The 226,065-nt window shown below is 64.1% G+C and carries 202 protein-coding genes and 3 tRNA genes (2 of these 205 running past the window's edge); 113 read left to right on the plus strand and 92 right to left on the minus strand.

Annotation, left to right across the window (positions count from 1 at the left end; translation table 11 throughout):
- Positions 1–1,914 carry the 3' portion of a [protein-PII] uridylyltransferase gene (locus tag AB4037_RS06115; protein ID WP_434959729.1) on the plus strand. 858 nt of this gene lie to the left of the window's left edge, so the window shows 1,914 of its 2,772 coding nt (coding positions 859–2,772); its start codon lies beyond the left edge, outside the window; it ends in the stop codon at positions 1,912–1,914.
- Between the two features lie 30 nt (positions 1,915–1,944).
- On the opposite strand, the gene AB4037_RS06120 is transcribed toward AB4037_RS06115, so the two are convergent.
- From AB4037_RS06120 to AB4037_RS06145, 6 genes are all read right to left on the minus strand, one after another.
- The gene (locus AB4037_RS06120; RefSeq protein WP_441770894.1) at positions 1,945–3,300 is read right to left on the minus strand and encodes a PspA/IM30 family protein; all 1,356 of its coding nucleotides are present in this window, start codon (positions 3,298–3,300) and stop codon (positions 1,945–1,947) included.
- Entirely contained in the window at positions 3,297–4,640 is a 1,344-nt protein-coding gene (locus tag AB4037_RS06125; RefSeq protein WP_441770895.1) for a hypothetical protein, read from the minus strand. The genes AB4037_RS06120 and AB4037_RS06125 overlap by 4 nt, the downstream gene beginning before the upstream one ends.
- A gap of 16 nt (positions 4,641–4,656) precedes the next feature.
- Positions 4,657–5,775, minus strand: coding sequence for a trypsin-like peptidase domain-containing protein (locus AB4037_RS06130; RefSeq protein ID WP_441770896.1), 1,119 nt, complete (start codon positions 5,773–5,775; stop codon positions 4,657–4,659).
- Positions 5,776–6,190: 415 nt separating this feature from the next.
- Positions 6,191–7,216, minus strand: coding sequence for an ABC transporter permease subunit (locus AB4037_RS06135; protein ID WP_434958706.1), 1,026 nt, complete (start codon positions 7,214–7,216; stop codon positions 6,191–6,193).
- Between the two features lie 79 nt (positions 7,217–7,295).
- Complete coding sequence (locus AB4037_RS06140) at positions 7,296–8,831, minus strand: sugar ABC transporter ATP-binding protein (RefSeq protein ID WP_434958705.1); 1,536 nt, start codon at positions 8,829–8,831, stop codon at positions 7,296–7,298.
- Positions 8,832–9,025: 194 nt separating this feature from the next.
- Positions 9,026–10,120, minus strand: coding sequence for a LacI family DNA-binding transcriptional regulator (locus AB4037_RS06145; protein ID WP_434958704.1), 1,095 nt, complete (start codon positions 10,118–10,120; stop codon positions 9,026–9,028).
- Positions 10,121–10,477: 357 nt separating this feature from the next.
- Here AB4037_RS06145 and AB4037_RS06150 point away from each other — a divergent pair, with 357 nt between their 5' ends.
- From AB4037_RS06150 to AB4037_RS06160, 3 genes are all read left to right on the plus strand, one after another.
- Entirely contained in the window at positions 10,478–11,938 is a 1,461-nt protein-coding gene (locus AB4037_RS06150) for a DUF1800 domain-containing protein (RefSeq protein WP_441770897.1), read from the plus strand.
- Positions 11,939–11,941: 3 nt separating this feature from the next.
- Positions 11,942–13,186 (plus strand): DUF1501 domain-containing protein, encoded by a 1,245-nt coding sequence (locus AB4037_RS06155; RefSeq protein WP_441770898.1) that lies wholly within the window; start codon positions 11,942–11,944, stop codon positions 13,184–13,186.
- Positions 13,187–13,377: 191 nt separating this feature from the next.
- The gene (locus AB4037_RS06160) at positions 13,378–13,746 is read left to right on the plus strand and encodes a hypothetical protein (protein ID WP_441770899.1); all 369 of its coding nucleotides are present in this window, start codon (positions 13,378–13,380) and stop codon (positions 13,744–13,746) included.
- 72 nt (positions 13,747–13,818) lie between these two features.
- On the opposite strand, the gene AB4037_RS06165 is transcribed toward AB4037_RS06160, so the two are convergent.
- The 3 genes from AB4037_RS06165 to AB4037_RS06175 all read right to left on the minus strand — a co-directional run bounded on the left by AB4037_RS06165 (position 13,819) and on the right by AB4037_RS06175 (position 15,999).
- Positions 13,819–14,388: a hypothetical protein gene (locus AB4037_RS06165; RefSeq protein ID WP_441770900.1), complete on the minus strand. Its 570-nt coding sequence runs from the start codon at positions 14,386–14,388 to the stop codon at positions 13,819–13,821.
- A gap of 103 nt (positions 14,389–14,491) precedes the next feature.
- The gene (locus AB4037_RS06170) at positions 14,492–15,052 is read right to left on the minus strand and encodes a NifU family protein (protein ID WP_434958699.1); all 561 of its coding nucleotides are present in this window, start codon (positions 15,050–15,052) and stop codon (positions 14,492–14,494) included.
- 161 nt (positions 15,053–15,213) lie between these two features.
- Positions 15,214–15,999, minus strand: a complete 786-nt coding sequence (locus tag AB4037_RS06175) for an alpha/beta hydrolase (RefSeq protein WP_441770901.1) — start codon at positions 15,997–15,999, stop codon at positions 15,214–15,216.
- A gap of 291 nt (positions 16,000–16,290) precedes the next feature.
- Between AB4037_RS06175 and AB4037_RS06180 the strand changes: the two genes are divergently transcribed.
- From AB4037_RS06180 to cysK, 7 genes are all read left to right on the plus strand, one after another.
- A complete protein-coding gene (locus tag AB4037_RS06180; protein ID WP_434958697.1) occupies positions 16,291–17,532 on the plus strand; it encodes a glycosyltransferase family 4 protein in 1,242 nt (413 codons plus the stop codon).
- Positions 17,533–17,755: 223 nt separating this feature from the next.
- A complete protein-coding gene (gene infC, locus AB4037_RS06185; RefSeq protein WP_434959728.1) occupies positions 17,756–18,295 on the plus strand; it encodes a translation initiation factor IF-3 in 540 nt (179 codons plus the stop codon).
- A gap of 242 nt (positions 18,296–18,537) precedes the next feature.
- Complete coding sequence (locus AB4037_RS06190) at positions 18,538–19,389, plus strand: AcvB/VirJ family lysyl-phosphatidylglycerol hydrolase (protein WP_441770902.1); 852 nt, start codon at positions 18,538–18,540, stop codon at positions 19,387–19,389.
- A 108-nt stretch (positions 19,390–19,497) separates the two neighbouring features.
- Positions 19,498–20,766 (plus strand): bifunctional phosphopantothenoylcysteine decarboxylase/phosphopantothenate--cysteine ligase CoaBC, encoded by a 1,269-nt coding sequence (gene coaBC, locus AB4037_RS06195; protein WP_441770903.1) that lies wholly within the window; start codon positions 19,498–19,500, stop codon positions 20,764–20,766.
- Between the two features lie 272 nt (positions 20,767–21,038).
- Positions 21,039–21,497 carry a dUTP diphosphatase gene (dut, locus tag AB4037_RS06200; RefSeq protein WP_187829545.1) on the plus strand — a complete coding sequence of 153 codons (459 nt, stop codon included), beginning with the start codon at positions 21,039–21,041 and terminating at the stop codon, positions 21,495–21,497.
- Positions 21,498–21,623: 126 nt separating this feature from the next.
- Positions 21,624–22,073, plus strand: a complete 450-nt coding sequence (locus AB4037_RS06205; RefSeq protein ID WP_311939813.1) for an RrF2 family transcriptional regulator — start codon at positions 21,624–21,626, stop codon at positions 22,071–22,073.
- 120 nt (positions 22,074–22,193) lie between these two features.
- Positions 22,194–23,156 (plus strand): cysteine synthase A, encoded by a 963-nt coding sequence (gene cysK / locus AB4037_RS06210; RefSeq protein ID WP_434958694.1) that lies wholly within the window; start codon positions 22,194–22,196, stop codon positions 23,154–23,156.
- A gap of 125 nt (positions 23,157–23,281) precedes the next feature.
- Here cysK and AB4037_RS06215 read toward each other — a convergent pair whose 3' ends face one another.
- Together AB4037_RS06215 and polA are read right to left on the minus strand one after the other, a co-directional pair.
- Positions 23,282–23,938, minus strand: coding sequence for a DUF2076 domain-containing protein (locus AB4037_RS06215; RefSeq protein ID WP_441770904.1), 657 nt, complete (start codon positions 23,936–23,938; stop codon positions 23,282–23,284).
- A gap of 132 nt (positions 23,939–24,070) precedes the next feature.
- A complete protein-coding gene (polA, locus tag AB4037_RS06220) occupies positions 24,071–27,055 on the minus strand; it encodes a DNA polymerase I (RefSeq protein WP_441770905.1) in 2,985 nt (994 codons plus the stop codon).
- A gap of 180 nt (positions 27,056–27,235) precedes the next feature.
- Here polA and AB4037_RS06225 point away from each other — a divergent pair, with 180 nt between their 5' ends.
- The 3 genes from AB4037_RS06225 to AB4037_RS06235 all read left to right on the plus strand — a co-directional run bounded on the left by AB4037_RS06225 (position 27,236) and on the right by AB4037_RS06235 (position 29,053).
- On the plus strand, positions 27,236–28,048 hold the full coding sequence (locus AB4037_RS06225; protein WP_434958691.1) for a HesA/MoeB/ThiF family protein: 813 nt from the start codon (positions 27,236–27,238) through the stop codon (positions 28,046–28,048).
- A 19-nt stretch (positions 28,049–28,067) separates the two neighbouring features.
- Positions 28,068–28,427 carry a dihydroneopterin aldolase gene (folB, locus tag AB4037_RS06230; RefSeq protein ID WP_434958690.1) on the plus strand — a complete coding sequence of 120 codons (360 nt, stop codon included), beginning with the start codon at positions 28,068–28,070 and terminating at the stop codon, positions 28,425–28,427.
- Between the two features lie 119 nt (positions 28,428–28,546).
- Positions 28,547–29,053 carry a TIGR00645 family protein gene (locus AB4037_RS06235; RefSeq protein ID WP_441770906.1) on the plus strand — a complete coding sequence of 169 codons (507 nt, stop codon included), beginning with the start codon at positions 28,547–28,549 and terminating at the stop codon, positions 29,051–29,053.
- 20 nt (positions 29,054–29,073) lie between these two features.
- Here the strand turns inward: AB4037_RS06235 and AB4037_RS06240 are convergent, their stop codons facing one another.
- Positions 29,074–29,880: an SDR family NAD(P)-dependent oxidoreductase gene (locus AB4037_RS06240; RefSeq protein ID WP_441770907.1), complete on the minus strand. Its 807-nt coding sequence runs from the start codon at positions 29,878–29,880 to the stop codon at positions 29,074–29,076.
- Positions 29,881–30,007: 127 nt separating this feature from the next.
- Positions 30,008–30,952 (minus strand): penicillin-insensitive murein endopeptidase, encoded by a 945-nt coding sequence (gene mepA / locus AB4037_RS06245; RefSeq protein ID WP_434958687.1) that lies wholly within the window; start codon positions 30,950–30,952, stop codon positions 30,008–30,010.
- Between the two features lie 238 nt (positions 30,953–31,190).
- On the opposite strand from mepA, the gene AB4037_RS06250 reads away from it, so the two are divergent.
- Together AB4037_RS06250 and trxA are read left to right on the plus strand one after the other, a co-directional pair.
- Complete coding sequence (locus AB4037_RS06250; protein WP_441770908.1) at positions 31,191–31,640, plus strand: L,D-transpeptidase; 450 nt, start codon at positions 31,191–31,193, stop codon at positions 31,638–31,640.
- Positions 31,641–31,884: 244 nt separating this feature from the next.
- The gene (gene trxA / locus AB4037_RS06255) at positions 31,885–32,214 is read left to right on the plus strand and encodes a thioredoxin (protein WP_434958685.1); all 330 of its coding nucleotides are present in this window, start codon (positions 31,885–31,887) and stop codon (positions 32,212–32,214) included.
- A 73-nt stretch (positions 32,215–32,287) separates the two neighbouring features.
- On the opposite strand, the gene AB4037_RS06260 is transcribed toward trxA, so the two are convergent.
- On the minus strand, positions 32,288–33,124 hold the full coding sequence (locus AB4037_RS06260; RefSeq protein WP_441770909.1) for a 3-keto-5-aminohexanoate cleavage protein: 837 nt from the start codon (positions 33,122–33,124) through the stop codon (positions 32,288–32,290).
- A gap of 101 nt (positions 33,125–33,225) precedes the next feature.
- On the opposite strand from AB4037_RS06260, the gene AB4037_RS06265 reads away from it, so the two are divergent.
- The 3 genes from AB4037_RS06265 to ggt all read left to right on the plus strand — a co-directional run bounded on the left by AB4037_RS06265 (position 33,226) and on the right by ggt (position 37,494).
- On the plus strand, positions 33,226–34,092 hold the full coding sequence (locus AB4037_RS06265; RefSeq protein WP_441771184.1) for a MurR/RpiR family transcriptional regulator: 867 nt from the start codon (positions 33,226–33,228) through the stop codon (positions 34,090–34,092).
- Between the two features lie 32 nt (positions 34,093–34,124).
- Positions 34,125–35,468 carry an aspartate aminotransferase family protein gene (locus AB4037_RS06270; RefSeq protein ID WP_441770910.1) on the plus strand — a complete coding sequence of 448 codons (1,344 nt, stop codon included), beginning with the start codon at positions 34,125–34,127 and terminating at the stop codon, positions 35,466–35,468.
- A 280-nt stretch (positions 35,469–35,748) separates the two neighbouring features.
- Complete coding sequence (ggt, locus tag AB4037_RS06275) at positions 35,749–37,494, plus strand: gamma-glutamyltransferase (protein ID WP_441770911.1); 1,746 nt, start codon at positions 35,749–35,751, stop codon at positions 37,492–37,494.
- 144 nt (positions 37,495–37,638) lie between these two features.
- Here the strand turns inward: ggt and grpE are convergent, their stop codons facing one another.
- The 3 genes from grpE to AB4037_RS06290 form a co-directional block, all read right to left on the minus strand.
- Entirely contained in the window at positions 37,639–38,289 is a 651-nt protein-coding gene (gene grpE, locus AB4037_RS06280; protein ID WP_434958681.1) for a nucleotide exchange factor GrpE, read from the minus strand.
- 98 nt (positions 38,290–38,387) lie between these two features.
- Entirely contained in the window at positions 38,388–39,011 is a 624-nt protein-coding gene (gene cmk / locus AB4037_RS06285; protein WP_434958680.1) for a (d)CMP kinase, read from the minus strand.
- 21 nt (positions 39,012–39,032) lie between these two features.
- Positions 39,033–39,839, minus strand: coding sequence for a hypothetical protein (locus AB4037_RS06290; RefSeq protein WP_441770912.1), 807 nt, complete (start codon positions 39,837–39,839; stop codon positions 39,033–39,035).
- 270 nt (positions 39,840–40,109) lie between these two features.
- On the opposite strand from AB4037_RS06290, the gene AB4037_RS06295 reads away from it, so the two are divergent.
- From AB4037_RS06295 to AB4037_RS06310, 4 genes are all read left to right on the plus strand, one after another.
- Complete coding sequence (locus AB4037_RS06295) at positions 40,110–40,505, plus strand: TIGR02300 family protein (protein WP_434958678.1); 396 nt, start codon at positions 40,110–40,112, stop codon at positions 40,503–40,505.
- A 186-nt stretch (positions 40,506–40,691) separates the two neighbouring features.
- A tRNA-Ala gene (locus AB4037_RS06300) sits at positions 40,692–40,767 on the plus strand.
- Between the two features lie 295 nt (positions 40,768–41,062).
- Positions 41,063–41,356, plus strand: coding sequence for a hypothetical protein (locus tag AB4037_RS06305; RefSeq protein ID WP_434958677.1), 294 nt, complete (start codon positions 41,063–41,065; stop codon positions 41,354–41,356).
- A 354-nt stretch (positions 41,357–41,710) separates the two neighbouring features.
- Positions 41,711–41,968, plus strand: coding sequence for a GlsB/YeaQ/YmgE family stress response membrane protein (locus tag AB4037_RS06310; RefSeq protein ID WP_441770913.1), 258 nt, complete (start codon positions 41,711–41,713; stop codon positions 41,966–41,968).
- A 176-nt stretch (positions 41,969–42,144) separates the two neighbouring features.
- Here AB4037_RS06310 and AB4037_RS06315 read toward each other — a convergent pair whose 3' ends face one another.
- The 4 genes from AB4037_RS06315 to AB4037_RS06330 form a co-directional block, all read right to left on the minus strand.
- The gene (locus AB4037_RS06315; RefSeq protein WP_441770914.1) at positions 42,145–43,092 is read right to left on the minus strand and encodes a tagatose kinase; all 948 of its coding nucleotides are present in this window, start codon (positions 43,090–43,092) and stop codon (positions 42,145–42,147) included.
- A gap of 36 nt (positions 43,093–43,128) precedes the next feature.
- The gene (locus AB4037_RS06320; protein WP_441770915.1) at positions 43,129–44,283 is read right to left on the minus strand and encodes an ROK family protein; all 1,155 of its coding nucleotides are present in this window, start codon (positions 44,281–44,283) and stop codon (positions 43,129–43,131) included.
- 374 nt (positions 44,284–44,657) lie between these two features.
- The gene (locus AB4037_RS06325) at positions 44,658–45,542 is read right to left on the minus strand and encodes a sugar phosphate isomerase/epimerase family protein (protein WP_441770916.1); all 885 of its coding nucleotides are present in this window, start codon (positions 45,540–45,542) and stop codon (positions 44,658–44,660) included.
- A 139-nt stretch (positions 45,543–45,681) separates the two neighbouring features.
- The gene (locus AB4037_RS06330; RefSeq protein WP_441770917.1) at positions 45,682–46,557 is read right to left on the minus strand and encodes a LysR family transcriptional regulator; all 876 of its coding nucleotides are present in this window, start codon (positions 46,555–46,557) and stop codon (positions 45,682–45,684) included.
- A 174-nt stretch (positions 46,558–46,731) separates the two neighbouring features.
- Here AB4037_RS06330 and metB point away from each other — a divergent pair, with 174 nt between their 5' ends.
- From metB to AB4037_RS06365, 7 genes are all read left to right on the plus strand, one after another.
- The gene (gene metB, locus AB4037_RS06335) at positions 46,732–47,925 is read left to right on the plus strand and encodes a cystathionine gamma-synthase (RefSeq protein WP_441770918.1); all 1,194 of its coding nucleotides are present in this window, start codon (positions 46,732–46,734) and stop codon (positions 47,923–47,925) included.
- Positions 47,926–47,956: 31 nt separating this feature from the next.
- Complete coding sequence (locus AB4037_RS06340) at positions 47,957–48,655, plus strand: 5-formyltetrahydrofolate cyclo-ligase (RefSeq protein ID WP_434958670.1); 699 nt, start codon at positions 47,957–47,959, stop codon at positions 48,653–48,655.
- Between the two features lie 265 nt (positions 48,656–48,920).
- Complete coding sequence (gene cysD / locus AB4037_RS06345) at positions 48,921–49,829, plus strand: sulfate adenylyltransferase subunit CysD (protein ID WP_434958669.1); 909 nt, start codon at positions 48,921–48,923, stop codon at positions 49,827–49,829.
- Entirely contained in the window at positions 49,829–51,748 is a 1,920-nt protein-coding gene (gene cysN, locus AB4037_RS06350) for a sulfate adenylyltransferase subunit CysN (protein ID WP_434958668.1), read from the plus strand. Before cysD ends, cysN begins: the two co-directional genes overlap by 1 nt.
- 297 nt (positions 51,749–52,045) lie before the next feature.
- Positions 52,046–52,471, plus strand: a complete 426-nt coding sequence (locus AB4037_RS06355; protein ID WP_441770919.1) for a DUF805 domain-containing protein — start codon at positions 52,046–52,048, stop codon at positions 52,469–52,471.
- A 136-nt stretch (positions 52,472–52,607) separates the two neighbouring features.
- Entirely contained in the window at positions 52,608–53,048 is a 441-nt protein-coding gene (locus AB4037_RS06360) for a DUF805 domain-containing protein (protein ID WP_434958666.1), read from the plus strand.
- Between the two features lie 274 nt (positions 53,049–53,322).
- Positions 53,323–53,733, plus strand: a complete 411-nt coding sequence (locus AB4037_RS06365) for a DUF805 domain-containing protein (RefSeq protein ID WP_434958665.1) — start codon at positions 53,323–53,325, stop codon at positions 53,731–53,733.
- Positions 53,734–53,809: 76 nt separating this feature from the next.
- Here the strand turns inward: AB4037_RS06365 and ubiB are convergent, their stop codons facing one another.
- Positions 53,810–55,345 carry a 2-polyprenylphenol 6-hydroxylase gene (gene ubiB / locus AB4037_RS06370; RefSeq protein ID WP_441770920.1) on the minus strand — a complete coding sequence of 512 codons (1,536 nt, stop codon included), beginning with the start codon at positions 55,343–55,345 and terminating at the stop codon, positions 53,810–53,812.
- 192 nt (positions 55,346–55,537) lie between these two features.
- Between ubiB and AB4037_RS06375 the strand changes: the two genes are divergently transcribed.
- The 8 genes from AB4037_RS06375 (at position 55,538) to AB4037_RS06410 (ending at position 62,260) form a co-directional block, all read left to right on the plus strand.
- Entirely contained in the window at positions 55,538–56,152 is a 615-nt protein-coding gene (locus AB4037_RS06375; protein WP_434958663.1) for a ribonuclease D, read from the plus strand.
- A gap of 334 nt (positions 56,153–56,486) precedes the next feature.
- The gene (gene lptC, locus AB4037_RS06380; protein WP_441770921.1) at positions 56,487–57,263 is read left to right on the plus strand and encodes an LPS export ABC transporter periplasmic protein LptC; all 777 of its coding nucleotides are present in this window, start codon (positions 56,487–56,489) and stop codon (positions 57,261–57,263) included.
- A complete protein-coding gene (locus AB4037_RS06385; protein ID WP_441770922.1) occupies positions 57,260–58,018 on the plus strand; it encodes an LptA/OstA family protein in 759 nt (252 codons plus the stop codon). Before lptC ends, AB4037_RS06385 begins: the two co-directional genes overlap by 4 nt.
- Positions 58,019–58,033: 15 nt before the next feature.
- Positions 58,034–58,705, plus strand: coding sequence for an LptA/OstA family protein (locus AB4037_RS06390; RefSeq protein WP_441771185.1), 672 nt, complete (start codon positions 58,034–58,036; stop codon positions 58,703–58,705).
- 281 nt (positions 58,706–58,986) lie between these two features.
- Positions 58,987–59,796 (plus strand): LPS export ABC transporter ATP-binding protein, encoded by an 810-nt coding sequence (lptB, locus tag AB4037_RS06395; RefSeq protein WP_441770923.1) that lies wholly within the window; start codon positions 58,987–58,989, stop codon positions 59,794–59,796.
- An 87-nt stretch (positions 59,797–59,883) separates the two neighbouring features.
- Positions 59,884–60,957, plus strand: coding sequence for a microcin C ABC transporter permease YejB (locus tag AB4037_RS06400; protein ID WP_434958658.1), 1,074 nt, complete (start codon positions 59,884–59,886; stop codon positions 60,955–60,957).
- Between the two features lies 1 nt (position 60,958).
- Positions 60,959–62,092: an ABC transporter permease gene (locus AB4037_RS06405; protein ID WP_434958657.1), complete on the plus strand. Its 1,134-nt coding sequence runs from the start codon at positions 60,959–60,961 to the stop codon at positions 62,090–62,092.
- A gap of 91 nt (positions 62,093–62,183) precedes the next feature.
- Positions 62,184–62,260, plus strand: a tRNA-Arg gene (locus AB4037_RS06410).
- Positions 62,261–62,366: 106 nt separating this feature from the next.
- On the opposite strand, the gene AB4037_RS06415 is transcribed toward AB4037_RS06410, so the two are convergent.
- The 3 genes from AB4037_RS06415 to AB4037_RS06425 all read right to left on the minus strand — a co-directional run bounded on the left by AB4037_RS06415 (position 62,367) and on the right by AB4037_RS06425 (position 64,345).
- Positions 62,367–63,122: an SDR family oxidoreductase gene (locus tag AB4037_RS06415; protein ID WP_441770924.1), complete on the minus strand. Its 756-nt coding sequence runs from the start codon at positions 63,120–63,122 to the stop codon at positions 62,367–62,369.
- Positions 63,123–63,468: 346 nt separating this feature from the next.
- Positions 63,469–63,831: a hypothetical protein gene (locus AB4037_RS06420; RefSeq protein ID WP_441770925.1), complete on the minus strand. Its 363-nt coding sequence runs from the start codon at positions 63,829–63,831 to the stop codon at positions 63,469–63,471.
- A gap of 19 nt (positions 63,832–63,850) precedes the next feature.
- Positions 63,851–64,345, minus strand: coding sequence for an SRPBCC domain-containing protein (locus tag AB4037_RS06425; RefSeq protein WP_441770926.1), 495 nt, complete (start codon positions 64,343–64,345; stop codon positions 63,851–63,853).
- A gap of 49 nt (positions 64,346–64,394) precedes the next feature.
- Between AB4037_RS06425 and AB4037_RS06430 the strand changes: the two genes are divergently transcribed.
- Positions 64,395–64,718 (plus strand): ArsR/SmtB family transcription factor, encoded by a 324-nt coding sequence (locus AB4037_RS06430; RefSeq protein ID WP_441770927.1) that lies wholly within the window; start codon positions 64,395–64,397, stop codon positions 64,716–64,718.
- A 77-nt stretch (positions 64,719–64,795) separates the two neighbouring features.
- Here AB4037_RS06430 and AB4037_RS06435 read toward each other — a convergent pair whose 3' ends face one another.
- Entirely contained in the window at positions 64,796–66,181 is a 1,386-nt protein-coding gene (locus tag AB4037_RS06435) for a sensor histidine kinase (protein ID WP_441770928.1), read from the minus strand.
- A complete protein-coding gene (locus AB4037_RS06440; RefSeq protein ID WP_434958651.1) occupies positions 66,178–66,852 on the minus strand; it encodes a response regulator transcription factor in 675 nt (224 codons plus the stop codon). Before AB4037_RS06440 ends, AB4037_RS06435 begins: the two co-directional genes overlap by 4 nt.
- Before the next feature lie 344 nt (positions 66,853–67,196).
- Here AB4037_RS06440 and AB4037_RS06445 point away from each other — a divergent pair, with 344 nt between their 5' ends.
- The 3 genes from AB4037_RS06445 (at position 67,197) to AB4037_RS06455 (ending at position 70,045) form a co-directional block, all read left to right on the plus strand.
- Positions 67,197–67,787, plus strand: a complete 591-nt coding sequence (locus AB4037_RS06445; protein ID WP_441770929.1) for a class I SAM-dependent methyltransferase — start codon at positions 67,197–67,199, stop codon at positions 67,785–67,787.
- A 13-nt stretch (positions 67,788–67,800) separates the two neighbouring features.
- Positions 67,801–68,472 (plus strand): DedA family protein, encoded by a 672-nt coding sequence (locus tag AB4037_RS06450; RefSeq protein WP_441770930.1) that lies wholly within the window; start codon positions 67,801–67,803, stop codon positions 68,470–68,472.
- Positions 68,473–68,794: 322 nt separating this feature from the next.
- Positions 68,795–70,045 carry a patatin-like phospholipase family protein gene (locus AB4037_RS06455; protein WP_441770931.1) on the plus strand — a complete coding sequence of 417 codons (1,251 nt, stop codon included), beginning with the start codon at positions 68,795–68,797 and terminating at the stop codon, positions 70,043–70,045.
- Between the two features lie 6 nt (positions 70,046–70,051).
- Here AB4037_RS06455 and AB4037_RS06460 read toward each other — a convergent pair whose 3' ends face one another.
- Positions 70,052–71,242 (minus strand): MFS transporter, encoded by a 1,191-nt coding sequence (locus AB4037_RS06460; RefSeq protein ID WP_441770932.1) that lies wholly within the window; start codon positions 71,240–71,242, stop codon positions 70,052–70,054.
- Entirely contained in the window at positions 71,242–71,868 is a 627-nt protein-coding gene (wrbA, locus tag AB4037_RS06465) for an NAD(P)H:quinone oxidoreductase (RefSeq protein WP_441770933.1), read from the minus strand. The genes AB4037_RS06460 and wrbA overlap by 1 nt, the downstream gene beginning before the upstream one ends.
- 99 nt (positions 71,869–71,967) lie before the next feature.
- Between wrbA and AB4037_RS06470 the strand changes: the two genes are divergently transcribed.
- Positions 71,968–72,876, plus strand: coding sequence for a LysR family transcriptional regulator (locus AB4037_RS06470; protein WP_441770934.1), 909 nt, complete (start codon positions 71,968–71,970; stop codon positions 72,874–72,876).
- 209 nt (positions 72,877–73,085) lie between these two features.
- Positions 73,086–74,348, plus strand: a complete 1,263-nt coding sequence (locus tag AB4037_RS06475) for a capsule biosynthesis protein (protein WP_441770935.1) — start codon at positions 73,086–73,088, stop codon at positions 74,346–74,348.
- Between the two features lie 277 nt (positions 74,349–74,625).
- Here AB4037_RS06475 and AB4037_RS06480 read toward each other — a convergent pair whose 3' ends face one another.
- The 4 genes from AB4037_RS06480 to AB4037_RS06495 all read right to left on the minus strand — a co-directional run bounded on the left by AB4037_RS06480 (position 74,626) and on the right by AB4037_RS06495 (position 80,405).
- Complete coding sequence (locus AB4037_RS06480; RefSeq protein ID WP_441770936.1) at positions 74,626–75,315, minus strand: outer membrane protein; 690 nt, start codon at positions 75,313–75,315, stop codon at positions 74,626–74,628.
- Positions 75,316–75,576: 261 nt separating this feature from the next.
- A complete protein-coding gene (locus tag AB4037_RS06485) occupies positions 75,577–76,908 on the minus strand; it encodes a glycosyltransferase family 4 protein (RefSeq protein WP_441770937.1) in 1,332 nt (443 codons plus the stop codon).
- Positions 76,892–78,943 carry a capsular polysaccharide biosynthesis protein gene (locus AB4037_RS06490; RefSeq protein ID WP_441770938.1) on the minus strand — a complete coding sequence of 684 codons (2,052 nt, stop codon included), beginning with the start codon at positions 78,941–78,943 and terminating at the stop codon, positions 76,892–76,894. Before AB4037_RS06490 ends, AB4037_RS06485 begins: the two co-directional genes overlap by 17 nt.
- Before the next feature lie 85 nt (positions 78,944–79,028).
- Positions 79,029–80,405 carry a hypothetical protein gene (locus AB4037_RS06495; RefSeq protein WP_434958641.1) on the minus strand — a complete coding sequence of 459 codons (1,377 nt, stop codon included), beginning with the start codon at positions 80,403–80,405 and terminating at the stop codon, positions 79,029–79,031.
- A 345-nt stretch (positions 80,406–80,750) separates the two neighbouring features.
- Between AB4037_RS06495 and AB4037_RS06500 the strand changes: the two genes are divergently transcribed.
- The 6 genes from AB4037_RS06500 to AB4037_RS06525 all read left to right on the plus strand — a co-directional run bounded on the left by AB4037_RS06500 (position 80,751) and on the right by AB4037_RS06525 (position 89,160).
- The gene (locus tag AB4037_RS06500; RefSeq protein ID WP_441770939.1) at positions 80,751–81,923 is read left to right on the plus strand and encodes a polysaccharide biosynthesis/export family protein; all 1,173 of its coding nucleotides are present in this window, start codon (positions 80,751–80,753) and stop codon (positions 81,921–81,923) included.
- A 470-nt stretch (positions 81,924–82,393) separates the two neighbouring features.
- On the plus strand, positions 82,394–83,848 hold the full coding sequence (locus tag AB4037_RS06505) for a mannose-1-phosphate guanylyltransferase/mannose-6-phosphate isomerase (RefSeq protein WP_441770940.1): 1,455 nt from the start codon (positions 82,394–82,396) through the stop codon (positions 83,846–83,848).
- 191 nt (positions 83,849–84,039) lie between these two features.
- Positions 84,040–85,944: a tetratricopeptide repeat protein gene (locus AB4037_RS06510; RefSeq protein WP_441770941.1), complete on the plus strand. Its 1,905-nt coding sequence runs from the start codon at positions 84,040–84,042 to the stop codon at positions 85,942–85,944.
- Between the two features lie 9 nt (positions 85,945–85,953).
- Complete coding sequence (locus AB4037_RS06515; protein WP_441770942.1) at positions 85,954–86,619, plus strand: ABC transporter ATP-binding protein; 666 nt, start codon at positions 85,954–85,956, stop codon at positions 86,617–86,619.
- A gap of 308 nt (positions 86,620–86,927) precedes the next feature.
- A complete protein-coding gene (locus AB4037_RS06520) occupies positions 86,928–87,881 on the plus strand; it encodes a hypothetical protein (protein WP_441770943.1) in 954 nt (317 codons plus the stop codon).
- 46 nt (positions 87,882–87,927) lie between these two features.
- Entirely contained in the window at positions 87,928–89,160 is a 1,233-nt protein-coding gene (locus AB4037_RS06525) for a hypothetical protein (protein ID WP_441770944.1), read from the plus strand.
- Between the two features lie 79 nt (positions 89,161–89,239).
- Here the strand turns inward: AB4037_RS06525 and AB4037_RS06530 are convergent, their stop codons facing one another.
- Positions 89,240–90,133: a class I SAM-dependent methyltransferase gene (locus AB4037_RS06530; RefSeq protein ID WP_441770945.1), complete on the minus strand. Its 894-nt coding sequence runs from the start codon at positions 90,131–90,133 to the stop codon at positions 89,240–89,242.
- Between the two features lie 284 nt (positions 90,134–90,417).
- On the opposite strand from AB4037_RS06530, the gene AB4037_RS06535 reads away from it, so the two are divergent.
- Positions 90,418–91,368 carry a hypothetical protein gene (locus AB4037_RS06535; protein WP_441770946.1) on the plus strand — a complete coding sequence of 317 codons (951 nt, stop codon included), beginning with the start codon at positions 90,418–90,420 and terminating at the stop codon, positions 91,366–91,368.
- 79 nt (positions 91,369–91,447) lie between these two features.
- Here the strand turns inward: AB4037_RS06535 and AB4037_RS06540 are convergent, their stop codons facing one another.
- Genes AB4037_RS06540 through AB4037_RS06550 form a run of 3 tightly spaced genes read right to left on the minus strand, consistent with a single transcriptional unit; the run spans position 91,448 to position 93,691 of the window.
- Positions 91,448–92,056 carry an NAD(P)-dependent oxidoreductase gene (locus AB4037_RS06540; protein ID WP_441770947.1) on the minus strand — a complete coding sequence of 203 codons (609 nt, stop codon included), beginning with the start codon at positions 92,054–92,056 and terminating at the stop codon, positions 91,448–91,450.
- 46 nt (positions 92,057–92,102) lie between these two features.
- Entirely contained in the window at positions 92,103–92,999 is an 897-nt protein-coding gene (locus tag AB4037_RS06545; RefSeq protein WP_441770948.1) for an MBL fold metallo-hydrolase, read from the minus strand.
- Between the two features lie 26 nt (positions 93,000–93,025).
- Complete coding sequence (locus AB4037_RS06550; protein WP_441770949.1) at positions 93,026–93,691, minus strand: DsbA family protein; 666 nt, start codon at positions 93,689–93,691, stop codon at positions 93,026–93,028.
- Positions 93,692–93,858: 167 nt separating this feature from the next.
- On the opposite strand from AB4037_RS06550, the gene AB4037_RS06555 reads away from it, so the two are divergent.
- Positions 93,859–94,767, plus strand: a complete 909-nt coding sequence (locus AB4037_RS06555) for a LysR family transcriptional regulator (protein WP_441770950.1) — start codon at positions 93,859–93,861, stop codon at positions 94,765–94,767.
- A 249-nt stretch (positions 94,768–95,016) separates the two neighbouring features.
- Here AB4037_RS06555 and AB4037_RS06560 read toward each other — a convergent pair whose 3' ends face one another.
- The 3 genes from AB4037_RS06560 to AB4037_RS06570 form a co-directional block, all read right to left on the minus strand.
- The gene (locus AB4037_RS06560; RefSeq protein ID WP_441770951.1) at positions 95,017–96,423 is read right to left on the minus strand and encodes a purine-cytosine permease family protein; all 1,407 of its coding nucleotides are present in this window, start codon (positions 96,421–96,423) and stop codon (positions 95,017–95,019) included.
- Between the two features lie 272 nt (positions 96,424–96,695).
- Positions 96,696–97,331, minus strand: a complete 636-nt coding sequence (locus AB4037_RS06565; RefSeq protein WP_441770952.1) for a class I SAM-dependent methyltransferase — start codon at positions 97,329–97,331, stop codon at positions 96,696–96,698.
- Positions 97,332–97,409: 78 nt separating this feature from the next.
- Positions 97,410–98,114, minus strand: coding sequence for a helix-turn-helix transcriptional regulator (locus tag AB4037_RS06570; RefSeq protein ID WP_441770953.1), 705 nt, complete (start codon positions 98,112–98,114; stop codon positions 97,410–97,412).
- Between the two features lie 99 nt (positions 98,115–98,213).
- Between AB4037_RS06570 and AB4037_RS06575 the strand changes: the two genes are divergently transcribed.
- A complete protein-coding gene (locus AB4037_RS06575; protein WP_441771186.1) occupies positions 98,214–98,621 on the plus strand; it encodes a VOC family protein in 408 nt (135 codons plus the stop codon).
- Positions 98,622–98,994: 373 nt separating this feature from the next.
- Here AB4037_RS06575 and AB4037_RS06580 read toward each other — a convergent pair.
- Positions 98,995–99,084: transfer RNA gene (locus tag AB4037_RS06580), tRNA-Ser, on the minus strand.
- A gap of 226 nt (positions 99,085–99,310) precedes the next feature.
- Between AB4037_RS06580 and AB4037_RS06585 the strand changes: the two genes are divergently transcribed.
- The 8 genes from AB4037_RS06585 (at position 99,311) to AB4037_RS06620 (ending at position 108,866) form a co-directional block, all read left to right on the plus strand.
- Positions 99,311–99,631, plus strand: a complete 321-nt coding sequence (locus tag AB4037_RS06585) for a PetM family of cytochrome b6f complex subunit 7 (protein WP_434958625.1) — start codon at positions 99,311–99,313, stop codon at positions 99,629–99,631.
- A 7-nt stretch (positions 99,632–99,638) separates the two neighbouring features.
- Positions 99,639–100,235, plus strand: a complete 597-nt coding sequence (locus AB4037_RS06590; protein ID WP_434958624.1) for a hypothetical protein — start codon at positions 99,639–99,641, stop codon at positions 100,233–100,235.
- A gap of 103 nt (positions 100,236–100,338) precedes the next feature.
- Positions 100,339–100,992 (plus strand): peptide-methionine (S)-S-oxide reductase MsrA, encoded by a 654-nt coding sequence (gene msrA / locus AB4037_RS06595; RefSeq protein ID WP_441770954.1) that lies wholly within the window; start codon positions 100,339–100,341, stop codon positions 100,990–100,992.
- A gap of 244 nt (positions 100,993–101,236) precedes the next feature.
- Complete coding sequence (gene modA, locus AB4037_RS06600; protein ID WP_434958622.1) at positions 101,237–102,049, plus strand: molybdate ABC transporter substrate-binding protein; 813 nt, start codon at positions 101,237–101,239, stop codon at positions 102,047–102,049.
- A 154-nt stretch (positions 102,050–102,203) separates the two neighbouring features.
- Positions 102,204–102,866, plus strand: coding sequence for a TetR/AcrR family transcriptional regulator (locus AB4037_RS06605; protein WP_441770955.1), 663 nt, complete (start codon positions 102,204–102,206; stop codon positions 102,864–102,866).
- Positions 102,863–104,284, plus strand: coding sequence for a DHA2 family efflux MFS transporter permease subunit (locus AB4037_RS06610; protein ID WP_434958620.1), 1,422 nt, complete (start codon positions 102,863–102,865; stop codon positions 104,282–104,284). The genes AB4037_RS06605 and AB4037_RS06610 overlap by 4 nt, the downstream gene beginning before the upstream one ends.
- 185 nt (positions 104,285–104,469) lie before the next feature.
- Entirely contained in the window at positions 104,470–105,684 is a 1,215-nt protein-coding gene (locus tag AB4037_RS06615; RefSeq protein ID WP_441770956.1) for an efflux RND transporter periplasmic adaptor subunit, read from the plus strand.
- Positions 105,685–105,686: 2 nt separating this feature from the next.
- On the plus strand, positions 105,687–108,866 hold the full coding sequence (locus tag AB4037_RS06620) for an efflux RND transporter permease subunit (RefSeq protein WP_441770957.1): 3,180 nt from the start codon (positions 105,687–105,689) through the stop codon (positions 108,864–108,866).
- Positions 108,867–108,878: 12 nt separating this feature from the next.
- Here the strand turns inward: AB4037_RS06620 and AB4037_RS06625 are convergent, their stop codons facing one another.
- A complete protein-coding gene (locus AB4037_RS06625; RefSeq protein ID WP_441770958.1) occupies positions 108,879–109,721 on the minus strand; it encodes a class I SAM-dependent methyltransferase in 843 nt (280 codons plus the stop codon).
- Positions 109,722–110,056: 335 nt separating this feature from the next.
- Here AB4037_RS06625 and acs point away from each other — a divergent pair, with 335 nt between their 5' ends.
- The 3 genes from acs (at position 110,057) to AB4037_RS06640 (ending at position 114,660) form a co-directional block, all read left to right on the plus strand.
- On the plus strand, positions 110,057–112,003 hold the full coding sequence (gene acs / locus AB4037_RS06630) for an acetate--CoA ligase (RefSeq protein ID WP_434958616.1): 1,947 nt from the start codon (positions 110,057–110,059) through the stop codon (positions 112,001–112,003).
- A gap of 2 nt (positions 112,004–112,005) precedes the next feature.
- Complete coding sequence (locus tag AB4037_RS06635) at positions 112,006–112,737, plus strand: DUF4241 domain-containing protein (protein WP_441770959.1); 732 nt, start codon at positions 112,006–112,008, stop codon at positions 112,735–112,737.
- A gap of 126 nt (positions 112,738–112,863) precedes the next feature.
- On the plus strand, positions 112,864–114,660 hold the full coding sequence (locus AB4037_RS06640; protein WP_441770960.1) for a chloride channel protein: 1,797 nt from the start codon (positions 112,864–112,866) through the stop codon (positions 114,658–114,660).
- 15 nt (positions 114,661–114,675) lie between these two features.
- On the opposite strand, the gene AB4037_RS06645 is transcribed toward AB4037_RS06640, so the two are convergent.
- A complete protein-coding gene (locus AB4037_RS06645) occupies positions 114,676–115,716 on the minus strand; it encodes an alpha/beta hydrolase family protein (protein ID WP_441770961.1) in 1,041 nt (346 codons plus the stop codon).
- A gap of 191 nt (positions 115,717–115,907) precedes the next feature.
- Between AB4037_RS06645 and AB4037_RS06650 the strand changes: the two genes are divergently transcribed.
- The 4 genes from AB4037_RS06650 to kdgT all read left to right on the plus strand — a co-directional run bounded on the left by AB4037_RS06650 (position 115,908) and on the right by kdgT (position 119,545).
- Complete coding sequence (locus AB4037_RS06650; protein WP_441770962.1) at positions 115,908–116,669, plus strand: GntR family transcriptional regulator; 762 nt, start codon at positions 115,908–115,910, stop codon at positions 116,667–116,669.
- A gap of 143 nt (positions 116,670–116,812) precedes the next feature.
- The gene (gene kduI, locus AB4037_RS06655) at positions 116,813–117,658 is read left to right on the plus strand and encodes a 5-dehydro-4-deoxy-D-glucuronate isomerase (protein ID WP_441770963.1); all 846 of its coding nucleotides are present in this window, start codon (positions 116,813–116,815) and stop codon (positions 117,656–117,658) included.
- An 11-nt stretch (positions 117,659–117,669) separates the two neighbouring features.
- Positions 117,670–118,440, plus strand: coding sequence for a 2-dehydro-3-deoxy-D-gluconate 5-dehydrogenase KduD (gene kduD, locus AB4037_RS06660; protein ID WP_434958609.1), 771 nt, complete (start codon positions 117,670–117,672; stop codon positions 118,438–118,440).
- A 106-nt stretch (positions 118,441–118,546) separates the two neighbouring features.
- Positions 118,547–119,545 carry a 2-keto-3-deoxygluconate transporter gene (kdgT, locus tag AB4037_RS06665; protein WP_441770964.1) on the plus strand — a complete coding sequence of 333 codons (999 nt, stop codon included), beginning with the start codon at positions 118,547–118,549 and terminating at the stop codon, positions 119,543–119,545.
- A gap of 17 nt (positions 119,546–119,562) precedes the next feature.
- Here kdgT and AB4037_RS06670 read toward each other — a convergent pair whose 3' ends face one another.
- The 6 genes from AB4037_RS06670 to AB4037_RS06695 all read right to left on the minus strand — a co-directional run bounded on the left by AB4037_RS06670 (position 119,563) and on the right by AB4037_RS06695 (position 128,158).
- Positions 119,563–121,281: a VanW family protein gene (locus AB4037_RS06670; RefSeq protein ID WP_434958607.1), complete on the minus strand. Its 1,719-nt coding sequence runs from the start codon at positions 121,279–121,281 to the stop codon at positions 119,563–119,565.
- 330 nt (positions 121,282–121,611) lie between these two features.
- Entirely contained in the window at positions 121,612–123,642 is a 2,031-nt protein-coding gene (locus AB4037_RS06675) for an aldo/keto reductase (RefSeq protein WP_441770965.1), read from the minus strand.
- 53 nt (positions 123,643–123,695) lie between these two features.
- Positions 123,696–124,784, minus strand: a complete 1,089-nt coding sequence (locus AB4037_RS06680; protein ID WP_441770966.1) for an ABC transporter ATP-binding protein — start codon at positions 124,782–124,784, stop codon at positions 123,696–123,698.
- A 196-nt stretch (positions 124,785–124,980) separates the two neighbouring features.
- Positions 124,981–125,814: a carbohydrate ABC transporter permease gene (locus tag AB4037_RS06685; protein ID WP_434958604.1), complete on the minus strand. Its 834-nt coding sequence runs from the start codon at positions 125,812–125,814 to the stop codon at positions 124,981–124,983.
- Positions 125,811–126,671: a carbohydrate ABC transporter permease gene (locus tag AB4037_RS06690; protein ID WP_441770967.1), complete on the minus strand. Its 861-nt coding sequence runs from the start codon at positions 126,669–126,671 to the stop codon at positions 125,811–125,813. The genes AB4037_RS06685 and AB4037_RS06690 overlap by 4 nt, the downstream gene beginning before the upstream one ends.
- A 197-nt stretch (positions 126,672–126,868) precedes the next feature.
- Entirely contained in the window at positions 126,869–128,158 is a 1,290-nt protein-coding gene (locus AB4037_RS06695; protein WP_441770968.1) for an ABC transporter substrate-binding protein, read from the minus strand.
- An 84-nt stretch (positions 128,159–128,242) separates the two neighbouring features.
- Here AB4037_RS06695 and AB4037_RS06700 point away from each other — a divergent pair, with 84 nt between their 5' ends.
- The 5 genes from AB4037_RS06700 to AB4037_RS06720 all read left to right on the plus strand — a co-directional run bounded on the left by AB4037_RS06700 (position 128,243) and on the right by AB4037_RS06720 (position 132,295).
- Positions 128,243–129,184: a helix-turn-helix domain-containing protein gene (locus AB4037_RS06700; protein ID WP_434958601.1), complete on the plus strand. Its 942-nt coding sequence runs from the start codon at positions 128,243–128,245 to the stop codon at positions 129,182–129,184.
- Positions 129,185–129,356: 172 nt separating this feature from the next.
- Complete coding sequence (locus tag AB4037_RS06705) at positions 129,357–130,643, plus strand: multidrug effflux MFS transporter (protein ID WP_441770969.1); 1,287 nt, start codon at positions 129,357–129,359, stop codon at positions 130,641–130,643.
- Positions 130,644–130,696: 53 nt separating this feature from the next.
- Positions 130,697–131,653 carry a tyrosine recombinase XerC gene (locus AB4037_RS06710; protein ID WP_434958599.1) on the plus strand — a complete coding sequence of 319 codons (957 nt, stop codon included), beginning with the start codon at positions 130,697–130,699 and terminating at the stop codon, positions 131,651–131,653.
- 61 nt (positions 131,654–131,714) lie between these two features.
- Positions 131,715–131,981, plus strand: a complete 267-nt coding sequence (locus tag AB4037_RS06715) for a type II toxin-antitoxin system ParD family antitoxin (RefSeq protein WP_434958598.1) — start codon at positions 131,715–131,717, stop codon at positions 131,979–131,981.
- 5 nt (positions 131,982–131,986) lie between these two features.
- Positions 131,987–132,295, plus strand: a complete 309-nt coding sequence (locus AB4037_RS06720) for a type II toxin-antitoxin system RelE/ParE family toxin (protein WP_434958597.1) — start codon at positions 131,987–131,989, stop codon at positions 132,293–132,295.
- Positions 132,296–132,306: 11 nt separating this feature from the next.
- Here AB4037_RS06720 and AB4037_RS06725 read toward each other — a convergent pair whose 3' ends face one another.
- The 3 genes from AB4037_RS06725 to tsaD are packed head-to-tail and all read right to left on the minus strand — an operon-like array spanning position 132,307 to position 134,770.
- The gene (locus AB4037_RS06725) at positions 132,307–132,657 is read right to left on the minus strand and encodes a RidA family protein (protein WP_434958596.1); all 351 of its coding nucleotides are present in this window, start codon (positions 132,655–132,657) and stop codon (positions 132,307–132,309) included.
- A 26-nt stretch (positions 132,658–132,683) separates the two neighbouring features.
- Positions 132,684–133,679, minus strand: coding sequence for an NAD(P)H-dependent glycerol-3-phosphate dehydrogenase (locus tag AB4037_RS06730; RefSeq protein WP_441770970.1), 996 nt, complete (start codon positions 133,677–133,679; stop codon positions 132,684–132,686).
- Positions 133,676–134,770 carry a tRNA (adenosine(37)-N6)-threonylcarbamoyltransferase complex transferase subunit TsaD gene (tsaD, locus tag AB4037_RS06735; RefSeq protein WP_434958594.1) on the minus strand — a complete coding sequence of 365 codons (1,095 nt, stop codon included), beginning with the start codon at positions 134,768–134,770 and terminating at the stop codon, positions 133,676–133,678. Before tsaD ends, AB4037_RS06730 begins: the two co-directional genes overlap by 4 nt.
- 333 nt (positions 134,771–135,103) lie before the next feature.
- On the opposite strand from tsaD, the gene AB4037_RS06740 reads away from it, so the two are divergent.
- Positions 135,104–136,096 (plus strand): 3'-5' exonuclease, encoded by a 993-nt coding sequence (locus tag AB4037_RS06740; RefSeq protein ID WP_441770971.1) that lies wholly within the window; start codon positions 135,104–135,106, stop codon positions 136,094–136,096.
- An 87-nt stretch (positions 136,097–136,183) separates the two neighbouring features.
- Here AB4037_RS06740 and galE read toward each other — a convergent pair whose 3' ends face one another.
- The 3 genes from galE to AB4037_RS06755 all read right to left on the minus strand — a co-directional run bounded on the left by galE (position 136,184) and on the right by AB4037_RS06755 (position 139,599).
- Positions 136,184–137,164: a UDP-glucose 4-epimerase GalE gene (gene galE / locus AB4037_RS06745; RefSeq protein ID WP_434958592.1), complete on the minus strand. Its 981-nt coding sequence runs from the start codon at positions 137,162–137,164 to the stop codon at positions 136,184–136,186.
- A 270-nt stretch (positions 137,165–137,434) separates the two neighbouring features.
- The gene (locus AB4037_RS06750) at positions 137,435–138,565 is read right to left on the minus strand and encodes a serine hydrolase domain-containing protein (protein ID WP_441770972.1); all 1,131 of its coding nucleotides are present in this window, start codon (positions 138,563–138,565) and stop codon (positions 137,435–137,437) included.
- 89 nt (positions 138,566–138,654) lie between these two features.
- Positions 138,655–139,599, minus strand: a complete 945-nt coding sequence (locus AB4037_RS06755; protein WP_441770973.1) for an alpha/beta fold hydrolase — start codon at positions 139,597–139,599, stop codon at positions 138,655–138,657.
- A gap of 448 nt (positions 139,600–140,047) precedes the next feature.
- Between AB4037_RS06755 and AB4037_RS06760 the strand changes: the two genes are divergently transcribed.
- The 3 genes from AB4037_RS06760 (at position 140,048) to AB4037_RS06770 (ending at position 142,151) form a co-directional block, all read left to right on the plus strand.
- Positions 140,048–140,284, plus strand: a complete 237-nt coding sequence (locus tag AB4037_RS06760) for a hypothetical protein (RefSeq protein WP_434958589.1) — start codon at positions 140,048–140,050, stop codon at positions 140,282–140,284.
- A 164-nt stretch (positions 140,285–140,448) separates the two neighbouring features.
- Positions 140,449–141,372, plus strand: a complete 924-nt coding sequence (hemC, locus tag AB4037_RS06765; RefSeq protein WP_434959724.1) for a hydroxymethylbilane synthase — start codon at positions 140,449–140,451, stop codon at positions 141,370–141,372.
- 74 nt (positions 141,373–141,446) lie between these two features.
- The gene (locus AB4037_RS06770; RefSeq protein WP_434958588.1) at positions 141,447–142,151 is read left to right on the plus strand and encodes a uroporphyrinogen-III synthase; all 705 of its coding nucleotides are present in this window, start codon (positions 141,447–141,449) and stop codon (positions 142,149–142,151) included.
- 36 nt (positions 142,152–142,187) lie between these two features.
- On the opposite strand, the gene AB4037_RS06775 is transcribed toward AB4037_RS06770, so the two are convergent.
- Positions 142,188–143,630, minus strand: coding sequence for a M20 family metallopeptidase (locus tag AB4037_RS06775; RefSeq protein ID WP_441770974.1), 1,443 nt, complete (start codon positions 143,628–143,630; stop codon positions 142,188–142,190).
- Positions 143,631–144,018: 388 nt separating this feature from the next.
- Here AB4037_RS06775 and AB4037_RS06780 point away from each other — a divergent pair, with 388 nt between their 5' ends.
- The 4 genes from AB4037_RS06780 (at position 144,019) to AB4037_RS06795 (ending at position 148,398) form a co-directional block, all read left to right on the plus strand.
- A complete protein-coding gene (locus AB4037_RS06780; RefSeq protein ID WP_441770975.1) occupies positions 144,019–145,422 on the plus strand; it encodes a hypothetical protein in 1,404 nt (467 codons plus the stop codon).
- 7 nt (positions 145,423–145,429) lie between these two features.
- Entirely contained in the window at positions 145,430–147,079 is a 1,650-nt protein-coding gene (locus tag AB4037_RS06785; RefSeq protein WP_434958585.1) for a heme biosynthesis protein HemY, read from the plus strand.
- Positions 147,080–147,197: 118 nt separating this feature from the next.
- Entirely contained in the window at positions 147,198–147,827 is a 630-nt protein-coding gene (locus AB4037_RS06790; protein WP_441770976.1) for a hypothetical protein, read from the plus strand.
- Positions 147,828–147,951: 124 nt separating this feature from the next.
- Complete coding sequence (locus AB4037_RS06795; RefSeq protein WP_441770977.1) at positions 147,952–148,398, plus strand: DsrE family protein; 447 nt, start codon at positions 147,952–147,954, stop codon at positions 148,396–148,398.
- On the opposite strand, the gene AB4037_RS06800 is transcribed toward AB4037_RS06795, so the two are convergent.
- On the minus strand, positions 148,383–148,994 hold the full coding sequence (locus AB4037_RS06800; protein WP_441770978.1) for a hypothetical protein: 612 nt from the start codon (positions 148,992–148,994) through the stop codon (positions 148,383–148,385). The genes AB4037_RS06795 and AB4037_RS06800 overlap by 16 nt on opposite strands.
- A gap of 267 nt (positions 148,995–149,261) precedes the next feature.
- On the opposite strand from AB4037_RS06800, the gene AB4037_RS06805 reads away from it, so the two are divergent.
- Complete coding sequence (locus tag AB4037_RS06805) at positions 149,262–150,833, plus strand: Na+/H+ antiporter (protein WP_434959723.1); 1,572 nt, start codon at positions 149,262–149,264, stop codon at positions 150,831–150,833.
- Between the two features lie 432 nt (positions 150,834–151,265).
- Here the strand turns inward: AB4037_RS06805 and AB4037_RS06810 are convergent, their stop codons facing one another.
- The 4 genes from AB4037_RS06810 to AB4037_RS06825 all read right to left on the minus strand — a co-directional run bounded on the left by AB4037_RS06810 (position 151,266) and on the right by AB4037_RS06825 (position 155,930).
- Positions 151,266–152,612, minus strand: a complete 1,347-nt coding sequence (locus tag AB4037_RS06810; RefSeq protein ID WP_434958581.1) for an alpha-glucosidase/alpha-galactosidase — start codon at positions 152,610–152,612, stop codon at positions 151,266–151,268.
- Between the two features lie 68 nt (positions 152,613–152,680).
- A complete protein-coding gene (locus AB4037_RS06815) occupies positions 152,681–154,078 on the minus strand; it encodes an ABC transporter substrate-binding protein (RefSeq protein WP_441770979.1) in 1,398 nt (465 codons plus the stop codon).
- A 38-nt stretch (positions 154,079–154,116) separates the two neighbouring features.
- Positions 154,117–154,992, minus strand: coding sequence for a carbohydrate ABC transporter permease (locus AB4037_RS06820; RefSeq protein ID WP_434958579.1), 876 nt, complete (start codon positions 154,990–154,992; stop codon positions 154,117–154,119).
- Positions 154,993–154,997: 5 nt separating this feature from the next.
- Positions 154,998–155,930 (minus strand): carbohydrate ABC transporter permease, encoded by a 933-nt coding sequence (locus AB4037_RS06825; RefSeq protein ID WP_441770980.1) that lies wholly within the window; start codon positions 155,928–155,930, stop codon positions 154,998–155,000.
- 325 nt (positions 155,931–156,255) lie between these two features.
- On the opposite strand from AB4037_RS06825, the gene AB4037_RS06830 reads away from it, so the two are divergent.
- Positions 156,256–157,281, plus strand: a complete 1,026-nt coding sequence (locus tag AB4037_RS06830) for a LacI family DNA-binding transcriptional regulator (RefSeq protein WP_441770981.1) — start codon at positions 156,256–156,258, stop codon at positions 157,279–157,281.
- Between the two features lie 163 nt (positions 157,282–157,444).
- Here AB4037_RS06830 and AB4037_RS06835 read toward each other — a convergent pair whose 3' ends face one another.
- Positions 157,445–158,647, minus strand: coding sequence for an MFS transporter (locus AB4037_RS06835; RefSeq protein ID WP_441770982.1), 1,203 nt, complete (start codon positions 158,645–158,647; stop codon positions 157,445–157,447).
- Between the two features lie 73 nt (positions 158,648–158,720).
- Between AB4037_RS06835 and pdxR the strand changes: the two genes are divergently transcribed.
- Complete coding sequence (pdxR, locus tag AB4037_RS06840) at positions 158,721–160,232, plus strand: MocR-like pyridoxine biosynthesis transcription factor PdxR (RefSeq protein ID WP_441770983.1); 1,512 nt, start codon at positions 158,721–158,723, stop codon at positions 160,230–160,232.
- On the opposite strand, the gene xylB is transcribed toward pdxR, so the two are convergent.
- The 7 genes from xylB to AB4037_RS06875 all read right to left on the minus strand — a co-directional run bounded on the left by xylB (position 160,229) and on the right by AB4037_RS06875 (position 172,197).
- A complete protein-coding gene (gene xylB / locus AB4037_RS06845; RefSeq protein ID WP_441770984.1) occupies positions 160,229–161,683 on the minus strand; it encodes a xylulokinase in 1,455 nt (484 codons plus the stop codon). The two genes, pdxR and xylB, sit on opposite strands and share 4 nt — an antisense overlap.
- Before the next feature lie 274 nt (positions 161,684–161,957).
- On the minus strand, positions 161,958–163,463 hold the full coding sequence (gene dnaA, locus AB4037_RS06850) for a chromosomal replication initiator protein DnaA (protein ID WP_434958573.1): 1,506 nt from the start codon (positions 163,461–163,463) through the stop codon (positions 161,958–161,960).
- 88 nt (positions 163,464–163,551) lie between these two features.
- Positions 163,552–163,998 (minus strand): rhodanese-like domain-containing protein, encoded by a 447-nt coding sequence (locus AB4037_RS06855; RefSeq protein WP_434958572.1) that lies wholly within the window; start codon positions 163,996–163,998, stop codon positions 163,552–163,554.
- A 935-nt stretch (positions 163,999–164,933) separates the two neighbouring features.
- Positions 164,934–165,200 (minus strand): 30S ribosomal protein S20, encoded by a 267-nt coding sequence (gene rpsT / locus AB4037_RS06860; RefSeq protein WP_149253229.1) that lies wholly within the window; start codon positions 165,198–165,200, stop codon positions 164,934–164,936.
- A 157-nt stretch (positions 165,201–165,357) separates the two neighbouring features.
- The gene (locus tag AB4037_RS06865; protein ID WP_441771187.1) at positions 165,358–166,155 is read right to left on the minus strand and encodes a TSUP family transporter; all 798 of its coding nucleotides are present in this window, start codon (positions 166,153–166,155) and stop codon (positions 165,358–165,360) included.
- A 278-nt stretch (positions 166,156–166,433) separates the two neighbouring features.
- Entirely contained in the window at positions 166,434–167,834 is a 1,401-nt protein-coding gene (locus tag AB4037_RS06870) for a virulence factor family protein (RefSeq protein WP_441770985.1), read from the minus strand.
- Between the two features lie 301 nt (positions 167,835–168,135).
- Complete coding sequence (locus AB4037_RS06875; protein WP_441770986.1) at positions 168,136–172,197, minus strand: Pls/PosA family non-ribosomal peptide synthetase; 4,062 nt, start codon at positions 172,195–172,197, stop codon at positions 168,136–168,138.
- A gap of 175 nt (positions 172,198–172,372) precedes the next feature.
- Between AB4037_RS06875 and AB4037_RS06880 the strand changes: the two genes are divergently transcribed.
- The 3 genes from AB4037_RS06880 to AB4037_RS06890 all read left to right on the plus strand — a co-directional run bounded on the left by AB4037_RS06880 (position 172,373) and on the right by AB4037_RS06890 (position 174,867).
- On the plus strand, positions 172,373–172,693 hold the full coding sequence (locus AB4037_RS06880) for a PepSY domain-containing protein (RefSeq protein WP_441770987.1): 321 nt from the start codon (positions 172,373–172,375) through the stop codon (positions 172,691–172,693).
- 90 nt (positions 172,694–172,783) lie between these two features.
- Positions 172,784–173,455 (plus strand): response regulator transcription factor, encoded by a 672-nt coding sequence (locus AB4037_RS06885; protein ID WP_441770988.1) that lies wholly within the window; start codon positions 172,784–172,786, stop codon positions 173,453–173,455.
- Complete coding sequence (locus tag AB4037_RS06890; RefSeq protein WP_441770989.1) at positions 173,452–174,867, plus strand: sensor histidine kinase; 1,416 nt, start codon at positions 173,452–173,454, stop codon at positions 174,865–174,867. Before AB4037_RS06885 ends, AB4037_RS06890 begins: the two co-directional genes overlap by 4 nt.
- Before the next feature lie 17 nt (positions 174,868–174,884).
- Here AB4037_RS06890 and AB4037_RS06895 read toward each other — a convergent pair whose 3' ends face one another.
- Entirely contained in the window at positions 174,885–175,430 is a 546-nt protein-coding gene (locus tag AB4037_RS06895; RefSeq protein WP_441770990.1) for a GNAT family N-acetyltransferase, read from the minus strand.
- Between the two features lie 476 nt (positions 175,431–175,906).
- Here AB4037_RS06895 and AB4037_RS06900 point away from each other — a divergent pair, with 476 nt between their 5' ends.
- From AB4037_RS06900 to AB4037_RS06920, 5 genes are read left to right on the plus strand one after another with little or no spacing between them, the layout of a single operon-like run.
- A complete protein-coding gene (locus tag AB4037_RS06900) occupies positions 175,907–177,040 on the plus strand; it encodes an ABC transporter ATP-binding protein (RefSeq protein WP_441771188.1) in 1,134 nt (377 codons plus the stop codon).
- 27 nt (positions 177,041–177,067) lie between these two features.
- Complete coding sequence (locus tag AB4037_RS06905) at positions 177,068–178,219, plus strand: ABC transporter substrate-binding protein (protein WP_441770991.1); 1,152 nt, start codon at positions 177,068–177,070, stop codon at positions 178,217–178,219.
- A 60-nt stretch (positions 178,220–178,279) separates the two neighbouring features.
- The gene (locus AB4037_RS06910) at positions 178,280–179,119 is read left to right on the plus strand and encodes an ABC transporter permease (protein WP_434958563.1); all 840 of its coding nucleotides are present in this window, start codon (positions 178,280–178,282) and stop codon (positions 179,117–179,119) included.
- Positions 179,116–179,958, plus strand: coding sequence for an ABC transporter permease (locus AB4037_RS06915; protein ID WP_441770992.1), 843 nt, complete (start codon positions 179,116–179,118; stop codon positions 179,956–179,958). Before AB4037_RS06910 ends, AB4037_RS06915 begins: the two co-directional genes overlap by 4 nt.
- A 1-nt stretch (position 179,959) precedes the next feature.
- Positions 179,960–180,493 (plus strand): 2'-5' RNA ligase family protein, encoded by a 534-nt coding sequence (locus tag AB4037_RS06920; RefSeq protein ID WP_441770993.1) that lies wholly within the window; start codon positions 179,960–179,962, stop codon positions 180,491–180,493.
- Between the two features lie 30 nt (positions 180,494–180,523).
- Here the strand turns inward: AB4037_RS06920 and mutM are convergent, their stop codons facing one another.
- The gene (gene mutM, locus AB4037_RS06925) at positions 180,524–181,390 is read right to left on the minus strand and encodes a bifunctional DNA-formamidopyrimidine glycosylase/DNA-(apurinic or apyrimidinic site) lyase (protein ID WP_441770994.1); all 867 of its coding nucleotides are present in this window, start codon (positions 181,388–181,390) and stop codon (positions 180,524–180,526) included.
- Positions 181,391–181,511: 121 nt separating this feature from the next.
- Here mutM and ubiE point away from each other — a divergent pair, with 121 nt between their 5' ends.
- On the plus strand, positions 181,512–182,267 hold the full coding sequence (gene ubiE, locus AB4037_RS06930) for a bifunctional demethylmenaquinone methyltransferase/2-methoxy-6-polyprenyl-1,4-benzoquinol methylase UbiE (RefSeq protein WP_441770995.1): 756 nt from the start codon (positions 181,512–181,514) through the stop codon (positions 182,265–182,267).
- A 118-nt stretch (positions 182,268–182,385) separates the two neighbouring features.
- The gene (locus AB4037_RS06935) at positions 182,386–184,197 is read left to right on the plus strand and encodes a cation:proton antiporter domain-containing protein (protein WP_434958557.1); all 1,812 of its coding nucleotides are present in this window, start codon (positions 182,386–182,388) and stop codon (positions 184,195–184,197) included.
- Positions 184,198–184,303: 106 nt separating this feature from the next.
- Here AB4037_RS06935 and AB4037_RS06940 read toward each other — a convergent pair whose 3' ends face one another.
- The gene (locus tag AB4037_RS06940; protein ID WP_441770996.1) at positions 184,304–185,158 is read right to left on the minus strand and encodes an SDR family NAD(P)-dependent oxidoreductase; all 855 of its coding nucleotides are present in this window, start codon (positions 185,156–185,158) and stop codon (positions 184,304–184,306) included.
- 194 nt (positions 185,159–185,352) lie between these two features.
- Complete coding sequence (locus AB4037_RS06945; RefSeq protein WP_434958555.1) at positions 185,353–185,964, minus strand: TetR/AcrR family transcriptional regulator; 612 nt, start codon at positions 185,962–185,964, stop codon at positions 185,353–185,355.
- 316 nt (positions 185,965–186,280) lie between these two features.
- On the opposite strand from AB4037_RS06945, the gene AB4037_RS06950 reads away from it, so the two are divergent.
- The 4 genes from AB4037_RS06950 (at position 186,281) to AB4037_RS06965 (ending at position 191,541) form a co-directional block, all read left to right on the plus strand.
- Positions 186,281–186,472, plus strand: a complete 192-nt coding sequence (locus AB4037_RS06950; protein ID WP_441770997.1) for a hypothetical protein — start codon at positions 186,281–186,283, stop codon at positions 186,470–186,472.
- Positions 186,473–186,486: 14 nt separating this feature from the next.
- Positions 186,487–189,672 (plus strand): efflux RND transporter permease subunit, encoded by a 3,186-nt coding sequence (locus AB4037_RS06955; protein WP_434958553.1) that lies wholly within the window; start codon positions 186,487–186,489, stop codon positions 189,670–189,672.
- 10 nt (positions 189,673–189,682) lie between these two features.
- Positions 189,683–190,855 carry an efflux RND transporter periplasmic adaptor subunit gene (locus AB4037_RS06960; RefSeq protein WP_441770998.1) on the plus strand — a complete coding sequence of 391 codons (1,173 nt, stop codon included), beginning with the start codon at positions 189,683–189,685 and terminating at the stop codon, positions 190,853–190,855.
- Between the two features lie 242 nt (positions 190,856–191,097).
- A complete protein-coding gene (locus AB4037_RS06965; RefSeq protein ID WP_441770999.1) occupies positions 191,098–191,541 on the plus strand; it encodes a hypothetical protein in 444 nt (147 codons plus the stop codon).
- Between the two features lie 96 nt (positions 191,542–191,637).
- Here AB4037_RS06965 and AB4037_RS06970 read toward each other — a convergent pair whose 3' ends face one another.
- The 4 genes from AB4037_RS06970 to AB4037_RS06985 form a co-directional block, all read right to left on the minus strand.
- On the minus strand, positions 191,638–191,943 hold the full coding sequence (locus tag AB4037_RS06970; protein ID WP_441771000.1) for a hypothetical protein: 306 nt from the start codon (positions 191,941–191,943) through the stop codon (positions 191,638–191,640).
- Between the two features lie 75 nt (positions 191,944–192,018).
- Complete coding sequence (locus AB4037_RS06975; protein ID WP_434958550.1) at positions 192,019–193,710, minus strand: SulP family inorganic anion transporter; 1,692 nt, start codon at positions 193,708–193,710, stop codon at positions 192,019–192,021.
- A 164-nt stretch (positions 193,711–193,874) separates the two neighbouring features.
- On the minus strand, positions 193,875–194,147 hold the full coding sequence (locus AB4037_RS06980) for a helix-turn-helix domain-containing protein (RefSeq protein WP_434958549.1): 273 nt from the start codon (positions 194,145–194,147) through the stop codon (positions 193,875–193,877).
- Between the two features lie 168 nt (positions 194,148–194,315).
- Entirely contained in the window at positions 194,316–194,558 is a 243-nt protein-coding gene (locus AB4037_RS06985; RefSeq protein ID WP_441771001.1) for a hypothetical protein, read from the minus strand.
- A 1-nt stretch (position 194,559) separates the two neighbouring features.
- On the opposite strand from AB4037_RS06985, the gene AB4037_RS06990 reads away from it, so the two are divergent.
- The 5 genes from AB4037_RS06990 to AB4037_RS07010 all read left to right on the plus strand — a co-directional run bounded on the left by AB4037_RS06990 (position 194,560) and on the right by AB4037_RS07010 (position 200,908).
- Positions 194,560–196,548, plus strand: coding sequence for a hydantoinase/oxoprolinase N-terminal domain-containing protein (locus AB4037_RS06990; protein ID WP_441771002.1), 1,989 nt, complete (start codon positions 194,560–194,562; stop codon positions 196,546–196,548).
- A 165-nt stretch (positions 196,549–196,713) separates the two neighbouring features.
- Complete coding sequence (locus tag AB4037_RS06995) at positions 196,714–197,430, plus strand: SDR family NAD(P)-dependent oxidoreductase (protein WP_441771003.1); 717 nt, start codon at positions 196,714–196,716, stop codon at positions 197,428–197,430.
- Between the two features lie 270 nt (positions 197,431–197,700).
- The gene (locus AB4037_RS07000; RefSeq protein WP_441771004.1) at positions 197,701–198,675 is read left to right on the plus strand and encodes a GAF domain-containing protein; all 975 of its coding nucleotides are present in this window, start codon (positions 197,701–197,703) and stop codon (positions 198,673–198,675) included.
- A 212-nt stretch (positions 198,676–198,887) separates the two neighbouring features.
- On the plus strand, positions 198,888–200,405 hold the full coding sequence (adh, locus tag AB4037_RS07005) for an aldehyde dehydrogenase (RefSeq protein ID WP_441771005.1): 1,518 nt from the start codon (positions 198,888–198,890) through the stop codon (positions 200,403–200,405).
- A gap of 119 nt (positions 200,406–200,524) precedes the next feature.
- A complete protein-coding gene (locus tag AB4037_RS07010) occupies positions 200,525–200,908 on the plus strand; it encodes a DUF779 domain-containing protein (RefSeq protein ID WP_441771006.1) in 384 nt (127 codons plus the stop codon).
- Between the two features lie 152 nt (positions 200,909–201,060).
- On the opposite strand, the gene AB4037_RS07015 is transcribed toward AB4037_RS07010, so the two are convergent.
- Positions 201,061–201,816: an SDR family oxidoreductase gene (locus AB4037_RS07015; protein ID WP_434958543.1), complete on the minus strand. Its 756-nt coding sequence runs from the start codon at positions 201,814–201,816 to the stop codon at positions 201,061–201,063.
- Between the two features lie 150 nt (positions 201,817–201,966).
- Between AB4037_RS07015 and AB4037_RS07020 the strand changes: the two genes are divergently transcribed.
- Positions 201,967–202,347 carry a hypothetical protein gene (locus tag AB4037_RS07020; protein WP_434958542.1) on the plus strand — a complete coding sequence of 127 codons (381 nt, stop codon included), beginning with the start codon at positions 201,967–201,969 and terminating at the stop codon, positions 202,345–202,347.
- Between the two features lie 207 nt (positions 202,348–202,554).
- Here the strand turns inward: AB4037_RS07020 and AB4037_RS07025 are convergent, their stop codons facing one another.
- The 7 genes from AB4037_RS07025 to AB4037_RS07055 all read right to left on the minus strand — a co-directional run bounded on the left by AB4037_RS07025 (position 202,555) and on the right by AB4037_RS07055 (position 210,732).
- Positions 202,555–203,301, minus strand: coding sequence for an HAD-IIB family hydrolase (locus AB4037_RS07025; protein WP_434958541.1), 747 nt, complete (start codon positions 203,299–203,301; stop codon positions 202,555–202,557).
- Between the two features lie 126 nt (positions 203,302–203,427).
- A complete protein-coding gene (locus tag AB4037_RS07030; RefSeq protein WP_434958540.1) occupies positions 203,428–204,186 on the minus strand; it encodes an ATP-binding cassette domain-containing protein in 759 nt (252 codons plus the stop codon).
- Between the two features lie 3 nt (positions 204,187–204,189).
- Entirely contained in the window at positions 204,190–205,176 is a 987-nt protein-coding gene (locus AB4037_RS07035; protein ID WP_441771007.1) for an ABC transporter permease, read from the minus strand.
- Between the two features lie 253 nt (positions 205,177–205,429).
- Positions 205,430–206,311, minus strand: a complete 882-nt coding sequence (locus AB4037_RS07040; RefSeq protein WP_441771189.1) for a substrate-binding domain-containing protein — start codon at positions 206,309–206,311, stop codon at positions 205,430–205,432.
- A 384-nt stretch (positions 206,312–206,695) separates the two neighbouring features.
- Positions 206,696–207,925 carry an argininosuccinate synthase gene (locus AB4037_RS07045; protein WP_441771008.1) on the minus strand — a complete coding sequence of 410 codons (1,230 nt, stop codon included), beginning with the start codon at positions 207,923–207,925 and terminating at the stop codon, positions 206,696–206,698.
- A 234-nt stretch (positions 207,926–208,159) separates the two neighbouring features.
- Positions 208,160–209,713: a Ppx/GppA phosphatase family protein gene (locus AB4037_RS07050; protein WP_441771009.1), complete on the minus strand. Its 1,554-nt coding sequence runs from the start codon at positions 209,711–209,713 to the stop codon at positions 208,160–208,162.
- Positions 209,714–209,838: 125 nt separating this feature from the next.
- Entirely contained in the window at positions 209,839–210,732 is an 894-nt protein-coding gene (locus AB4037_RS07055) for a LysR substrate-binding domain-containing protein (RefSeq protein ID WP_441771010.1), read from the minus strand.
- A gap of 103 nt (positions 210,733–210,835) precedes the next feature.
- Here AB4037_RS07055 and AB4037_RS07060 point away from each other — a divergent pair, with 103 nt between their 5' ends.
- The gene (locus AB4037_RS07060) at positions 210,836–212,092 is read left to right on the plus strand and encodes an MFS transporter (protein ID WP_441771011.1); all 1,257 of its coding nucleotides are present in this window, start codon (positions 210,836–210,838) and stop codon (positions 212,090–212,092) included.
- Between the two features lie 14 nt (positions 212,093–212,106).
- Here the strand turns inward: AB4037_RS07060 and coaA are convergent, their stop codons facing one another.
- The 7 genes from coaA to hisB all read right to left on the minus strand — a co-directional run bounded on the left by coaA (position 212,107) and on the right by hisB (position 216,859).
- The gene (gene coaA, locus AB4037_RS07065) at positions 212,107–213,060 is read right to left on the minus strand and encodes a type I pantothenate kinase (RefSeq protein ID WP_434958534.1); all 954 of its coding nucleotides are present in this window, start codon (positions 213,058–213,060) and stop codon (positions 212,107–212,109) included.
- A gap of 31 nt (positions 213,061–213,091) precedes the next feature.
- Positions 213,092–213,409, minus strand: coding sequence for a phosphoribosyl-ATP diphosphatase (locus AB4037_RS07070; protein ID WP_441771012.1), 318 nt, complete (start codon positions 213,407–213,409; stop codon positions 213,092–213,094).
- A gap of 25 nt (positions 213,410–213,434) precedes the next feature.
- Positions 213,435–214,283 carry an imidazole glycerol phosphate synthase subunit HisF gene (gene hisF / locus AB4037_RS07075; protein ID WP_441771013.1) on the minus strand — a complete coding sequence of 283 codons (849 nt, stop codon included), beginning with the start codon at positions 214,281–214,283 and terminating at the stop codon, positions 213,435–213,437.
- Positions 214,284–214,364: 81 nt separating this feature from the next.
- Positions 214,365–215,105 carry a 1-(5-phosphoribosyl)-5-[(5-phosphoribosylamino)methylideneamino]imidazole-4-carboxamide isomerase gene (gene hisA, locus AB4037_RS07080; RefSeq protein WP_441771014.1) on the minus strand — a complete coding sequence of 247 codons (741 nt, stop codon included), beginning with the start codon at positions 215,103–215,105 and terminating at the stop codon, positions 214,365–214,367.
- Entirely contained in the window at positions 215,093–215,743 is a 651-nt protein-coding gene (hisH, locus tag AB4037_RS07085; protein ID WP_441771015.1) for an imidazole glycerol phosphate synthase subunit HisH, read from the minus strand. Before hisH ends, hisA begins: the two co-directional genes overlap by 13 nt.
- Positions 215,740–216,261 (minus strand): DUF2628 domain-containing protein, encoded by a 522-nt coding sequence (locus AB4037_RS07090; protein WP_441771016.1) that lies wholly within the window; start codon positions 216,259–216,261, stop codon positions 215,740–215,742. The genes hisH and AB4037_RS07090 overlap by 4 nt, the downstream gene beginning before the upstream one ends.
- Before the next feature lie 4 nt (positions 216,262–216,265).
- On the minus strand, positions 216,266–216,859 hold the full coding sequence (gene hisB, locus AB4037_RS07095; protein WP_441771017.1) for an imidazoleglycerol-phosphate dehydratase HisB: 594 nt from the start codon (positions 216,857–216,859) through the stop codon (positions 216,266–216,268).
- Between the two features lie 564 nt (positions 216,860–217,423).
- Here hisB and AB4037_RS07100 point away from each other — a divergent pair.
- The 8 genes from AB4037_RS07100 to AB4037_RS07135 all read left to right on the plus strand — a co-directional run.
- On the plus strand, positions 217,424–218,641 hold the full coding sequence (locus tag AB4037_RS07100) for a serpin family protein (protein ID WP_441771018.1): 1,218 nt from the start codon (positions 217,424–217,426) through the stop codon (positions 218,639–218,641).
- Between the two features lie 123 nt (positions 218,642–218,764).
- Positions 218,765–219,706: a glutathione synthase gene (gshB, locus tag AB4037_RS07105; protein WP_441771019.1), complete on the plus strand. Its 942-nt coding sequence runs from the start codon at positions 218,765–218,767 to the stop codon at positions 219,704–219,706.
- 162 nt (positions 219,707–219,868) lie between these two features.
- Entirely contained in the window at positions 219,869–220,195 is a 327-nt protein-coding gene (locus AB4037_RS07110; protein ID WP_441771190.1) for a DUF2853 family protein, read from the plus strand.
- A 546-nt stretch (positions 220,196–220,741) separates the two neighbouring features.
- Positions 220,742–222,349, plus strand: a complete 1,608-nt coding sequence (locus AB4037_RS07115) for an ABC transporter substrate-binding protein (RefSeq protein ID WP_434958526.1) — start codon at positions 220,742–220,744, stop codon at positions 222,347–222,349.
- Between the two features lie 81 nt (positions 222,350–222,430).
- The gene (locus AB4037_RS07120; RefSeq protein WP_441771020.1) at positions 222,431–223,447 is read left to right on the plus strand and encodes an ABC transporter permease subunit; all 1,017 of its coding nucleotides are present in this window, start codon (positions 222,431–222,433) and stop codon (positions 223,445–223,447) included.
- Complete coding sequence (locus AB4037_RS07125; RefSeq protein WP_441771021.1) at positions 223,437–224,369, plus strand: ABC transporter permease; 933 nt, start codon at positions 223,437–223,439, stop codon at positions 224,367–224,369. The genes AB4037_RS07120 and AB4037_RS07125 overlap by 11 nt, the downstream gene beginning before the upstream one ends.
- Positions 224,370–224,371: 2 nt before the next feature.
- On the plus strand, positions 224,372–225,361 hold the full coding sequence (locus AB4037_RS07130) for an ABC transporter ATP-binding protein (RefSeq protein ID WP_434958523.1): 990 nt from the start codon (positions 224,372–224,374) through the stop codon (positions 225,359–225,361).
- Positions 225,358–226,065 carry the 5' portion of a dipeptide ABC transporter ATP-binding protein gene (locus AB4037_RS07135; protein WP_441771022.1) on the plus strand. The gene runs 249 nt beyond the window's last position, so 708 of the gene's 957 nt are visible here — the first part of the coding sequence; it begins with the start codon at positions 225,358–225,360; its stop codon lies beyond the right edge, outside the window. The genes AB4037_RS07130 and AB4037_RS07135 overlap by 4 nt, the downstream gene beginning before the upstream one ends.

A 226,065-nucleotide genomic window follows, 5' to 3' on the forward strand; every position in this document is an offset into this window, starting at 1 on the left:
TGGGCGACGCGCTGCGCCATCCATTTCCTCACCCACCGCGCCGAGGAGCGCCTGACCTTCGATCTCCAGCGCGAGATCGCGGCCTTTCTGGGCTATTCGGATCGCGGTGCCTTGCGCGGCGTCGAGCGCTTCATGAAGCATTATTTCCTGGTGGCCAAGGATGTCGGTGATCTCACTGCCATCGTCTGCGCTGCGCTGGAAGCGCGCCAGGAAAAGCCCAAGGCGATGCTGGATCGCTTCATCGCTCCCTTCCGCCGCAGCCAGCGCCAGGCCCTGATCGGCACCAAGGATTTCGTGATCGAGACGGGGCGGCTCAACATCGTCAACGATCAGGTGTTCGCGCGCGACCCCGTCAACCTGATCCGGCTGTTCCATCTCGCCGATCTGCATTCGCTCGCTCTGCATCCCGATGCGATGCGCCTCGTCACTCGCTCGCTCAAGCTGGTGAACGCGGCGCTGCGCGAGAATGTCGAGGCCAACCGGCTGTTCCTGGAAATCCTGACATCGCGCAACGCGCCCGAGACCGTGCTCAGGCGCATGAACGAGGCCGGCGTTCTCGGCCGCTTCATTCCCGATTTCGGCAAGGTCGTGGCGATGATGCAGTTCAACATGTATCACCGCTACACGGTGGACGAGCATCTCCTGCGTTCGGTCGGCGAACTCGCCGACATCGACCGAGGCGAGGGGGGTGACGAGCATCCCCTCGTCAACGAGATCATGCCGACCATCCAGAACCGCACCGCGCTCTATGTCGCCACCTTCCTGCACGACATCGCCAAGGGCCGGCCGGAAGACCATTCGCTCGCCGGTGCCAAGATCGCCAAGCGATTGGGGCCTCGCCTCGGCCTGACGCCGGGCCAGACCGATACGGTGTCCTGGCTGATCGAGCAGCATCTGGTGATGTCGATGACGGCGCAGTCCCGCGACATCTCCGATCGCAAGACCATCGAAACCTTCGCCGGCACCGTGCAGACGCTGGAGCGGCTGAAGCTGCTGCTCATCCTCACCGTGGCGGATATCAGGGCGGTGGGGCCAGGCGTCTGGAACGGCTGGAAGGGCCAGCTCCTGCGCTCGCTGTTCTGGGAAACCGAGCTGGTGCTGGCCGGCGGCCACTCCAAATCCGACCGGCGCGCCAGCGTTCAACTGGCCCAGGACGAACTCAGGGCCGGCCTGTCCGACTGGAGCGCTGCGGAGGTCGATGCCTATGTGGCGCGCCATTACCCGCCTTATTGGCTCAAGGTCGAGCTGCCGCGTCGCCTGCGTCATGCTCGCTTCATCCGCGCCGCGCGCGAACGTGGCGAGACGCTCGCCACCGAAGTCGCCACCGATGCCTTCCGCGGCGTGACCGAGCTGACCATTCTCGCCCCCGACCATCCGCGCCTGTTGTCGATCATCACCGGCGCCTGCGCCGCCTCTGGCGCGAATATCGTCGACGCCCAGATCAACACCACCACGGACGGCCTGGCACTCGACACCATCTTCGTCAGCCGCGAGTTTCCGCAGGATGAGGACGAGCTGCGCCGGGCAGGGCGCATTGCCCAGGCGATGGAACAGGCGCTCACCGGCACCATCCGCCTGCCGGATGCCGTGGCCAAGCGCAGCGCCATCAAGCCGCGGCAGAAGGCCTTCCAGGTCGCGCCCGAGGTGGTGGTCGACAATGAATGGTCGAACCGCCACACGGTAGTGGAGGTCTGGGGCCTTGACCGCCCCGGCTTGCTCTATGACCTGACCACGGCGATCTCGCAGCTCAACCTCAACATCGCCTCGGCCCATATCGCCACCTTCGGCGAGAAGGCTGTCGACGTGTTCTATGTCACCGATCTCACAGGCGCCAAGATCACTTCGGTGCAGCGCCAGGACAGCATTCGCAGCAATCTGCTGGCGGTGTTCAAGAGGGAAGGGAAAGCGGGCTGAAAGGGGCAATGCCGGCTCCACCCAACGGCCTCATTGCAGCTTTTGCACCAGTTGCTGGTAGAGCTTCTGCGAATCCGCTCCCATCGGGAGGTCGTTCTGCGCTTTGGGGCCGACCAGATCGGCGGTGACGATGCGCGCCCGGTCGCGCAGGGCCGACCAGTCCGGCAAGGCCCATTGGGCTGGCGTGATGGTCGAGAGGATGTAGAGCACGTTGTAGCGTCCCGTCAGGGTCAGGCTCTGGACCGCCGGCCGTCCCAGCATGTTGACGAGGGCGCCGACGAGCATGCGCTGGTCGTCGGGCGAGACGGTGCCGTCCCTCAGCGCCCGCACAAGATTGTCCGTGGTCGTCCTCCGCACATCGCCATTGGGGCCATCGATCAGGTTGACGTTGGCGAGCAGCTGTTCTCCGTCCGTCAGCTTGGGTGGAGGCGGGAGCTTGTAGGCGCGAGACTGGTCGATAGCCTGCGTCAGCACGGCATTCGAATCGCGCAGATACATGTGTTGGGAGGGGTTCATCGTCGGCGATGGCGTCGGAGCCAGGGCGTCCTTGAGTTTGGACTGGGCTTCCTCGAGCGAGCGTTTCATTGCCTGCAACTGATCATCGAGGTCCTTGAGTTCGGCCTCGTGCCGAAACCGCTCCGTCTGGAGTTGAACATCGGCCCTGAGGAAACGCTGGGCCCGTTTGTCATTGTCCGCCGACAGCTCCTCCGCCTGCCCGCGCAGACGATCGGCTTCCTTGCGTGCTTCGTTCTCTCGGAAGAAGGATATGAGAGCGAGAATGGCAAAGGCGATCGACAGGATGAGCGTGACGACGAACCCGGTGCGAATCTGGCGCGTCCGGCGTTCGGCCGCCTCGCTCGCACTGACGAAGGCCTCGATTTCCGGGTCCTTGTCGCGATAGCCGGCGGCTTCCACCAGCGCGTTGCCGGTGAGCAGATAACCGGGCGCCCGGTTCGACCGGCGCCATTGATAAGCAAGGGAGCCAATTCTGACTTGGGCGCGGCCATCCTGCGCCGTCGTCTCGCCCTTCGGGGCCCTGGCCACGGTCTTGCCGGCCGGCAAGGTCGCTTCCGGCAATTCATGATAGGGCGCCAGTGGCAGATCGAGCTCCGGTTTTGCTCCGCTCGTCGACCAGGTCAGCAATTGCAGGCTCCAATAGTCGAGGATGCCTTGGGCTGTCTCGCGGTCCCCCTCCTTTCCAAGCTGCGCGCCGGCTGTCACGACACGGTCTAAGAAAGCGACGATACGATCGCGAAAGGCTGCGAGCGCCTCTGGACTGTCGTCATTGCGCTGGCTGCTGGACCTGAGCAGGTCGAGATGTTCGTTGCTGATGTCCGTGATGCTTGCGAAGGAGATCGGCGGGTGGTGCGACGTTGTCCCGCTCATTGCACGGCCCCCAGAATGTTCTTCAGGCGGTCGCTGATCTGGAAGACACTGTCGAAATCCGCTTTTAGCCGGCTGTCGAGCGCGAAGAACTGGGCGCTGGCATTTTTCTGAAAAGCCGAGAAGGCCCGCTGCAGGGCCCGGATCGTCGGGGCGCTCTTGAGGTTGAACGCGGTGTCGCGCTGTGCGATCTCGACATCCTGGAGGCAGGCATCGATCTTGTCGCAATCCTCTGCATCCACCGTCATGTCAGCCCGTTCGAGGCCGAGCACAGCCAGATTCAGCAGCATCACCCTGGTCTCCGGCCACAAGGCGGCGATCTCGTCCACGATCAGGGCACCGGGATCGTCCAGGCAACTGGCGAGGATCGAGAGATTCTGCTCCACTTTCTGCAAGCGGTTATGTGTCGCGATCCGGCTCATCAAGCTGCGCTGCAGGGCTCCGAGGGCGGCGATCGCCTCGTCGAGCGCAGCCAAAAGCCCGGTGTCGGCTGCGCCGATCTCGATCAGGGCACCGGCCAGTTCCGGCAGGGGCAGTTTCGTCGCCGCATCGAAGATACCCTTGTTCAATTGCACCGACTGGCCATCGCTGATCGCGGCGATCTGCCGGATGGCGATGAGCACCGGGCCAGGCTTGTCGGCGTCGAGTCCTTCCTGGCAGCGCTGCGAGCTGCTTGCCAGGTCCTCGACCCAGGAAAGATCGAGACCGACGAGGATTTCGTCTGCACCAGGCCTCGCGATCTCGGTGCGGATCGCGATGACGGCGGCGCGGACCTGCGAGATATAGACCTGGACCGTCTCGAAGCTGATCGGGTTGTCCATGGTCGCCACGGCCTGCAGCAGGATGCGGGTGTGGTTGATCTGAATGTGATGAAGGCTGTCGTGCAGTCCCTTATAGGCCGCCAGCAGGTTGATGCGTTGGCCGATTTCGGTAAGCCGCTGCTTCGAGATGCCCGCCTTCTTGCACACCTCGTCCTTGGCCAGGTAGGCTGCGAGGCTGTCGAGCCCGGTGACCACGGTGCCGACCTGCGACGCCACGCTCGGCGGCGCAGTCAGCGCATCGGGGATCAACTGCGTGACCAGCTCCTTGAAAGCGGTGTTGTCGTTCTTGGCATGCAGGACGATAGCGACGAAGTTGGTCAGGATCCCGCATTTTTGTGCCCAGTCGACGCAATCACGGGCGACCTTGCGCCGGGGTTGCTCGGCAAAGCTCACGCCGGTGATGGCAACCGAGGTGCCGTAGCAAATCTGCATGAGGTCGCCGAGTTCGCGAAAGGTGCACAGGTCTCCGATGGCGTTGGAGATCGAGATCACGCTCTGAGGGGGGAGTGTGACAAGGCCCATGCCGTTCTCCCTTTCCTCAAGCCGCCGGGATGGCCGCGCCGAAGCCGGCCGCCTCGATATCAGCCCGGATCAATCCCGCCGGGACGCCCTGGTTGAATTTCGGCTCGCCCCAGGCCGGATCGCCGAAATGATGGAGGGCGAGAAGCTGCCACTCCAGGCTCAGGCAGGGTGAGCCCGAAGAGCCCGCGTCGGTGTTGGTGGCATAGCGCAGCCTTGGCCGCTCCGGCGGGGCGGGCGTCGGCAGGATCGCCTCGGTGTCGATCGCCAGCTTGACGGGCCCGCCATGGGGATGCTGGACGATGATCAGGGGCGAGCCCTGGCTCAGGGCGCCGTCCCGCTCCGGCAGGGCGAACCAGCCACGTCCGGTGCCGGCGGTCTCGGCGAGCTGCAGCAATGCGAAGTCGAGTTCGGTCGCCGCCGGTGGCGGCTCGTCCGGTGCCGCGGTCATTTCGGCCGGCGCGTAGGGGCGATGGTGCAGCAGCGCGGTGCCGGACAGCGCGACCACCTCGCCCTCGTCGAAGGAACCGTCGGCCTTGCGGGCATAGTCGAAGCGGCAGGAAATGGCTGGCAAATCGTTCTGCCCGGCCGCAGCCTCGACGACATGCCAATTGGTCAGCACGGCTTGCGGCCCGACCAGGAAGCCGGTGCCGGCCGCGCTGCCGGCGATCTCGATGCGGCAAACCCGGCGCAGCGTCTGCGTCATTCCGGCGATCCACAGGGCAGGATCGAGCATGCGCAGATGGGGCTTGATGTTGCGCTGCAGGCCGGGGCCCAAGGTCGCATCGCTGGGCTGTGTGCGGCGATTATCCTTGTCCAGCATCACCAGATCATAGGGGTTGCTCAGGATTTCGGCGGCCGCTTCCGGCGCCAGCTGGGCGATGAGTTGGCGGATATCGTCGCGACGCGGACGGTTGACGTAGACTGCCTTGAGGAAATTGCCGGTCTGGCCCTCCTGTTCGAGGCGAATGACCAGCTCGCGCAGCACGGAGACCAGCGGTTGCCTCACGTCGGTCCAGTAGACCTCGAGCTGATCGCCGGTTGCCACATAGACGAAATTGCTGAGATCATCGAGATTGACGGTCGTCGACAGGGCCTTGGCCAGTTCGGAGACTTGCGTGCCTGTGAGCTTGTCCACCGTCGCCCCCTCTTGCCGCCTGGAGCCCGCCGCCTCGCCCGACGATCTCGGTGCCGGTTCATGGCTGAGCGCTTATTTGCTCAAGCTATTTGCTTCGACGCGTCTTCGCGGCTCCAGGTGACTCCGTCCAATCGCAAAACGCTTTAGCATAGTTGCGTGAGAGCGCCGTGAATCCCGGCCGGCAGAGGTTTGTTGAACTTCAATGTGCTGCAGATGATGTTGGGAGCGGCGCCCTGGTCTCAGATCAGGATCTCGGTTTTCGATGAAACCGGGATGATAGTCGACACGGAGACTTGCGCCGCCAGATCCTATTTCAAACGTGGGGTCGGCTCTGCCATGTCAAAACGAAAACCGCCTCCGTTACACGTGCAACGAAGGCGGGGAAAGCGTGGGCCGTGGGGCTCGCCGGGTCGGCTCAGGTCCGGGCGCTACCCGAGGATCGCAGGCGGTCGAGAGCGACGGCACCGATGATGACCAGGCCCTTGATGATGAACTGCCAGATGTCGGAGACGCCGATCAGGATCAGGCCGTTGGAGAGCACGGCGATGATCAGGGCGCCGATGAGTGTGCCCCAGATCGAGCCGATGCCGCCCACGAAGCTGGTGCCGCCGAGGATCACGGCGGCGATAGCGTCGAGTTCGTAGGATTGGCCGAGCTGCAGGCCGTTGGCGGCATAGAGCTTGGCGGCGGACATCGCCCCGCCCAGGCCCGCCAGCAGGCCGGATATGCCATAGACGATGAGCAGGATCGACCAGACCTTGATGCCCGACAGCCGCGAGGCCTCGGCATTGCCGCCGATGGCGTAGATGCGCAGCCCCAGCACGGTGCGGCGCAGGATCAGCCAGGACACCACCACCGTGGCGAGTGCGATCACCATCAGCCAGGGCACGCCCAGGAGCGTGCCATTGCCGATGAAGGCGAAGGGCAGGCTGGGATTGAAGATCGTCTTGTCTTCGCCGAACAGGCGGGCAAGGCCGCGCACCGCCGTCATCGAGCCGAGCGTGACGATGAAGGGTGGCAGGCGCATGAAGGCGATCAGCGCGCCGTTGACCAGGCCGAGCAGGCCGCCGGTCACCAGGGCCGCCACCAGCCCCATCATGCCCCAGCCCGGGATCAGCGAGACGATCAGGGCGATCATCGCCGAGGCAGCGAGCACCGAGCCGACCGACAGGTCGATGCCCCCGGTGAGGATGACGAAGGTCATGCCTGCGGCGAGCACGGTGTTGATCGAGGCCTGCTGGGCCACGATCGACAAATTATTCCAGCTCATGAAGCGGCCGCTGGCCCAGGACAGGCCGCCCGATTCGACATAGCCCGACAAGAGCTGGAACAGGATGGCGATCAGCACGAGGGCGGGCAGCATGCCAAGGCCGCGCAGCGTGCCGGACAAAGCGAATTTGCGGCGGGCGGTATCTGCCGTGGAAGGGTTGGTGGATGTCATCGCACAGTCCTGCCTGTCTTGAGGGCCGTCTTGTCTTGCCGGTACGTTGTGGTGCCGCGTCGGGCAAAAGCCGGGTGCGTCATGCCGCGTCCTTTGCGGCTGAGGTCGCGATGGCCATGATGTTCTCCTGGCTGACCGCTTCGGTCTCGGCGCCGCCGAGTTCGCCGGCGATGTGACCTTCGCGCATCACGATGACGCGGTCGCAGATGCCGACGATCTCCGGCAGTTCGGACGAGATCACCGCCACGCCGACGCCCTCGCGGGCCAGCCGGTCGATCAGGCGGTAGATCTCCGATTTGGCGCCGATGTCGACGCCGCGGGTCGGCTCGTCCAGGATCAGCACGCGCGGCTTGGTCTCCAGCAGGCGCGAGAGCAGCACCTTCTGCTGGTTGCCGCCGGACAGGCCGCCCACCGGCGCGTCGGGCGAGGCGGTGCGGATGCCGGTGGCCTGGATCGCCTCGCCCGTGCGCTTGCGGCCCTTGGCGAGGTTGAGGAAGCCGCCGGCCAGGGCATCGCGGGCGATCACCCCCAGATTGATGTTCTCGGCCACCGACATGTCCAGCATCAGCCCGAGCAGCTTGCGGTCCTCGGTGAGATAGGCGATGCCGGCCTCGATGGCGTCCTGCGGCGAGCGGATGCCTACCTCCTTGCCATCGACCGCCACGGTGCCCGATATCTTCGCATCGGCGCCGTAGATCAGGCGGGCAAGCTCGGTGCGCCCCGCGCCGACCAGGCCGGCAATGCCGAGCACCTCGCCCTCGTGGATGTCGAAGGAGCAAGGCTGGATGCGCCTGCCATCGGCGATGTCGCGCACCGAAAAGATGATCCGGCCCCGGCTTTGATGAGCGTCGTGCTCCTTCTTGTAGAAGGAGGAGAGATCGCGCCCCACCATCATGCGCACCACCGCGGCGGGGTTGATCGCCTCGCGCTCCAGGGTGCCGACATAGGTGCCGTCGCGCAGCACCGAGACACGGTCGGAGAGCTCGTAGACCTCCTTCATGCGGTGGCTGATATAGACGATGGCCAGCCCCTCCTGCTTGAGCTGGCGCACCAGGGCGAACAGCCGCTCGGTCTCGCGCTCGGACAGGGTGGTGGTGGGTTCGTCCATGATCAGCACGCGCGAACGGGCATGGACGGCACGGGCGATCTCCACCAGCTGGCGTTCGGCGATGGAGAGCTCGGCCACCTTGTCGCGCGCAGTGAAGGTGGCGCCCAGGCGCTGCAGCACGCTTTCGACGCCGGCAATCATGGCGCCACGGTCGATCAGGCCGGCCCGGCTTGGTTCGCGGCCGAGATAGATGTTCTCGGCCACCGTGAGATTGGGAGCGAGGGCGAGCTCCTGGTAGATGATGGCGATCCCCAATTGCTTGGCCGCCATCGGGCCCGAGATCGCCACCTTCTGGCCGTCGATCAGAATTTCCGAGCCCTCATCCGGCACATAGGCGCCCGAGAGGATCTTCATCAGGGTCGATTTGCCGGCCCCGTTCTCGCCCATCAAGGCGTGGATCTCGCCCAGCTTGACGTCGAGCGAGACCCCCTTCAGCGCCTGGACCCGGCCGAATGTCTTGGAAACATTCCGCATTTCAAGGAAGGGATGCGTCTGGCCTGCGTTCATCCTGCCCCCGTTTTCATGCCGTTATTTCAGCAGTTGCACCAATGTTGCAGCTGTTCCCTGGCTTGCCAATGATTTTGACTGGATTTGGTAAGCGGCGACGAAGGCCGAGCTCTGGAGCGGGCTGCAAAAGCCTATGTCGAGCACGGCTCGAAGATCTCGAACGGCATGCCCTGATCGTCCACGCCGCCCGATGATCAAGGCGTGAGATCAAAGACTGATTCCCGGTCGATCAGGATGGTCGGCATCTCGACATCCCTTCCGGCTTCGCCGCCTTGGATCTGTCGAACCAGCAAATTGACGGCCACGCGCCCCATTTCGTGGATCGGGCGCTGTACCACCGAGATCGCCGGCGTCAGTGCGCCCGACCAGGGCGATTCATCGAAGCTGATGAGGGCGACATCTTTCCCGACCACCAAGTTCAGGGCCCGGCAGGCGGCCAGCACGCCAATGGCGATTTCCTCGCATGTCGCCAAAATCGCGGTGGGTCGCGGATCGGAGCGCAGAATCGTCGACGCCGAGTCGATGATCATCTGGGGATCGTTCGGCGTATAGCGCAGCCAGGCCTTCGGCAGGTCGAGGCCGGCCGCCTCCAGGGCATCGCGCGCGCCGAGAACGCGGTCGCGTGCGCTCGACACGGCCCCTCGCGGCTCGCTCTGCCGCTGCGAGGAGGCTGCCGCGGTCAAGACCACCAGGCCGATGCGCCTGTGTCCGCGGGCGATGAACAATTCCACGGCTTCTCGGGCCCCACCACGATCATCCGTTGTCACGGCACTGACCGAAAAATCCGCGATGCGGCGGTCGAGGAGCACCATCCGTCCCTCGCCCGCGCCGGCTTTTTGCAGATGCTCGTTGTGGTCGGGCGAGGACGGCACGACGATCATGCCGGCAACGCGCTTTTCCATCAGGGTCTGGACCGCCTCGATCTCGGTCTTGAGATCGTCGTCCGTATTCACGATCAGGGTCTGATAGCCCAGGGAGGCGCAGGTATCGATGATCGCCCGGGCGGCGCTGGCAAAGAATGAATTGCTGATGTCGGCAATGACGACGCCGATCACCTGGGTGCGGCCGGCCCGCATGGCCCGGGCCGCCTCGTTGAGCCGATAATTCAGCGTCCTGGCAGCCGCCGCGACGCGCTCCCGCGTCTCCTCGGTAACGAGGCCATAGCCGCCAAGAGCGCGAGCCGCAGTCGCTCGGGAAACCTTGGCAAGGCGTGCAACGTCCAGAAGGCGCGCGGGACGAGTAGCGCCGGACCGCGGGCTTTGCTCGTCGATTTTCTTGTTTTGGGTCATGCCTCTACTTGGTGCAGGAGGCTTTCTTTGGCCAAATTGAAAAAGTATTTTTCTGTCGCGGAGGCTTGCGTACTACCTTTACGGCAGAAAGGCAAACCGTCTGCCTCCTTAAACGACTGATCCCGGCCGAGAAAGTTCAACCCGTCACCCATGCAGAGTTTCCCGGCCGGGTCTACGGATAGGCTGCGTCGGGAAACTCCGCAAATGTTTGATATCTTGCAGGTTTCTCTTGATCGTGCCTGCGCGCGACCAAGAGAAACCTGCTTGGCAGCAAAGTTCGGAAATAGTCGGCCTTTTTTAAGTCATCGGATCGCCGTGATGGCATCGGATACGCCGCCGATACTGTTGCTGCCCTGAATGGCGGAGGCGACGGTGGCGAACCAGGACCTCGACCCTGCACGGGTCGTTTTCAATCGTTTTGGCTTGGGGCCCCGCCCCGGCGATCTGGCGAGGCTGGGCAGCGATCCGCGTGCCGCCTTGCGGGCAGAACTGGTCAAACCCGATATTGCCCTGATCCCGATGGCAACGGATGCCGATCCCCTGCCGGGTAGCACCGCCGCCATCCAGGCAAGCATGGCCGCAACCATGCAGCGCAAGGCCGAGCGCATGACAGCGCCTGCGGGCGCGATGCAGATGGGCCCGGAAGGGATGTCCTCCGCACTCGCGGCCCCCGCCCCGCAGGGGCCGATAAAGCCGGAGCCGCCCATCGAGGCCCGGTTGCTGAAGGCGGAGGCACAGGCCCGTTTTGCCAAGGCGCTTAACGCGGAGATCGGGTTCGTCGAGCGGCTGGTCGCCTTCTGGTCCAATCATTTTTGTGTCTCGGTCGCCAAGGACAACATCGTGCGGGCGTCGGCAGGAGCCTTCGAGCGGGAGGCGATTCGCCCCTTCGTGCTGGGGCGCTTTGCCGACATGCTGGTCGCGGTCGAGCATCACCCGGCCATGCTCTATTATCTCGACAATCAGCAATCCGTCGGCCCCGGCTCGCGGGCGGGACGCAACCGCAATCGCGGCCTGAACGAGAACCTAGCCCGCGAGATCCTCGAATTGCACACGCTTGGTGTCGGCAGCGGCTACAGCCAGGCCGACGTGACCGCCTTCGCGCGTATCCTCACCGGCTGGATGATTGCGGGGCGGGAGGGCCGCCTCGGCGAACCCGGCAGTTTCGTCTTCAACGCCAATGCGCATGAGCCCGGTGACCAGGTTTTCCTCGGCAAGACCTATCCGGCCGGCGGCATGGGCCAGGCGGAGGCCGTGCTCAACGATCTTGCACGCCATCCTGCCACGGCCCGGCACATTGCCATGAAGATCGCGCGCCATTTCATCGCGGACGACCCGCCGGCCCCGATGGTCGCGAGGCTGGCGGAGGTTTTCACCAAGACGGATGGCGATCTTCGCGCGCTCGCCATGGCGCTGGTCAACGCGCCGGAAGCCTGGTCGCAGCCGCTGGCGAAGATGCGCTCGCCATTCGATTTCGTTCTCGCCTTGCGCCGTGGCATCGGGCCCGGCCCGGAGGCGGATCCCGGCCAGACGCTGAACTGGCTGGCGCTGCTGGGAACGCCCCTGTGGCAGCCGCCCGGCCCGAACGGCTTTCCCGACCTCGCCGATACGCAGGCCTCCCCGGCCGGCATGGCGATGCGTCTCGATATCGCCTGGCAGGCGGCGCGCCAGGCCAAGGGCATCGGCGAACCGGACGACCTGCTGGCCGCGCTCATCGGCCCGTCGGTGTCGGCGGAAACGCGCCAGGCCGTCGGCCGTGCCGAGTCGCGCCAGCAGGCGGTGGCACTGCTTTTGATGGCTCCCGAGTTCCAGAGGAGATAGCTCATGGAGACCGCGTCGGACACCCTGTGCGAGCGTCCGCATCCGTCCCGTCGCGCCGTCCTGCTCGGCAGTGGCGCCCTGTTTGCCTGGGCCTATCTGCCACGGTTCGCCCGGGCCGCCGAGGCGAGGGATCCGCGCCTGGTCGTGCTCGTGCTGTGCGGGGCGCTGGACGGGCTCTCGACCGTGGCGCCCGTCGGCGACCCCGATTATCATGGGTTGCACGGCGATATCGCCCTGGCCCTGGATGGGCCGCATCCGGCTCTGCCCCTGGATGGATTCTTCGCCCTCAATCCGGCCATGCCGACCTTTGCCCGCCTGTTCCAGGCCCGGCAGGCGCTGGTCGTGCATGCCGCCGCCACGGGCTATCGCGAGCGTTCCCACTTCGATGGTCAGGACGTGCTCGAGAGTGGCTTTCCGGGGCCGGGCCATACGGCGACGGGCTGGCTCAATCGCGCCTTGGCCGATCTACCCGCCGGCGAACGCATAGCGCCGCATGGCGGCCTCGCCGTCGGGCCGTCGACGCCTCTGGTGATGCGCGGCGCCGCGCCTGTGCTCGGCTGGGCGCCTCAGGTCCTGCCGGATGCGGGCGATGATCTGGCGGCGCGCCTGCTCGATCTCTACGACCATCGCGACCCGGCGCTGGCGATTGCTCTGCGCAGGGGGCTCGAGGCCGAGCGTCTGGCCGCCGGTGACGGCATGGGCATGACCAAGCGCAAGGGTGGGCTCGACAGTGCCGCCGGCATGCGGCAGGCCGCCGAAGGAGCGGCCCGGCTGATCGCAGCCGAGGACGGGCCGCGCCTCGCTGCCCTCGCTTTCGATGGCTGGGACACCCATGTCAACGAGGGTGGAGCGACAGGCCGGCTCGCCATGCTGCTCGGCGGCCTCGACGACGCCTTCGCCGCGTTCGAGAGCGGCCTGGGGCAATACTGGAAGGATACGGTCGTGGTCGCCGTCACCGAATTCGGCCGCACAGCACGCATCAATGGCACCGAGGGGACCGATCATGGCACCGGCACGGTCATGCTGCTGGCGGGCGGTGCGGTAAAGGGGGGCCGCGTCGTCGCCGATTGGCCGGGCTTGAAACTGGCGCAGCTTCATGAAGGCCGTGACCTCCGGCCGACGACGGATGTTCGCAGCGTGCTAAAAGGGCTGCTGGCCGATCAGTTCGGCCTTTCACCCATGGCGCTGGGTTCGACCATTTTCCCGGATTCGCTTTCGGTTCGACCGATGGCCGGACTCGTCGCCTGAACAGACGGGGGCATGAAGCCGCCAGCCCTTTGCTTCGAAATTGTGGCTAAATCTGACAGGGCTGCCACAAGAATTACTGATATGTTCAGAAGATATATTCAAAATAAACCATTGTTGTTCATGTGCCTTTAAGGTGGTGTGGGCTAATTTGTTGCCAATGCTGGGGTAGCCAAATCGGAGTTTCTATTGCAATGACGATGAAGATCTGCCTTTCAGCCGCGGTGCTTTGTGCCATGACGGCCCTGGCGACGACACCGGCCTCCGCAGGCGACGGCCGTACCGGTGCTTTCGTCGGCGGCGCAGCCCTCGGCGCGGTCGGTGGTGTCTTGCTCGGCCAGGCGCTGGCCGACCGTCCCGCTCCGCCGCCACGGCCGGCGCCGGTGTATGAGCCGGCCCCGGTTGCCTATGATCCCTATGTCGACCGCCTTGATCGTCTGCATGCAGGTTGTGACAGGGGCGATCGTCGGGCCTGCGTCCAGTTCGGGGAAATGATCGGCGCCCATCGCGAGCGCGTGGCGGAATGGCGCCGCTCGCATCCGGACTTCTTCGAGTGGGAATGATCCATAGAGAGGGAACGGGCAGGCCTTTCGAAACCGCCCGTTTCCCAATCGGCCCGCGAAGCGAGGTGATGTTCAGCCTGCATGCTTCAGGGTGATCATGCAGGCGATGCCGGCGCTTACGGCAAGCGGTTGGTTGAGGCAGCGGATGGTGGCAAAGTTTTCGGTGACCACCCGCGCCTTGCCGATGTCTCCGTCGGAATCACCGCGCATCACGCCGAGATCGAGCGTGTCCTGCTCGACGTCGTAGTCGCTCTTCTGCGGCCCGATCGTGTGCAGCAGGCTTTCGAGATGGGCGGTAAAGTTGATGAGGTCCGCCGGGCTCGCGCGGTCGCCGATCAGGCCGATTGCATCGATCGCGTTACCGGCGAGGATGACTGTCATCGAGGTGGGCGAGCGGGACTCGCCGATCGAGTCGGTGACGTCGCTTCTCGGCGAGATCGTCGTCAGATATTCGGTGTCATCGAAGGTGCAGGCATAGGACTCGTCGTCCTTCCCACGACAGGCACGGATCGGATCCAGCCCGTCCCGGGCGAGGCGCGTATCGAAGAGGTCGATCAGGCGCCGCTCCGTCAGCGATGCGGATTGCGCGTGAGCGCTGCCAAACAGGGCGCTTACGAAAAGGATGGATAACAGCAGGCGCATGGCCGTAGCGAACTCCGGCCCCCCGAAGGGGATTAAGCACCTGCCCCCTTAAACATTGATGAAAGCGGCCGAACGATGCCGCTTGTCAAAGGGCCCGGCCGCCTCAGGCGGCGCGGACTTCCTGCACCTCGGGCACGAAGTGGCGCAGCAGGTTCTGGATGCCGTTGCGCAGCGTCGCCGTGGAGGAGGGGCAGCCCGAGCAGGCCCCCTTCATGGCGAGATAGACCACGCCCTCGCGATAGCCGCGGAAGGTGATGTCGCCGCCATCGGCCGCCACTGCTGGTCGCACGCGGGTTTCGAGCAGGTCCTTGATGGTCTCGACGGTGTCTTCGTCGGCCTCGTCGAAGAACTCTTCGCCCTCATCCAGCGGCGCGACATCCGCGTTGAGGATGGGCACGCCGGACAGATAGTGCTCCATGATGGCGCCAAGCACGGCCGGCTTGAGGTGCTGCCATTCCGCGCCCGAGCGGGTGATGGTGATGAAGTCCGAGCCGAAGAACACGCCGGCGACGCCCTCGATCGAAAAGAGCTTCTGGGCCAGCGGCGATTGCGCGCCTTCGGCGGCATTCGTCATGTGCAGCGTGGTGCCCTCGGGCAGCACTTCGCGGCCGGGGAGGAATTTGAGGGTCGAGGGATTCGGCGTCGCCTCGGTCTGAATGAACATCTGTCTCTCCGCTCCAAATACCGGGTCCTAACGGAGCTCTCAAACCCGCGCCTTCGGGCGGGTTTGAGAGCTCCGCAGCATTTAAGTTCCAGCAAGGTTTCCTCGGTCGGAAGGGCGTTCCGACCGAGGAAACCTTGCTATGGCCGGTCAGGACGTTACGACTATAGGAGGAGCTGTGATTTGGGCGCAATGCCCTCCACCGCCTCCACCAGCCTGTCGAGGTCCTGGGCGCGCGACAGCCGGTGGTCGCCATCCTTGATCAGCGTCACCGTCACATCGTCCTCGGCCAGGCTCTCCACCAGCGTCATGGCATGCTGCCAGGGCACGTCCGGATCCTCCATCCCCTGTAAGATATGTACGGGGCAGCCGGTTTTCACCATGTCGCCGAGAAGAAGATGGCTGCGGCCTTCCTCGATCAGCGTCCGGGTGATTGGATAGGGCTCGGGCGAATATTCGGACGGGCGCAGCCAGGCGCCCTTGTCGAGGATCTCGCGCTTCACCGTGTCGGGGAACTGGTCCCACATCAATTTCTCGGTGAAGTCGGCGGCGGGGGCGATCAGCACCATGCCTGACGGCGCCAGCGGCGTACCGGCCAGAGCCCGTGCCACCAGCAGGGCGATCCAGCCGCCCATCGAGGAGCCGACCAGGATCGGCGGCGTCTTCACGCCCTCACGGATCACTGCCAGGGCGTCCTCGAGCCAGGAGCCGATGGTGCCGTCCTCGAAGCGCCCACCCGATTCGCCGTGGCCGGAGTAATCGAATCGCGTCACGGCGCGATGGTGCCGCGCGCCCCAATCGGCAAGGAAACTTGCCTTGGTCGCCAGCATGTCGGAGCGGAAGCCGCCGAGCCACACCACATCCGGGCCGCGGCCGGGCTGATGGCGCCAGGCAATGCTGCGGCTGGACGGGCCTTCGCCGACGGTGATCATGGCGGGGTTGCTCGTCATCCGGTCACTTCCTTTTGCCCAAGCGTTTTGTGTTTTGTCGATTGCGGTCTGGCAGATTCGCCGAGAATCACAAGTCACCTCGACGTGGGGAGTTAGAGCAAGAAATTCCGTCACAAAAACGCTGCTTTGCCTCTGTGTGAGGTAGCTGTTTGCGAAAAATATACCGGGCAGGCCGGAAATTCCCGCACAGCATCACCTTTCATTTAGAACATGGGGCGCTCTATAGAGTCTGTGATGGACCATGGTCCATAGTCGTTATCGTGAAGAAGCCAGCCGGAACAGCCAGCGCCCATGTCTGATATCTCGTCCAAAGCTCGCCCAATCGGCCGTCGGCCGAAGGAGGAACGCTTTGCCGGCATCACGGTGCTGCAGATCATTCCGGCCTTGGATGCGGGCGGGGCCGAGCGTACTACCATCGACATCGCCGATGCGCTGACGCGGGCGGGTGCCCGTGCCTTGGTCGCTACCGAGGGTGGCCGGCTGGTCGGCGAACTGCAGGCGCGCGGCGGCCTTTGGATCCCGTTCAATGCCTCGACCAAGAATCCGCTGCGCATCTGGGGCAATGCCCGGCGGCTCGAACGCCTGGTGCGCGAGGAGAAGGTCGACCTCATCCACGCCCGGTCGCGGGCGCCGGCCTGGTCGGCGCGCCTCGCCACCAAGAAACTCAGCCTGCCATTCGTCACCACCTATCATGGTGCCTATTCGGCGACTTCCGAGCTGAAGAAGCGCTATAATGGCGTGATGGCGCAGGCGGACGTGGTCATCGCGAATTCCAACTTCACTGCCGCCACCATCAAGGCGAACTGGCCGGAGGCCGCCGAACGACTGCGCGTGATTCACCGCGGCACCGACTTGACGGCCTTCACCCCTTCCGCCGTGTCGTTCGAGCGTGTCGAGGCGCTACGCCGGGCCTGGAACGTGGCGCCGCATCAGCGCATCGTGCTGCTGCCCGGCCGGCTCACCGGCTGGAAGGGCCAGCGCGTGCTGATCGATGCCGCGGCCATTCTCAAGCAGAAGGGCATCGAGGACACCGTTTTCGTGCTGGCGGGCGATGCCCAGGGCCGGGATGGCTATGTGGCCGAGCTCGAGGCGCGCATCGCCGAGCGCGGCCTCAAGGGGCTGGTGCTGCGCGTCGGCCATTGCAGCGACATGCCGGCCGCCTATCTCTCCGCCGCGGCGGTCGCCATTCCTTCCACCAGTCCCGAGGCTTTCGGACGCACGGCGGTCGAGGCGCAGGCCATGGGCTGTCCGGTGGTGGTGGCCGATCATGGCGCCACCTCCGAAACGGTGTTGGCCCCGCCCGAGATCGTCGGCAATCTGCGCACGGGCTGGCGCACGCCGGTGGGGGACGCCGAGGCCCTGGCGGAGGCCCTGCACGAGGCCCTGACCCTGGGCGCCTCCGCCCGGGACGGTCTGGCGGCGCGGGCGCGCGCGCATGTCGAGGCGCATTTCTCGCTGGATGTGATGTGCAACGCCACGCTCGACGCCTATGCCGAACTTCTGGTTCGGAGTCGCAGACTCAAAGACGAGTAGGCGAGAAGCCTGGACGAGCAGGCGAGAAGCCTGGAAATATCTGCCTCATTGCCGATCCGTGACAGTCTATCGAGCTGATTTGTGATCTAAAAATCACGCCGTCGGCCATGAAAGCGTTGACTTCCGGTCGCTTCGGCAACATCTTCCCGCAATCCGGGCGCGGGCTTCGACGCGAAGCCGACAGTTTGCCCAAATCAATTCAATGGTAGAGGAGTTTACCGCCATTCGTCGCCCTATGAGGACAAACGCACCGGTCGTGAAGGACGGTCCGCGCATCAATGAGGAGATTCGGAACCGCGAAGTCATGCTGATCGATCAGGACGGGCAGAACCGCGGTGCCACCGACACCAGGGCGGCGATCGCCATGGCCTTTGAAATCGGGCTGGACCTTGTCGAAGTGGCCGCCAATGCCGAGCCGCCGGTCTGCAAGATCATGGACTACGGCAAGTTCAAGTTCAACGAACAGAAGAAGGCCGCCGAGGCCCGCAAGAATCAGAAGACGGTCGAGATCAAGGAGATCAAGCTCCGCCCGGCCATCGACGATCATGACTATGACGTCAAGATGAAGGCGATGAGGCGCTTCTTCGAGGAAGGCGACAAGGTCAAGGTCACCCTGCGCTTCCGCGGTCGCGAAATGGCGCATCAGGAGATCGGTTACCGCCTGCTCAATCGCGTCAAGGACGATACGGGCCTGATCGCCAAGGTGGAATCCGATGCCTCGCTCGAAGGCCGTCAGATGGTGATGGTTCTGGCTCCACGCTGATCGGGCTAGGGCAAAGCGCGTTCCACGGCGGAACGCTTGTTTTGCCCTGGCTTCCTGTTTCCAAGCCAATCCAGAAGATTGGCTGAAGCATCGCTGCGATGCTGGCTGAACTCGTCCAATCGCAAAACGCTTTGGTTCGTTCGGCTTTTTGATGTGCAGGCCCGGAAGGCGGTTCCGGGCCGCCATTGTCATGCCATCTTCCAGGCACAGGAACGGATCAGTCATCTGTTTCCTGTCGTCCAATGGCGCGTTTCATTACCCTACGGCGTCTCGCTGTCCTGATCTTGCTGGCAGCAACCTGCGTCTTCCTCGACGCCAAGGTCCTGCCGCGCTGGTTTCCGCAGGCTTTCGGTGGAGTCTGGGGTGGATTGGCCGCGCCCGATAATGTCAATGTGCCCGCATCCCTGCGCGATCTCCCGGTTGTCCTGACCAAGGGCAGGCGAGAGGACGGCCCTGTCGCGATCCTGCTGTCGGGCAATGGCGGCTGGTGGGGTATCGATGATGGCATAGCCGAAGGGCTTGCCCGCGCCGGCGTGACCACGATCGGCCTGAACAGCCTGGCCTATTTCATCCATCGGCGTTCTCCCGAGGAAGTTGCGGCCACGATCGACAGGATGGCGGCGTCGCTTGGGGCCGACAGGCCGATCATCCTGGTGGGCTATTCCTTCGGTGCCGATATCGCGGCTACGGTCTATTCACACCTTTCCGACGATCTGCATGCGCGCATTCGCCAGGTCTCGCTGCTCGGCCTCTCGCGGGAGGCCGACTATGCCGTCGGCTTCATGAAGGTCGCCGGCGGGCGCAGGGCGACGATCCCGGCTGTCGCGGCGATCGACGGCCCTCATATCCAGTGCTTCCATGGTGTTGACGAAGGCTTGCGTTCGGGCTGCAACGATGTCGATGCCGGGACGGTGCAGGTGATCGAGTTGCCGGGCGGGCATCATTTCGACGGCGACTATGACGCGATCGCCAAGCGCATCCTCGAAGGCATGCCCTTGCCTCATCCCAGCGATCCGATTCGCTATGCCGGCATGGACAGATTCGCCTGGTTGGCCCATCCGGTTGGAACGCAAGAGCGGACGGAGCCGCGCTGAAACGATTGAATCCCCCGATGGCGCTATTTATGTGTGGGGTGGTCGCGGTGCTTTTCGGTAAGCCCGGCAGAATCGCAAACGCCCTATTGGCCTCACGCGGATCGATCCATGTCCACCACCCTCGTCGGCAAGCGCATCCTTCTGATCATCGGCGGCGGCATCGCCGCCTATAAGGGCCTCGAGCTGATCCGGCGCCTGCGCGAACGTGGCGCCGATGTGCGGGCCATCCTCACCAAGGCCGGCGAAGCCTTCGTCACGCCGCTCTCCGTCTCCGCGCTCACCGGCGACAAGGTCTATACCGACCTGTTCTCGCTGACGGACGAAGCCGAGATGGGGCATATCGAAATGTCGCGCGATGCCGATCTTCTGGTGGTGGCGCCGGCGACAGCCGACCTCCTCGCCAAGATGGCGCAGGGCCAGGCCAATGATCTCGCATCCACCACGCTGCTGGCCACCGACAAGCGCGTGCTGGTCGCCCCTGCCATGAATGTGCGCATGTGGCTGCATCCGGCGACCCAGCGCAACATTGCCCAGTTGCGCGAGGACGGCGTGCTCTTCGTCGGTCCCAATGATGGCGAGATGGCCTGCGGGGAATACGGGCCGGGACGCCTGGCCGAACCGCTGGAAATCGTCGCGGCGATCGAGAAGGCCCTGGCGGGGCCGACCTTCATTCCGCTGCCGGGCTCGGTGCGCGCCGATACACGGCTGCTCCCGGCCCTGCCGCTCGCCAGCAAACATGTGCTGGTGACGGCCGGGCCGACGCATGAGCCGATCGATCCCGTGCGCTACATCGCCAATCGTTCCTCCGGCAAGCAGGGTTATGCCATTGCGGCGGCTGCCCTGACTGCCGGGGCTCGCGTCACCCTGGTTTCGGGACCGGTTTCGCTTCTGCCGCCGCCGGGGGTGAATCTGGTGCCCGTGGAAACGGCGCGCGAGATGCTGGAGGCTGTCAGGACTGCCATGCCGGCCGATATCGGCATCTTTGCGGCGGCGGTGGCCGACTGGCGCGTGGCCGATGCCGGCGCGCAGAAGATCAAGAAGGGCGCAGAGGGCACGCCGAGCTTCTCGCTGGTGGAAAATCCCGACATCCTGGCCACCATCGCCCAGGACAAGGCGCGCCGACCGTCCCTGGTCGTCGGCTTTGCGGCGGAGACCGAACATGTCGTCGAGCATGCCAAGGCCAAGCTCGCCCGCAAGGGCTGCGATCTCATCGTCGCCAACGACGTCTCGCCCGAAAGCGGTGTGATGGGCGGAGACCGCAACCGCGTTCATCTGGTTTCGGCCTCGGGCGTCGAGACCTGGCCCGACATGGACAAGGATGCGGTTGCCCGGGCCCTGGTGGCTCGCTTTGGCGAATTGGCCAGTGCCACGGCGTGACCGGGGCCGAGTCTTCGGGGCCTGACCGAAAAATCGGGGGAACCTCGACTTTTTGTCATCACCGGGCTTGTCCCGGTGATCCAGGGGCCCCAGTCTCGATCGGTTTGCGGTATCTGGATGCCCGGGACGAGCCCGGGCATGACCAAGGTGGAGCTATTCCGGGCCGTGTTGCGAGTTTTGAGACAGGCTCTTCAGACCCGCCTACGCCATCACCTGTCCCCACGATTTTGAAACAGGCGGGTCTGGAGACCCGCCCTCTATGCAGGATTGCCATGACCCTGACCATTCCCGTCAAGAAACTCCCCCATGCCGGCGACCTGCCGCTGCCTGCCTATCAGAGCGAGGGAGCGGCGGGTCTCGACCTGCCGGCCGCGCTGGGCCCGGGGGAAACCTTGGTTCTTGCACCGATGATGCGTGCGCTGGTGCCAACCGGGCTGGTTTTCCAAATTCCACAGGGCTATGAAGGACAAGTGCGTCCACGTTCCGGATTGGCTGTGAAAAGCGGAATTACCGTTTTGAACGCACCTGGTACGATAGACGCCGATTATCGCGGTGAGATTAAAGTCGCCCTGATCAATCTGAGTGTAGAATCCTTCGCCATCACCCATGGCATGCGAATCGCCCAGTTGGTCATTGCACCGGTGACGTTGTCTGTCCTGGTCGAAACGGCGGAAGTCGATTCGACCGTTCGCGGCAGCGGCGGCTTCGGTTCGACGGGCACCGCAACGTGATCTAGAGCAAAGTGCGATTCTGCGAATCGCATTTCGCCCTAACTCTTTGTTTTGACGCATATTCTTGATCGAAGAGTCTGTCGCCTCTTCTGGAAAATGCGTCAGGGACCGTATCAGGGGGTCGACATGCAATTGCTTTCGCGCCGTTCCTTGCTTGGCCTCGCCGCCGTGGTCGATATCGCCCACCATTCGAGGCCGACGCCGGTCGCCGCCAAGGCTCTTGCTTCCCGGCATGCCTTGCCGCCGCGCCATCTGGAAACCTTGCTGCAGACCCTGGTGCGCCACAATATTCTCAAGGGCGTGCGCGGTCCGCGCGGTGGTTATGAGCTGGCGCGCGAGCGGCGGCGCATCAGCGTCGGCGATATCGTGCGCGCGGCGATGACGGATGCCGCTGGAGAGGACGACCCGGCGCCGGTCTCGACCCTGGTCGATCAGGTCATCGCGCCGGCCGTCAACCAGGCCTCGCAATCCTTCCTGGCCGAACTCGACCAGATCACCGTCGAGGACCTCTGCCGGGATGCCGAGCGCAAGCATGTCTTTGGCGGCACGCCCGCCAATATCGACTTTGCGATTTGAGGGCTCGATTTGAAGATTTGGTCATCTAAAAAACATTATGGATCTGTAATTCAACATTAACCTCGACATTTTCGTGGATTAATGTTGAATTCCAGCCGCTTTCAATCAAGGACGTTCCTCATGGCGAATGCCAATCATGTGCCCGGCCGCGGCCGCATCTACCAGTCGATCACCGAGACCATCGGCGACACCCCGCTGGTGCAGCTCAACCGGCTGGCCAAGGCCAAGAACGTCAAGGCACGCATCCTCGCCAAGCTCGAATTCTTCAATCCGATCGCCAGCGTCAAGGATCGCATCGGCGTCAGCATGATCGACGCACTGGAGAAGGCCGGCCACCTCAAGCCGGATACCGTGCTGGTCGAGCCGACCTCCGGCAATACCGGCATCGCGCTCGCCTTCGTCGCCGCCGCCCGTGGCTATCGCCTGATCCTGGTCATGCCGGAATCGATGTCGATCGAGCGGCGCAAGATGCTCGCATTGCTCGGCGCCGAACTAGTCCTCACCCCGGCTGCCCAAGGCATGCGCGGTGCTGTCGCCAAGGCCGAGGAGATCGTCAAGGAACTGCCGAGCGCCATCATTCCCCAGCAGTTCCGCAATCCGGCCAATCCCGAGATCCACCGCCTTACCACGGCGGAAGAGATCTGGAACGACACCAAGGGCGACATCGACTATTTCGTCTCGGGCGTGGGCACTGGCGGCACCATCAGCGGCGTCGGCCAGGTGCTGAAGCCGCGCAAGCCCGACCTCAAGATCGTGGCGGTGGAGCCGGAAGATTCCCCGGTGCTGTCGGGCGGCCAGCCCGGTCCCCACAAGATCCAGGGCATCGGCGCCGGCTTCGTACCGGATGTGCTGGACCGTTCGGTGATCGATGACATCATCACCGTTGGCAACCAGACCTCCTTCGACACCGCCCGCCTGCTCGCCCGCATCGAGGGCATCCCCTGCGGTATCTCGTCCGGCGCGGCCGTCGCGGCGGCGCTGGAACTGGCTGCTCGCCCCGGCATGGACAACAAGTCCATCGTGGTGATCGTGCCCTCCTTCGCCGAGCGCTACATTTCGAGCGCCCTGTTCGAAGGGTTGTAAGGCAATACTGGCGACTCCGGCTTTCAAGAGGCCCAAGAGGCCTTTGACAGAAAAACACCCCGTCCAACTGGCCGGGGTGTTTGTTTTTAAAGCCGGACGAAAGCCGGTGGCCTCAGGATCGGCGGTCAGATCCAGCTATCGTCGCTGCCGCCGGAATCATCCGAGCCGTAATCGCCATCGTCGTCATCATCCGAATCGTAGCTGGCGTCACGCACATTGTCGTCGTTGTCGCGGCCCTTGTCGGCGTTTTCGTTGATGACGGTCTCGTTGATGGTGGTGTTGCCGCCGCCGCCAAACGGGCTCGAGCCGCCGCCGAGCAGGCCGCCGCCACCGCCGAACATCGAGCGCACGCCCTCGAACAGCAGCGCGCCGCCGGCGACACCGGCCGCCGTCTGCAGGGCGCCCTGCAGGAAACCGCCGCCGCGCGCGGGTTCGGCCTGCTGCGGCGGAACCTGTTGCTGCTGAGCCTGGTTGCGCTGGCCACCGAAGCCCTGCAAGGCCGAGCCGGCGCGCTCGATGAAGGATTGTGGCTGCTCGGGCGGCTGCGGTGCTTGCTGCGGCTGCTGCGCGGCGGCTTCCGCAGCCTGGACCTTGGCATGAGCCTCGCGCAAGGCGTGGTCCTGCACCAGGACGGTCTGCACCAGGGCATAGGCGGCGCCCGGTGAGCGGGCCATTTCGGCCGCGATCGCGGTTTCGGCCTCGGCGTCGCGCCCCGTCGTCGGGGCGGAACTGCGCAGGCGATTGAACAGGTCCTCGATGAGGGCTTTTTCGTTGGGGGTCATCCTGACTCTCCTTCGCGGCTGCGTCCTGAGGGGGAAGCCGCAACGCCTCCCATGTGGGTGCTGCACCTCAATCGGACAAGAACCGGCCGGAATTGGGGCGCGTTACAAAGGATTAATGCCGATTGGCCGTGCTTAATGCGCCTCTTCCCAATTGCTGGCGGCCCGTGAATCGACCTGCAACGGTACCTTGAGCTGCAAGGCCGGAAGCGCTGCGTGCTCCATCACCTGGGAGACCACCGGCAGCGTCGCCTCAACTTCCTCCTCCGGTGCTTCGAAGACGAGCTCGTCATGCACCTGCAGCAGCATCTTGGCCGAGAGCCCGGCCTTGATGAGGGCACCATCCATCCGGCTCATCGCCCGGCGGATGATGTCGGCGGCCGAGCCCTGGATCGGTGCATTGATGGATTGCCGCTCGACGAAGGCCCGCTCGGAGGGGTTCTTCGATTCGATCGCCGGAAAATGCATCTTGCGGCCAAAGACGGTCTCGACATAGCCACGGGCGCGGCATTCGGCCTTCATCCGGTCCATATAGTCGCGGATGCCAGGGAAGCGCTCGAAATATTTCTTGATATAGGCGCTCGCCTCCTCGCGCGGAATCGAGAGCTGGTTGGCGAGGCCGAAGGCGGAGATGCCGTAGATGATGCCGAAATTGATGGCCTTGGCGCGCCGCCGCACCTGGGGATCCATGCCCTGCACCGGCACGCCGAACATCTCGGAGGCCGTCATGGCGTGAATGTCGACGCCGTCCTCGAAGGCCTTGGTCAGTTGCGGGATCTCGGCGACATGGGCGAGTACGCGCAGCTCGATCTGCGAATAGTCGGCCGAGATCAGCTTGGCGCCGGGAGCGGCGATGAAGGCCGAGCGGATCTTGCGCCCTTCCTCAGTGCGCACCGGAATGTTCTGCAGATTGGGCTCGGAGGAGGAAAGGCGCCCCGTGGTGGTCGCCGCTAGGGAATAGGAGGTGTGGACCCGGCCTGACTTGGGGTTCACATAGGTGGGCAGGGCGTCGGTATAGGTCGATTTGAGCTTGGTGAGCTGGCGCCAGGCCACGATGCGCCGCGGCAGTTCCAGGCCCTGGTCGGCCAAGTCCTCCAGCACCTGGGCCGAGGTCGCCCATTGGCCGGTGGGAGTCTTCTTGCCGCCGGGGAGCCCCATCTTGCCGAACAGGATGTCGCCGAGCTGCTTGGGCGAGCCGACATTGAAGTTCTCGCCGGCGAGTTCGTGGATCTCCGCCTCGAGCCGGGCCGCGCTCTGGGCGAATTCGCCCGACAGACGCGCCAGGATCTGGCGGTCGATCATGATGCCGCGCGATTCCATGTTGGCGAGCACGGCGACGAGCGGGCGCTCCAGCGTCTCGTAGATGGTGACCAGCCCCTCGGAGACCAGGCGAGCCTTGAGCAGCAGCCACAGCCGCAGGGTGACGTCGGCATCCTCGGCGGCATAGGCGGTAGCGCGCTCGATAGTGACCTGGTCGAAGCCGATCAGCGACTTGCCGGAGCCGCAGACTTCGGAAAAGGCGATCGGCTTATGGCCGAAATGGCGTGACGAGAGTTCGTCCATGCCGTGATTGCCACGCCCGCCATCGACGACATAGGACATCAGCATGGTGTCGTCATAGGGCGCGATCTTGACGTTCTCCTCGCCCATCACCAGCGTGTCATATTTCAGGTTCTGGCCGATTTTCAGCACGCCGGGATCTTCGAGCAGGCCCTTCAACCGCTTTAGAGCCTCGCCGGCATCGACCTGCCCGGCCATCATGCCGCCGCTGAACAGGTCCGCCTTGTCGCGATGGCGCAGGGGCACATAGCAGGCCTTGCCCGGCTCGACCGACAGGGAGAAGCCGACGAGATCGGCCTGAAGGGCGTCGAGCGAGGTGGTTTCCGTGTCGAAGGCGACATAGCCGCGTTCGCGGGCCCTGATAATCCAGCCGTCGAGCGCTTCCAGGCTGGCGACGGTTTCATAGGAGCCGCTGTCGAAGGGAATGGCGGTGAGCCTGGCCTTGACGCTTTCCACCACGGCGGAGGGCGTGCCGGCCCCCGTGGCAACCGCCGGAGCGGCAGAGACGCCGTCCGCACCCGGCTTGGGCGCCGGCGTCCTCGCCGGGGCGGGCGAGAAATCGCTGTCGGGGATCTTCAGCGCCTCATCGGGCGCGATATCGGCGACGTCGAGGCCGGCATCCTCGGCGATGCGGCGGGTCAATGTGGAGAATTCCATCGCCTTCAGGAAGGCGATGGCGCCCTTGGCGTCGAGCCCGGGGGCGATCAGGTCCTCGATCGGCGTTTCCAGGGTGACGTCGGTGACGAGCTTCACCAGTTCGCGCGAGATGCGGGCGAGCTTGACGTTCTCGGGGTCGGTCAGGCTCTCGCGGCGCTTGGGCTGCTTGATCTCGCCGGCGCGGGCGAGGAGCCCTTCGAGGTCGCCATATTCATTGATCAACTGCGCCGCCGTCTTGACGCCGATGCCAGGCACGCCGGGGACATTGTCGGTGGAATCGCCGGCCAGGGCCTGCACATCCACCACCTTGTCCGGCGTCACGCCGAACTTTTCGAGCACTTCGGCCTCGGCGATCAGGCGTTCGGGTCGCGAACCCTTGGCCTTCTGGTCGCCGGAAGCAGGATCGAACATCACCACGCCGGGCTGGATGAGCTGCATCAGGTCCTTGTCGGCGGAGACGATGGTGACGTCGGCGCCGGCCTTGACGGCGATGTCGCAATAGGTGGCGATCAGATCGTCCGCTTCGTAGCGGGACTGTTCCACCGGCTTCAGGCCGAAGGCGCGCACGGCAACCCGCATCAGCGGGAATTGCGGAACCAGTTCTTCCGGCGGCGGGGGACGGTGGCCCTTATAGGGCGGGTAGATCTCCTTGCGGAAGGAATCTTCCGACTTGTCGAAGATGATGCCGAGATGGGTGGGCCGCTTGCCCATCACCCCTTCCTTGATCATCTTGTGCAGCACATTGCAGAACAGGCGCACCGCACCCGTGGGTAGGCGGTCGGAGCGGTAATTGTAACGGGCGTCCTGGTTGATCGACTGGAAATAGGCCCGGAAGATGAAGGACGAACCGTCGACCAGAAAGACGTGGTCGCCCTTTCCGGGTGCGCGCGGAGCAGAAGTCATCAGGGCCTCGTCTTCGGTCTGTTCAAGACTGATTCTTGGAGCGCGATCATACAGGCTCGCATCCAGAAGGCGAGCCTGGGAGCGTAGATCGGAGCGCGGACTTCTCAGCGACACGCCTGCATGTCGCTGAGACGCGCTCCGATCATTGCGCCTTTTCGGGCAAGTATCTACATTCGCCCCATGGCATTTTCATCCGAAGAGCTGGAGCGTTACGCCCGGCATGTCGTCATGCACGAGGTCGGCGGCGCCGGGCAGCAGGCTTTGTCGCGGGCTCGCATCCTGGTCATCGGCGCGGGCGGGCTCGGCGCCCCGGTGCTGCTCTATTTGGCGGCGGCGGGCGTCGGCACGCTCGGCATCGTCGATGACGACATCGTGTCGCTCTCCAACCTGCAGCGCCAGATCATCCACGCCACGCCCGATATCGGCCGTCCCAAGGTCGAGACGGCCGGGGAGGCGATCGAAAGACTCAATCCGCATGTGACGGTGGTTCCGCATGCGATGCGCATCGATCCCACCAATGCGGCTGAACTGATCGCATCCTATGATCTGGTGATAGACGGCTCGGACAATTTCGACACCCGCTATGCCGTCTCCGATGCCTGCTTCCATGGCCGCAAGCCGCTGGTCATGGGGGCGCTCGGCGTGTTCGACGCGATGCTGACCACGCTGCGGCCCTTCGAGACCAATGCCGAAGGCGAGCCCAATCCGACCTGGCGCTGCCTCTTCCCGCAGAAACCGCCGCCGGGCACCATTCCAAGCTGTTCGGAGGCCGGCGTGCTCGGTGCGCTTGCCGGCGTGGCCGGCTCGATGATGGCGCTGGAAGCGATCCGCGAGATCGTCGGATTCGGCACCGGCCTCACTGGCCGCCTGATCCATCTCGATGCGCGCGACATGCGCTTCGGCGAGACCCTCTATGGCTGGGACCCCGACAACCCGCTGAATGGCGAAGCCGCGCAAGCAACGGGCGAAACGGCGATGGCGCTTCCCGGCTGAGTGTGGCATTGCTGCCTTCATGACCGAACCGCGATCCTATAGCCGCGTCTTTCTGCGCGCCCTCAATCTCGAAGCCCATATCGGCTATTACGAGCATGAGAAGGGCGTGACCCAGCCCCTGATCGTCGATGTCGAGCTGACTTTGGCTGAAGCACGTTTCGGCGACGACGATATCGAGGGCACGATCGACTATGACAAGATCGCTGCCATCGGGCGTGAACTGGCCGCCAGCCATGCCGATCTCCTCGAGACCTTCGCCGAGCGGCTGGCGCAGCGCTGCCTTGCCTTCGACCGCGCCGCCGCGGTGCGCGTGCATGTCGAAAAGCCTCGCGCCGTGCCGGGCGCCATGGCCGGGGTCGAGATCCTGCGCGTGAAGTGAGGCGGGAAGCGCCCGACACCCACTTCGGAGCCTGCATTACAATTTGGCAAGGCTGGGTTCCCTCGCCGGGCGCGTCCCTCTATTTTGCGCGCGATTGTTCAATCGGGTTGAGATTCCACATGGAAAAAATGATCGAGCGCTGCCTCGTCGCATCGCGCTGGGTGCTGGCGCCCTTCTATATCGGGCTGGTCATCGCCCTGTTCGTCGTTCTGCTGAAATTCGGGCAGGAATTGCTCCACTATGTCGTTGGCGCCTATGGCTTCACGACCGAGGAGACGGTGATCGGCGTGCTGGAGCTGGTTGACCTGGCCCTGCTGGGCAGCCTGATCCTGATCGTGATCTTTTCGGGCTATGAGAATTTCGTCTCCAAGATCGACGGCACCGAACATCTGACCTGGCCGAACTGGATGACCAAGGTCGATTTCGCCGGCCTCAAGCTCAAGCTGCTGGCCTCGATCGTGCTGATCTCGGCGATCCAGTTGCTTAAAGGCTTCATGCAGATCGAGAAGCTGACCGACCGCGACCTCTATTGGCTGGTCGGCATCCATATGGTGTTCATGATATCGGGCGTGCTGCTGGCCTTCTCCGACCTGTTGCAGGCCAAGGCGGGCCATCCCGATGACTGAGGCCGCCGGCGTGGCGCCGCTCAACTGCTCATGCCGCCATCGACCGGAATGCCGGCACCGGTAATGAAGCTGGCGGCGTCGGAGGCGAGGAAGACGGTGACGTCGGCCACTTCGCGGATCTCGGCGAGCCGTCCCAGCGGCGTCTGGCCGACGACATGGCCGACCGCCGCGCCGGTATCCGGAAACATCCCGGTCCCCACCACATCCTGCGTCAGTTTCCGGCCCATCTCGGTGGGAATCAGACCGGGATGGATGCAGTTGACGCGCACGCCATAGCCGAGCTTGCCGGCTTCGGCAGCGCCGATGCGGGTGATGCGGTCGACGGCGGCCTTGCTGCCGGAATAGCCGGCAATGGTTGGGAATACGATGGTGGCTGCGACCGAGGCGATGTTGATGAGCGCACCGCCCTTGCCGGCTGCTCCGCCCGGCCGCATCGCCCGGAAGGCGTGCTTCATGCCAAGCAGCGTGCCGACGACATTGACATCGAACATGTGCCGCAGGCTGTCGGGCTCGATCTCGGTTACCAAAGCGGTGACTTCCACGCCGGCGTTGTTCACCAGGATGTCATAGCCGCCGATCTGCTCGATCGTGGTCGCGACGGCGTTCTCCCACTGAGCCTCGTCGGTGACGTCGAGCGCTACGAAGCCGTAGGCGCCGCCATGGCGCGCCAGGCTGGAAGCGGCTTGCCGGCCGAGATCTTCGAGGATGTCGCCGATCATTACGTCGGCGCCGGCCTGGGCCAGGGCTTCGGCGATGCCTGCACCGATACCGCGCGCTCCGCCGGTTACCAGGGCCTTGCGGCCCGCCAGATCGAATCGATCAGCCATCCGACTCCCTCCCGATCATGCAAGGCAGCGGGATGGAGAATACCCGTCTCCCCGGCAAGCGCGAGAATGGCGTTTCGCTCGACCCCGGGCAAGGCCCGGAAACAGGCCGGTGGCGGTCAGGCCATTCCTACGGCGCTGCGATGACCTGGCTGCAGGCGGTGGGCAGATCGCTCAGGGTGAGCTGGCGCGGCGGGTGCGGCGGCTTGGGACGCGGCTTGGGATGCAGCACCGCATCCGAGAACCAGTAATCGAGTTCCTTGCCACAGCCTTCATCGCCTGTCGGCGGCTTTTGTGGCGTGCAGGTCGGGCTGCCGCGCGGGCAGGTGATGCGGACATGGAAATGATAGTCGTGCCCATACATCGGGCGCACCTTGCCGAGCCAGGAGCGATCTCCGGTGGCATCGCGGCACATCGCCTTCTTGATGGCTGCGTTGACGAAGATGCGCTCGACCGCCGGATCCTGGGCGGCGGCGCGCACGATGCCCATCTGGCCCGCCGTCCAGGAGCGCGAGACGTCGAGCCGGTCGGAACGCACCATCATCACGGCACTTTTGGTCTCGCGTTCGGCGACGCTCAGCCGGCGATCCGGCATCGGCGTCAGCCAGATGTCGGCGTCGAGTCCGATCTGATGCGAGGCATGGCCCGTCAGCATCGGGCCGCCGCGCGGCTGCGCCATGTCGCCGATCAGGATGCCGGGCCAGCCGGCCACGGTTGGGGCCTTGGCGGCGAGGTTCTTCACCACCCGGATCACGGCGGCATTGCCCCAGGCGCGATTGCGCGAAGGCCGCATGACCTGCCAGGTCGGACCATCAGCCGGCAATTCCACGCCGTTCGACAGGCAGCCCTTGGCATAGAAGCCGATCGAGCCGAGGCCGACATTGGCCGGCGTCGCGGCGCGGCCGAAGAGCTGCTTGGCGGGCGTGGCTGATGTCACCGCGCCGAGCGGCGGCAGCTTGTAGCCGGGCGGGGTGATGTCTTGCGACAGGGCCGGCGCATGGCTCGCCAGGGTCAGCAGCGCCGCCAGCGGCAGGGCGGCCTTGAACGGCGGGAAGATCCTGACGAAACGGCGCATGCATGCTCCCGCAAAGTGATTCGTGACGCCATCCTATCCTGTCTTTGCTGGAACGGCAGCATCGGGCGGCAATCCCTCGGGTTTCGCATCACGCCAGCCGGCGGGCGGAAACCGAAAATTAACCATGTTAGATTCATGCTTTGTTCGGTTTCGGGTGGATTTGCATCCTGTGCAAAAGCGCATGGCGAATGAAGGCCCGGGACGGCCAATGTCAGCGAACCGTATCGAGGAACCTGTCATGCCTGCCCTGCATCTGAGCGCGAGCTTCCGCTGGATCACCGTTGCCTTCACGCTTCTTGTCGCCGCGCTCTGCCCGCTCTCGCCGGCCTCCGCGGGCATCGTGGCCAAGGTCGACATCGCCAGGCAACGCATGACCGTGATCGTCGATGGCAATGTCGAGGCGATCTGGGCGGTATCGACGGCAAGGCGCGGCTACTATACCCCGCGCGGGGTATACCGCCCCAAGCTGCTCAAGCGCATGCACTACTCGAAGAAATACGACAATTCCCCGATGCCCTATTCGGTGTTCTTCAAGGGCGGCTATGCCGTGCACGGCACCTATTCGGTCAAGCAGCTCGGCCGTGCTGCCTCCCATGGCTGCATCCGGCTAGCGCCGTCCCACGCCGCCGCGCTCTACCAACTCATCCGTCACCGAGGCATGTCGGATACGCGGGTGGTGATCGGATAAGCAGAATTTCACGGTGAGGCCCCATTCGTGGGCCTCACCGGGAAATTCTGCGAATGTTTGATAGTATGCAGGCTCCTCTATTTCACCAGTTTGGGCCGGTAATAGCTGCGAATCTGCATATCAGCCGTGCACATTCGCGCGAGAAGCCGTTCCGCTTCTTGACGCTGGGCCGGTGCATTCCTAGCTTGAGGGCAACGGATATTTGCATGGCGATTCCGCCATTCCCGCTGTGGAGATTCTCGAAATGGGTGCCAACACGATCAAGGTCACGGATGCCTCGTTCGCTAATGACGTGCTGAATTCGGCTGAGCCGGTTGTCGTCGATTTCTGGGCCGAGTGGTGCGGGCCCTGCCGCATGATCGCGCCCGCTCTCGACGAGATCGCCACCGAGATGGCCGGCAAGGTCAAGATCGCCAAGCTGAACGTCGACGAGAACCCCCAGATTGCTTCGCAGTTCCGGGTGATGTCGATTCCCATGCTGATCATATTCAAGGACGGCAAGCCCGTTGCCCAGAAGGTCGGCGCTGCTCCCAAGGGCGAACTGTCGCGCTGGGTTTCGGCCTCGGCCGCCTGAGGCCAGAATTATTTATTCGAGCGGACGTTCTTGCGTCTGTTTGGTGTTGAAGGCGGCCCCTCGGCCGCCTTTTTCATGTCGCCAGTGTCGCGGCACGCAGGGCGTCGGCATCACCGATCCTCAAGCCAGCGGCCTCGATCGCCTGGCGTGCCAGCACCACCAATTCGGCGTTGTCCCGGGCCAGCGTGCCATCGGGACGGTGGAGATTGTTCTCGAAGCCGACGCGGGCATGCCCGCCCCGCCGCGCTGCCGCGGTGACGCAAGCCACTTCCTGCGGCCCGAAGGAGCAAAGGCTCCAGGGATCGAAACGGGGCATGCCCTCGGCGAGGAAGGGCAGGAGATCGTCGGGCTGTGAGGTCTGGTCCGCCGTATAGCGGCCGAGCACATAGAGTACGGGCAGTTTCTCGAAAGGAATGAGGCCCCGCCGTTGAAACTCGGCAAGGCGTCTGGCCTCGTCCGGCGTGTAGAGGATGATCTGCGGCATGGCGCCGATCAGCCTGAGAAACAGCAGCAATTCGGCAAAGGCGGCTTCCTCGGCGGTGTCAGGCACCAGTTCGCGCAGTGCGAGCGATACGGCCTCCGGCCGGGTGGCGCGGATGACGGCTCTCTGCTCGGCGGGCGAATAGAGGCCGAGCGCCTCGCTGGTGATCTGCACCACGAGATCCTTGCCTGTCACGGCGCCAATCGCGGTGATGACGGCGCGATAGGCCTCGGCATCGAGCAAATGGTCGCCATCGTTGCGCCGGACATGGACATGGATCATGGCCGCGCCGGCCTCGAGACAGGTCGTGGCTGTTTGTGCCAGGGCGGAGGGCGTCATCGGCAAGGCCGGATGGTCCGCCTTGGTACGCCGGCCGCCATTGGGGGCGACGGCAATGAAGCGCGGGGTATAATCCGGCGTAACCGACAAAATCCGTCTCCGAGCGAGGCTTCATTTGTATCAATACGATAGCATCTGATACGTTTGTTTCAATAATCCTTCCGACGGAGTGCATGGGCATGAACGGGCTTGTGGATCTCGACGGCTTGGCCGGCGAGATCGTCAGGGGCTTCGACGCAATGCCGGCGCAAATCAGGGCTGCCGCGCGCTATGTGCTGGAGAATCCGCGTGATGTTGCTCTGCTGTCGATGCGGGAACAGGCGCGACGTGCCGGCGTTCAGCCGGCGACCATGATGCGGCTTGCCCGCCAACTGGGCTTTGACGGTTACGAGGCCCTGCGGGAACTGCACGCCGATACGCTGCGGGAAGTGCCGACGGGCTTTGCAGGCAAGGCGGGCGACCATCTCGCCCGGCAGGGGCGCGTCGGTGACGAAGGACTGGCCACTGCCATGCTCGGCATGCTCAGCGCCCAGCTCGGCGGGCTTGTGGCAGGCAGGCCCCTTGCCGCATTCGCCGCTGCCGCGCAAACCCTTGCCTCGGCGCGCCGTATCCTTTGTCTCGGCCTGCGGGCGAGCCATCCCGTCGCCTGGCATCTGCATTATGCACTCACCCTTATCGGCAGGCCCAGCATGTTGCTCGATGGAATCGCCGGCATCGGGGCCGACGCTCTCGTCGATGCCGCCCCGGGTGACGTGATGGTGGCCGTCAGCCTGCAGCCCTATACGCGCCTCACCCTCGAACTCGCCGAGCATGCCGCTTCGCGTGGGCTGTCCGTCCTGGCCATCACCGACAGCGAAGTGGCGCCGCTCGCCAGGATCTCCCGCCATCACCTCATCATGCCGACCGCGAGCCCCTCCTTCCTCCATGCCGTGACGCCTGCCTTCGCTGCGGCCGAAGTGCTGGCCGCGCTGGTGGCCGGCCATGACGGCGAGGCGGCGCTCGCCGCCTTGCGCCGGACGGATGCGCATCTGGCCGCCCTCGGCACCCATCTGACCTGACGCCCAGCGCCGAAACTCCCGGGAGCCTCCCCATGAGCCATCTGCTCCACCGCGCCGCCAATGCCGTCATGCCGGTCGCCGTCGGCGGGCAGGGCATCGAACTGATCGATGCCGCCGGCAAGCGCTATATCGATGCCTCTGGCGGGGCCGCTGTCTCCTGTCTCGGCCATGGCCACCCCGCCGTGCTGGAGGCCCTGCACCGCCAGCTCGACAGACTCGCCTATGCCCATACCTCCTTCTTCACCACCGAGATCGCCGAGAGGCTGGCGGACTGCCTGATCGCCCAGGCGCCCGTCGGGATCGAGCGGGTCTATCTCGTCAGTGGGGGCTCGGAGGCGATCGAAGCGGCCTTGAAGATGGCGCGGCAATATTTCGTCGAGAGGGGCCAGTCGGAGCGCCGGCATGTCATCGCCCGGCGCCAGAGTTTTCACGGCAACACCCTGGCGGCGCTCGCCGCCGGCGGCAATCAGTGGCGGCGCGCCCAGTTCCAGCCGCTGCTGATCGAAACGCACCATATCGACCCCTGCTTCGCCTATCGCTTCCAGGCACCGGGCGAGAGCGAGGAGGATTATGCGGTCCGGAGCGCGCAGGCCCTCGAAGACAAGATCCTGGAGCTGGGGCCGGGCAAGGTCATGGCCTTCCTGGCGGAAACGGTGGTGGGTGCCACCGCTGGTGCCGTGCCGCCCGTCGCCGGTTATTTCACGCGCATCCGCGACATCTGCGACCGCCACGGCGTCCTCTTGATCCTGGACGAGGTCATGTGCGGCATGGGGCGCACGGGCACGCTACATGCCTGCGAGCAGGAAGGTGTGGTGCCCGATCTCATGACCATCGCCAAGGGCCTTGGTGGCGGCTACCAGCCGATCGGCGCCGTCCTGCTCAGCGCTGCCATCTTCGAGGCCTTCGCCGGAGGATCGGGTTTTTTCCAACACGGCCATACCTATGTGGGCCATCCCATGGCGGCGGCCGCCGCCTTGGCCGTGCAGGAAACAATCGTACGCGATAGTCTTCTCGCCAATGTCGAGGCCATGGGCGATCACCTGCAGGAACGGCTGGAACAGCGTTTTACCAACCATGGCCATATCGGCGATATTAGGGGGCGGGGCCTGTTCCGCGCCATCGAATTCGTCGCTGATCGCAGCAGCAAGCAGCCTCTCAATCCCGCCCTCAAGCTGCACGCCGCGGTCAAGCGCGAAGCGATGGCGCGAGGGCTGATGGTCTATCCGATGGGCGGTACCATCGACGGTGCGCAGGGGGACCATGTTCTGCTGGCGCCGCCCTTCATCATCGAATGCAAGGAGGTCGATGCCGCGGTCGAGCGCCTGGGGGACGCCGTCGATGCCGCCTTGGCCAGCATGCCGGCCGGAAGCACCTGAACCGCGCCCGATACTGCTGAATGGCAGGAAGATACGGTTCTATCGACGCAGGCCGAAATCCCGTTTAGCAATGAAGCCCTCGGAGCCGTGAGCTGCCGGCGGGCCGTTGAGACGGCTTTGGGGAGCGGCCGCGCCGAGAAGACCGGCATTCCCGGGTAAACCGGGACAGCCAGAGCCTGCTTCGCCCGATCTGGTTCGAATCAGGCCCTGAACTTCAAAGGAATGGGCGCGACATTCCGGCCTCGGGGGGCGGAAGCCGTGCCAGTCAGAGGAGGAGCCTATGCATCACGTCCGTCCGGCGATCGTCGCCGGCCTCGCCGTCTCGCTGACCTTTACGCCGCTTGCCGGAGCCTTTGCCGCTTCGCCGGCGCCAGTGGAGGCCGAGCACGGCATGGTCGTCACTACCCAGCGCCTGGCCACCCAGGCCGGCGTGGATGTCCTCAAGAAAGGTGGCAACGCCATCGATGCCGCTGTCGCGGTCGGCTACACGCTGGCGGTGGTCTGGCCTGAAGCCGGCAATATCGGTGGCGGGGGCTTCATGACCATCCGCACCAAGGACGGCAAGTCGACCTTCATCGATTTCCGTGAGCGGGCGCCGGCCGCGTCCACCAAGAACATGTATCTCGACGACAAGGGCAATCCGGTGAAGGGGGCCTCGACGGATGGCTATCTCGCCGTCGGCGTGCCCGGCTCGGTGGCCGGCTTCGAATATGCCCGCGAGAAATATGGCTCCCTGCCGCGCAAGGACCTGATGGCATCAGCCATCCGCTATGCCAAGGATGGCTATGTGCTCGGCCAGGGCGACGTTGCCTCCGTCAAGGAGAATGCCGATTGGCTCAAGCGTGATTCGAACGCGGCCAAGATCTTCCTCCAGGCCGATGGCTCGCCCCATGCGGTTGGCGACACCTTCAAGCAACCCGATCTCGCCGCTTCGCTGGCGGCCATTTCCGAGAAGGGCCAGGATGCCTTCTACAAGGGCGCGATCGCCGATGCCATCGTCAAGGCTTCAGGTGCCAAGGGCGGCATCCTGAAGAAAGAGGATTTCGAGCAGTACAAGGTGCGCGAGCTCGAGCCCGTGAAGTGCAATTATCGCGGCTACGACATCATCTCCTCACCCCCGCCGAGTTCCGGCGGCGTGATCATCTGCGAGATCCTCAACGTGCTGGAGGGCTATCCGCTCTCCTATCTCGGCGCCGATTCGGCCAACACCGTACATCTGATGGTCGAGGCGATGCGCTATGCCTATGTCGACCGCAATTCCAGTCTCGGTGACCCCGATTTCGTCAAGAACCCCGTCCCGCATCTGCTGGACAAGAACTACGCCGCCGAGATCCGGGCCAAGATCAATCCCTACAAGGCTGGCGTCTCCAAGGATTTGATGCCCAAGGGCATGGGCGAGTCCAAGGAAACCACGCATTATTCGATCATCGACAATGACGGCAATGCCGTCGCCGTCACCTACACGCTGAACGGTTCCTATGGCGCCGGCGTGGTGGCAGAAGGCACCGGCATCCTGCTCAACAACGAGATGGACGATTTCACCGCCAAGCCCGGTGTGCCCAATCTCTACGGCCTGGTGCAGGGCGAGGCCAATGCCATCGAACCCAAGAAGACGCCGCTCTCCTCGATGAGCCCCACCGTCGTCACCAAGGACGGCAAGCCCTTCATGGTGATCGGCAGCCCCGGCGGCTCGCGCATCATCACCATCACATTGCAGGCCATCCTCAATGTGATCGACCATGGTCTCGACATCCAGGAAGCGGTCGACGCGCCGCGTATCCACCATCAATGGCTGCCCGACCAGATCTATACCGAGCCGCAGGCTCTCTCGCCCGACACTATCAAGCTGCTGGTCGAGATGGGCTACAAGGTGGACGAAGGCGATCCGGCCTGGCCGGTGTGGGGCAAGGCAGCCGGCATCCTGGTCGGCGGCAAGGATCTCGCCACCATCAAGAAAGGTGATGGCGCCCGCTATAACGGCGCCATGGATAGCCGTGTCGAATCAGGGTTGGCGGCCGGATATTGAGGGCACGCCTGTACTTGAAAATACGCGACGTTTGTCATTGCCGGGCTTGACCCGGCAATCCCGGCTAGTTCTTCGGAGAGCGAAGCATCTGGATGCCCGGGTCAAGCCCGGGCATGACAAAGGTCGGCACTTCCGTCGTTACGATCAGGCCTGCTTTTCGGCCTCGGCGGCCTGTTTCGGGCCGCCGCGGGCGACGCCGACCATGGCCGGGCGCAGCACGCGCGTGCCGATCGAATAGCCGACCTGCACCACCTGGGCCACAGTGCCGTTGGGCACGGAAGGATCGGGCACCTCGAACATGGCCTGGTGGAAATTGGGGTCGAAGCGCTCGCCCTTCGGGTCGAGCTTCTTGACGCCGTGCTTTTCCAGCGAGCGCAGCATTTCCTTTTCGGTGAGCTCGACGCCTTCCATCAAAGCCTTGACGGCCTCGTCGGTCTCGCGTGCCCCGGCGGGTACGCTGGCCAAAGCGCGCTCCATATTGTCAGCCACGCCAAGCATGTCGCCCGCGAACTTCGCGATGGCGTATTGGCGTGCATCGTTGAGCTCGCGCTCGCCGCGGCGGCGGACATTCTCGACCTCGGCCAAGGTGCGCAGCAGGCGATCCTTCAGCTCGGCATTTTCGGCCTGCAGCCTGGCAAGGACCTCGAATGCTTCGTCATTCACGGCGGTCTGGTCGGCGCCGGCCTGTTCGCCACCAACCTGGCCCGTGCTGTCCGCCGTCGGCGCCGCCGGGGCGGCCGACTCGGCCGCAGTGCGGGTCTCGGCTTTGGCTTCGGGTTTGGTCTTGTTGGTCATTTCACCTTTTCCAACTCATGTTCGGCCGGGATATCAGCGTCCTGGCCGATAAAATCAAGGGTTGATGCAGCGGACGGCCTCAAACCGCTCGTTTTGTTTCAGTGCCGGTGCCGCTCGACCAGCGCCAGAGCGGCGGCGAAGGCGCTTTCGACGTCGAGGGCGGTGGTGTCGAGCACATGGGCGTCGGGCGCCGGCTTCAGGGGGGCATCGGCACGTCCGGCGTCACGGGCGTCGCGCTTGCGGATATCGGCGAGGACGGCTTCGAAGGGGGGAGCATCGCCGCGCTTTTCCAGTTCGAGATGGCGGCGCTTCGCCCGGATCTCGGCATCGGCGGTCACGAAGATCTTCACCTCGGCGCCGGGGGCGACGACCGTGCCGATGTCGCGCCCATCGAGTACGGCGCCGCCGCGCTGATGGGCGAAGCGTCGCTGCAGGTCGAGCAGAGCCTTGCGCACTTTGGGATGGGCCGCGACCACGGAGGCCGCTTCGCCCATTTCGCGCCCGCGTAGCCGGCTCTCGTCGAAACTGGCGACGTCGAGCCCGTCCGCGATCTCGGCGGTGGCGTCCGCATCCTCGAGGTCGAGGCCCTCGTCGAGCGCCGCCCGCCCGACGGCGCGATAGAGCAGGCCGGTATCGAGATGAGGCAGGCCGAGATGCGCGGCCAGGCGCTTGGCCAGGGTTCCCTTTCCGGACGCGGCGGGACCATCAATGGCAATGATCATAATGGGGCACCAGATTACACATCAGGGGGAGGAAGGCGGGATTTTCGCCGGCAGGGTTACGACCGCGGGCCGGAGCGTGGGGCGGCCCTGCAGCACGATACGGCGTCCGGTGCCCTCGGGTGATATCGCGACATCGGCCCCGAACGGCCCGAGCAGATGCGCAGCATCGTCAGGCGATCTGAAGCTCGAGACAGCCTCGCTTGTCGCTTGCGGCGCGATGACGGCGGTCTCACCGGGCGCATTGAGGCCGGCCAGCAGCACCGCCGCACTCACCAGGTTCGGGGGCACCGGCGAGGAGGCGCCGCTATCGGGCACGTGCCAGAGGATCGGCACAGGATCGACCGCGCCGCGCAAGGTCAGGGGCAGGCGCACACCCTCGGCGGCGGCGACGATCTCGGCACCCATCCGCGTCAAAGGCGTCAATACAGGCATCATCGGGCAGGTCCGCAGCGTGGCGTCGCCATCAAGGGTAGCCGTGATGCCATGGCTGGCAATGACGCCCATCATCAGCACCGCACCTGCCAGCGACCCCCCGATATCGAGGCTGCCCTCCGGCGAAAGCAGGCCGCCGACGCCGACACCACGGATACACCAGGCCGCATCGCCACCCCGTTCGATTGCGGCGCCGAGCCTGCGACAGGCCTCCGCCATCGCCACGACGTCACGACTACCCACCAGGCCCTCGATGCGTGTCTCACCCACGCTGAGCAGCGCCAGAATCAGGGCGAGCAGGCCGATGCTTTCCTCGCCCTCGGCCTTGTTTCTGTCGGCCGCCCCGGAGGACCGGCGCGCAGGAGGCGAAGCGGTCTGGGAGGGCGATGCGAGCAAGAGGCGGCTCCGGAGCGATGGAAGGGGTCTACGGCAAGGACGAATGCCGATGGCAGGATTCTCACTCCTGCATGGCGCACCCGGCAGGTTCGGTCCGGCCACACGCCCTAGCATGGATGGCCCGAGGGGGCAAAGCCGGCGGTGCCAGGAAATCTTGATTCAAGCCCTTGCCAGATCGCGAAAAAACGCCATCTTTGCGATTCTCATTGACAGGGACGCTTCTAGTCTGTAGCGGCCTCGCACTTCGATTTCCGACATAAGGTATACGCCGTGGCCAGACCCGAACTTGGCACGAAACGCGTCTGTCCGACGACTGGGCGCAAATTCTACGATCTCAACAAGGATCCGATCATCTCGCCCTATACCGGCCAGGTGGTCGTCATCGCCGCAGCGCCGCTGCTGCGTGGTCGTCCCGAGGCGGTTGCGCCGCGAGTCGACCAGACCGAGGAAGACACCGATCTCGATCCCGCAGCGGACGCCGAACTGATCAGCCTCGAGGAGGCCGATGACGAGGCGAGCGCCGCCAAGACGGTCGTCGGCGACGACGATATCGACGTCGAAGACGATCCGGTGGCCGACGATACCTTCCTCGAGGAAGATGAGGACGAGAACGACGATGTCACCGATCTGATCGGCGACGGCATCGAGGATGACGAGGAAAGCTGAGGCTCGCAGCGGGCCTCGCCGGAGACGCGGAGCCAGCATGGAGCCGCGTCTTTTTCCCAATCGGAAGATTTTCCAAATTTTCTTCGCAAGACGTCTTGCATCGGGCCGCGAAACGTGACAAACGAGCGGCCCGTCGGCGGTGACGCCGAGGGACACCGAAGCAGCTCCCAGGCTGCTTTGAAAAGTGGGGTCATAGCTCAGCTGGGAGAGCGCTACAATGGCATTGTAGAGGTCGGCGGTTCGATCCCGCCTGGCTCCACCACTTCCTCCCAAGCTTCAATGATGAGAAGCTTGGTTCCACCAAGCCCGCTGGCACGCAAGCGGGCTTTTTTATTGCCCGACGCAAGCCGATTCGAAGGATTGCATTGCCTCCATCCGGGCGAGCGCCTAGAGTTCGATGGCGTTCCGTTCGGTTATCTCGCATGCCGGTGGATCATCGCAGTTCGACTGCAGCTTGCCGAGCCCGCTTGGTCCTGTGTTTCGCAGGCGATAGCCTAGGTGGCCGGGATCGGCGAAGATGACCGAGGCAAGAGATGCCAAGCAAAGGGAGATAAAGCATGCGCTTTTCACTCAAGGCCTTGTTCGCTGTCGTCATGATGCTCGGCGGACTGGCTGTCACCTCGACGCCGTCTTCGGCCCTGCCGGTGGCACCGGTCGAGCGGGCGGCCCCCATGGCGAATGCCCTGGAAGGCTCGGCCCAGGTTCAGCAGGCGCAGTATTACTACTACCGCCGCCACTATCGGCCGCGCTACTACCGGCCCTACCGGTATTATCGCCCCTATCGGCGCTATTATCGGCCGCGCTACTATTACCGGCCCTATTACCACCGCCGCTACTATTACGGCTACTGAGCCCGCTAGGCTTCATAGTCGGGAGGCCCGTTGGCCGGGCCTCCTGGTTGGCTGCCGTGCGTCGGCATCCCCTAGCAGAGCTTTCCGACGAGGCCCGCGGATGGGCCTCGTCGGAAAGCTCCGAAAACAGCCGGTATCTTGCGGATTCCTTTCGATCGTGCCTGTGGTTTGATCGAAAGGAATCCACTTCGGCTGGCATGGAACCATAGGCTGATCCACGCGTTCTCCACCCTGGGACCAGCAAGGGTTCCGTTTCGATGTCAAAGCGCCTTGCGATCCGGAGGACAGTCGCCCATCGCGGGCAATAGCCTTCCAAGGGCGTGTTTGGCGTCAGGCCTGACAGAGGGGTGCAGCATGGATAATCTGCAGGTGGGTTGGATCGGAGCCATCATTATCGGCGGGCTGGCGGGTTGGCTGGCCGAGATGTTCATGAAGAGCAATATGGGCCTCCTCATGAATATCATCCTCGGCATTATCGGCGCAGCTGTCGCCAATTTGGTGCTGGGCATGTTCGGCGTGGTGCTTGGCGGCTGGGTCGGCTACCTCATTGCCGGATTCATCGGCGCCTGTGTGCTGATTGCGCTTGGAAGAATGCTGAAACGATCCGCCTGACAAAACGACGGCCGGCGCTGTGCCGCCACGGGCTTGCCCGATGGGCGGGCGCGGCCCGGCTAGAGAACGCTGCTGGAGAACCTAGCCGGGCCGCGGCAGGGCGAGAGAGGCTCCATGCAGGGCTAGGCTATCCCCGCCTTGCGACAGTTTTGTAACAAAGGTGGGACTTCCCTGCTTCAGGCGTTGGCGGCCTGGGCGATGAAGCGGTTGAGTTCGGCGAAGTCCGCGCTCCCTTCCATCGGCCCTTGCACGGTCACGGTATGGGCGCCTGCGGCATTGGCATAGCGCAGCGCCTCCGTCACGGACTTGCCGAACCGGCGCGCCACCAGAAACGTCGCGCCGAAGCAGTCGCCGGCGCCTGTCGGATCGATCTCGGTCACCGCGAAGCCCGGCATGTCAGTGCGGCTGTCGCAATTGAAATGGCTGGCGCCGCCGGCGCCACGCTTCAGCACGATTTCCTTGATGCCCGCCGCCAGCAGGCCCGCGACCGCCTTGTCCTCGTCGGTCTCGCCGGAGAACAGTGACAATTCCTCGCCGGAGGGCAGGAAGAGATCGGTTGCGGCCAGCACGGTATGGAAAACAGCCTTACTGCCGTCGCGCAACGTCTCGCGCCGGATATTGGGGTCGAAGGAGACCGTACCGCCCCGCGCCTTGAGCCCCGGCAGGGTCTTCAGGATCATCTCGGCGACGGCTGGGACCGGCAGACCCGATCCCATGACGTGGAGATGCCCGGCCTCGGCGAGCACCGCTTCGGCTTCGGGCGTGGCGGCGATACGCCCGGCGGCGCTGTCGCGCATATTGTAGACGAAGGCACGGCCGCCGTCCGGCCGGTAGCGCACGAAGGCGCTGCCGGTTGCCGCTCCCGCATGCACGGCCACGGCGGAGACGTCGACACCATCGCGATCGAGGCGCTGGAGGTTCAGCGTACCGAAATCATCGTCGCCCACGGCCGAGACGATCGCGGCGGGGTGGCCGAGCTTGCCGACCTGATCGATGAAAATCGCCGGCGCGCCGCTCGGGAAAGGGCCGACCAATGGTTGCGGCTCCAGGAAGCCGTTGCCGGTGGTGGTGGCCATGATCTCTACCAGGATTTCGCCAATGGTGACGATCTTGCCTGCAAGCATGGATGATTCCTCGATATCGGAGAAAGGGGAACAGGATCAGCTCTGGAACAGCGTGATCGGTTGTTCGCTGGCATAGATCGCGCTCTCGTCGATGGAAAACATGCGCTGATGCATCAGGAGGGCGCCGCCGAGGGCAGGGCCCTCGACGCCGAGGCCGGAAACCTCGATGCGCGGCATCGGAAAGCCCTCGAGCAGTTCGCGCTGCATGGCCTGGGCGACCTCGGCCGCGACATGGCTGAAGACCGGCGCGACAGAGCCGCCGAGAATGATCAGGCCGGGATTGAGCACGCTGGTAACCTGGATCAAACCGGCGGCGAGCCGCTCGCCCCACACCCGCGCGGTTGTGATCGCCGCACTTTCGCCGAGGGTGAGGCCTTGCAGCAGCCTGTCGAGATCGGCCTCGCCGCCCTGGGTGCGGTAGAAGCCGAGGATGGCGTCCTTGCCGATATAGCTTTCCAGATGGCCCGGCTTGGAGCGGCCGGCCTGGATGGTGTCGCCGCCGAGCACGATCTGGCCGAACTCGCCGGCAAAGCCGGCGGAGCCGCGCAGCAGCCTGCCGCCGATGACGATGCCGCCGCCGGCACCGTTCTCGATCAGCAGGAAGGCGACGGTCTCGGAGCGATGCGCAGTGTCGCGGTAGGTCTCGGCGATGGCAAAGGCATTGGCGTCGTTTTCGATCGAGATGACGGGATCGAGGGAGGGACAGCGCCGCTTCAGCCTGTCGGTGATCATCGTCTTCAGCTTCACGTCGCGCCAGCCGAGCATCAGCCCGTTGATCACCGTGCCATCCGAGGCGAGCAGGGCCGGCAGGGTCACGCACAGGCCACGCAGGCGCTCGGGGCGGTTGAGGCTCTCGACGGCCTCGGCGATCAGCGCCACCATGCGGTCGGTGCCGGCCTCCGGGGTTTCCTGATAGGTCGGGAACGGCAGGGTGAGGCGCAGGATCTCCTGTGCCAGCATGTCGATGATGACGACGGTGAGCCGATCGACGCCGATCTCGGCGCCGAGAAAGCTGGCGCCGGCCGGGTCGATCTGCACCCGGATGCCGGGGCGGCCGGTCTTGCCGGCATTCTCGCCGCGCGGCTCGTCGCGGCGCTCGACAGCAAGGCCCTCCGTCATCAGGCCAGTGATGATGTTGCCGGTGGTCGAACGGTTGAGGCCGAGTGCCCGGGCGAGGTCGGCCCGGCTCATGCCCGCATCGCGGAACAGGGCATTAAGGGCCCTGATTTCATTGAGATGACGGACGGTTTGCGGCGTTGCCAAAATGGGGAGGTCCGCTAAGGCGTTTTGCGACGAGACGGAGTCGCCGAGAATCGCAAAGACGCATCCAAACAGGGAACTAGAGCAAACAGCGTTCAGCCGCGAACGCGGTTTGCTCCAGGATGGGAAAGGGAGACTACAGCGTCTTGCGGTCCGATGGAATCGGCAAACCGCGTAAAGGCGCGTCGAAACAAGGCGTTAGAATATCGTCACCCCGGTCTGTTCCATGAATGGACCGGAATGCAGTTCGCACCTCGGGCGGGCGTGCAAGCAGGCTGCGTTCCAGGTCGCATTCCAAGTCGCGTTCACGGCGTGCGCGCCGTCTCGGCCTTGCGCCGGGCTTCGGCATAGCGATCGTCGATGAAGGCCTTGGCGCAGCGGGCCAGCTCGACATTATCCGTCCAGGTATTGCGCCAGATCGCGCAGATGATCGAGAGATCTTCGTCGACCACCTCGGAGGAAAAGCTCTCGAAGGTCACCCAATCCTGGTAGCCGCTGGCAACGAGGGCGTCGAAAATGGCGGAGAAGTTGATCACGCCCGAGCCGAGATAGCCGCGATTGCTCTCGCCGATGTGGAAATAGCCGAGCTTGTCGCCGGCGAGCCGGATGGCCTGAGCGGGGTCTGCCTCCTCGATGTTCATGTGGAAGGTGTCGAGGTGCAGGAAGATGTTGTCCGAACCGGTATCCTTGATGAAGGCGAGGCCCTGTGCGGTGGTGTTGAGCAGGTTGGTCTCGAAGCGGTTGACGATTTCCAGGTTGAGGCTGACGCCGGCTTGCTTGGCCTTGTCGGCCAGGCGGGACAGCGTGGTCACGCTGTTGTCCCAGCCCTTGCGCGTGGGCAGGCTGCGATATTTGGTGTGCGCCGAGAAGATGATGCCGCCGAGCTTGTGCCCGCCGAGATCGCGCGTGATGGCGACCGCATCCGACAGGATCTCCTCGCCCCGGCGCACCACGGCGGCGTCCTCGCTGGAAATGTCGCCTTCCCGCGGCAGGCCCATGGTGACGGTGACGGCAAGATCATAGTCCCTGAGGCGCTGAGCCAGCCAGGACACATCGAATTTGCGGGGATCGAGGCGGGGAAATTCGATCAGCTTGTAGCCGAGGCGATGAGACTTCTCCATCGCGCCTTCGAGATCCTGCTGCGTGGTGCCGCCTGTCCACACGAAGGAATGGATACCGAGTCTGTCCATGGTGATTCCTGCCCTGTTGCGCCGGCTGGAACCCATCCGGGGCAAGCCGGCCTGATCATGCTTCTTTTCTGTTATTTTGTTGTGAGTAGCAGCAAACTAAATCTCGTTCAAGCAGGACCGGTCGAGACGAGCGATGATTCTATCCATCGGCGATGATGCCGAGCCCCGGCCGCTCGGCGCGCGCGGCGACGAAACGCAACCCCTCCCGCGCGCGGTGGAGGGCCGGATTGTCGCGTCGGGCGGTATAGAGGGCATAGATCGAGTGTGAGAAGGCTGGCGCCCCTTTCACCAAGTGCAGGCGTCCATCGGCCAGCAAGGGGGTGACGGCGCCGGCCCGGAAATAACCCGAACCGCCGACGGTGAGGATATGGGTCAGCGCCAGGGGGCCGAGCGAGACTGTAACGGGTGCAGCGGCGAGATCGGGAAAGGCGGCGCGGTGGTTGATCGCGAAGGCCGGTCCCCAATCGACCTGGACATAGCTGTCGCGATGCACCTGCGCGTCGGGGGAAGTCGTCACCAGAACCAGTTGCTCCTCCACCACCAGTTCGGCGACGACGTCCTGATATTGCGGCGGATTGTAGAGCGTGACGAGGTCGAGCGATCCTCCCCTGACGCGCTCGATCAGCCGGGAGGGTGTATCGACTTCGACTCGCAGGGCGACGCGCGGGCATTCGCGATGCATCCAGCCCAGCCAGTCGGCGAGGAGGGGATGCCAGAGGCTGAGTTCGCCGCCCAGGCTGATGCCTTCTTCCCGCCCGGGCGGCAGCGCCACCTCCTGCCGGGCGCGTTCCCAGACCTGCACCAGGGCGGTGGCGGGCCCGACAAAGCGCTCGCCGGCCTGCGTGAGCCGCGCCCCGGCCTTGTTGCGGACGAACAGGCGGCGACCGATCTGCTGTTCGAGGGCCCGAATGCGCGCGCTGACGGCCGTCTGGGTCAGATTGAGACGCTCGGCGGCAGCGGCGAAGCTGCCATTCTGCGCGATTTCCAGAAAGGTCCGTGCCAGCCCGATATCCATGAAAATCAGATTATGGATTTTGCATTGAACTGCAATAACAATGCGTTTGTCTGAGTTCATTGCCAATGCCACAACCAAGGAGGCCCGATGACGGCGGCGCGAATCCGCCGCTCCGCGGGTCGCCGGGCTGGAGTCGCTGCCGGCCGACGATGCGGTGATATCGAGTGAAATGGCATGACGGACGACAGGTCTCCCGAAACGATTGCGGCAAGCAACGGCATGGCGGCCGACAAGGCCTTCCGCGCGGTGGCTCCGCCGCTCTATCTCGCCAGTTCCTACGCTTTTGGCGGCTTCGAGCAGGCCGGGACCTATGAATATGGGCGTACGCGCAATCCGACGCGCGATCAGCTTGCCGACACGCTGGCGGCGCTGGAAGGCGGGGCCGGCGCGATCGTGGTCGCCAGCGGCATGGCGGCGGTCGATCTGGTGGCCTCGCGCCTCAATCCGGGCGAGACCGTCCTGGCGCCGCATGACTGCTATGGCGGCACGCAGCGGCTCCTCGCCATGCGGGCTGCCAAGGGCCAGTTCAATCTCACCCTGGTCGACCAGACCGATGAGAACGCGCTCGATGCCGCTTTGGCCCGGCGCCCGGCCCTGGTGCTGGTGGAGAGCCCCAGCAATCCCTTGATGCGCGTCGTCGACATCGCCGCCATCGCCGGCAAGGCCCGCGAGGTGGGGGCAGCGCTTGCCGTCGACAACACCTTCCTGTCGCCGGCACTGCAGAAACCGATCGCGCTTGGCGCTGATTTCGTCATCCATTCCACCACCAAATATCTGAACGGCCATTCCGACGTGATCGGCGGCGCGGTGGTGGCCGCCAGGGCCGGGGATGTCACGGAGCTGGCTTCCTGGGCCAACCTCACCGGTGTCACCGGCTCGCCCTTCGACGCCTATCAGACGCTGCGCGGCATCCGCACCTTGTTCCCCCGTATCGAACACCAGCAGCGATCGGCGGGCGCGATCGCAGCTTTCCTGGCAGGCCATGACGGTGTCGACGCCGTGCATTATCCCGGCCTGCCCGATCATCCCGGCCACGAAATCGCACGGCGGCAGCAGGCCGGTTTCGGTGCCATGCTCAGCTTCGAGATCGCCGGTGGCCCCGCGGCCGTCAGGCGCTTCGTCGAGGCCGTTAGGGTCTTCACCCTCGCCGAGTCGCTCGGCGGCGTCGAAAGCCTGGTTGCCCACCCCGCTACCATGACCCATCTCGGCATGGGCGAGGTCGCGCGGAGGGCGGCGGGAATCAAGGACAGTCTCCTGCGGCTTTCGGTGGGGCTGGAGGGCGAGGCCGATCTGCTGGCCGACCTTGCGCAGGCGTTGACGGCGGCGGATGATCGCGGCTCTGGCCAGTTGCGGGCCGTCGGCAGATGATTGCCGCCGTTTCGATCAGGGAACCGATATCATGACAAATGCCGATCGTGACGATTCCGACGAGACCCCCAGGGCTTTCGCCTCACCCGCGTGCTTTGCGCATGAAGCCGACAATGATCAACTCGATGCCGCCGTGCAAATGCAGGCGGAGCGCCGGGCAGAGATCATGGCCTGGCGCAAAAGCGAGCGGGCTCGTCTGATCGCCGAACGGCTGGCCATGTCGGCCGATCTCAGGGCCGAAAAGACCCGGGCGATCGCCGAGCGTCTCGATGGTGTCGTCGGCGATGTCGCCGGGCGGGTGGTGAGCTTCTACTGGCCCCTGCGGGGCGAGCCCAATCTACGCGACTGGGCCGAAGCGCTGGCCGCGCGGGGCGCAGTCACGGCTCTGCCGCTGGTGGTGGAAAGGAACGCGCCGCTGGTGTTCCGGACGTGGCGACAGGGAGAGAAACTGGTCAAGGGCTTCTGGAACATCCCGGTGCCCGAGGGCGGGCGCAAGGTGGTGCCCGACATCTGTCTGGCTCCGGTGGTCGGCCACGACGCCAGAGGCTTCCGGCTCGGCTATGGCGGCGGCTATTTCGACCGCACGCTGGCAGGGCTGTCCTCTAGCGTGGTGGCTGTTGGCGTCGGCTATGCCGAAGCCGCTATCCGCACCATCCATCCCCTCGCCCACGATATTCCGCTCGACGCCATCGTCACGGATGACAGTGTCCGGCGCTATCCCAGCGATTGAACAAAAGAGACCTCGTCGCTCGTCGAGGTCGAATGCGCTCTATGCCCCAATGATGGTGGCAAGTGCCGCTCCCTCTTTGCTGCTCAATTCTTCTGCAGATCCTGAACCGCCCGAACCAGGGCGTTGTACAGAGCTGCCCGCGGTGACATGCTGGGCTGCCACCTATTCTCCGCGCAAGAAACGCACTTGCGCCGGCAGCCCTGACATTCTATGTAAAATGCCCTAATTACACATTTTCCAATGTGAAAAGGGCCCATAGGCGCCAATGTCCCGCACCCTGTCTCCTCATCTCAAGCGGCTCGAAGCCGAGTCGATCGGGATCATCCGCGAAGTCGCGGCCGAATTCGCCAATCCGGTGATGCTTTATTCCATCGGCAAGGATTCGGGGGTGATGCTGCATCTGGCCCTGAAGGCGTTCTATCCCTCGAAGCTGCCGTTCCCGCTGCTCCATGTCGACACGACCTGGAAGTTCAAGGACATGATCTCGTTCCGTGACGAGATCGCCAAGCGCTACGGGCTCGACCTGATCGTGCATGTCAACCAGGACGGCGTCGAGCGGGGCATCAACCCGATCACCTCGGGCTCCTCCCTGCACACGCAGGTGATGAAGACGGAGGGCCTGCGCCAGGCCCTCGACAAGTACAAGTTCGACGCGGCCTTCGGCGGAGCGCGCCGCGACGAGGAAAAGAGCCGCGCCAAGGAGCGCATCTTTTCCTTCCGCACCGCCAACCACACCTGGGACCCGCGCAACCAGCGTCCGGAATTGTGGTCGCTCTACAACACCAAGATCCGGCAGGGCGAATCGATCCGCGTCTTCCCGCTGTCGAACTGGACCGAGCTCGACATCTGGCAATATATCCTGGAAGAGGACATTCCGATCGTGCCGCTCTACCTCGCCAAGGAGCGCCCGGTGGTGTTTCGGTCGGGCACCATGTTGATGGTCGATGACGAGCGCCTGCCGCTGGAGCCCGGCGAGGTCCCTCAGATGCGCCGCGTCCGCTTCCGCACGCTCGGCTGCTATCCCTTGTCCGGCGCCATCGATTCCGAGGCGACATCGGTCGCCGACATCGTGCGCGAGATGCTGACCGCCCGCACCTCCGAGCGCCAGGGCCGCCTGATCGACAATGACGAGTCGGCCTCGATGGAAAAGAAGAAGCGCGAGGGCTATTTCTGATGAACGCTGCCGCTCCCCAGGCCGAGCTTTCGCTCGCCGAAATGCTCAAGCCCCGCGAAAAGGGGCTGCTGCGCTTCCTCACCTGCGGCTCGGTCGATGACGGCAAGTCGACCCTGATTGGCCGGCTGCTCTATGATTCCAAGCTGATCTTCGAGGACCAGCTCGCCACGCTGGAGAAGGATTCCAAGCGCCACGGCACCACGGGCGAGGACATCGACTTCGCCCTCCTGGTCGACGGGTTGGAGGCTGAACGCGAGCAGGGCATCACCATCGACGTCGCCTATCGCTTCTTCTCGACCGCCAAGCGCTCCTTCATCGTGGCTGACACCCCCGGCCACGAGCAATATACCCGCAACATGGCGACCGGCGCCTCCACCGCTGACCTTGCCGTGCTGATGATCGATGCCCGCAAGGGCGTGCTGGTGCAGACCAAGCGCCATGCCACCATCTGCTCGCTGCTCGGCATCCGCCACATCGTGGTCGCGGTCAACAAGATCGACCTGGTGGATTATGATCGTATCGTCTTCGAGAAGATCGTTCACGATATCCTGGCCTTCACCGCCAATCTCGATTTCACCTCGGTAACCCTGATCCCGATCTCGGCGCGTTTCGGCGAAAACGTCTCGATGCGCTCGACCAATATGGACTGGTATCACGGCCCGATCCTGATCGAGCATCTGGAGACGATCGACGTCGCTTCCGATGCCGCCAAGAAGCCCTTCCGCTTCCCGGTGCAATGGGTGAACCGCCCCAATCTCGATTTCCGTGGCTTTTCCGGCACGGTTGCCTCCGGCTCCATCCGTCCAGGCGACAGTGTGACGGTCGCGGCGTCGGGCAAGACCTCGGTGGTGACGCGCATCGTCACCCAGGATGGCGATTACGAGGAAGCCGTTGCCGGCGATGCGGTCACCCTCACGCTCGCCGACGAGATCGATGCCGCGCGGGGCGACGTGTTCTCCCGTGCCACCGAACGGCCCGATGTCACCGACCAGTTCGCCGCCCATCTGATCTGGATGTCCGAGGACGCCCTGCTGCCGGGGCGCTCCTACATGCTGCGCCTGGGCACCAAATTCGTGCCGGCCACCGTCACCTCGATCAAGCACAAGATTGACGTCAACACCCAGGAGCACCTGGCTGCCCGTACGCTTCAACTCAACGAGATCGGCGTCGTCAATGTGGCGACCGGCGTGCCGGTGGCTGTTGACGCCTATGTCGACAACCGCGAGACCGGCGCCTTCATCCTGATCGACCGCGCCACCAACCAGACCGCGGCGGCCGGCATGATCGATTTCGCCCTGCGCCGGGCCACTAATATCCATCGCCACTCGCTCACCATCGACAAGCTGGCTCGCTCGGCCCTCAAGCATCAGAAGGCGGCGATCGTCTGGTTCACCGGTCTGTCGGGCTCGGGCAAGTCGACCATCGCCAATCTGGTCGAGGCCGAGCTCGCCCATGCCGGCCATCACACCATGCTGCTCGACGGTGACAATGTCCGCCATGGCCTCAACCGTGATCTCGGTTTTACGGACGCGGACCGGGTCGAGAACATCCGCCGCGTCGGCGAGGTCGCCAAGCTGTTCGTCGAGAGCGGCACCATCGTACTGTGCTCCTTCATCTCGCCCTTCGAGGCGGAACGCGCCCTTGTCCGCTCGCTGGTCGAGGCCGGCGAGTTCGTCGAGGTCTTCGTCGACACCCCGATCGAGGATTGCATCAAGCGCGATCCCAAGGGGCTCTATGCCAAGGCCCTTGCCGGCGAGATCAAGCACTTCACCGGCGTCAGCAGCCCCTATGAACGGCCAGAGAATGCCGATATCGTGCTGCAGACCGTCGGCGAAACGCCCAAGGCCCTGGCCGAAGCCGTGGTGAAGGCCCTGCGCGAGCGCGGCCTGCTCGACCACCAGGACGATTGGGGGCTGTAGCGGCCCCATTGAGGGCGCCCAAGGCTCTGTAGCGCCTCGGCTTCAGTGTCGCGGGTTGGGTTCGCCCATTGCCGGCCGGAAGGGCTCGACGTAGGTTGAAGACAGGGCGCAGGGCCGATTTCAGCGCTCGGTCGCAATCTCCGCCGGCTTTCCATGACGTGGACTGGGGTTTTCATGCTCAGGATGGGCGCCGCATTGGCGAAGCTGTTGGGGTGCCGCGTCGGCGACGCGAATGTCGGACCGCTGGAAAGTCCCGGCAGGCCCTTGCCGGGTGATTGGTGCTGAGGGCGGAGTGGGATGGGCAACCTATTTTCCTTCAAGGGCCGTATCGGTCGGCACGCCTACCTTCTCGCCACGGTGCCTCTCGCCTTCGTCTATCTGGTCTGGGTCGCCTGGTGGCTGTTCACGGCGGCGAATTTCCCCGACGAAGGTCCCGCTCGCGTTTTCCGCATGAGCGCGGTCGGCTGGTTCGTCTGCGCCTGGCCCTATCTCGCCGCCGGCTTCAAGCGCTGCCACGATCGCGGCAAATCGGGGCTGTGGTATGTCGGTTGGACGGTGGGCTGTCTCGCCTTCTGGGCTGCGGCGATCTTCGTGCAACCCTGGCTGGCCTGGCTGGGCAATCTCATCGCGTTGTGGACGCTGGTCGAGATGGGCTTCGTCAAGGGGACGCCAGCACCCAATCGCTTCGGTCCACCTGCTGAGGAATGGCCCCCGGAAACATAGATCGTCGCGATTTGACGGAATTGCCGTCGGGCAGCCGGGGCGCCGAAATTCACATCCACTTCGAGTTGCAGGCCGTTGGTTCTGTATTGATCCGCGTGTATCCTGGCGAGGGAATGCGAGCGGCGACGAATGCAACATGGCACAGGCCGGTTCAAATGATGGCGGCATGACCGTCGGGCGGATGTTGCTCAGCCCGAAAGGGCGTATTCCGCGCTTCGACGCCCTGTTCGCCTATGTCTGTCTGTGCGTGATGTTCGCGGCGGCCGCCTTCGTCTGGGTAGGGTGGGTGTTTGCCTATTACCGTCATGATCCGGCGGCGGTGTTGCAGATGCTGCCCTGGATACCGCTCGGCGGTCTCGCTCTGTTGGTGGGCTGGATGGTCTTCTGCATCCTGGCCAAGCGCTGCCATGATCGCGACCATTCGGCCTGGTTCCTGCTGGTCGGGCTGATCCCGATTGCCAATCTCTGGCTGCTGGTCGATCTGTTTTTTTGGCGTGGCACCCGCGCCGCCAATCGCTTCGGTCCCGAGCCTGAGGGTATGGCCAGCCAATGGCGTGCAGCGAACGAGGACCTTTGAAAACACACCAACGATCAAAGGCTGAGAATGCTGGTGAGGTTTCCAGTCAATGATCTCGAATGCCAAGATGACATGAAGATCGTGATTGATATTGTGACAATTTCCTGACTAGTAAAATATCGCTCGTCCAAGAGACCAGCCTGCTGTTCTTCTGTCACGCTGGAAACACACCTCTCCATTGATCGATATTGGTGCCTTGTTTTCAATCGCCTGCGCTGCTAGGCCGGCGAATATTGAAATCGCAAGAGCTGATGGTCAAAAGGGGTTGAGCGCGATGAATGAACCGACACTTGTGGAGAAATTGTTCAGTTTCCAGGGCCGGCTGCGCCGCAGCAGCTACTGGATCTATCATCTCCTGCAATGGGTTGCCCTGTGCGTCGTCGTGGGAGTTTTCTACGGTCTGGCGCTGGCCCTAACACCGGACAATCCGCTCATCTATGTGCTGATGGTGATCGGTATCCTGCTCTATATCGGCTTCGTATGGTCGGGACTTTCCATCGGTGTCCGCCGCTGCCATGACCGCAACAGGAGTGGCTGGTTCCTGCTCGCCAGCCTCATTCCCCTTGTCGGCGCCATCTGGGTTTTCATCGAGCTCGGCTTCCTCGATGGTACCCAGGGCCCCAACCAATATGGCCCCTCGCCCAAGGGGATTGGCGGCAATGAAGTCGCCGGTGTCTTTTCCTGAACAGCAAAGGGGCCGAACCCGTTCGGCCTCTGGTTTGCGGCGCTGGTCGATGATGCTGTCGTCTGAGCTGCTTCGCTCAGGCCAATTTCCAGGCCAGATAGAGCGCCACGAGGGCGATCAGCCACAAAGCGGCATTGCCCCAGCGATTGCGGCGGGCTTCGGCCTTGCCGATCGCCTCGATGCTGTCGGGTAGCAGGGCAAAGCCCTTTTCCGCTGCCTCGTTGAGGCGCGCGGCCAGGGTCTCGGCCCGGTTGAGCAGGCTCGGCAACAGCGTGAGCGATTTGCCGGCTTCCAGCGTCTGCTGTCCGAGGTCGCCGATTTTGCCCAGCGGGCCGAGATTGCGCTCGATCCAGTCGCGCACCACCGGATCAGCCGTCGCCCACATGTCGAGCTTGGGATTGAGCCGTCGGGCGACGCCCTCCACCACCACCATGGTCTTCTGCAGCAGGATCAGCTCGGGCCGGGTCTTCATGTCGAAGAGTTCGGTGATTTCGAACAGCAGCGTCAGGAGCTTGGCCATCGAGATCTCGTCGGCCCGCTTCTGGTGGATCGGCTCGCCGATGGCGCGGATCGCCTGGGCGAAGTCGTCGATCGAATGGCTCGAGGGCACATAGCCCGCTTCGAAATGAACTTCGGCCACCCGCCGATAGTTGCGGGTGATGAAGCCGTGCAGGATCTCGGCGAGGAAGCGGCGCTCCTTCAGGCCGGCCCGGCCCATGATGCCGAAATCCACCGCAACGAGCTGGCCGGAGGCATCGATCATCAAATTGCCCTGATGCATGTCGGCGTGGAAGAAGCCGTCGCGGATGGCGTGGCGCAGGAACGACTGGATGATGATGCGGGCGAGATCGACGAGATCGAAGCCGGCCGCCTTCAGCCTGTCGATGTCGGACAGGGGAATGCCCTCGATCCATTCCAGTGTCAGCACGGTGCGGGCCGTGCGGTTCCAGTCCGGCGCAGGAATGCGGAAATCGGGATCGTCGGCGATGTTCTCCGCCATTTCCGACAGGGCAGCCGCTTCCAGGCGCGAATCCATCTCGAAGGCGACGGTGCGCGCCAGCATGTCGACCGTCTCGACAGGCTTGAGGCGCTTGGAACGCGGGTCGAGCCGCTCGATCGTACGCGCGGCGAAATAGAAGGTGGAGAGGTCGGAGCGGAAACGCCGATCGACGCCGGGACGCAGTACCTTCACCGCTACTTCGCGCTCGCCGTCGGCGTCGCGGATGATGCCCTTGTGCACCTGCGCCACCGAGGCTGCGGCCACCGGCTCGGAAAGCTCGTCGAAAAAGTGGCTCAGCGGCCCGCCGAGGGCCCTCTCGATCTCGGCGATGGCGATGGCGCGCCCGAAGGGCGGCATGCGGTCCTGCAGTTCCTCCAGGTCGCGCGCCACCGCAAAACCGACCACATCGGGCCGGGTCGCCAGGAACTGCCCGAGTTTCACCCAGCTGGGCCCTAGCTTCACCAAGGCGGCCGCCAGCCCCTTGCCGCCGCTGACATGGCGCTTTTCAATCAGCCGGCCGAGCCGGACGGCCAGCCGTGCCGGCGCCGGAAGGTCATGGATGTCGACGAGGCTAAGCGCGCCTTCGCGGGCCAGCGTCCAGCCCGCGCGCATGAGACGAAATGGATCGAGGAAAGAAGCCAAGGGTACCAGCCGAATGAATTCGCGGGGAGGTCGATAGCACGGGCGGGCGCATTGGCAAACCTTCTCCCGATCTGGGGTTCAAGCCCTGCAGCCTCTTGCACATCGTCTTGCGAGAGTTCTATCTGCGCAATGATCCAATGAAATCGAGTTCAGGAAGCTTCCGTGACCATTCGCTACCACCGCGGCGATCTGCCCGACCTGTCCCGCTACACCACCAGCGCCGCCATCGATACCGAGACCATGGGTCTCAATCCCCATCGGGATAGACTCTGCGTGGTGCAGCTCTCGCCGGGCGACGGCACCGCCGATGTGGTGCAGATCGCCCAGGGCCAGAAGAGCGCCCCCAATCTCGAGCAATTGCTGGCCAATCCCTCGGTCACCAAGATCTTCCATTTCGCCCGCTTCGATATCGCCGCGCTGCAGAACGCCTTCGGCGTGGCGACGAAGCCGGTCTATTGCACCAAGATCGCCTCCAGACTCACGCGCACCTACACCGACCGCCACGGCCTCAAGGACCTGGTGCGCGAACTGCTCGGCATCGACCTCTCCAAGCAGCAGCAATCCTCCGACTGGGGCGCCGATACGCTCACCGATGCCCAGCTCGCCTATGCCGCTTCGGACGTGCTCCATCTGCACGAGCTCAAGTCGAAACTCGACACCACCCTGGCGCGCGAGGGACGCTCGGAGGTGGCGCGCGCCTGTTTCGACTTTCTGCCGACGCGGGCGCTGCTCGACCTCAATGGCTGGCCGGAGACGGATATCTTCGCCCATAGCTGAGGATGAAGGCCAAAGCGTTTTGTGCCGGCGCTCTGGGGAACCGCCGCAAGAGGCAGATGGGTATCGGCGTCCCGTTCTCGCCCACAGATTTGCGCATCGGAGGGACGGGGCCTGCGGTGACGGCGGCGTGCCGCGTTCCCCTCGGCACATTCCCCCTGCGGCTGAAATCTGCTATGACGGCCGACCTGTTGCGATTTTCACCCAAAGTTGAGGAATTTCAGACAGGGATGGACGGCGCCTCCGGCGCCGGGTTGACGTCTCCACTTCGCATCGCAATATGATGGTCGGTGGTGATGGTTTCCCGCCGCTAGCAGCGTTTGGATAGGTATTCTGTTTGGCCGATATCATGGATGCGCGGGTCAAGATCCCCCAACCCGCCATGCCTTCACGTGAAAGCGCTTTCAAAGCTGCCCGCGCTCACAGCAGGCTGGTGCGTTTCCTGAAGTTTGCCGTGCCCGCCATAGCGGTTGCCGGAGCGGGCGTGTTTGTCTTTCTGGCGGTGGTCAATCCCTTCGCGCCGCCTCCGATCGAACTCCCCCCAGTCACGCCGGTCAGTGAGGGCATTCTGGCCGTCGAAAGACCGCATCTGACCGGTTCCAACAATCGCGGGCAGAAGTACGACGTCACGGCGACCTCCGGCACGCAGAAAGTGTCCGTGCCCGGTGTTGTCAGCCTGACCGAGCTGAATGCGGTGATCACCGCGCCCGACCAGAGCGATGCCAAACTGACAGCCAAGGCCGGCACGTTCGATACGGTTGGCCAGCTTCTCGATCTTAAGGGCGATGTGCGCGTCAAGTCCACCAAGGGCTATGACGCGACCTTGAAGAGCGCCAGCATCGATCTCAAGGCCAGCACGGTCAACAGTACCGAACCGGTCACAGTCAATCTCTCCTCCGGCACCATCTCAGGCAATGGCTTGAGCATCGTGCAAGGCGGTTCGAAGATCCTGTTCAAGGACGGCGTCAGCGCCAGCTTCAAGGTGCCCTATAAACCGGATACGGAAGATGGGACTGACGGCGCCGAAGCGCCCGCCACGCCGCCCGATACTCCGGCTCCGAACGCCTCTCCACCGAATTCAGCCAACCCAGTGCAGGGAAATCCCACCCAATGACGATGAAAATCCGCCGCCTGGTGCCTCTTGCGGTGCTGCCGCTCGCCCTGGCCCTGACGGCTGCCGATGCCGGCGCCGCCCCGAAGAAAGCGGCCAGCCCCTTCCAGGGCTTCTCCTCCGACAGCGGCAAGCCCGTTGACGTTAAGTCAGACTCGCTCGAAGTGCATCAGGACGAGCAGAAGGCGATCTTCACCGGCAATGTGGTGGCGACGCAGGGAGAATCGGTCCTGCGTACCAACGAATTGACCGTGTTCTACGAGAATGCTGACAACAACGCCAAGGATGGCAAGGCCAAGGACGCCAAGCCTGCTGATACCAAATCTGCCGATGTCAAGCCTGCTGATGCCGAGCCTGCCGATCCGAAGGCCGCCGACGCCAAGCCGGTGGATGGCCAGCAAGCGGGCGATGCCAAGGTTGCTGATACCAAGCCCGCCGATACCAAACCCGCTGATACCAGCAAGGCGCCGACCTCCGGCTCCGGCACACCGGCTAGTTCCATCAAGAAGCTGGTTGCCCGCGGCAATGTCGTGGTGACCTCCAAGGATCAGAAGGCGACCGGCGCCAACGGCGTGATGGACATGGCGACCAATGTCGCCACGCTGACCGGCGGCGAGGTGGTGATGATTCAGGGGCCGAACGTGCTGAAGGGCACCAAGCTGACCGTCAACCTCAAGACGGGGGTCGCCAGGGTCGAAGGTGGTGGCATCGGCGTATCCGGCGTCTTCACCCAGGGCGGCCAGAAGAAGAGCAATTGAGGGAGCAGGCCCGTGATGATGCGACCCAGCCCGACGTCTCGCCGCCTCGCTCCGGCGCTGTTGCTGCCTCTGGCGTTGCTCGTTTCGTCACTGGCCTTGCCGGCCGGTGCGCAGGAAAAGAAGCCGTCCACGCCTTTCCAGGGCTTCTCCTCCGATAATGACAAGCCGGTGAACATCAAGGCCGATCAGCTCGAAACCCATCAGGACGAGCAGAAGGCGATCTTCACTGGCAATGTAGTGGCCACCCAGGGCGAGTCGACGCTGACCTCCGAGGAACTGACGGTTTTCTACGAGGCCGCATCCGTGCCGGGTAAGCAGCCGGCCGATGCTGTCGGTACCAGCCCGGCCCAGCCGGCGGTTCCCTCGGCAGCGCTGCCGGGCGATGCTTCCTCGACCGCCGAAGCTGCCGGCGCCGATACGACGCCGGCGCCCGCCGACAACAAGGTCAAGAAGCTGGTGGCCAAGGGCAAGGTCGTCGTCACCGCCCCGGACCAGAAGGCGACCGGCGATGACGGCATCCTGGACATGGAGACCAACATCGCCACGCTCACCGGCGAGGAAGTGGTGATGACCCAGGGCTGCAACGTGCTGCGCGGCAAGAAGCTGGTGGTCAATACCCAGACAGGCCGCGCCACCGTTACCGGCGGCACCACCGGCCATTTCATCTCGGGCGACCAGAAGTGCTGATCCAGGGATCCGCCCTGGCCGGCCAACATCTTTTTGCCTGGTGAACGAGATATTCACCGGCGTGCGGCAAGGCTGTCACTGGATACCGGGATGCGGAACACACGCCGATTTTCGGCATGGCGGCGTAACAATACCGAGCCTCGAAAATGCTGACGCATTCTCGGCTTGAACATCTGGCGATTTTCGATGCCAAATCAAAGATTTGGCGAGAATCGTCGGACGGAACCAAGGCGCGTTGAAAATGCCTCTTGGTGTAACATGAAAACGCGGCATCGGGCCCGATGCTGCAGGAAGAGTGCGGGCCAGGCATGAACGAGATGGTGCAATATGCGGAGGCCGGCGACGAGACCGGGCCAGCCGTGAGTGTCGAGGGCACGCTCTCGGTGGTGTCGATTGCCAAGACCTATGGCAAGCGTACGGTCGTGAGCGACGTCAGCCTGGAGGTCCGGCGCGGTGAGGCCGTCGGCCTGCTCGGTCCGAACGGCGCCGGCAAGACCACGGTCTTCTACATGATCACCGGCCTGGTGCCGCCGGATCATGGCCGCATCGAGCTCGATGGCCATGACGTGACGGCGCTGCCGATGTATCGGCGCGCCCGGCTCGGCATTGGCTATCTGCCGCAGGAAGCCTCGATCTTCCGTGGCCTGAATGTCGAGGAGAACATCCGCGCCGTGCTCGAGATCGTCGAGCCGAACAAGGCCGAGCGCGACCGCCAGCTCGACGAGTTGCTCGAGGAGTTCAAGATCGGCCGCCTGCGCAAGACGGCCTCGATCGCACTCTCTGGCGGCGAACGCCGGCGCGTGGAAATCGCGCGCGCCTTGGCCGGCAAGCCGTCCTTCATGCTGCTGGATGAACCATTCGCCGGCATCGATCCGATCGCGGTAGGCGACATCCAGACCCTGGTGCGCCATTTGACCAATCGCGGCATCGGCGTGCTGATCACCGATCACAATGTGCGCGAGACGCTGGCCCTGATCGACCGGGCCTACATCATCCATTCCGGCCATGTGCTGACCCAGGGCACGCCCCAGGAAATCATCGACAATCCCGAAGCCCGCCGGCTCTATCTGGGCAGCGAGTTCAGGATGTGACGGGCTGCGGATCTTCCCTCATCCCCGTCCCGATTCCCATCGACCTGATTCTCCTCTAGGCTCGACAGGCCAACCCGGAACGCCGATTTGCTCGCCTATGTCCTGCGTCGCCTCGCGCTGATCGTGCCGACCTTGTTCGGCATCATGCTGATTTCCTTTGCCATCATTCAGATCGTGCCCGGCGGTCCGGTGGAGCGCATGGTGTCGGTGCTGTCGGGCAATTCAGGGGGCGGTGGCGATCTCGGCGGCCCCACACCCAGCTTCAACGCCGGCGCCTCGCAATATCGCGGCTCTCAGGGGCTCGATCCGGCCTTCATTGCGAGCCTGCGCAAGCAATATGGTTTCGACAAGCCGGTCTATGAGCAGTTCTGGCTGATGATCAAGAACTACGCCACCTTCAGCTTCGGCCAGAGCTATTTTCGCGATACCCCCGTCACCACCCTGATCGCCGAGAAACTGCCGGTCTCGATCTCCATCGGCCTATGGGTGATGCTGCTCTCCTACACGATCTCGATCCCGCTGGGCATTCGCAAGGCGGTCAAGGACGGCTCCTTCTTCGATGGCTGGACCAGTGCGGTCGTCATCGTCGGCTATGCCATTCCCGGCTTCACCCTCGGCATCCTTCTGATCACCCTGTTCGCCGGCAGCGCCTTCTGGCAGATCTTTCCCAATGGCCGGCTGGTTTCCGACAATTGGAGCGACTTGTCGCTATGGGGCAAGATCGCCGACTATGCCTGGCACATGACGCTGCCGCTGATCGCCATGGGGGTCTCGGCCTTCGCCACGCTGACCATGATGACCAAGAACGCCTTCCTCGACGAAATCCGCAAGCAATATGTGCTGACGGCGCGCATGAAGGGATTGTCGCCGCGACGGGTGCTCTACGGTCACGTCTTCCGCAATGCCATGCTGATCGTGATCGCGAGCTTTCCGGCCGCCTTCATCTCGGCGCTGTTCACGGGATCGCTCCTGATCGAGCAGACTTTCGAGCTCAACGGCTTGGGGCGCCTCACCTACGAATCGGTCATCAACCGCGACTATCCCGTGGTGCTGGCTTCCATCTACATCCTGGCGCTGGTGGCCCTCGTCATCAATCTCGTCACGGATCTCATCTACATGTTCGTCGATCCGCGCATCGACTTCGAAGCGCGTGAGGTTTGAGATGGAGGCTGCCACCCGAACCCCGCGGGGCTGGCTGAAGCTGTCACCCCTCAACCGGCGGCGCCTCAACAATTTCAAGGCCAATCGACGTGGCTACTGGTCGTTCTGGCTCTTTCTCACCCTCTTCATCCTGTCGCTGTTCGCCGAGTTCATCGCCAATGAGAAACCGCTGCTGATCGTCGACCACGGTCGGATCTTGACGCCGGTCTTCGTCGACTATGACGAGACCGATCTCGGCGGAGACCTGCCGGGACCGGCAAATTTCCGCGACCCCTATCTCACCAAGTTGCTGGCCGATCGCGGCGCCTACGTGCTCTGGGCGCCCATTCGCTATGGCCCGCAGACCATCAACAAGAACCCGCCGGCAGGTGGCGTGCCTTCGCCCCCCACTTGGGCCTTGAGCGACGATCAATGCCGCGAAGCCGCCCAGACCGTGGGCGGGGCCGGATGCCGCGACATCGAGTGGAACTGGCTCGGTACCGACGATACCGGGCGGGACGTGCTGGCCCGAATCATCTACGGCACCCGGATTTCCCTGCTCTTCGGCCTGATCCTCACCGTCTTTTCCTCCCTCATCGGTGTGGCGGCCGGCGCGGTGCAGGGCTATTTCGGCGGCTGGGTCGACCTGATTCTCCAGCGCGCCATCGAGATCTGGACCAGCATTCCCTCGCTTTATCTTCTCATCATCATCTCGGCGGTGTTGGCGCCGGGCTTTTGGATCCTGCTCGGCATTCTGCTGCTGTTTTCGTGGATGGCGCTGGTGGCGGTCGTCAGGGCCGAGTTCCTGCGCGCCCGCAATCTCGAATATGTCCGCGCCGCCAAGGCGCTCGGTCTGTCCGACACCACCATCATGATCAAGCATCTCCTGCCGAATGCCACGGTGGCGACGCTGACCATGCTGCCCTTCATCCTGTCGGGCGCGATTTCCACCCTGACGGCGCTGGATTATCTCGGCCTCGGCCTGCCGCCCGGCACGGCCTCGCTCGGCGAATTGCTCAAGCAGGCCCAGGCTAGGCCCAATGCCTATTGGCTTACCATCAGTGGCTTCACGGTGACGGCGTTGCTGCTGTCGCTCCTGATCCTGGTGGGCGAAGCGGTGCGCGATGCGCTCGACCCGCGCAAGACCTTCGGCTGATCCCAAGAGAAAGTCGCATCGGGGAAATCGCCAGGGGAAACGCTTGGGGCGATTGCAGGATGCGGAACGATCGGCTAGAAGGACAAACGACGCACCCATAGCTCAGCTGGATAGAGTGTTGCCCTCCGAAGGCAAAGGTCGTACGTTCGAATCGTACTGGGTGCGCCATTTTCCCCTTTTCGATCAATGATGTGAAGCCGCTCGAGACATCCCGGGCGGCTAAAGCCTTTTGCTCGAGGCCTGTCGGTTGCAGGAGATGCGATGGACCAGCGGTTCAGTCCGGGTTCATGGCGCCGAAGGTCGCATCGTAGCGACCGTCTCGCTCCGCCCATCGCCGAGCCCGGTCTTGTTCGACCAGCACCTCGCCTCGGGGATGATCGCACCGATCGAGCAGTTGCATCACCTCGGCGACATAGGCTTCGACGGGCATTGCACGCGGATCGGATGCCTGCTGGCTGCCTGTGAGCTCGGTCTGCACATAGGGCGGTGCCAGTTCGAGCACATCGACGGGGATCTTGCGGAGCTGGTGCCGCAGAGACTGGAGCCAGGAGTGCAGGAAGGCCTTGCTGGCGCAGTAGGTCGGGAAGTCGGCGCGCGGTACGAAAGCAAGATTGGAGCTGGTCGCCAGGATCGTCGCGCCAGCCTGCCCTTTCAGGATGGGCAGGAACGTCGCCGTCACGCGCAGTACGCCCAGGATGTTGGTCTCCACGATTGCCTGGGCGTCGTCGATGGCCCAGCCGTCCGCCGCCAGGTTTTCCGCTCGTGAGATGCCTGCATTGGCGATGAGCACGTTGAGCTCGGGAAAGCGCCTGTGAACCTCGCCTGCGAGGCGGGACAGGGAAGCGGGGTCGTCGAGGTCGAGCGGCATCCCTACCAGGCCGGGCCGGCTTGCCGTGATCTGATCAAGCAGACTTTGCCGCCGCCCCGTCACGATGACGCGGTTGCCGTGCTGGTGGAAGGCCTCGGCGAGCGCACGGCCGATGCCGCTGGTGCCGCCGGTGACGAGGATGGTGTTGCCGGTCATCTTCATGGGTGCTCCGTCTCCGTTGAGCTGGGGGCACGGAAAAGCTGCCGCCGAGCCCGCGGACCGCGCGCAATCCCGGGCAGGCATCAAGCATCGAGGCGAGGCTGGGCCGCGCCGGGATGAATGCCCCGAACGGGTGCGGGAACGCGAAGCAGGAGAGGGATGGCATGACCGTGGCGCCCTGTTGAATCGAGATCTCCCTGCTGGGACCCTCTCGACAAAGGACGCGTTGGATGACGGTAACGCCTACGGCAGCGTCAGGACTGTGGCTGCAAGCCTTCCCCTAATATGACGCGTCGCAGCGGTCAAGGCGCCTCAACGCGAGTCGCGAGCGAGGCCGTTGGCCCTGGGGTCACCAGGCGTTCGGCTCACGCACCATGTGGACGATATTGGCGGGGCTGGTAATCCAGCCCCCCTTGAACCCGTCCGGCAGAGGCTCGATAGCGTCGCAGCGGACCACGCCGGCGCGGGACAGATGGTCGGCCGCCATGTCGAAATTGTCCGTGAACAGCTCCAGCCAGATCTCGGCCTGGCTCAGCATTGGCGCCTCGTCGAGCCACAATTTGTTGGGGCCGAGTTTGAAGCCGATGGCGGGTGCCTTGTCGGTGATCGGCTTCAGGCCGACCACATCGCGATAGAACGCCACCGTGGCCTGATATTGATGAGGTGGGACCTTCATGGCGATGTCGATGCCGCCATAGATGTTCGCAGCCATGCTTGCTTCCTTTGTCTTGTCAGGGGGATGTGCAGCGCGGCTCGCTCGCCGGCACGCCGGCCAACTCGCTGCGATAATAGCCCTCGCGCAGATTGATGCCGTGTTCGAGGAATGCCTTCAGGCAGCACAGCATCTGCGACCATCCCTCGCAGTTGATATAGGAGGCGCACTGGCCCTGGGCGTCCTCGCGCCAGCCCGTCTCGGCAATGGTGACCAGCGTGGCGTCCATTTCCAGCGCCTGGAAATTCATCTCGATATGAGTCTTGTAGAGCACCACGCCATCGGCGGATTTGGGCCCATCCCAGCGCAATACGATGCGGCTGTCAGCCACCACTTCGTCCACTTCGACGGGAACCGCGCCCCACCACACCACCGTCGCGCCGGTCACCAGCGGCGCGCTGGCGCCGCCCACCGTGGTGAAATAGGCGCTGAGCTTGCCGGGGTTGACCACGGCGTCGAATACCTCGCGAACCGGCCTTGAGATCCGCCCGGAGACCCTGAATTCCGGCTTCATCGCGTTTCTCGCTGTTGCAGGAGGCGAGAGTATGTTATAAATTTATAACATGTCAAGCGAACTCAAAGAAGACCTGGTTTTCAAGGCATTGGCCCATCCGCGCCGGCGGGCCATGCTCGACCACCTCAAGGAGGAGGCGCGCACCACCGGCATGCTCTGCGAAGCCTTTGCGGATATGGATCGCTGCACCGTCATGCAGCATCTCAAAGTGCTGGAGGAGGCCGATCTGGTCATCGTCAGGCGGGAAGGGCGCGAGCGCTGGAACCACCTCAACGCGCTGCCGATCAAGCGCATCCACGACCGCTGGATCAGCGGCTATGCCACCCATGCCCTCACCATTCTCGACAAGCTCAAGGCCGATCTGGAGGGGTGAGCTTGTGGCCGCGGGTGCGCTCGCCGGCCTTGAACGTTATCCTCAAGGCGAGCGCGGGTCGACGAATGAGCGATCGCTCAAGACGGCGCCGTTCTCTCAGCCTGTCGGGACGCCAGGGGCAGGTCGATTTCCAGGCAGGCGCCGCCCGTGCGGTTGTTGGATGCGGCGATATGGCCGCCATGCAGGCGCACGATCTCGCGCACGAGGTTGAGACCGAGCCCCGCGCCGCGACCGTCCTGGCGCAGGCGATGAAACGGCTCGAAAATCCGTTCGGTTTCCGCAACGGGAATGCCGTCACCTTCGTCGCAGACCTCGATGCGGCCGCCGCGGTCGACGCGCACGCTGATGGTACCACGGCGCCCGCCATGATCGATGGCGTTCTGGACGAGATTGGTCAATGCCCGCTCGAGCGAGGTCTGGTCGCCTGTGATCAGGATCGGCCCGTCGTCGGCCTTGAAGTCCATCTCATAGCCGGCGGCAAAGGCCAGGGGGGCGAGATCGACGATCACCCTTTGGGCGAGCGCGGCGAGATCGACCGCCGTCGTCGGCCTGTCCTGCTGGTCCAGGCGCTGGAAATCGAGCAATTGCCCCGTCAGCACAGCCAGCCGATTGGCATCTTCCAGAAGCCGGCTTTTCTCCGCACCCGACGGCAGCGAAGCGATGCGGGTGGTCAGGATGGCGATCGGCGTTCGCAGCTCATGTGCCGCGTCCGCGAGAAAGCGCTGATGCCGTTCATAGCCATTGTCGAGGCGAACCAATGCGTCATTGACGGCCTTGACCAGAGGCAGGATCTCGGCGGGCACGCCGGACAGAGGCAGACGGACGCCGCGCTGGGCGATGTCGATGCGCTCGGCCTGCATTGCCGCCGCGCCGAGCCCCTTCAGCGCCCGTCGCACCACGATCGGTGTGACGATCAGGGTGACAAGCGCCATCAGCACGAAGAGCGGTCCGATCACGGTGGCCGAACTCAGCGATACGCCCCAGAACAGATGTTGCCAGGACATATGGCCTTGCGTGCCCGTGAGGATCTGCACGCGGCCGGCGGCGCTCTCGACCCATTTGAGCACGGCATCCGGCTTGTCGATGCCGGGCTGGTCCTCGCCGAGTCGCATCTGCTGGATAAGGCCGATGTCGGCCACGATCGCGGCGTAGTCGGCGGGAACTGTGCCTTCTTTCAGTTCCTGGCCCTGCTTGTCTCGGATGACGAACCACAGATCGGGGGCATCCTCCCGCAATCGTGCCAAATCGCCGGTTTTCGCCAGAGCGAGCCCACCATCCGCCTGGCGGACCACGGCATCGCGAAGCACATCAAGGGCACTGTCTTCATAGGCATCGACAATGCGTGCCGTACCCCAGACCGCAAAGACCAGGATCACCACGATGAGTGTGAGCATGACGGTCTGGAAGGCAACCAGCCGTTTGACCAGGCGCCAGCGCAAAGAGGGCGGGGCGGTGGCGATCATGGCGTCTCGCGCAGGAGATAGCCGACGCCGCGAATGCCGTTGATGGTGACGCCGGCGTCGGCGTCGGCAAGCTTGCGGCGCAAGCGTGAAACATGGGTATCGAGTGCGTTGGACTGGATTTCGTCATCCATGCCGAACACCGCTTCCATCAGGAAGGAGCGCAGCACCATGCGCCCCATGCGTCGCACCAAGGCTGCCAGCACCAGCAGTTCCCGCCGTGGCATTTCCAGCGGGATGCCGGCAACGCTGGCCTCCTGATGAGTGAAGTCGAAGCAAAGCCGCCCAACCCGCACCACGTGGGACTGCAGATGGGCGGGGCGGCGCAGCAAGGCCCGCAGCCGTGCCAGCAATTCCTCGAATGCGAAGGGCTTACCAAGATAGTCATCGGCGCCGTGTTCCAGCCCGGCGACACGGTCGGGCAGGTCGCCCCGGGCGGTCAGCACCAGTACCGGCAGGGCATTGCCGCTGGCGCGCAAGGTGGGAATCAGCGACAGGCCATCACCGTCCGGCAGCTGACGATCGAGCAGCATGGCATCGTGCACGCGATCGGAGAGCACGCCTTCGGCGGCGGCAATGCTCGAGACATGGTCGACGATCATGTCGTGGCGAACCAGGGCGGAGCGCAAGGCCGACACCATCTCCGGTTCGTCCTCTACCAGCAATACCCGCATTGTCCGTTCCGCCTTTTCTGTTCCGCTCACATCATTCCGCGCAGAAGCACATTACGCCGCCAGCATTGCATCAACCTTGCAGAGAAATCTCGCGCCCCGGCGGACAACGGATCGGAAGCGCCCTGGCGACAGGCTCCCGCAACCCAGGCATGGGACCAGTTGGTAATCGATTCGGTCACCTGAGAACCCATCGGACCCCCCTCGGCCGGTCGATCGCCCGTTCATTGGGAACGGGAACAGCCCTCATACCGTGGATGACCCGAGAATGTTATCGAGATTGATCGACCGACCCGTCGCGCAGAGCTTCGATCCCGCCGAGCCTCTCCTGCCCAAGGGAGGTCATGATGCCGGTTTCTGACGCATTGCCATTCTTCCGGGCCTGGATCAGCAACCCGCTTCGCGTGGCTGCCGTGGCTCCCTCCGGCAACGCCGTGGCCTCCCTGATGACGCAGGAGATCACGCCAAGGACCGGGCCGATTCTGGAGCTTGGCCCCGGCACGGGCCCCTTCACCCAGGCCCTGCTCGAGCGGGGTGTGCCGGAGCAGAACATCACCTTGGTGGAATATGACGCGACCTTCGCGCGCCTGCTCGGCCGCCGCTTTCCCCTGGCCCGGGTGTTCCACATGGATGCGGCGGAACTGGCAACGACCAGTCTCTATGTCGGCGCACCGGTTGGCGCTGTGATCAGCGGGCTCGGCATCCTGGCGATGCCTTCGGACAAGGCTTCGGCCGTTCTCACCGGCGCTTTCGCCTGCATGGCTCTCGGCGGGGCCTTCTATCAGATCACCTACGGTCCGCGCTGCCCGGTTAGGCGGGAAATTCTCGACGGCCTGGGCCTCGAGGCCGAGCGTACCGGCTGGACCATACGCAATCTTCCACCAGCGTCTGTCTATCGGATCAGGCGGCGCCGGTCCCTACTGCCGTCCGGGCTGTGAACCGATCATGGAGATGTCTCCCGCCATCGTCGCGATGCTCGGTTTCGGCCTCGCCGGCATCACCTGTCTGGCCGTCGCGGAAAAATTCCTGCCGGTCATACCTTCCTACATATTGCTGATGTTTCTGGGCATGGCAGCGCGCGATGGCCCCGGGCTCGCGGCCATGGTGATCGCCACCACGGTCGGGTCGACGATCGGGTCCGTGGGCTGGTATGGATTGGGCCGAGCTCTCGGCCCGCACCGGGTCGAAACCTTGGTGGCCGCCTACGGACGTTTCGTTCTGCTGCCGCTGCCTTTGTATCTGCGTCTGGTCGAGCGCTATCGGCGCAATCAGTTTTGGGCAACCCTGGTCGGCCATACGATTCCGACCGTCCGCGTCTATCTCGGCCTGCCTGCTGGTGTTTTCCGACTTGAACTGCGTCGGTTCATCCTGGCGGCCCTGCTCGGCAGTCTGGCCTGGAATGTCCCATTCCTGAGTTTGGGCTTCATACTGAAGGGCAGCGACCGTGATCCCCTCAGTCTAGGCCTTCTGGTCGCAATCGTGCTCGTCGGCGGTGAGTTCGCCATCCTTTGGGGAGTACGCCAGGTGCGACGGATGGAGCGCGTCCGGCTCGAACGGCTCGATGAGATAAGGCGTAGGGCGGATCATGACCGGCCAGCCCCTGCCCGCGGCGGGCGCTCTTAAAAAAACGCAGCGCCGGCGATCATGCAAGGCTCCTGCAATTGAGGGCCCGGAAAGTCGGTGTCGCTCCCTGCCAGCCCCCGCGCTGCGGAGGGCTGTTGCAGCGTTCCCGAATGTGATGATGATTGCCCCTCCTTCACGACGCCCCGCCTCCCGCCGATCATCCCTGGTCACCGCACGCCGGTCACACCTGGTGGTGTTTCTGGCGCTGGCTTGCCTGCTTGCCGGGTGCGCACCGGATACGCGGCCAACCAATGCACCGCTCGGACTCGTCACGGGCTCCATCCCGGCAAGCAGCCCAGCGCGGGGAGGCGATGTTGCAATCGTGCTCACCATTTCCGGTGGTGGCGCCCGTTCGGCCGCTTTCGGCTACGGCGTTCTCGCCAGCCTCGCCCAAACGCCCTCGACCGTCGCCGGCCGTAGCATGGCCGATGATGTCGCTGTGGCGGCGGGCGTGTCGGGGGGCGCCATGCTGGCTTCCTATTTTGCTCTGCATGGGCCGGCGGGATTGCCCGGCTTTCGGCGCGATTTCCTGGCGCGCAATGCCGAGGCCTCGCTGCGCACCAGCCTGAGCCCGACCAATCTGCTGCGCGGCTATCGCGGCGGCGTCAACGATCGCAACGGCCTGCCGCCATGGCTGGATGCCAATCTCTATCATGGCGCCACGCTGGGGATGCTGGATCGACCTGGCCGCCCCCGATTGGTGATCCATGCCACCGACCTCTACAACCGGGCGCCCTTCATCTTCGACCGAACATCCTTTGCCGCCATCTGCAGCAATTTCGACGATTACCCCCTTGCCTATGCGGTGGCGGCATCCGCGGCGGTACCCGTTGCCTTCGCGCCCATCACGCTGCGCAATTATCGTTCGAGCTGCCCGGCCGATGCCGAGGGTGTCCCGGCAGCCGGCGCAAAGGCGGACATCCGTGCCCAATCGTTGGTTGAGCGGCAATATCGGGAGGCGCTCGATCGCTATCGCAGTGCAGGGGATCTCAACTTCCTCAAGCTCTATGATGGCGGGCTCGTTGACGGCATAGGCACCTCCGCGCTCCTGCATCTCCTGAACCGGGAGGCTCCCGAACCGCTGCCGGCCGCGAGGGCGAGCCGGGTTCGGCACCTGCTCTTCATTGTGGTGGATGCCTCGACCCGTCTTGGTGGCAATCTTTCCGAGACGTCGGACAGCCCCTATGCCAAGGACGCGATCGTGGCGGCGACCGATGCCCTGATGAACATTCCCAATCTCCAGAGCTTCGACGAACTACGCCGCCGCCTGCCGTCCTGGCGGCGGGAACTGATGAGATGGCGTTGCCGCGGAACAACTCATCTCACCTGCCGTGACCTCGATGTCGCGATCATCCGGGTCGCCCTCGCGGATGTTCAGGAGCCTGCCATGGCGCGGCGAATCCTCGCCTTGCACAACACGCTCGCCCTCAAGCCCGAGGATACGGTCTTCCTGAGCGATCTTGGCAGCAGCCTTCTCGCCCGGCAGCCCGGCTATCAGCGTTTCCTGGCACGTCTGCGCGGGCGGTCGAATTCGCTTGCTCTCGCAAGCACCGAGGCTGATTTGTCGCCGTGACAACCCTCATGACCTCGTTGTCGCCCGGCTGAGGACCAGGGCGACGACGATGGCTGCGATGGCCGCCACGATGACGAGCAGGCCGGCCGATCGCCAGCCATAGGAATCGATGAACCCACCCACGGCGACCGACCCTACCACCTGGCCGAGGCTGCTGCCTTGCATGGCGAGGCCGACCACGATGGGAGCCAGGGATGTGGCGGGCGCCACGACAGGCGCGGAGGACAGCAATGTCGCCGGGATGATGCCGCCCACGGCCGAGAACAGGATGCACAGCAGCAGCGTCAGGCCGTCCGGAAAGATCTGCAGGAACACGCTGGGCGCGGTGATTCCCATCACCAGGCTGGCGCCCGCGATCAGGATGGCGCGGCCGGCACCACGCGAAAGGAGAAAGCCTGCCGCGAGATTGCCGATGATGTTCGATGCACTTGCCAGGGCGCTCAGCATGCCGGCGGCACCGTAACTCAAGCCCATATGCTGCATCAGCAGCACTGGCAGGAAACTGAACAGGGCAAAGAACATCAGGCTGTAGAGAGCAAAGCACAAGGCAAGCAGTGGGGGCCCGCCGGCCGTCACCACGGCAAGGACATCCCGGCCGAGGTGCTGCGGCGGAGGCGCACTCGACTGCTGTCCGCCCGGCACGGTGAGCAAGGCCGCCAGGATGGCAAGACATGCGATGATCGCACCGGACCACCAGATGGCACGCCAGTCGCTGAAAAGCGGGCCGGCGAGCATGGCGAGGGCCATGCCGGCCGGCATGAAACAACTCCACACGGCAAAAGCGAGATCGCGCCGCCCGACCGGGCAGATCCGGTTCAGGATGGCGGGACCTGCCACCGTGACCATCAGGAACCCGAGGCCTTCGACGATGCGTGAAGCGACCAGTGCGCCATAGTGGGAGGCAAGGGCGCCGAGGCCGCTACCGGCTGCGATGGCGCCCAGGCCCAGCAAGAGCACGCGGCGATCCCCGAAACCTGTGATGATCGCGCCCGCCGGCACCCCGCAAACCAGGCTGAGCATGGCAAAGATCCCGGCCAGCCAGCCAATGGCGCCAAGGGTAAGGCCGAGATCGGCCTGCAGCATGGGCGTGGCGATCAGCGCCTTGCCGACCTGCAGCGAGGCTGCGATGCCGCAGGCGACCACCACCATGGCCGGCCAGGCCGTGGTGGTGCTCGGCAGCGGGATGGTCGTGACCATCAGGCCGCCTCCTGGAGCCGCGCGGCAGCAAGGGCCCGGGCGAGATGGGCGACATGGCGCCCCTGGAAGCGCGCGCCGTCGAGTTCGTTGGCGCTGGGCTTGCGATTGCCGCCGCGACCGTCATCGGCCAGCGTCGAAGCGCCGTAGGGTGAACCGCCAGTGATCTCGTCCATGCGCGACTGGCCCTGGAAGGTATAAGGCAGGCCGGTAACGACCATGCCCAGATGCAGCAGCACGATATGGGTGGACAGGATCGTGGCCTCCTGCCCGCCATGCTGGCTGCCGGAGGAGGTGAAGACACTGCCGATGCGCCCGACCAGGGCATTGTGCGCCCATAGCCCGCCGGCTTGGTCGAGAAAGTTCTTCATCTGTGCAGCCATCGTGCCGAAGCGGGTCGGCGTGCCGAAGATGATGGCATCATAATCGGCCAACTCGGCGATATCGGCAATCTCCGCGCGCTGATCCCGCTTGTAGCCGGCGCGGATAGCGACCGCATCCGGTACGATTTCCGGCACCCTTTTCACCACGGCTCGTGCGCCGGCCTCGCCTACGCCTTCCGCCACCGCCTGCGCCATGGCCTCGATATGGCCGTAGGAGGAATAATACAGAACCAGCACGGACGTCATCGTCAACTCCTCGTCATTCCTGAATGATGGGAGCATGGCATTTCCTGTCTATCGATCGGAGTGATATAAATGGCATCAAATTGATCGAAAGAATTGATCATGATCGATGCCCTTACCCTGGATCAACTACGAATCTTCGTAACGGTTGTCGGCAGCGGCAGCTTTCGTTCGGGAGCTACCAGGCTGTCGCGCGTGCAGTCGGCGGTAAGCCATGCCATCGCCAATCTGGAGGCCGAACTCGGGCTGGCCCTGTTTGATCGCTCCGGTCATCGCCCGGTGCTGACCGTGGAGGGCAAGGCGCTGCTCGCCAATGCACGCGACATCCTCCTGCGCGTGGACGCCATGCGTGCCCGCGCCCATGGGCTGGGGGAGGGGGTGGAGCTCGAACTTTCCCTGGTGGTGGACACACTGTTTCCGACTGCCTGGATCGGCGCGGCACTCGAAGCAATGAGGCAGGACTACCCGTCGGTCGCGATCAGATTGGCCGTCGAACCGCTCGGCGGCCCGCTTGCCGCCTTGTTGGCCGGGCGCAGTGTGCTGGCCGTGATCACCGGGGAGAGCTTTCGTGATCCGCGCGTGTCGCTACAGGCCCTGTCCTCCATCGAAATCGTGGCGGTCGCTGCTGCGGGGCACGCTCTGGCGACGCGAAGTGACGACCAGGCGATCGAGGTTGCCGAACTCGCGGATCATCTGCAGATCGTTCTGGTCGATCCGACCACCTTGTCGGAGGGGCGGGATTTCGGCGTGTTGTCACCACAGACCTGCCGGGTCGGCGGCCAGGATACCAAGCACGCCATGATCCTGGCCGGCCTCGGCTGGGGCCGGCTGCCCTATTGGCAGGTGGAACGGGATCTTCTGGAAGGCCGTCTTGTCCGGCTGCGCACGAAGGATCTGGGCCGTCATGCCCGGACCGGCACGGAGGCCTATCTCGCCCATCGCCTCGACCAGCCGCTCGAGCCCGCCGCACGCGCCTTCGGCCGGGCGCTCGAACGCATTGCCGCAGAATAGAGCATCGTGCCGAAAAGTGGATGCCGGCTTTCGGCAAAAATGATGCTAGAGTGACAACCCACAACGTCGGACACGCGTCCGAAATGGGATCCGATGCTGCGGTGCCTACCGGAGAGGCACCCTGTCAAATCAGCCGTATGTACATATTTGCGGCAAGAACTATCAGTATGTCCAGGCTGTTCCAGTTTGAATCAATTATCGGATTGCCGATGCCGCGTCCCAAGTTCATTGTGCTGCTCCAGGGACCGGTGGGGCCCTTTTTTTCCGAGCTTGCGCAATCGCTCCTGGCGCGTGGCGACAGAGTCCTCAAGATCAATTTCAATCTCGGAGACCGCATCTATTCCAGGCGGATTCCGTTCGTCATGTTTTCCGACAGCCTGTCGGCTTGGCGTGGCTGGTTCTCACAGTTCCTGCTTGGCCAGAAGCCGGACAAGGTGATCCTGTTCGGTGACCAGCGCCCCTATCACCAGGTGGCCGTGGCCCTGTGCCGGGAGCTTGGTGTCGATGTCTGGTGCCTCGAGGAAGGCTATATCCGGCCCGATTATGTGACCGCCGAACGAGAGGGCAACAATGCGGCCTCGCCCCTACCGCGGGTCCTGTCGGCCTATGACCGCACCAAGGTGACCTCCATCGAGGCGCCGGTGACGATCCCGGCGACGAGCTTCAAGCCCATGGCCTGGTGGGCCTTCAAGTATTACGTGGCGATGTCGGCCGGCAATGTGGTGTTCCGGCAATACTCGCATCATCGCGAGCGTTCCTTGCTCGGCGAGGCGATGCTCTGGAGTCGCAATGCCATCCGCAAATACACCGATCGCTGGACCAATGCGAAGAAGATCATCGACCTCGTCGATCATTTCGACCGCAAATATTTTGTTGCGGCCCTTCAGGTCCACGATGATCTGCAATTGCGCGTCCATGGGGCGGGCTGGACCATGGAGCGCATGATCGAAGCCACGATCCGCTCCTTTGCCAAGCATGCACCGCCTGGCACCCGCCTTGCCTTCAAGGCCCATCCGCTCGACCGCGGACATCGGCCCTACCACCGTTTCGTGGCGCAGCTTGCCAAATTGGCGGGGGTGGCGGATCGGGTCTCCCTGATCGACGACGGGCCGACGGGACTGCTGATCCGGCACGCTCGTGGTATGATCACGGTCAACAGCACCACGGGAATTCTGGCTCTGCAGCGCAATTGCCCGGTATTCGTGCTCGGGAATGCGCATTATGCCATTGATGGCCTCGTGGCCCAGGGCGGCGAAGACAAGTTGAAACAGTTCTGGAACGCTCCCTTCCTGCCCAACGCAGCGGCGAAAAACGCCTTCATCAGTCACCTGGTGGTCGAGACGCAGATCAACGGCTCCTATTATCTCAGCCGTTACTTCGATCTCACTATCAGCAACCTGATCAGTCGCATCGACGACAATGTGGTGGAACTGCCGAAAAGAAGCCCTGCGCGTGTGCCGAAATCGGCTTGAAATCGCGTAACGGAACTTCGCATTCTCGAATAGTATGGTGAAGCATCCCGATGGCCAGCAGGAACGCAGGGCCGTCCAAACGCTACCATATCCCGGTGCCGCAAAGGCCATGCAGCTTTTATTTAGCCGACTTAGAATGGATGAGAGCGTGCTCTGATGGTGCTGGCAACGCCCGTCCATTTCTTACGCGCCCGTGTCGTTCTCGTCATTCCAACAAACAAAAACGGGGGCAAAAATGCCCCCGTTTATGCGATGAATCAAATGCAGCAGCGCTAGATCAGAACTTGTAGTTCACACCGAGGCGCACAGCGTGGAAGTCCGGCGAAGCCTTGGAATTGAGGGTGCCGCCGCCGCGTACCGTGTAGCTGCCGAAATTCACATACTGATATTCGATACGGCCCGAGATGTTGTCGGTGAAGGCGTATTCGACACCGGCGCCTGCGGTCCAGCCCACCTTGGTGTTGCTGTCGCTGAAGGAAGCGCCGTTATAGCTCAGCTTGTAGTCGATGTTGCCGTAGGCCAGACCACCGGTTGCGTAGATCAGGAAGCGATCATAGGCATAGCCGATGCGCGGACGCAGGGTGCCGTACCACTTGATGTCCGAGCGAGCGCGACCGGGAGCGCCAGCGACGACGCCATGCACGGTGTCCTTGATCTGGGCACCCTGGAAGTCGGTTTCGAGACCGACCACGATGTTGTCGAACTGGTAGTTATAGCCGGCCTGCAAGCCACCAAGGAAACCCTTGCCCGTCAGCTTGCCGATGTCGCCGATGAAAGTCGGATTATGAATGCCAACCGTATCGCGGCCGCCAAAGGCATAACCGACGTTCGCACCAGCATAAAAGCCCGTCCAGGAAAACGGCAGGACAACCGGTGCCACAGGCTCAACGGGTGCAGGCGCAAGATCGGCAGCGATAGCGGCCGTCGACGTGAGCAGGAGAGCAATTGCTGCTGCAGAGATTCTCATATGCGTTACTCCTAAAGGTAAGGTCACCATGCCAGTTTTCGAAACACGAGTCTGTAGCTTTGATGCAACAGGTAGCCCGGAAATAACATCTTCAGTTCTATGAGAGCCCGAAGGTGGAGGATCCGCCCGGCCAATGCAAGATAAGATGATTTGGCTGTAATCACAAAGGAGTTTTACCAAAGCTGGTTTGATAAAGTAGAAAATTGTATCTCAAATGGGAAAATTTCCCTAAGGTAGATGGTAGCATGAAACAGTCCTATCTCATGCTGGCCTCCCCCTGACGAAGTTGTTTTTCGAGGCCGAGTGCTGGAAATGATCGCGCATGACCTCGAGGGCCTGCTGTACGTGATCCTGCCATGTGGGCACGGCGACACGGGTGCTGAGCTCGAAACGGTCCGAGGCCAGTGTCGTCACCGCGCCCATCCATTGCGGCAGGTCGATGGGGTCGACCAGGCTGATGCCGTGATGGCCGGCAAGCTCCGCCACTTCGCGGTGGGCGGGAATATCGGAGGCGATCACCGGCACGCCGAGGGCATTGGCTTCGAGGATCGGCAGCCCGAACCCCTCCACCAATGACGGCTGCACCATGCCGTGAGCGCCGGCAATCAAGGAGGCCACGGCTCGGTCGCTGAGGTCCGAAACTTCCACGACGTGGCGGGCCAGCGGTGCCGCATGGGTCAGCAGATCCAGGACCTGATCGACCTTCCAGCCTCGCCGTCCCACCAGGACCAGGCGCGGACAGGCCGTACCGAGTTTCTCGGCGAGCCGGCGCCAAAGCAGCAGGAGCAGGGTGTGATTCTTGCGGGCCTCGATCGTGCCGAGACAGACGAAATAGGGTATTTGTGAGGGGGGTGGCCGCAGCGCCTGGCGGGTCAGGAACTCGTTCTCGACGGCCAGAGGCACCACCACGATGGGTGGCGCAGGGGAGCGGCGTTCGCCCCGCGGGGTGATCGTCGCCAGCCATGCGATGAACCGATCGCGCGAATAAGCCGAATTGGCGATGATCAGATCGGCATGCTGCAGCAAGGAAAGCATGCGTCGGTGATGCTTGTCCGCCTCCCCTTCGCGGCAAAACTCCGGAAAATCGATAGGAATGAGATCGTGCAGCATAGCGACGATGCGGGCGCCCCGCCGCTTCATCTCCCGAATTTTAAGCGTGTTTTCCAGGCCGGAGTGGGAGGTATTGAGATACACCGATCCGCGCAGGTCGGGAGGCAAGTCCCGGGTGCCGAAGACCTGCCGCATGCCGGCGAGCGCTACCCGGGCGGCGGAAGGCTCGGTACGGCCGGTTTCCGCCAGGCGGCGGCAGCCGCGTTCGGAGAGCCAGGCCGGTGCGGCCAGATAATCGGCCAAATCGCTGTAGATGCGATCCTCGTCGACGTCGAGGCCCTGCCAGGCCAGGTATTCCGTGGATGGTAGGAGCCTGTCGACACGCCGCAGGCCGTTGAAGCCGGGCATCTTGGCCACGAAGGAGACGTCGCCGGCGAGATCGGGCAGCAGCCGGATATAGGCGGCATCGACCCGGTCTATGCCGGTGGGCGTGGTGCGAATGAGCCGGCGCAGGTGCCGCGATACGTCAAAAAGAAACTGCATTGCGTGGCCACCAGCGTATGATTCGGCGCAAGGGGTTGGTTCTTCCGGCAGGGGCCTGGCGCGCCGCGCTCAACCAGGCCACCGCATCTTCGGCTTCCATTGGCAGCCGCCGGATGGGGTGAAGATAGGTCGGATAGAGGATGAGGGCGGCAGCCACCAATTCGTCGAGCGTGCGGCGCTGCGTGCGGCGCGGTATGGCGACGCGGTCGGTCGTCAGGCCCCAGCCGGCAAAGAAGGGCGCGCCGTGGCAGGTCACGGGCTTGTCTCGCAACAGGGCCTCGAATCCCGCCAGCGAGGTCCGCACATGCACTTCGTCGGCAAAGTCGATCCAGGCCGCCGCATCGCCCGACACTGCCAGATGATCGGCCAGGGCGCAGGCCTCGTTCCGATCGCTCAGGCCGGGCCGTTTGCCGGCCACCAGATCGGGGTGCTCCTTGAAGATGACGAAGGCGTCGGGGCAGTCCCGGCGGACGGCCCGGAGAAATTCGAGATTGCTGGCCTGGCAGGGCAGGCCCAGCTTGAGGGATTGGTCATCCGGCACTTGTCCCGTCACCAGCACGCGCCGGCGGCCCCGCGCCTGCCGAGGAACCTCGTCAGGCACGTCGCTGCTCAGATTATATTTGGTCAGGCCGGCCTGCAGGATCGCTTGGCGCAGCCGGGCGGCGCGATCGGTAAGTTCGGCAGGAAACGTGCCGGTTTCGAGCAGGGTTTCGAGGTCGCTGATGGCGGTTGCATTGTAATAGATGCCGCTGGCATCGAAGCACAGCGAGATCGGCACGGTGCCGGGGAAGCCGAGCCCGACCGATCTGAGGAAACCGTCTTCGACCGTGATCGCTGGTGCCCTCGCAGCCCCGCCGGCGGCGGAAGGCGGCAGACCCCAACTCAGCTGCCGTGCCTTGCCAGAGGCCGCTGCGCTGAAGCGAAGGGTACCGCCGGGGGCGGCACAGTAGCGCCGCAATATCGGCCGCTTGTGCTGTTTGATGGCGACGGCCTCGGTCTCCCCGCGCCAGTGGCCGGCATGGGCGCGCCAGCCTTGTAGCCGTGCGATCGCCTGTTCCGGGCTGGCGGCGCGACGGGTGATCGGATCGGCATAGAGCGGGTAGCGGATCAGGGCGGCATCGACGAGATCGACGATGTCGAGCGGGGCGCCGGTCCGTGCCTGAAGGCGGCGGGCCAAGGCTTCGTGCGCGCTCGGCCGGACCGGCCGGTCCTCGGTCAAATTCCAGCCGGCGTAGAAGGGCACGCCATAGCACCGCACCGGCAGGCCGCGCAGTAGGGCGTCGAAGCCGAGCTGGCTTGAGACGGTCCAGACCTCGTCGACCTCATCGAGCACGGCATGAGGGGAGACCGCATCATCGAGCCGGCGCAGATGGGCAGCGGCCGGGAGGCCGGAGAAGCTGCCTTGGGCTCGGCCCGCCATCACATCCGGATGGGAGCGGATGATGACCTGCGCGTCCTGCAGGGCGAGAGCATCGGCCAGCATGGCGGCAAAACTCGTCTCGTCGGCGCAGGCCCCGGCGATCGATAAATCGCCCGCGACCTGCTCCACCAGCAGGATCCGCCGGTTTCCGCGCGGCCCCAGCGACACGGGAGTGTCGGGAAGGTGATTATATTTGGTCAGCCGCCGTTGCACGATGTCTTCGCGCAGGGCGGCCGCGCGTGGCCGGGACGCGCGGAAATCCCCCCCCGCCAATTCGTGTTCGAGCCGCGACGGTGTGCGGGCGTCGTAATAAACGCCGAGGTCGTCCATCACCACCGAAACGGCGGCCGCCCCCATCTTGCCGAGGCCGACCGAGCGCAGGAAGCCGTCCTCCAGCGTGAAGAAGGGGCGGGAAAGCCGGGCAGCCCTATACCTGGCCCAGCGAGCCGGCAGCTTGCGGCCCCAGCCGGCGATGGCGTCAACCCGCGCTCCAGCCCGTTCCAGCGCCACCAGCCGGTAATCCGGCAGCAACTCGCCCAGATCGGGAAAGCGCAGCAGGGTGACCAAGGGCAGGCCGATAACGCTGCCAGGACGAGGCAACCAGGACTGATCCATCAGCTTCTACTCAATAGCGCCCAGGCCCAATGTGCCGGCGAACCTCTCGTGGCGGTAGATCACGAACGACGAGGACCAAGCGTACTTAGGATATATCGACCTTGATGCCGTTGGCCATACGATAGATTTGCATGTTTGTATCGGTATTATATTGAATATTTCTTGCTTCGGTCGGGTGGGCTGCCGGAGCTTGCAGGCGCTGCGCCAGTTCCAGATGATTGCCGATATCGAAAAACTCGATCACGTCTCTGTGATAGCGGGCGAGTTGGAGATAAGCCAGCGTCCGCGAGGCGATCACGCGCAAGCCGAGCTCGATTGCCTGGCTTATGGGCCCCGACGACGACTGCCCCACTTCAAGGTAAGGAAAGACCACGGTATCGCAGATCGCCATACCTCGGGCGAACTGCTCGTCCGGGAGGGCTCCCATGAAATGGATGCGCTGGCTGAGGTCCTTGGGGTGCTGATCGAGAGCCAGGGATGCAGAAGAATCGAGCGACAAGTTCAAGGTAACTTCTGAGTTCTCAAGCTGGTCGACAAGATTCTTCCCGATATAGGCCTCATCCAGCAGGGTCCGGATGTAGGGATCGATCTTCTGCTCCTTGCGTATCGTCTGCGGGTGCACGCCGCCGAAGACGAGAAGATGATAGTTCGGTGGCAGTAGATGGAGGGCGCGGATTGCCGTCTCGAACCCTTTGTAAGGGCCGAGAAATCCAAATACGCCGATCAGTTTTGCGTCCTTGGGCAAGTTTGCAAGCAGCGGAAATTCCGTCCGTGAGGCCTGCTGATAGGCATTAGCGTCTTCGGGGGTCAGGAACGCCAAAGGGTGATCATAAACGTGGTTAAGGCGGTTGACGAAGCGCATGTAACGCATGTCTCGCCTAGTATGCACGATAACGCTGGTGGGCCTGCGGCGCTGCGACGACCGGAGCAACTGGAATGGGACCGATGCCAGGCGATTGGTGCGCCGGCTCGATCTTATCTCCCCCCATACCTTGGTAAACTGCAGGCGCGCGGCTTTCTGCAGGAGAGATTTCGCACTGAGCGGTTGAGATTGCAGAATTGTATGAAACGTTACGGAAATCGCTGGCGCGGCATTGATGATCCAGCGCAGCCTGCGCAATATGTCAATATCGTCCCGGCCGAGCGTTCCGAACTCGAGTTGGAGGTTGACCGCATCGAAGGATGAAAGCTTCGCGCATATCTCCTTGATATGCATATCTCCGAGTTTGATCACTCGCGGATTGGCATGACGCAAGAAATACTGGTCCAGGTCAAAGACTGTAACTTCAAAGTGGTCTTCTAGTTGTTTTCTAATATGTGTAGTGTACGCAGCGATACCGCATAGTTCATCATATGTGCTTATCAGTGCAAGTTTTGGTTTTTGCCGAGAACGGGCTGTCTGGTCTGAGGAAAAATCGGTTGCCTCGCTGTCGAAAATTTGCAAAGAGGATTGGGTTGTCACGCGACTCTCCTTTGGACCTTTCAGATCGAGTGCCCCAGCGTCACAATTCGGGTTCCTACTTACCCTTAGGGAGCTCGAAACGAAAGCGAAAGATGGGAAGGCGTCCCACGACGACATGTCGGATCAGGTCGGTGAAACGGCCAATGGATCTGCAGAATTTGTGAGAATGCAGCGCGGCTGGTGGCTTCTGGCTTGGCCTCGCTGCAGGGGGTAATAAGGTGGACATAAATTTGGTGTTTTCTGCCGCTTGTCGGTGATCCTCTTTACCAAGAATGCCTTCTGTGCTTGTCGTGCCCAACTAGTGGTGAGAAATTATGGTGCTGTTGAAAAGTGAGTGATGTTGAAGTGTTGCGTATTCCAGTCATTCTCCTGATCACCGCCAGCCTTGCGGCTTGCTCGAGCCTGCCGAACGCCGGGCCTACGGCCCGAACCATTCTGAACACCCAGCAGAGTGGTGGCGCGCAGGGACGGGCGGTTGCGAGCCCCTATTTTATTTTCGACGTCAACGCCGCGACCGTCGCCGTGTTGTCGCGGCATCGGCCGACCGGCTTCCTTGGCAGCTTTGCTGCCGGCGGCCCGCCATCGAGCGGCACGCTGGGCGTGGGCGACATGGTCGCGGTTTCGATTTTCGAGGCGAGTTCGGGCGGCCTGTTCGGTACCGCCGACGCCACCGGCAGCGCAGGCAGCAAGAGCGTGCAGTTGCCGCCCCAGCAGATCGATCGCGGCGGGCGCATCAATGTGCCCTATGCCGGCAGTGTCGTCGCCGCCGGCCGCACCCCGGCCCAGGTCGGCCAGGCCGTCGTCAGTGCCTTGTCGTCCAAGGCGATCGAGCCGCAGGTGCTGGTCACGCTCACCCAGAATGCCGCCAATCTCGTCACGGTGTCCGGCGAAGTCGGCCAGGGCGGACGCTTCCCCCTCGCTGTCAAGGGCACGCGCGTGCTGGATGCGATCGCCCTCGCCGGTGGCCCGCGGGCAGCCGCCCACGATCTCTTCGTTCGCCTGACGCGCGGGTCGCGCACCGGCGTGGAAAGCCTGACCTCGTTGGTCTCCAACCCACGCGAGAACATCTATATGCGCGCGGACGACCAACTCTTCATCTACCGCGAGCCGCGTACCTTCACCGTGCTCGGCGCTACTGGGAAAAATGACACCATCGAATTTACGAGCGACAGGGTCACCCTCGCGGAAGCCATCGGCAAGTCCGGCGGTCTCAACGACCAGCGTTCGGATGCCAGTGGCGTCTTCGTGTTCCGCTATGAAGACGCAGACGCCTATCGCGAACTCAGGGGCGGAGCGGCACCGGGCGGTTATCGTTCGGGCAGTGTACCCGTAGTCTATCGCCTCGACATGAAGAATCCAGGCTCCTTCCTGTGGTCGCAACGTTTCCTGATGCGCAACAAGGACGTGCTCTACATCTCGAACGCACCCTCGACCGACCTCAGCAAGTTCCTGCAGATGATCGGTGGTGGCGTGGGTATCGTCAGCGCCGGCGCCAATCTCTCGACGATCGGGCGCTAAGTCCCGGTTCTCCAGCCGATCGATTTTTGCAAGCACGCCTCGCCCGAAAGGGCGGGGCGTTTGTGTTTGCTCGAGCCGCGACGGTGGCCCCTGCCGTAATGATACCGTACTCATGAATGCGGCTCCGTACGAGGGATCCTTCCCTGGAGGAAGAGAGGTAATATTTTGCTTATAACTCGCATCGTGAATGAAAATTCGAGGGTATTTGTTCGGGGTGTCAATGGTGCTATGGCGTTTTTCATCGGAAAGGTCAATTGTAACCGTTTCTCAGCCTGTCTCTGTGGAGTTGATGCGTTAAGTTCGTGAAAAAGTAGGGTACGGAATAGAGAAGAAGGTCACATCTTTGTCATTTTTTTCTGAGATGCCGCTTGCCTGCTATGAAGGCATTGGTATCTATGCCCGAGAATCCTTACGTCATTGGCGCCGTGATCTGCCATTCGCCGTGAGGCGTGAACCTGTTGGAGATGTGTGTGGCGTCCGAAATCGTGGCATTCAAATCCGGGTCGCTTGACCTGATCCATCCTCTGATTATGTGCGGCGGCTCCGGCACACGGCTCTGGCCCTCCTCCCGCTCCAACCGGCCCAAGCAGTTCCTGCCGCTGTTCGGGATACTGTCGACCTTTCAGGAGACCCTACGTCGGGTCGCCGAGCCCGCTCTCTTTGGGCGTCCCGTCATCGTCACCAACAAGGATCACCGCTTTCTGGTCGCCGATCAGTTGGAAGCGCTCGGCATCGAAGCCGACGTGCTGCTGGAGCCGCAGGCCCGCGATTCGGGGCCTGCCATTCTGGCCGGCACACACCACATCGCCGAGCGGTTCGGCGAGGGGGCCCTGGTACTGGCCTTGGCAGCCGATCATATGGTGCGGGATATCGAGGGGTTCCGCCAGGCATGCCGACAAGCAGCGACTGTCGCCAAGGTCGGCCTTATCGCCACCTTCGGCGTCGAGCCTACCGGCCCGGCCACCAGCTATGGCTATATCGAGCCTGGCGAGGAGATCACCGCGGGCGGGCGGCGTGTGGCTCGCTTCGTCGAGAAGCCGGACGCGGCGACCGCGGAGCGCTATGTTGCCGAGGGCTTCTTGTGGAACTCGGGCAATTTCCTGTTCCAGGCGGGGGTGCTGCTCGGCGAGTACGAAATCCATGACCCGCAGACCGCCGCCGCAGTAACAAGCGCCGTCGCCGCCCAGCACGACGATCTCGGCTTTCTGCGTCTCGACGCCGAGGCCTTTGCGCAGGCCGAGGCGCGCTCCATCGACTATGCGGTGATGGAGCGCACGGTGCGCGCCGCGGTGGTTGTCGCCGCCTTTGACTGGTCGGATGTCGGCTCCTGGAGCGCGGTTCGCGATCTCCATGGCCAGGACGAGGCCGGCAATGCCGCACGGGGGCAGGCTGCTTTCGTCAATGCCAGCGCCAATTTTGTTTCGACGGATGGGCCGCTGGTTGCTGTCGTTGGGCTTGACGAGGTTGCCGTTATCGCCACCTCCGATGCCATTCTGGTCGCCCGCCGCGACGATGCCGCCGGCGTCAAAGTTCTGGTCGAAGGGCTCAAGACCAGCCATGCCGCACTGACGCAGGAGCATCGGCAGTCCTTCCGGCCGTGGGGCAGCTATCGCTCGCTTGATCTGAGCGAGCGCCATCAGGTCAAGTCCATCGTGGTCAAGCCAGGCGGACGCTTGTCCCTGCAAAAGCATCATCATCGCTCGGAGCACTGGATCGTGGTGCGCGGCACCGCTCTGGTCACCGTCGGTACCGAGGTGAAGTCGGTGCATGAGAATGAATCCGTCTACATCCCCATCGGAGCGGTACATCGCATGGAAAACCCCGGCAAGATCGATCTGGAGATCATCGAGGTGCAGACGGGCGGCTATTTCGGCGAGGACGACATCATCCGCCTTGAAGACGTCTACAACCGCGAGGCGTCGTGAGCCGCTCGTCCTGTCGAGACGGGGACTGCCGCTGCCGCTTCGAGAGCGGTGGCGTGCGGACGTGCCAAGTTTTCACATCGGGGTTATGCTAGCATCACGATGTTCGCCTCATTTCATGAGCAAGATGCCGAGGTCTGGTGCTTGCATCCTGCACGAGGCGAATTGCGGAGCGTTACGGAGCAGACCGCGGCATGGTGGCCTTGCCTGACGAAAGGCTGATTGAAGAAGACGCGATTGATCGCCTGATCGCCTCCGGAGATGTGAATTCTCTGCTGGAAAGCGTCGATAGCTTGACTCGGGAGGGAAAGAGCGCGCGCGCCCTGGCCCTCCTTGAGGCAATGGCCGACAGGCTTGCCTATGATGGACGCACCAGCGACAGATTGATGAACGTCCTGCTGGCACAGCAGGATTTTGGAAATGCCTGCCATTATGGCCGCGCAGCCGTGCTTCAGCCCGATGCCGGCTGGGGCGCTTTTTCAACTCTCTTCGAAGCGCTCCATGGCGTCGGGGATACGGGCGCAGCGGTTGAAACTCTGCGCGATGGTATCCGGCGGCTCGGGCCGGATCACGGCGTCCTCAAGCGTGCGGCGCATATCCTGATGACAATGCAGGATTTCGCCGAGGCGAAGCTCGTTCTCAAGGACGTCCTCGCCCATTATCCCGATGATACGGACGCGCTCTATAACTACAGCTACGCCCACCATATGCTGGGTGACAATGACGAGGCTCTTTCTCTGGCGCTGACCTGCCGGGAGCGAGACCCGCGCAATACGGCTTATGCCAATTACTATGTTCATTTGCTCTCGACCCTGCGTCGGTTCCAGGATGCGATACGCCTGCTTCGCGACCTGATTGCGGAGCACGCATCCGCGGCGTCTTACCGGCGCACGCTCAGCGGCATGCTCACTCTCACGGGAAATCTCAGAGAGGCATTGAGCGAGGGGCTCGCCGCCATCCGCCTCGACGAGCGTAATGCCGAATATTGGGTGCATGTCGGGGGGCTTTCAAAGCAGCTCGGCTTCAAGAGCCAGGCGATCGAATTCATGCGCCGGGCGGCCGAACTCAATCCCACCGACCCGCTCACCTTTTACGCCCTCGCCCATCACCTGAGGGAGGACGCCCAGCTCAACGAGGCGCGCACGGCCATCGGTTCGGCTTTGGCCCTGGCGCCGGGAGACAGCCGTTATCGCGACTTCCGGATCACGCTCGCGGAGAGACAACGCTCCGAAATCGACACGACCCCGCTTGGTTCAGCCGAACTGATTGAGCCATTGCCGCGCTCCCGCGACCGCATGGACGGATTTCCGGGAGGAGGATCGCGTTCCATTGGCCATCAGATGGCAATCCATGGCCGTGTCATCTGGGGCCTGACGATGCGCTTTCTGCGCCTGAGGGACAGTCGATCGCAGTTTGGCATTGCAACGGTTTTGATCGAGCCGCTTATCCATATTGTGACGCTCTGGGCCGTCATGAGCGTGATGATGCATGGCCGGCCACCCCTCGGCGATCACTGGTTCTTCTTCTATGCGACCGGTATCATCCCTTTCCTCCTGGTGACCCATCTTGGCGCCCATGGCGTCGGGGGGCATCAAGCCCATAAGCACCTGCTCGACATTCCAATTCTAAGAACCTTCGATATATTTTGGGCCGAGGCTTTAACCGAGCTGATCATCAGTACGGCAACCGCCGTAATAATATTCATACTGCTCTATGCCATTGGAGCCTTCAGAGGCATAAATAATTTCGACGCCATATTGTCTTCATTGTTCCTCTTGTGGATATTCGGAATTGGCTTGATGATCATCAATCATGTGATGTCATCTCTGTTTCCGATTTGGAAAAAGACATGGGAAGCTCTGCAGAGGGTTTTGTATTTTACATCCGGAATATTTTACATGGCACAAGCTATGCCCGTATTCGTGCGAGATATATTGGTGTGGAATCCTCTACTTGTCGGCATCGAGTGGTTTAGGAATGGATTCTTTAATCAATATAACCCGCCCTGGTTGGATCGGGGATATCTGATCATGGTTTCGGGCGGGACCTTCATCTTCGGCGTCATGCTCGAGCGCGCGCTCCGTCGCAAGCTGCATTAGCGAGGCGCCATGCTGGATTTCCAAAGAGTGAGAAAGTCGTTTGCCGCGCAGGGTGGGCGGCGGGTCGTGCTCGAGGAGGCGAGTTTCTCAATCCCGCGTGGGCAGAGGGTCGGTGTGCTCGGCCGCAATGGAGCGGGCAAATCGACGCTTCTCAGGCTCATTGCGGGGAGTGAGTTGCCGGATAAGGGGCAAATTCATCGAAACGGCAGGGTCTCGTTCCCAATCGGCTTTACCGGCACCTTTCATCCCGACCTCACGGGCCGAGCCAATGTGCGTTTTCTTGCCGACATCTACGGGATGCAGGCCGAAGAGATGCTCGATTGGGTTCAATCGTTTGCGGAACTCGGTCATTATTTCGACATGCCGGTAGGTACCTATTCGTCAGGCATGTTCGCCCGACTGGCCTTCGGGGCCAGCTTCGCCATCGATTTTGACCTGTATCTCGTGGATGAGGCGATTGAGACCGGTGACGCAAGGTTTCGTCGAAAATGTGCGGCAGTTTTTGAAACCAGACTCGATACGGCGTCGTTAATAATGGTTTCTCACAATATCGCGACAATACGGGACTATTGCGACGTTGGGGCCGTTTTGGATTCTGGCCGGTTCACGCTTCATTCGACAGTCACCGAAGCGATGGACAGCTATGAGTCTCTTCTGATGGAAGGCATGCCATGAGCAAATTAGCGCTCAGGAAAGAGACACCTGTCGCATCGGCCTCCGACCACCTCCCTGTTCCACCGGGAAAAGGCGAGCTGCAGCCCGCCGGGGCGGGCATGCCGAGCCTTGCGCAACCGGTGAGCTCGGTCAGGCCAAAGCGAAAGCCTCGGAGGCGGTTCGGTGCCCTGGCAACCTTCTTGGTCATCGTCGTCGTGCCGACCGTGGTGTCCGCCCTCTATTTCCTGGCCATTGCCAGCTCCCAGTATGAAGCCGAGTTCAGATTTGGCGTGCGCGCGGCCGATATGCCACGCAACGACGCCACCGCCATGTTCCAGGGCATGGCGTCGGCATCGCAGATCGGTCTCGATTCCTATGTCGTCGTGCAATACATCCGAAGCCGCGAACTGGTCGACAAGCTTCGCGCGGAATACGATTTCTCGAAGGTATTCGGGGGTACGGAGACGGATTGGTTTTCGCGCCTGGGGCAGGATGCCTCCAGTGAGAAAGTCGTCGAATATTGGAACAAGCGCGTAGACCCCTTCTTTGATCTGACGACGGGGTCCGTGACCGTCCAGGTGAGGGCGTTTTCTCCTCAGGATTCCCAGAAGTTGGCCCAATCCATTTTGGCGCATTCCGAGACCCTGGTGAATGAGTTGTCCCGGCGTTCGCGAGACGATGCCGTGCGCGGAGCCACGCAGGAGGTCTCGCGGGCGGAAGAGCGTCTGCGCAACGTCCTAGCCGATCAGCGCGTGCTGCGGGATACGAGGGGCACCATAAATCCCGAAAAGGAAGCCGAGGGCGGACTGATGGCCGTCTCGAAGCTGCGAGAGCAATTGGCGAAGTTCAATGCCGACCTAGCCGTGCAGAAGGAATATATGGGTGCGGATTCACCGACCGTGCGGGCAACCGAAAGCAAGGTCCGTGCCATGCAGGCGCAAGTCGCCTTGGCGGAAAGCAGGCTGACGAACAAGGGCGCAGCGAACGCCGGGCCGGAGGACGCCAGCCGTCCGCTCAGTGCGGATATCGGGGCATTCGACGCACTCGCCGCGGAAAGGCGTTTTGCCGAGGAAAACTACAAGGCGTCGCTGGCCTCGCTGGAGAAGGCTCGGGAGCAGGCCAACCGCCAGATGACCTATCTTGCTGCTTTCGTATCGCCGTCTTTGCCACAGGAAGCCCTCTATCCGAAGCGATTTCAGGATATCTTGATCACGTTTGTGGCCGCTCTCGGCGTCTGGATATTCCTGATCATCGCCATTCGGAGCATAAAAGAGCATGCATGACAGGTCTTGTGAAACGCATAGACATCGAGGGACGAATATATCGATTTTGACGCGATCCAAGCTTAGCGCAAATTTCAATCATATTGCCCGAGTAACAGCAAATATCATTTTCTCTCTGATTGTCGGCGTTGGTTCTTTCGTGTCGCAATCCCTAGCGCAAGATTCCAATAGAAACGCAGATCAGTTTGGGAGAGATTATGCGCGTCGAGATTTAAGTGAGAGGTGTTTCTCACCTCAAGATTTCGGCGCAATTGCTGATGGGGAAGCAGACGACACCCGTGCGTTGAAGAAGTGGCTGGCCTTGAGCGCCGAAGCGCGCTCTCAAAGGTCCCCATGTCTGTTTTTACCGACCGGGATTTACAGAGCTACAGATAATCTCGTGATGAATATGCCTCCCCATTCGCATGGACCGCGCATTTGGGGGACTTGTGGCGGTAGCTCCAGAATCTCGTTTGATCGTGGATATGGATTTACGCTTACTTCATCCACGGCACTATTCTACGGTGATTTTCGTTGCATCAGCTTTTCTGGAAATTCCGACAAGGTTCTCGTTAATTTCTCCACGTCGATTTCGGATGCCTTGAACGGGTTCAATCTCGACAATATTGTTGTAAATAACGATTCAGAAAATAAAGAAAGCGTCGCACTCAAGTTCAATGGTTTGTACATGAGCCGTGTTTTTGCAACGGCAAATTGTAACGGTTTAGGGCAGGGGATCGGCATACAAATGACGGCAGGATCGATGAATACCATCAAGATCTCTGCCGGAAACTGTCACACCGGGTTAAATCTGACGGGAGATGTCGATGCAATCAACGGAAATCTTTTTGACGCGATAGATTTGGAAGTTAACAAGGTTCAACTGTTGATCGACGGGAAGGCGGTCCAGTCCAATACGTTCATTGGAGGGGTTTTGAGCTTTTCAGATCCAGGCACGATCGGAATTAACGCTGTTGCTGGCTCCGGTAATGTTTTCAAGAACATGGCTTATGGGGGCGCCGGTAAATTATTTGAAGGGACATCCGGTATAATCTGGGAAAGTGCTTTGCAAGACCTGACCGTTACCCCTCCTGTTCCAGCCAGTGAAGAGACGATCTCGAATGCGCATGTGCAGCCGTCGAGCGTCAACATATTCGGCGGTCAGGTGTCTTCCGTCCTGGTTAATCGCGCAAAGGCATGTGATACCGTACCTTGTATGGTAATATTGATGCCAGGCGATATAATATCGGTAAGATATTCCGATAAGCCAGCGTGGTTATGGCGAGCCCTGAAGTTTTGAATCGTTGAGATTATCCGATAGCCTTTTGCCATTGGTGATCCAAAAGGCTATCAGATAATTATTGATTGGCTGCCGTCCGTTATTGCCGCTTTCGATATGCGCCGTAACTGACCGAGTCGTTTTCATAAACCTCGTTTAGGACTTCGAAATTATCAAGGATCCATCTGCGCGCCTTGGCCACGCTGGGCCACGCAATGTCGTCGAAGACCAATATGCCATTCGGGCCCAATAGGGCGGCCCAGCGGACCGCATCATTGTAGGCCTGCACTTCGGAATGCGACCCGTCGATGTGAATTAGGTCGTATTTGGAAAGTTTCAGGGCTTCATAGGCAACGTCGCTGGAAACTTCGAGGGTACGAGCAATCAAAAGCAGATCTTCGCGAAAGAGAGTTTCGAAATAACCTCTCTTGATCTTTGAGAAATCCACCGATGCCCACCACGCATCGTTCACCGCGTTTGTTTCAGTTTCTACTGCCACGGAGTTGCTCCAGGGCTCGACACCCCAAACCTGGCCGCGGCCCAGATATTTCATGGTAAGTGCCATTGGAATAAGGGATCTTCCACCAAAAATTCCAATTTCAACGACATTTTTACAATCATTCTCCACAATGAGATTGGATAGAAGTTCCGCCTTACTGGGGGAGCACCATCCTTCCAGGGTGGGGGTGATCCGGGCGACGTGAGCGCGGAGTTCTTCTCTTGTGGAAGCGCTCCGAATGGTGTTTGGCGAAGCGGATCCTTCGGTTTGAATCTTGTCGAAAGTCAGCATCTGTTCACGAATTACCTTAATTTCTAACTCAACCGCCTGAACGCGAGTTTCAATGCTTTTGGAAATTAAAGAAATATCGGTTGTCGGTGTTTGGTTTTTCGTCATATCCTCCATCCTTTCTCTTGAATTACTTTCTTTGGTGTGAGTAAGCCCGAGCAGAGCTATGGCAGATCGTTTACTTGCCTGTTTCAACGCTTTTAGCATGTCCCAATTCCATCTGCGTTTGGGGGCGCTTCATGAGTTCCCTTCAGATTGCTTAGTATTGAGGATTCTCTCCAATATTTTTGGATAAACTTATCTTACGTTGAGGTGTTTTAAACATTACAAGGTCTCGATAGGTTGAAATCGATCATCGGGTAGAAAATGTCTGATATTATCTTTACGGCATATATATGTGGAGTTCAACGTACCCTCACACCATTGACAATTCTTTCAAATTTGTCCCCCTTGTCGCGTCTCCATCTCCTTGTCAGGCGAGACGAGACAGCATGCATTGTCCCTATGTCGGCTCCGGCCCTTATTGCTACGCCAATTCCTTTGCCATGATGTTCGGCGCGGCGGCACCGTCGACGGCGGTGATCGAGTTTGCCACGGGCAGCCCGTTCGGCATGCAGGTACTTCCCGGCGGCCTTCCCTTCTTCGACCCCTATGGCTGGACACCCGAGGCCGGCTTCGAGACGGCGCTGGATCTGCTCGGCTGGAGCTCGCGGCGCGAGAGCGGCGGTAGCGCTGGCGAGTCGCTCGCCCGGCTGGAGGCGGCGCTGCGCAAGGGGCCGGTCTGGGTCGGTCCGGTTGAGATGGGGTATCTTTCCCATCAGCCCGGCATGACAGGCCCGATTGGAGCGGATCACTATGTCGTGGTGCTGGCGGTGGCGGAGGGGCGGGTGCTGATGCACGATCCGCAGGGTTATCCCTACGCCAGCTTGGCGCTGGCCGACTTCATGGCAGCTTGGCGCGCGGAGACGATCGACTATGGCGAGCCCTATACGATGCGCACGCAATTCGTGCGTGAGCAGGCAGTCGATGAGGTGGTGGCGATCCGGGCTGCCATCCCGCATGGACGACGCTGGCTGTCGATGGAGGAGGCATCGAATGCGCCGCCGGCCAGCCTCGGCAATGGCGAGGCCGCCCTGGCGCTGGCGGAGCGGCTGGAGCGCTGGCTGGACGAGGATTTGCGCGGCCACCTCATCCATTTCGCGGTGCGGGTTGGGACTCGGCGGGCCGCCGATGGTGCGACCTGCCTCACCCGCGCTGGCCATGACGATGCCGCTGACATCATGGATGCGCAGGCGCGGTTGATCGGTGGCCTGCAGCAGCCTTTGGTTGCCGGAGACGGCCGGGCCGCCGCCAGGATCTTGCGGACCCTGGCGCCGACCTATGAGCAACTGCTCGCGGCGCTAAAGCAAAGCGCGATCTCTCCGAAGCGAACTTTGCTCTAACTCTTTGTTTTAACGTATTGTCTCAATCGAAAAGTCTGTCAGTTTTTCTGGAAAATACCCGGGACAAGGCCGTCGCGGATCAATAGCCGACGGTGAAGCGCGCCCGGCTGTGGGCAGGCTTTTCGATCTCGTCGGCCAGGGCGACGGCATAGTCCTCAAAGGAGATGCTGCTGCCCTTGTCGTTGGTCAGGAGTTGGTCGCCACCCAGACGGAACTTGCCGGTGCGCTCGCCCGGCACGAACAGGGCCGAAGGAGAGAGGAAGGTCCAGTCGAGATCCTTCTCGCCGCGCAGGATGGCGAGGAACTCGGCGCCCTTGGTCGCCTCTTCCTTGTAGATGGCCGGGAATTCGGGCGTCGACACCAGGGTGACGCCGGGGGCGACTTCCAGGCTGCCGGCGCCGCCCACCACGAGATAGCGCTTCACGCCCGAGGCACGCACGGCCTCGATCAAAGCGTGGGGATCGCTGGTGGTGAAATGCACGCTCGAAACCACCGCGTCGTGGCCCGCGAGCAGGGCGGTAAGGCTGGCCTTGTCGTGCACGTCGCCCTTGCGGGCCGTGACCTTCGGATTGGTCGGCACCTTTTCGGGATGGCGGACGATGGCGGTGACCTCATGGCCGCGGCTGACGAGTTCGGCGAGGATGCGCGAGCCGGCATTGCCGGTGGCGCCGATCAGGGCGATCTTCATCTGGCTTTCCTTTCGGTTGGGAAAATTTTGGCGGGAGGGGAGGCTATCAGCCCCATTTCATCTCGCCCTTGACGACCTTGGCGCTTAGATCGAGCGAATCGAGGCCGCCGAGCTTGGGGTAGAGCGCCTTCATCGCCTCGATCAAGGCCGCGCTGTCCTTGGCCTTCTCGGCCTCGCGGTTGAAGGCGGCGATATAGTCGCGGGTGAATTTGACGGCAGCGAGGCCTTCTGGAGCGCCTTCGGCGTGGTGGGCCGGCACCACGATCTGGGGCTTGCGGGCAGCAATGGCATCGAGCGCCCGGATCCAGGCCTGCCGGGACGCGGCGTCGGCGTTGTCGGCCAGCCAGACATGGCCGCCGGCGCTGACCAGCACGCCGCCGAACACGGCCTTGATGTCGGGCACCCACAGATAGCGCCGGTCATGCATGTCGGGCACCTCGACGATCTCGATGCGATGGCCCTCGAGGTCGAGCGCAGTGAGGTCCGATGGCGTGGGGATCACCACCTCGGCTAGGCTGCGCGGGCCGTTGTCGCCGAGCTTGGGTCCCCAGACCTCGAGCTTGCCCTGGACACTCGCCTTGATCGAGGCGACCGTCACCGGCTTGGCGATCACCTTGGCGGCAGGGAAGGCCTCCACCACCGGACGCAGCGAGAAATAATAATCGGGGTCCGGGCAGCTCACATAGATGGTCGTCAGCATCTTGCCGCTCGCCTTGATGGCCTGCGCCAGCTTGCGGCCATCCGAGAGGGTAAAGCCGCCGTCGAGCAGGATAGCTTCTTTCCGGCCCGTCAGCAGCACCGGCATGCGGGAAAAGCCGGTTTCGTCGGCCTGGAAGGCGCGCCAGGCGAGCTTGCCGCCGGCAGCGTCGGCCGGGGAGAGCGGCAAGAGGGTGCTGGCGCCGAAGGCGGCGGTGAGCTTGATTGTGTCGCGTCTGCTGATCACGGGTCTGGTCTTTCCGATCGATGCCGTCAGGCGTTGAGGTGGGAAACGAGATTGTCGAAACTGCCGAACAGCGCGTTCGAGGCGATGAGCCGCTGCTGCCCGTCCTGCTGCAGGGCGAGGGCCGGCACGCCCTGGGCGCCGAGGCGGGCCATCAGGCTGCGCCCCTCGGTGATGCGGGTACGATTGGCCGCGAGCAGGGCCTCGTCCGGCGCGGCGAGGCGGCCGGCGACGGCCGTGAAGCCCGCGCTGCGCAGGATCGCGGTGAGGCAAGCGAGGGAGGTCGTGTCGCGGCCCTCGACATAGCGTCCGGCCTGGATCGCCGCGAGGGCGTCGAGTTCACGTGCGGGCTCGGTCAGGGCTGCGGTAGTCAGTGCCAGCGTGGCCGGCCCCGAATCGAACAGGCCGCCTTCGGCTTCCAGCACCTGCTTGCGATAGGCTTTGGTGAAACGCTGGCCGGTGAGGCGCTCGATGCGCTGGTCGTTGGACCAGGCATAGGCGGCAAAGCCCGTATCCATCGGCCGGGCGCCCGGCCCCGTGAACAGGCCGGTCGGCAGCGGCCTGATGGCGACGCCGGTCTCACGCAGGCGCTGCAGCATCGGCGAAGCGCCATAGCACCAGCCACAGAGCGGATCGAACAGATAGGTCACGACCTGCCCGCTGGCGGCCTGGCGTGGGGAAAGCGAGGTGGACATCGAAATCTCCTTGCCCTCCAACATGGCTCGTCGGCTGGCCAAGAAAAATCCCGAACAATTTGACAGAGTGTCTGATCAAATCAGACAATAAGCGCAATCGAGGCTGTTCTCCCCTATAGCCGCCTTCAGCAAGGTTGGGGTGGCAGGCACCCTGGCGCAGCAAGCTCATGTCCGAACTTCTCAATCTCAACCGGCTCGCCTTCTTCACCGCGGTGATCGAGACCGGCTCCTTCACGGCGGCGGGGGAGCGGCTCGGCGTCGCCAAGGCGGTGGTCAGCCATCAGGTCGGCAGGTTGGAGGAGGAACTCGGCGTCACCCTGATCCTGCGTACCACCCGCCGCCTGCAGGCGACGGAGGCGGGGCGGGCCTTCTATGATCGTGCCGCCTTGATCCTGCGCGAGGCCGAATCCGCCTTCGGGGAGATCTCCAAGGACGCGGCGGAGCCGACCGGCGTCCTCACTCTGGCGGCACAGATCGACTATGGCGGGGCGGTTGTCGCCCCCGCCGTCGCCGCCTTTCGCCAGCGCTATCCCCATATGCGGGTGGAAGTCGCCTTCGACGATACCGTGGTGGATCTGGTGGATGGGCAGGTCGATGTCGCCGTGCGCGTCGGCTGGCTCACCGATTCCTCAAACCAGGCCCAGCGGCTCGGCACGTTCCAGCAGCATCTGGTCTGCTCGGTCGCGCTTGCCGCAGGCCTGCCTGGCGATCTCGATCCCAAGGGGCTGGCGAGACTGCCTTTCGTGGCGAACCATGCCTTGCGCACGCCGGGACGGTGGCTGTTCTCACGGGGGGAATGGGAACGGGAGACGGTGGAGGTCAGCGCCGTCGTCGACGCGGACAAGACGCCCACCGCCTATGCCATGGTGCTGGCGGGGGCCGGCCTGTCGGTTTTTCCGGATTTCCTGGTCGCCGGCGACATCGCCGCGGGCCGGCTCGTCCGATTGCTGGCGGACTGGACGCTGCCCGCGGGCGGCATCCATGTGGTCTACCCGGCCGCGCGTTTCCGCCCGGCCAAGGTGCGATTATTCGTGGAGATCCTCAAGGGCCTCGAGCGGGCACGGAGCAAGCCTTAGGAAAGCGAAACGACCACAAATGGTGTCGGTTCGTGCTGCCCCTCACCCTTACCCTCTCCCCGCAAGAGCGGGGCGAGGGAGGCACAGGCGTCGCGATTTATCCTCAGATCTCTCATCTCGACCAGCGGTTGGGCGAGATGAAGCCGTTCCAGCACAAGCGCACCACCAAAGTCCCCCTCGCCCCGCTCTTGCGGGGAGAGGGTAAGGGTGAGGGGCAGCGTGGAGCTATTGACGTGAGGACTGCGCCCCTCACGCCCGCGCGGTCTTTTCCTCGGGCAGGATCATCTCGTTGGGGACGTTGGCGCTGCCCCGGGCCAGGGCATAATAGACCACCGAGGTCGCCATCAGGCTGACGATCCAGGAGATGTCGGCGTCGTCGAGCATCTTGGCGATCGGCCCCTCATAGAGCGCCTGGTTCAGGAAGGGGATCTGGACCAGCACGCCGAAGAGGTAGCAGCCCAACGCCGTCCAGTTGTAGGCGCCGTAACGGCCCGAAACGTCGTAGAGGGCGGGAACGTCCACCTTCTCCTTGGAGATCAGGTAGTAGTCGACGAGGTTGACCGCGCTCCAGGGCACGAAGACCGCCAGCAGCAGCAGCATGAAGTTCTTGAAGGCCGAGAGGAAGTGGGCGTTGGCGAACAGGGCGATCACCACGGAGCCGGCCACGAAGAGCAGGATATAGGCCACGCGTGCTACCTGTGACACGCTGCGCTGGCCGGCATAAGCGCTTACCGTGGTGAGCAGGGTCATCGAGCCGCCATAGGCGTTGAGGCAGTTCACCGTCAGCTTGTTGGTGACGATGACGATATAGACCAGCACGGCCACGCTTGGCCCGGCGAGCTCGCCGAGGAAGCCGACCTGGTTGGCCAGGAATTTGCCGCCCAGGGCCGCCACCACGGCGCCGAAGGTCATGGAGATCTGCGCGCCCACGGCCGAGCCGAGCAGGGTGGACCAGAAGGTCACCGAAGCCGGGGTGGAGGAGGGCAGATAGCGCGAATAATCGGCGACATAGGGGGCGAAGGTCAGCTGCCAGCCGGCAGCGAGCGCGATGGCGAGCAGGAAGGTCGCCATGGTGAAGGGCTTCTGGCCGAAGGCGTCGGCAACGTTGTATTGCCCGAACAGCCGGAAAGCGAGATAGGCAAAGCCCAGGATGCCGACCACGGTGGCGATGCGTCCGATGATGTGGATGAGCTTGTAACCCACCACCGCGACGATCACGGTGATCAAGCCGAAGGCGATCATGCCGAAGGCGGGTGTTTCCACGCCAAACATCAAGTTGATCGCCTGGCCCGAGAGCACGGTTCCGGTGGCTGCAAAGCCCAGATACATCACCACGGTGAGGAGGAGGGGCAAAGTGGCGCCCTTCACGCCGAACTGGGCGCGCGAGGAGATCATCTGCGGCAGGCCGAGACGCGGCCCCTGCGCCGAATGCAGGGCCATCACGGCGCCGCCGAGGAGGTTGCCGATGGCCAGGCCGATGATGGCCGTAAGCGCCTCGGCACCGAACACGATCGAAAGCGCGCCGTCGACCACGGCGGTGATCTGCAAATTCGCGCCGAACCACAAGGTGAACTGGTTGAAGGAGGAGCCATGCCGCTCGCCCTCCGGAATCCGGTCGATCGTCCGTTTCTCGATCGCACCCGTCTCTGCTGCCATGCCGCTCCTCCCAAGAGCTGATGTGCAAATGTTTTATGATGTAATATGTATATACAAGTTAACTCAATGCGCGCGGAAAAAGGGAGAGTCAAGGGGATTGTGCGGCAGAGCCCATGCCTGTCGAGCCGCTGATCTGCCTATGATGGCTCTTGCGCCTAAGCAGGTTTCTCTTGATTGAGCCAGGGGCACGATCAAGAGAAACCTGCAGGATATCAAATACTTGCAGAATTTCCGAGCGAGACCCATCCGCGGGCCTCACCGGGAAATTCTACCTAGGTCTTGCGCGCCACGATGTAAGGCCGGTTGTCGTCGCCCTTTGTCGCGTGGTTCTCGACGGCGAGAATCTCGAAGCCGGCGGCAGATATCTGCCGGGTGAGCGCCGAGACCCGAAATACGCCGGCATGAGGCGCCAGGCCGAGTGCGCGCATGACGGGCAAGGCAAGCCGGATGAGGGGATTCATCTCACCCACGCAGGGGGTTTTGGAGATGAGCAGGCCCTCCGCCGCCAGCAAGGCATGGACGCGGCGCAGCGTGCCGGGCAGGTCGCGAACCAGATGCAGATAGTTGAAGCCTAGAACCGCATTGAACTTGGCGGCGTCGGGAAGGAGCGCTTCCGCGGTGGCGATGCGAAAGACCAGGCTCGGGGCGGGAGCTGCAGCGTGTTTCTCCTCGGCGATCGCGATCATGCCGGCCGAGATATCGGTCGCGAGATAGGACTGGACCCCGCTTGCGAGCACGAGTGCCGTCGTTCCCGTGCCGCATCCCAGTTCCAGCACCCGGTCGCCGGGCCCCAGCAAGGCCCGGGTTCGCTGCAGCGTACGCTCATAGCCGGCCTGGTCTGCAATCGCTCCCCTGGCATATTTGCGCGAACTCCGATCCCAGAAACGCGCGTCGCTCGCCAAGCTCATGGTGCGATGTCCTTACCAAGGCAACTGTCTTGCCGAGCAGCCTTCCTACGAAATATGGCCAATCTCGTCGACAGCCGATCACGTCGGTCTATGTGTTGCGCGCCATGTCTCACGATGATGCTGCCAGCGGCGGCGCAATTCTCCCTTCGGCAGGCCATTGGTTTCCTGCAATACCTCGGCTTCGATCATCCGGTCGGTACGAAAATGACGGAACGCCTGCCTTGTCTCACACCAACCAATGAGGAGGCGGCTTGCTTCGGCATAACCGAGGATGACCGGCCAGACGGTGCGTTCGGCCTCCTCGCCGGTCTCGGCGCGATAGCGCAGGCGCAATTTGCGGCTTTCGCGGATCGCGCGCCGCAGTTCGGTGGTGTCCACGGCATCTTCGGCGACGATGGTGCTCGGCTTGGGGCCAATGCTCGGTTCGGCGATAAACGGCCTCAGGCGCTCCGGTACAACGGCTGCAATCTTGGCGATGACATCGCGGGCCGCTCCCGACAGCACCTTGTCGCCACGCCCTTCGACCCATTGCGCGCCAAGCACCACTGCCTCGATTTCGTCCGGCGTCAACATCAAGGGCGGCATGTCGTAATCGGCATCGAGCAGAAAGCCAAAGCCGGGTGCTCCGACGATCGGAACCCGTTGGCCGACCAGGTCGGCGATGTCCCGGTAGATGGTTCGCTTTGAAACTTCGATTTCGTCCGCCAGTGCGGCTGCCGTCACCGGGCGGCTCGACCGGCGTAAAATCTGGATGATCTGGAACAACCGGTCGGCGCGGCGCATGAAATGATGACTCCTGTTGCCATCATGGTGGCAACAGCGGTGTGCGACAAGTCCTTCCGCCGTGTCCGCGCCCTGGACACCATGCGAAAGGTTCAAATCATGAAACTTGCTTCAACCCGCCTGATAGCCGCCGACGTCAAAGCAATGGTTGGCTTCTACGAACTGGTGACGGGCTGCCCCGCTACCTGGCTCGCTCCGGTCTTTGCCGAAATTGTAACGCCGGGTGCCACACTTGCCATTGGAAGCGCGGAGACCGTCGCCCTGTTCCGGGAAGGCAGTGCCGAACCGCGCGCCAACCGGACGGCCATCCTCGAGTTCATGGTCGATGATGTCGATGCGGAATTCGAGCGCCTGAGGCAGGAGGTCGAAGTTGTGCACGAGCCGAAGCTGATGCCTTGGGGCAACCGCTCGGTGCAGTTCCGTGATCCCGAAGGAACGGCCGTTTCGCTGTTCATGCCATTCACCGAGGCCGCGAAAAAACGCTTTGGGGTGCTGGGCGGGGAATAGAGGCATGAAGCAGATCTGGGGCGCCCTCCGGAAAAGCGGTGTCCGGTGAGGTGGTGCAGCCGGCAGAGTGTTCGGTACTACGCCGCGAGCGAGGCTTGCCGATGGGTTTGATCGCATCGGCCAAGGCCCACTTGATGAGCCGCTTCCGTGGAACTGTCCAAACTTAACGCGGCGGATCCCGTCTGCCGATCTGTGCCTGATCCTGAAAATGCCCTACCGAGCGCTTTCAAGTGTAATGTCCCACCGACGTGATCCACCGCGATATCCTGGCGTAGAGGCCTGAACGGATAATCCGGAGAGCTGTTACTTAAACATAGGGTTTTGGAGGGAAAGCGGCGGAAAATCGCTCGCTGAGCTGGCACTTTCTGCAAGGTGGCGGAAGGAGCGGGATTCGAACCCGCGATACGGTTTCCCGTATACACACTTTCCAGGCGTGCGCCTTCAACCACTCGGCCACCCTTCCGTCGAGCGGTGCTTATGGCGATGTCGGCGCAATTTGTAAACGGGAGATTGCAGTTTTTTGAAGGGGAATATGCTTTCAATTCGGTGGCTCGGAACGGAGCGCCTGCCCGTCTCTTCGGGGCCGTTCACCTTCGAGCTCGAATTTCCTACGCGCAAAGGGGCCCCCTGCGCTAAACTGGCATGAGCCCTGCCATCGTCGGCGGGAGCGCGCGATGGTGGAGTGCGTGATGCGTTTTCTGGCTCGTTCGCTCGGCTTGTTCCTGGCTGCCGGCGCCTTCGTGGCCGCGGTGGTCGACGGTACGCGCTCGATCGCCGACAATCATCTCGTCTTCCTGCCGGTGCGCGCGGTCTGGCTCTGGCTCGGCCCTGCGAGTTTCGACCGGATGCGCGCCTGGGTGGAGGCCTCGCTTTCGGTCTTCTTGTGGAACAACCTGGTCTCGCCTTTGCTCGGCCTGCCCTTTGCTCTGGTGCTGGTGCTGGTTTCGGGCCTGCTCTTCTGGCTGGGGCGTCCGCCGGCAAGCCGGATCGGCTATGTCTCGCATCTGTGAGCGAAGCATGAGCGGGGCCGCATCTCGCCGACTGATCTTCGAGTATGTCATGGCGGCTTTCATGGCGGCCTGCATCACCGCCTTGTCTTACGGGAGCGCAGGGCCGGCGCGGGGCCAGGAGTTCAAACCGGTGAGCAAGCCGATCCTCGGCCGGTGGGCCGAACAAGCCACTTCCGAGCGATCGAAGAGCCAATGGCGCATCGGCCAACTGGATATCGTTGCTTGCGAGGGAGGCTATTGCGGTATTCAGGTCGGTGAGGGCGATCGATGCGGAAACCTTATCTTGCGCATGGGCAAGGAGGTCGCCTGGACGGATTATCAGACTGTACTTGGGGACAACCCGCATGGCGGCAGCGGGCCGGTCGCGAGTTTCGGGTCACGTCGTCCGCCGGGGAGATATGAGGATTTCTACTATTTCTTCGGCAAGCTGGCTTCGGGTGGTGAAAAAACCGCTGAGGCCACCTTTTCGCAGAGAAAGAATGACGAAATAAAGCTCGTGACCAGGAAGGAAAAGAGTTGCACCCCTCCCTGCAAGGAGATTCCAGTCCTTCTCTATGAAGGCGTTTTTTCACGGCAAGGTGAAGCGCGCTGTACTTCAGGCTGAGCCAAGGACGGGCTCTGACATATCCGTGATCGGCGCCGCCCCTGACAACGGCATCCGGCGCCCCCATATTGGCGAAGTCACCCAAATTCAGGAAGGAAGAACCATGTTCGGCTTTCGCAAGAAGACGGCGTTTCCCTCCGCCGACGAAGCCCTGCCGGGGCGCGGCGAGGCCATCGAGACGGCAGATACCCATTTCGTCAACGGCGCGGCCCTGAAGGGGCCTAACCCCGAAGGCAGCGAGACGGCCTATTTCGGCCTCGGCTGCTTCTGGGGCGCAGAGCGCAAATTCTGGCAGACCCCGGGTGTTTTGGTCACCGCGGTGGGCTATGCCGGTGGTCTCACTCCCAATGCGACCTATGAGGAAGTCTGTTCCGGCCTCACCGGGCACAATGAGGTGGTGAAGGTGGTGTTCGACCCCAAGACCATCTCCTATGATCAGCTCCTGAAGGTGTTCTTCGAAGCGCATGATCCCACTCAGGGCATGCGCCAGGGCAACGACATCGGCACGCAATATCGCTCGGGCATCTATGTCACCAGCGAGAAGCAGCGCCAGGCAGCAGAGGCAGCCAAGGCGCGCTACAACGAGGCGCTCGCCGCCAAGAGCTTTGGCGCTGTCACCACCGAGATCCTGGCGGCACCGCCTTTCTACTATGCGGAAGCCTATCACCAGCAATATCTCGCCAAGAACCCGGCCGGCTATTGCGGCCTGGGCGGCACCGGCGTCTCCTGCCCGATCGGCGTGGGCGTCGCCGCGTAGAAGCGGTGCCGTAGTGGACAGCCATGCGTGCACACCTCGATCGTCGGGTATGCGCTTGGTAAAATGAAGCGCGACACGCCTCCCCCACCGGGTTGGGGAGGGCGTGTCCCGTTCCATTCGTGCTGGCTAGGCCAGGCCTGCCCGCCATGGCGCGACATTCGCGCCTGTCGGCCCGCCTTGCGCTCCCTCCCGCGTCGCTATATCCCTGGGTATACAACCACCATGGCTGTCAGGGGATTTCACCATGCTGCGCTTTGCCCGCCGGGCTTTTCTCGCTCTCTCCGTCAGCCTCGTCTTCGCGCCCGCCATGGCGCAGGCCGAGGATGCTTCCGCCGCCAAGGCCGCGCAGGCCCAGGCCGGTGACCTCACCGTCTTTGCGGCGGCCAGCCTCAAGGGCTCGCTCGACGAAGCGGCCAAGGCCTGGACGGCAAGCTCGGGCAAAAAGGTGGTGATCTCCTATGCCGCCTCCTCGGCGCTGATGAAGCAGATCGAGCAGGGCGCGCCCGCCGATGTCTTCGCCTCGGCCGATCTCGACTGGATGAAATACGGCGTCGACAAGAAGCTGATCAAGCAGGACAGCGTGGTGAAGCTGCTTGGCAACGCCCTGGTGCTGATCGCGCCGGCCGATGCTGCCACGACGGTGGATCTCAAGCCCGGTGTCGATCTTGCCGGCGCCATCGGTGACGGCAAGATCGCCGTGGGCGAGGTGAAGACGGTGCCGGCCGGCAAATATGCGCGGGCCGCCTTCGAAAAGCTCGGCATTCTCAAGGCGGTCGAGCCGAAATTCGCGCAGACCGACAATGTCCGTGCCGCCCTCGCGCTGGTCGCGCGCGGCGAGGCCAAGTTCGGCGTGGTCTATGCCACCGATGCGGCTGCCGATCCGAAGGTGAAGGTCGTCGCCACCTTCCCCGCCGATTCGCATGAGCCGATCGTCTATCCTTTCGGTGTGACGGCAGCTTCGCACAGCACGGACGCCGCTGGCTTCCTGAGCTATCTCAAGACCTCCGAAGGCCAGAAGCCCTTCGCCAAGGCCGGCTTCACCTTGTTGAAGGACTAGGGCTGAGAGGACCTTGCTTCATCGGGCCGCAACAATCCTCACTCGATTGTGTCCGATCGCCTGCTTCACCCTCTCCCAATTTTGCCGGAATTCGGGCAGGAAATGAGACTCGCTGGTTTTATCCGTAACCGGCGGGTTTTGATTCGGGGCCATCATGGAGCAGCGTACGGACGACAAGTCATCCGGCGAGGAGCACTGGCGCGACGTTCGGCGCAACAATTTGCTGGACGCGGCCGGTCGCATCTTCGCGCGCCAGGGCTATGACTCGGCCTCGGTCGATGACATCGCTTTCGAGGCCGGTATCGGCAAGGCCACCGTCTATCGCTATTTCTCCAGCAAGGAAGCCCTGTTCGAGGCGGTGTTTGCCCAAACGCTCGACGATCTCGAGGTCCGGCTCGACAGCGCCCTGCTGCGCGAGGGCAATTTCCGCGAGCGCCTGACCTATCTCGTCGCCGAGATCGTGCCCACGGTGCGCACCCATCTCAGCACCATCCGCGACCTCAATGAGGGCGAAAATTCCAAGCGGCGCATCTTCCGTCGCCGCCGCGGCGCCATCGCCCAGCGTCTGATCACGGTGATCGAGGAAGCCCAGCGCCGCGGCGAGGCCCGGATCTACGATGCCGACATGGCGGCACGGCTGCTGATCGGCATGGCCTGGATCGGGGTGGGCGCCGACTATCTCTCCGACATCGAGGTGACGCGCGACGTGGTCGACATGGCGCTCAACGGCATTGCCCAGGGGCGTCCGGTGCCGGAGGGGCTGGTCACACGGCTCGAACCGGGCAGGCGCGGCCGCAAGGGGAGAGCACCCTCGTGAGCGAGGGGCTGAAATCGCAGGGCCGATTGCTGCCGCTGATCATCGCCACCGGCCTGTTCATGGAAAATCTGGACTCGACGGTGCTGTCGACGGCGCTGCCCACCATCGCACGCGATTTCGGCACGAGCCCGATCTATCTCAAGCTCACCCTCACCTCCTATCTGCTCTCGCTCGCCATCTTCATCCCGACCTCCGGCTGGATGGCCGACCGCTTCGGCGCCCGCACCGTGTTCCGTGCCGCCATCGTGGTGTTCGGCCTCGGCTCGATCGCCTGTGGCCTGTCCTCCAACCTGACCGAGCTGGTGGCGGCCCGCATCGTACAGGGCATGGGCGGAGCGATGATGACGCCGGTTGGCCGGCTGATCATTCTCAAGACCACGCCCAAGCACGACCTCGTCAACGCCATGATGTGGCTGACCCTGCCAGCCCTGCTCGGCCCGCTCAGCGGGCCGCCGCTCGGCGGCTTCATCACCACCTATTTCCACTGGCGACTGATCTTCTGGATCAACATTCCGATCGCCGTGCTCGGCATCGTCCTGGCCAGTCTCTATGTGCCCAATGTGCGCGAGGACGAGCGACGGCCCTTTGACCTCATCGGTTTCCTCATCCTGGCGCCGGGCCTGGTGGCGCTGATGGGCGGGGCAACGCTGTCGGGCCTCGATCTGGTGCCGGTGAGCATCAATATCGGCCTCGCCATAGCGGGTCTGGCCCTGATCGGCCTCTATGTCCACCACGCCGGGCGGGTCGCCAACCCGCTGATCGAATTGAGGCTGCTGCGCTTTCCCACCTTCCGGGCGGCGATTGGCGGCGGCTTCCTGTTCCGTATCGGCGTCGGCGCCACGCCCTTCCTGCTTGCGCTCTATTTCCAGCTCGGCTTCGATTTCAGCCCGTTCCAGTCAGGTCTGCTGACGCTCGCTACCGGCGCCGGTGCCATGGCCATGAAGGCCCTGGCCGGCCCGATCCTGCGTCGGCTCGGCTTCCGGCGGGTGCTGACCTGGAACGCCGTGCTGTCCTCCGTGCTGGTGGCGGCCCCGGCCCTGTTCCATGCCGGCATGCCGGTGCTGATGATCTCGCTCACCTTGCTCGCCGCCGGTTTCACCCGCTCGCTGCAATTCACCTCGATCAACATTGCCGGTGTCTCGGACATTCCGCCCGAGCTGATGGGCCGGGTCACCTCGATGACCTCGGTGCTGCAGGAGCTGGCAGGTTCGGTCGGCGTCTCCGTCGCCGCGCTGGCGCTGGAGACGTCGATGCATCTGCATGGCGCCAGCCATCTCACCGCCCCGGTCTTCCCGCCGGTGTTCCTGATGATCGGGGTGATCGCCATGACCTCGGGCCTGATCTTCTTCACCTTGCCGCGCAATGTCGGCAATGAGCTGCTCGCGCCGGCGCCCCGAACGCCTGCCGCGGCAGAGTGAATCGACGGCCGCGATCCCATCACACGCTATCACGATGGGGTGATCCGGGGCCTTTGGACACCAATCGAAGTCGGACAGAAACATCCCTTAACACTGGCCCACACTTCCGTCGTCATCGCCGTCACAAATCGGATTCGAAACCTTGCACCTGCCCGTGGGCGGGACCATTGCGACGGATCGGACTCATGAATATCGAACGTAAACCCAGACGGCGCCGCTGGCCCGCCGGGCTGGCAATCCTGATGCTCGGGCTGGGAAGCTACGCGGCCTGGCGCCATCTCGCGCAGGCGGCGCCGGCGCCCCAGGCGCAGGCCGCGCCCGCCAAGGTGCCGGTCACCTTCGCGCAGGCAGTGAAGGCCGACTATCCCGTCGAGGTCGACGGTTTGGGCACGGTTTCCCCCTTCAAGACGGTGACGGTGAGGAGCCGGGTCGACGGCGAGATCACCAGGATGTTCTTCAAGCAGGGCCAGATGGTCAAGCAGGGCGATCCGCTGGTGGAGATCGACAGACGCCCCTATCAGGCAGCGCTGGACCAGGCGATCGCCAAGAAGGCTCAGGACGAGGCCAGCCTCAGGAACGACCAGCTCAACCTGCAGCGCTTCCAGAACCTTGCCCAGAAGAGCTTCGAATCGCAGCAGGCCGTGGACACCCAGCAGGCCCTGGTCGACCAGGTCAAGGCACAGATCCAGGGCGACGAGGCGGCCATCGACAATGCTCGCACCAATCTCGACTACACCACGATCAAGGCGCCCTTCACCGGCCGCACCGGCTTCCGCCAGATCGACCCAGGCAACATCGTGCATGCCGCCGACCAGAATGGCATCGTCACCATCGCCCAGCTCCAGCCTATCGCGGTGCAGTTCACCGAACCTCAGGACCTGCTGCCGGCCATTGCCAAGGCTTTCGATCGCGGGCCGGCGCCGGTCGAGGCCCTGAGCTCCGATGGCCAGACCGTTCTTTCGCGCGGCACGCTGGCGGTGATCGACAACACCGTCAACCAGGCGACAGGCACGATCAGCCTGAAGGCGCGTTTCGACAACGCCGACAATGCGCTCTGGCCGGGCCTGTCGGTCGATACCCGCTTGCTCGTCGACACGCTCAAGCAAGTCCTCGTGGTGCCCGAGGATGCCGTCCAGCATGGGCCGTCAGGCCTTTTCGCCTATGTGATCGGCGATGACGGCAAGGCCGTGGCGACACCGATCCAGGTGGGCATGAGCGGCAATGGCCGCGCCGTGGTCAACCAGGGTCTGACGGTCGGTCAGAAGGTCGTGGTATCAGGCCAGGCACGCCTGCAGAACGGCGCGGAAGTCGAGGCGCGGCCGCTGCCGTCCCCGGATGGAAAGATTGCCGAACAGACCGGCCTGCAGGCGGGCGTCAATCCTATCGGGAAGGCGGACTGACCATGCCCGGTATCTCCACCCCTTTCATCCGCCACCCGGTTGCCACTACGCTCTTGATGGTGGGCATCCTGTTCGTCGGCATCATCGCCTATCCGCAATTGCCGGTGGCGCCGCTGCCCGAAGTCGACTTCCCGACCATCCAGGTTTCCGCCAGCCTGCCCGGCGCCGATCCGGCCACCATGGCCTCGTCCGTGGCCCAGCCGCTGGAAACGCAGTTCTCGCTGATCCCGGGCATTTCGGAGATGACCTCGTCGAGCCAGACGAGTTCGACCCAGATCACCCTGCAGTTCGACCTGTCCCGCAATATCGACGGTGCGGGCGCGGATGTGCTGGCGGCCATCAATGCCGCCAACGGGCAATTGCCCAAGAACATGCCGAGCCCGCCGACCTATCGAAAGGTCAATCCGGCCGATTCCCCCATCCTGCTGCTCGGCGCCACCTCCGACACGCTGCCCTTGACCGAGGTTTCCGACCAGGCGCTCACCAAGCTGGCCCAGGCCATCAGCCAGATCGGCGGCGTCGGCCAGGTCAATGTCGGCGGCCAGCAGACCCCGTCCATCCGCGTCCAGGTCGACCCCGCCAAGCTGGTGGCCAAGGGATTGTCGCTGGAGGACGTGCGCATCCCGCTTGCCGTCACCACGGTCAACAATCCAAAGGGCACCTTCAACGGCGCCACCCGCTCCTACACCATCTATGCCAACGACCAGCTCACCGACGCCAAGGACTGGAACGACGTCATCATCGCCTATCGCAATGGCAGTCCGGTACGCGTGCGCGACATCGGCCAGGCGGTGAGCGCGCCCCAGGACGATACCCAGGCGGGCTGGGCGGATGGCAAGCGTGGCGTCTTCCTGGTGATCTTCAAGCAGCCCGGCGCCAACGTCATCGACACCGTCGACAATGTCATGAAGGTGCTGCCGCGCCTGGAAGCGGGTATTTCACCCGCTATCAAGATCTCCGTGCTGTCGGACCGTACCCAGACCATCCGCGCCGCCGTGAAGGACGTGCAGTTCACGCTGCTGCTCACCATCGGGCTCGTCGTCATGGTGATCTTCGTCTTCCTGCGCAGCGTGTGGGCCACGGTGATCCCCTCCATCACCGTGCCCTTGGCCTTGCTGGGCGCTTGCGCCCTGATGTGGCTGGCCGGCTACAGCCTCGATAATCTCTCGCTGATGGCGCTGACCATTGCGGTGGGCTTCGTGGTCGACGACGCCATCGTCATGCTGGAGAACATCACCCGGCATATCGAGGAGGGTGAGAGACCGATGGCCGCCGCCCTCAAGGGAGCCGGCGAGATCGGCTTCACCATTCTGTCGATCAGCATCTCGCTGATCGCCGTGCTGATTCCGCTCCTGTTGATGAGCGGCATCATTGGCCGGCTGTTCCGGGAGTTTGCGATCACGCTCGCCATGACCATCGTGGTCTCGGCCTTCGTGTCGCTGACCCTGACGCCGATGATGGCTTCGCGCTTCCTCAAGCCGATTCACGAGGAGCATCATGGCAAGTTCTACAAGCTCAGCGAATCTTTCTTCGAGGCCATGGTGAATGCCTATGAACGCGGCCTCGACCTCGTGCTGCGCTTCCGCTTCATCACCCTGCTGACCTTCTTCGCCACGGTGGCCCTGTCGGCTTACCTGTTCGTGATCATTCCCAAGGGTTTCTTCCCGCAGCAGGACACCGGCCTGATCACCGGCGTCGTCGAAGCGGCGCAGGATACGTCCGTGGCCGACATGGCGCGCCATATGGAGGAATTGGGCGCCATCGTGCTCAAGGATCCGGCCATCGACCATATGGCCATGCGCATGGGCGGCAACGGCAACACCCTCAATGACGGCACCATGTATATCACGCTGAAGCCGCGCGACCGGCGTAGCGCTTCGGCTGACCAGGTGATCCGCCGCCTGCAGCTCCAGACCGCCAAGGTCGAGGGGGCGCGGCTTTACCTGCAATCGGCGCAGGACGTGCGCCTCGGCGGCCGGCCCTCCCGCACGCAGTACCAGTTCACCCTGCAGGGCACCGACATCGACCAGCTCAACCAATGGGCGCCGAAGCTGCTGGACGCCATGAAGACCATGCCGGAACTGCGCGACGTCGCTTCGGACCAGCAGGCATCCGGCACCACTCTGACCCTGTCGATCGATCGCGACCAGGCTGCCCGCTACGGGCTGACGCCCGACATCATCGACGCCACGCTCTATGATGCCTTCGGCCAGCGCCAGATCGCGCAATTCTCGACCCAGCTCTCGACCTATTACGTCATCCTGGAGGTGCTGCCCTCGCTGCAGAAGAGCACGGCGACGCTACAGCAGATCTATCTGCGCTCGCCGGCCACCGGCGGCGAGGTGCCGCTCTCGGCCTTTGCGAAATGGAGCACAGATCCGGTCCGCCCGCTCGCCATTAACCATCAGGGCCAGTTCCCGGCGGTGACGATCTCCTTCAACCTGGCGCCCGGCGTGGCGCTCGGGCAGGCGACGGCCGCCATCGAGGCTCTGGAAAAGCGGATGGAGCTGCCGGCCACCATCGGCTCGACCTTCCAGGGCACGGCGCAGGCCTTCCAGGATTCGCTCTCCTCGGTGCCGATGCTGATCGTCGCGGCCCTGGTGGTGGTCTATCTGATCCTCGGCATCCTCTATGAGAGCTTCATCCACCCCCTCACCATCCTCTCGACCCTGCCTTCCGCGGGCGTGGGGGCTCTGGCGACGTTGCTGCTGTTCCATTTCGACTTCAGCCTGATCGCCCTGATCGGGGTCATTCTCCTGATCGGCATCGTCAAGAAGAACGGCATCATGCTGGTCGATTTCGCCATCGTCGCCGAGCGCGACCACCGTATGAGCGCCGTCGAGGCGATCCGCCGGGCCTGCCTCCTGCGCTTCCGGCCGATCCTGATGACCACCATGGCCGCCTTGCTCGGCGGTGTCCCGCTGATGCTGGGCTCCGGCACCGGCTCGGAGATCCGCCAGCCTCTCGGCTATGCCATGGTCGGCGGCCTCATCGTCAGCCAGGTCCTGACCCTCTTCACCACGCCGGTGATCTATCTCTATCTCGACGGCTTTTCGAAATGGCTGAGAAGCGGTCGCGATTCCGGCGAACCGAGCGAGCCGCCGGAAGCCGTTCTGGCGGGAGAGCCCAGGGAGGACCAGGATCTGGTCATGCCCGAACCGCGTGCCGTCGCGATGCGGTGAGTGCGAGTTTTCTCACGCTGCCCGCGCGATCATCTCGATGGGCGCGATCAGCCCATCGGCCAGGGCCGACATCACATTGCCGATGCGAAGGGGAGCGTTCGCGCCCATCAGGACCTGGGGCCCGAGGGGAGACGGGCCGTCGCGGGCGACCTTCTCCCTCATCTCGCGGCCGAGCCGGAGAGCAAGGTCGCGATGGCTGCGCTCGAGTTCCAGGCTGAAACCGGCCTGGGCAAGGGCCTGGCGGTAGCGGCTCGGCGGCTCCACGAAGCTGGTGGCCGAACTCATCGCCCAGGGCATCGGGAAGGGCAGTTCACCCAAGCCATTGTGTGTCTGGCCTTGGTGCATGATGTCGTAGACGCCGAAGCGCGCACCCGGCTTGAGTACCCGGCGTATTTCGCGAAAGAGGGTATCCTTGTCGGCGATGTTCATGCCGACATGGAACAAGGTGGCGCCGTCGAAGCTCGCGGCCTCGAAGGGCAAGGCGAGGGCGCTGCCCTGCACGAAGGAGACCCGCCCCGACAGGTGACAGCGCCGGGTCACCGCCTCCGCCACGGCGACGAATTCGGCGGTAAGATCGATGCCGGTGACGCTGCAGCCGAGCACCTCCGCCAGATGCCGTGCCGGTCCCCCGATGCCCGAGCCGACATCGAGCACATGCATGGCATGGGTGAAGCCGAGATCCTCGGCCAGCTCTTCGGTGGCGGCGGCCCAGCCGAGGTGAAACTCGTCGATGCCGGCGAGATCGCCGGTGACGAGCCGGTCCGGATCCTTGCCGGCGGCCTCCAGTGCCGAAAACAGTGTTCGCTCAAGCGAACCTTGCGTGTAATGGCTGGCGACGGCGCCTTCGATGTCCATGGCCACATCCTTTCTTGGCGGGCTGGTACTAAGCGGTAGCATCGCAAGTTCAGCCGCCACTATACCGCGCCGCGTCAAGCAATGACAGACGCACCCCAGTATCCGCTGGAGCACGCGAGGGACTTGCCCTGCGCCCGCGCTTTGTCATAAGCGTTCTATCAAAGCGTTTTGCGATTTTTGCGGAATCGTCAGGAATCGCAAAGACGCGCCGAAGCAAGGAGTTGGAGCACACGAGCGTTCAGCCATGAACGCGCTTCGCTCCAGAGGAAATGCCGGTTTCGAAGCCGGCGCGCGTTGCAAGGCCGTGGCACGACCCCGGCCGATGGGAGGAAGGCATGTCTGAGGCCAAGATCTACGACGTTCCGCGCGAATGGGCCGAGGAAGCGTATGTCGACAATGCGCGTTACCAGGCGATGTACGAAGCCTCCGTCAGCGATCCCGAGGCGTTCTGGGGCGAACACGGCAAGCGAATTGGCTGGTTCGAGCCCTATACCAGGGTCAAGAATACCCGTTTCGAACCGGATGTCTCGATCCGCTGGTATGAGGACGGCACCACCAACGTCTCCTGGAACTGCGTCGACCGCCACGTCGCCGAACACGGCGATCGTACCGCCATCATCTGGGAGGGTGACGATCCCTCCGAGAGCCGCCACATCTCCTATCGCGAGTTGGCCAGCCAGGTGCAGCGCTTCGCCAACGTGCTCAAGGGCGAGGGCGTCAAGAAGGGCGACCGGGTCACCATCTATCTGCCGATGATTCCCGAAGCGGCCTTCGCCATGCTGGCCTGCGCCCGCGTCGGCGCCGTGCATTCCATCGTCTTCGGGGGCTTCTCGCCTGATTCCCTCGCCGGCCGCATCACCGATTGCGGTTCGACCGTGGTCATTACCGCCGACGAAGGCTTGCGCGGTGGCAAGCGCGTGCCGCTCAAGGCCAATGTCGACGCGGCGCTGGCCAAGGAAGGGGGCGTCTCCTCGGTGATCGTGATCAAGCGCACCGGTGCCCCGGTGCCGATGGTCACCGGACGCGATCATTTCTACGCCGATCTCGCCGCCAATGTCTCCGACGAGTGCCCTTGCGAGGAGATGGCGGCGGAGGACCCGCTGTTCATCCTCTACACCTCCGGTTCCACCGGCAAGCCGAAGGGCGTGCTGCACACCACCGCGGGCTATCTCGTCTATGCTGCGATGACGCATCAATATGTCTTCGATTATCGCGAGGGAGACATCTACTGGTGCACCGCCGATGTCGGCTGGGTCACCGGTCATTCCTACATCGTCTACGGCCCGCTGTGTAACGGTGCCACCACGCTGATGTTCGAGGGCGTGCCGAACTACCCGTCGGTGTCGCGCTTCTGGGAAGTGATCGACAAGCACCAGGTCAACATCTTCTACACTGCGCCGACCGCGATCCGCGCTTTGATGGGGGCCGGCGAGGAGCCGGTGAGGAAGACTTCGCGCGCCTCGCTCCGCCTGCTCGGCTCCGTGGGCGAGCCGATCAATCCCGAGGCCTGGGAATGGTATCACCGCGTGGTGGGCGACCATCGCTGCCCGATCGTCGACACCTGGTGGCAGACCGAGACCGGCGGCATCCTGATCTCGCCGCTGCCCGGCGCCACCAAGCTCAAGCCGGGATCGGCCACACGGCCCTTCTTCGGCGTGCGTCCCGAGATCGTCGACGCCGAGGGCAAGGTGCTGGAGGGCCCCTGCGAGGGCAATCTCGTCATTGCCGATTCCTGGCCGGGCCAGATGCGCACCGTCTATGGCGACCACCAGCGCTTCTTCGACACCTATTTCGCCGCCTATAAGGGCAAATATTTCACCGGTGACGGCTGCCGCCGCGACGAGGACGGCTATTACTGGATCACCGGCCGCGTCGACGACGTCATCAACGTCTCCGGACACCGCATGGGCACGGCCGAGGTGGAGAGCGCGCTGGTGGCGCATGAACTGGTGTCGGAAGCCGCCGTCGTCGGCTACCCCCACGATCTCAAGGGGCAGGGCATCTATGCCTATGTCACCTTGATGGCGGGCAGCAGCGGCGACGAGATCCTGCGCAAGGAATTGGTGGGCTGGGTGCGCCGCGAAATCGGCCCGATCGCTTCGCCCGACCTTATCCAGTTCGCGCCCGGCCTGCCCAAGACGCGCTCCGGCAAGATCATGCGCCGCATCCTGCGCAAGATCGCCGAGGATGATTTCGGCTCGCTCGGCGATATCTCCACTCTGGCCGACCCGACGGTGGTGGAGGACCTGATCGCCAACCGCCAGAACAAGCCCAAGGGCTGAGAGTGCGGCGGGCGCTTTTCGTCGCGCTCGCCCTCTGCTTCGGCATGACCGCGCCGTCGCGGGCGGAAGAAGGGCCGTTGCGCCCGGATGCGGCCCGGTTCGAGACCGCCTTCGTGCCCGGCGCGACGGCGACGGTCGAGGGCACCTCCGTGCCGCTCGACAGCCGCGTTCTGGGGGAGGTCACGGTGTCCTCCGGGCAGATCGTGGCCTGCGATCCCTTCGTCTTCATCGAGGCCAAGCCCTTCACTCGCGCCGTGCCGAATGGGCAGTTTCCCGTGCGCGTCGCAGTGATGCGTTCGAAGCGTTTCGGCGATCGCGTCGCCTTTGCGCGCGTCGAATTCTCGCAAGCGCCGGTCGTGAGCTGGGAACGAGCCTTGGTGCCGGGCCAGGACCCTGCCAAGCTCGGCAAGCACGAATATTACGGCTTTCCGGTCGATGCGGGCACCGGTGCCTTCCTTGATCCTGCCGTAGGCAAGGATATCGCAGTCCTGTCGACCGATCAGGTGCAGGCCGTCTATGACGATTGGATCCGTCAGGGCGAAAGCTACGGCAAGGCGCATGGGCTGCCCTATGCTCTGCCCGTCAACCGTGGTGCGCATGCCCTGGTGCTGTTCTCGAGCGGCTGGGGCGATGGCGCCTATCCATCCTGGTTCGGCCTGGGGGCTGATGGCAGCGTGGCGATGCTGCTGACCGATCTGCGCGTGGCGGATGACGGGCCGGCCCGGCGAGAATAGGCCCCCCGTTCCCGATCGCGCCAATTTTCGTCGTTTGCGGACTTTTGCCTTTCACGGCGAGCGTCTAAACAGGATGGACCGGCTTACCTCTTATTCCTGCCTCCGACCGAGGCGGGCCAGCTTGTCATGTCCCATCAGCGTTTTTCCCGCCAGACTCTCAATCTCGTCTTCGACCGGGCCATCCCTGGCTGGATGCGCCTTCTGGTGCGACGCAGCGAAAGCGGCATGGTGGCGCTCGCCGCCGTGGTGGGGGCATTGGCCGGGGTGGCTGTCTATGGTGTCGCCGCCACCGCTCAGCTTGCCCATGAACTCTTCTTCGGTCTACAGGCGGAGGAGAGGCTGAGCGGCACCCTCGGCCTGCCGGTGATCCTGGCCGTGTCAATGCCGGTTATCGGCGGCCTGCTGCTCGGCCTGTTCAACCTGGTCCTGGCGCGTACCCGCTCGCCGCGCCCGGTCGACCCGATCGAAGCCAACGCCCTGCATGGCGGGCGCCTGTCGCTCGCCGGCAGCATCATCGTGGTCGTACAGACCTGGATCTCCAATGCCTTCGGCGCCTCCGTTGGGCTCGAGGCCGCCTATTCACAGATCGGCTCGGGCATCGCCTCGCGGATTGGGCTCGGTTTCCATCTGCGCCGTGCGGATTTGCGCCTGCTGGTGGGCTGCGGTTCGGCCGGTGCCATTGCCGGCGCCTTCAGCGCGCCCCTGACCGGCGCCTTCTACGCCTTCGAGATCATCATCGGCACCTACGCCGTCTCGCATCTGGCGCCCGTCGCTGCCGCGGCCATCGCCGGCACCATCGTCACCCATCTGCTCGGGATCGATTCCTACGCCTTCGTCATCAATGTCGGTTTCCGGCCGCAGGCTTCATCCTTCGCCGCTTTGGTCGGTCTCGGCCTGTTCAGCGCCGCCGTCGCCATCCTGGTGATGCTCGGGGTCGCCATGACGGAGAAGGGATTTCGCCGCCTGCCCCTGCCGATCTGGCTGATGCCGGCGCTCGGCGGGGTGATGGTCGGCGGTCTCGCTCTGATCACGCCGCAGGTGCTGTCATCCGGGCATGGCGCGCTGGTGAAGATGCTGGCCGGCAGCGAATTGCCGCTCCTGGTGCTGGGCGGGCTGATCGTCTTGAAGGCGATGGCTTCTTGCATCTCGCTCGGCTCGGGCTTTCGCGGCGGCCTGTTCTTCGCCTCGCTCTTCCTCGGCGCGCTGGTGGGCCAGTTCTATCTCGGCGGCATCCAATTCTTCTCGATCTCGACTGGATTGACGCCCCACGCCGCCGCGCTTGCCGGCATGGCGGCACTGGCGGCGTCCGTGATGGGCGGGCCGCTGACCATGAGCTTCCTGGTGCTGGAGATGACCGGGGATTTCCAGCTCACCGTGGCCGTATTGCTGGCGGTGATCATCGCCAGCATCACCGTGCGCGAGACGTTCGGCTATTCCTTCGCCACCTGGCGCTTTCATCTGCGCGGCGAGGCGATCCGCAGCGCCCACGACATTGGCTGGGCGCGCGACCTCACCGTCGGCCGCGTGATGCGCAAGCCGGCGCCGACGGTGGACAAGGACGCCTCGCTCGTGGTCTTCCGCAATGCCCACCCGCTCGGCACCACCCATTACATCGTGGCCGTCGATACCCTGACCAATCGCTATGCCGGGCTGATCCGGGTCGCCGATGCCTATCAGGTCAGCCCGGAAATCCAGGATGGTGCCAGTCCCGTCAGCGGCCTGGCTCTCTATCGCGATGAGGTGTTGACGGCGGGCATGACGCTGAAGGAGGCGACCGAGCGCATGGAAGGCTGCGAGGCCGAGGCGCTGGCGGTGGTGGACGAGGCCGGCCATGTCATCGGCCTGTTGTCGGAAGCCCACGCCTTGCGCCGCTACGCCGAAGCCGCCGACCGCGCCCGTCGCGACCTGGCGGGTGCGGTCTAGGCGCTGCGGTTCCTCCTATCGCGAGGGCAGGGCCCGAGCCAGGAAGGCGAGGATCTCATCGGCGATCTGGCGGTGCAGGGCCGTTCGCTCGCGCGTGCCGCCGTCCCGGCAGACGAAGCTTTCTCCCGGGGCGATCTTCTCGATCGCGGCGGGCGCCTCCGGCAGGCATAGCTGCATGAAGCTGAAATGGGTGGCGTCAGGGATGGGCAGGTAGCGCGTGCTCGCCGGCGGCAGGGCGTTGACCAGATAATCGGAGTCCTGCTTCAGGGCCGCGATGCCGGGGACCGGCGTTCCCGCCGCGAGCACCAGCACGGGTATCCGGACAGCCGCCAGGCTTTGCGGCGTGAAGCCGAGCGCCGGTCCGAGATCGAGGGAGACGACGGCGCCGATCCTGGCATCGCGGAGATCGGCTCCCAGCTTGGCGCGATCGGTCCCGCCACCGCGCAGCCCGAGAGCCGTGAGAGCTTCGCAAAGAGGCGCGGGCGAGCAAATCGCGGGAAGGCGGCTCGCGTCGTAGCGCCCGCCGGCCATCGCCATCACCGTCCAGCCGCCGAGGGAATGGCCGATAGCGGCGATGCGGCTCGCCTCGATGGGGCCGGCAAGGCCGGGATTGGTGCTGACGGCATCGAGAACCCGGCTGAGATCGCGGGGCCGTTCCCATAGACGGACAGCCTGTTCCGGCCGCTTGTCGAAGGTGGTGGTGCCGGGATGATCCGGCGCTGCCACGACATAGCCTTGTCTGGCAAGTTCGCCCGCCAGCCAGTTCAGGTTCCGCCAGTTGCCGCCGAAGCCGTGCGAGAGCAGGACAAGCGCATGGCTGCCGGCCACGGGAGGAGCATTCTCCACCACCTCGACGCCCGGGAAGCTGCCATCCCGCCCGCCGATCGAGGTCAAGGGCCCGGCGGTGCTGGCCGGATACCAGAGGCGGGCCTGCAGCGGCCGCTCACCCGCCGGGTCGGGGATGCTGATCTGCCGGGACCCGATCGGTTCGCTGGCGAAGGCAGCAGGTCCCGCCAGGCTGGCGGTGAGGGCGAGAAGGAAAGCGAAACGGCGCATGGAACTCTCCAGGAAAACAGCTGACGCCGCCTTCCTGCTGCACCCAGGCCAGCCCTTGCGACCTGGAACGTGATTGAGGTCGTGCCGGAAGGCGATGGGCTACCTGGCGGTGTCAGGCCAGCCATCCAACGGCATTGACGCAGGTATTGGGAGAGGTTAGGATATCTAATATATCAGATATGGTGGATGCGATGAGTGCCTTTGCCACTTTCCAGGATCGTACCGGTGGGCGGCCGCTTGCGGCGCAGCCCGGCATGACGACGTCGGCGCTCGTGCATCGGGCGCTGCGCGACGAGATCGTCTCCATGATCAGGCTGCCTGGCGAGAAGATCGCCGAAGCGGAGGTCGCCGCGGCGCATGCGGTCAGCCGCACGCCGGTCCGCGAGGCGCTGCTGCGCCTGGCCGATGAGGGGTTGGTCGAAATCGCGGCCCGGTCCGCCACCCGCGTCGCCCGCATTCCTGCCGCCATCCTGCCCGATGCGATCTTCGTGCGCTCGGCCGTCGAGCACGCCACGGCGCGGGCGGCGGCCCATCAGGCGCGAGGCAGCAGCGTCACCCTGCTGCGCGGCCTGATCGAGCGCCAGCGCGAGAGCCTCGCGTTCGGCGACACCAATGCCTTTCATGAAGCCGACGAAGCCTTCCATGCCGCTCTCGCCATGGCGGCGGGCCGGCCGGGCGCCTGGGACATGGTGCAGCAGGTCAAGACCCAGCTCGACCGCTACCGCCGGCTGACGCTGCCGGAGGCCGGGCGCATGCAACGCGTCGTCGAGGAGCACGGCGCCATCGTCGATGCCATCGAGGCCCATGACGCCGAGAAGGCCGGCCTCGCCATGAACAACCACCTCGACGGCCTGCGCCGGAGCCTGGCTTCCATCCGCGATCACAACCCGGACTATTTCTCGGGGGATGCCGCCGGCATCTCCGCCGCCTTCGAGACGCTGCTGTTCCGGTGAGGAGCCGCTTGCCCATAAACACTCTGTCATCCCCTTCCCGGGGTCTTCGACCCCGCCGGGGGTGACAATTCCTTCAAGTCACCTATTCGAGCGCGGTTCTTGAGCGGCTCATCCCAGCGATCCCGACAATCCAGAAAGTTCCTATGTCCCATCAATCCCTCGAAATTCGCCACGCCAGCCACTCCGAGGCCGTCAAAGGCCTGGATACGCAGGGTCTGCGCCGCGAATTCCTGATTCCCGACCTGTTCGCTGCCGGCCGCATCAAGCTGGTCTACTCCCATGTCGAGCGCATGATCATCGGTGGGGCCTGCCCGGTCGATGCGCCCCTCGTGCTGCTGACGCCGAAGGAGGTCGGGCAGTCTACCTTCCTGGCGCGGCGCGAACTGGGCATCATCAATATCGGCGCGCCAGGGATCGTTCGTGTCGACGGTGAGGCTCACGACATCGGCACGCGCGAAGCCCTCTATGTCGGCATGGGCGCCGGCGAGGTGGTGTTCGAGGCCAGGAACGGTGCCGCGCCGCCGCGCTTCTACCTGTTGTCGGCGCCCGCCCATCGCAGCTATCCGACGCGCCGGATCGACGCCTCGATCGGGCGCATCCTGGAACTCGGCGACAAGAGTACGGCGAACGAGCGCAGCATTCACCAGATGCTGATCCCGGGCGCGGTCGAATCCTGCCAGCTCGTCTTCGGCATGACCACGCTGGCGCCGGGCTCGGTGTGGAACACCATGCCCTGCCACACTCATGACCGGCGCAACGAGGTCTATCTCTATTTCGACCTCGCACCCGAGGCGCGCATCTTCCATTTCATGGGCGAGCCCCAGGAGACGCGCCATCTGGTGATGGGCGAGGGCGACGCGGTGATCTCGCCGCCCTGGTCTGTTCATTCCGGCGTCGGCACCGGGGCCTATACCTTCATCTGGGCCATGGCCGGCGACAACCAGGACTATGCCGACATGGACATGGTTGCGACGGCGGACCTGCGATGAGCGGCGCGGCCATGAACCGAATTGCCTCCAGTCCTTTCGATCTCACCGGCAAGGTCGCGATGGTGACGGGATCGCGCACGGGGCTCGGGCAGGCCATCGCCATCGCCTTGTCGCAGGCCGGCGCCAGCATCGTCGGGGTCGATCGCGGCCCCGCCGAGGAGACCCGCGCGGCGATTGAGGAGCAGGGCGGCGCCTTCCTGCCTGTGATGGCCGATCTCTCCACCACGGCCCGCCTGCCCGCGATCGTCCAGTCCGCGCTCGACCGCTTCGGCGCGCTCGACATCCTGGTCAACAATGCCGGCATCATCCGCCGCGCCGATGCCCTCGACTTCACCGAGGAGGACTGGGACGCGGTGGTGGACGTCAATCTCAAATCGGCCTTCTTCCTGGCCCAGGCGGCGGCCCGCGCCATGCTTGCGGGCGGGCGCGGCGGCAAGATCATCAACATCGCCTCGATGCTGTCCTTCCAGGGCGGCATCCGCGTCGCCTCCTACACCTCGGCCAAGAGCGGGCTGATGGGACTCACCAAGCTGCTTGCCTGCGAATGGGCCGCCAAGGGCATCAACGTCAATGCGATCGCTCCCGGCTACATGGCGACCAACAACACCGCCGCGTTGCGTGCCGACACCGAGCGCAATGCCCAGATCCTGGCGCGCATTCCGGCCGAACGCTGGGGCGTGCCCGCCGATCTCGGTGGCGCGGCCGTGTTCCTGGCCTCGGAGGCCGCAGCCTATGTCCATGGCACCACCATTCCGGTGGATGGCGGCTGGCTGGCGCGCTGAGGCGCATCGTCCGGCCCTGGGGGCCGGCTCTTAGAGAACAAAGGCGGCCTTCCGGCACCTCTCTGGGCCCGAAGGCACAGCCACAATGAACATTGGGAGGCAGTCCATGAAGATATTGAAGGTCATCGACAAGATTCCCGGCGGCCTGATGCTGGTGCCGCTGCTGCTCGGCGCTCTGTGCAAGACTTTCTCACCGGGCGCCGGCAGCTATCTGGGGTCGTTCAGCAACGGCCTGATCACCGGCACCGTGCCGATCCTCGCCGTCTGGTTCTTCTGCATGGGCGCCACCATCGATCTCAAGGCGACCGGCGTGGTGCTGCGGAAATCGGGCACGCTCCTGGTCACCAAGATCATCGTGGCCTGGGTCGCCACCATGATCGCAGCACGGTTCATCCCCGACGGCGGCATCACCTCCGGCCTGTTCGCGGGCCTGTCGGTGCTGGCAATCACCGCCTCGATGGACATGACCAATGGCGGCCTCTACGCCGCGGTGATGCAACAATATGGCACCAAGGAGGAGGCCGGCGCGTTCGTGCTGATGTCGGTCGAATCCGGGCCGCTGGTCAGCATGCTCATCCTCGGCGCGTCCGGCGTGGCCGTGTTCGAGCCGCGCCTGTTCGTCGGCGCCGTGCTGCCCTTCCTGATCGGCTTTGCCCTCGGCAATCTCGACCGGGACCTGCGCGAGCTGTTCGGGCGCTGCGTCCATCCGCTGATCCCGTTCTTCGGCTTCGCCCTCGGCAATGGCATCGATCTCAAGGTCATCGCGCAGAGCGGCCTTACCGGTGTTCTGCTCGGCCTCGGGGTGATCGTGGTCACCGGCATTCCCCTGATGCTCGCCGACAGGTTCATCGGCGGCGGGAACGGCACGGCCGGGCTGGCGGCCTCCAGCACGGCCGGGGCGGCGATCGCCAATCCGACACTGATCGGCGAGATGATCCCGAGCTTCAAGCCGGTGGTGCCGGCGGCCACGGCCCTGGTGGCCACGGCCTGCCTGGTGACGGCGATCCTGGTGCCGATCCTGACGGCTGTGTGGGCAAAGCGGATGGGCAGGGTGCCGGCCCCGCAGGCGGACGCCGTGCCCCGGCACGGCGTCGAGCCGATCTAGCTCGGCTGCCGTTCGCCTCAGCCGAGCAGAGCCTCGATGGCCCGGCGTAGCGCCGCCGGATCGTCCTCCGGCACCAGGGTCAGGCCTGGTCGCGTGGAGAGGCCGCAGGCCGGCGTGGCGATCACGGGCAGGCCGGCAGCAAGGCCAGCGAGGAGGAGGCGGGGCTGATGCTCGACCAGTGCCGGCAGCACCACGCCGGCGAGCGTGGCGGGCGTCTCGCCCGGCGCCAGCAGGCGGACAGGCATGTTGCCCCAGAAGCCGAGGCTCTCGCGCGAATGCCCCTTCACGGCAAGCTCGACGGGCAGGCCGTAGAGCGCCTCGCGCAAGGCATAGGCGCCCTTGCGGCCGAGGGCCGAGGCGGGAAACAGCAGGGTGCGGCCGCTCTTTGCGGCCGGAAGCGGCCCGGCGGGGGACCAGTCGAGCAGATGGGTTCTGCCAGGGTCGAGGGTGGCGATCTCCGCATGCGGGCTCAGCAGCCGGTCGGCGGCAGCCAGGGCGGCGCTTTCGGCCGCGACGATCGCCTCCGGCGCGCGGAAATCCGCCAGAGTGGAGCTTTCGGGATGGCGCGCGGCAGCGGCATCGAGCTTTGCCTGCAGCACGGCGAGCGGCAAGCGCTCCATCAGCACTTCGAAGCTGCGGCCCTGCAGGGCGCCCGATAGCCACAGATGCGGCAGCAGGTTCTGTGACACCATGAGATGCGTATGCCGGTGCGACAGTTTCGCGGCATAGGCGGCGGCGAGCCGGGCATCGCCCTGCAGAGCCTTTGCCTGCAGGCTGCCGCCCGTGGCGCCTCGCATAGCCAGCGAGCGGCGCAGCGCGGCGATGGTTGCCGTGGTCTCGCCGCCGGCAGCGCCGGCCGGCCAGCCATAGCGCACGGCGCCGAGATGGCGGGAGGGCAGGAAAAGGACATCCTCGCTGCCAGCCCTCTGCTTCAACAGGGCCGCAAATTCCGGCCAGCAGGCATCAACAAGCCAGGCTGTCGGCACGCCGGCGGGTAGTGGGCGTTCGGGATCGTTGCGATGGCAGTCCTCGCGGCCGCATTGGGTGCAATCGTGTACCGCCGGTCCTGCAGCAGGTGTTTCCACGGGGAACTCGGCGGCATTGCCGCGGCCATGGCCGCGTAGGACGATCTCCAGCCTGTCCCGGCTCATCGAAGCTTCGATGCGGAAGGCGTGGGGGCTGCGGATTCGGAAATCGACATAGTTCCAGAACACGGTAGCATCGCGGCCGAGCTGGGCACGCGAGCCGGGCACCACGCGGCTATGGGCATGGCGTTCGACGATCTCCAACCCGGCTGCGAGGGCTGCCTCGTAGAGGGCGTTGGAAAGCTGGCAGAGGCCGCCGCCGACGCTGGCGATCAGGCAGCCTTCGCGCAGCTCGCGGCCGGGGACGTAACCGCGCGCCCGGCTGGCGCGGCCGACCTGCTTCCAGAAGCTGAGCACGGCACCGGCCGGTACCTCGACGCCGTCGAGCCCTTTCAGGGCCATGCGCAAATTCTGCACCTTGCCGGCGGTGAGTTCGCGATCCCTGGCTCCGGCGACATTGGTCCACAGGGGCGAACCGGCCCGGCCAAGCACGGGTGCGGCGGCCAGCCGGGTCGAGCGGCGATGGCGACGAAGGGGCTCGGCCGCAACCGCTTCGCGCAGAGAGCGTAGGCCCCGCAAGGCCATCGCCTTGACCTCGAAGGCAAGGCTGTCGGCATAGGTGGGTACGGTGTGTTGCTGGAGGGCGACCATGGCGGGATCCTGGCTCGGCTGAAAACTTGCCGAGACCTTAACGGGATCCAGCTAGACCCGCCGTGCGCGCTTGCACGTGGAGTGTCGACCTCCAGGTCGACATCTTCGGGTCGACATAGGGCCTCGTGGTGAGCGCATCGCTTTGGAACATGTCGATCTCGCTCAATCACTTGATGGAGCTGCGGAGATCGACACTCCTTGCCTCCGATCTCCGGTCGAATTCACACATCTCAGCGATTTCGGCGTGGAGCGCGGATATCCTTCCCCGAAGTCGGGGAGGGATTCCCGCGCTTTACTTGCCTCTGTCGCGATAGGGGAATGCGGCAGCTCCTACCCCCGGTCGAGCCAAGCGACCTCTTCCGGCGTCAGGGCGATGTCGAAGGCCTCGAGGCTGTCGTCGAGCTCGCCCAATGTGCGCGGGCCGATCAGCGGTATAGACGGGAAGGGTTGCGACAGCACGAAGGCGAGGGCGACATGGATCGGCCGTTTGCCGAGCCGGCGCGCCAGTTCGACCGCCCGGTCCCGGCGGGCGAAATTGCGCTCGGAATACCAGACCCGGATGAGCTCCTTGTCCTCGTGCCTGTTCCGCCCGGCCCTGTCGGTGAAGAAACCGCGGCCCTGGCTCGACCAGGCGAAATTGGGGATCTGTCGCGCGGCGAGCCAGGCCTTCCAATCATCGTCCGAGGCCGAGACGCAGCCGGCCCAGATCACATCCTGCATTTCGGCAAGCGCGAAATTATTGGAGAGCACTCCCGGCTTTTGCTTGCCTGTCCGCTCCGCATAGGCGACTGCCTCGTCGAAGCGCTCGCGCGTCCAGTTCGAGCCGCCGAAGGGGCCGCGGATGCGGCCGGCCCTGACCTCGGCGTCCATGGCGTCGACGAACTCGCCGACCGGCACGTCGGGATTGTCGCGATGCATGAAATAGACGTCGACATGGTCGGTCTTCAGCCGCTCGAGCGACTGGGTGAGCTGCTGGCCGATGAATTCGGGGCGGCAGAGCGGGGTATGCGCGCCCTTGCCGATCACCACGCTGTCCTTGCGCACGCCCCTGGAAGCTTGCCATTCGCCGAACAGTTTTTCGGTGATGCCGGCGCCATAGACGAAGGCGGTGTCGAACAGATTACCGCCCTTTTCGAAGAAAGCGTCGAGCAGGATGGCGGCGCTGGAGAAACTCCTGAAATCCTCGAAGCCGAGCGCCACGGCAGAGGCGGCCTGCGACAGGCCGGGGATGGCGCGCCGGGGAATCGGCCCGCTGCCCGACTTGAGCGGCCCGTCGCTTCGTTTGAGCGGCATGCCCTTGAGGGTCTCCTTGCGCCGCTCCGGCTTCTCGATGTCATATTCGAGCCCAATCGCCTGGCGCCATTTGTCGAGCACACGCAGCGAGCCCAGGCTGTCCGCCCAGCTCATGCCCGGCCAGGCGAATTCCTGGCGGCCTTCGCGAATGGCCGTGCCGGCGGCGTCGGCCTCGAAGGAATAGAGATGCCGCGCCGCCTCGACCGTCACCGTCTCGCTCGTGCCATCCGGCCTGACGATGCGGATCTCGCCGGTGCCGCCCTTGAGGCCGCCGCCGAACCAGAAGTCCGGCACTTCGAGCCATCCCGAGGTGCCGAAGACGCGCAGCACATTGTCCTGTTTCAGCGAGATCGAGCAGGAGAGATCGGCCAGGATGCCGCCCGGGAATTGCAGCAGGGCCGAGGCCCATTCGTCGACGCCCGATCGTCCGAGATGGCCGGTGCCGGAAACCTTGTCTGGTTCCATGAAATCCTTGCCCGTGGCGGCGCCGGCAAGGAGCCGCGCCATCGAGACGGGATAGCAGCCGACGTCGAGGATGCCGCCGCCTGCCAGGTCGTTGGCATAGAGCCGGTGCTCGGGCTTGAAGTTCGGCATGGCGAAGCCGAAGCTCGAACGGATCAGCCTTATTTCGCCGATCGTGCCCGAACGGATCAGCTCCACCAGCTTTAGGGTGAGGGGATGCTGGCGGTACATGAAGCCTTCGCCCAGGAAGGTTCCGGCCTTGCGGGCGGCATGCATCATGGCATCGGCTTCGAAGGCCGTCAGGGCCAGCGGTTTTTCCACCAGCGCGTGCTTGCCCGCCTCGGCCGCCTTGATCGCCCATTGCGCGTGGCCGGGATGAGGCAGCGCGATATAGACGGCATCGATCTGAGGATCGGCCAGCAGGGCCTCATAGCCGCGATGGATGCGGGCACCGGGGAAGGCTTCGGCGAGGCCCGGCCTGTCCGGGTCGCGGGTGCCGATCGCGGCGAGCACGCCGCTGTCGGAATCGGCGAGGCCGGCGACGAAGGCCTTGGCGATGGCGCCGGGCCCGATGATACCCCAGCGGATCTTGTCTTTCTCGGTCATTTCAGTCTTTCCGAAGGCTTGAAAAGAAGGTGGTTGGAAGGAAGGGGGTGCGCTCAGCGCAGGCGTTGGCCGTCCTTGGCGAACAGCAGAGCGCGATGGCGGGGGATGGCGACGGTGAGCTCACGTTCCTCGGCCCATTGGCGGGAATCGTCGCGCTGGATGATGAGCGGCTCGGCGGAGCCGGTGCCGGCATAGACATAGGAGGTTGCGCCCAGATGCTCGGCCATGTCGACCTCGATGGCGAGATCGGCGTCGCCACTGCCCGCCGGCTCGAAATGCTCGGGGCGGATGCCGATGGCGACCTCGTCGCCCGATGCCGGCGCCGAACCGGAGAGCGGCACCGCGAGGCGGGCGCCTTTCTGGTTGACCAGCTCGACCGTCACGCTTCCTGTCTCGGCCGCGACGACGCGACCCGCCAGGAAATTCATCTTGGGGCTGCCCATGAAGCCGGCGACGAAACGGTTGGCGGGATCCTCGTAGAGCTCGAGCGGTCGCCCGACCTGCTCGACATTGCCACCCCGCAGCACCACGATCTTGTCGGCCAGGGTCATCGCCTCGGTCTGGTCATGGGTGACGTAGATCATGGTCACGCCGAGTTCGCGGTGCAGCCTGGCGATCTCCACCCGCATCTGCACCCGCAATTCGGCATCGAGATTCGACAAGGGCTCGTCGAACAGGAAGACCTTGGGATCGCGCACGATCGCCCGGCCGATCGCCACGCGCTGGCGCTGGCCGCCCGAGAGCTGCTTGGGCCGGCGCTGCATGAGATCGGTGATGCGCAGGATTTCGGCGGCCCGCGTCACCCGCCGGTCGGTATCGGCCTTGGGATTGCCGTTCATCCTGAGACCGAAGGAGAGATTTCGCTCCACCGTCATATGCGGATAGAGGGCGTAGGATTGGAACACCATGGCGATGCCGCGATCGGCGGGCTCGACCTCGTTGACAACCTGGCCGGCGATGGTGATCTCGCCGCCGGAAATGTCCTCGAGCCCAGCGATCATGCGCAGCAAGGTGGACTTGCCGCAGCCGGAAGGGCCGACGAAGACCACGAACTCGCCATCGGCGATGTCGAGGTCGACGCCGTGGATGATCTCGAAAGTGCCGAAGCGTTTGATGACGGAACGGAGCGTAAGGTCTGCCATATCGGTCGCTCCTATTTTGCTTGCTTGGCGAGAGTGGGAAATGAGGCTTTCCTGTCATCTCCGGCACGACCGAAGGTCGTGGGAAGAGGATCCAGGGGCCAAGGTCTCAATGGGAACCCTGGATTCCCTTCCCGCCGCCTGTGGCGGCGCTGGGAATGACAGTTACAAAGCGATCTAAGCATTCTTCCTCTTTTCCTCACTTGACGGCGCCGGCCGCGATGCCGGCGATGAAGTGGCGTTGCAGGATGAGGAAGACGGCCAGCATGGGCGCGGTCAGCAGCACGGCCCCGGCCATGATGCCGCCCCAGCTCACATTGGAGATGCCGATGAGACTGCCGAGGGCCACCGGCGCGGTGAACATCGCCTTGTCGCCGGCGATCAGCAGCGGCCACAGATAGTTGTTCCAGCTCGTCAGGAAGAGGATGATGCAGAGCGCCGCCAGGGTCGGGCGCGCCAGCGGCAGCGCTACGAACAGGAAGATGCGCCATTCCCTGACGCCTTCCACCCGCGCGGCGTCGAACAGTTCGGATGGCATCATGGTGAAGGCCTGGCGCATGAACAGCACGCCGAGCGAGTTGAACAAAGGTGGCACGATCAGGCCGAACCAGGAATTGGCCATGCCGAGATCACGGGCCACCAGGATGAATTGCGGGATGATCACCACGAAGAAGGGCAGGGAGATGGTGCCGAGGATGATGGCGAGCACCGCGCCGCGGCCGAAGAAGCGGTAGCGCGCGAGAGCCCAGCCGGCCATGGCCGTCAGCCCGGCCGAGAGTACGGTATAGGCGAGCCCGACGATGACCGAGACGATCATGGCATGCAGGAAATTGGTCGTGCGCTGCAGGTTGGCGAGGTTGTCGAGGAAATTCGAGCCGAACCAGAACGACAGGCCCGGCGCGTAGATGCCGTAGTCGGGCATGGTGGCGAACACGCCCATCATCCAGAGCGGGAAGAGCCAGACGAGAGCCATCGGTGCGATGAGGGCGTGCAGGATGACGGCGTTGAGCCTTTGGCGATTGGACCGGGTCATTTCGGCTCCCTCGACAGGCGCAGCTGGACGAGGGAGATGATCACCGCCAGGCCTGCGATGGTGTAGGCGATGGCGGACGCGTAGCCGACATTGCCGGAGAGGAAGGCCTGGCGGTAGAGCAGCAGGCCGAGGGTTTCCGTCGCCCCGCCCGGCCCGCCATGATTGGTGATCAGGAAGGGCTCGGTGAAGAGCTGCATGGTGCCGGAGACGGACAGGATGACGCAGAAAGTGATCACCGGCTTCAGGAGCGGCAGGGTGATGTGGATGAACTGGCGCAGCTTGGAGACGCGGTCGAGCGTCGCCGCCTCGTAGACGTCGCCCGGTATCGACTGCAGGCCGGCGAGAATGATGATGGCGTTGTAGCCGGTCCAGCGCCAGGTGAGGGCGATCATCACCAGGGCCAGCGCGGCGGTCGGATTGGAGAGCCAGTCGATCGCGGGCAGGCCAACGGAGGCAAGCAACTTGTTCACCACGCCGAAATCCTGGGCGAAGATCAAACGAAATACCGCCGAATAGGCGACCTCACCCACCACGACCGGGGCAAAGAAGGCGAAGCGGAACAGGCCCTTGGCCTTGAGCAAAGGCGAGTTGAGAAAGACGGCGATCACGGTGGCCAGGCCGATCATCACCGGTACCTGGATGATGAGGATGATCAGTGTGTTCTTCAAGGCGTTGAAGAAGGCGGGATCGGAGATCAGGCGCCCCCAATTCGCCGCCGGCTTGAACACCCAGGGCGATACCCGCGTCTGATGCAGGGATATGACGAAGGAGGAGATGATCGGCCAGATCCAGAAGGCGAGGAAGATCGCCAGATAGGGCGCGAGGAAGCCATAGGCCGCGCGATTGTGCCGCTGCATCGGATGGTCTCCGCTGGGAGAGGGGGCAGTCTTACCCTCCCCTAGAGGGGGAGGGTCGACGCGGAGCGTCGGGGTGGGGTGACTTCTTCGCTGGAAGTGAAAGGCCACCTTTGTCGGGGTTGGCGGTTCTTCACGCCACCCCGGCCTTTCAGGCCGACCCTCCCCCTCCAGGGGAGGGTAGCCCCTGTGCCCTTCCCCTATTGCCCCACCGGCAGCCCCGAGGCGGACGAGATCTGGCTGGCGGCATCGTCTAGCGCGGCCTTGGCATCGGGGTAGCCGCCACCCAGGAACTTGGTCTGCACGGTCTTGAGGGCCGCCTCGGCATCGTTGAGGAACGCGGTGCCATGGGTGGACTTGATCTTGGGCAGGGTGGCGAGAATGTCGGTCCAGATCGCCTGGTTGGCCCAATAGGGCTGGCCCTGCTTCACATAGGGATCCTCCAGCGCCGAATTCAGCGAGGGCACCAGGCCATAGGCCTTGAGCATGGTGACCTGGCCCTCATCGGTGGATAGGGCGTATTTGATGAAGGCGAAGGCTGCTTCCCTGTTCTTCGAGCCGGCGGGGATCGCCAGCGACGAGCCGCCGATATTGGCGGCGCGCGGGCCATCCGCTGTCAGGCTCGGCATGCGGTAGACCCCCCATTTGCCGGCGAGCTCGGGGGCGTTGGTGCGGATCGTGCCCTCATACCAGCCGCCGAACATGATGGTGGCCACCTTGCCGGCCTTCAGGGACTGGATCTTGTCGGACCAGCCGGCCGAGACGATGGTACCGGCCTCCTTCAACTGCTTGAGCTTGTCGTAGACGGCGACGCAGGCCGGCGCGTTGACCGTGACGGCGCTGCCGTCCGAGGCGAAATAGTTGCAGCCCTGCTCGTTGCCGACCATGCGGAACCATTCGGTGGTGCCGTCGCCGTCGCCGTCGAGGTCGGTGGCGCTCATGGTCACGCCGGGATTGGCGGCGGTGACCTTCTTGCCGGCGGCGATAAAATCATCCCAGGTGTTGATGCTGGCCGGGTCGACGCCGGCCTTCTCGTAGAGGTCGCGCCGGTAGAACATCACAACGGGGCCGGAATCCCAGGGCATGGCATAGGCGGCCTCGCCCTTCTCCAGCTCCGCCCGCTTGAAATCGGCGAACTTGCCGGCGACCTCCGGCGTGTAGCCCAGCGGCTTGAGGTCGGCGAAGCAGTCGGGGAACTGGTTCCAGTAGCTCTCCGCCTTGTAGTTCTCGATCGAGACGACGTCGGGCAGGCCTGCTCCGCCGGCGGCGCAGCCGGCCTGGGTCTTGGAAAAGACCTGGGCGTTGCCGAGATCCTCCACCGTGACCTTCACATTGGGGAACTGCTTGTTGAAGCCTTCGATGTTGGCCTTGAGCGAGGCAGCGGCGATATCCCAGCTCCAGACCCGGATTTCCCCCGATTGGGCCAAGGCCGTCGACGCATGAAGGCCCGCAGCAACTGCCAGCGCGGCGCAGCCGATCGTCTTGCGCATGTCATTCCTCCCCTTTTCATTTGCTCTTGTGTGGCGGGAAGCTACTTTAGGCAGGTAGCACTGCCTGTCTGCGATAAAGGGAAGATGGACTTGCCTGAAAGTAAGATGCAGGAGCGCTCCTATTATCAGCCGACGGCCAACAGCGTCGAAAACCTGCCGACCGTGCTGCAGACCTTCCACAATACGCCGCGCGTCATGCTCTCGCCTCACTGGCACGCCCAGGTCGAGGTGAACTTCATCGTCCAGGGCTGGGTGCATTATCGCATGGCCGGCTATGAGCTCAGGCTGGAGGCGGGCAATATGGTGCTGTTCTGGGGCGGCCTGCCGCACCAGATGGACGATGCCTCCGATGACGCCGTCTATGCCGGCGCGCATCTGCCGCTGGTGCACTTCTTTCGGCTGCGCCTGCCCGAGGAGGTACCCGCTCGCCTGATGGCCGGGGCAACTCTGCTCATCCACGAGACCGACTCTTCGGATAGTGCCAATTTCGCGCGCTGGAACGGCTATACCCGCTCCGGCGACATGGTGCGCGCCCAGCATGCAGTGAGCGAGTTGCTACTTCGGCTGGAACGGGTGCGTTTCGAGCCTTATGCCTTGGTGCCCAGCCTCGACAGCCGTGTCGGCCAGGCCAGCGCCGGCGATCCGCAGGCCCTGCGCCATGTTCGCAGCCTGTGTGACTTTATCGCCGACAATTTCCTCGACGATATCGACAGCACCGACATCGCGGCGGCCGCCGACCTCCATCCCAAATATGCCATGAGCCTGTTCAAGAAATGCACGGGCATGACGCTGAACGACTATGTCAGCCTGCTGCGCCTGTCCTATGCGCAGGCGCGCCTGATCAGCGGCGACGGCAACATCCTGCGCGTGGCGATGGAGTCCGGCTTCGGCTCCCTCTCGGGTTTCAACAAGAGCTTCCGCAAGATCGCCGGCATGTCGCCCTCCGATTTTCGACGCAGCGGACAGTGCGAGCGTCCCGCGCTTTCGCCTCTCGAAGCGCCGGTCGAGCCGGGGACGGTATCTTAGGGGCTGGCGGGCACGGGCTGTCATCTGCCCAAATTTTATCAATTCACTTGAAATATTTGCCTCTGTGGCGAAAAAATCACCTTTTCGTCACGATTGGTATGCTACAGATCTGTCATCTGAGCGCCGCTTCATTGCCCCGCCGGTTATAGATTTTCACATTTCCGAGTTTTCCATGCCCCGTCCCGTTGCCGGCGCGGCGCTGGAGCCTGCCGTGCGGCGGGAGCCCCAGCCGTCCTTTGCCGAATTTGTTCTCGTGATTGCCCTGATGATGGGGCTCAGTTCCCTCTCCATCGACAATCTCCTGCCAGCCTTCTCCGCCGTGCGGTCGGAATTCGGCATTGCCGATGCCAACCGCATGCAGTTGATCATCACCGCCTATATGGCGGGTTTTGCCCTCATGCAGCTCGCCTGGGGGCCGATCTCCGATTCGATCGGCCGCCGCAAGGTGCTGATGATCGGCTTGGGCATCTATACCGCCGGTACGTTGCTGGCGATCTTCTCGCCCAGCTATGAGGTGCTGCTGGTCGCCCGGGCCATCCAGGGCCTCGGCGCCGGATCGGCGCGCGTGCTCTCCATCGCCATCGTGCGCGACCGCTATGAGGGCCGCGAGATGGCGCGGGTGATGTCGCTCACCTTGATGATCTTCATCATCGTGCCGGTGATCGCGCCGGCCACCGGCAGCGCCTTCCTGATGCTCGGAGACTGGCGCACTATCTTCATGAGCATGCTGGCGCTGGTGCTGGTGGTGGTGGCCTGGTTCGGCCTGCGCATGCCCGAGACGCTGCATCCCGAATATCGTCGGCCGCTGTCGCTGCCCGCGGTCGCGAGCGGCATGCGCCGGGTGGTTGTTACGCGTGCCTCCTTCGCCAACATGCTGGCGATGGGCCTGGCCATGGGCTGCCTGATGACCTATCTCGGCTCGTCCCAGCAGATCTTCGAGACCGACATCTACAAGCTCGGCCCGCTCTTCCCGTTGGCTTTCGCGCTGATCGCGATCTGCATGGGGCTGGCCTCCTTCGCCAATTCGCGGCTGGTGAGGCGCCTGGGCATGCACCGGCTGTCGCGCTTCGGCATGATCGGCTTCTGGCTGACGGCGATGCTGCTGCTGGGTCTCGCCGTGCTGTTCCAGGGACGGCCGCCGCTGATCTATTTCGGCATCGTCATGGGTGTGGCGCATTTCCTGCTCAGCCTCACCATGCCGAATTTCAACGCCCTGGCGATGGAACCGGTAGGCGATATCGCCGGCACCGCCTCCTCCTTCATCGGCTGCGTCACCACGCTGATGGGCGCCGTGATCGGCGCGCTGATCGGCGAGGCCTATGACGGCACCATCTTCCCGCTCGCCTGCGGCTATCTCGGCCTCTCCAGCCTGTGCATGCTGGTGCTGGTGTGGTCGGGCGAACGCGAGGTGGCGGTTCCTGCTCCGGCAGCCACCCCAGCGATTGTGGCGGCGGAGTGAAGAAAGCGGGAGGCTCTAACCTCCCGCTCACCTTTTTACGCCACACTGGCCGCATGAACGCTTCGCCCCCTGTTCTCATCGCCGCGCCGGACCTTGCCGCCGCCAAGGTGCAATGGCTTGCCTATCTTGCCGTCGAGCGGCGCATGAGCCCCAAGACGGTCGAGGCCTATGACCGCGATGTCACCACCTTCCTGCGCTTCCTGACCGGCCATTTCGGCGAGCCGCCGGGGCTGGACGAGATCGCATCCCTCGCGCCCCGCGACGTCCGGGCCTTCCTGGCCGCGCGCCGGGCCGATGGCCTGAAACCGCGCTCGCTGATGCGGGCGTTGGCGGCCACGCGGGCTTTCGCCCGCTTCCTCGAGCGCCAGGGTCATGGCGCCAGCGCGGCGCTATCGGCCGTGCGCGGCCCCAAGCTGCCACAGAGCCTGCCCAAGCCGCTGTCGCCCGAGGCCGCCCGCAAGGTCGCCTCGGCCGATGCCCGCATGGGTGAGGCACGCGAACCCTGGATACTGGCCCGCGATGCCGCTGTGCTGGCGCTGTGCTATGGCGCCGGCCTGCGCATTTCCGAAGCACTTGGCCTGACGCGCAAGGATGCACCGGTGAGCGGGCGCGACAGTCTGACCGTAACCGGCAAGGGCAACAAGATGCGCTCGGTGCCGGTGATCGCCCCGGTGGCGCGGGCGGTGGAGGAATATCTGAAAATCCTGCCCTTCCCGGGCGGGCCGGATGAGCCGCTTTTCGTCGGCGCGCGTGGAGGGCCCTTGTCGCCGCGCATCATCCAATATGCCATGCAGCATCTTCGGGGCGCGCTCGGCCTGCCGGACAGCGCTACGCCTCATGCGTTGCGCCATTCCTTCGCCACCCACCTGCTCGGGCGTGGCGGCGATCTGCGCTCGATCCAGGAACTGCTCGGCCATGCCAGCCTGTCGACCACGCAGATCTACACCAAGGTCGACGCCACCGAGTTGATGCGGGTCTACCAGTCGGCCCATCCCAGGGCGCGAGCATGACGGCTGCTCAGTAGGATTAAATCGTGCGCTATGTTAAGGTCTGATAACGGAGGTCCTGATCATGCGTTCGACCCAATCCCTCAGCATCACACTGCCTCATGACATGGCGCAGATGGTCAAACAAAAAGTCGCTTCCGGTGAGTACGCAACCGAAAGTGAGGTCATCCGAGATGGCCTGCGCAGTTTGCAGGCCCGCGACGCGGCTCTGGAAAAATGGCTGAGAGACGAGGTCGTGAAAAGCTATGACGAGTACAAGGCCGATCCAACCACTGCCATTGATGGTGCGGAACTGAAACGCCGAATGGCTCTCCATTTGCGGGCGTCCTGACCTGCATGCCCCATGAGGTCAAGTTTACGCCGCGCGCGGAACGGCATCTCCGGGACCTGCAGCAATACATCGCGGTGGAGGCCGGACCTCAGACGGCCGGCAGATATATCGAGCGAGTGATCGATTATTGCCTTGGGCTGGAGACCTTTCCCCTTCGAGGCACCCAGCGCAACGATCTTCGCCCCGGACTGCGGGTCTTGGGCTTCGAACGCCGGGTGGCAATCGCCTTCACAGTCGATGATGCCGCGGTCGTCGTCCACGGCATCTTTTATGGCGGCCAGGATTTCGAAAGGCTTTGGCGCGACAAATCCTGAATGGCCTGCGCTTACAGCGCGGCTTCGACCATGATCTCGACGTCGAGGCCGGGGCCGGCGAGCTTGGCTTCCACCGTGGCGCGGGCCGGAGCCTGGCCGGCAACCACCCAGGCATCCCAGGCCTCGTTCATCTCGGCCCAGGTGCCGATATCGGTAAGCCAGATATTGGCCTTGATCACCTTGGTCTTGTCGGTGCCGGCCTCGCGCAGCGTCTCGTCGATCTGGGCGAGGATGTCGGCGGTCTGTTCCTTTACCGACTTGCCGACCGTGGTCTCGGCGACATAGCCGGACAGGTGAATCTTGTCGCCATGGATGACGGCGTCGCTCATGCGGTTGCCGGCGCCGATACGCTTCAGGGTCATGTCAGTCTCCAGTTTTGTTGAACGAGTTACTCCGCGCGCGGTGGGCGCGACAGCAATTGCTTGATGGCCTGGTCGATGCTGGCCTTGCCGGCTACCAAATCGGCGACGGCGGTGGCAACAGGCATGTCGACATGCCTTTCCCTCGCCATGCGCGCCAGGATGGGAGCGGTCCAGACGCCCTCGGCCAGACCGACATCGGCGATCGCCGTCTCCAGGCCGATTCCCTTGCCGAGTTCCTCGCCGAAGCGCCGGTTGCGCGAGCGCGAGGAGGTGCCGGTGAGGATGAGATCGCCGAGGCCCGACAGGCCTGCCAGCGTCTCCGGGCGCGCGCCGAAGGCAAGGCCGAACCGCGTGAGTTCGGCAAAGCTGCGCGCGAGCAGGGCCGCCACCGTGCTCTCGCCGAAGCCGCGCCCGGCGGCGATGCCGGCCGCGATGGCGAGGACGTTCTTGGCCGCCCCGCCGATCTCCACGCCGCGCAAATCGTCGGTGTTGTAGAGCCGGAAAGTCGGGGAACCGATGGCCCGGACGAGGCGCTCGCCGAGGGCGCCGTCGGCGCAGGCCAGCGTCAGGGCGGTCGGATAGGCCTTGGCGATGTCGGCGGCAAAGCCCGGTCCGGAGAGCACGGCGGGGATGCAGCCTGGCAGGATCTCGGTGGCGATCTGCGAGACGAATTCGCCGCTCGAGCGCTCGATGCCCTTGGCGGCCAGGATGAGCGGCGTATTCGGCGCCACCGTGGCGGCCAGGCGCCCGCAGACGTCGCGCAGGGCCTGGGTGGGAACGGCCAGGATCAAGATGTCGGCGTGGGCGGCCTCGGCGAGATCGGCGGTCGGCTTGATGGCTTCGGGCAGAGCGAGGCCATCGAGCCTCGAGAGCCGGCGCGTATCCACCAACTCGGCCATGGCGGCGGCATCGCGGCCCCACAGGCTGACATGACGGCCGGCGCGTGCGGCGGCGCAGGCCAGCGCAGCGCCGAAGGCGCCGGCGCCGATCACCCCGATGCTTTTCGAGCCCGAGCCGCTCAAGCCTTCGCTCCCTTGCCGACGCCGGCCTTGCCGAGGCCCTGCTTGCCCGCGCCGGGTGCGTTGGGGTCGAGCGGCCAGCGGGCCCGCGGGCTCACGTCGAGGCCATCCGTGAGGCCGGCGGCTAGACGCTCGGCCCCAGCCCAGGCGATCATGGCGCCGTTATCGGTGCACAGGGCAGCCGGCGGCATCACGATGCGCAGGCCCGTCTCCGCGCCGAGGCGCTGCAGGCCGCGCCGGATGGCGAGATTGGCAGCGACGCCGCCCGCGATCACCAGGGCGCTGGGGGATTGGCCGGCGGTTTCGCGGAAGCGCCTGAGGCCGACGCGCGTGCGGTCGACCACCATGTCAACCACCGCTGCCTGGAAGGAGGCGCAGAGGTCGCGAATATCCTTGGCGGCAAGCGGCGCCAGCCTTTCGGCTTCGAGCCTCACGGCCGTCTTCAGTCCCGACAGAGAGAAATTCGGATCTGGCCGTCCCTGCAGCGGCCGGGGAAAGGCGAAGCGGGCGGCATCGCCGCTCATCGCCTGGGCCTCGACGGCGGGGCCGCCGGGATAGCCCAGGCCTAGCATCTTGGCTGTTTTGTCGAAGGCCTCGCCAATGGCATCGTCGATGGTGGTTCCAAGCCTGACATAGTCGCCGAGGCCGCGCACGGCCAGAAGCTGGGTGTGCCCGCCGGAGGCCAGCAGCAGCAGATAAGGAAAAGTGACCTGGTCGGTGAGGCGCGGGGTCAGCGCATGCGCCTCCAGATGGTTGACGGCGATCAGCGGCTTGCCGAGCGAGAGCGCCAGGGCCTTGGCGGTGGTGAGGCCGACGATCACGCCGCCGATCAGGCCGGGGCCCGCCGCGGCGGCGATGCCGTCGAGCCTGTCGAAGCGGATGTCCGCTTCTTCCAGGGCCTGCTCGATGATGTGGTCGAGCACCTCGACATGGGCGCGAGCGGCGATTTCGGGCACCACTCCGCCATAGGCGGCATGCTCGGCGATCTGCGACAGCACGACATTGGACAGAATCTCGCCTTCGCCGTCCTGATTTCGCATGACGACAGAGGCGGCGGTTTCGTCGCAAGTGGTTTCGATGCCGAGAACGAGCATGGGGCGGGCAGGTACCTGAGGAGTTGATGGCTCTCCCTATAGCACGATCCGCTCGCGGGGATAGGGGGAGTGGCCATGCCGGCCGAGCGCAGGAGGCTCCCGTTTCAGCAATGCGAGCGCGCGCGGCGGGTCGCCGGGCGGAAATTGCCGCGTTCGAAATGGGAGGGACTTGTCGGTGATCGCGCCCATCTCGACGTCCGGTGCAGGCGCTCCACGCTGGAGATCGGCCTTGGCGGGGGAAAACGGCCCGCTGGGGTTTGCTTGCCCGTCCCCGAAAACGCTAAAGCGTTTAACCATTGCCGGGATCATTGAGTCGGTGGGAAAGGGGGAAGCATGGGCGAACAATTCGACATGTTTCGGACCGAGGCGCTTCCGGAAAGGCGGGCGCCGTCTATTCGAGCCAAGCGTGCGCCTCCCGCACCCGTGCCGGCCCGCCAGCACGAGGCTCTCGACGAGGCCACGCTGGTCAGCATGCTGGAAGCAACCGGCCGCTACCGCATCCAGCGCAAGCTGGAGCCGCGCTCCGTCGTCTCGTGGGACAAGAGCAGATTTCCGCGCCTGGCGGTGATCGTCGATACCGAGACCACGGGCCTCGACCATGAGAAGAACGAGATCATCGAACTGGGCATGGTGGCGGTCACCTATGATCCTTCCGGGCAGGTCGGCGACGTCGTCGGCATCTTCAATGCCCTGCGCCAGCCTCAAGAGCCGATCCCGCCCGAGATCACCAGGTTGACCGGCATCACCGACGCCATGGTGGCCGGCAAGGCGATCTCGCCGGCGGAGGTCGAGGCCTTCATCGAGCCGGCGGACCTGATCATCGCTCATAATGCGCGGTTCGACCGTCCCTTCTGCGAGCGCTTCGCGCCGGGATTCGCACCCAAGCCCTGGGCATGCTCGAATGTCGAGATCGCTTGGTCCGACCGCGGCTTCGAAGGCACCAAGCTCGGCTATCTCCTGGGACAATCGGGCTATTTCCACAACGGGCATCGAGCCGTTGACGATTGCCATGCGCTGCTGGAGGTTCTGGCCCGGCCAAGCGGGGAGAGCAGGACGGTGCCCTTTGCCGAGCTGTTGAAGGCATCGGAACGCGCGCGCATCAGGATCTCGGCGATCAACAGCCCCTTCGACATGAAGGAGCGGCTCAAGGCTCGGGGTTATCGCTGGAACGACGGCAGCAATGGCCAGCCCAAGAGCTGGTGGACCGAAGTCGGCGAAGAGGAGGCGGAGGCGGAGCTGAAATTCCTGCGCGCCGAGATCTACCAATGGCCGGAGGCCAGGCCCCTGACGCAGCGCCTGGCAGCAACGGACCGGTTCAAGGCCTGATCGGCTGGCGGGTCTTCGACGTGTTTTTGGGCTCTTCGGCGAGGTTGCCCGACCTCATCGAATGAGCCCGCAACCATCGCGAAAAGATCAGGCCGCCAGATTGTGCCGGAACCAGGTGACGGCGCTGCCCACGATGGTGTCGATCTCGCGATGCTGGGGGTGCCAGCCCAGCAGTTCGGCCGCCTTGGTGGCCGCGGCATAGAGGCTGGCGGGATCGCCGGGCCGCCGCGGCTGGAAACGGATGTCGAGCTTGCGGCCTGTGCAGCGCTGTACCGCCTCGAGGATCTCGATCACCGAAGTGCCGATCCCGGTGCCGAGATTGAAGGCTGCGCTTTCGCCGCCCGCCTTGAGATAGTCGATGGCGCGCACATGGGCGTCGGCGATGTCGGCGACATGCACATAGTCACGGACCGCCGAACCGTCGGGCGTAGGATAGTCCCGGCCCAGCACATTGAAGACGGCGCGGTGGCTGAGCGCAGCCTGGATGGCGAGCGGGATGACATGGGTTTCCGGCTCGTGCCTTTCGCCCAGCTCACCGTCGAGGTCGGCGCCGGCGGCGTTGAAATAGCGCATCGCCGCCCATTTCAAGCCATAGGCGGTGCCGAAATCGGCCAGAGCATGCTCAACCGCCAGCTTGGTCGCGCCATAGGGGCTGATCGGATTGCGCGGCGCGCTCTCCAGGATCGGCAGGCTGGCCGGAACCCCGTAGGTCGCGCAGGTCGAGGACAGGATGAAGGTCTCGATCTCGTTCTGGCGCACGGCCTCGAGCAGGGTCAACGAGCCCACGACATTGTTGGAATAATATTTCGCGGGATCGGCGACCGATTCGCCCACCGTGGAACTGGCCGCGAAGTGCATCACCGCTTCGGGCTTGTATTTGGTGATCACCTTGTTGAGGAAGGCACTGTTGCGGATGTCGCCGACTTCCAGCGGGCCCCATTTGACCGCATCGGCATGGCCCAAAGAGAGATTGTCGACGACGACGGGGTCATAACCTGCCTGGGCCAGGGCCTTGCAGGCGTGGCTGCCAATATAGCCGGCGCCACCAGTTACCAGAACACGAGTCATGTTGGTTCCCATACTTGCCGGGGCTCAATCGATCCGGTTCCCGCGTACCGGGACTTCTCGCTGCGATTGACCTGTCGGGCGCGTCACTACTGTTAATCAAGATTTACCTTCAGATCGCGGATGCGGCTAGCTGGGAATCAGCGGTATCGCCGCACCGAAAGGATAGGGGCGCGCACCCGCCGCCCCCCTCCCAAAAGGTTGAGGGGCCCGCCCATTTCGACGAGGACGGGGTCTCCTCGCGGATCAGGGGGCACCAAATCGCAAAACACCCTAGCCGTATACGGCGGCGCGGAGGGCGTCGGGATAGGCGCCGCCGACGCCGGCGACCGCCGTGTTGGTGAAGATGACCACCGAAAGCCCGCGTGCCGGATCCACGAACCAGCTGTGACCGTAGACGCCGCCCCATTGCCAGCATCCTGGCGAGCCGGGCATGCCGGCAGCGGCGGGATCGCGCAGGATCGACCAGCCGAGGCTGAAGCCGCAGCCGGGATCGTCGATGTCGAGGTCGGCAATCGCATCCTCGCTCAGGAGGCGCTGGCTCTCCGGTGAGAGAATCGGCGCCCCGCCGCCGCGGACGGCTTCGAGGAAGCTGAGGAAATCGCCGGCCGTGCCCACCATGCCGGCACCGCCGGAGGGGAAGGCGGTGGCGTCGAAGGCGCGCTGTGGCGCGAAGGTGAGCCACCAGCCATTGTGGCATACGCGCTGGATCTCGCCCATGCGCACCGGGTGGGGCACGCCATCGGCATAGGCGGTTGCCAGGCGCTGGGGCTTGGTGGCAACGAATTCGGTGTCGGTCATGCCGAGCGGCCCGGTGATGCGTTCGGCCACGATCTCAGGCAGGCTTTTGCCGGCGGCCTTTTCCATCAGCCCGCCCAGCACGTCGATTGCTACCGAATAGCGCCAGGCGCTGCCGGGCGCGAAGGCCAGCGGCTGGGCTGCGATCTTCTCGAGATTTTCCGCCATGCCGCGGCCGAGCCGGTCGAGGCCGTCGGCGATATCGGCGGCGGCATCGTAGTCATAGCGCAGGCCTGCGGTGTGGCTGAGAAGATGGCGCACCGTGATCACCGGCTCGCTGCCATCGGCGAGCCTGGGGCGGAAATTTGGAAGGTAACGTGTTACGCGGTCGTCGAGGCCGAGCTGTCCGGCCTCGACCAGTGCCAGGGCAGCGGCCGCCACCATCGGCTTGGTCACAGAGGCGAGGCGGAAGATGGTGTCCTCCGCGATCGGCGTGCCGGCCTCGCGATCGGCATGACCGGCGCTGCGACGATAGACGATCTCGCCCGCCTCGGCCACCAGCACCACGGTGCCGACGATGCGCTCCTCGGCGATGGCGGCGTCGATCACGGCATCGAGGCGCTCCGTACGGGCTTGGTCGATGGCGGGGGAAGGCTGGCCGTGCATGAGGAAAGCTCCGAAGCGGGAAGGTTTCGGACAATCGGCAACAAACCCGCTTCGTTCAAGTCCCTTTCCGGGCTGGGGGCCCGCGGCGGTCACTTGCCGGTCTGGTCGCTCCAACTGGCGTTCTCGCTCTTGCCGTTGAGGAAGGGCAGGGCGGTTGCCGTGAGCTGCGGCGACAGGAAGATGTCGTAATGGGTCAGGCCCGGCAGGATGGCGAGACGGTTCTTGGCCATATGCTCGCGCTGCCAGCCGGCATCATGCAGCCCGCCGCCGAGGAGCTGGTAGAACTTGACCACATGCTCGGGGCGATACATGTCGCTGTCGCCAAAGACCAGCATCACCGGCATGGTCAGCTTCGGCACGTCGGACGACCAGTCATAGGGCTTGCGCATCAGGGCGCCCATGGCGTCGAGCAGGCGCGGGAATTCGGCCGGATCGGGCGCGACCTTGACATAGGACTGGTACATCGGCGTGGCCTTCATCATCTCGGCCATGCCGGCGCCGACCTGGGCCTGCATCGGCAGCATCTCGGGATAGAAGCCGTCCTGGGCAAAGCCTGCGGAGACCAGCACCAGCCGCCGCACCTTGTCGGGGTGCTGGGCGGCGAGCTGGAAGGCGACGCCGCCGCCCATGGAGTAGCCGAACACGTCGACCTGGCCGTAGCCGAGCTTGGCGAGGATCTGGCCCATGTCGTCGCCCATGGCCTTCAGATCGATCGGGCGCTTGCCGAGCGGCGTGCGGCCATGGCCCTGGAGATCGACGGCGATGATCTGGCGATGGGCGGTCAGCGTCGGCATGACCGGCTGGAACATGTCGATCGAGCCGAGGCCGCCATGCAGCAGGAGGAGCGGTTCGCCGCTGCCGCGTATCTCGTAATAATAGTTCACGCCGCCGGCCTCGATATGGCCGCTCTTGGCCTGCGCCTGGTCGGTCGTCGCCGTCTCTGCGCCCGTCGCTGCGCTCATGGCGACGGAAAGGCTGCCGACGCCGATCACCAGGGCGGCCAGCAGGGATTTCAGGATGGAGGCTTGCGGCATGGTTCGTCACTCCTGTCTCGACGGATGGGTCCGATGGTTCTGGTTTCGGGCCGCGCGAGCCGTTTTTCGCTCGTGGGGCGTCGCGCAAAGGACGCTGGCCGGCGGGACCGGCCGACATCGGCGACGGATTTTTTTTGCAAGGCCAATCGGGGAGGAGTGCAGGGGCGAGTCGATTTGAGACGGACTGTGGCGATTTTGCTCTATCGAAGAAACGACAAGGGGTGTTATAAATCCGTACAAGATGCTAACTGTATGGCTCTGTTGAATTTTTTGTTTCCGGTCCGGTTAAGTGAAATAGCCGATTGGAAGCAGGGCGAGCGGCTTGGTCATGACCAGATTTCGTGTGAAGCGGCCCCGCTGAGGCAGGCCGGCTTGTCACGATGATCTCACGCCGAACGCCGACAGTGCCGCGGTGACGCGCCTGGGCCGGGGAACAAGGTAGGTCGACATGATGGATGATATCGATGACCTCGAGAGCAAGAGCGGAGCGATCGAAGCACCGGTGCTGACCAGCCTGTTGCGCCTCGCCTCCCCCCCCAGCGGCAACTTCGTGCTCGCCGAGTTCCATTTCGACGGGAACGCCGTCTTGAAGGTGCCCCTCTCTCCCGAAGCTGCCGAGGCTTTGCATACCGCCCTCGGCCTCTGGCTTGCCACGACCGGGGGCTCCTCGCCGGTGCGGCACTAGCGCAGGCATTTGTTGCAGCCTCTTCCGGATGTCGACGCGCCGAACGATGTCCAGGGCATATCGCCCACCGTCATGCGGGCTTTGTGATCTTTCTCCATAAGCTCGCCTTTGACTCCCCTAACCTCCGGCGTTAAGCAGCCGCGAGCTGTTTGGGAAAAATATCGATCGTGTCCATTCTGTTGCGCCTCGGCACGCGAGGCAGTCCGCTTGCATTGGCGCAGGCCCGGCAGACGCAGGCCCTGCTGGCCGGCCTGTTGGAGATCGCGCCCGAGCGTATCGAGATCCGGGTGATCAAGACCTCCGGCGACATGATCCGTGACCGGCCGCTCTCGGAAGTCGGCGGCAAGGGGCTGTTCACCAAGGAGATCGAGCGGGCGCTGGAAGATGGCGAGATCGATATCGGCGTGCATTCCTGCAAGGACATGCCGACCGTGCTGCCCGACGGCCTGGTGCTCGCGGGCTTTCTGGAGCGCGAGGATGTCCGCGATGCGCTGATCGCGCCCGGCATCGCCTCCTTCGCCGAGCTGCCGCAGGGCGCCGTGGTCGGCACGGCGGCGCTACGGCGCCAGGCCCAGGTCAAGCATCTCAGGCCCGATCTTCAGACCGTGCTGTTCCGAGGCAATGTCGAGACGCGCCTGCGCAAGCTCGCCGAAGGGCAGGCCGATGCCACGCTGCTGGCGGTGGCTGGCCTGAAGCGGCTCGGCCTCATCGCCCATGCCAGCGCCATCCTCTCCGAAGAGGATTTCCTGCCAGCCGTCGGCCAGGGCGCCATCTGCCTGGAAACCCGGGCTGACGATGGCGACACCATCCGCCACGTCGCCGGCATCGACCATCGCGACACCCATCTGGCCGTGAAGCTGGAGCGAGCCTTCCTCACCGTCCTGGATGGCTCCTGCCGCACCCCGATCGCCGGACATGCCGTGGTGGAGGGGGATGCCATCCGCTTTCGCGGGCTCATCCTCAAGCCTGACGGCAGCGAGGTGCACGAGGCCCAGCGCAGCGGCCGCGTCGCCGATGCGGAGGCGCTCGGGCGCTCGGCCGGCGAGGAACTGCACGCTCTGGGCGGCGAAGGATTCTTTGCCGGCTGATCATCCGGTGGCGAGCGGAATGGCCTTCCTGTCGCGCCGATCACGCGGCCGGCGGCGTATCGAGCGGAAGGACAATGATGGCGCGCATACTCGTCACCCGGCCGATTGAGGAGGCACGGCAGACGGCGAAGGTTCTCGCGCGGCTGGGCCATGAGCCGGTGATCGAGCCGATGCTGGAGATCGTGTTCGGCGGCGACGCCCTGCCGACCGGACGCTTCGATGCCCTCATCGTCACCAGCGGCAATGCCCTGGCCGCCCTTTACGAGCGGTCGGAATTCGAGGGGCTGACCGCCACGCCCCTGATCGCAGTCGGCCGTCGTACCGGGGCCGTTGCTCGCGCCATGGGTTTTGAAGACGTCGAGACCTTCGGGCGCGATGTGGCCAGCCTGATCACCCATGTCCGAGAGGCCTGGCGCGAGCCGCACCGGGCCCTCTATCTGGCTGGGGCCGACCGCACCGGCGATCTCGTCGGGGCTCTCGCGGGGATGGGACATCGCATCGAACTCGCCGTCGTCTACACCGCGCATCAGGCGGCGCGGTTCCGGCCCGAGACCCAGGCGGCGCTGACGCAGGGCGGGCTCGATGCCGTGCTGCATTACTCCGCGCGCACGGCGGAGGCCTTCATCGCCTGCGCCGGTGGTGCCGAAGCCGTGGCGCGCCTGCCGGCGCGGCATCTGTGCCTGTCGCGCAAGGTGGCCGAGGTGATATCGGCCACCGGCGCCGTCGAGGTCGCCTTTCCCGCGCGTCCGGAGGAGGATGCGCTGCTGGCGTTGATCTGAGCGCCTCCCGGAACGACGAGTTGCAGCAAGGCGCGATCAGCGGCCCTGGCTCGAATGGAGATGTTCGGGCAGGATTTCCGGCGGAATCGGACTTTCGAAGGGCCGGCCGCCGGTGCGCTGGTTGAGTTCGGCTTTCGCCCTGGCGATCAAGTCCGGCTTGCTCAGGCAGTCGGCCGCCGTGCTGGCGAGCACCTTCGCCGCCGCGACCATGCCCTTATGGGCCGCCGGCTCCAGGCCCTGCGTCACCAATTGCCAGCTATGAAAGGGTGTGCCGATCGCAAAGCAGGCGGTGTGGCATTGCACCGTCGGCGCAATCCAGCTGACGTCGCCGACATCCGTGCTGCCCATCTGCACGCTGGCCCTCCGGGCCATAGGCAGGATGCCTTCGTGCAGGCTATGGGTGGCCAAGGCTGGATCATGCGGCGCCACGCTTGCGGCAATGTCTTCGTCCGACAGGCTGGCCCGACGTAGCCGCTCGGCGAAGTTACGGTCATCGCCGTCGAAAGCCGGGGCGCCGATGCGGATCATGTTGTCGTGCATGGCTTCAAGCAGGGTTTCGTTGGGCACGAGATTGAGCCCGGCATCGGTTACCTGGAAACTGGTTTGCGTCTCCGTCATCAACGCGGCGCCCTCGGCCGCCTTCTTGACGCGTTCGAACAGGCGTTTGGTATCGGCGATATCGGGGGAGCGCACCAGATAGAGCACTTCGGCATTGGCCTGTACGACATTGGGCGCGATGCCGCCGCTATTGGTGACGGCGTAATGGATACGCGCCTCCGCCGGCATATGCTCGCGCATATAATTGACGGCGATGTTCATCAGTTCCACCGCGTCCAGCGCCGAGCGGCCGAGATGTGGGCTGGCCGCCGCGTGCGAAGCACGGCCGGCGAAGCGGAAATAGCATTGGATGAAGGCGAGGCTGGAGGCGGCCACGACTTCGTTGACGACGCTCGGATGCCAGCAGAAGGCGACGTCGACATCGTCGAATACGCCGGCCCGGGCCATGAAGCTCTTGCCCGAGCCGCTCTCCTCGGCGGGGCAGCCGTAATAGCGCACGCGGCCCTCGATACCCGCCGCGGCCAGCGCATCCTTCAAGGCCACCGCGGCCAGGGCCGCGCCCGCGCCGAGGAGGTTGTGGCCGCAGCCATGGCCGGGACCGCCGCGCTGCAGCGGTTCGGCCTTCTCGACGCCGCTGGCCTGGGACAGATCCGGCAGGGCATCATACTCACCCAGGAAGGCCAGCACCGGTCCGCCCTCGCCATATTCGGCCATGAAGGCGGTCTCGATGCCACCCGCCTTGCGCGTGATGCGGAAACCCTCTGCCATCAGGGCCGCAATATGCTCCTCGCAGGATCGCTGCTCTTCGAAAGCGAGTTCGGGCATGTGCCAGATGCGATCGCTCAAGGCGCAGAAGGATTGCGCCTTCGCATCGACATGCTCGACGATGTGCTGGAGCGTCAGACGATCATTCTGCGTCATCTCTGCGGTTCTTCCCTGTCGAGGCGGCTGCGCCGCCAATTGTCCTTCATGGCCGTGATGCCCGTCACGCCGGGAGCCGGCTCCCGCGGCAAGTTCCTGGCGGCAAGACGGAACGACTGTGACCGATATCGATCACCGACAGCGAAACCGCAAGCGGATCAATCGCTGGCATGGGATCGCTTGAATATCCTCGCGGCCAGGAGGCCTTGCCTTGGCCCGTCACCGTGCGGAACGATTGGAACAGGCGGAGGTTTTCACAATCGGATAGCACCTGTTTCCTGCCTGCCTTTACGCCGGTGGCTGTCCAGCAGGCTTCGGTTCGGGCAAATTGGCTTGTCGGGTTTTCATGCTATAGGCTGGGCCCGTTGGGGGTCTCCATGGGGGTCGCATGGCACGGGAAGACAGCACGCAAGGCAGGCCGAAAAAGCAGAAAAGCGCAGGCCTCGGTCCCGCGACGTTGGATTTGAGCGCCACCGAAGTCGCCGAATCGCCCGCAACCTCGACTGCTTCGCCGGCGCAGGCCGCCGGCGGGGAAGCATCTGCCTTCAGTCCCGAATCTGCCGCCGAGGTACAGCCCGCCACCGGCGAGGCGCCGAAGACCGAGGAAACCGGTGCTGCCGCCGCGGCGGATGCCGGGGAGGCGGCGGGCCCGTCGATCTGGGCGCGCCCGTCCGCCGATGGCGTACAGGCCAGCGGCGATACGCCGCGCACCGAGGCGCCCCCCGAACCGGAGGCTGCCTCTCCCACGCCTCGGCCTGAATCCGAATTCGCGCCTCCGCCTCCACCACCTCAACGTTCGGGCTTGTCGACCCTCGCTGCGGCGCTGGCGGGTGGTATCGCCGGCGGCGTGCTGGTGCTGCTGGCCGGCGCCCTTGGCGTCGTCCCGCTCGGCAAGAGCGGCGGCGATGACGGGCTGGCCTCCCGGCTGGCGATTGCCGAGCAGGACGCCGCTGCCGCCAAGAAGACCACGGGTGAGGCCCTCAGCCGCCTCGCCGCCCTCGAGACCGGCGCCAAGACGACACAGGAAGCGGCGAACAATGCCCTCGCCCTGGCAGGCGAAGCCCAGAAGGCGGCTGCCTCCGCCGGCACGTCCGCCTCGGTCGCGCCTCCGGCTGGACCCGACGTTTCCGGCCTGACCGAGCGCCTCGCCAAGGCAGAAGGCGAGATCGCCACCCTCGGCGACGGCCTGCGCCAGGTCGGCACCGCAGCCAACGGCCTGTCGCAGGAACTCGCGCAGGTCAAGCAGGCGGCCAGCGCGACGCCGGACAAGGCGGCCGCCTATGCCGTCGCGCTCGGACAACTCAGCGAGGCCATCCGCAGCGGCAAACCCTTCGCCACCGAATTGCAGACGGCCACCGGGCTCGGCGGCAATGCAGAAGCCCTGGCGCCGCTGACGGGCCTTGCCTCGACGGGCGTGCCGTCGATCGAGGCCCTGGCTACCAGCTATGATGCGCTGAAGCCGCAGATCGAGGCGGCGCTCACACCCAAGCCCGAACCCCTGTCGTCGGATGCGGGCGTGATGGATCGGATCACCGCCAGCCTCGGCAACATCGTCACCGTCACGCGCGACGGCGAGGGTGGGGATGGCGATCCGGTCGCCTCGGCCGAAAAGGTCTCGAAGGCCCTGCACGCGGGCGATCTGACCGCAGCCATCGCAGCCTTCAAGGCGATGCCGGAGGCGGGCCAGCAGGCCGGTGCCGCCTGGCTCACCCAGGCTGCGGGTGCCGCCGAAGCCCTCGCTTTGATCAAGGCGCAGACCGGCGCCGCCCTGCAGAAATTCTCTCATCCGTGAGGCGTCGATGATCCGGGCTCTTGTCACTGTCCTCGTTCTCGCTCTCGCGGCTTACGGGCTCTATTTGCTCGCCAGCCGGCCGGGCGATGTCTCCCTGACCGTTGGGCTGACAACCTATAAGGTGAAGCTGGTCTGGGCCGCCGTCGCCGTGCTGGTGCTCGTTGGCGTGCTGATGGCTGTTATCGGCTTCCTGCGCTGGCTGTTGCGTTCGCCCGCCAATGTCGCCGGCTATTTCCGCACCCGCCGCCGCTCCAAGGGCTTCAATGCGGTGACGCAGGGCATGATCGCCGTCGGTTCGGGCGATGTCCGCCGTGCCCAGCGCCAGGCTGTTGATGCCGAGCGCATCCTTGGTTCGGAGCCGCTGGCCCTGCTCCTGCGGGCGCAAGCCTCGCAGCTTTCGGGGGACCGCGCCGGCGCCGAGGCCGCCTTCCGCGCCATGCTTTCGGAGGCCGAGACCAAGCCCCTCGGCCTGCGCGGCCTCTTCGTCGAGGCGCGGCGACGTGGCGATGCTCACGCTGCCCGCCAACTCGCCGCCGAAGCGGTGAAGACCTCGCCGACCCTGCCCTGGGCTGGCACAGCCTTGCTCGAATTCCAGTCGATCGAGAAGGATTGGAGCGGCGCGCTCTCGACTTTGGCGCGCAACGCCAATCATCGTCTTATCGACAAGGAGACGGCCAAGCGCCATCGTGCCGTGCTGCTGACCGCCCAGGCGATCGAGCAGGCGGAGCGCGATCGCGCGGGCGCCAAGGCCAGCGTGCTCGAAGCGCTCAAGCTTGCCCCGGGCCTGGTGCCCGCGGCGGTGCTGGCGGCCAAGCTGCTCTCGGAGGGCAACGATATCCGCAAGGCTTCCAAGGTGCTGGAGACGACCTGGCGCCTGCAGCCGCATCCCGACATCGCCGAAGCCTATACCAATGTCCGGCTCGGCGATTCCGCCCGTGACCGTTATGCCCGCGTCCAGACGCTCGCCGCCCAGATGGCCGGCAATCCGGAGGCGGCGATTGCGCTGGCCCGCGCCGCTCTCTCAGCCCGCGATTTCGCGGTCGCCCGCTCGGCGCTGTCGCCGCTGCTGGCATCGGGCGCTACCGAGCGTGTCTGCCTCTTGATGGCCGATATCGAAGAGGCCGAGCACGGCGCCACCGGCAAGGTCCGCGAATGGCTGTCGCGTGCCGTGCGGGCGCCGCGCGATCCGGTCTGGACCGCCGACGGCATGGTATCCGACGTCTGGCTGCCGGTCTCACCCGTCACCGGCCGGATCGATGCGTTCGAGTGGAAGACGCCGGTCGAGCGCCTTGGCGCGCCGGTGGTGTCCTATGCCGATGACGTCCTAGCCGATGTGGACGAACCCGAGCAGCCCAAGCTGGTCGAGGCGCATGTCAGGCCGGTCGAGACGCCCCCGCCCGCGGTCGAGAAGCCCGTGGAACCGGCCGCTGCCGCGCCGCCGATACCGGTCGAGCCAGCCAAGGTCGAGCCCATCAAGGTTGAGCCAGCCAAGATCGAGGTCCTGTCGCCCGAGCCATCCAAGCCCGAGCCGTTGAAGCCGCCGCCGCGCCGCCCGCCGCCGCCCATGCCGGTGGTGCCGTCGCATCCGGTGCCTGATGATCCCGGCACAGGGGAGGACGAACCGAGCCGGGTGGTGCGCTTTCCGATCAACGGCTGATAGCGGCTGCTATCGAAGAAGATCTTGGTAATCTGGCATGGCAATGCGCGAGCGCACGGACAGCGCGCTCGCAACGGCGTAGGGTGTTCCGAGCTGCGCATCGCCTCTGGAGGGCCGCATGAGACGTCATTTCCTGATGCGTGTTGTGTTGGCGGAGGCCGTCCTCATCCTGATGGCCGGCACGGCGTCAACAGCCCTGGCGGCTGGTTCGGCACCCGACGAGGCCTTCCAGCGCCAGGTCTTCGGCCGGACCATCGACAAGGACAGGATCCATGCCTGCTATCGGCGCGCCTATGATGCGCCGCATCTGGGCAGCCATCCCCAGCAGAATGTGCGCACCATGACACTGCTGGTCACCGGATCGGCGGAAGAGGGTGCGGATCCCGGTTATACGCTCGGGCTGGGCGTGACCTTCCGCAAGGCCGGCACGCATTTCGAGACGTTCGGGGGCTGCGGTGCGATCGGCTCTTCCGCTGCGCCTGCGGCCAAGGCGACGATCGCTCATTGCAGCGTCGATTGCGACGGCGGAGCCATCGACGTGCGGCTCAAAAATGAAAAATCCGTCCTGGTCGCCATCCCCGACGGCGCGCGCATCTGGAAGGCCGGCAGCGACAGCGAGGACAGCGATGAGCGCAAGCGCTTCGGCGCGGACGACAAGCTGTTCCGGCTCGACCGCACCGCGCTGACCGACTGCCTGTCCCTGGTCGGGGACGAGGACGAGAAGGCGATGCTGCGCCGCGGCCAGTGAAGCGGATCGAAGCTACACCGTATTGTGGCCTAACTCTTTGTTTTAAAGCGCTTTCTTGATCGAAAAGCGTATCGATTTTCCGGAAAACGCTCTTTTTCTGGAAAACGCTCTTGGAGAGCCTCACATGGATCGTAGAACCGCCGTGAGGGCCATGTTGGCAAGCGGCCCGGCCATTCTCGTCGCGGGGGCGGATGCTGCCTTCGCCGCTGAGGCCAAGCCGGTACCGCGCATCGCCTATCACCTTGCCGATCTGGAGAAGGCCGGTTTCGTGCTCGGCAGTCTGCGCAATCATATCGACGGCATGGGCGGTCCCGACGGCGTGAAACTGGCCGTGGTGGTGCATGGCCCGGCCCTGCGAGCCTTCCGGGCGGATGGCGGCAACCAGGATTTCAAGGCGCGTTTCGGCCGGCTCATGCAGGACGGCGTCGCCTTCCACGCCTGCCGGCACACGCTGGAAGGCATGAAACTCAGCCTTGCCGACCTCCTGCCCGGCTTTGCGGTGGCGGAGAAGGGCGGCGTCGTCCTGCTGGCCGAACTCCAGGGCGAGGGCTGGCTCTATTTGCGGCCATAGCTCGGCGGGGAAGGGGAGCCGGCCTGCTGCGAATCGCCCTGGAGCCGCAATGGGGGCAGTTCGTAGCGGGCCAACTTGGCGATGTCGGCGGGGCGCCCGGTCTTCAGCCGCCCCAGGAAGGCCTTGGCGTCCTCGTTGCCATAAGCGCGGCGGCTGATCGCAAACAGCATGACGCCGTCGCCGCGCGGCGCATAGCGATAAGCATTCCACTCCACCGTGAACTCGCCCCAGGGGTTCTTCTGGCTGACCAGGAAGTCCAGCAGGATCTCGCCCGTCGGCGCATTGCGGATCAGGGCCATCTGCACGAGCGGATCCCCGCCTTTGCGCTGGTTGAGCGAATCGACCTGCGCCTTGGCGGCGCCGGCGACATCCGTGCCGCCGGCCAGCAGTTCCACCAGCACCATCTTGGTGTATTCGGCCACGGTCTCGTCGGCCGGCAGATATTCCTGCTTGTAATAGGACGGATTGGGCTGGGCGCTCCAGGCGAGCCGGTATTCCGTGCCGTCGAAGGCGAGCGGGCCGGGCAGGCCGATGCGGTCGACAGCCTCCTGCGCGGCCAGTCCGGCCGGCAGCGCGATCAGGGCCAACAGAATCAAGCCGGCGCGGGCGGCGTGACGGATGAGCGCTCCGAGGTGTCCGCTATTTGGAAACGATCGTTCTCCTATCGTCGCCATCCTGTCCTTTCAGGCCAGCTCGCAAGAATGGCACTACCCTAGGGGCAAGCCCCCATCCGTGACAAGAAAAGCGATGGACTGGTCCGATTGGAGCGGAACTTTCTGCCCAGCCACAGGCGGATGCAGGCCCACCTCTTGACGCTATGCGCAAACTGCCGGATGCAACCAGGAGACGATGTCGAGGTGGCGATGGAAACCTTCGAGTGGATCATTCTGCTGTTGCTGGGCGCCGCCCTGCTGTCGACCCTCGCCCGGCGCCTCGGTGCGCCCTATCCGACCTTCCTCGCCATCGGGGGAGCCTGCCTCGCCTTCGTGCCCAACAGTCCGGAATGGACGCTGGATCCGCATCTTGCGCTGACCCTGTTCGTGGCGCCGGTGCTGCTGGATGCCGCCTATGACACCTCGCTGCGGGATCTGCGCGACAATTGGGTCCCGGTCGCCAACCTGGTGATCGTCGCCGTGGGTGTCACCACCGTCGCCGTCGCCCTGATCGCGCGTTGGCTGGTGCCGGGTATGCCCTGGGCCGCGGCGATCGCGCTCGGTGCCATCGTAGCGCCGCCGGATGCGGCCGCCGCCACGGCGATCGTCCGGCAGGTCAAGCTGCCGCATCGCCTGACCAAGATCCTCGAGGGCGAGAGCCTGCTCAACGATGCCAGCGCCCTCTTGATCTACCGTCTCGCCGTGATTGCCATGGTTTCGGGTGGCATCACTCTCGGCAGCCTCGGCCCGGCCTTCTTCATCACGGTGTTCGGTTCGGTCGCGGCGGGCATCGCCTTGGGGCTGGCCTTTCCCTATGTGATCGGGCGCTTCGACGATGCGCCGACCGCCGTCATCGTGCAGTTTGCCACGACCTTCGGGGTTTGGATCCTGGCGGAGGCAGTGGGGCTATCAGGCATCCTCACCATCGTCTGCTATGCCATGACCATCGCCCGCCGGCGTGACGCACCCATGCCGGCGCGCCTGCGCGTACCCGTCTATGCGGTATGGGAGACGGTGGTGTTCATGCTGAACGCCTTCGCCTTCGTGCTGATCGGCCTGCAGCTGCGCCCGATCTGGGAGCGGCTCGACATGGGGCTGCGCTTCCAATATTGCGCCGTGGCCCTGGCGGTGCTGGTCACGGTCATCGTGGTGCGCTTCCTGTGGGTGATGACCTACAACACCGCGATCCGCTTCAAAATTTCCCGCTGGGGCTTCCATCCACCCCGGCCGATGGCACGGCCGACGGCGCGGGGCGGCATCGTCATCTCCTGGGCCGGCATGCGTGGCATCGTCACCCTCGCCGCCGCCTTCGCCCTGCCGGAGCATCTGGCCGACGGCACGCCGTTTCCCTATCGCGACCTCATCCTGTTCACCGCCTTCTGTGTGGTGTTCGGCACGCTCGTCCTGCAGGGCCTCACGCTCAAGCCGCTGATCCGCTGGATGAAGCTGCGCGACGGCGATCCCGTCGGCCAGGAGGTGAAATGGGCTCGCACCGAGGCCTATCGCGCCGCCATCGAGGCGATCAAGGACGACGAATCCAAGCATGCCCGGCTGCTGTGCAAGGAGTATGGCGCGGTGGTGGAGCTGAGCGAGACCAGTCCGTTGCAGGGCGAGATCGGTGATCTGCCCGGCAATCCGCTCAGGCGGCGGGCGATCGCCGCCGCCCGGCTCAAGGCGGGCGAACTGCGCCGCGAGGGGGCGATCGGCGACGATGCCTATTATGTGCTGGAGGAGGAGTTCGACTGGGCCGATCTCAGCGCCGGCGCGGCGCGGAGCGCATGATGGAGTCTAGCAGCTTCAATGGCATTGCTGAAGATTGCCTCACGGTCGCGTAGCCCGCCCCCTCGCTCTTGCAGAGCGAGTGCGGACCTACACATCTCATGCTCTCCAGATAAAGCGCGGGAATCCTTCCCCGACTTCGGGGAAGGTGTCGCTGTGCAGCAGCGACGGATGGGGGAGGGTGGCGCTGCCGCGCCGATGGTGGTTGGATTTGTGTCACTCTCCCCCACCCGACCTCGCTTCGCTCGCCCACCCTCCCCGAAACCGGGGAGGGATTAGCGCGCTCCAGTCGGCTTGGCAGCGACGTGCATATGCCCCAGCGTCGTTGCTGGGAGAGGTTCGCACTCGCGCTGCAGGTGCGAGGGGCGGCGCAGTGCTTTCCGAGACGGCCATTCGAGGATGCCACATCCGCCCCCTGTGGCCGCTCCCACCTGCTCACGCCACCCGCAACTGCGAGGCAGTGTGGGCGGTCGTCTCGCGCAGATTTTGCGGGATCCAGTCGCCATGGGCTGCCATGAGTTCGTCGACCAGAGCCCAGATTTCGTCGAGGTTGAGCTCGGCGGCGGTGTGCGGGTCGAGCATTGCGGCATGGTAGACATGGTCGCGATTGCCGGTCAGCAGGGCCTCGACCGTGAGGTTCTGGACGTTGATGTTGGTCTGCATCAGCGCGGCGAGCTGGGGTGGCAGCTTGCCGATGCGAACGGGCTGCAACCCGTTCCTGTCGACCAGGCAGGGTACTTCCACCGCGCAATCGGCCGGCAGATTGGTGATCAGGCCGCGATTTTCGACATTGCCATAGACCACGGCGGGCCTGCCCGTCTCCATGGCATGGATGATGGTCGAGCCATATTCGACGCTGCGATCGACCTCGAGCGGGACGGAGGCGTCCTGCAATTGCCTGGAGAGCTCGCTCCATTTCTGGATCTGGTTCTCCGAGCGGGTGATGTATTCGTCGAGCGGGATGTTGTAGCGCTCGACCAGCTTCTCCTGCCCCGTCTTGATGTACCAGGGCACATATTCGCAAAAATGCTCGCTGGATTCGGTGACGAAATAGCCGAGCCGCAGGAACATGTCGTAGCGCACCCGGTTCCATTCGGGCACGCGCCCTTCCTCGACCACCTTGCGGATCAGCGGATAGAGATCCTCGCCATTGCGCTCGAACTTCAGATAGAACGCCATGTGGTTGATGCCGGCGCAGGTGTAGTTGATCTCCTCGAGTGGCACGCCGATATCCTCGGCGATCTCGGCTGCCGTGCCCTGCACGCTGTGGCAGAGCCCGACGCTGCGGATCTTGCTCGACCGGTTCAGGGCCATGACGTTCATCGCCATCGGATTGGCATATTGCAGATGGAAGACGTTCGGGCACAGCCTTTCCATGTCGCGGGCATAGTCGAGCAGCACCGGAATGGTGCGCAGGGCCCGCATGATGCCGCCGATGCCGAGCGTGTCGGCGATGGTCTGGCGCAGGCCGTATTTCTTGGGCACCGCGAAGTCGGTCACCGTGCCGGGCTTGTAGCCGGCAACCTGGATCATGGTGATGGCATAGTCGGCCCCGTCGAGGGCCCGCGAGCGGTCGGTGGTGGCCTCGATGCGGGCGGGGACCTTGAGGGTCTCGACGATGCGCCGGCCGACGCGCTCGGAGACGGCCAGGCGTTCGGCATCGATGTCATAGAGGCAGATATGCGCCCCGGCGAGTTCCGGGAATGAGAGGATGTCACCCATCAGGTTCTTGGCGAAAACGGTGCTGCCGGCACCGATGAAGGTGATCTTGGGGGAGGGCATCAGGAGCTCCTGATCGAGAAGAAAAGGTCTGCGACGGTGACCGCCGCCGACAAGGGGGAGGAGGGTGGTCAGAACAGGGCGTTCACGGCATCATTGGCTTCCTTGAGGACCTTCGCCGCATCGACTTCGTTGAGGAAGATCTGCTCGAAGGCGGCCTTCATGAGCGAATTGATTTCGGAGGAATGGTCGGTGATCGGAAAATAGAAGGTCTGGTCGGGAGTGGCTTCCTTGAGGAAGGCGGAGACGTCCCAGCCCTTGGCGGTGGAAGCCTGCTGGGACAGCTTGGCCGCTTCCTCGATCGCCGGGAAAACCACGCCGGAGGCGCCGACGATGCGGGCGCAGCCGGGCGAGGCCAGGAACTTCACCCATTGCCAGCTTTCCTCGGGATGCTTGGTGCCGGTCCAGATGCCGTCGGCCAGGCCGTTGAACATGGTCTTGCGGCCCATGGGCCCCTTGGGCAGCAGGGCATAGCCGAGCTTGAACTTGGCGTTGCTGCCGAAGAAGCTGATCATCCAGGAGCCCTGCGGCGTGAGCGCGGCCTTGCCGGCGACGAACAGGGCCGAGGCATTGTTGCCGACATCCTTTTGCGGGATGGCGAAGCCCTTCTTCAGGCCGAGATCGCGCTGCCAGCTGATGGAGGCAGCCAGTTCCGGCGCATCGTAATGGTAGGACGTGGCCCATAGGCCGTCGACGAATTTGAAGCCGTTGGAAGCGGCGAAATGCGCCCAGGCCGACTGGCCATAGCCGTCGATCTCGGGAAAGACGATGCCATATTGCTTGACGGATTTCGGGTCGAACTTGGCCGAGAGGCCGTCATTGCCGCCGGCATCGACGGAGAGCCGGGCCAGGATCTTTTCGAAGCTGCCGCCGTCCTTCGGATTCCAGGTAGCCTCGTTAAGCTCCTCGACGCTGACACCGGCCTTGTCGAGCATATCCTTGTTGTAGACGACGGCGACCGTGTCCCAGTCCTTGGGCAGGCCATAGATGTGGCCCTCCTTCGACCACAGGTCGAGCAGGCCCTTGTAGTAGATGTCGGTCGGGACCTTGTCGCGCTTGATGAAGTCGGTGATCTCCATCACCTGGCTGTTGGCGACGAATTCGGGATAGCGGCTGAGATGGTTGGTGAAGACATCCGGCGCCGTGCCGGAGACGAAGCCGGTTGAGAGCGTCGTCCAATAGTCGTTCCAGGCGAGCTGGGTGAGCTTCACCTTGATATCGGGGTGCTCTTTCTGGAAGGCGTCCGCGCAGGCCTGGTAGGGCGCAAGCTGGTTGTTGTCCCACAGCCAATAGCTGATCTCGGTTGCGGCCCGGGCCGGGACGGCACTTCCCGCCAGCAGAAGCGCGCCGAGGCCGAGTTGCAGGCGGCGAGACCCGCGCCTGGGAGTCTTCGGACGGTCGCCGGGCCGGCTGTGCGCATGGCACCAAGAACGCAGTCGTGACGCGAGAGCTTTCGAGATGGTCTTCAAGGCTTCCTCCCGGATGTGTTTGGCTTGATTGTTTCAGGTTATTTCAGGCCGCTGAATTGCAGGGACTCGACCACCCGTCGGCCGAGAATGACGAGCAGCGCGATGACCGGCAGGATCGACAGGAAAGTCGCGGCCATCAGGCCGGTCCAGTCCGGATTGCCGTTCGGCTGCTGCTGCAGGAAATTGGTGAGGGCGACCGACAGCACGCGCGAGCTTTCATCGCGCCCGATCAGATAGGGCCAGAGAAACTCGTTCCAGCTGTTGATGGCGAGCAGGATGGCGAGCGTGGCGATGGCGCCGCGATGAACAGGCAGCACCACGCTCCAGAAGATGCGAAGCGGCGAGGCGCCGTCGAGACGGGCGGCGTCCTCCAGTTCCGATGGCGTCGACAGGAAGAACTGGCGCAGGAAGAACACGGCGAAGGGTGTCATCAAGACGAAGGGCGCCACCATCCCGGTCATGGTGTTCAGCCAGCCGAGTTCCTTGATCAGCACGAAATTCGGGATGAACAGTACGATCGCCGGCACCATGGTGGCGGAGATGAAGAGGTAGAAGATCACGTCCCGCCCGAAGAAGCGCAGCCTGGCGAAGGCATAGGCCGCCAGCGAGGAAAACAAGATCTGGCCGGCGACGCAGATCGCCGTGAAGACGAGGCTGTTCACAAGGGCAGGCCCGAAACTGATCCGGGCGACGAAGCCTCCCTGTTCCGGGCTGAGGCCGAAGATGCGGGTGAAGTTGGTGGTCGTGACGCTGTCGGGCAGCAGCGAACCGGCGCTGTCATAGAGGTTCGGCAACGGCGTGAAGGCCGTCTTGAGGGCGATCCAGAGCGGGAAGAGCGAGCCGATGACGAAGAGCCAGAGCACCAGCCAGGCAAAGGCGCGTCCGAGGTTCCGGCGTGGGGCGACGATGGCCATGGCGCCTACTCCAGATCCGAACTGCCGGCGCGCATCACCCGCATCTGGATGAGGGTGACGCCGATGAGCACCAGGAAGAGCAGCACGGACATGGCCGAGGCATAGCCCATCTTGGAGAAGCGGAAGGCGCTCTCATAGATGTACCAGATGATGGTGCTGGTCGAATTGACCGGCCCGCCCCTCGTGGCCACGGCGATGGTGTCGAAAACCTGGAACGAGCCGATCACGCTGGTGACCACGATGAAGACCAGGACAGGGCGCAGCAGCGGCAGGGTGATATGCCGGAACATGTGCCATTCGCTGGCGCCGTCGATCCTGGCTGCCTCGTAGAGCGAGCGCGGAATGGCCTGCAGCCCGGCATAGAACAGGATCGCGGTCATGCCGGTGTGGCGCCAGACATTGATCGCCGCCACCGAGACCAGCGACAGCTCGGGCGTGGTCAGGAAAGGCTGCCGGGGTATGCCGATCAGGCCGAGAAAGGCGTTGGTGATGCCGAGGATCGGATCGAGCAGCCACAGGAAGATCAGGGCGGCGACCACGTTGGAGAGGAGATAGGGCGCCACCACCACAGCCCGCAACGCCACGGATTTCGACAGCCTGTCCATCAGCACGGCCAGAGCCAGGCCGAGCACGGTCTGAACCGGAATGTTGTAGAGGACATAGAGGCAGGTGATCTTGATCGACTGCCAGAAGCGGGGATCGCCCATCAGCCGGACATAATTGTCGAGCCCGACGAATTTCGGGGCCCGCATCAGGTTCCAGTCGGTCAGGCTGATCTCGATCGCCCGCAGCGTCGGCAGCAGGTAGAACACCGTGAAGCCGATGAGGGCGGGAGCGATGAAGAGCCAGCCCGTCAGATTCTCGCGCCAGCGCTGGCTTTTTGCGCTCCAGGCGGGACGTCTCCTGGCCAGTGATCCAGACTCGCCGATCGATACCAAAGGTGTTGCCTCCCCAGGCCGGTCGATTGTTTGGTTTGTTAAGTGACACGTGTTATTTGTTTACTAACACGTGTTAGTATGATTAATGCAGAGGATCGAAATCGTGTCAAGACAGGTCTGAGGCGGCTTGACAGTCCGTCACCGGCTCGGCGATGCAGGGTTCGCTGCTCGGGCATGAGCGGCCGGCTGTTGCTCGTTCCAGGGCCAGAGCGAGGTGCGTTCATGATTGAACGCTTCTTTGCTCTCGTTCTTTGGTTCGATGCGTTTTGTGATTTGAAGGGATTGAACGAAATCGCAAGATGCTCTGGGAGGATGGATGGAGCGGATGAAGGTGACGAGCCATGACGTCGCGGAACGCGCAGGCGTGTCCCGTGCCACCGTTTCCATGGTTCTGAACGGCTCCACTGCCGTTTCGATCAGCACCCAGACGCGCGAACGCGTCCTGCAAGCCGCCGCGGAACTGGGCTATCGGCCGAATTCGGCCGCCCGCATGCTGGTGCGCGGCGATACCGAGACCATCGGCCTGGTCGCTACCGATCCGGCGCTCCTCAATGTCGACGGCTTCGTGCCCCAACTCCTCTATGGCATTACCCGCGTCAATCGCGATCACGGCTACGGCGTGTTGCTGGAGGTCGTCGAAAAAGGTGGCGCGCCCAATGTCTACACCGATCTGGTGCGCAGCCGCCGCATCGACGGCATGATCGTGCTCAACCCCGCCAGCAACGATCAGGCCCTGCACGGCCTGATCGAGGATGGCTATCCCCTGGTGCTGCTCGGCTCCGTCGGCCACCCGCGCGAGCATGCGGTGAACTTCTCCAACCGCCGGGCGATCCAGAGCGCCGTTGATCATCTCGTCGGGCTCGGGCACCGGCGCATTGGCCATATCGGCTTCTCGGCGATGGGCAACATCGCCACGGACCGGCGCCTGGCTGCCTATCAGGACAGCCTCGTCAGCCATGGCATTCAGCCTGATCCGGATCTGGTCGGCTTTGCTCATCACAGCGCCGAAAGCGGCTTCACCGCCATGCAGGCACTCCTGGCACGAGCCCATCGACGGCCCACTGCCGTACTCGCCGGCAACGATACGATCGCGCTCGGCATAATGGCCGCGATCGAAGCGGCCGGCCTGCGGGTGCCCGAAGACATTGCCGTCATCGGTTTCGACGACCTGCCGATCGCGGCCTATACCAGGCCTGCCCTCACCACCATCCGCAACCCGGCGATCGAGCAGGGGGAGGCGGCGGCGCGCATGCTGATCCGGTTGCTCAAGCGCGAAGTGGTCGAGCCCTCGCGCATCGTCTTCGGCACGGAGCTCGTCATCCGGGCCTCGAGCGGAGGCATGGTTGGCTAGGCAGCCGCGCCTGTACCTGAAGGTGCTGGAAAGAAAGAGCCCGCTTCGGGTGAAGCGGGCGTAGTTGCGGAAATCACGCTTCCGAGGCGTTCTGCCACCGGGGAAGCGGCGAGAAGAGGGGGCCGTCGTGCAAGGTGGCCTTGTCCAGATGGCGATAAGGCTGTCAGGACCCGGAAGTCCGGCCTGCGCCGGGGACGACGAGGGCTGCAGAACGCCTGCGGGCGAAGCCGATATTGACCGCGATCAGCAGTTCGGCGAGCGCAGCGACCAGCAGGATGACCAGAAAGGTGCTCTTGCCGAAATTGACCAGCACCCAGCCACCGATGACGGGAAAGCCGAAGACGCCGATGAAATAGCTGAGGACGAACCAGGTAAGCGCCGCGTGGCGCAGGCCTTGCGGCGTATCGTTGACTGCCCAGGTCTGGATGACCGAATAGACCAGACCATAGCCGATACCCGTCAGGATTGCGGCGAGGATCTGAAATGCGGGATGGAGGGCGACGCACCACATCGCCACGACCCCCAGTGCCATGGCGGCAAGCAGGCCGGTTGCAAGCGCGGCCTGCGGCAGCTTCGCCAAGGTGCGGGCGAGCAGCAGCCGTGCGGCGACGACCGTGAGGGCGTAAACGGCGAAGAAGGTGGCCGCGCTCGCCGTGGTGCCCTCAACCAGCGTGGACTGGAAGGTCAAGATGCCGGAGAAGACGCAAGCGCCGAGCGCCACCATGATGATCGGACGTATCGAAGAGCTCCGGCCGATGACGACGATGTCGGTGAGCCAAGGGCGCAGGGCCTGGATGCGTGGCCCGCCGGGAGCGAGGCTGCCGAAAATCCAAAGCAGCGCCGATGCCGCCAGGCAGGCCAGGCCGACCAGCAGGAACGCCGTCTCGATGGAAAGGCCGGCCTGATGGACGGCGAGATTGAGAAGGAAGGGCCCGCCGCCGATGCCTACCATCTGGAAGGCGCCGAAGCGCGTGAACCAGAAGGCTCGGTCGGCGTCGGTGATGCGCTCTGAGAGGGCCATGGGCGCCGAGATGTAGAACATGCCCCAGCCCAGCCCGATGAGAAATCCCGAAGCCATGCCAAGTTTGAAACCGGCATTCGTTGTAGAGGCCAGCAGCAGAAAGCCGGAAGCGACGGCACAACAGGCGATCACGCCCATGCGGGCGGCGTCGAAGCGGCCGGACAGCCAGCCGACAAGCGGAACGCCAACAAAGGTGCCGACCATGGCTGCCCCTAGGGTCAGGCCGGTTTCGATGTCGCCGCCGCCCTGTGCCCGGTAATAAGAGGCAAGCAGGAAGGTAGCACCGTAGCCGGCGGCGGCCAGCATGGTACCGGCAAAGAGAAAAGGAGCGGAGGATTGGCGCATCTGCATCACCGTTGAAAGTGGATCGATAAAACGGCAAACTGAAGCTCCAATCCAGGGCCACTTCGAGGTGCGGATGCGAGCCACTTCAGCGCGTAACAGCCAAGCTCGATCGCTGCGCCGGGAGAGCGCGGCGGCAGGTTTTCTTCCCGCGATCGAGACGCCGTCGCCGGTGCCGGCCGTGCGCCAGCTCTATCTGCAATTGCGCAACGGCATCATTGCGGGCCGGCTTCAGCCGGGACACCGTCTGCCATCGACACGCACGGCGTCACGCGAGTGGTCACTCTCGCGCGGCCTGATTGCCGAATCCTACGACATGCTGATTGCGGAGGGATATGCCGTCGGGCTGCACGGATCCGGGACCTATGTCGCGAGCGGCTTGCCGCCCATCCCGACCGGTGCGAGCGACGGACGCAAGGCGGCCCAGGGAAACGACAGCCGAGCCATTTCGACGGCGGCGCGATTGGCCATGCGCATCGGGACGGCCCTCCCCCTGCAGGCACCCTTCACGACCGGCCGCGTGATTCATGACATCAAGACAGCCAGCTTGTTGAAACGGCTCACGCTTCGTCATCTCGACTACACGCATGACGGTTATCGCGACCCGCAAGGCGAGCAAACGCTGCGGGAAGCGATCGCCGCCCATCTCATCGCCTCACGCGGCGTGCGATGCGAACCGGGACAGATCTTCATTACCTCGGGTACGCAGCAGGCCCTCGATCTGGCCGCTCGCCTGCTGGCCTCGCCGGGGGAGACGGTGTTGGTCGAAGATCCCTGCTACCCGCCCGCGCGGCAGGCCTTTGCCTTCAATGGCGCCCGGTTGGCCGGCATTCCCGTTGATCGGGACGGTTTGATCACCCAGGCGCTCGGGAGCTATGACGGTCCCGCGCCGGCGGCTGTTTATGTGACGCCCTCGCATCAATATCCTTCCGGCTCGGCCCTGCCGCTGGCGCGCAGGCTGCAGCTGCTGTCCTTTGCGCAGGAGCGGGGGTGCTGGATCATCGAGGACGATTACGACAGCGAGTTCCGCTATGACGGCAGGCCGATCACTTCGCTCCAGGGCCTCGATGCGACCGATCGCGTCATCTATCTGGGAACCTTCAGCAAAGCGCTGCTGCCCGGGATCCGCGTGGGCTATCTCATCGTTCCCGGTGATCTCGTCGCGGCCTTCAGGGCAGCGCGGCCTATCATCGATCGCTTCCCGGCGCCGCTTCATCAGCGTGTCGTGGCCGATTTCCTGAACGAAGGCTATTTCCCGGCCCATTTGCGGCGCTTGCGGGAGCGCTATCGCGCCTCGCGCGACTTTCTTGCCCGTTTGCTGAACGAGCGGCTGTCGGAGCATTTGATCGCGCCCGTGCCCGAGCAGGGCATTCACTTCACCGTGCGCAGCACGGGAACCTGGTCTGATGACCGCACCGTGGCGCAGGCCGCGCTCGAGGAAGGCGTCGTCGTTCTACCGGTGTCGCCGATGTGCATCTCGGCCACGACCGAACCCAAGCTGTTGCTGGGGTTCTCGGGCCTGACGGACGAGGAGACCGATATCGGCACCAGGAGGCTATCGCGCGTATTTGCCCGATTTGCGCTCTAGCGTGCCGCCTTGGTTGCCTGATAGAGACGGCGGAAGGCCGCGACCTTTTCGGCATAGACCTGCGTCAGCTCGGCGCGCGGCTCGGCGATGTCCAGGACCGGCGGCTTGGTGGCGATTGCGGTGATCGGCTCGCCGCTGGCGGCAGCGCGCGCCAGGCGGGCGGCGCCGAAGGCCGGTCCCTTTTCGCCGCCGCGATAGCGCTTCAGCCTGAGGCCGAGCACGTCGGCGAGAATCTGCACCCACAAGGCGCTGCGGGCGCCGCCACCGATCACGGCCGCCTCGCTCAACTCGGTGCCGGCTTCGGCCAGGCAGGCCGCCGCATCGGCGAAGGAATAGGCGACGCCCTCCAGCACGGCGCGAATGAGGTCGGCCTTGCCGGTCGCGCCGGTCATGCCCGTGAACAGGCCGGTCGCCTCGGCGTCGTTATGCGGGGTGCGCTCGCCCGCCAGATAGGGCAGGAACAACACGCTGCCCGGACCGGAAGGCTGGGCGGCGACATCGGCCAGCAGCTTCTCGATCGGTTCGCCCACCAGCCCCGCGGCCCAGGCGAGACAGGAGGCGCCGTTGAGCAAAGCGGCCATCTGCACCCAATGGCCCGGCACGGCATGGCAGAACGTATGCAGGAACTTGTCCGGCAGCGGTCGATAGTCGGTGCCTGGCACGAAGAACTGGCCGGAAGTGCCGATGGAGAGGAAAGCGCCATCGGCAATGGTGCCGATGCCGATGGCTCCCGCCATGGCATCGCCCGCGCCGCCGGCCACTGGAATGCTGGGCTTGAAGCCGAGACGGGCGGCGAGCGCCGGGCGTAGTTGCCCGGAGATTTCGGTGCCTTCGATCAGGCGCGGCACCTGGCTGCGTTCGACGCCGGTCGCCGCCAGGGCCGCATCGGACCAATCACGCCTGGCCTGATCGAGCCACCAGCTTCCCGCGGCGTCCGACATTTCGCTGACATGCTCGCCGGTCAGCCACAGGCGCACGAAGTCCTTGGGCAACAGCACCCGCTTCAGGCGGGCGCGCAGCGCCGGCTGATGGCGGGCGAGCCACAGCAATTTGGGGGCGGTAAAGCCGGGAGCGGCCGGCACGCCGAGCTGCCAGGCGAGTTCGGGATGCTCACGGTTGAGCTCGGCTGCCTCGGCTGCGGCGCGACCATCGTTCCACAGCATCACCGGGCCGAGCGGCCTGTCCTCGGCATCGAGGCAGACCGAGCCGTGCATCTGGCCCGATAGCCCGATGCCTGCCACGCCGGCCAGCAAGGCTGGCTGCTCGGCCCGCCAGCGCGCCAAGACGGCTTCGATCGCCGCGATCCAGTCATCGGCATTCTGCTCGCTGAGTCCCGGCCCGGGCCGGGACAGCGAGAGAGGCTGCTCGCTCTCGGCCAGCACGGTCTCGCGTTCGTCGACGATGACGGCCTTGACGGCCGAAGTTCCGATATCGAGACCGAGATAGAGCATGGCGACAATCTCATGCGGGAAGGGTCATCCTTAGGACCACAAGCCGCTTGATTTGTCATTATCCCAAAGCGCTGGCCGGGCCGGGATATGGCCTAGTGGTAATGCAACTCACTGAAGTGTCTTCGAGTTTGCACAACCCTTGTCATTGCCGGGCCTGACCCGGCAATCCAGCCCCTTCGCGTCGGTTCCAGATAGCCGGATCAAGCCCGGCTATGACAAATCGGAGCGTTTCCACCCTGAGTGAACCGCATTGGGCCTAGCGGCCGTGCCGGGGTTATTCCGACAGCAGCCGGCGCAGCAGGTCCACTTCCTCCGCCAGGCCGGTGTCCTTGCCGACCAGGCCCTCGATTTTGCGCACGGCATGCAGCACCGTGGTGTGGTCGCGCCCACCGAAGCGGCGGCCGATTTCGGGCAGGGAACGCGGCGTCAGCGACTTGGCGAGATACATCGCGACCTGGCGCGGCTTCACCACCGTGGCGGTGCGGCGCAGCGACAGGATGTCGGCGCGGCTGACATTGTAATGCTTGGCGACGATGCGCTGGATGTCCTCGATCTTGACGCGACGCGGCTCCCGGTTCTTGACGAGGTCGCGGATGGCGGCCTCGGCCGTCTCCAGCGACATGCCCGAGCCGGACAGGGCCGAATGGGCGAGCAGGCGGTTGACGGCGCCGTCGAGGTCGCGACCATTGGTCGTGACCTGATGGGCGACATAGGCCACGACATTGTCGGGCACGTCGAAATTGGCGTGATGGGCGCGGGCCGCCTCGATGCGAGCCTTGAGGATCTTGATGCGCAGTTCCTCGTCGAGCGAGCCGATCTCCACGACCAGGCCGCCCGACAGGCGCGAGCGCACGCGCTCGTCCAGGGTCTCCAGATCGGCCGGCGGCCGGTCCGCCGCCACCACGACCTGCTTGCCACCGTCGATCAGGGCGTTGAGCGTATGGCAGAACTCCTGCTGGATCGACTTGCCGGCCAGGAATTGCAGGTCGTCGATGACGAGCAGGTCGATGGCGCGCAACTTTTCCTTGAACTGGATCGCCGTCTGCGCCTTCAGGGCGGCGACGAAGCCATACATGAAGCGCTCGGCGGTCAGATAGAGGGCACGCTTGCCCAGGGCCTCGGACTGATGCGCGATGGCCTGAATCAGATGCGATTTACCCAGGCCTACCGAGGCATGGATGAACAGCGGATTATAGGGCAGCGGATCATGGGCGCCGGCCTTGGCGACCTGCAGGGCGGCGGCATGGGCAAGCGAATTCGAACGGCCGATGAAATAGGCTTCGAACGACATGCGGCGGTCGAGGGGAGAGCCGGAAAGATCGTCTTCGCGCACCGGCGTTTCCACGGCCCGCAGGAAGGGGACGGCCGACTTGGCGGCCGTTGCTTCGCCGGTGGGCTTGGCGCAGGGCGCGGCGTCGCGTGTTGCCGGCGGGCGGGCCACCGCCGTGCGGACATTGAGGGCGATATGGGCGGTGCCGGGCAGTTCGGCCGATAGCAGGCCGAGGATCTTGTCGATGTAATGAGCCTGAATCCAGCTGCGCAGGAAGCGCGTCGGCACGGACAGACTCACGGTGTCATCGACGACGGCGTCGAGTTCCAGGCGGGCGAACCAGCTTGAAAACACGTCCTCGCCATATTCGGCGCGCAGGCGGCGCTTGACGCGATCCCAGGCGGCTGCCGGCTGGATGACGGTGTCGACAGCAGAGGAGACAGCATCCAGGCCGGAAAGGGTTTTCGCGGATTGGCTGGCAACAGCTGACAGGCGTTCGCTCGAGGTCATGGGGCTATCGTCTGACAAAATGAGTTCAAAAACAGCTCCGGCCTTCTCCGGTCCAGGACCGGCGGCAGCAGAGCGCGAATTGGCTTTTTTAGGACTGGATCCAGGGCAAACCGGAGGCTTTCCAGCCCTCGACAATACCACGATGCCGCGAGGCATCCATCGGGCCTTCAAAGCCCGCCGCGATATTGCGGGCACCCTTCCAGCCTGCGGCTAACATGGCTTGGGCGGCCGCGAGCGAACGGGCGCCCGAACGGCAGAGGAACAGGACGGGCTGGTCCTGGCCGACGCCGCGGCGCTCGAGTTCGCGCTCGAGCTGGGAAACGAAATCGGAAGCGACTTCCATGCTGGGGTAGCGCTGCCATTCGGCCAGGACGGGTTCCTTGCCGAACACGGAGAGGTCGGGAACGCCAACGAACGACCATTCGGCCCGGGTACGGACATCCACAAGCTGTGCCTTAGGCTGCTGGCCGAGAAGCTCATAGGCTTCTTGCGCAGAAACGTCTCCCGCATAGTCATTCAACCACCCCGACGACATGACACCCCAATTCCGTCTTCTTCAGACTTCGTTCGTAATTGTACAAAGCATGCCGTGTAACGCCGGCACGGGACACTCCACCAGAAGGTCCATCTCATTATTGGCCTCGAAAGCAGCAATCGAATGCTAGTGGCATTACCTTACTGTTTTCAAAACTATACGTAGTCATCAAAGCATACCCCACCGATGCCCCGGAATGGACGGACGTCCGCTCGCAATATCGGGAAGGAACCTACACATGACCCGTTCCGAGAAAAAACATACCGAACCGGCCCAGTCGGGTGCAACAGGCAAATCTCAATGATTCGTTAATGGCCCCTCAATGTTCCCGATTCGGACAGCAGGTGCCTTCGCCGCCAAAGTCGCAAGGTGTTGAGGAGTCGATGGAATCATGGAGGCGGCAAAATGACTCAAAAATATTCATTTCGGATGCGTAAAGATTGCGAGGCTTCGTAATTTGCCCGGCACGCGCCGGGATGGCTGCAGGCCTACTTTTCTCTTATCCCATAAAGCCATGAAATATATGAGAAAATTTTGACCGACCAGGGAGGGTGGATGGCCATCCTGGCCAAACCTTGAGTCAAGGGGAAAGATTGCCCAGTCCATCATCATTAGTATTATAATACCTCAATCGGGAAATATTGTTACGAGACGATGACAATCGTGGGTCGCGCTTTCTGCCAAGGCTCAACCCGGAACAAATGTTTCCCAGGCACCGTCGACGCGGACGGCTGGAACGCCGGCGCGGCAAGGGACGGGGCCGGAACGATGGCGCGCGACATCGGAGGGGCCGTAGGCCCAGGCGCCTTCCCTCCCTTCGGCCGGGGGACGCCAAACAACAAAAACCCGGCTTCGAGGGCCGGGTTTCGTCACCTAAGGGAAAGCAAATAAAGTGGTTCGATCACCTGTCTTTATTCGATGTCCTGCTGTTCGGCTCAGGCGCTGAGCTTCTTCACCGCATGGGCCAGACGCGACACCTTGCGCGACGCCGTGTTGGCCGGCAGCACGCCCTTCTGGGCAGCGCGCATGATCTCCGGCTCGGCGCTCTTGAGTGCAGCGGCAGCCTTGGTCTGGTCACCGGCAGCGACGGCTTCCTCGACATTGCGGATGAAGGTGCGCATACGCGAGCGGCGCGCCTTGTTCACTGCGGTGCGCACTTCGATCTTGCGCGTAGCCTTCTTGGCCGACTTCGTATTGGCCATGGTCCCTGCCTGTTCAGCCGGCCGCATCCATAACGATCCCTAAGAATCGCCGAAAGGCCGTGCGTTGCCTGAAATTGATAAGTTGCGGGCGCTACGAGCGCTCGCTATTGGAAGGCGGCTCTTTACATGCCAATGACTTCGCCGTCAACGACGGACTTCACTGGAACAGCGAAATAACGGCCTGATGCAAGGGATTGGTCGGGTCGAGCAGCAGTTTGACGGCCACCGAGCAGCACACCAGCACCAGAAGAGGCCGGATGAGGCGTGCGCCTTGGCGCACCGCCATGTAGGAGCCGGCCTGGGCGCCCACGAACTGCCCCACCCCCATGACCAGGCCCGCTACCCAGACGATCTTGCCTGCAAGGATGAACAGGATCAGGGAGGCGAAGTTGGAGGTGAAGTTAAGGAGCTTGGTGTTGGCGGTGGCATGGATGACGCCATAGCCGCACAGCGCCACGAAGGCGAGCATGAAGAAGGACCCCGTGCCAGGCCCGAACAGGCCATCATAGAAGCCGATCAGTGGCGCCATGGTGACGGTGAACAGGGCCGGCGTCATGCGGGCCTTGCCGTCCTCGATGCCGGCCTTGGGCGAGAAGCGGGAAGAGAACGCAAAATAGAGCGCCATGGCGATCAGCAGCACCGGCAGCGCCGCCGACAGCAGCGACAGGGGTGCGACACTCACGGCCGCCACGCCGAGGCAGGCGCCGATCAGGGTCGTCACCACCATCCAGCGCGTCTGGTGAAAGTCGACATGGCCGCGCCGGGCAAAGGCGATCACCGCAGAGCCCGAGCCGAAGCTCGATTGCAGCTTGTTGGTGGCCAGGGCCGCCACCGGATCGAGCCCGGAGAGCAGCAGCGCCGGAATGGTCAGCAGGCCGCCCCCGCCGGCAAGGGCATCGACGAAGCCGGCCACCAGGCCGACGGCGCCCAATATGGCGATGAGAGTCCAGGTCATTTCCACGAGCGAACGTCTTCCTTCCGAAAGGCCTGCAGCCGGCACGCTCATAGCGTTTTGCGATTTGTCGGAATCATTTCAAATCGCAAAGGCGCGTTGAACCAAAGAGTCAGAGTAAAAGGGTGTTTTTAACAAAACGCGCTTTGCTCTAGCGGTCCGGAAGGCGAGAAAGCCCCCGGCTAGGCCATCCCAGGGCGCTTGGCAAGCCATTCGCACTGCCGGAGGCCGCGATGGGAGAGGGAGTGCAAGAAGCCGGGTACTATGCTGACGACCGGCGATCAGAAATTGTGCGGCGCCGATTTCAGCCGCCCGAGGATCATCCTGGCGATCGGCTCGTAATTGCCGTCGAAATGGTGGCCGCCCGGCCGTTCGACCAGGGTGGCCCCCGTCATGGCCGGGCCCAGGCAACCGCTCTGGCCGGGATCGCGCTCCTCTGTACCGTAGAAGCACATGACGCGATCGAGCGGCATCGTCTTCACCGCCGGCTCGATGCCGACATCGCTGTCATTGTTCATGCCGAGATAGCCGGAGACCGAGATCTCGAAGCTTGCCCTGGGGTCGAGACTGAGCAGGGCGACCAGCTTGATGGTCTCATGCGTGCTGTGCTGCAGGTTGCTCCAGGCGAAGGGCAGGACACCGGCACCCATGGAATAGCCGACCAGCGCGACATGCCTGACGTTCCAGCGCCTCTTGTAGCGATCGATCAGGTGGTCGAGGTCGGTTCCGATCTGGGCGGGCGATTTGCGGCGCCAGAAATAGCGCAGGGAATCGACACCGACCACGGCGACACCGTTGCGGCTGAGATAATCCGAGATGCGCTTGTCGATGTCGCGCCAGCCGCCATCGCCCGAATAGAACACCACCAGCGTGTCGGCCTCCCTGGCGGGAATTTCCTCCACGGGCATGTCCTGCACGCCGCTGCCGGCATCCAGACGCGCAAGCTCGAGGGCCGCGTCCGCAACCGCCTCGAGACGGTCCGTGCCGATGGGCCTGATCTCGCCGACCGATCCCGTCCGCGCCAACGCGGTGAGAGCGCCAGCCCCGGCGCCGTCGGGGATGGCGATCCAATGCGCGGGCAGCCTGGCAGGCAGGTGATAGGTGACGGCGCCGTCGGCGGTGCGGATCGAATCGGCGCCGCAGAAGGGCAGCCGCGGTCTGAGGGTGGGATCGAAGCCGAGGCTGACCGCCCCCGCGATCGTGTTCGCCGGCGCCTGCATGTCCGAGACGAAGGCCAGCGTCCCGCCAAGGCCGCTGCCGACGATCACCGGGCGCTTATAGGTCGCGACGCCGAGGTCCCGCTGCGCGGTCTGCGAGAACTCCTCGAACAGTCCCAGGGCATAGTGGCAGCCGGTCTGGGTACCGGCGTCGAGCGCGGCCAGGAGATGGGGGCTGGAGAGCAGGGCAACGGCCGCGCCTCGCTTCACCAGACGCTCCGCGGCTCCCTGCAGCGCGGCTGTGAGGCCCTGGCTGTCCGACAGCAGCACGATGAAGGCATCAGGTTCTCCGGACGGAGCGAGCACATCGACGGGGCCGAGCTTTTCATGATGCAGGGTAAGGCGGCGCCCAGGCGGCTGCCTTGCCGGGATCAGGGCGGACATGGCGAGGGCCAGACCGGCCAGGAGACTGGCCAGGAGACCTGCCACGACGAGGAAATGGTGGGGCCGGGCCACGCTCTTCATATTTTGATCGCGACGCAATCCCGGTCCTTGGCGCATCCGCAGGAACACGCCCTGCGACGAGCGGCAACCTAGCCGGGGTCCATAAAAACTATGTGTCGTCGCACCTTGGGGTGCGACGCGGCCAGTTTGCCCGGCTTTGGGAGGGAATTAGGGCGGGATTGGAGTCGGATTATGGCTACGCGTCACCGCACCGCGAGAGGCTCGCCAATCGCATATCGCGGTCATCGAGGTACCGGGTATGCTTCTTCGCGCAAAGAGCCGGATGCCTCCACCGGCCCTTGTCCGATGGAGGCTGCGCGGGTTACTCCGCCGCCTCGGCGAGGACGGGGATCAGGGCCGGTTCATGGGCCTCGGCGCTTGCCGGGGCCGCGATCTGGGCCTGGGCCGGTATGCCGGTCCATACCGTCGAGGCGGGGAGCGCCTCGCCCTTCATGATCAAAGTCAGCAATTCCACCTGGGCAAAGGGGCCGATCTCGGTATCGTAGAGCACGGTCGCTCCGGTGCCGATCGTGGCGCCATGGCCGATGCGGATACGACCCACCTTCATCACCCGGTCCTCATAGAGGTGGGTCTGCGGGCAGGCGCCCATGTTGAGCACGGCGTAATCGCCGATCTCGGTGCAGTCGAACTCGCAGATGTCGGTGGTGTTGATCCAGGTGCCCTTGCCGATCTTGGCACCGAAGGGGCGCAGCAGCCAGGGCAGGAAGGGCGTACCCCGGAGGTAGTCGAGCAGCATCTTGCTGGCGAGGCCGCCATAGATCACCGCAACGCCTTCCGTGCGCATGGCCCACCAGGACCACATCGGACGCATCATCGGCTTGTAGGTGCCGATCAGCAGCCATTTCACCGCGACGGCGGCCAGGTACATCAGGCCGGAGATCGCCAGGCCCGCCACGAGGAAGATGCCGGTCGCCTCGAGCCAGGCCCCTTCGGCCAGCACGGAGGCGAGGATGTCGGCGGTGATATAGGCTGCGGCGATCAGCACGGCCGTCGGCAGCGAAGTGTGCAGCGTCTCGAACACCACACGCAGCAGGCGCATGCGCAAGGGCGGCGCATAGGTCGTGCCGGCGGCGGCCGTCACCCTCTGGCGGGTCGGCATGGCGATGGGCGGGCTGCCCAGCCAGGTCTGGCCGGCGCCGACATTGAGAGAATCGGGCAGGCGCGACTTGATGCCGATCAGGGCATCGTCAGCCACCACAGAGCCCTGAGATACCACCGAGGAATTGCCGAAGAAGCAGCGGTCGCCCGTCTTCAGCCGCTTGAGGATCATGCGGCCATTGCGGACCTCCTCGTCGCCGAAGATGGTCTCGTCGCCGATGAAATTGTCGCGGCCCATTTCGATCAGGTCGTAGCGCCCGGCAAAGCTCGCCGAGATCTCGGTGCCCTTGCCGATCTTGGCCCCCATCATGCGGTACCAGTTGCGCATGAACACGGTGGCATAGAGCGAGTTGAGCGTTTCCAAGAGGGATTCGGTCGAGAGGCCGATCACCCATTTGCGGAAATAGAGCGAACCGAAGATCGAATAGGAGCCCTCCCGCACTTTGGGCAGCAGCAGCCAGCGCAGGACCACCATTACCGCCATAGAGACCACGATCAAGGCGAGCGCCGCCGGCCAGGCGGCGATGGCCACCAGGCTCCAGGACAAGGGCTGGTCCGGATTGGCGCCGAACAGGGCCTCGACTTCCGAGAACAGCGAGAAGGCCGGGAAGATCGGCAGCAGGCCGATGACCAGGCAAAGATTATAGGCGATGAAATAGCCGACGGCCTGGACGGAGCGGCCGAAGCGGCCGAGGCGGGGATGGTCGGCCGGATCGTCCTGCTCGGCAGGACCGATTTCGGCGGCAGGCGCTCCCTCCCAATGGCTGCCCGGTGCCACCATCGTGCCCTGCGGCAGGGCGGTGAGGTCGCCGATCTCGGCGCCGTCGCCGATCACGACGTCGCCACCGATGACGCTGCCATTGCCGATGCGTGCGCCGGCACCGATCTCGATGCGCCCGACATGGACCTCGTTGCCGATCACCTCGACATTGGCAAGCTTGAGCTTGGTGCCCAGGCTCGCCCGGTCGCCGATGGTGATGAGATCGATCGCGCCTTCTTCGAAGTCGTCGATCATGGCGTCATCGCCGATGCGTGCGCCGAGGGCGCGCAGATAGACGCGGATGAGCGGCGAGCCCTTGAGGAATTTCGGCGTGGTGAGCTGCACGATGCGCTGCATCAGCCAGATGCGGAAATAATAGGCGCCCCAGAGCGGGTAGACGCCCGGCTTGGTGCGGCCGATCACCAGCCATTTCAGGCCGACGACGAGCAGCTTGGTGGCGAGGTTGAGGCAGATATAGACCCCGCACAGCACGGCTAGCTCGGTGACGATGGAGGCATCGTCGCCCACCAGCAGCATGCTGGCGAGCAGGAGGCCGATCCATTGCACCGAGACGAGGGCGACGATGAAGGGCAGCGTGACGGCCTGGGCCAGGCCGCACAGGAAGCGTCGGGCGAGCGGCACGGGCTCGAAGCTGCGGTCGGGCGGCGGCGCCGAGGCCGTTGCAGCGGCACTCTCGTCCAGGGCCCTGGCGAGATTGCGCAGGGTGCGATGGGTATAGAGGTCGCGGATCGCGATACCCGACAAAGCCGGCACGCGGCGGACCTCGGAGACGAAGCGCGCTGCCAGCAGCGAATGGCCGCCGAGCTCGGTGAAGAAATCGGCCTCGAAATCGATCGCCGGTGCGCGCAACAATTCCTGCGCCGCCTTGAGCAGTTGCGCCTCTGTCCAGGAGCGCGGGGGCTCCTGTTCGCCGGCCGTGGCCTGGCGCTCCGGCACCGGCAGGGCGGAGAGGGCCTTGCGGTCGACCTTGCCCGACGGCAGCACCGGCAGAGCGTCATGGAGCTGGAAGGCCGAGGGCAACATGTAACGCGGGATCTTGGCGGCAAGCTCACGTTTGATCCGGTCGAGGTCGATCTCGCCCTGTGGCACCAGATGGGCCACCAGCGTATCGCCGGCCTCGCTCTGATTGGCCGTCACCACTGCAGTACGGATGGCAGGATCGGCTGCCAGCAGGCTCTCGATCTCGCCGAGCTCGATGCGATAGCCGCGGATCTTGACCTGGCTGTCGATGCGACCCTGGAAGACGATCCGGCCGTCCGCCTTGAGGCTCACCGCGTCGCCGGTGCGGTAGAGCACGGGATCGGAGCTATCGATGGCGAAGGGGTTGGCGATGAACTTGGCTGCCGTCATCTCGGGCAGATTGAGATAGCCCATGGCGACGCCGGGGCCGCCCACCAGCAATTCGCCGACCTCGCCGGGCGCCAGCAGGTTGAGCTGGTCGTCGACGACATAGGCGGTGTAGTTGGGGATCGGGCGTCCGATCGTGATGTCTTCGCCGGCCTCGAGCTCGGCCGAGGTCGCCACCACCGTGGTCTCGGTGGGGCCGTAGGTGTTGAGCAGGCGCCGGCCGGGCTTGGCAAAGCGGGCGACCAGAGCGGGCGGGCAGGCCTCGCCGCCCAGGATGATGGTGTTCAGCCCGGCGACGTCCCGGCTCAGCATGGACAGCAGCGTCGGCACCGTGTCGATCACGGTGATGCCCTCGGCTTCCAGCATTTGGGGCAGGGCGTCGATGTCCTGCAGCACAGCTGCGCTGGCGATCTTCAGCGTGGCGCCGACCATATAGGGGATGAAGATCTCCTCCAGCGAGAGGTCGAAGGCGATCGAAGCCTGCTGGAGCACCACATCGTCGGCCGTGATGCGCAGGCGTTCATTGCCGGCACGCAGATAGTGGCAGATGTTGCGGTGGGAGACCTTGATGCCCTTGGGCTTGCCGCTGGTGCCGGAGGTGTAGATGGCATAGGCGGCGTCGGTCAGCACTGGCGCGAGGCTGGCGGGCGTATCGCGGCGCGGATCGGCCAGCAGGGCGTCGAGCGTCACCGTCTCGGCCTCGACGGCGGCATATTTCTCGGCCTGCGGCGCATGGGAGATCAAGAGGCCCGCGCCGGCATCGGCGAGGCTCGCCGTCACCCGCTCGGGCGGAATGTCGGCATCGAAGGGAATGAAGCTGGCGCCGGTCTTGACCAAGCCGAGCAGCGCGACGTGCAGCTCGATCGAGCGCTGGAACCAGAGGCCGACGAACATGCCGGCGCCGACACCACGACGGACCAGGGCGGCGGCGACCCGGTCGGAGCGCTCATCGAGCTCGCGATAGGTCAGGCGCTCGCCGGTGCCGATGGCACCAAGGGCCTGCTTGTCGGGAAAGGCCACGGCGGACGCCCTGAAGATCGTCGCCAAGGTTTCGTCGCGGAGAAGGTCGGGACGCTGCTCGCCGCGAACCACGGCGAGCGGCCCGGCGGCATTTACTGGTACAGGAGAAGACAACACACGCGTAATCCTTCGGCCGGCGATTCGGATGGTGGCCAAAAATCGTTTCGAGGTATTGTAGCGAGGTGCGCGTTGCGAGCGTCTGACAGCGCCTGCAAGCCAATTGCAAGCTTGGTTTCGGTACACTGTGCAGAGGGGGAGCGAGGGCGCCCGGGAAACCCTGCTTAGGAGATTCATGACGGCTTTCAACGCCAGGTCCAGTGCTTGCGCGGGACTGCTACTGACAATTGCTTGCTTCATGCCGCCGCTCGAAGGGGCGATGGCGGGGGGGGCTCATCGTGGTCAGCCCAGCGGCGTGCTGATCCGCCGCCCTGGCGCGCATTCATTCAAGGACATTTCCGCAGCCGTGGCCCGCGAGGTGCCGGGACGCATCCTGCGTGTGCGCGAATTGCGTCGCGGTGGGCGCTTGCTTTACATGGTTCGCGTCCTCAGGCCGGACGGCAAGCGCCGCGACGTGCTTGTCGATGCGGTGACGCTGGCCTTGGTCGATAAATAGGCTTAATGTCCGGCCTAGCTTGGCAGTGACTTCCTTGGCCCGGCCGTATCAGCCCATGAGATCCTATCTCCGAGATCCTAGCCTCGCATCATGCGTATTCTGGTTGCCGAAGACGAACGAGCCATCGTCGACGATATCCGTCGCAGTCTCGAAGCCCAGCAATATATCGTGGTGACGGTGTTCGATGGCGAGGAAGCCCTCTTTGCCGGTGAGAACGAGCATTTCGACCTGGTGATTCTGGATCTGGGCCTGCCCAAGCTCGACGGGCTGACGGTGCTCCGGCGCTGGCGCCTGGCGCGGCGTGGCATGCCGGTACTCATCCTCACCGCGCGCGACGATTGGCGCGACAAGGTCGACGGCATGGATTCGGGCGCCGACGACTACCTGACCAAACCCTTCCGCATGGAGGAATTGCTGGCGCGTGTCCGGGCCCTGGTCCGCCGTGCCTCGGGCCAGTCCTCCCCCGTCCTGTCGAATGGCGTGCTGGAGCTCGATACGCGCCAGCGGGCCGTCTCCTTCTATGGCAGTCCGGTACAGGTGACGCCGCTGGAATATCGCCTGCTCGCCTATCTCCTCCATAATGCCGGCACCGTGATGTCGCAGTCCCAGATCACCGACTCGATCTACGATCAGGATGTGGAACATGACTCCAACGCCCTCGAAGTCGTAGTCGCCCGCCTCAGGCGCAAGCTCGACAACTCCGTGATCGAGACGCGCCGGGGCCAAGGCTATGTCATTCCGGCCGAGCTTCAACGACCGTGACCTCCTTCTCCCTCAGGCGTCGCATGTTGTTCGGCTCGGTGGTGGCGATCGTGGTCGCCACCATCCTGGCCGGCATCGGCATCGACGCGATCTCGGGCCTGGCGATCCGGGCTCTCGAATTGTCCGAGGTCGAGGACGAAATGCGCCTGCTGCTCGGCAGCATCGAGGTCAACGGCTCCAACCAGCTCACGATCGACGAGGGGCCGCAGGACCCGCGCTTCGAATTGCCCAATGGCGGGCTCTATTGGCAGGTCGGGCGGGGCGGCAATGTCGAGCTGCGCTCGCAGTCGTTGTGGGACCAGGGCCTGCCCTGGCTGCATGCGACGGCGGTCAAAGGCGGTGGCAAGGTCAACGATCTCGTCGGACCGAATGGCAGCCAGCTGCTGGCGGTGGAACGTTCGATCGTCATCTCGACCGCGAACGGCGATCAGACCGTCAGTGCCCTCATCGCCCTCGACAATGCCCAGCTTTCGCCGGTGAAATGGCGCTTCTTCTATGCAATGGCCCCCTCGCTTGCCGTGCTGATGGCGGCGCTGCTTGGCGCAGTCATTGCCTTCCTGCGCTATGGCTTCCGTCCGCTCGACAAGCTCAGCGTCGAATTGCTGTCGCTGCGCAGCCGCCCGGCCCGCAAGATCAGCGGGCGTTATCCCGACGAGATCCAGCCGCTGATCGACAACCTGAATGCACTGATCGCTTCGCGCGAGGCGCAACTCATCGAGGCGCGCAGCCGGGCGGGTGACCTCGCTCACGGCCTGAAGACACCGCTTGCGGTACTGGAGGCCACCGCCCGCTCCCTGACCGACAGCGGGCAGGCGGCCGCGGCGAATGCCATCCGCGACGAGGTCTGGCGCATGGACGCCCAGGTCAAACGCACCCTTGCGGAGGCGAGAGCGAGTCTGGCGGCGGCGCAATTGTCGGGGCGTGTCGACACCCATGCCGTGTTGTCCAAGCTGGTCTCGACCATGCACAAGCTCTCTCGTGACAAGGACATGACGTTCGGCCTCGAAGCCCCGCAGGGCATCGTGATCGCCATGGACGAGAGCGATTTCACCAACATCGCCGGTAACCTGCTCGACAATGCCCGCAAATGGGGGAATTCCCAGGCAAAAGTGCGCCTGATGGCGCAGACGGCCTCGCCCATCATCCTGCTATCGATCGAGGATGACGGACCTGGCCTGCCGCCCGATGCGGAAAAATCCTTCATCGAACGCGGCAAGCGTCTCGATGAAACCGTGCGTGGCACCGGCTTCGGCCTCGCCATCGCCAAGGACATCGTCGAAGCCTATGGCGGCGAGCTTCACATCGCCAGATCGAGTCTCGGCGGCCTCGGTGTCGAGGTGCATCTGCCCAAACGGCTTATTGTCACCGACACGGGCGATGACGATCCTGTCGAAGGGCGGCCCTCGGCCTGATGCCGGGCTGTTGACGCTCACAAGGTCAGACGCATCACTTGCCGGCGGGAGCCGGCCCGGCCGGCGGCAGCAAAGCCACGCCCTTCGAACAGTGCGACGAAGCCCATGAAACGGTAGCTCGGCGAGTTCGGATCGACGGGATAGGCCTCGATCGCCCGCGCTCCCCGGCTGCCGGCAAGCGCGATGGCCGCATCGAGCAGGGCGCGGGACAGGCCGGCCTTGCGGTGGTCGCGCCGCACGAAAAAGCAGACGATCGACCAGACGCCGGCCTCCCCGTCGTCCTGACTGGGCGAGAGCCTGAGGTAGCTCTCTCGCGGTGCCAGTGAGCACCAGCCGACGGGCTCGTCGTCGAGATAGCCGAGAAGGCCGATCGGCACGCCGGTCCGGACACGCTCATGCAGTGCCTGCTTGCGGGCGGCATTGTCGGCCGAGCTACGCTCTTCCATCGGCCGCCAGGCCATGCACCAGCAATATTTCGGCACGCCCTTGCCTTCGAACAACGCCTCGAAGTCGGCCCAATTGGCGGTGGTGACCGGTCGGGTGGAAAATCTCGGATCGACCATGCGGTTGACCTCTGGCTGTCTGCCGCGTCCGTTTCAACCATGCTCTCCCTGGAGAGTAGCCTCCGGCATTTGTGGAGGCGGTGCCAGCGAAATCGACAGGCAAAGCCACGGCCGGCGATTTTGGATGCCGAGCCGGCGAACCGTCATATGCCTGTCACGTCGAAACGGCAGGGATAAAACGTGGCAAGGCTTCTGCACAGCTGTGCAAATAGAGGCTGGCTTACCGGCAACCCTGCTTCGGTGTCGTTGGAGCAGATTCCAACGACTCAGGATTGAGCGAACGACTGCGATGGAATGGCTCTGCGCTATTGACAGGAGTTTCGGGCAGAGCGAGCATTGCACAGCTGTGCAATCAGACATGGCGATGAGGAAACGAGAGGGGATGGCGCCGCCGGTTGCAGGCGTCCTGCCTGAATCGAGGACGCCGGGCTCTGCCCGCAGGAGGTTGTGCCGTGAAGCCGAGTGATCAAACCCAGATGGACCGATCCTTGGCGACAGGCTCCTTGCGGCAGCCCCTGCTCGAGGTCGACAGGGCCTCGGTAAGGCTGGGCAACACCCAGGTCTTCGAGAATCTGAGCCTGACGGTGGGCGAGGGCGAATTCGTCGCCCTGCTCGGTTCGTCGGGCTGCGGCAAGACCTCGCTTCTGCGCACCATCGCCGGCTTCATCCAGCCGCGTTCCGGCGCCATCCGCGTGCGGGGACGCGACATCACCGGCGAGCCGCCGGATCGGCGCGGCATGGCGCTGGTGTTCCAGACCTATGCGCTCTGGCCGCATATGACGGTGGCGCAGAATATCGGCTATGGCCTCAAGCTGCGCCGGCTCGATCGCACCGAGATCGCTGCCAAGGTCAAGGACATCACCGCGTTGCTCGGCCTTTCCGGGCTGGAGGAACGCAAGCCGGCGGCGCTCTCCGGCGGCCAGCGCCAGCGTGTGGCGCTCGGGCGGGCGCTCGCCGTCAGCCCCGACATCCTGCTGCTCGACGAGCCGCTGTCCAATCTCGACGCGCGCATCCGCCTCACGGTGCGCCAGGAGATCAGCGCCCTGCAGCGCCGGCTCGGCATCACCGCGATCCATGTCACCCATGATCGCGAGGAGGCCATGGTGATGGCCGACCGCATCGTCATCCTCAACGCTGGCAAGATCGCTCAGATCGGCACGCCGGAGGAGGTCTACAACCAACCGGCTTCCGCTTTTGTCGCCGCGTTCATGGGCGCCGAGAACAGCCTGCGCCTTACTTGCAGCCCCGCTCCTTCTGGCGAGGGCCTGTTGCGGGTGGAGGGGACGGGCGGTGCGCCTGCCCTGATCGCTGCAGCCGGACGGCCGGTCGTTTCAGGCCCATGCATCGCCCATTTCCGGGCCGAGGCGGCTGAACTGCATGCAGCTGGGGGCCAGGCAGCCGAACTTTTGGCGAATCCCACGCGAGGCTTCCTGGCACTGCCGGGGGAGATCGGTCAGGTCAGTTTCCCGGGCGGCTTCTGGCGCCATGTCGTCGCCACGCCGGCCGGGCCGCTGGTCGTCGATGCGCCCAAGGCCTGGCCTGATGGCGCGAAAGTCAATGTTCATATTCCCGAGACAGGCCTGTTCGTCTTCCCCGGCGAACATGGCTGAACCGTAACGAGAGACAGGAGAGTTCGGATGAGACTGGCTGCATTATCCGCCGTCGCGGGGCTGCTTGCCGCCGCGTTGCCCCTGGCAAGCACCACGGCATCGGCCGAGGAACTGACGGTGATCACGGCGGGCGACCAGAACATGGTCGACTACGTCAATAATTTCCTGGCGCCGGCTTTCGAAAAGCAGAATCCGGGCACGACGGTCCGCGTGGTCGGCACCGGTCCTGGCGATGCCGGTTCGCAGAAAATCGTCGAGCGGCTCGATGCCCAGAAGAAGGCGGGCAAGGAAGTCTATGACGTTGACGTCGCCGTCATCCACGAGAAGGTGGCGGGCAAGCTGGTCCAGGATGGGCTGCTCGATAAATATCGCGGCAATATCGACACGGGCAAGCTGGTTACGCGCACCAACGCCAAGCTGGCGCTCGGGGCCGATGTCGACGGCTATGTCATGCCGATGTTCAATAGCCAGACGGCCATCGCCTACAATCCGGACCTGGTGTCCAATCCGCCCAAAACCTTCGACGAATTGGTGACCTGGACCGAGAAGAACCCCAAGCAGTTCGGCTATAACGGCATCAAGGGCGGTGCCTCCGGCGTCTCCTTCGTGATCAGCTGGATCTACAATTATGCCGGCGATGCCAAGGTCCTGCAGGAAGGGCCTTACGATGCCAATGAAAAGACCAAATGGGACGATGCCTTCGCCAAGCTGAAGGCCTTCAACAAGAATGTCGCGCTCACCCCCGGCAATGCCGGCACGCTCGACATGCTCAGCCGTGGCGAGATCGCCATGGGTGCGGTGTGGGTCGACATGTTCTATTCCTGGAAGGCCAACGGCCAGCTGCCGCCCACCATGAAGCTGGTGCTGCCGGCACCCGGCATGCCCGGCCAGCCGATGCACTACGTCATCCCCGCCAAGACCGCCCATAAGGCGCTGGCCGAGAAGTTCATTGCGCTCGCCACCAGCCCCGACGTGCAGGCCAACGGTATCGTCAAGCAGTTCAACTGGTATCCGGGCATCGACGCCAAATATGTGCAGGACAAGCTCGATCCGGCGATCTGGCAGAAGCTGTTCACCGACATTTCGCCCGACGATCTCGCCAAATACGGCAAGTCCTTCCCGATCGGGCCTTATTACGCCGATCTGCTCGAAGCCTATGAAAAGAAGGTGGCGGAGTAGGGGGTGTGTGCCTTCTCCCCTTGCGGGAGAAGGTGCTCAAAAATCTCGAGGTTTCACCACATGGCTTCTTCACGCACCGCTCCTTCCCTCGCTGGCCTGTTGCTGGTAGCGCCGGCGCTCGCGGTGGTGATCCTGCTGTTCGTGGTGCCGCTGGCCGGCTCGGTCACAGGCTCCTTCGCTACGCCGGAGGGGCCGGGGCTCGGCAATTTCAGCAAGGCCTTCGAGCTCTACTGGACCGACATGGTTTTCTCGGTGGTGATCATCCTGATCTCCACCGCGCTGATCGTGCTGATCGCCATCGCCATTGCGGGCTATCTCACGCTCGGGTCCAATCCCCTCGCGGTTGCCGTGCTGCGCTGGCTCTATCGCTGGCCGCTCTTCGTGCCCTTCATCGTGGTCGGCCAGATCCTGCGCACCTTCCTCGCCAAGAACGGGTTGATGAACAGCCTTCTGGTGAATGCCGATCTGCTGTCGCCGCTGCAGGCCGTCAGCTTCCTCGACTGGCGGGGCATCGTGATCGCCTTCGTCTGGAAGCAGATGCCCTTCGTCACCCTGCTCACCGCCGGCGCCATGGCTTCGCTCGACCGGTCCACCATCGAGGCCGCCCGCAATCTCGGGGCCTCGCGCCTGCGCATCCTCCTGGAGATCGTGGTGCCGCAGGTTGCTTCCACGCTGCTTGTCGGTGCCGTGCTGAGCCTGGTGACGATGATGTCGGTGCTCTCGGTACCGCTGATGATCAATGCGCAATCGCCCACCATGATCACCGCCGACATGGCCTTCCGCATCAATTCCTATGGCGACTACGGCGTCGCCAACGCGCTCGGCCTGCTCTCGCTCGCCTTCACCGGCGCGGTGGCCTGGATCTATCTCAAGCAGACCATGAAGGAGAATGCGCGATGAGCGATGCCGGTCACGCGCTTCCTGCCCGTATTTGGCGGATCGACTGGTTGTGGATCCCGCGCGGCATCGGGCTCGGCCTCCTTGCCTTTGCCATCTTTGGCCCGCTGGTCAACCTGCTGCTGTGGACGGTGGCGGAGCGCTGGTATTTCCCGCACAGCCTGCCGCTGCAATATGGCTTTTCCTTCTGGCCGCGCGTGTTCGCCCCGCGTGGCGATGCCCTGGCTTCGCTCGGCACCAGTGTCTCCATAGCCTTGCTCACCGTGGCGCTGTCCCTCGCCCTCGCGATTCCCGCCGGCTATGCGCTCGCTCGGCTGAGACTGCCCTTCCGCGCTGGCATCCTGCTGCTGCTGCTTCTGCCTCAGGCCTTTCCCAATTTGCCCGTCTACGTCAACATTGCGCGCCTGTTCTATGAAATCGGCCTGAACGGCACAGTCCTCGGAGTGGTGCTCGTCCACACCACGCATGGCCTCGTTTATGCGGTGTGGATCGCCACGGCCTCCTTCTCGGCGGTGCCGGTGGATCTGGAGGAGGCGGCGCGCTCGATCGGCGCCGGCGGGCCGCGTGCCTTCCGCGACATCGTGCTGCCGCTCGCCGCGCCCGGGCTGATGGCGAGCGCCATCTTCGTCTTCCTGGAATCGCTGGACGAGTTCACCGGCACCTATTTTGTTGGCGCGCCCGACATCAAGACCATGCCGCTGCTGCTCTACACTGCCAGCGCCGGCGGCAACTATCAGATCGCTTCGATCACGGCTTTGGTGCTGCTGGTTCCCTCCATCGCCTTCATGTTCGTGGTCGAGCGTTTCCTCAGCGCCGACGTGCTGGCCAAGGTGGGCCGCTGACATGGCCGAGGATGCGGCGAAGGGCATGCATTCCGTCTGGCTGATGCCTGCGGGCGAGGACGAGCTTATGCTGGCCGCCATCGTCGCCGAATTGGCCGAGCGCTTCGGCACGCCGCGCTTCCAGCCGCACCTCACCTTGGTCGAGGACCGGGTCTGCGAGGAAGAGACGCTGGCGCGCCAGCTTGTCGCCGTCACCGCCGGCATCGCGCCCTTCACTGCCACTATCCAGGCGATAGGCACCAGCGACCTCTTCTTCCGGGCCTTTTATGCCCGTTTCGAGAAGGCAGGGCCCGTGCTCGAACTGAAGCGCCGTGCCATCGCCTTGATCGCCGCTTCCGCGATCGAGAGCTTCATGCCGCATGTCTCGCTGGCCTATGGCGTGGAAGACGGGCCGCTCAGGCAGGCAACGGCGCGGCAAATCGAGGCGCGCCTGGCCGGACGCGTCATCCGTTTCGACCATATCGCCGTGGTCCGGTCGGCACAGAGCATTCCGATCGAGGACTGGGCTGTGCGGGCGACCATTCCGCTCGATTGATTGGGGCGCTAGCCCAAAGATGTCATCGGCTCATGTCTGGCAGTGCCGGCACCAATAGGTCGAGCGCCCCGATTGCACCAGGCGTTCGATGATGCCGCGGCAGTCCGGCGTCGGACAGGCTTCGCCCTCGCGGTCATAAACGCGGAAACGGTGCTGGAAATAGCCGAGCGAGCCGTCGGTGTGCCTGTAATCCTTCAAGGTCGAGCCGCCGGCTTCCACCGCCTCGGCCAGTACCTCGCGGATCACACCGGAGAGACGTTCCGCCTGCCCGTCGGCAAGCGTGCCCGCGGCCCGCTCGGGCGCGAGGCCGGCGCGATGCAGGGCTTCGCAGACATAGATGTTGCCGAGCCCGGCGATCAGGCCCTGGTCGAGCAAAGCGGCCTTGAGCGGCGCCATCTTGCCGGCAAACAGGCGCGCTATCGTCTCCCCGCTGAGCTCGTTGCCAAGCGGCTCGATGCCCATGGCCTTGAAATGGCGCGAACTCTCCAGCCCGGTGCGCGGCACCAGATCCATGAAGCCGAAGCGACGCACGTCGTTATAGGTGATGGTGAAACGGTTGGAGAGGCGGAAAACGACATGATCGTGCTTGGCATCCTCCTTGACCTCCATGGCGAATTCGCCCGGCGCCTCCACGCCGCCATCCGGCGCCGTGATCAGGAAACGGCCGGTCATGCCCAGATGCATCACCAGAACCTCGCCGGAAGAAAGATCCGCCAGGAGATATTTGGCACGCCGCCCCATCGAGAGAATGGTCTGGCCGGCGAGGCGGCGGGCGAAATCGGCGGGCAGCGGAAAGCGCAGATCCGGCCGTCTCGTCTCGACCTCGAGGAAGCGGGCGCCGGTCATGGCCGGTTCCAGGCCGCGACGGACGGTTTCGACTTCAGGCAGTTCAGGCATGATTCCTCCGGCGCAGGCTGCCGGGGAGAGATAGGACGAAGCCGAGCCTTGCGCTAGATGCGGTTCACCTCGCCCTTGTGATGGTCTATAGCACCCGCAGACCTTGCCCGGAGTTCACCCGATGACCGCCAGCACCGACACCCATTTCGGCTTTTCCACCGTACGGCTGGAGGAGAAGCAGGGGATGGTCGATGATGTCTTCCACAAGGTGGCAGGGCGTTACGACCTGATGAACGACCTGATGTCGGGCGGGCTGCACCGGCTGTGGAAGAACGACCTGGTCAACATGCTGAATCCGCCGCGCCAGCGGCCCTTCCGCCATCTCGACGTGGCCGGAGGCACCGGCGACGTCGCCTTCCGTATCGTGAAGGCCGGCGGTCCCGACACGCATGTCACCGTGCTCGACATCAACGGTTCGATGCTGGAAGTCGGCCGCCAGCGCGGCGAGGAGCGCGGCCTTGCCGGCCAGCTCGATTTCGTCGAGGCCAATGCCGAGGAACTGCCTTTGGAGACGGGCAGCTTCGACGGCTACACCATTGCCTTCGGCATCCGCAACGTGCCGCGCATCGACAAGGCCCTCGCCGAAGCCTATCGCGTGCTCAAGCGGGGCGGGCGCTTCCTGTGCCTGGAATTCTCCACCGTCGACATGCCCGGCCTCGACAAGATCTACGATCTCTATTCCTTCAACCTGATCCCGCCGATCGGCCGCATGGTCACCGGCGATGCCGAGCCCTATCGCTACTTGGTCGAGTCGATCCGCAACTTCCCCAAGCCATCAGCCTTCTCGGCCATGATCCGCGAAGCGGGCTTTGCCCAGGTCAGCCATCGCTCGCACACGGGCAACATCGTCGCCATCCATTCGGGCTGGAAGCTGTAGCCGGAACCACCTGCAATCCCGGAGGCGCTATCCCCTGCCTGAAATTAATGCTCGCCTGCTGCGGTTTTCGATTGGCGAAGCAGGGTCCTTCGTTGTTCGATAGGCATAATCGAACAACATGGGGGTGGTTTTGGCTGGAGCGGTCGATCTCTCGGCTTTGAAGGACGCTTTGGTCGTGCTCGGCACGGCCGGCGTGGTGGTGCCGCTCGTGCGCCGCCTGCACGTCAGCCCGGTCATCGGCTTCCTGGCGGCCGGCGCGGTGATGGGGCCGACAGGTGTCGGCTCCTTGTCGTCCTATGTGCCCTATATCGACTGGATTGCCATCAGCGAGCGCGAAACCATCGCCCGCATCGCCGAATTCGGCGTGGTATTCCTGCTCTTCGTCATCGGGCTCGAGCTCTCGCTCGCCCGCCTGATGACCATGCGCCGGCTGGTCTTCGGCCTGGGCGGCCTGCAGGTGGTGGTGTCAACCATCATCGTCGCCCTGCTTGCCCAATTGGTGCTGCCGCCCGAGGTGGCGCTGGTGGTTGCCGCAGGTCTGGCTCTGTCGTCCACGGCCATCGTGGTGGAGGTGTTGGCCGGGCAGAAACGCATGGCCTCGGCCACGGGACGTGTCAATTTTGCGGTGCTGCTCCTGCAGGATCTCGCCGTGGTGCCCGTGCTGTTCCTGGTCGGCACCATGGGCGGGCATTCCGACCGCTCCGTGCTGGTCGGCCTCGGCTATGCCCTCGGCCTGGCCGTGCTCACCATTGCCGCCATCGTGATCGCCGGTCATTTCCTGCTGCGCCCGCTGTTCCGCCTGGTCGCCAATCCGGAGAATCCCGAACTCTTCATCGCCGCTACCTTGTTCGTGGCGATCGGGGCCGGCGTGGCGGCGGCGAGCGAGGGGCTGTCCATGGCCCTTGGCGCCTTCATCGCCGGGCTGCTGCTGGCCGAGACCGAATATCGCCGTGCCATCGAGGCGACGATCGAGCCCTTCAAGAGCCTGCTGCTCGGCGTGTTCTTCTTCACTGTCGGCATGAGCGTCGATCTCACCGTGGTCGTGCGTTATCCCTTGCAGATCATCGGTGCGGTGCTGGCTCTGGTGCTGGTCAAGGGCCTTCTGATCTTCTGCCTTTGCCGTCTCTACCGGCTGTCCAAGGCCGTCTCGATCGAAACCGCCTTCCTGTTGGCTTCGGCCGGCGAGTTTGCCTTCGTGGTGTTCACGCTCGCCACCCAGCTTTCCATCCTCACGCCGGAACAGTCGGCGCTGGTGGTAGCCATCGCCTCTCTTTCGATGGCCTCGATCCCGGTGCTGGGGGTGCTCGGCCGTCGCATCGCCAAGCGCTATGAACTGGCGGTGCCGGTGGAAGCGGCCGCCCTGGAAAGCCCGCCGGAGGACAAGCAGCGCCGTGCCATCGTGGTCGGCTATGGCCGCGTCGGACGCCTGGTGGCCGAAATGCTCAGCGAGCACAAGATCGCCTATCTTGCCGTGGATGCGAACGCCAAGGCGGTGGCGCGCTGGCGCGAGGACAAGAAGCCTGTTTATTGGGGCGATGCCACCAACGCCGCGTTCCTGGAACGCTGCGGCCTCGCCGAGGCCTCTGCCCTGGTCGTTACCATCGACCAGCCCCGCCAGATCGAGGCCGTGGTCACCACTGCGCGGGCGCTGCGGCCGGATCTCGTCATCGTGGCCCGCTCGCGCGATGCCGATCATGCCAGCAAGCTCTACGCCCTCGGCGTCACCGACGCCGTCCCCGAGACCATCGAGGCGAGCCTGCAACTGTCCGAAGCAGCCCTTGCCGGCCTCGGCGTGCCGGCCGGCCCGGTGATCGCTTCCATCCATGAGCGGCGCGACGTCTTCCGCCGGGAGCTGCAGACGGCAGCCGGCCGGGAAACCCACGCCGTCAAGCCCAAGCGCAATCGTCGTACGGTGATCACACCGTCATAGGGCCTTGTTCGTGAGGCCCCCGTAGAATGGGGGCGGGTCTTCAGACCCACCAAGTCTTGCCGGCCGCGGTTACGGGCTGGTCTGAAGACCAGCCCCCCAAACGTCGTCACCCCTTCAGGAATTCGGCGAATTGCTCGGCATAATCAGGGTGCCAGCGCGACAAAGGTGGACGGTTCTCGATGATGTCGCCGGCAGCCCAGGCGATGCGGCGCTCGTCGAGCGAGCGTGGCACCTCGTTGTCGGGGCAGAGAATGTAGAAATCGCCGGCTGCCAAGCGTTCGAGCATGAAATCAACGGTCTGTTCGGGCGTCCAGGCTCCGGCCGGCTTGTCGGCACGGCCCTTGGCGGCGAGCGGCGTGAAGACGAAGCCCGGGATCAGCAGGTGGGCGGATATCCGGCAGCTCTCGGTGTTGCGCAGCTCGTGCTGCAGGGCCTCGGTGAAAGCCTTCACCGCCGCTTTCGAGACATTGTAGGCAGGATCGCCGGGTGGGGTGGTGATACCCTGCTTGGAGCCGGTGTTGATGATCAGGCCGGGACGTCCCCGCGCGATCATGCCCGGTGCGAAGACCTGCGTGCCCTGGATCACACCCTTGAGATTGACGGAGAAAATGCGTTCCCAGGTCTGGTCCTCCCGGGCATCGAACAGTTTCGAGCCCGGCTGGATGCCGGCATTGTTCATCAGCACATCCGCACCGCCGAAGTGCTCATGCACTGCTTGCTGCAGGCCGAGCAGGGCCTCGACGTCGCTGACATCGGTGGCCGAGGCGAGAACGGCCTTCAGTCCGTCCGGCGCGGCCGCAGCGACCTTTTCGGCGGCTGCAGCCAGCCTGTCCTCGCCGAGATCGGCGATGGCGACCTTGAGGCCGAGGGAGGCAAATTTGACGGCGGCGGCGAGTCCGATGCCGCTGGCACCGCCGGTGACGACGGCGACCGAGCCGGGAATGAGCGCTGGATGGGACATGGTGATGCTTCCTGGCAGGAACTAAGGCTGTTCGGCGCTGCCGAAGGGAGTTCCTGGGAGCGCGGACATCACAGCGACATGCTTGCATGTCGCGATATGTCCGCTCTTTTAAACGCTGCGCTTGGGAAGAGGAAGCCATTGCGTCGTGCAAGCACGTCGCTGTGATAATCGGGCTCTCAGAATGTCCGCAGGAGTCAGGCGCTTTTGCCGAAGGAAGCGATCACGCCCTCGGCCATGCGCACGAAGCGGGCGCTCGGCCCTTCCACCCCGGAACTTTGGCGGCTGACGCGGGCACCCTCGAGCAGGAGATGCAGCGTATCGGCGACCAGGTCCGGCTGGTCGAGGCCCGCCTGCCGGCAGAGCAGGGCCAGGCGGTCGCGATGCCTTTTCTTGAATTCCTCGACCAGGCGCCGGGCGGGGTGGTCCTCGCCCGAGAGTTCCACGGCCGCATTGGCGAATTCGCAGCCCCGATTGTCGCTCTCGATATAGTCGGCGCATTTGCCGACCCAGGCCAGCAACTGGGCGCGGGCGTCACCGGGATACTCGGTCTCGAGCTGAGCCCAGCGGGTCTGGTTGTCGATCTCGGCCGCCCGCAGGCATTCCACGATGAGATCGTCCTTCGAGCCGAAGTGACGATAGAGCGTCATCTTGTTGGTGCCGGCAACCTTGGCAATCGTGTCGACGCCGATGGTATTGATGCCATGTCGGTGGAAGAGGTCGCGCGCAGTGACGACGATGCGGTCTCGCGGACGTTGTCCGGGGCAGCAGACTGACTCTTCGCTTTGTTCCAAAATTTTCTGGCTCATGGCTTGACCAAACTGTTACCGACCTGTAACAGTAATCGCTGTTACTGATCGGTAACAGTTTGGTAAGGCGTCGTCAAGGCCGTTTCGTCATCGCACTGCGATCCAGCCCTGTTAGAGAGACGATTCACCAGAGCGTCTTGTGATTTGATCGAATCTCTTCAAATCGCCAAGGCGCGTCGAACCAGGAATCTGGAGCAAAGCACGGTCACGCCTGAACGCGCTTTGCTCTAGGAAACAACACATCGTCAATCGGATTCGGCGGAGCATGAACCCATGTTTCCGCGCTGGAGGAGTCATGGCTCAGCAAGGCTGCAATATGACAATCGATCAGTTGCTGAACGATCCGCTGACGCTCGCCCTCATGCGGGCCGACGGGGTCGATCCGGTTTCGCTCAGGACGATGCTCACCGGCCAGGCTCGCCGTCTCGCCGAAACGCGGGACATGCCGTCGATCCTCCTGACATTTTCTGACACCGTCATGCCACATGCTGGCATCCAGGGCGGCTGACGCAGAGCTTCACAATGGTCAATTATTTCATCCAACGTCCGATCTTCGCCTCGGCCATCGCCATCATCATGGTGATGGCGGGGGCGATTGCGTATTTTCTGTTGCCGGTCGCCCAGTTTCCCAACATCACGCCGCCTCAGATCCAGGTCAGCGCCTCCTATCCTGGTGCCAGCTCGCAAGTCGTCGCCGATACGGTGACCACGCCGCTCGAGCAGCAGATCAACGGCGTGCCGGGCATGATCTACATGTCCTCGGCCAGCTCCAATGACGGTTCGTCCAACATCACCGTCACCTTCGATGTCGGCTATCCCCTGAACATCGCGGCGATGGACGTGCAGAACCGGGTGGCCCAGGCCGCTTCCTCCCTGCCGGCGATCGTCAACCAGTCCGGCGTCTCGGTCACCAAGGCCAATCCGAATTTCGTGCTGATCGTCGACCTGACTTCGCCGGACAATTCGGTCGATTCGGTCGCTCTCAGCAACTACGCTTATCTGCAGATCGTTGATCCCCTGAAGCGCCTGCCGGGCGTCGGCGACGTCAAGATCTTCGGCGAGCGCCGCTATTCCATGCGCATCTGGCTCGATCCGGACAAGCTCGCCAATCTCGGTATCACGGCCGTCGACGTGCAAAATGCCGTCGCCGAGCAGAACGTGCAGGTTGCTGCCGGCAAGATCGGTCAGAACCCGGCACCCGCAGGCACGGCCTTCGAAATGCAGGTGAACGCCACCGGCCGCCTCAGCGATCCGGAGGAGTTCGGCAACATCGTCGTCCGGGCCAACCCGGCCGGTGGCTCGGTGGTGCGCCTGCGCGATGTCGCCCGCATCGAGCTCGGCTCTCTGCAATACTCATCCTCAGCCTATCACGGCGAAAAGCCGATGGTGGTGCTCGGCGTCTTCCAGGCGCCAGGCTCCAACTCGCTCAAGCTGAAGGAATCCGTCGAAGCCAAGATGAAGGAGCTTTCGGCGCGATTCCCCAAGGGCATCGAATATTCGATGAAATACGACACGACGCGCTTCGTGTCGGCCGCGATGGAGGACGTCGTCAAGACGCTGGTCGAGGCGCTCATCCTCGTGGTCCTCGTCGTCTACATCTTCCTGCAGAACTGGCGCACCGTGCTCATTCCGGTCATCGCCATCCCGGTGTCGCTGATCGCGACCATGGTGGTGATGCTGGCCATGGGCTTCTCGCTCAACATGCTCTCGTTGCTGGGCATGGTGCTCGCCATCGGCCTCGTCGTCGACGACGCCATCGTCGTGGTGGAGAACGTCGAGAGACAGCTCGAAGCGGGTCATCCGCCGATGCAGGCGGCCAAGATCGCCATGAAGGAGGTGACAGGCCCGATCGTCGCCACCACGGCGGTGCTGATGGCGGTGTTCGTCCCGGTTGCCTTCATTCCCGGCGTCGCCGGCCAGCTCTACAACCAGTTCGCCCTGACCGTGGCGATCTCGGTCGGCATCTCCGCCTTCAACTCACTGACCCTAAGCCCTGCCCTTTCGGCAGCTTTCCTCAGCCACAAGCCGGCCTCGCGCTTCTTCCTGTTCCGCTGGTTCAATGCCGGCTTCGACAGGCTGTCGCACGGCTATGCCGCCTCGGTGCGTGGCTTCATCCGGCTGCGCTGGCTGATGATGGCAGCGTTCGTGGTGGTGCTCGGCGCGACTTACTGGATCTCGACGCGGGTGCCCTCCACCTTCCTGCCTTCGGAAGACCAGGGTTATTTCTTCGTGGTGCTCCAGCTTCCGGACGGCGCCTCGCTGGAACGCACCGATGCCGCCGCCAAGCAGGTGCGGCAGATCCTGATGGCCGAGCCTGGGGTCGAGGATATCATGTCGATCTCTGGCCTGAACTTCCTCACCAATGCCCAGCAATCGAGCGCCGCGGTCGAGTTCGCGATCCTCAAGCCCTGGGATGAACGTGGGGGAGGACTCAGCGCCACCGATATCGTCAACAAGGTGCGCCCGAAACTCTTCGGTATCGCCGATGGTTTCGTCCTGGCCTTCGAGCCACCCTCCATCCAGGGCCTGGGAACCACTGGTGGCTTCGAGTTCCAGATCGAGGACCTGAACGGACGCGGCCCCGTCGCCGTGAACGATGCAGCCCAGGCTCTGCTTGCCGAGGCGCGCAAGCAGCCCGAACTCAACCCGCAGACCCTGTTCACCACCTTCTCGACCTCGACGCCGCAGTTCAATTACGACCTCGATCGTAACAAGGCCAAGCTGCTCGGTTTGAACCTGCCTGATATCTTCAACACGCTGCAGATCTATCTCGGCTCGCTCTATGTCAACGACTTCAACCAGTTCGGGCGCACCTTCCGCGTCACGCTGCAGGCCGACAAGGATTCGCGTGCCGACCCGGGTGACATCAGCCGCCTCTACGTCCGCAATGCCACCGGCAACATGGTGCCCCTGTCGACGCTGGGATCGTTGAAGCCGATCGTCGGGCCGGAGACGGTGACCCATTACAACAATTACGGTGCCGCTCTGATCAACGGTGCTCCTGCGCCGGGCTACTCCTCGGGACAGGCGATCGAGGCGATGCAGAGGGTTGCCGCCACGACCCTGCCGAACGGCTTCAACTATGAATGGACCGGCATCACCTTCCAGGAGCTCAAGGCCGGCTCGATCGCAGCGGCTGTGTTCGCCCTTGCCATCGTGTTCGTCTTCCTGATCCTGGCGGCCCAGTATGAGAGCTGGTCCATGCCCTTCATGGTCCTGCTGGCGGTGCCGCTCGGCCTGTTCGGTGCGCTGCTCGCCATCTGGTTGCGCAACATGCAGCTCGACGTCTACTCGCAGATCGGCTTCGTCATGCTGATCGGCCTGGCGGCCAAGAACGCCATCCTGATCATCGAGTTCGCCAAGCATCTGCGTGAGCAGGGCCATGGCATCGTCGAGGCAGCGATGGAAGCCGGCCGCCTGCGCCTGCGCCCGATTCTGATGACGGCCTTCGCCTTCATCCTGGGCGTGGTGCCGCTGGTGAAGGCGACCGGGGCCGGCGCGGCCAGCCGGCAATCGCTTGGCACGGCCGTGTTCGGCGGCATGCTGGTCGCCACCGTGCTGACGCTGGTCTTCGTGCCGGTGTTCTACGCCATCATCGAGCGTTGGCGCGAGCGTCGCGCCTCCGCCAGAAAAGACTCACACCATACCGACAGCGCGCCTGATGCGTCCGAGGAGGCTTTGCCGCCCCGGATCCAGGCTGCCGAATAAGGGGATACCGATGCGTATCTGGAAAATCGCCACCGCCATCGTCGTGGTCGCCGCCGCTGGCGGCGGCTACTACCTCAAGGACAAGCCGCATCTCATCGCCGCCGGCCAGGAACTCTTGGCTGGGATGCTGAGCAAGCCGGCTTCCGCCAATCCGGCACCGGCCATGCAGGCCATGCCGGTGCCGGTCGCCTCCGTGGTCAAGAAGTCCATTCCGATCTTCCTCAACTATCCCGCCCGCACGGAGTCGATCCGCAGCATCACCCTGCAGGCCAAGGTCTCGGGTTACATGCTCGAGCAGCCTGTCACCGACGGCGCCGATGTGAAGAAGGGCGATGTCCTTTATCGCATCGACGCGCGCGACTATCAGGCTGCGTTGGCGCAGGTAAAAGCTCAGGCCGAGCGCGATACCGCCGCACTCGACTATGCCAAGAACAGCATGACCCGCGGCAACGACCTCAGCAAGACGGGCTTCCTGTCGAAGGATCTGTTCGACCAGCGCACCAGCGCGGTCAAGCAGGGCGAGGCCACCCTGCTCGCCGACAAGGCGGCGATCCAGGCGGCGGAACTCAACCTGTCCTATACAGAGATCAAGGCGCCCTTCGACGGGCGGATCGGTCGCAACCAGGCCGCCGCCGGCACGCTGGTCAGCCCCGGCGGCACCGTGCTCAACACGCTGGTGCAGGTCAGCCCGATCTATGTCACCTTCACGCCGACAGAAGCCGAGCTGACGCAGATCCTCAAGGCCAAGGCGGCCGGCAAGGTCCCGGCCGATATCACCGTGCCCGGGCAAAACGAAGCCGCCCATCAGGGCGAACTCACCTTCCTCGACAATGTCGTCGATCGGGCCACCGGCACCATCACCGCCCGCGCCACCACGGCCAATGCCGAGCGCAACTTGCTGCCGGGCCAGTATGTCAATCTGCGCCTCAGCATCGGCGAGCGGCCGGACACGCTGCTGGTGCCGCAGGCCGGTCTCGGCTCGAGCCAGCTCGGCAAATATGTCTATGTCGTCGGCGAGGGCAACAAGGTCGAGATGCGCCTGATCGAACTCGGCCCCGCCGAGGGACCGCTGATTGCGGTGACCAAGGGGATCAAGGAAACCGACCAGATCATCACCGGCAACATTCAGAAGATCTTCCCCGGCATGCCGATCCAACCCCTGCCCCAGAAGGCGGGAGCATAACTTCTTCCAGCGGACGACGGGGCCTCGCCTCGGCCCGTCGCAGCGCAGCCTGGCCGGCCCGGATATCGTTCCCGGCCGGCCTTTTTATTCCGGATGCGAGAAAACGAGCAGATTGGAAGTGGCCCCGCTTCGTCGTTTGCGATGTATGTCGGTTCCATTCGACGGGGCTATATCCCAAGATTGCTTTATTCCCTGGTTCATCCTTTACTGATCGTGTCGGTGTAATTGGGGAATTTGTTGCCGTGAAAATTACTCCTATTTTTTCTTCTTTGGCGATTATGTCAGTCGCAACGGGTTGTGTGCCGCACAACGCGCCGCTCGAACATGATTTAAGAGCCAGCTCTGCTTTTACCCATCATGTCAAATCGGGGCAGAAGGTTGAATTCTATACCGCGTACCAACTTAAGACGCCTTGTGATACCAATTCAGCCGTGCCATCGGTAAAGATTATTGTTCCGCCTCAGCATGGATCGGCCATCGTTACCCGTAAAATGGGCCATACAAACTATCCGAAATGGAATAATAACTATCGATGTAATAGTAATGCCGTTCCGATGGCGGCGGTGAACTATCAATCGAGTCCCGGATTTGTCGGGAAGGATGCACTTCAATTGCGTACGGACTTTATCAATCCGGCTGATAACCCGTCGGAGAATATTGCCGTCACGATCGAGGTCGCACGATAGCGACAACAAGAACCAGTAGCATCAGGATCGACATCATAGGCGCACCTGTTTCGTTCGCTCTGACCGGCCTGGGTCTGGTGCTCAGCTGGCTCCGGTTTATTCTGGGCGCAGGGATTTCTCTGTGCAACGATGCCACTGATAGGAAGCGGCGTCGGGATCGTCCTTGCGGCCGAAGCACCAGCCCGCCTTGGCGAGTTGTCGTGTGAGGGCGTCGCGCTGATCACAGGCTTGCTGCGTGGCGGGATCGTCGCCACTGCCGCCGCGGCATTGACTGTTCAGGGCTTTCCACTGGTCTATCGAAGCGCTCGACTGCGCCGCAAATACCAATTGTGGCGCAAGGACGAGCCCCGAAAGCAGGAAAGCGAGTGAGGCAATTCTCATCCGTGCGACCTCCGATGCCATCAGCTATCCAGGGGTAGATGAGGTTCGAAAATCAAGCTGTTTCACCGGAAACTTCTTCTGGGCCGGCGGGAACGTTCAGTCCGAAGCCGCGTCCCGCGGTAGCGCCAGCCGGGCCCGGAAGCGCACCTGTGGCGGGCGCACGCCGTGGGAGAGCAAGACCCGCAGCACGGCGGGACGGGCGCCGACGATCTGCACCGTACCACCCCTGCCCGCGGCCTTGCGCACCAGCCCGTGAATGGTGGCTGCAGCGGTTGAATCGATGATCGGCACGCCCGAAAAGTCGATGATAGTCGTCTTCGGATGCTCGCCGATGTCGTCGAGGGCGGCGGCGACCGTGGCGGCCGCGCCGAAGAAGAAGGCACCGGAAATCCGGTAGGCGACCACGTCGGGATTGCTGGCCAAGCCGGCCTCATAAGGCAGGGGGTCCTGATCGCTGCCGGCGTCGGACAGATCCTCTTCGACGACCGGCCGCAATGTCTCGATCTCGACCGCCTCGGCCATGCGGTGCAGGAAGAGGAGGCAACCGAGGGCAAAGCCGATCAGGATGCCCTCGGTGAGATCGCGGAACACCACCACCAGGAAAGTGACTGTCACCACCACGGCATCGCCGCGCGAGGCGCGCACCAGCGTGGCGAACTGGTGGAGCTCGAACATGTTCCAGCACACCACCGCCAGCACCGCCGCGAGGGCCGCCAACGGGATATAGCTTGCAAGCGGGGCCGCCAGCAGCATGAAGGCGAGCACGAAGAGCGAATGCAGAATGCCCGAGACCGGTCCGCGCGCCCCGGCCCGCACATTGGTGGCCGTGCGGGCGATGGTACCGGTGACGCAGATGCCGCCGAACAGGGCCGAGGCCATGTTGGCGATTCCCTGTGCCACCAGCTCGATATTGGAGCGATGGCGCCGGCCGCTCATGCTGTCGGCCACCACGGCGGAAAGCAGACTCTCGATGCCGCCCAGCAGGGCGAAGGCGATCGCGGTCGGCAGGAGTTCGATGACCTTGTCGAGCGACAGGGTCGGCAGATGAGGAGCCGGCAGCGAGCGCGGGATGCCGCCGAAGCGCGTGCCGAGCGTTTCCACAGGTATGCCCGCCAGCCAGACCAGCACGGCCGCCGTGACGGTTGCGATCAGGAAGGCGGGCCAATGGGGGCGTAGGCGCCGGATGACCACGATAAGGCCGATGGCGAAGACGGCGACAGCCGTGGCGGACAGACTGAAGCTCGGCAGGGCGGTGGCGAGCGCCTCGACCTTCTCGACGAAGGGGCCGGGTTCACCATCTTTGAACGTCAGGCCGAGCAGTTCCTTGATCTGGCTGGCGAAGATGATGACCGCGATGCCGGAGGTAAAGCCGACGGTAACGGGGTAGGGAATGTATTTGATGAAGGTGCCAAGCCGGAGGGCACCTATCAAGGTGAGGATGATACCGGCCATGAAGGTGGCGAGGAGGAGGCCGTCCACGCCATGCTGTTGCACGGCGGCGGCAACCAGCACGATGAAGGCGCCGGCGGGGCCGCCGATCTGGAACCGGCTGCCGCCCAGTACCGAGACCACGAAGCCGCCGACGATGGAGGTATAGAGGCCGCGGTCCGGCGTCACGCCGGAGGCGATGGCGATTGCCATGGACAGCGGCAGAGCGACGATGGCGACCGTCAATCCGGCGAGGATGTCGGCCCTCAGCTTGTCCAGCCCGTAGCCTTCCTTGAGAACCGTCACCAGCTTGGGCGTATAGAGCTCGCTGAAGCTGGGTTCATGCACCCGGGCCGTCATTGCTTCTCTCATTTCCGGAGACGGTGCAGAGCATTCTGCAGACCGCCGCCACTCAACCTCAAAGCGTCTTGTGATCTGATCGCATCGCTTCAAATCGCAAAGACGCGTCGAACCAAAGAGGTAGAGCAGAGAAGCGTTCACGCCTGAACGCGCTTTGCTCTAGGTCAGGCCGAGGGCACCTCCGACGATTTGGGCTGTTTGAGGCGCACACCTCGCCCACCCTCGCGGCTGACAGCATTGTCGCCAATCAGCTCGACGCCGGCGCGGTCAAGCGCCTCGATCACTTTCGTCAACGTATCGACCACACCGCGAACATTGCCTTCGCTCGCTTCCATGCGCTGAACCGTTGGCAGGGAAACCCCCGACAGGTCAGCGAGCTGGCGCTGGTCGATGCCGAGGAGGGCACGGGCAGCGCGCATCTGGGCAGCGGTGATCATAGGCAGCCTCGCATTTATCAAATACTATATTTCAACATTGATGTCTAGAACATCAATTAGAATGTTTAAGCCATCGACACTGGCGGCGCCTGCTGGAGCGTGCAGGGTTGGGAACCCACTCCTGTCCGTCCACGCCGCTTTGCCCTATAGCCGAAGCGTCCTGCGATTTCACGGAATCACCTCGAATCGCAAAGACGCCTCGAAACGAAGAGTTAGAGCAAAGCGACGTTTCGCGTAATTGCTCTCGGTGGTGCTCTCCCTCAACGGCAGAGGGAGTAATTGCGTTTTAGCCGAAAGGCGCTTTGCTTGAGGAAAGGCCGCCAGTGTCCAAAAAAATGCCGGTATGAGCGAGCGGCGCAGCCCGAATTCGCGTATCAGCAAAAGGACGATTGGATTGGTAGTGGCTGACATTATGGCTGTTTTGTTGGGTATCGATACGGGCGGCACCTTCACCGATGCCGTCCTCTATGACGAGGAGAAGGGCGTTCTCGCCAAGGCCAAGTCGCTCACCACCCATCATGATCTCGCCATCGGTGTCGGCGGCGCCGTCGGCGCGGTGCTGGCCCAGTCCGATGTCGCGCCCGCGCGCATCGCCCTCGTTTCGCTCTCCACCACGCTTGCCACCAACGCTATGGTGGAAGGCCAGGGCGGGCGCGTCGGCCTCGTCTATATCGGCTTCGATGCCGATGATGCCGAGCGGCCGGATCTCAAGGCGGCATTGAACGGCGATCCGGTGTTGCTGATTGCCGGCGGGCATGACGCCATGGGCCAGGTCCGCGCGCCGCTCGACGAAGCAGCGCTGATCGAACAGGCCCGCGCCTTGGCGCCGGGGCTGACCGGCTTTGCGGTGACCGGGCGCTTTGCCGTGCTCGATCCCAGCCATGAAATCGCGGCGCGCGAGATTCTGCGGCGCGAAACCGGCCTGCCGGTCACCTGCGGCCATGAACTCTCTGCCAAGCTGGACGGGCCGAAGCGGGCCCTGACCTGTGTGCTCAATGCGCGCCTGATCCATCTCCTCGAGGCGCTGATCGCCGCGACCGAAGGCCAGCTCACCGCGCTCGGTATCGCTGCGCCTTTGATGGTGGTGCGCGGTGACGGCTCGCTGGTGGCGGCCGAGGTGGCCAAGGCCAAGCCGATCGAGACGATTTTCTCGGGCCCGGCCGCCAGCGCCGTGGGCGGAGCCTTCCTCGCCGGTGCTCCGGACGCCCTGATCTCCGACATCGGCGGCACCACCACGGATGTCGTCGTGCTGCGCGGCGCCAGGCCGCGCATCGATCCGGCCGGCGCCCTGATCGGCGGCTTCCGTACCATGGTTGAGGCCATCGCCATCCGCACCTGCGGCCTCGGCGGCGACAGCGAAGTAGCGATCGAACAGCACGGCCTGGATACCTCGCTCAAGCTCGGCCCGCGCCGGGCCGTGCCTTTATCCCTGCTTGCCGACAGCCATGCCGACCTCGTGCATTCAACGCTCGACCGCCAGCTCAGGGCCGATCTGCCCAACGACCTCTTCGGCCGCTTCGCCATGCGCCTGCATTCGCCTCTCGCGGAACTGCCGGCATTGGAGGCCGAGGTGCTGGCACGGCTGGAGAACGGACCCCAGCCCGCCGACAAGCTGATCAACAGCCGGCGCGAGCTCAACGCGCTCCAGCGCCTGGTCGTCAGGCGCCTTGCCATCATGGCGGCGCTGACGCCCTCCGATGCCGCGCACCAGCTCGGCCTGCATCACGCCTGGGACAGGGTGGCGGCCGAGAAGGGACTCACTCTGTTTGCCAGACGGCGCAACGCCATGGGATTGCCCTTCGCGGACAGCGCCGAGGCGCTGGCGCGGCGGATCATCGAGACCCTCACGCGCCGTTCGGCCGAGTTCCTGCTGGAATGCGCTCTGGCCGAGGACGGCTTTCGGGAGACAGGCCTGTCGCGCCATGCCTTGTCGGTGGCGGCGCTCGACGGCCATAGCGGCCTCGTCAAGATCGGCCTGTCGCTCACGGCCCCGGTGGTCGGGCTCGGTGCCTCGGCCGCGACCTATTACGGCGATATCGCCGGCATGGTCGGCGCGCCTTCGCTGGTGCCCGAACATGCCGAGGTCGCCAACGCCGTCGGCGCCGTGGTCGGCGGCGTGCATGTTTCGGCCGAAGTGAAGGTGCTGCAGCCGGTGGAGGGAATCTTCCGGGTGTTCACGCGTTCAGGCACGCGCGACATCCTCGATCTCGCCGAGGCGCTGGGCCATGCTCAGGAGGCGGCGCGGATCCAGGCCGAGAGCGACGCCCTTACGGCGGGTGCCGCCTCGGTCGAGATTTCGGTGAGTGTGGACGAGAAGAAGATCGTGGCAGAGGGCCGGGAATTGTTCGTCGAGGCGCTGGTGACGGCCCGGGCGTCGGGCCGGCCGAGGATCAGCGCCTAGACGAAATTCCGACGCTCCTCTCTGCCTTGATTTGACTGATCGTGCGTCGCGCGGCGGGTATGCAGGGCCTTTCGTGCATTCATTTGTTGCATCTCGTGCGTCTGGCGCAGGGTATGCGCCTCGGCCTATTGCTGACCGATCACACCAGCAACGAGCGTTGAAGCCATGCCTGATACCTTATCTCCAAAGCCTGCCGGCACCATCCTGCTCATCGGAGCGTCCCGTGGTCTCGGCCACGCCATGGCCGTCGAATTCGTCAAGAAGGGATGGCATGTCGTCGGTACTGTTCGCGCCCAGGCAGGCAGAACGAAACTGCATGACCTGGCCGACGAGCATGGCAACCAGGTCGAGATCGAAACCGTCGACATCTGCGAGCCGGCCGAGGTCGCAGTACTCGGCGCCCGGCTGGCGGGTCGCCGGTTCGACATTCTGTTTGTGAATGCAGGCGTCACCAACGATCCCGAGGAAACCATCGCGGAGGTGACGACCGAGGAATTCATCCGTGTCATGGTCACCAATGCGTTGAGCCCCCTGCGCGTCATCGAGGACCTGGCGGATCTCGTCACTGGAACGGGCTTGATTGGCGTGATGTCGTCCGGACAGGGCAGTGTCAGCAACAACACATCTGGCATGCGTGAAGTCTATCGCGGCAGCAAGGCAGCCTTGAACATGTTCATGCGCAGCTATGCGGCCCGCTGTGCCGGGGAGGCTCACCCGATGGTGCTGATGGCTCCCGGATGGGTTCGCACCGACATGGGTGGCCCCAGTGGACGCCTGTCCATTGAAGAGAGCGTGCCGAGCCTCGTGAACGTGCTTCTCGAAAAACGCAGCAGGCCCGGCCTGGAATATCTCGACTATCGAGGGCAGACCGTTCCTTGGTGAGGGCTGCTTGAGGGCGTGCCCATCAATTGCCAAACCCCTCAGGCCGAGCATTTCTGGCGGGCGAGGTCGCGCTCGCATTCTGCGCGATGTTGACGCATCGAATGAAGAATTCATTTTCCAAAACGTTTTGGGCGATGATGAAAATCGCGACTGCGATTGACAGGGCAGGAAATTCCAGCGGAAGATGACGCCAACCGCGTCGATGTTGGGGAGCGGGCTGCCGAACTCCCCTTGTCGGAATGCATGCGGAGGGCGGAGCGAATGCCAGGAATGGGTAAGTCGGACCGTCTGCATCATGCGGATCTGGTCTATGCCACCTTGAGTGACGGCACATCGGGTGCCCAGTCTGCGGTCGCGGCCTCCTGGTCGCGCTCCATGAGCCATTACGGCCTCGATCCCGATCACGCGCCGCCGCCCCTGCGCCTCGGCGAAGGCGAATTCAGGGCGGCTTTGTCGCGCATGGAACTGCTGGTCCGCCTTGCGCAGACGACGCTCGACCGCCTGTTCCAGGCCGTTGGCGACGCCGGCTGCTGCGTCCTTCTCACCGATGGAGACGGGGTGCCGCTCGACCGGCGCGGCGAGGCGGGAGACGATGCCGATTTCGAGGCGCTCGGGCTGTGGACGGGCATGGTCTGGAGCGAAAAGAGCGAGGGCACCAATGGTGTCGGCACCTGTATTGCCGAAGGGCGCGCGCTGACCATTCACCGTGACCAGCATTTCCTCACCCGCAATATCGGTCTGAGTTGCACGGTGGCGCCGATCTGGGACGCGAATGGCCGCCTGACGGGCACACTCGACGTTTCGACCTGCCGCTCCGACGTGACGCCGGCCCTGCTCAAGCTGGTGGCGGCTGCCACGAGGGATGCCGCTACCCGCATCGAGACCCAGCATTTCCGCGAGGCCTTCCGCCATGCGCGCATCATGGTCGGGCCCGATGCCGGTTCCGGACCGGTCGGCCTGCTGGCCGTGGACAGGGAGGACCTGGTCATCGGCGCCAGCCGCGCGGCGCGCCTCGTCTACGGGCTGACGGACGAGCATCTCAACCACCCCTTCCCGGCCGGCGATCTCATCGATGGCGAAAGGGTGGGGCCGGGCGAGGGGCTGCTTGCAGGCGAGCGTGCCGCCGTGCGCCAGGCGCTGTCGCGTGCCAAGGGCAATGTCTCCACGGCAGCCCGTCTCCTCGGCGTCAGCCGTGCCACCATGCATCGCAAGATCGCGCGCCTCGGCATCGGCCGCGAGAGCTGATCGGGGGGCTGGTCTTCAGACCAGCCTGGAAGGACCGAGCTGGTCGAATAGGCGGGTCCGAAGACCCGCCCCCTAAATCTGTCTCATCCCTGAGACACATTGCCCTCGTCATCGCCTGTGCCCATCCTGACAAGCAGCCTCGCCCCGCCCATCCTCCCGGCCAGACGACGCCAGTCCCAAAACCTCAATTGGCGCGCTGAAGGAGGAAATTGATGAACAAGCCCGAGATCGTCCGCTCGCCTGGAACGCTGTTCAAGCCCCGCTACGGCAATTTCATCGGTGGCCAATGGCAGGAGCCGCGCAGCGGCAAATATTTCGAGAACACCTCTCCCGTAAACGGCCGGGTCCTCTGCCAGATCGCCCGTTCCGATGCCGCTGACGTCGAAGCCGCCCTCGACGCCGCCCATGCCGCCAAGGACGCCTGGGGCCGCACCAGCGTGGCGGAACGCTCGCTGCTGCTGCTGCGCATTGCCCAGGTGATAGAAGACAATCTGGAAACGCTCGCTCTGGCCGAGACCTGGGACAATGGCAAGCCGATCCGCGAGAGCACGGCCGCCGACCTGCCGCTCGGCGTCGACCATTTCCGCTATTTCGCCGGCGTGCTGCGCGCGCAGGAAGGCGGCATCTCCGAAATCGACCACGACACGGTCGCTTATCATTTCCATGAACCGCTCGGCGTTGTCGGCCAGATCATCCCCTGGAACTTCCCATTGCTGATGGCGATATGGAAGCTCGCCCCGGCACTCGCCGCCGGCAATTGCGTGGTGATCAAGCCGGCCGAGCAGACACCCGCCTCCATCCTGGTCCTGGCCGAGCTGATCGGCGACATCCTGCCGCCGGGCGTGCTCAACATCGTCAACGGCTTTGGTTTGGAAGCCGGCAAACCTTTGGCGTCCTCCAGCCGGATCGCCAAGATCGCCTTCACTGGCGAGACCACCACCGGCCGCCTCATCATGCAATACGCCAGCCAGAACCTGATCCCGGTGACGCTGGAGCTCGGCGGCAAGTCGCCCAATATCTTCTTCAAGGACGTCGCCGCCGAGGACGACGATTTCCTCGACAAGGCGATCGAGGGCTTCGTGATGTTCGCCCTCAACCAGGGCGAGGTCTGCACCTGCCCGAGCCGCGCCCTCGTGCATGAAAGCATCTACGACCGCTTCATCGAGAAGGCGCTGAAGCGCGTCGCCGCCATCAAGCAGGGCGATCCGCTCGATCCCACCACCATGATCGGTGCGCAGGCGTCCTCCGAACAGCTCGAAAAGATCCTGAGCTATTTCGATATCGGTCGCCAGGAAGGCGCCGAGGTGTTGATCGGCGGCGAGCGCAACGAACTGCCCGGTGACCTCGCCGGCGGTTATTACGTCAAGCCGACCGTGTTCAAGGGTCACAACAAGATGCGGATCTTCCAGGAGGAGATCTTCGGCCCGGTGGTCTCCGTCACCACCTTCAAGGATGACGAGGAAGCGCTTTCCATCGCCAACGACACGCTCTATGGCCTCGGCGCCGGCATCTGGACACGCGACGGCACGCGCGCCTATCGCTTCGGCCGCGCCATCCAGGCCGGCCGCGTCTGGACCAATTGCTACCACGCCTATCCGGCCCATGCGGCCTTCGGTGGCTACAAGCAGTCCGGCATCGGCCGCGAGAACCACAAGAAGATGCTCGATCACTACCAGCAGACCAAGAACATGCTGGTCAGCTACTCCCCCAAGAAGCTTGGCTTCTTCTGATCCGTGCCGGAGCATTTTGCTCCGGGGATCGCCTTGGCCGCCCGGTTCACGCCGGGCGGCCCTTTTGATAGCCAGGCAGGGTCGGAAGTGGCGATCCGTGCTGGGATGAGGGAACGATTATGCAGGACACCGCCCTCGAACGCGTGACGGCGACGCCGGCCGCCCTCGACCTGATTGCGAGCCTCCAGGCCGGCTACGGCCCCGTGCTGTTCCACCAGTCGGGCGGGTGTTGCGACGGTTCCTCGCCGATGTGCTATCCGCAGGGTGAGTTCATTGTCGGGGACCAGGACGTGCTCTTGGGCAGCATCGGCGATGCGCCCGTCTATATCAGCGCCCTGCAATTCGCCGCCTGGAGCCATACCCAGTTGATCATCGACGTGGTGCCAGGGCGCGGCGGCATGTTCTCCTTGGAGAACGGCACGGAAAAACGCTTCATCACCCGTTCGCGCACTTTCTCGGGCGAGGAGATCTGCGTGCTGCCGGCTGTGAGAAGCGGGGCCTGAGGGCCTTCCCCGGGTGCGCGGGCATCACAGCGACATGCATGCATGTCGCGATGCCCGCGGCGCGGTGTGCCGGTCTTCAGACCGGCATCTTCCTTGCCGATCTCGCCCCATCTCTCGATGGAACTGAGAAGATCGGCACGCCAATCCCGCGCTTATCCTCGCCCCACCAGCGGCATCTTGGTGGCCATTACCGTCATGAACTGCACATTGGCCTCGAGCGGCAGGCCGGCCATGTAGACCACCGCATCGGCGACATGCTTCACGTCGAAGGTCGGCTCGGGTTTGATCGAGCCGTCGGCCTGCGGCACGCCGCCCGGCATCTTGGACGCCATCGGCGTCAGCGTGTTGCCGATGTCGATCTGGCCGCAGGCGATGTCATATTTGCGCCCGTCCAGCGACGAGGATTTGGTCAGGCCGGTGACCGCATGCTTGGAGGCGGTGTAGGGCGCCGAATTCGGGCGCGGCGCGGTGGCCGAGATCGAACCATTGTTGATGATGCGCCCGCCCCGCGGTTCCTGCGCCTTCATCACACGGAAGGCCTCCTTGGTGCACAGGAACACGCCGGTAACGTTGGTGTCGATCACCGCCTTCCACTGCTCGAAGGGCAGGTCCTCGATCGGCACGCCGGGGGCGATGGTGCCGGCATTGTTGAAGACGAGGTCGACACGGCCGAGGGCGGCGACGGTGGCGTCGAACAGCGCCGCCACCGAGGCGGGGTCGGTGACGTCGGAGGGGATGGCGCGGGCAGAGGCCGCATGCGGGCTTTCGGCGATCGCCGCTTCCAAGGCCTCCTTGCGACGCCCCGTGAAGACGACAGACCAGCCATCGCCCAGCAGCGCATGCGCGACGGCCTTTCCGATGCCGCTGGCGGCGCCTGTGACGATGGCGATCTTTCCTTGACCCGACATAGGGTTCCTCCCGATTCCAATTCGATTTGTGCTGCAACGCGCAGTTCCGCCCGCCCAGGCGGGTTAGGCCTGACAGGCAGCCGCTTCCGTTGTCAGACAAATATCTCTAATCGGAAATCTCGTACAGGGCGAGCCTCCATGACAGCCATCATGACAGATCTTCACATCCGCAAGCTTTGCAACGCCCTCATCCCGAATGCGGTGCCCTCGAAGCTGGTGCCCGACGTCACCGTCAGCACGGTCGATCGAATGAGCCGCAAGATGGGAGGCCTGTGGGTCGGCGGACGTGTCGAGATCACGCCCGAAGGGTTGTCCTTCGCCGCCAATCGCCTGAACAAGGCCTTTCATATCGGCTTGCAGCCCGTGCACATCCCAATGGCTGCCATCCGCAAGGCTTGGCGGGAATTCGGTTGGGTGACCGGCATCGTCGCCGTCGAGCATGACGAAGGCACGTTCCGCTTCCGCTGCTATGGCGCCCGCAAGGTGGCGGCGGTGCTGGAGAAATATATCGCGGGGCGGCAGGAGCGGTGATGGATCGCTCGGTGAAAGGGCCTGCCTTGTCCGTAGACTCGCAGCGTTCCAAGATGTGGCGCAGAGATCCTTCCCCGAAACCGAGGAAGGATTATTGCGTTTTGTGAGGCTCGGCCGAGATATGTGAATCAAACAGCTGAAGCCGAGGGCGATAGAGCGCACCCTACCAAGGCGCGGGAGCTCGCCGTTGTGAGGCGCCCCAGTTTCTCACCCCAGGCAGGCGATAATGGTCTCGATCACCCGCTTGGTCTCCTCCGGATCCCTGACGCGGATCGAATCGACACCGGCCTCCTTGGCCGCATAGTCGTTGCCGCCCGGGAAGAGGGCGTCACCGGCGAAGATCATCTCCTCGATGGCGATGCCCAGACGGTCGCGCAGCTTGGCGATGCCATAGGCCTTGTCGATGCCCTGCCGGGTCACGTCGATCGATGTGGCGCCGCCCATGCGCACCGAGAAATCCGGTATCGACTTGTCGAGATAGGTCTTGAGGATGGTGCGCTTCTTGAAATCGGGATCCCAGCTGTGCTTGGCCTCGAGGGGTGCCTCCTGGCCGAGTGCGGACATGGTGATTTGGCTGCCGCGATCCTCGATGCGCTCGCCCCAGATCCGCTCGGGCTTGAAGCCAGCCTCAACGAAGGCCGCCTCCAGCGCAGCAACGATGCGCTGCTTGTCTTCCGTGGACAGGTCCTCGCGATAGACGGGCACCCAGGCGCCCCCATCGAAATGGAAGAATTTCGTGCCGCAGGTGGGCAGCAGATGCAGCCGGTCGAAACGATCGCCGGCGGGGAGGTTAGCGAGGAACTGCTTTTCGAATTGCGGCCAGTCGCCGCCCGAGATCACGGCGACCTGGGCGACGGTGAGAAGCTGGCCCAGGAGGGCAGCCATCTCGGCGTCGATGGCCGATTTGCTCTTGGCAAGCGTGCCGTCGAGATCGAAAATGACGAGTTTCTTCATGAAGAGCTTCGATGTCCCTGGGGAAGGAAAGAGTCCGGCCGTTATAAACGAGTTGGCCGGATGCGCCACTCTACGATGGTACAGTCGGGCTCACCCTTTCGGGGCACGCCGCTTTCCCGGGAACTCTCAGTGATCCATGCCGGTGATCACCCGTTCGACCGCCTCCACGCTGGTCGTTTTGGGATCGATGTCGTCGGCGACGACGCGGCCGCGGCGCATCACGACGATACGGTCTACCACTTGGAAGACATGATGGATGTTGTGGGCGATGAAGATGCAGGAATGGCCGGAACTGCGGGCATTGCGCACGAAGTTCAGGACGCCTTGCGTCTCCGCCACGCCCAGATTGTTGGTGGGCTCGTCGAGAATGATGAGGTCGCTGTCGAAATGCATGGCGCGGGCGATGGCCACCGCCTGGCGCTCGCCGCCGGAGAGCGAGCCGATCGGCGTGGTCGGTGCGATGTTCTTGGAGATGCCGACCCTTTTCAAGAGCGTCGTCGCGACCTCGTTCATCTTGGCCTGGTCGAGGCGGTTGAGGAAGCGCGGCCCCTTGATCGGCTCGCGCCCCAGGAAGAGGTTGCGGGCGATCGAAAGCTGCGGCACCAGGGCCGAATCCTGGTAGATCGTCTCGATACCCTCGGCGATCGCGTCGGTGGTGGAGCGCATCACCACCTTCTTGCCACGGACATAGATGTCGCCGGAGGTAGCCGCTACCGCCCCGGACAGGATCTTGATCAGGGTCGATTTCCCAGCCCCGTTGTCGCCGAGCAGCCCGACGATCTCGCGCCTGTTCACCGTGAGGGTGACGTCCTCGATGGCGCGGATGCGGCCATAGGACTTGGCGATGTTCTGCATGCGGACGAGTTCTTCTTGAGGTTCAGCCATCGCTCATCTCCCTTCCTGGTGCCGGCGGTCGAGCCATGAATGCAGCGCCATCATGCCTAAGATGATCGCGCCGATGAAGATGTTGTAGGCCAGACCCGGCACGCCGATCAGCACGATGCCGTTGCGCATCACGCGCAGGATGAAGATGCCGAGCACGGTGCCGATGATGGTGCCCCGGCCGCCGGTGAGCGCGGTGCCGCCGATCACCACCATGGCGATCACCTCCAATTCATAGCCCGTGCCCGAATTGGGATTGGCCGAGGCGGTCCGGATCGATGAGATGATGCCGGCAAAGGCCGAGAGCACCGAGCACAGGATGAAGAGCCAGACCTTGGTGGCATCGACATTGACGCCGCGCGCCCGCGCCGCATTGGGATTGCCGCCCGCCGCCTGGATCCAGTTGCCGTATTTGGTCTTGGTCAGGACATAGCCGAGCACGACGGCCGCGATGGCGAACCAGAGCAGGGACATGTAGACGCGAAAGCCGCCGATATAGAAGGTGCCGACCAGGATGTCGGCGAGTGGCTGGTCGCCCGCATTCCAGGTGCGCTGGGGAAAGCCGTTGGTGACGAAGAGGGCCGTGCCGCGCACCACCAGGAGCATGCCGAGCGTCACCAGGAAGGAGGGGATCTTCAGCCTGGTGACGAAGAGGCCGTTCACCCAGCCGATCAGCGCCGCGACGACGAGCGCGACGAGGAAGGCTACCCATAGCGGGGTCGCACCGCTGTTGAACAGCGTCCACATCAGCACCGGCGAGAAGCCGAAGAGCGAGCCGACCGAGAGATCGAACTCGCCCGAGGTCATCAGCAGCGTCATCGCCAAAGCGATCAGGCCGAGCTCGACGGTGAAGGCCAGAATGTTGCTGAGATTGTCCGGGGAGAGGAAGTCGGGGTTGATGCCGCCGAAGATGGCGAGTTCGATGACCAGGAGCACGAAGGGGCCGAATTCGGGCCGGGCGATCGCGCGCTGGAGCAGGGAGCGTTGTTCCACGAGAATTCCTTGGCGGGTGATGGAGGCGGATGCGGAAGGGGCGCTTCGGGGGCGGTGTGATGATATTGAGATTGGCTCGACATTTGTCATTGCCGGGCTTGACCCGGCAATCCAACCTGCCGCGCAGGCGGTGGCCCGGCCTCCTGGATGCCCGGGTCAGGCCCGGGCATGACAACGGTCCGTGTCTCCTACGATATCAAAAGAGGCCACCGCGCTGGACAGCCATTCCCGGCCGTCCGCGCCTGTGAATGCCCTATTTCTTGCCGCTCAGGATGTCGTCATATTGCTGGGCGGCATCCTTCTCGTAGAGCGCGCCGGTGATGACGTTGAAGCCGGGGCGGATGCCGCTTGACGCCATGGCCGCCATCGACAGAGCGATATAGCTGGTCGCCTGCGGATCCTGCCATTGGGCGGCGTTGACATAGCCGTTCAGCACTTCCTGGGTGGTGTCGAGCGAATTGCCCCAACCGACGACCGGGATCTCGCCGGGCTTGACGCCGACCTGGTCGAACACGCGTTTGATCGAGCCGGTGACGAGGTCACCCAGGCCGATGATCGCCTTGATCTTCTTGCGGTTGGTGGTGAGGTAGTCGGTCATGCGCGAGATGACTTCGGCCTGGTCGAGCGTGGCCTCGGTGATCTCCCAGGTGATGCCGAGCGGCTTGAACACGCTGGAAATGCCCTGCTCCTCCTGCACGCCATAGGTGGCGCCGGGGATCTCCACCGGCATCCAAACGAAATCGCCGGCCTTCACCAGCTTCTTGTCGACCAGATATTGGGCCCAGGCCGCGCCGAATTTGACGTTGTCGCCGCCGACATAGGCACCGAACTGGGCTTGGGGGTCGGGCGTGTTGAAATTGATGATCGGGATCTTCTTGGCGTTGGCTTCCTCGACCACCTTGATCAGGCTGCCGGGATCGGGGCTGGTGGTGACGATGCCGGCGGCGCCCGCCGCGATCGCCGCGCGCACGGCCTCCTGATGGGAGGCGACGTCGCCATTGTGGAAGGAGGTGTTGACCGTGTTGCCGGTGTCACTGGCCCATTGCTTGGCGCCCGCCAGGAAATAGGTCCAGACCGGGTCGGCCGGACCGCCATGGGATATCCAGTAGAATGTCTTCGGGGCGGCTTGCGCCATCGGGAGAGAGGCAGCCAGCGCCAATATCGCGCCGGCAACAGCCAAGACGAATTTCCTGATCATGGGGGTGCCTTGCTCGTGTTCCGGTCTCTGGAGGACCAACAGGCACGATCATTGCAATTGTATTACGATTAATCAATGCGATCTTTGATATGAGATCGTATCATCACAGAGCATTCGTCGGGGTGATCGAAAGAAAGGGACTCATTTTACTTCAAGGGTTCATCTTGCGGCGCAGAAATTATTTGCTGCAATGCATCAAAGTTAACACGCTATCGTTCCGCTGGGCTTGGATGCTGTCGATCTGAAGCGCTTTGACAAATAAAAAGCCCTTCCCTGGGTGGGGAAGGGCAGTGAGCAATTTCAAACTTGATGCGAACCGGATCAGACGCCCAGCTTGCGTTTGCGGCTGCCGAGGGTGCGCAGGCGCAGGGCGTTGAGCTTGATGAAGCCGGCGGCGTCGCGGTGGTCATAGGCCACGGCGCCTTCCTCGAAGGTGACGAGGTCCTGGCTGTAGAGCGAGTTGGGGCTCTCACGGCCGATGACATGCACGCCGCCCTTGTAGAGCTTGAGGCGCACCGAGCCCGTCACCGCTTCCTGGCTCTTGTCGATCAGGGCCTGCAGCATTTCGCGCTCGGGCGAGAACCAGAAGCCATTGTAGATGAGCTCGGCATATTTCGGCATCAGCTCATCTTTGAGATGCGCTGCGCCGCGGTCGAGCGTGATGCTCTCGATGGCACGGTGGGCCGGCAGCAGGATGGTGCCGCCGGGCGTCTCGTACATGCCGCGCGACTTCATGCCGACGAAGCGGTTCTCGACGAGATCCAGCCGGCCGATGCCGTTGATGCGGCCGAGTTCGTTGAGCTTGGCGAGCAGGGTGGCCGGGCTCATCTTCACGCCGTCGATGGCGACGGCGTCGCCCTTCTCGAAGTCGATGGTGATGACGGTAGGGGTGTCCGGCGCATCTTCCGGATTGACCGTGCGCGAATAGACGTAATCGGGCACCTCGATCGCCGGATCCTCCAGCACCTTGCCCTCGGAGGAGCAGTGCAGCAGGTTGGCGTCGACCGAGAAGGGCGCCTCGCCGCGCTTGTCCTTGGCGATCGGGATCTGGTGCTCTTCGGCGAACTTGATCAATTGTTCGCGCGAGCGCAGGTCCCATTCGCGCCAGGGGGCGATGATGGTGACATCGGGCTTGAGGGCGTAGTAGCCGAGCTCGAAGCGCACCTGGTCGTTGCCCTTGCCGGTGGCGCCATGGCAGACGGCGTCGGCGCCGGTCTTCTCGGCGATCTCGATCTGCTTCTTGGCGATCAGCGGGCGGGCGATCGAGGTGCCGAGCAGATAGACGCCTTCATATTGGGCATTGGCACGAAACATCGGGAAGACATAGTCGCGCACGAATTCCTCGCGCAGGTCCTCGATGTAGATGTTCTCAGGCTTGATGCCGAGCAGCAGCGCCTTCTGGCGCGCCGGCTCCAATTCCTCGCCCTGGCCGAGATCGGCGGTGAAGGTGACGACCTCGCACTTATAGGTCGTCTGCAGCCATTTCAGGATGATCGAGGTGTCGAGGCCACCGGAATAGGCGAGCACCACCTTCTTGACGGATTGAGACATCAAAGAGCCTTCGGGTTGGGATGGCACCGGGCAGGGAACCCGGCGACGAAAATCGCGCGCGACTATAGTCAGCCGGTGCAACAAGACAAGCGTGGGAGGCGCTCCTTCGGAGCTGGAATTCGCTACCCTCTGCGCCTTCGAGGGATTTTCTCCCACAGCGACCAGCCGCGAGCCAGTCAAGAATTGTGATCTATCGGAACAAGAACCTTGAAGTGAGACGCCTGGCGAAGCCGATCAACCCTCTTGGGCGAGTTCGGTGATCTCCGAGAACTTGACCCCGGCCGCGGCGGCCAGCAGGGACAGGCGCTCGCTCACCGCTTCGCTGTCCGGCACGCGGGCCGAACGGCCGACTTCCAGGCGGAGGCGGTTGGAGCCGATGGAGAGGCGTGAATTGGCCAGCACGGCCGGCGTGCCGCCGGACAAGCGGTAGGCCACCAGCAAAGCCCGTCCAAGGATCTCGGCGCGGCGACGATCCGCCGGGGACAGCAACTTCAAGGCCCCGGCGAGATAGGGCGCATCGAGCCGGCCGGCGTGACGGGCGTGAAGCGCGACGGCGAGGAAGGCCCGCTCGGCGTGATCCAGGCCGATGAAGGGAAATTGCAGCACGCGGCGGTGGCTTTCTTCCGCCCGTATGTCGGGATGGTCGCGCCAGCCGAGGTCCGAGAGCGCACACAAGGTCACGCGCAGGCGCTTTTCGGCCGGACTCTCGTCCGGGAACAGCCCGGCGGTCCAGGCAACCAGAGCGGGAGGAAAGTCTGGCACGCGCGAACCCGGCAGCCCGATCAGCTGGGCGCCTTCGACCAAGGGATCGAGATAGCGCTCCTCGGCGTCGAGCTGCGAGTAGAGCCAGCCTTCCCTCAGGCCGAGGGCCGAGAATACCACCTCGTCCGGCGCCAGATATTTGAGCACGCGGTCCAGAACCAAGGCGGCGGCAGGCATGGTTCGCGCGCGCCGACGCGATATGCCCGGCAATTCAGCGATCTTGGCCAGGGGCAGGCGCAGCAGCGTCTTGGCAAAGGCCCGGGCCTCGGTCGCCGGGAGGCGATAGCCATGTACCACGGGAACCGGCGCCGCATTGAGTGCCATATGGGCCTTGGCGAGTGTCCGCCATCCCCCACCGACGGCAAAGAAGATCGGCTGTTTCAGGAAGGAGGCGGGCGTTTTCTCCTTCAGCAGTGCATCGATCCGCCGTTTCGCATCGTCCGGGCCTTGCATTAGCGCCTCGACCGGCAGGGCCCCCAGGGGGAAGCTGACCCAGTCCTCGCCAACCCGGTCATCCAGGGCGGCGGCGAGCTCCAGGCTGCCCCCGCCCATATCGCCGACGATGCCGACGGGCCGGTGAAAGCCGGAGATCACGCCAAGCGCCGCAAATCTCGCCTCCTCGGCGCCGCTGAGGATGCGGACATCGACGCCCGCCTCCGCGCGAATGGCCTCGACCAGATCCTTGCCGTTCTCGGCCCGGCGCACCGCCTCCGTCGCGGTGGCATCCAGGCGCGCCACGCCCATGGCATCGGCCACGGCGCGAAAACGTCGCACGGCCTCGACCGTCCGCTGGAATCCCTCGACGGAGATCAGGCCGGTCTGGGCCAGCCCTTCACCGAGACGACAGAGCGATTTTTCATTGAAGCGCGGCAATGGGGCGCGGCCAAGCTGGTCGTAGACCACCAGGCGGACCGAATTGGAGCCGATGTCAATGACGCCATAATGCGCCCGATCGAGGCGTCCCGCCCGCTTCGGATCGAGGTCGAGCGGACGATGAACGGCTGCCGTGCCGGTGCTGGTCTCCATGAAGCGCTCCCAATGACTGCCGGGAATCTGGCGTTGGTTCCAGAATTGCCGGGATCATGGCGGAACCAGGGGGCTTCGTCCATCCGCAGGATGGGGAACGCAGCCCATCGTCGAGAGCATCTTTCTCAGATCCGCTCGCCCGTCAGCCGGTGGGCGAGCATCTCGACGAAAAGGCGGGTTCGGGCCGGCGTGCCGGCCTGGGCGGGCCACACGGCGCTCACCGGCGTCGGCGGCGGCTCGTAGTCGGGGAGCAGCACTTCCAGGCGACCATCGTCGATTTCCCGTCGTACCTGCCAGAGCGGGGCGATGCCGATACCGGCCCCGAGGGCGACGGCTGCATTGGCCGCGGCGGCATCGTTGCATTTCATCGCGCCTTTGACCGGGATGCGCACGAGCCGGTCCCCGATCATGAACGGCCAGGCATCGCCCTCCGGCCCGATGGTGCGGATGACGCAGCGGTGGGCGGCAAGCTCGGCCGGCAGGCGCGGCCGGCCATGCTGCATCAGATAGGCCGGCGCGGCCACCACCACGCGGCGCAACTGGGTGATCTTGCGCGACCGCAGGCTGGCAGCGCCGAGATCGCCGACCCGGATCGCCACGTCCAGGCGTTCTTCGATGAGATGGGAGAAGGCGTCGTCCAGCACGAACTCGATCTCGACCTCCGGATAACGCTGGGCGAAGGCCACGGCGGTCGGCACGACGAATTGCGCGGCGAAATGGATCGAGGCACTGATGCGGAACAGGCCGGCGATGCGCTGCCCCTCGCGCTGGGCCTGCGAGCGGGCATCGTCGATGTCCTTCAGGGCCGCGCGCAACCGCTCGCGCAGGAGCATCCCGGTCGGCGTCGTCTGCAGGCGACGCGTGGTGCGCCGGATGAGCTCGACGCCCAATTCCGCCTCGAGTGTAGCGATCGCCCGGCTTACCGCCTGCAGCGAGCGGTTGAGATGATGTGCCGCTGCCGTCAGGCTGCCGCGCTCGACCGTTTCGACAAAGGCTTCATATTGCTCAAGGCTCGCCATATTATCACGAATAAAGGAATAATTATTCAAGAATAATAGCAATTATCACCTTAATCGGATGGATGCAAACTGCGACCCGATTTTCTCATTGGGAAAGAGCATCATGCCCTCCACCTCGACCGCCGGAATGGCGCAGGCGCCCGCCGAACCGGTTGACGGCCTGTCCGCCGGCCTGACCCTGCTGTTCGCGTCTGCTGTCGCCATCGTCGTTCTCGGCCTGTTTGCCTCGCAGCCTCTCATCGGCCTGATCGGCCCGGCCTTCGGCCTCGATGCCGCCGAAGCCGGGCTCGTCACCACGCTCACCTTGCTGGGGTATGCCAGCGGCCTGTTTCTGTTGGTGCCGCTCACCGACATCGTCGAGAACCGGGCGCTGATCGTGGCGACCCTGGCCGTCGACGTGCTGGCCCTGGCTGCGGTCGCCTGCGCGCCGACGCCGGCTCTTTTCCTCGGCGCCTGCTATGTCGCGGGGCTGACGGCGAGCGCCATCCAGATGCTGGTGCCTGCGGCGGCGCAATTGAGCCCGGCGAGCCAGCGCGGCCGGGTGGTCGGCAATGTGATGAGTGGCTTGATGTTCGGCATCCTGGTCTCGCGACCGTCCGCCAGCCTCGTGGCGGAGATCGCGGGCTGGCGCTGGTTCTATGGCGGCCTTGCCATCCTGGTGGCCCTGCTGGCGGCGAGCCTGGCCTTCATCATCCCTCAGCGCCGGCCGGCCGGTGGCGTCGGCTATCTCGGCCTTATAGGCTCATTGTGGACGATCCTGCGACAGGAACCGGTGCTGCAGCGGCGGGCGCTTTATCAGGCTTTGTGCATGGGGGCGTTCGGCGTGTTCTGGACCTCGGTGGCGTTGCGCCTTGCCGAGGCGCCCTTCGGGCTTGGCCAGACGGGGATAGCCCTGTTTGCGCTGGCGGGTGCGGCCGGTGCCGTGGTGGCGCCGCTGGCCGGACGGGCCGGGGACCGGGGCCGGACGCGCTGCGCCACTCTGCTCGCTCATTGCGCCGTGATCTGCGCCATGGCCTTGGCCGAGATCGGCGGCGATCTGATGACCCGCAGTGCATCGCCGCCTTCGTCGCCCGTCGCCCTGGCGGTGCTGGCCACCGCCGCCATCCTGCTCGACCTCGGCGTCGTCTGCGACCAGACTCTGGGGCGCCGCGCCATCAACCTGCTGCAGCCGGAGGCGCGCGGGCGCATCAACGGCCTGTTCACCGGCCTGTTTTTCATCGGCACGTCGGTGGGATCGGGTCTGTCGGGCGTGGCCTGGATCGCGGCCGGCTGGCCCGGCATCTGCGCGGTAGGCGCGGCTTTCGGTCTTGCGGCCCTGGCGACCTTTCTCACCGAGAGGGCCGGAGCCCGGGCGCCCTGAGACTATCCTCGGGCTCACAACTTCCGGAGCGAAACCTGCTCGATGTCGTGGCTGTCTCCCTTGCGCAGGATCAGATCGGCGCGCGGGCGGGTCGGCAGGATGTTCTCGATCAAATTGGGCTGGTTGATACGGCTCCACAGGCCAAGTGCCGTCTCCAGGGCTTCGGCCTCGGTCAGGTCGGCATATTTGTGGAAGAAGGAGAGCGGGTTGCGGAAGGCCGTCTCGCGCAGGGTCATGAAACGCTCGACATACCAGCGCCTGAGCAGCGGTACCTCGGCGTCGAGGTAGACGGCGAAGTCAAAGAAGTCGGAGGTGAAGGGGATCGCCTTGCCGTCGCGGGGAAGGCGAGCCGGCTGCAAGACGTTGAGCCCTTCGACGATCAGGATGTCGGGCTGGTCCACCGTGACGATCTCGCCCGGCACCACGTCGTAGACGAGATGGGAATAGACCGGCGCCGTGACCTTGCCCTGGCCCGCCTTGATGTCGGCCAAGAAGCGCAGGAGGCGCTGGGTGTCGTAGCTTTCCGGAAAGCCCTTGCGCTCCATCAGCCCGTGCTCGCGCAGGAAGGCATTCGGAAACAGGAATCCGTCGGTGGTGATCAGGTCGACCTTCGGCGTGTTCGGCCAGCGCGTCAGCAATTGGCGTAGCACGCGGGCGGTGGTCGATTTGCCGACCGCGACCGAGCCTGCCACGCCGATCAGATAGGGCACCTTGCCGTCGCGGGTGCCGAGAAAGCGCTGGGTTGCGCGATGCAGGCCCTGCGTCGCCGCGACATAAAGTGAGAGCAGGCGCGATAGTGGCAGGTAGATTTCCTCGACGTCGGTCAGCGAGACCGGGTCGTTGAGGGCGCGCAGGCGGTCGAGCTCGGCCGCCGTCAAGGTCATGGGTGTGTCGGCCCTCAGCTTGGCCCACTCGCTGCGAGTGAATACCGAATAGGGGGAGACCGGCGACTTCACGAGTTGATCCATGGCGTTTGCCTGCCCCCTCAATTGATTGGCGTCACTTCGGACGGGCCGCTTTTTCGGCAAGGCCTGATTGCCCGGTGCGCCGCTCGAGTTCCTGCAGGACCAACGCCAGCGGGATGTCGCGTGCCTTGAGGCCAACGAGCAGATGATAGAGCACGTCTGCGGCCTCCGAGACGATCGGGCCTTCATCGCCTTCGGTGAGGGCGATTACGAACTCCACTGCCTCCTCTCCGAACTTCTTGGCGGCACGCGGCGGCCCGCCCGCCAGCAGCTTGGCCGTCCAGGACTGCTCCGGCGGCGCCTTGGCGCGCTCCGCCACCCGGGCTTCGAGATCGTTCAGCGAAAAGCTCATGCCGCAATAGCGTTTTGCGATCTGGTTAGATCGCAAAACGCGTCTCCTTATTTTGAGTCATGTTGGGAATGCGATCGTCTCCGATCGAATTCCCCACTTGTCCATCAAGGCGCATCGGCAGGCCCGCCTTGGCCATATAGGTCTTGGCCTCGCGGATCGAGAAGGTACCGAAATGGAAGATCGAGGCGGCGAGGACCGCGCTGGCATGGCCGTCGCGCACACCCTCGACCAGATGTTCGAGCGTTCCCACACCGCCCGAGGCGATCACCGGCACGCCGACCCTGTCGGCGACGGCGCGGGTGAGATCGAGATCGAAGCCGATCTTGGTGCCGTCGCGGTCCATGGAGGTGAGCAGCAATTCGCCGGCGCCCAGCCGCACCACGTCCTCGGCAAAGGCGATGGCGTCAATGCCGGTCGGGCGGCGCCCGCCATGGGTGAAGATCTCCCAGCGGGGCGCCTCGCCTTCGGCAGAAACTCTTTTGGCGTCGATGGCGACGACGATGCATTGCTGGCCGAACTTCTCGGCCGCGCGGGCGACGAATTGCCTGTCGGCCACGGCCGCCGAATTGATCGAGACCTTGTCGGCACCGGCGAGCAGGAGCTGGCGGATATCCTCGACCGCGCGCACGCCGCCGCCGACGGTGAGCGGCATGAAGCAGGCCTCGGCGGTCCTGCTGATCACATCGAGCAGCAGGCCGCGGTTCTCATGGGTGGCGGCGATGTCGAGGAAGCACAATTCGTCGGCGCCGGCGGCGTCATAGGCACGCGCGCTCTCGACCGGATCGCCGGCATCAATGAGATCGACGAAATTCACGCCCTTGACGACACGGCCGTCCTTGACGTCGAGGCAGGGGATCACGCGGGCTTTGAGCATCGACCTTCTTGACCGGGACTGCGGGCCGTTGCCGGCACCATGACAGAATTATAGAGGAAAATCACGTGCTTCGCTGGCACGTCAGGCCACCCTGCTCAGCAAAGCGAGGGCTTCCTGCGGGTCCAGGCGGTGGTCATAGAGGGCGCGCCCGGCGATGGCGCCTTCCAGCAGGGCGGCATCGGGCTGGACCAGGCGTTCGACATCGGCAATGGAGGCAAGACCGCCCGAGGCGATCACCGGGATCGAGACTGCCCGGGCCAGAGCCAGGGTGCCGTCCCAGTCGATGCCCTTGAGCATGCCGTCCCGGGCGATGTTGGTGTAGATGATGGCTGATACACCCGCATCCTCGAAACGCTTGGCGATTTCCTCGGCGGTCACTGTGGAGACCTCGGCCCAACCCTCGACCGCGACGAGGCCGTCGCGTGCGTCGAGGCCCACGGCGATCTGCCCCGGAAAGGCCTTGGCGGCTTCCTTGACGAAGGTGGGATCGCGTACGGCAGCCGTGCCGATGATCACGCGCGCGATGCCCTTGTCGAGCCAGGCGGCCACCGTGCGCATGTCGCGGATGCCGCCGCCGAGTTGCACCTTCATGGTGCAGGCGGCGAGGATGCGCTCCACGGYGGCCGAGTTCATCGGCTTGCCGGCGAAGGCACCGTCGAGGTCGACGACGTGGAGATGGGAAAAGCCCATGTCCTCGAAGGCGATCGCCTGTTCGGCCGGATCGTCGTTGAAGACGGTGACCTGGGCCATGTCGCCCTGGATGAGGCGCACGCAGCGCCCTTCCTTGAGATCGATTGCGGGAAAGAGGATCACGGGCGCCACCGCAGGAAGTTGGCGATCAAAGCCAGGCCGAGAGCCTGGCTCTTCTCGGGATGAAACTGGGTTCCCACCATGTTGGCGCGGCCGACCATGGCCGTGACCGGGCCGCCATAATCGGCCTCGGCGATCACATTGGCCGGATCGGCTGCCGCCAGATGATAGGAATGGACGAAATAGGCGTGCAGGCCGGAAGGACCGGTCGGGATGCCGGCGAGGAGCGCATGCTCCCGCCGGACCGACAGCGTGTTCCAGCCCATATGCGGCACTTTGAGGATTGGATTTGCAGGCTGGATGGCTTTGACGTCGCCGCCGATCCAGCCAAGGCCCTGCGTGGTCTCGAATTCGAGCCCGCGCTCGGCCATCAACTGCATGCCGACGCAGATGCCGAGGAACGGGCGGCCCTTGACGGTGACGGCATGGCCGAGAGCCTCGATCATGCCGGATACGGCGATGAGCCCGCGCTTGCAGTCGGCATAAGCGCCCACGCCCGGCAACACGACATGATCGGCGCTGGCAACCCGTTCGGGATCATTGGTCACCTCGATGGTGGCGGCCAGCCCGGCTTCGCTCGCGGCGCGCTCGAAGGCCTTGCGGGCCGAGTGCAGATTGCCCGAGCCATAGTCGATGATGGTTGCGATCAAGGCTTTGTTCCATACGGTTCGGGAAAGACGCCGAGCACGCCCGGCGAACCGCTGCTCTGGCCAAGGGCTGATGACCAGGGGCCGGGGAATTCATGGCCAGGCAGCACCTGGCCTGATGCTGGCGGGTTCGGGGAGGCGATGGACCGTCCCTCGAAATGGCGTTGTTCGGCCTCGTCGAGGCTCTGGCCGGATGCGATGCCGGCAAAGCGCCAGCCCTGCCGGCGCATGGTCCAACTGCGCAGGGCATTCGCTTCAAGGGCGAAGCACAGGCTGACCAGCAGCGAGACGATCCCGGCTGCGCGCTGGTCCAGCGACAGCATCGTTGTCAGCACGGCGAGCGCCACCTGCAGCGCCAGCCAGGCCAGGAACACCAGCCACATCTTGCGCCACAACAGCCAGACCGGCGTGACGAGGAAGGCGCCGAGGCTGAAACCATCCTTGACGAAGACGGATTTGTCGGCCGCCGCCAGCGTGCCGGGAGCGGTCTTGGCAGGCTCGAACACGAACCAGCTCGGCATCGTCTCAGCCTCCGAGCTTGCCCTTGGTGGTCGGCAATTGGCCTTCCAGGCGTGGGTCAATGGCAATAGCCGACTTCAGGGCTCGAGCGAGCGCCTTGAAGCAGCTTTCGGCGATGTGATGGGCATTGCTGCCATAGAGCGTTTCGACATGCAGCGTGATGCCGGCATTCATGGCGAAGGCCTGGAACCATTCGCGCACCAGTTCGGTATCGAAGGTGCCGATCTTCTCGCGCGGGAAATCGACCTTGAACACCAGGAAGGGGCGGCCAGATATGTCGATGGCGGCGCGCGTCAGCGTCTCGTCCATCGGCAGATAGGCATCGGCATAACGCGTGACGCCCTTCAGGTCGCCCAGCGCCTTGCGGATGGCCTGCCCCAGGGCAATGCCGGTATCCTCGACGGCATGGTGGTCGTCGATATGCAGATCGCCCTTGGTACGCACGCTGATGTCGATCAGCGAATGGCGGGCGAGCTGGTCGAGCATATGGTCGAAGAAGCCGACACCGGTGGCGATGTCGTGCTTGCCGGTGCCGTCGAGTTCGACGGTTGCGGACACCGACGTTTCATTGGTGACGCGCTCGATCGACGCGTTGCGCATGGCTGACCCCGCTAGAACCTTGTGCCGAAAGACGGTGGCGACCTTCGGCATGGGCGATACAACGACTAAGCAGAGTTTCCCGATGAGAGCCATGAATGGGCCTCGGGGAATTTGCTCAAAGCGTTTTGCGATTTAGCGGAATCGCCAAGAATCGCAAAGACGCGTCTAACTAAAGAGTGAGAGCAAACAAGCGTTTTCGTCTAAACGCGCTTTGCTCCAGGGACATGGCTGGATTCGATCGCCGAGCCGTGACCATAACCCCTAAGGGGCAGCCTTATAGCGGGGTGGCGGGTGCGGGGAAAGCCCGTATTGTGCGGTGCATTCACGCAGAAAGGTGCTCTGCGATACAGCGCGTCCATGGCATCATGTTTATCTGGGGTTTAGGAACCGGGCGCGAGAGTGTTTTGCGATTTGACGGAATTCGGCAAGAATCGCAACGACGCGCCGAAACAGGGGGCTGGAGCAAACAAGCGTTTCCGTCGAGACGCGCTTTGCTCCGGGGCCCGTTGAGGAGGATGGGGCATGGGCCGCCGCGCAGAGTTTGCAGTTTCGAGGAGAGCCTTGATGATCCTCGGCTTGCTGGCCGCCTTGCCATGGCAGGCCCAGGCCGCGTCGAAGTCCAAATCAGCCGATGCCAAGCCGGTTGATGCCAAGGCCGAGAAGGCAAAATCTCCCCCGAACGCCATTTCGCAGGCCTCCGCCCGTTTCGGCTTCGACCTGCTCGTCACGCTCGGCAAGACAGCAGCGAGCGAGCCCAATCTCGTGGTCTCCCCGGCCAGCCTGGCTGCCGCCTTCTCGCTGCTCGATCTCGGTGCCAGCCCGAAGCTGCATGCTGCGCTGCTCAAGACGCTGCGTCTCGAGGGCAAGGCCGGCGATTTCACGAAACTGCGGCAGGTCCTGTCGCCCCTGATCGCGGGCGGCAAACCCGACAGCCCGCTGACCGGCATCGGCGCTGTCTATTTCGACCGGGAGGCCGATCCCAAGCCGGCCGCCGTGACGAAGTTGAAGCAGGCGGGTGCGATGGTCGAGGTTACCGATCTCGCCAGCTCGGCGACGCGCGACGCCATCAATGCCCTGGTCAAGGAGCGCACGCGCGGGCTCATCCCCAGCCTCATCGACAATCCCCTGCACAAGGGCGGCCTCGTCCTGCTCAACGCCCTTCATTTCAAGGACGAGTGGCGCATGGCCTTCGATCCCGCCCAGACCGGCGAGGCCGATTTCCACCGGGCCGAGGGCGGCGCGGCCAAGGTGGCGATGATGCATTCCGGCTCGGCGCCCCGGCTCGCCCGCCAGGACGGACGCTTCGTCGGTGTTTCCCTGCCCTACCGCACCAAGGGCTATGCGCTGATTCTGATCACCACCACCGACAAGCCGGCCGGCCTCGCGGATTTCTCGGAAGTCTCGAGCTGGTTGACGGGTGATGGCTTCACGGAGATAGCCGGTACCGTCGCCCTGCCGCGCCTCGCCATCAAGGCTGGTGGTGACTTGAGGGCAAGCCTGGACAGCCTCGGGCTCGATCCGGCCGCCGGAGCGCCGGATGCGCTGCGTCAGTTCTCGGCCAAGCCGCAGAAGATCGACGAGATCATCCAGAAGGTTGTGATCGCCGTCGACGAGAAGGGCACGGAGGCGGCAGCGGCCACCGCCATCACCTCCCGCAGCCTTGCCGACAAACCGGAACTCTCCTTCGTCGCCGACAAGCCTTTCCTGTTCGCCTTGCGCGACGAGGCCAGCGGCCAGACCTTGATTGCCGGCTATGTCGGCGACGCGTCCAAGGCACAATAGGGCGCGCGCCAGCGCGCCTCTTTTTTTGTCGTGATCCCCTCGGCTTCTGTTGCGACGCGGCGTTGAGCGCTATCTAACTAGCAGTCCTTTTCGATACGCCCTGGAATTCCGAGGAACTGCCTGATGAAGCTCAATGTTGCCGTGCAGATGGATCCGATCGAGCGCATCAACATCAAGGGGGATTCCACTTTCGCCCTGATGCTGGAGGCACAGGCGCGCGGCCATTCGCTCGCCGTCTACACGCCCGATACGCTGTCCCAGCGGGATGGCATCGTCTCTGCGCAGGTCAGGCCTGTCACCGTGCAGGATGTCGAGGGCGACCACGTCACGGCCGGCGCCGAGAGCCGCACCGATCTCTCCGGCTTCGACGTGGTGCTGCTGCGCCAGGATCCGCCCTTCGACATGGCCTATGTCACCACCACCCACATGCTCGAGCGCATCCATCCCAAGACGCTGGTGGTGAACGACCCCTTCCACGTGCGCAACGCGCCCGAGAAGATCCTGGTCACCGAGTTTCCGGACCTGATGCCGGCGACGCTGATCACCCGCGACCGAGCCGAGATCGAGGCCTTCCGGGCCGAGCATGGCGACGTGGTGATGAAGCCGCTTTACGGCAATGGCGGTGCGGCCGTGTTCAAGGTGGCGCGGCAGGACCCGAATTTCGGCTCGCTCTACGATCTCTTCGCCTCGCTGTCGCGTGAGCCCTGGGTGGTGCAGCACTTCCTACCCAAGGTCTCCGAGGGCGACAAGCGCATCATCCTGGTCGACGGGGTCGCGGCGGGCGCCGTCAACCGGGTGCCGCAGCCGGGCGACATCCGTTCCAACATGGTGCGTGGCGGTGCGGCCAAGCCGACGGACCTGTCTCCGCGCGAACTCGAGATTTGCGAGCGAATCGGGCCGACCCTGCGTGACAAGGGGTTGCTGTTCACAGGTATCGATGTGATCGACGGTCATCTTACCGAGATCAACGTGACTTCGCCGACGGGCTTGCGGGCGATCAAGCGGCTCGGTGGCCCGGATCTGGCTGCCCAGATCTGGGATGCGATCGAGGAAAAACGGCGCTGAGTGCCTTCTGGGTGCATTTCTGTGCGCCTTCCGTAGGGAAAGTTGCACTTTGCGGTAGCGCCTTTGGGCAAATCATGCCCTAATATTCCACGCTTGTTTCGACCAGCAAATAACTGTGTCCGATGCATCGTGATCCAGGAGGAATGCACGCCGATGTCTGATCTGGCTACCTACGTCGCTGATATCAAGAAATACACGTCCAGTGTGAACGAAGCCGCTGCTGCCGGCATCGTGAAGCATCTTGGCATTGCTCTGCGTAATCGCGACTCTTCGCTCGTTGCTGGCAAGGATCCCACCGAACTTGCCCGCGTTCGTGACAGCTTCCTGAAGAAGAAGCTCGCTCTGACGGATGCCGACGACAAGCTTGATGCAGCGGTTGCCGCGGTGATCGAGAAGCTCAAGGCGGACCATTCGAAATCGCGCGTGACGGTCTATTATCTCCTCGCCGAGCACTACAAGAAGCTCGACCTCTTTGTGAAATCCGCCTGATTCTTGCTTCGGCGCGTCCGCCGCGCCGCCCGCTTGGGTAACTTTATGATACAGAAAAGCCCCGTGGAATTGCCGCGGGGTTTTTCGTTGGCGCTTCCTGATACAAAAATTACAAACGCCACGAAAATGTCAGATTCCGATTGCCGAAAACGCATAAAAAGGCTTCCATACGCGCCAACTGGGCAAGGGGCGTAACGTCGAGTATGGTTTGGAGCTAGATGAGGCCGGAAATGGCCGGACGGGAGGCGCATCGCAACCAGGATATGCATCCCTGGTGAGCGGAGCGACGCTGCAGAAAGCCATTCGTTGCCTCACCGCCTTTGGTGGCGCTGCGGCTTTGGCCGATGAGCAGGTCGTTTCAGTCATGGGCCTTGCCTGTGGCGGGCGTAACAAGCCGGAAGGCTTGCGTCCTCGAACTTCTTCTCCTCGGCTCGAAACGCCCTTGTCTGGCCAGAAACCATAAGGACGGCACGCCCTGAATGCCCGTTCGGCGTTTGCGTTCGCTCGGAAGCGGACGGAACAATGCACCATGACAGTGGGGAACAAATGTCAAAACTGCTGAAGACAGGCCTTCTGGCGGCCGGCTTTGCCGCGTTGCTGGGAACGACGGCAATGGCCGCGACCAAGACGCTGGTCTATTGCTCGGAGGGAAGCCCCGAGAACTTCACCCCGGCCTTGAACACCACCGGCACTTCGCTCGATGCCGCCCGACCGGTCTACAACCAGCTCGTGGAATTTACGCCCGGCACCACCGATCTCCGGCCCGGCCTTGCCGAGAAGTGGGATGTCTCCAAGGACGGCACCGAGATCGTCTTCCACCTGCGCAAGGGCGTGAAGTTCCACTCCTGGAAGGGCTTCAAGCCGACGCGGGATTTCAACGCCGATGACGTTCTGTTCTCCTTCAACCGGCAGTGGAAGGATGACAACCCCTATCACAAGGTTTCGGGCGGCGCTTACGACTACTTCAACGACATGGCGATGCCGGAGTTGTTGAAAACGATCGAGAAGGTCGACGACTATACGGTCAAGATGACGCTGACCAAACCGAACGCGCCCTTCATGGCCAATCTCGGCATGGACTTCGCGACCATCCAGTCGGCCGAATATGCCGACTACCTGCTCAAGGCCGGCACGCCCGAGAAGTTTGACCAGGAGCCAGTCGGTACCGGCGCGTTCCAGTTCGTCGCCTATCAGAAGGACGCGGTCATCCGCTACAAGGCCTTCCCCCAATATTGGGGCACCAAGGTCAAGATCGACCAGCTTGTCTACGCGATCACGCCGGATGCCGCCGCCCGCTATGCCAAGCTGCAGAAGAACGAATGCCAGGTGATGGTCGGCCCCAACCCGTCCGACCTCAAGGCGATGGAGGCCAACAAGGACATCAAGGTCCTGACCAATGAAGGCCTGAACGACATGTACTTCTCCTTCAACACGGAGAAGCCCCCGCTGGACAAGAAGGAAGTGCGTCTGGCTCTGGCCAAGGCGATCAACCTGAAGGCCATCCTCTCGGACGTCTATGAAGGCAGCGGCAAGCCCTCGACCACGCTGATCCCCTCCTTCATGCTGGGCTACAACGACAAGATCCCCGAATATGGCTATGACCCCGAGGCTTCCAAGAAGCTGCTGGCCGATGCCGGGGTGAAGACCCCGATCGATATCGACCTGTGGTACATGCCGGTCTACCGGCCCTATAATCCCAACGGCAAGCGCATGGGCGAGCTGATGCAGGCCGATCTCGCCAAGATCGGCGTCAACGCCAAGCTCGTCACCTATGAATGGGGTGATTACCGCAAGCGCCTCCAGAACGCCGAAGCCTCGCTGCCTCAGATGGGCTGGACCGGCGACAATGGCGATCCCGACAATTTCTTCTTCCTGTTCGCCTGCGATATCGAGAAGAAGAAGCCCGTCTCGCAGAACTATCCGCGCTGGTGCAACAAGGATCACCAGGAACGCCTGGAGAAGGCCCGCGCCAGCTTCGACAAGGCCGAGCGCACCAAGCTCTACCAGGAGATGCTGCAGATCGCCCATGACGAAGTTCCGTATCTGAACATCGCCCATACGGTGGTCTACACGCCCGTTCGCAAGAATGTCGAAGGCTTCAAGCCCTCGCCGCTCGGCCGCTTCGAATTCTTCGATACCGACTTGAAGAAGTAATCGCACTCTCAGGCTGCCAGGTCTTCATCGGCCCGGCAGCCTTTTTGTATCCTGTTTTCTACTGCTGACCCGCGAGCGCCCATGCTGACCTTCCTGCTCAAGCGTGTCGCCATGACCATTCCGACCTTCATCGCGTTGGTCGCTCTGGCGTTCTTCGCCATTCGAATGGTTCCAGGCGACCCGGTCGAAGTGCGTGTGGGCGAAAGAGGTATTTCGCCCGAGCGCCTAGCCGAATTTCGTCATCAACTCGGTCTCGACCAACCTGTCTATGAGCAGTTCGGCCGTTATCTGTGGAAGCTCCTGCACGGCGATTTCGGTACCTCCCTCGTCACCCAGAGGCCGGTGCTGACTGAGTTCTTCACGCTCTTTCCCGCCACGGTGGAACTGGCCGTCGCGGCCATGATTTTCGCCGTCTGCCTCGGCATTCCCTTCGGCATCCTCGCTGCTCTCCAGCGTGGCAAGTTCGCCGACTACATCGCCACCGCCCTTGCCGTGCTCGGCAATTCCATGCCGATCTTCTGGTTCGGCATCCTTCTGATCCTGTTGGTTTCCCTCAAGCTCGATCTGACGCCGGTCGGCGGGCGCATCGACACGATGTTCTATTTCGATGAGGAAACCACTACCGGCTTCATGATCTGGGATGCCTTCTGGTCCGACCAGGAGGGGGCCGTCTGGTCGGCGCTGCAGCATCTCATCCTGCCTGCCATCGTGCTCGGCACCATCCCGCTGGCGGTGATCATGCGCATCACGCGCTCGGCCATGCTGGAAGTGCTGAACGAGGATTATGTCCGTACGGCCAGGGCCAAGGGGCTGTCGCCCCTGCGGGTGATCGGCCTGCATGCCCTGCGCAATGCCATGATCCCGATCGTCACCGTGGTCGGCCTGATGATCGGCATGCTGTTCGCCGGCGCGGTGCAGACGGAATCGGTGTTCTCCTGGCCCGGTGTCGGCAAGTGGCTGATCGATTCCTTCTCGCGTCGCGATTATCCGGCGCTCCAGGGCGGCATCCTGATCATCGCCATCCTCGTCACCTTCATCAATCTCTTCGTGGACCTGCTCTACGGCATCATCAATCCGAGGATTCGCCATGGCCGCTGATACGCATGCTTCGGCCGTGGTCCGCTCGGCCAAGCCGCCCTCGGCCGTCGCCGAGATCTGGGACTCTCTCAAGCACAACAAGGGCGCCGTCGCGGGCCTCGTCATCCTGGTTCTGGTGGTACTGGTTGCTGTCTTCGCCGATTTCCTGGCGCCCTACGCACCCTACAATGCACCCGGCTGGCCGGACGCCGGCCATCCCGGCCATGTCGGCCAGCCACCTGCCTGGGTCGAGGGCGGCAGCTGGGATTTCATCCTTGGCACCGACAAGACCGGCGGCCGTGACGTGCTGTCCCGCCTGATCTACGGCGCACGCTACTCGCTCGGTATCGGCCTGACCGTGATGCTGGTCTCGATGCTGCTCGGCGTGGTGCTCGGGCTCATCGCGGCCTATCTGGGCGGCTGGTTCGATTTCGTCCTGATGCGGCTGATGGACATGATCATGTCGATCCCGGATCTGGTGCTCTCCATGGTGATCGTCGCCATTCTGCAGCCGGGACTGGGACCGACGGTCGCGGCCATCACCATCGTGTTCCTGCCGCGTTACGTACGCATCGTCAGAGCGGCCGCCCTCGGCGAATTGTCGAAGGACTATGTCACGGCCGCCACGGTCGTCGGGGTCAAGCCACCCCGATTGCTGTTCCGCACCATCCTGCCCAATTGCATGGCGCCGCTGATCGTGCAGGCGACATTGGGCGTCTCCGATGCTATTCTGCAGGCAGCGGCACTGGGCTTTCTCGGCATGGGCGCACAACCCCCGATACCCGAATGGGGCGCCATGCTTTCCGACGTGCGTCAGGACATCCAGAGCGCACCCTGGCTCGCTATCGCGCCGGGCGTGTGCATTCTGATCACCGTGGTCGCCATCAATTTGTTCGGCGACGGCCTGCGCGATGCGCTCGATCCCAAGTTGAAGCGAGGCTAGACATGGCGCTGCTCGAAATCTCCAATCTCGCGGTCGAATTCCAGGTCAAGCACGGCTTCTTCCGGGCGGTCGACAGCGTCTCGCTCTCGATCGACCCCGGCGAGATCGTTTCCATCGTCGGTGAGTCGGGATCTGGCAAGTCGGTGGCCATGCTGGCGTTGATGGGGCTCCTGCCGAAGACGGCCCGCATCACCGCCGACAAGCTGGCTTTCAACGGCCTGGATCTGCAGAAGATCTCAGCGCGCGAACGGCGCAAGATCATCGGCCGCGACATGGCGATGATCTTCCAGGAGCCAATGACCTCGCTCAATCCGTGCTTCACGGTGGGCTTCCAGCTCGCCGAAGCCATTCGCGCCCATCTGCCGATGTCCCGGCGCGAGGCGCAGGAACGGTCGGTGGAATTGCTGAAGGACGTCGGCATCACCGATCCTGCGCGCCGCTTATCGGCCTTTCCGCATCAGATGTCGGGGGGCATGAGCCAGCGCGTGATGATCGCCATGGCGATTTCCTGCAATCCTAAGCTCCTGATCGCGGACGAGCCGACCACGGCGCTCGATGTGACCATTCAGGCCCAGATCCTCGACCTCCTGGTCAAGCTGCGCGACGAGCGTGGCATGGCGGTGGTGCTGATCACCCACGATATGGGCGTGGTTGCCGAGACGGCCGAGCGCGTGATCGTGCAATATGCCGGCCAGCAGGTCGAGAGGGCCAAGACCGCCGCCTTGTTCCATACGCCGCGCCATCCTTATACGTCTGCCCTGCTGGCCGCCCTGCCCGAGCGGGCGACGTCGCAGATGCTGCCGTCCATTCCCGGCGTCGTGCCGGGGCAGTATGACCGCCCGCGCGGCTGCCTGTTCTCGCCGCGCTGTTCCTATGTCACCGATGAATGCCGTGCGGCACCGCCGAAGCGAGCCGGCATCGAATATAACGAGGCCCTGTGCATCCACCCGCTGACTGGTGGCAAGACGGCCCGCATGGAGGCCGTATCGTGACAGTTCTCGTCGACGCACGGGATCTCGTGCGCTCCTATGAAGTCAAGCGCGGCATGTTCGGCGGCAAGGCCACCGTGAAGGCGCTCGCCGGCGTGAGCTTCACGCTCGATGCCGGCAAGACGCTGGCGGTGGTGGGCGAATCGGGCTGCGGCAAGTCGACTCTCGCGCGCCTCCTCACCATGATCGAGCAGCCCAGCGCCGGTTCGCTGACCATTGGCGGCATCGATGTGAAGCTCGCGACGGCGGCACAGCGCAAAACCTTGCGTCGCGAAATCCAGATCGTGTTCCAGAACCCCTTCGGCTCTCTCAATCCGCGCCAGACTATCGCGCAGGCGCTGGAGGAGCCCCTGCTCGTCAACACCAAGTTGAGCTCGGGAGAACGGCGCGAGGCCGCCATTGCCATGATGAAGCGGGTGGGCCTTCGTCCCGAGCAGGCGATGCGCTATCCGCACATGTTTTCCGGTGGCCAGCGTCAGCGCATCGCCATCGCCAGGGCCCTGATGCTCAGGCCGAAGATCCTGGTGCTGGACGAACCGGTCTCCGCGCTGGACGTCTCGGTGCGCGCGCAAGTACTCAACCTGCTTGCCGAGCTGCAGCAGGAGTTCAAGCTCGCTTACATCTTCATCAGCCATGATCTGTCGGTGGTGCGCCACATCGCCGACGACGTGATGGTGATGTATCTGGGGCGGGCGGTCGAGATGGGC

Source organism: Labrys sp. KB_33_2 (genome assembly GCF_052114505.1).
In the GTDB taxonomy this organism is placed as follows: Bacteria; Pseudomonadota; Alphaproteobacteria; order Rhizobiales; family Labraceae; genus Labrys.

What these genes read in the sequence shown, in the direction of transcription:
- AB4037_RS06120 (WP_441770894.1), bottom strand. Translation starts at nt 3,300, where the DNA reads ATGAGCGGGACAACGTCGCACCACCCGCCGATCTCCTTCGCAAGCATC.
- AB4037_RS06125 (WP_441770895.1), bottom strand. Translation starts at nt 4,640, where the DNA reads ATGGGCCTTGTCACACTCCCCCCTCAGAGCGTGATCTCGATCTCCAAC.
- AB4037_RS06135 (WP_434958706.1), bottom strand. Translation starts at nt 7,216, where the DNA reads ATGACATCCACCAACCCTTCCACGGCAGATACCGCCCGCCGCAAATTC.
- AB4037_RS06140 (WP_434958705.1), bottom strand. Translation starts at nt 8,831, where the DNA reads ATGAACGCAGGCCAGACGCATCCCTTCCTTGAAATGCGGAATGTTTCC.
- AB4037_RS06145 (WP_434958704.1), bottom strand. Translation starts at nt 10,120, where the DNA reads ATGACCCAAAACAAGAAAATCGACGAGCAAAGCCCGCGGTCCGGCGCT.
- AB4037_RS06150 (WP_441770897.1), top strand. Translation starts at nt 10,478, where the DNA reads ATGGCGGAGGCGACGGTGGCGAACCAGGACCTCGACCCTGCACGGGTC.
- AB4037_RS06155 (WP_441770898.1), top strand. Translation starts at nt 11,942, where the DNA reads ATGGAGACCGCGTCGGACACCCTGTGCGAGCGTCCGCATCCGTCCCGT.
- AB4037_RS06160 (WP_441770899.1), top strand. Translation starts at nt 13,378, where the DNA reads ATGACGATGAAGATCTGCCTTTCAGCCGCGGTGCTTTGTGCCATGACG.
- AB4037_RS06165 (WP_441770900.1), bottom strand. Translation starts at nt 14,388, where the DNA reads ATGCGCCTGCTGTTATCCATCCTTTTCGTAAGCGCCCTGTTTGGCAGC.
- AB4037_RS06170 (WP_434958699.1), bottom strand. Translation starts at nt 15,052, where the DNA reads ATGTTCATTCAGACCGAGGCGACGCCGAATCCCTCGACCCTCAAATTC.
- AB4037_RS06175 (WP_441770901.1), bottom strand. Translation starts at nt 15,999, where the DNA reads ATGACGAGCAACCCCGCCATGATCACCGTCGGCGAAGGCCCGTCCAGC.
- AB4037_RS06180 (WP_434958697.1), top strand. Translation starts at nt 16,291, where the DNA reads ATGTCTGATATCTCGTCCAAAGCTCGCCCAATCGGCCGTCGGCCGAAG.
- AB4037_RS06190 (WP_441770902.1), top strand. Translation starts at nt 18,538, where the DNA reads ATGGCGCGTTTCATTACCCTACGGCGTCTCGCTGTCCTGATCTTGCTG.
- coaBC (WP_441770903.1), top strand. Translation starts at nt 19,498, where the DNA reads ATGTCCACCACCCTCGTCGGCAAGCGCATCCTTCTGATCATCGGCGGC.
- dut (WP_187829545.1), top strand. Translation starts at nt 21,039, where the DNA reads ATGACCCTGACCATTCCCGTCAAGAAACTCCCCCATGCCGGCGACCTG.
- AB4037_RS06205 (WP_311939813.1), top strand. Translation starts at nt 21,624, where the DNA reads ATGCAATTGCTTTCGCGCCGTTCCTTGCTTGGCCTCGCCGCCGTGGTC.
- cysK (WP_434958694.1), top strand. Translation starts at nt 22,194, where the DNA reads ATGGCGAATGCCAATCATGTGCCCGGCCGCGGCCGCATCTACCAGTCG.
- AB4037_RS06215 (WP_441770904.1), bottom strand. Translation starts at nt 23,938, where the DNA reads ATGACCCCCAACGAAAAAGCCCTCATCGAGGACCTGTTCAATCGCCTG.
- polA (WP_441770905.1), bottom strand. Translation starts at nt 27,055, where the DNA reads ATGACTTCTGCTCCGCGCGCACCCGGAAAGGGCGACCACGTCTTTCTG.
- AB4037_RS06225 (WP_434958691.1), top strand. Translation starts at nt 27,236, where the DNA reads ATGGCATTTTCATCCGAAGAGCTGGAGCGTTACGCCCGGCATGTCGTC.
- folB (WP_434958690.1), top strand. Translation starts at nt 28,068, where the DNA reads ATGACCGAACCGCGATCCTATAGCCGCGTCTTTCTGCGCGCCCTCAAT.
- AB4037_RS06235 (WP_441770906.1), top strand. Translation starts at nt 28,547, where the DNA reads ATGGAAAAAATGATCGAGCGCTGCCTCGTCGCATCGCGCTGGGTGCTG.
- AB4037_RS06240 (WP_441770907.1), bottom strand. Translation starts at nt 29,880, where the DNA reads ATGGCTGATCGATTCGATCTGGCGGGCCGCAAGGCCCTGGTAACCGGC.
- mepA (WP_434958687.1), bottom strand. Translation starts at nt 30,952, where the DNA reads ATGCGCCGTTTCGTCAGGATCTTCCCGCCGTTCAAGGCCGCCCTGCCG.
- AB4037_RS06250 (WP_441770908.1), top strand. Translation starts at nt 31,191, where the DNA reads ATGCCTGCCCTGCATCTGAGCGCGAGCTTCCGCTGGATCACCGTTGCC.
- trxA (WP_434958685.1), top strand. Translation starts at nt 31,885, where the DNA reads ATGGGTGCCAACACGATCAAGGTCACGGATGCCTCGTTCGCTAATGAC.
- AB4037_RS06270 (WP_441770910.1), top strand. Translation starts at nt 34,125, where the DNA reads ATGAGCCATCTGCTCCACCGCGCCGCCAATGCCGTCATGCCGGTCGCC.
- ggt (WP_441770911.1), top strand. Translation starts at nt 35,749, where the DNA reads ATGCATCACGTCCGTCCGGCGATCGTCGCCGGCCTCGCCGTCTCGCTG.
- grpE (WP_434958681.1), bottom strand. Translation starts at nt 38,289, where the DNA reads ATGACCAACAAGACCAAACCCGAAGCCAAAGCCGAGACCCGCACTGCG.
- cmk (WP_434958680.1), bottom strand. Translation starts at nt 39,011, where the DNA reads ATGATCATTGCCATTGATGGTCCCGCCGCGTCCGGAAAGGGAACCCTG.
- AB4037_RS06305 (WP_434958677.1), top strand. Translation starts at nt 41,063, where the DNA reads ATGCGCTTTTCACTCAAGGCCTTGTTCGCTGTCGTCATGATGCTCGGC.
- AB4037_RS06310 (WP_441770913.1), top strand. Translation starts at nt 41,711, where the DNA reads ATGGATAATCTGCAGGTGGGTTGGATCGGAGCCATCATTATCGGCGGG.
- AB4037_RS06315 (WP_441770914.1), bottom strand. Translation starts at nt 43,092, where the DNA reads ATGCTTGCAGGCAAGATCGTCACCATTGGCGAAATCCTGGTAGAGATC.
- AB4037_RS06320 (WP_441770915.1), bottom strand. Translation starts at nt 44,283, where the DNA reads ATGAGCCGGGCCGACCTCGCCCGGGCACTCGGCCTCAACCGTTCGACC.
- AB4037_RS06325 (WP_441770916.1), bottom strand. Translation starts at nt 45,542, where the DNA reads ATGGACAGACTCGGTATCCATTCCTTCGTGTGGACAGGCGGCACCACG.
- AB4037_RS06330 (WP_441770917.1), bottom strand. Translation starts at nt 46,557, where the DNA reads ATGGATATCGGGCTGGCACGGACCTTTCTGGAAATCGCGCAGAATGGC.
- metB (WP_441770918.1), top strand. Translation starts at nt 46,732, where the DNA reads ATGACGGACGACAGGTCTCCCGAAACGATTGCGGCAAGCAACGGCATG.
- AB4037_RS06340 (WP_434958670.1), top strand. Translation starts at nt 47,957, where the DNA reads ATGACAAATGCCGATCGTGACGATTCCGACGAGACCCCCAGGGCTTTC.
- cysD (WP_434958669.1), top strand. Translation starts at nt 48,921, where the DNA reads ATGTCCCGCACCCTGTCTCCTCATCTCAAGCGGCTCGAAGCCGAGTCG.
- cysN (WP_434958668.1), top strand. Translation starts at nt 49,829, where the DNA reads ATGAACGCTGCCGCTCCCCAGGCCGAGCTTTCGCTCGCCGAAATGCTC.
- AB4037_RS06355 (WP_441770919.1), top strand. Translation starts at nt 52,046, where the DNA reads ATGGGCAACCTATTTTCCTTCAAGGGCCGTATCGGTCGGCACGCCTAC.
- AB4037_RS06360 (WP_434958666.1), top strand. Translation starts at nt 52,608, where the DNA reads ATGGCACAGGCCGGTTCAAATGATGGCGGCATGACCGTCGGGCGGATG.
- AB4037_RS06365 (WP_434958665.1), top strand. Translation starts at nt 53,323, where the DNA reads ATGAATGAACCGACACTTGTGGAGAAATTGTTCAGTTTCCAGGGCCGG.
- ubiB (WP_441770920.1), bottom strand. Translation starts at nt 55,345, where the DNA reads ATGCGCGCGGGCTGGACGCTGGCCCGCGAAGGCGCGCTTAGCCTCGTC.
- AB4037_RS06385 (WP_441770922.1), top strand. Translation starts at nt 57,260, where the DNA reads ATGACGATGAAAATCCGCCGCCTGGTGCCTCTTGCGGTGCTGCCGCTC.
- AB4037_RS06390 (WP_441771185.1), top strand. Translation starts at nt 58,034, where the DNA reads ATGATGCGACCCAGCCCGACGTCTCGCCGCCTCGCTCCGGCGCTGTTG.
- lptB (WP_441770923.1), top strand. Translation starts at nt 58,987, where the DNA reads ATGCTGCAGGAAGAGTGCGGGCCAGGCATGAACGAGATGGTGCAATAT.
- AB4037_RS06405 (WP_434958657.1), top strand. Translation starts at nt 60,959, where the DNA reads ATGGAGGCTGCCACCCGAACCCCGCGGGGCTGGCTGAAGCTGTCACCC.
- AB4037_RS06415 (WP_441770924.1), bottom strand. Translation starts at nt 63,122, where the DNA reads ATGAAGATGACCGGCAACACCATCCTCGTCACCGGCGGCACCAGCGGC.
- AB4037_RS06420 (WP_441770925.1), bottom strand. Translation starts at nt 63,831, where the DNA reads ATGGCTGCGAACATCTATGGCGGCATCGACATCGCCATGAAGGTCCCA.
- AB4037_RS06425 (WP_441770926.1), bottom strand. Translation starts at nt 64,345, where the DNA reads ATGAAGCCGGAATTCAGGGTCTCCGGGCGGATCTCAAGGCCGGTTCGC.
- AB4037_RS06430 (WP_441770927.1), top strand. Translation starts at nt 64,395, where the DNA reads ATGTCAAGCGAACTCAAAGAAGACCTGGTTTTCAAGGCATTGGCCCAT.
- AB4037_RS06435 (WP_441770928.1), bottom strand. Translation starts at nt 66,181, where the DNA reads ATGATCGCCACCGCCCCGCCCTCTTTGCGCTGGCGCCTGGTCAAACGG.
- AB4037_RS06440 (WP_434958651.1), bottom strand. Translation starts at nt 66,852, where the DNA reads ATGCGGGTATTGCTGGTAGAGGACGAACCGGAGATGGTGTCGGCCTTG.
- AB4037_RS06445 (WP_441770929.1), top strand. Translation starts at nt 67,197, where the DNA reads ATGCCGGTTTCTGACGCATTGCCATTCTTCCGGGCCTGGATCAGCAAC.
- AB4037_RS06450 (WP_441770930.1), top strand. Translation starts at nt 67,801, where the DNA reads ATGTCTCCCGCCATCGTCGCGATGCTCGGTTTCGGCCTCGCCGGCATC.
- AB4037_RS06460 (WP_441770932.1), bottom strand. Translation starts at nt 71,242, where the DNA reads ATGGTCACGACCATCCCGCTGCCGAGCACCACCACGGCCTGGCCGGCC.
- wrbA (WP_441770933.1), bottom strand. Translation starts at nt 71,868, where the DNA reads ATGACGTCCGTGCTGGTTCTGTATTATTCCTCCTACGGCCATATCGAG.
- AB4037_RS06470 (WP_441770934.1), top strand. Translation starts at nt 71,968, where the DNA reads ATGATCGATGCCCTTACCCTGGATCAACTACGAATCTTCGTAACGGTT.
- AB4037_RS06475 (WP_441770935.1), top strand. Translation starts at nt 73,086, where the DNA reads ATGCCGCGTCCCAAGTTCATTGTGCTGCTCCAGGGACCGGTGGGGCCC.
- AB4037_RS06480 (WP_441770936.1), bottom strand. Translation starts at nt 75,315, where the DNA reads ATGAGAATCTCTGCAGCAGCAATTGCTCTCCTGCTCACGTCGACGGCC.
- AB4037_RS06485 (WP_441770937.1), bottom strand. Translation starts at nt 76,908, where the DNA reads ATGCAGTTTCTTTTTGACGTATCGCGGCACCTGCGCCGGCTCATTCGC.
- AB4037_RS06490 (WP_441770938.1), bottom strand. Translation starts at nt 78,943, where the DNA reads ATGGATCAGTCCTGGTTGCCTCGTCCTGGCAGCGTTATCGGCCTGCCC.
- AB4037_RS06510 (WP_441770941.1), top strand. Translation starts at nt 84,040, where the DNA reads ATGGTGGCCTTGCCTGACGAAAGGCTGATTGAAGAAGACGCGATTGAT.
- AB4037_RS06515 (WP_441770942.1), top strand. Translation starts at nt 85,954, where the DNA reads ATGCTGGATTTCCAAAGAGTGAGAAAGTCGTTTGCCGCGCAGGGTGGG.
- AB4037_RS06520 (WP_441770943.1), top strand. Translation starts at nt 86,928, where the DNA reads ATGTTCCAGGGCATGGCGTCGGCATCGCAGATCGGTCTCGATTCCTAT.
- AB4037_RS06530 (WP_441770945.1), bottom strand. Translation starts at nt 90,133, where the DNA reads ATGCTAAAAGCGTTGAAACAGGCAAGTAAACGATCTGCCATAGCTCTG.
- AB4037_RS06535 (WP_441770946.1), top strand. Translation starts at nt 90,418, where the DNA reads ATGCATTGTCCCTATGTCGGCTCCGGCCCTTATTGCTACGCCAATTCC.
- AB4037_RS06540 (WP_441770947.1), bottom strand. Translation starts at nt 92,056, where the DNA reads ATGAAGATCGCCCTGATCGGCGCCACCGGCAATGCCGGCTCGCGCATC.
- AB4037_RS06550 (WP_441770949.1), bottom strand. Translation starts at nt 93,691, where the DNA reads ATGTCCACCTCGCTTTCCCCACGCCAGGCCGCCAGCGGGCAGGTCGTG.
- AB4037_RS06555 (WP_441770950.1), top strand. Translation starts at nt 93,859, where the DNA reads ATGTCCGAACTTCTCAATCTCAACCGGCTCGCCTTCTTCACCGCGGTG.
- AB4037_RS06560 (WP_441770951.1), bottom strand. Translation starts at nt 96,423, where the DNA reads ATGGCAGCAGAGACGGGTGCGATCGAGAAACGGACGATCGACCGGATT.
- AB4037_RS06565 (WP_441770952.1), bottom strand. Translation starts at nt 97,331, where the DNA reads ATGAGCTTGGCGAGCGACGCGCGTTTCTGGGATCGGAGTTCGCGCAAA.
- AB4037_RS06570 (WP_441770953.1), bottom strand. Translation starts at nt 98,114, where the DNA reads ATGCGCCGCGCCGACCGGTTGTTCCAGATCATCCAGATTTTACGCCGG.
- AB4037_RS06575 (WP_441771186.1), top strand. Translation starts at nt 98,214, where the DNA reads ATGAAACTTGCTTCAACCCGCCTGATAGCCGCCGACGTCAAAGCAATG.
- AB4037_RS06585 (WP_434958625.1), top strand. Translation starts at nt 99,311, where the DNA reads ATGCGTTTTCTGGCTCGTTCGCTCGGCTTGTTCCTGGCTGCCGGCGCC.
- AB4037_RS06590 (WP_434958624.1), top strand. Translation starts at nt 99,639, where the DNA reads ATGAGCGGGGCCGCATCTCGCCGACTGATCTTCGAGTATGTCATGGCG.
- msrA (WP_441770954.1), top strand. Translation starts at nt 100,339, where the DNA reads ATGTTCGGCTTTCGCAAGAAGACGGCGTTTCCCTCCGCCGACGAAGCC.
- modA (WP_434958622.1), top strand. Translation starts at nt 101,237, where the DNA reads ATGCTGCGCTTTGCCCGCCGGGCTTTTCTCGCTCTCTCCGTCAGCCTC.
- AB4037_RS06605 (WP_441770955.1), top strand. Translation starts at nt 102,204, where the DNA reads ATGGAGCAGCGTACGGACGACAAGTCATCCGGCGAGGAGCACTGGCGC.
- AB4037_RS06615 (WP_441770956.1), top strand. Translation starts at nt 104,470, where the DNA reads ATGAATATCGAACGTAAACCCAGACGGCGCCGCTGGCCCGCCGGGCTG.
- AB4037_RS06620 (WP_441770957.1), top strand. Translation starts at nt 105,687, where the DNA reads ATGCCCGGTATCTCCACCCCTTTCATCCGCCACCCGGTTGCCACTACG.
- AB4037_RS06625 (WP_441770958.1), bottom strand. Translation starts at nt 109,721, where the DNA reads ATGGACATCGAAGGCGCCGTCGCCAGCCATTACACGCAAGGTTCGCTT.
- acs (WP_434958616.1), top strand. Translation starts at nt 110,057, where the DNA reads ATGTCTGAGGCCAAGATCTACGACGTTCCGCGCGAATGGGCCGAGGAA.
- AB4037_RS06640 (WP_441770960.1), top strand. Translation starts at nt 112,864, where the DNA reads ATGTCCCATCAGCGTTTTTCCCGCCAGACTCTCAATCTCGTCTTCGAC.
- AB4037_RS06645 (WP_441770961.1), bottom strand. Translation starts at nt 115,716, where the DNA reads ATGCGCCGTTTCGCTTTCCTTCTCGCCCTCACCGCCAGCCTGGCGGGA.
- AB4037_RS06650 (WP_441770962.1), top strand. Translation starts at nt 115,908, where the DNA reads ATGAGTGCCTTTGCCACTTTCCAGGATCGTACCGGTGGGCGGCCGCTT.
- kduI (WP_441770963.1), top strand. Translation starts at nt 116,813, where the DNA reads ATGTCCCATCAATCCCTCGAAATTCGCCACGCCAGCCACTCCGAGGCC.
- kduD (WP_434958609.1), top strand. Translation starts at nt 117,670, where the DNA reads ATGAACCGAATTGCCTCCAGTCCTTTCGATCTCACCGGCAAGGTCGCG.
- kdgT (WP_441770964.1), top strand. Translation starts at nt 118,547, where the DNA reads ATGAAGATATTGAAGGTCATCGACAAGATTCCCGGCGGCCTGATGCTG.
- AB4037_RS06670 (WP_434958607.1), bottom strand. Translation starts at nt 121,281, where the DNA reads ATGGTCGCCCTCCAGCAACACACCGTACCCACCTATGCCGACAGCCTT.
- AB4037_RS06675 (WP_441770965.1), bottom strand. Translation starts at nt 123,642, where the DNA reads ATGACCGAGAAAGACAAGATCCGCTGGGGTATCATCGGGCCCGGCGCC.
- AB4037_RS06680 (WP_441770966.1), bottom strand. Translation starts at nt 124,784, where the DNA reads ATGGCAGACCTTACGCTCCGTTCCGTCATCAAACGCTTCGGCACTTTC.
- AB4037_RS06685 (WP_434958604.1), bottom strand. Translation starts at nt 125,814, where the DNA reads ATGACCCGGTCCAATCGCCAAAGGCTCAACGCCGTCATCCTGCACGCC.
- AB4037_RS06690 (WP_441770967.1), bottom strand. Translation starts at nt 126,671, where the DNA reads ATGCAGCGGCACAATCGCGCGGCCTATGGCTTCCTCGCGCCCTATCTG.
- AB4037_RS06695 (WP_441770968.1), bottom strand. Translation starts at nt 128,158, where the DNA reads ATGCGCAAGACGATCGGCTGCGCCGCGCTGGCAGTTGCTGCGGGCCTT.
- AB4037_RS06700 (WP_434958601.1), top strand. Translation starts at nt 128,243, where the DNA reads ATGGACTTGCCTGAAAGTAAGATGCAGGAGCGCTCCTATTATCAGCCG.
- AB4037_RS06705 (WP_441770969.1), top strand. Translation starts at nt 129,357, where the DNA reads ATGCCCCGTCCCGTTGCCGGCGCGGCGCTGGAGCCTGCCGTGCGGCGG.
- AB4037_RS06710 (WP_434958599.1), top strand. Translation starts at nt 130,697, where the DNA reads ATGAACGCTTCGCCCCCTGTTCTCATCGCCGCGCCGGACCTTGCCGCC.
- AB4037_RS06715 (WP_434958598.1), top strand. Translation starts at nt 131,715, where the DNA reads ATGCGTTCGACCCAATCCCTCAGCATCACACTGCCTCATGACATGGCG.
- AB4037_RS06720 (WP_434958597.1), top strand. Translation starts at nt 131,987, where the DNA reads ATGCCCCATGAGGTCAAGTTTACGCCGCGCGCGGAACGGCATCTCCGG.
- AB4037_RS06725 (WP_434958596.1), bottom strand. Translation starts at nt 132,657, where the DNA reads ATGACCCTGAAGCGTATCGGCGCCGGCAACCGCATGAGCGACGCCGTC.
- tsaD (WP_434958594.1), bottom strand. Translation starts at nt 134,770, where the DNA reads ATGCTCGTTCTCGGCATCGAAACCACTTGCGACGAAACCGCCGCCTCT.
- AB4037_RS06740 (WP_441770971.1), top strand. Translation starts at nt 135,104, where the DNA reads ATGGGCGAACAATTCGACATGTTTCGGACCGAGGCGCTTCCGGAAAGG.
- galE (WP_434958592.1), bottom strand. Translation starts at nt 137,164, where the DNA reads ATGACTCGTGTTCTGGTAACTGGTGGCGCCGGCTATATTGGCAGCCAC.
- AB4037_RS06750 (WP_441770972.1), bottom strand. Translation starts at nt 138,565, where the DNA reads ATGCACGGCCAGCCTTCCCCCGCCATCGACCAAGCCCGTACGGAGCGC.
- AB4037_RS06755 (WP_441770973.1), bottom strand. Translation starts at nt 139,599, where the DNA reads ATGCCGCAAGCCTCCATCCTGAAATCCCTGCTGGCCGCCCTGGTGATC.
- AB4037_RS06760 (WP_434958589.1), top strand. Translation starts at nt 140,048, where the DNA reads ATGATGGATGATATCGATGACCTCGAGAGCAAGAGCGGAGCGATCGAA.
- AB4037_RS06770 (WP_434958588.1), top strand. Translation starts at nt 141,447, where the DNA reads ATGATGGCGCGCATACTCGTCACCCGGCCGATTGAGGAGGCACGGCAG.
- AB4037_RS06775 (WP_441770974.1), bottom strand. Translation starts at nt 143,630, where the DNA reads ATGACGCAGAATGATCGTCTGACGCTCCAGCACATCGTCGAGCATGTC.
- AB4037_RS06780 (WP_441770975.1), top strand. Translation starts at nt 144,019, where the DNA reads ATGGCACGGGAAGACAGCACGCAAGGCAGGCCGAAAAAGCAGAAAAGC.
- AB4037_RS06785 (WP_434958585.1), top strand. Translation starts at nt 145,430, where the DNA reads ATGATCCGGGCTCTTGTCACTGTCCTCGTTCTCGCTCTCGCGGCTTAC.
- AB4037_RS06790 (WP_441770976.1), top strand. Translation starts at nt 147,198, where the DNA reads ATGAGACGTCATTTCCTGATGCGTGTTGTGTTGGCGGAGGCCGTCCTC.
- AB4037_RS06795 (WP_441770977.1), top strand. Translation starts at nt 147,952, where the DNA reads ATGGATCGTAGAACCGCCGTGAGGGCCATGTTGGCAAGCGGCCCGGCC.
- AB4037_RS06805 (WP_434959723.1), top strand. Translation starts at nt 149,262, where the DNA reads ATGGAAACCTTCGAGTGGATCATTCTGCTGTTGCTGGGCGCCGCCCTG.
- AB4037_RS06810 (WP_434958581.1), bottom strand. Translation starts at nt 152,612, where the DNA reads ATGCCCTCCCCCAAGATCACCTTCATCGGTGCCGGCAGCACCGTTTTC.
- AB4037_RS06820 (WP_434958579.1), bottom strand. Translation starts at nt 154,992, where the DNA reads ATGGCCATCGTCGCCCCACGCCGGAACCTCGGACGCGCCTTTGCCTGG.
- AB4037_RS06830 (WP_441770981.1), top strand. Translation starts at nt 156,256, where the DNA reads ATGAAGGTGACGAGCCATGACGTCGCGGAACGCGCAGGCGTGTCCCGT.
- AB4037_RS06835 (WP_441770982.1), bottom strand. Translation starts at nt 158,647, where the DNA reads ATGCGCCAATCCTCCGCTCCTTTTCTCTTTGCCGGTACCATGCTGGCC.
- pdxR (WP_441770983.1), top strand. Translation starts at nt 158,721, where the DNA reads ATGCGAGCCACTTCAGCGCGTAACAGCCAAGCTCGATCGCTGCGCCGG.
- xylB (WP_441770984.1), bottom strand. Translation starts at nt 161,683, where the DNA reads ATGCTCTATCTCGGTCTCGATATCGGAACTTCGGCCGTCAAGGCCGTC.
- dnaA (WP_434958573.1), bottom strand. Translation starts at nt 163,463, where the DNA reads ATGACCTCGAGCGAACGCCTGTCAGCTGTTGCCAGCCAATCCGCGAAA.
- AB4037_RS06855 (WP_434958572.1), bottom strand. Translation starts at nt 163,998, where the DNA reads ATGTCGTCGGGGTGGTTGAATGACTATGCGGGAGACGTTTCTGCGCAA.
- rpsT (WP_149253229.1), bottom strand. Translation starts at nt 165,200, where the DNA reads ATGGCCAATACGAAGTCGGCCAAGAAGGCTACGCGCAAGATCGAAGTG.
- AB4037_RS06865 (WP_441771187.1), bottom strand. Translation starts at nt 166,155, where the DNA reads ATGACCTGGACTCTCATCGCCATATTGGGCGCCGTCGGCCTGGTGGCC.
- AB4037_RS06870 (WP_441770985.1), bottom strand. Translation starts at nt 167,834, where the DNA reads ATGAAGAGCGTGGCCCGGCCCCACCATTTCCTCGTCGTGGCAGGTCTC.
- AB4037_RS06880 (WP_441770987.1), top strand. Translation starts at nt 172,373, where the DNA reads ATGACGGCTTTCAACGCCAGGTCCAGTGCTTGCGCGGGACTGCTACTG.
- AB4037_RS06885 (WP_441770988.1), top strand. Translation starts at nt 172,784, where the DNA reads ATGCGTATTCTGGTTGCCGAAGACGAACGAGCCATCGTCGACGATATC.
- AB4037_RS06895 (WP_441770990.1), bottom strand. Translation starts at nt 175,430, where the DNA reads ATGGTCGATCCGAGATTTTCCACCCGACCGGTCACCACCGCCAATTGG.
- AB4037_RS06900 (WP_441771188.1), top strand. Translation starts at nt 175,907, where the DNA reads ATGGACCGATCCTTGGCGACAGGCTCCTTGCGGCAGCCCCTGCTCGAG.
- AB4037_RS06905 (WP_441770991.1), top strand. Translation starts at nt 177,068, where the DNA reads ATGAGACTGGCTGCATTATCCGCCGTCGCGGGGCTGCTTGCCGCCGCG.
- AB4037_RS06910 (WP_434958563.1), top strand. Translation starts at nt 178,280, where the DNA reads ATGGCTTCTTCACGCACCGCTCCTTCCCTCGCTGGCCTGTTGCTGGTA.
- AB4037_RS06915 (WP_441770992.1), top strand. Translation starts at nt 179,116, where the DNA reads ATGAGCGATGCCGGTCACGCGCTTCCTGCCCGTATTTGGCGGATCGAC.
- AB4037_RS06920 (WP_441770993.1), top strand. Translation starts at nt 179,960, where the DNA reads ATGGCCGAGGATGCGGCGAAGGGCATGCATTCCGTCTGGCTGATGCCT.
- mutM (WP_441770994.1), bottom strand. Translation starts at nt 181,390, where the DNA reads ATGCCTGAACTGCCTGAAGTCGAAACCGTCCGTCGCGGCCTGGAACCG.
- ubiE (WP_441770995.1), top strand. Translation starts at nt 181,512, where the DNA reads ATGACCGCCAGCACCGACACCCATTTCGGCTTTTCCACCGTACGGCTG.
- AB4037_RS06935 (WP_434958557.1), top strand. Translation starts at nt 182,386, where the DNA reads ATGGGGGTGGTTTTGGCTGGAGCGGTCGATCTCTCGGCTTTGAAGGAC.
- AB4037_RS06940 (WP_441770996.1), bottom strand. Translation starts at nt 185,158, where the DNA reads ATGTCCCATCCAGCGCTCATTCCCGGCTCGGTCGCCGTCGTCACCGGC.
- AB4037_RS06945 (WP_434958555.1), bottom strand. Translation starts at nt 185,964, where the DNA reads ATGAGCCAGAAAATTTTGGAACAAAGCGAAGAGTCAGTCTGCTGCCCC.
- AB4037_RS06950 (WP_441770997.1), top strand. Translation starts at nt 186,281, where the DNA reads ATGACAATCGATCAGTTGCTGAACGATCCGCTGACGCTCGCCCTCATG.
- AB4037_RS06955 (WP_434958553.1), top strand. Translation starts at nt 186,487, where the DNA reads ATGGTCAATTATTTCATCCAACGTCCGATCTTCGCCTCGGCCATCGCC.
- AB4037_RS06960 (WP_441770998.1), top strand. Translation starts at nt 189,683, where the DNA reads ATGCGTATCTGGAAAATCGCCACCGCCATCGTCGTGGTCGCCGCCGCT.
- AB4037_RS06970 (WP_441771000.1), bottom strand. Translation starts at nt 191,943, where the DNA reads ATGGCATCGGAGGTCGCACGGATGAGAATTGCCTCACTCGCTTTCCTG.
- AB4037_RS06975 (WP_434958550.1), bottom strand. Translation starts at nt 193,710, where the DNA reads ATGACGGCCCGGGTGCATGAACCCAGCTTCAGCGAGCTCTATACGCCC.
- AB4037_RS06980 (WP_434958549.1), bottom strand. Translation starts at nt 194,147, where the DNA reads ATGATCACCGCTGCCCAGATGCGCGCTGCCCGTGCCCTCCTCGGCATC.
- AB4037_RS06985 (WP_441771001.1), bottom strand. Translation starts at nt 194,558, where the DNA reads ATGTCAGCCACTACCAATCCAATCGTCCTTTTGCTGATACGCGAATTC.
- AB4037_RS06990 (WP_441771002.1), top strand. Translation starts at nt 194,560, where the DNA reads ATGGCTGTTTTGTTGGGTATCGATACGGGCGGCACCTTCACCGATGCC.
- AB4037_RS06995 (WP_441771003.1), top strand. Translation starts at nt 196,714, where the DNA reads ATGCCTGATACCTTATCTCCAAAGCCTGCCGGCACCATCCTGCTCATC.
- AB4037_RS07000 (WP_441771004.1), top strand. Translation starts at nt 197,701, where the DNA reads ATGGGTAAGTCGGACCGTCTGCATCATGCGGATCTGGTCTATGCCACC.
- adh (WP_441771005.1), top strand. Translation starts at nt 198,888, where the DNA reads ATGAACAAGCCCGAGATCGTCCGCTCGCCTGGAACGCTGTTCAAGCCC.
- AB4037_RS07010 (WP_441771006.1), top strand. Translation starts at nt 200,525, where the DNA reads ATGCAGGACACCGCCCTCGAACGCGTGACGGCGACGCCGGCCGCCCTC.
- AB4037_RS07015 (WP_434958543.1), bottom strand. Translation starts at nt 201,816, where the DNA reads ATGTCGGGTCAAGGAAAGATCGCCATCGTCACAGGCGCCGCCAGCGGC.
- AB4037_RS07020 (WP_434958542.1), top strand. Translation starts at nt 201,967, where the DNA reads ATGACAGATCTTCACATCCGCAAGCTTTGCAACGCCCTCATCCCGAAT.
- AB4037_RS07025 (WP_434958541.1), bottom strand. Translation starts at nt 203,301, where the DNA reads ATGAAGAAACTCGTCATTTTCGATCTCGACGGCACGCTTGCCAAGAGC.
- AB4037_RS07030 (WP_434958540.1), bottom strand. Translation starts at nt 204,186, where the DNA reads ATGGCTGAACCTCAAGAAGAACTCGTCCGCATGCAGAACATCGCCAAG.
- AB4037_RS07040 (WP_441771189.1), bottom strand. Translation starts at nt 206,311, where the DNA reads ATGGCGCAAGCCGCCCCGAAGACATTCTACTGGATATCCCATGGCGGT.
- AB4037_RS07045 (WP_441771008.1), bottom strand. Translation starts at nt 207,925, where the DNA reads ATGTCTCAATCCGTCAAGAAGGTGGTGCTCGCCTATTCCGGTGGCCTC.
- AB4037_RS07050 (WP_441771009.1), bottom strand. Translation starts at nt 209,713, where the DNA reads ATGGAGACCAGCACCGGCACGGCAGCCGTTCATCGTCCGCTCGACCTC.
- AB4037_RS07055 (WP_441771010.1), bottom strand. Translation starts at nt 210,732, where the DNA reads ATGGCGAGCCTTGAGCAATATGAAGCCTTTGTCGAAACGGTCGAGCGC.
- AB4037_RS07060 (WP_441771011.1), top strand. Translation starts at nt 210,836, where the DNA reads ATGCCCTCCACCTCGACCGCCGGAATGGCGCAGGCGCCCGCCGAACCG.
- coaA (WP_434958534.1), bottom strand. Translation starts at nt 213,060, where the DNA reads ATGGATCAACTCGTGAAGTCGCCGGTCTCCCCCTATTCGGTATTCACT.
- AB4037_RS07070 (WP_441771012.1), bottom strand. Translation starts at nt 213,409, where the DNA reads ATGAGCTTTTCGCTGAACGATCTCGAAGCCCGGGTGGCGGAGCGCGCC.
- hisF (WP_441771013.1), bottom strand. Translation starts at nt 214,283, where the DNA reads ATGCTCAAAGCCCGCGTGATCCCCTGCCTCGACGTCAAGGACGGCCGT.
- AB4037_RS07090 (WP_441771016.1), bottom strand. Translation starts at nt 216,261, where the DNA reads ATGCCGAGCTGGTTCGTGTTCGAGCCTGCCAAGACCGCTCCCGGCACG.
- hisB (WP_441771017.1), bottom strand. Translation starts at nt 216,859, where the DNA reads ATGCGCAACGCGTCGATCGAGCGCGTCACCAATGAAACGTCGGTGTCC.
- AB4037_RS07100 (WP_441771018.1), top strand. Translation starts at nt 217,424, where the DNA reads ATGATCCTCGGCTTGCTGGCCGCCTTGCCATGGCAGGCCCAGGCCGCG.
- gshB (WP_441771019.1), top strand. Translation starts at nt 218,765, where the DNA reads ATGAAGCTCAATGTTGCCGTGCAGATGGATCCGATCGAGCGCATCAAC.
- AB4037_RS07115 (WP_434958526.1), top strand. Translation starts at nt 220,742, where the DNA reads ATGTCAAAACTGCTGAAGACAGGCCTTCTGGCGGCCGGCTTTGCCGCG.
- AB4037_RS07120 (WP_441771020.1), top strand. Translation starts at nt 222,431, where the DNA reads ATGCTGACCTTCCTGCTCAAGCGTGTCGCCATGACCATTCCGACCTTC.
- AB4037_RS07125 (WP_441771021.1), top strand. Translation starts at nt 223,437, where the DNA reads ATGGCCGCTGATACGCATGCTTCGGCCGTGGTCCGCTCGGCCAAGCCG.
- AB4037_RS07130 (WP_434958523.1), top strand. Translation starts at nt 224,372, where the DNA reads ATGGCGCTGCTCGAAATCTCCAATCTCGCGGTCGAATTCCAGGTCAAG.